The following is a 219,874-nucleotide window of genomic DNA, read 5'->3' on the forward strand; positions in this document are numbered from 1 at the left end:
GAGCGCAACCGCGTGCACATGGCCAAGATGCTGAAGGAGGGCGGCAACGTCCTGCTGCTCGACGAGCCGACCAATGACCTGGACGTGGAGACGCTGCGCGCGCTGGAAGAGGCGCTGGAGACGTTCGCCGGCTGTGCCGTGGTCATCAGCCACGATCGCTTCTTCCTCGACCGGCTGTGCACGCACATCCTGGCGTTCGAGGGCGACAGCCATGTCGAGTGGTTCGAGGGCAATTACGAGTCGTACGAAGAGGACAAGCGCCGGCGGATGGGCGATGCGGCCGATCGCCCGACGCGGCTGGCGTACAAGAAGTTGACGCGGTGAGGGACGGCGGCTCCGGGTGACGGGGCGGGCGGGTGCCGGGGCTTCGCCTGCCTTGCAGGTAGCGGGACCCCGGTCGTGCCGGCGAGGCGCGTCGGTTGGGTTGGATCACGCGCGCATGCCCGGTCTTGCCAAAGTGCGTCCCTATTGCCGCCATGATCCGCGGCGAGGTCGTCGTCTCATGACGATCATCAGGAAAGCCGCGTTTCCCACTGACGGCCCAACCGTGCTGAGCATCTGGCGGGAGTTCATAGCGAACTCTCCGGTCAATCTCGATTATCAGAACAATGAAGTCGAGTTTGCCACCTTCGCGGAGAAGTATGCCGCACCCGGAGACTGCGTTCTACTGGCAGATGCCGGGGACGTGATCGAGGGATGCATCGCGATGCGCCACGTGTCCGCTGCCATATGCGAGATGAAACGGCTGTATGTCCGGCCCGCCGCGCGGGGCAAACACCTTGGTCGCGCGCTGGCGGAACATCTGATCGCGGAGGCCCGTGCCGCCGGCTATCGCGAGATGCGACTTGATGTGCAGGCCAAGTTTCTTTCCGCACGAAAGCTCTATGCAGATCTCGGCTTCGTTCCAGCCGAGCCGATCTCTTTCAACCCGGTGGAAGGGGCGTCCTTCCTCGGCCTTCACCTTTGATCCACCAGAGCGGTTTCCGACCATGTCGAACCGTCGTGATCGCCCTACGAGCGACCGGTGCGCGGCGGCCGCTTTCCCGATCAACCATTTCCGTTCGGGGAAACAGCCCGGATATGCTCAAACTGTCGTGTGCGGCTCGTCCACGTCCAGCGGCTCAACCCGCGCCTTGAGCAGGTCGAAGGTGGCCGGTGCGATATACAGGCTTCGCTGAGCGGCCTCGTTCCTCAGGGCAATGCGCCTCCGGGCCTCGCCGTCGGCGCAGCTTACAGCCCACAACATAGAGGTTGCCCCTGTGTTGGCGACCATGGCGCGCACGCGATCCCGTTCCGCCCGAGACCAGAAACCATAATCGAGAACAACGTCGAGCCCCAGCGAGAGGCAACGAGCCCAGACAGGCTGCATGACATCGAGAATGGCCGCGGCCCTATGCTGGAACGTGTCGGCGGGCGGGTCTTCACCAAACAGGCGTGCCATCCATTCGTCAGGCGTGAAACGGACGGCGCCATGTTGAAGCTCAAGACGCTTGGCCAGCGTCGTTTTCCCCGACCCCAAGAAGCCGAACACGAGGTGAGCCGTAGCCATTCCCACTCCCTGCCGTCACTCGGGTGCATCGATAGCAGCCAAGGTCCACTGCCAGCGAGTTTCATCATTCGATCCCGAGGGGAAAACCCGGCCGCCTCACGGCTGTTCCTTCGCGGAACGGCGCGTGAGCCCAAGACCTCAGTAGTCGAACGTCATGCCGCGGCATGAAGCCGGGCGCAGGTGATAGTCCGCAAAGACCGACGGCGGCTTGTCCTTCGTCTCCTCGGTGATGGTCCAGCGCCAGCCGGTGCCGGAGCGGCTGAACCGATTGACATAGGTCGCATCCGGGAAGCGGTAGCGTTGCACGAACCCGCCCGGTTCCAGCTCGCCGAGACCCAGCGACGGTTCGTACAGGCCACCGAAGCTGTCGGAGAATACCGACCCGATCGCCCGGGGCTTTTCACCCGCGCCATAGGTGATTGCCGCCTCGTACGGGTCCGATCCGGTGGCGCGCAGGTGCAGGGTGAAATAGCGGCGGCCCAGATGCCACTCGCCCCGCGCGATCGACGGCGAGTCCTTGCCCTGAACCTGCCCGCTTACGCGCCAGCAACCTTCCATGCCCGCCACGACCGCCAGGCCCGGCGGCACGGTGTAGGCCGGTGTCGCGAGCATGAGCATCAACGTCAGCATGATCGTCGCCCCTTCAGCTGCTATCGTGTGCAACTATGCTGTCAGGTCGAAAGAAGCGCCATTCGCGATTTACCGTCCAAGTCGGGACATCTTCGGCAGGCGAGACCTGAACGGCACACGGCGCCGGTTCGCAACAGGCGTCTTCGGGCGTGGTTTGGTGCCGGGTGGATCATCATCCGGAGGTCCTGTTGCGGAGGTCGCAGCCGTCTTTACAGGCCGGCGGTGTCCACGGTCAGTCCGGCGATCGTGGCGGCGTGGATGCGGTCTCCGAAAGGGACCTGACGGGATTGGCCGAACGTGTCTCCTTCGGGCGCCCAAAGCTGGTGGATCGCCGCCGCGCGGATATCGACGACCCAGTATTCGGGTACGCCCTCGCTGGCATAGATGCGGCACTTGCGGCCGAGATCGTTGCGCAGCGTGGTGTCGGCGACTTCGATCACCAGCGCCAGCGAGGCGAGGGGGATCAGGCCTTCGCCTTCCGGTTCGGCGGTGATCGCGATATCGGGTTCGGGCACGTTGTGGGGTGGCATCGATACGGACCCCTCGACCAATGCCTCGAAGGTGCCTGCGACGTCGCGAAGGGCGGTGGCGACAAGGACGTGAAGACGCGACTTGATCCGCGCGTGCGGCCGGTGCTGCGCGTTCATGTACACGACCTCCCCGTCGAGCAGTTCGGTCTTGCCATAGGCATCGAAGGCGCCGGCATCGTCGAGCATCAGATAGTCCTCGACGCGCAGCTTCACCGGCAGCGGAACGTCGGTGAGGGGCGCCATCTCCGTCATGGCGCCCTGCCTATCATATCTGCCGGGCCGGCGACATGGGCCGCCGCGATCCTAGCGCACCCGCTTCACGAACGACCGGCCGCCCTCGCGCACCTCGGCCTGGAAATTGGGGACGGCGCCGATCAGGTCGGACAGGCGCTTGTAGCCATAGTTGCGGACGTCGAAGCTGGAGCGGTTGGCGGCGAGCTGGCCCATTGCCGACAGGCTGACGAAGCCCTTTTCGTCGCGCTTCGATGCGTCATAGGCGTCGATCAGGAGCTGGAGTAGCTCGTTGTCGACCGGCGCCTTGGGCTTCATCGGGCGCGAGGCGGCGATCGAGGGGGGGAGCGAATCGGCGATCGACATGTCGCCTGCGGGCTGGGCCGGTGCGGGCTGGGCCGTCGCCGGCTGGGCGGCGGTGGGCGGCGCGGCAGGCGTCGGTGCGGCCGGTGCGTCGGCGGCGGGCTTCGCCGCGGCGCCGCGGCGGCCGCGGGCGGGAGCGGGCGCGGAGACCGGCACATCGGCGGAGATGGCGGCGACGTCGATGAAGCGGGTGCAGGCGCGGCGGAACCCCTCGGGCGTGCGACTGGTGCCGAAGCCGTAGACGGGGATCCCCTCCTGCCGGATGCGCATCGCCAGCGGCATGAAGTCCGAATCGGACGACATGATGCCGAACGCCTCGACCTTGCCGCGGAACAGCAGGTCCATCGCGTCGATCGTCATCTTCATGTCCGTGGCGTTCTTGCCCTTGGTCAGGTCGAACTGCTGCTGCGGTTCGATGCCGTGGCGGACCGTCATCTCGCCCCAGCTCTTCAGCCCCGGCTTGGTCCAGTTGCCGTAGACGCGGCGGATGTTGACCGTGCCGAGTTCGGCCAGCACGGTCAGCACCGGGTCGAGCGTGGCGGCGGAGGCGTTGTCGGCGTCGATCAGCAGGGCGACGTTGCGGGTGGGGGTGGTATCCATCGCGCCGCTTGTGCGCCGCCGGACGACGGGATGGCAATGGGGTTAGCGCGGCGCGTCGCGATCGTTCGGCTCATCCGCCTCGTCGAGGTCGGCGTGGGATTCGAGATCGGCGAGGAGGCCGGCAGAGGCGGCGGGCGACAGGCCGGCGGCGGCATCGGCGGTGATGTTGTTGATCATGTCGCGATCGTCGGTGTCGCGGGCGGCGTCGGTGCGGGGGTTCTCGGCCATGTCCATCTCCTTGTGGCGAAGAGAACCGCCGGCAGGGGCGCCGCGTTCCTCAGGGTTCTGCGGATAGGAGAGGGCGATCACCTCATACTCGCGCTCGCCGGCGGGCAGGACGACGCGGCGGCAATCGCCGATCGCGGCACCGCGCAGCGCGCGGGCGAGCGGCGCGCTCCAGCCGATGCGGCCGGTGCCGGCATCCGCCTCGTCGTCGCCGACCAGCGTCAGGGTGCGGTGATTGTCGTCCTCGTCGGCGATCGTCACGCTGGCGCCGAACCAGGCGCGGCTGCGATCCTCCTGCCGGGCGGGATCGACGACGCGCGCGGCCTTCATGCGCTTCGACAGCCAGCCGAGGCGGCGGTCGATCTCGCGCAGGCGCTTGCGGCCGTAGATATAGTCGCCGTTCTCCGACCGGTCGCCGTTGCCCGCGGCCCAGCTGATCGTCTCGACCAGCGCGGGCCGCTCGGTGGCGAACAGGCGTTCGTACTCGGTGCGGAGCGCGGCGTAGCCGGCGGGCGTGATGAGGTTGAGGCGGGGCTCCATCAGCCGGGACGGTTCTTGCCCAGATACCAGCTGAGCCGCGCCTGGCCCTGGCTGCGCGACCGCTGGGGGTTCATCAGGTCGTAGACGACGGCGTTCTCCAGCACCCGCTGGACGTAGTTGCGCGTCTCGCCGAACGGGATCGATTCGACCCAGTCGACCATGTCGATCTGGCCGGTACGCGGGTCGCCGAACTGGCGCAGCCACTTGTTCACGTTGCCGCCGCCGGCATTGTAGGCGGCGATCGTCAGCGGATAGCTGTTGTAGCTGGCATAGACGCGGTTGAAGTAGCTGGAGCCGAGCTGGATCGAGATGAACGGGTCGCTCGACAGCTGTTCGGGGGTGAAGGACAGGCCGATCTTGCCGCCCTGTTCGCGCGCGGTGGCGGGCATCAGCTGCATCAGGCCGCGGGCGCCCGCGCTGCTGACGGCGGCGCGGTCGAACTGGCTTTCCTGGCGGGCGATGGCGTGGATGATCGTCCAGTTTCCCTCGTACCCGGCGGGAACGGGGACGGTGGGGAAGCCGGCGGCGGAATAGTCGCTGAGCCCGTTCACCAGCGCGCTGCGCCCGACCATGACGGCAAGGTCGGGGCGGCCGATCTGGCGCGACAGTTCGGCGGCGAGCAGGTGGTCGCTGTCGCTGGTGGCGTCGGCGGCGATCTGGCGGACGAAGGCGGTCTGGTCGCGCCAGTCGCCGACATTGGCGAGGAAGCGGGCGGCCTGCACCACCTCGCGCGCGTTGAAGGCGGCGCGGGTGGCGGCGGTGACCGCCATGGCGACGGCGGGCACGGCCGGCGGCGCCACCAGCGGCCGGCCGGTCCGCTCCGCGGCGAGCTGGCCGTAATAGCTGTCGCGGTAGCCGGATGCCTGGCCGTAATAGGTCGCGGCCTCCGCCGGCTTGCCCGCCGCCTCAGCCGCGCGGCCGGCCCAGTAATAGCCCTTGGCGCGGGTCTGCGGCGACTGGATGGCGCGGGCGTAGCGATCGAACATCACCATCGCGTCGGCGGGGCGGTTCAACTGCTTCATCGCCGTCTGGCCGGCGAGCCAGGCGAGCGAGGTATAGTCGTCGCGCTCCCCGTAGGGCTTTTTCGAGATGTCGGTGCCGGGCGGATAGGCGTCGTCGATCTGGCGGGCGATGTCGTAGGCGAGCTGCCACTGGCTGTCCGCCGCGGCGCCGCGGGCGTTGACGAGCAGCACCTCGTACCATTTCTCGACATTGCCGGGCAGGCTGGCGAGGCGGCGCGGCTGGGCGAGATAGCTGCGGACCGAGGGATCGAGCGCGTTGCGCATCCACGTCGCACGATCGGCGATATAGCCGGGGTCGCCGGCGAACTGCGCCTGCGTCGCCGCCGACAGCGCCGCGGCATCGGGCGCCTTCGTCCGGAAGGCGAGCCGGGCCTGGAACATCGGGCGCTGCGCCGGGCTGACCAGCACCAACTGGCGCGCCGCGCCGCCGGTATTGCCCTGCCACAGCAGCGCGTCCATCCGCGCGTCGTGATCGGCGGGGGTCAGCGCGGCGGGGAAGCTCGTCAGCACCGCGCTCTCGTCCGCGGTCGCCAGCGTGCCGCTGCGCCAGGCGGCACGGGCGGCGGCGTTGGCGCCGGCCATGTCGCCGGTCGCGAGCAGCGCGCGTGCCTGCGCCACGCGGCCGGCGCCGGTGGTCGGCGGATAGCGGCGGAAGAAGGTGGCGACGTTCTGCGGCGTGCCGGTGCCGAGCCCCGCCTGCCGTTCCGCGGCGCGACGGTTCGCCGCCTCGCCCGGCCAGCCGGGATGCTGGGCGATGAAGTTGGCGTAGCTGTCGAACGGCAGCGCATCGGTCTGCTGAAGGGCGCGCCACTGCGCGATCGTCGCGGCGATCGCACCGTTGTTGACGGGCGCGGCAACGACCGGCGCCTGCGGCAGGAGATTGGCGGGAGTGCCGGCGGGTGCCGCAGTGCCCGTCTGCACGCGACCGGCGAGCTGGGTCAGCCAGCCATCGAGGGGGGCGGCCACCTGCTGGGCGGGGGCGGTGGCATCGGGGAGGGCGGACGTGCCCGCCAGCAGGGCGAGCAGCACGCCGGACTTCATCGGTGCGATCATATGGACAGGATAGGGCAGCCACCAGTATCTGTCCTGAACGAAATGCGGCGATCGCCGCCAGAAGGACTGCCATCTTCATGTTTTCCGGTTCCATCCCCGCCCTGGTGACGCCCTTCGACGCGGCCGGCGATTTCGACGAGCGCGCGTTCCGCGACCTGGTCGAATGGCAGATCGCGGAAGGATCGTCGGCCGTGGTGGCGTGCGGGACGACTGGCGAGGCGGCGACGCTGGACAAGCGCGAGCATTTCGAGGTGGTGCGGGTGTGCGCCGACCAGGTGCGCGGCCGCGTGCCGGTGATCGCCGGCGCCGGATCGAACGACACCCGCGTCGCCGCCGCCAACCTGATCGCCGCCAAGGAGGCGGGGGCGGATGCGGCGCTGATGGTGCCGCCCTATTACAACCGCCCCTCGCAGGACGGCATCTTCCGCCATTTCGAGGCGCTGGGTGCGGACGCACCGCTGCCGATCATCCTGTACAACGTGCCGGGCCGCACCGTGACCGATATCCAGCCGCAGACGGTGATCGGCATCGTCCGCGCGTTTCCCGCCGTGTTCGTCGCGATCAAGGATGCATCGGGCGTGCTGGCGCGGGTGACCCAGCACCGGCTGGCGCTGGGCGACGGGTTTGTCCAGCTGTCGGGCAACGACGACCTGGCGCTGGCGTACAACGCGATGGGCGGTACCGGATGCATCTCGGTGACGGCCAACGTCGCGCCGCGGCTGTGCGCCGGGTTCCAGGCGGCCTGCGCGGCGGGCGACGCCGCCGCGGCGCTGGCGCTGCACGACCGGCTGTATGCGCTGCACGACGCGATGTTCGTCGATGCCTCTCCGGGGCCGGTGAAATACGCGCTGGGACGGGTGCGCCCGGGCTTTCCGGGCCACCTGCGACTGCCGATGACGCCGGCGAACGAGACGGCGCGGGCGGCGGTGGATGCGGGGCTGGCGGCGGCGGGGCTGGTATAGGGATCGTTGGGGGACGGGCGGCCGGCTTCTCACCTGCCTGTTGCTTCACTCTCGTGCAGGCGGGGATCCATCGGCGCTGACGGTCGGGATCGAGCCACTGGCGTGAGCGCGTCTGGATCCCCGCTTTCGCGGGGATGACGGGGGTGTGGTTGGGCTTTCGGTGCGCCTGCGGCTGCCGATGACGGCCGCGAACGGGACGGCGCGGGCGGCGTCGGAGGGGTGGCCCGGAGCGTGCCCGGAAGAGGTGGCGAGACGCCGCCTGCCGATCTCGGTCGCTGCTTTTGCTTTCGTGCGCGGTTGACACCTCTGCAAAACTCTTCCGTCATCCCGGCGCACGCCGGGACCCATCTCTCCGCGAGCGTCCAAGCTATGAATCGTCCCGTGTCCGTGGGTCCCGGCGTGCGCCGGGATGACGAAGAACAGGAGCGTCGGGGGAACTGCGCCGAGGTCTCGCCCCCGCTGGGAGGACGGAGTGGTTGCCCGCCGATCGGCCGGGGCCGGTTCCTTGCCTCACCGGGATCGGGAGCCGTCCCGCCCGTCGTTCCGCGCGGTCACCCACCGCGGATTGTGAAGGGCCGGACGCACGGGTGCTTCCCAGCGCGCCCTGTCGCTCTTACATCGCGGGTCGCATGTCCCGTCCCAAACCCGCCACCTTCGACAAGAAGAAGATCGTCGCCGAGAACCGCAAGGCGCGGTTCGAGTACACGATCGACACCGTGTACGAGGCGGGGATCGCCCTGACCGGTACCGAGGTGAAGTCGCTGCGCTTCGGCGAGGGATCGATCGCCGAGAGCTATGCCGAGGTGCGCGATTCGCAGATCTGGCTGGTCAACGCCAACGTGCCCGAGTTCAGCCACGGCAACCGGTTCAACCACGAGGCGAAGCGCCCCCGTAAATTGCTCCTTCATGAGCGCGAGATAAACAAGCTGCACGGCGCGGTGGCGCGCGAGGGCATGACCCTGGTGCCGCTGTCGGTCTATTTCAACTCGCGAGGACGGGCGAAGGTGGAGCTGGCACTGGCCAAGGGCCGCAAGGATCACGACAAGCGCGCCGCCATCAAGGAGCGCGAGTGGAAGCGCGAGGCCGGCCGCATCATGCGCGATCGCGGCTGATGGCGTCGGCCGCGCCGACCATGTGGAACCGGTCCGTCGCATGGTGCCGGCGCAACCTGCCGACGCGCGAGTCGATGGAATCGAACCGGATGCTGCGCCCGGTCGCGCACCGGGTACTGGCGCCCGAGCTGTGGCGCTTCACCCGCCGGTCGGTGCCGCGCGGCGTGGCGCTGGGCATGATCGCGGGGTTCCTGTTCCCGGTCGCGCAGATCGCGATCGCGGCGATGTTCGCGCTGCCGTTCCGCGCCAACGTGCCGGTCGCGGCGCTGACGACGTTCATCACCAATCCGCTGACGACGCCGCTGCTGTGGTTCCTGGCCTACAAGATCGGGGCGTGGCTGGTGCGGACCGACGTGCCGATGGTGAGCCAGCCGGTGCAGGACGCGGCGACCGGGTGGCTGCAATGGGCGACAAGTTGCCTCCACTGGCTGTGGGACAAGGGACCGGCGTTCGGGCTCGGGCTGCTGGTGCTGACCGGGGTGGCGGCGGTGTTGGGCTATGCGTTGTCGGCGCTGGGCTGGCGGCTGTGGATCGCGCGCAAGTGGCGGCACCGGCATGCGCGGACGGACGACGCCATCGCGGGCTGAGCGGCCGGTTTCCGCGACGCCCGATCATGACAAGCGCGTTACATTTGGCGCAGACCCTTTGACGGGGCGTGTTGCGACGTTACATCAGTGCGCATCATTCGATCCGTTGAAGGAAACATGATGTCAACGCGACTGTTCGCCGCCCTGCTGCTCGCCTCCGCCACTTCCGCCGCCATCGCGCAGACGCAGACCGCACCCGGTGCGGCGCCCGCCGCCGCCGCCGCGCGGGCGCCCGGCAAGCCGCAGCTGGGCGATTTCGGCGTCGACCTGACCGGCATGGACAAGTCGGTGAAGCCGGGCGACGACTTCTACCGCTTCGTCAACGGCGCCTGGCAGGACCGGACGCAGATCCCCGCCGACCGGGCCAGCTGGGGCGGGTTCGGCGTGCTGCGCGACCTGTCGGACCAGCGCACCCGGCAGGTGATCGAGGATTCGGCCAAGGTCCGCAACGCGCCGGGCAGCGTCGGCGAGAAGATCGGCACGACCTATGCCAGCTTCATGGACGATGCCGCGATCGAGAAGGCGGGTGCTGCGCCGCTGAAGCCGTATCTGGCGCGGATCGACGCGGTGAAGACCCCGGCGCAGCTGGCGGCGATGTTCGCCGAGTTCGGCCGGCGCGGGATCAGCACGCCGATCGGCATCGGCGTGGAGCAGGACCTGAAGGACAACAGCCTGTACTCGGTCTATGCCGGGCAGGGCGGGCTGGGTCTGCCGGACCGGGATTATTATCTGGTCGACAATCCCAAGTTCGCCGACATCCGGACCAAGTACGTCGCGCATGTCGCGACGATGCTGCGGCTGGCCGGGCGCCCCGATGCGCAGGCGGCGGCGCAGCGCATCTTCGATCTGGAAAAGCAGATCGCGCAGGTCCACTGGACCCGCGCCGAGCAGCGCCAGGTCGACAAGCTGTACAATCCGGTCGCCGAGAGTGACCTGTCGGCGAAGATGCCCGGGTTCGACTGGGCGGCGTACCTGAAGGCGGCGGGCGTCGCCGGGCAGCCGCGGATCATCGCGTCGCAGCCATCGGCGCTGACCGGTACCGCGAAGATCGTCGCGGCGACGCCGATGGCGACGTGGCGCGACTATCTGGCGTTCCACCAGATCAGCAATGCCGCGCCGCTGCTGTCGAAGCCGTTCGTCGATGCGAACTTCGCCTTCTACGGCACCGCGCTCAGCGATACGCCGCAGCTGAAGGACCGGTGGAAGCGCGGCGTCGACCTGGTCAATTCCAGCCTGGGCGAGGCGGTGGGCCAGGTCTATGTGCAACGTTACTTCCCGCCCGAGGCGAAGGCGAAGGCCGACGAGCTGGTGAAGAACCTGATCGCGGCATACGACAAGCGGCTGGCCAATCTGGAGTGGATGGCGCCCGAGACGAAGGTGAAGGCACGCGCCAAGCTGGCGGCGTTCACGCCCAAGATCGGCTATCCCGACAAGTGGCGCGACTATTCGGCGCTGAAGGTGGTGCCGGGTGACGTGCTGGGCAATGCCGACCGCTCGGCCGAGTTCGAATACAATCGCCAGCTGGCCAAGATCGGCAAGCCGGTGGACCGGACCGAGTGGTTCATGACGCCGCAGACCGTCAATGCCTATGCCAACCCGCTGATGAACGAGATCGTGTTCCCGGCGGCGATCCTGCAGCCGCCCTTCTTCGACCCGAACGCCGATCCGGCGGTGAACTACGGCGCGATCGGCGCGGTGATCGGGCACGAGATCAGCCACCATTTCGACGACCAGGGCCGCAAGTTCGATCCCAAGGGCAATCTGGTGGAATGGTGGACGCCGCAGGATGCCGAGCGGTTCAAGACCTATACCGACCGGGTGGTGGCGCAGTACGGCGCGTACGAGCCGATCCCGGGTATGAAGGTGAACGGCGAGCTGACGCTGGGCGAGAACATGGCCGACCTGGCCGGGGTGAACGTGGCGTACGACGCCTACAAGATCTCGCTGAACGGCAGGCCCGCGCCGGTGATCGACGGCTATACCGGCGACCAGCGCTTCTTCCTGGGCTTCGGCCAGGTGTGGCAGAACAAGGCGCGCGAGGCGGCGATCCGGCAGCAGATCACCACCGATCCGCACACGCCGGGCAACTGGCGCCCCTATGTCGTGCGCAACCTGGACGCGTGGTACGACGCGTTCGGGGTGAAGCCGGGCGAGAAGTTCTATCTGGCGCCGAAGGACCGCATCAAGGTCTGGTAAGCGGGTTTCCACGGACCGGAGAGGGGCAGCGCCGGTGGCGGTGCCCCTTTTTCGTCGGAGCGGGGCGACCGGCGTGGGTGCCACGGGCGTGAGGCGAGTGCCGCCTCCGGTTTCCGGCGCCGGCAGGTTATGGTTCGTACAGACCCAAGCACCTCCCCGGCGAAGGCCGGGGCCCAGGTGGGAGACGAAGCCGAGGCACGTTGCGCGTGCCATGACGACCATCCCCACTGGACCCCGGCCTTCGCCGGGGAGGGCAGGTGGCAGCTCAAGCGTGTCGAATAGCCTCGTAGCGCGACCCCGGGTGAAGGTTGGAACGCGAACGGGCGGAGCCGATCTGCCGGTAACGCGGTGAACGGATGGCTGGGTCGGGCAGGTGTCGGCCGTGCGCTTGACGGCGGCGGCGGATGGGCCCGAAGAGGGCGGCATGTCGCCGCTTACCCAACGCACGTCGCCCGTCCGTACCGCCGCGCTGGTCGCGGGGCTCGCCGCCCTGCTGGCCGCGGCGCTGATCCTGACCTTCGCGCGGGACTGGACGGTGGCGGCGGGGTTCCTGGCGGCGGGGATCGTCGCGGGCGGCGTGGCGATCGCGTGGCGGCTGCTGGCCCCGGTGGCGCCGCCGCCGACCCGCGCGGTCGACTGGAACCTGTCGCGGGCGATCGCATCGGCCAACGACGATCCCGTGGCGGTGACCGACCGGGGCGGACGGCTGGTCTGCGCGAACGACGCGTTCGTGCTGCTGTTCCCGGACCTGCCGACGCCGCCCGACCTGCCGCTGGGGCCGGGCGCGGTCGACGCGCTGGCGGCGGCGGGGCGCACCGCGTGGCGCGACGGGACGGCGGCGATCGAGGGGCTGGACGGGCGCCTCGACGTCAGCGTGACGCGTGCCGGCGACGAGGCGGACATGCTGGTCTGGCGGGTGGGCAGCCGCCAGTCGCGCGACGCGTTCGAATCGCTGCGCCAGCTGATCGCGGGGCCGATCGGCGACCGGCTGGGCCGGGCCGGCGCGATGGCGGCGCTGGTCGCGCATGACGGGACGGTGATCGCCGCCGATCCGGGGCTGACCCGCCGCGCGCTGGGCGAGGGGGGCGGATCGCTGGACGGGCGCGACCTGGCGACGGTGATCGCGGGCGACGGGCAAGGCATGCTGAGGCTGGCGCGCGAGGGCGATCGCGGACCGCCGCTGCGCTTCGTCGAGATCCCGTTCCTGGAGGCGGAGGATGCGCCGCTGATGGTGCTGCTGCTCGACGATCTGGCGGCGCCGGTTGCGGCGGCGGGGGGATCGGGATCCGAGCATGTCCGCTCGTTCGTGGGGCTGATGCCGTTCGGCATGGCGCTCGTCGACCGCGAGGGGCGGCTGATCCAGATGAACAATGCGTTCCTGCGGGCCGCCGATGTCGATCCGGGGGCGATGCCGCTCTATCCGGGCGATCTGGTGGTGCGCGAGGACAAGACCGCGGTCGCCGATGCGATCCGCCGCTTCGCCGGCGGCGCGACGCATTCGGCCGACATGGCGGTGCGGCTGAAGGACCATCCGGACGAGACGGTCGCGCTGACCATCGCCAATGCCCGCGGGCTGGGCGATGCGGCGGTGCTGCTGAGCCTGAAGAACAATTCCGAGGAGACGCGGCTGAAGCGCGAGGTGGCGCAGGCGACCAAGATGCAGGCGGTCGGCCAGCTGGCCGGGGGCGTCGCGCACGATTTCAACAACATCCTGACCGCGATCCTGGGGCATTGCGACCTGATGCTGATGCGCCACTCACCGGGCGACAGCGATTACGACGACATCCAGCAGATCCGCACCAATTCGAACCGCGCGGCCAGCCTGACCCGCCAGCTGCTCGCGTTTTCGCGGCAGCAGACGCTGCGCCCGCAGATCCTGCAGCTGCCCGACGTGGTGTCGGAGGTATCGACGCTGCTGAAGCGGCTGATGGGCGAGACGGTGCGGCTGGACGTGACGCACGGCCGCGGGCTGGGGCCGGTGCGTGCCGACCCGGGCCAGCTGGAGCAGGTGGTGGTCAACCTGGCCGTCAATGCACGCGATGCGATGCTGACCGCGAACCCGAACGGCGGCGGCACGCTGACCATCCAGACCCGGTCGGTCACCGCCGCCGAGGTGCGGGCGATGAAGAACGACATCCTGCCCGTCGCCGACTATACCGCACTGTCGGTGAGCGACACGGGCACCGGCATCCCGGCCGACGTGCTGCCCAAGATCTTCGAGCCGTTCTTCACCACCAAGGAGACGGGCAAGGGCACCGGCCTGGGCCTGTCGACGGTGTACGGCATCGTCAAGCAATCGGGCGGTTGGATCTTCGCCGACAGCCGGCCGGGTAAGGGCGCGACGTTCACGATGTACCTGCCGGTCCATGCCGCCAGCCCCGTGCCGGTGATGCGCGCCGCGCCGAAGCCGGCCGAACGATCGAATCCCGCCTGGGGACAGGGCACGATCCTGCTGGTCGAGGATGAGGACATGGTGCGCGCGGTGGCCGAGCGGGCGCTGACCCGGCAGGGCTATACCGTGCTGACCGCCGAGAATGGCGAGGCGGCGCTGGAACTGATCGAAACGGCGGCGCGGCCGGACCTGCTGATCAGCGACGTGGTGATGCCGACGATGGACGGGCCGACGATGGTCAGGAAGGTGCGCGAGCGTTACCCCGATCTTCCCGTTCTGTTCATGTCGGGGTACGCCGAGGAGCAATTGCGCCGATCGATCGATCTGGACAATGTCGCCTTCCTTCCCAAGCCCTTCTCGGTCCAGCAGCTGGCCGATGCGGCGCGGATGGCGGGCGAAGCGGCACCGTTGCCAGACCGTTCCGATTGAGGCAAAGGCGGACACGATGACCGCCAAGAACATCCTGATCGTCGAGGACGAGCCGCTGATCGCGATGATGCTCGAGGATTTCCTCGAGATCCTCGACCAGAACGTCGCCGGCAATGCCGACACCGTCGCCGGTGCGCTGGAACGGGTGAGCCAGGGCGGTATCGATGCCGCCATCCTGGACCTGAACCTGCGCGGCGGCGAGAAGAGCACGCCGGTGGCACAGGCGCTGGCCGATGCGGGTGTCCCCTTCGTGTTCGCGACCGGCGGCAGCGACGACAGCGTCGACGAGCGCTTCCGCGATCGCCCGGTGCTGCAGAAGCCGTTCACGATGGACGGCGTGGCGAAGGCGCTGGCGGCGTTGTGATCCGGTGCCGGGGTCGGGCCAGAATGGGCGCGGTCGGGGCAGTGCAGGGTAGGGCGAGACCGCGGCGATAGTCGATCCCGTGTTCCTGCGCAGGCAGGAGCCCGTGACGGCACAGCGAGAGTGTGGTTCGTTCAGGCTGGACCACTCGCAGCGCTCCCCTGAAGGGGAGACGCGAAACGCCGCTTCCCGATGTCACCACCCCGGCGAAGGCCGGGCCCAGTCGGGTAACGGCAGAGAGGCGCGTCGCGCGTCGTCATCACCGCCGTTCCGCCTAAACCCCGGTCTTCGCCAGACCTCATAATCTTCCGTCATCCCGGTGCACGCCGGGCCCCATCTCTCCGCGAGCGTCAAAGCCGTTGATGTTCCCGTGTCCATGGGTCCCGGCGTTCGCCGGGATGACGAAGAAAACGGCGTGTTGGAGGACTTTCGCAGAGGTCTTGCCTTCGCCGGAACACGGGGAAGGGCAGGCCATCGGATCGGATTGTCGCCGACGTCGCGTCGATGCCATGGCCCGCGCGGGCGCCGGTCGCCCGTCGCCGGCGATACCCGGACACGACCCCTCCTCCTTGAAGGAGAGGGATCATGTCTGGATCGGCAGATCGGGGTGCCGCTGATCGGCCGTGAGCGGCTATGCCCCGGGCAGCGTGCCGGGGCGCAGATGTGCGAGCATGTGCGCGACGTAATCGGCCTTGCCCAGCTGCACGCCCTGCATGCGCAGGATGGCGTAGGCGGTCATCAGGTGGAAGTAGAATTGCGGCAGCGCCCAGTCGCGGGCGTACTGGACGGCGGAGAGGTCGAACACCATGCCCTGCGGCAGGGCATGGGCGATCGGCGTGGCGGGATCGACGGCGGGCATGTCGGCGACCGCCCGTTCCACCATGGCCAGCGTTTCCGCGATCCGCGCCCGTGCGTCCGCGATCGAACCGGGGTGTTCCGCCGCGTTCCGCCCCTCGTCGAGCAATGCCGTCAGCGAGGCGGGAAACGCCTCATCGCGCAGGCGGAACACCGCCTCCTGCGCCTGCACGCAGGCGAAGCGGATCTGGGTCGACAGGGGGTACATGTCGGGCGCCAGCCGCGCGGTGAGCAACGCCGCCGCATCCCCGGGCCGCTGCGCCTCCGCCTTGTCGAGCCAGGTCGAAAGAGTGGCCAGCATCTGCAGGTAGGTCGGCAGGAGGATGTCGGGCAGGTTCATGATATACTCGTCGGGAAGGATGGCCCGCCCTAGCCGGGAGGGCACGGGTGCGCCAAGCCCGGCGTTTTCGATCGTCGAGGACGCGATCCGGTGCGAAGGCGCAATTTGCTTGCGCCCGAAGGGTCCGTCGCGACATAGGCGCGGCACCATGACCGATACCGCGACCCGTTTCGACAAGTCCCGCCTGCCCAGCCGCCACGTCTCCGTGGGGCCGGAGCGCGCGCCGCACCGCAGTTACTATTATGCGATGGGCATCACCGAGGAGGAGATCGCCCGGCCGTTCGTGGCGCTGGCATCGGCGGGCAACAATTCGGCACCGTGCAACACGACGCTGGATGCGCAGGCCGATGCCGCGCAGCGCGGCGTCGCGGAGGGCGGCGGGCTGGCGCGGCGGTTCAACACCATCACCGTGACCGACGGGATCGCGATGGGGCACCAGGGGATGAAATCCTCGCTGGTCAGCCGCGAGGTGATCGCCGATTCGGTCGAGCTGTCGGTGCGCGGCCATTGCTATGACGCGCTGGTCGGCTTCGCAGGGTGCGACAAGTCGCTGCCGGGCATGATGATGGCGATGCTGCGGCTGAACGTGCCGTCGATCTTCGTCTATGGCGGATCGATCCTGCCGGGGCGGTACCAGGACCGCGACGTGACCGTGGTCGACGTGTTCGAGGTGGTCGGCCGCTACGCCGCGGGTGCCTGCCCGCTGGGCGAGGTGCATGCGCTGGAGAAGGTCGCGTGCCCCGGCCACGGGGCGTGCGGCGGCCAGTATACCGCGAACACGATGGCGTGCGTGGGCGAGGCGATCGGGCTGAGCCTGCCGAACAGCAACATGGTGCCGGCACCCTATACCAGCCGCGAGCAGATCGCGGTGGCGGCGGGCGCGCAGGTGATGGAGCTGATCGCCGCCAACCTCCGCCCGCGCGACATCTGCACGCGCGAGGCGTTCGTGAACGCCGCCCGCATCGTCGCGGCGACCGGTGGTTCGACCAACGGTGCGCTCCACCTGCCGGCGATGGCGCACGAGGCGGGGATTGCGTTCGACCTGTTCGACGTGGCCGAGGTGTTCAAGACGACGCCGTACATCGCCGACCTGAAGCCGGGCGGCAAATATGTGGCCAAGGACATGTACGATGCCGGCGGTATCTACATGCTGATGAAGACGCTGATGGCGGAAGGTCTGCTGTACGGCGACTGCCTGACCGTTACGGGCCGGACGCTGGCCGAGAATATCGAGCGGGTGACGTGGAACCCGGACCAGAAGGTCATCTATGACGCGAAGACGCCGATCACGCCGACCGGCGGCGTCGTCGGGTTGCGCGGATCGCTGGCGCCGGACGGCGCGATCGTGAAGGTGGCGGGCATGCACCGCCTGCAGTTCGAGGGGCCGGCGCGCTGCTTCGACTGCGAGGAGGATGCGTTCGCCGCGGTCGAGGCGCGCACCATCGCCGAGGGCGAGGTCGTCGTCATCCGGTACGAGGGGCCGAAGGGCGGACCGGGGATGCGCGAGATGCTGTCGACGACGGCGGCGCTGTACGGGCTGGGGATGGGCGAGAAGGTGGCGCTGATCACCGATGGCCGCTTTTCCGGCGCGACGCGCGGGTTCTGCATCGGCCATGTCGGGCCGGAAGCGGCGGAGGGCGGGCCGATCGCGCTGGTCGTCGACGGCGACACGATCCGCATCGATGCCGAGGCGGGGACGATCGACCTGCTGGTCGACGACGCGGTGCTGGCCAAGCGGCGGGCGGCGTGGCAGCCGCGGGTCAACGACTATCAGTCGGGCGCGCTGTGGCGCTATGCGCAGAATGTCGGCCCGGCCTGGGCGGGGGCGGTGACGCATCCCGGCGCGGCGGCGGAGCGGCACGTCTACGCGGATATCTGAGGGCGCCCCGGGCAGCTCCGCCACCGGCGTCGACCGACGGACCGGAACCAGTTGGCGCGGCGGGCAATCTGTCATCATGCCTCCGATTCCATCGATCCCCGTTGCCGGCCTGCCGATACTGACCGCTGCCGAAATGCGGGCGGCGGAGGAGGCGCACGGCGACCTTGCCGGGCTGATGGAGCGGGCCGGGCAGGGGGTCGCGCAGGCGGTGCGGCGGCTGGCGGCGAGCGGCGAGGTGCTGGTGCTGTGCGGACCCGGCAACAATGGCGGCGACGGGTATGTGGCCGCGGCGGCGCTGCGGCGGAGCGACCTTTCGGTACGGGTGGCGGCGGGTGGCGAGCCGAGGACGGACCTGGCCCGGGACGCGCGGGCGAGGTGGGGCGGGCCGGTCGAGGATGTCGCCACGGCGGCGCCGGCGCCGGTGCTCGTCGATGCGCTGTTCGGGACCGGGCTGTCGCGGCCCCTGCCCGACGAGATGGCGGCGGCGCTGTGCCGGCTGGCGGACGCGGCGCGGCTGCGGGTCGCGGTCGACCTGCCGAGCGGGGTGGCGACCGATGACGGGCGATGCCTGAGCGAGCCGCCGCGGTTCGACCTGACACTGGCGCTGGGCGCGGTGAAGCCGGCGCATCTGCTGCACCCGGCGGCCGGCTTCGCGGGCGAGGTCCGGGTGGTCGAGCTCGGCTTGAAGCCGCACGCCGCCGCGCGGGTGCTGGCGCGGCCGGTGCTGCCGGAACCGGGGCCGGCCAGCCACAAATACAGCCGCGGCATGGTCGCGGTGGTCGCCGGCCGGATGGGCGGGGCGGCGGAGCTGGCGGCCGAGGCGGCGCTGCGGGCCGGGGCCGGTTACGCCCTGCATCTGGGCGGACGCGATCCGCGCGCCGCGCCGCACGCAGTCGTGCGCCGGCGCTGGTCGGCAGAGGCGCTGGACGATCCGCGGATCGGGGCGGTCGTGGTGGGACCCGGACTGGGCCGCGACGACGAGGGGCGGACGCGGCTGGACGCGGCGCTGGCGAGCGGGCGGGCGGTGGTGATCGACGGCGACGCGCTCCACCTGCTCGACCCCGATGCGCTGCGGCCGGCGCCGGCGATCCTGACGCCGCATCAGGGCGAATTCGACGCGCTGTTCGGCAAGGGCGACGGCAGCCGGATCGACCGCGCGCGGGCCGCCGCCGTCCGGGCGCGGGCGGTGGTGGTGCTGAAAGGGCCCGACACGGTGATCGCGGCGCCGGACGGACAGGTGGTCGTGGCGGGCGGTGCCAGTGCGTGGCTGTCGACCGCGGGCACCGGCGACGTGCTGGCGGGTGCGACCGGCGCGATGCTGGCGAGCGGGTTGCCGGCGTTCGAGGCGGCGGCGGCGGCGGTGTGGCTGCACGGGCGCGCGGCGTCGCTGTGCGGGCGATCCTTCATTGCCGACGACCTCGCCGCCGCGCTATCGCGCGTGCGATGAGCCTGATCCTACGTGTAGCGGCGCGCGGCGACGGCGTCGCCGCCGACGGCCGCCACGCCGCCCTTGCCGCCCCCGGCGACGACCTGACCGACGATGGCCGGATCGTGCCCGGCCCGCATCACCAGCCGCCGCCGTGCCGCCACTTCCCGACTTGCGGCGGGTGCCAGCTGCAGCATCTGGACGACGAGAGCTTCCGCGCCTTCTGCGTCGACCGGGTGGCCAGCGCGCTGGACGCGCAGGGGCTGTCGGCGCCGATCCGCCCCGCGCTGCTGTCGCCGCCGCGCACCCGGCGACGCGCGACGCTGCATGCCGAGCGCGGGCTGGTCGGCTTCGCGGCGGAGGGCAGCCACCAGATCGTCGACCTGCGCGAATGCCATGTGCTGCGCCCCGAACTGTTCGCGCTGGTCGCGCCGCTGCGCACGCTGTTCCAGAAGCTGGGCCTGAAGCGGCGCGCCGACGTCCACCTGGCGATGGCCGACCAGGGGCCGGACGTGCTGGTCACCGGCTGGGCGCCGGCCGGGCTGGCGGCGGCGGAGGCGCTGACCGCCTTTTGCGAACGCCACGGGGTCGCGCGCTTCTCGGTCGACGACGGGCTGGGCGCGGAGACGCGGTGGGAGCCGCAGCCGCTGACGATCACGCTGGGCGGCATCCCCGTCGCCTTGCCGGCCGGCGCGTTCCTGCAGGCGACGCAGGACGGCGAAGACGCGCTGGTCGCGGCGGTGCGCGAGGCGGTGCACGGCGCCGCCACGGTCGCGGACCTGTTCGCCGGGCTGGGCACGTTCGCGCTGTCGCTGCCGGCCAAGGTCTATGCGGCGGAGGGTGCGCGCGACGCGCTGTTCGCGCTGAAGGCGGCGGCGCACATGCGCGGGCGGCCGGTGTTTCCCGAGCACCGCGACCTGTATCGTCGCCCGCTGACCGTGGCGGAGCTGGACCGGTTCGACGCGGTGGTGCTGGATCCGCCGCGGGCGGGCGCCCGCGATCAGGCGGCGGCGCTGGCGGGCTGCTCGGTCGCCAGCATCGCCTATGTCTCGTGCAACCCGTCGAGTTTCGCGCGCGATGCCAAGGCGATGGTGGCGGCGGGATGGCGGATCGACTGGATCCAGCCGGTCGGCCAGTTCCGCTGGTCGACGCATGTCGAGCTGGCGGCGCGCTTCACCCGCTAGACTGGATTTCGATCAGGTCTGGTCAACAGGATCGTCACCCCGGACTTGATCCGGGGTCCCGCTTGTCCCGCGTCCAGCGGGATCCCGGATCAAGTCCGGGATGACGACCGTATAAAGCTGATCGACAGCGACGGTAGGGTGCGATGCATCCCAGATGAAGCACCCGCCCCGGCGGAGGCCGGGGTCCAGTGGAGGCGGCAGAGAGTGGCGTTGCGCATCGTCAAAAGCGGCCATCTGACTGGACACCGGCCTTCGCCGGGGTGGTGGCTGTGAGTGGTTCAGCCTGGCCGGTCACACTCTGGCGGCGGGGTAGATCGCGCCGGTGAAGAACAGGCCGTCGGGCGGGGCGTTCAGGCCGAGGCGGGCGCGATCGCGGGCGGCGAGCGCCTCGCCGACCTGATCGGGCGACCAGCGGCCCATGCCGACCAGCGCGAGGCAGCCGACCATCGAGCGGACCTGATGGTGGAGGAACGACCGCGCCTCCGCGACGATCGCCACGCCATCGCCGACTCGCGCCACCTCCAGCCGGTCGAGCGTGCGGACCGGGCTGTCCGCCTGGCAATGGGCGGAGCGGAAGGTGGTGAAGTCGTGTCGCCCGACCAGCTGCGCGGCGCCCGCCGCCATCGCCGCGGCGTCCAGCGGCTGGGGTATCTGCCATGCCAGTCCCCGTTCATGGGTCAGCGGCGCGCGGCGGTTGACGATGCGGTATTCATAGGCGCGGCCGATGCACGAGAAGCGCGCGTGCCAATCGTCGGCGACCGCCTCGCACGCCAGCACCGCGACCGGGTTGGGGCGAAGCCGGGCGTTGAGCGCCTCCATCAGGCGAAAGGGCGCGATCGGCCTGGCGATGTCGCAGTGCGCGCGCATCGCCAGCGCGTGCACGCCGGCATCGGTGCGCCCGGCGGCATGGACGGCGACCCCCTCACCGGTGATGGCGAGCACCGCCGCCTCCAGCGCCTGCTGCACCGAGGGGCCGTGCGACTGGCGCTGCCAGCCCATGAAGGGCCGGCCGTCATATTCCACGGTCAGCGCGAAGCGGGTCACGGGTGCGTCACAGCCGCGTGCCCGGCGGGATCGGGAAGCCGCGGAGGAGGTCGTCGGCGGTCGCCGTGCCGCGGCCGGCGCGCTGGACCAAGGTTGGCCGAATCGCGCCGGTGCCGCAGGCGATGGCGAGGCGGGCGTCGAGGACGGTGCCGGGCGGCCGGGGGGCGACGCTCCCGTCGGCGTCGATCGCGTCGGCCGCCAGTATCTTCACCCGCTCGCCCGCCACCTCGAACCACGCACCGGGGGCGGGGTTCATGGCGCGGATCAGGCGTTCGACCGTCACGGCCGGGGCGGCGAAGTCGATGCGGGCCTCTGCCTTGTCGATCTTGGCGGCATAGGTGATGCCGTCTTCCGGCTGGGCGACGGGCGGATGACCATCGAGGTCGGCGAGCACCGTCACCATCAGGCGCGCACCCATCGCCGCGAGTTCGTCGGTCAGGGTGCCCGCCGTCTTGCCGTCGATCGCCGTGCGGCCCTCCAGCCGGACCGGTCCGGTATCCAGGCCCGCCTCCATCTGCATGATGCCGACGCCGGTCTCTGCATCGCCCGCCATGATCGCCCGCTGCACCGGTGCGGCGCCGCGCCAGCGCGGCAGCAGCGAGCCATGGACGTTCAGACAGCCGTGCCGCGGCGCCGCCAGCACCGCTCGCGGCAGGATCAGGCCATAGGCGGCGACCACCGCGACATCGGCATCCAGCGCGGCAAACGCCGCCTGTTCGTCCGCCCCCTTCAGCGAGACGGGGGTACGAACCGGGATGCCCAGTTCGGTCGCGCGCCGTTCGACCGGGGAAGGGACCAGTTCGCGCCCGCGCCGACCACCGGGGCGGGCCGGCTGGCTGTAGGCGGCGGCGACCTCGTGCTCTGCTGCGACCAGCGCGTCGAGCGTCGGCACCGCGAAGCCGGGCGTCCCCATGAAGATGATGCGCATCGCTCGCCTCTCTCCGCTGGCGCAGGGCGGTGCAACCCCCTATCTGTTCCGGCATGGCCTCTCCCGAGATCGAAGCCCTGACCCAGGCGCTCGCGCGGCTGCCCGGGCTGGGCCCGCGGTCGGCGCGGCGGGCGGTGCTCCACCTGCTGAAGAAGCGCGAGGCGGCGCTGGGTCCGCTGCTGTCGGCGCTGACCGCGGTCGAGGAGCGGCTGGAGACGTGCGCGACCTGCGGCAACGTCGATACCGCCAATCCGTGCGCGATCTGCAACGATCCCCGCCGCGATGCGCGCGCGCTGTGCGTGGTGGAGGAGGTGGCGGACCTGTGGGCGCTGGAGCGGTCGCGGCTGTTCCCCGGCCGGTTCCACGTGCTGGGTGGCCGGCTGTCCGCGCTGGAGGGCATCAGGCCCGAGGACCTGTCGGTCGACGCGCTGGTCCGCCGGATCGAGGCGGGCGGGATCGACGAGGTGGTGCTGGCGATGAACGCCACGCTGGAGGGGCAGACGACGGCGCATTATCTGGCCGAGCGGATCGACCGTTTCCCGATCCGCGTCACCCAACTGGCGCATGGCCTGCCGGTGGGGGGCGAGCTGGATTATCTGGACGAGGGCACGCTCGCCCAGGCGCTGCGGGCGCGACGGCCGGTGGGGTGACCCGATCGTGCCCGGCCGCCCCGCCGCCCCGGGCACCGATCCACCACCGGCTTGACCGCACCGCCCCCCGCGAATAGCGGACGCGGCATGGCCGTTCTCCCCATCGTCGAAGTTCCCGACCCCCGCCTCCGCCTCGTCTCCAAGCCGGTCGAGACGGTCGACGACGAGGTCCGCGCCCTCGTCCGCGACATGACCGAGACGATGTATGCCGCCAGCGGCATCGGGCTGGCCGCGATCCAGGTCGGCATCGACCGGCGCGTCGTCGTGATCGACCTGCAGGATCAGGAGGACGAGGAGGGCAAGCCGGTCCGCAACCCGCACGCCTATATCAATCCCGAGATCGTGTCGGTGTCGGACGAGCTGTCGACCTATAACGAGGGGTGCCTGTCGATCCCCGAGCAATATGCCGAGGTGAAGCGGCCGGCGGCGGCACGCGTGCGGTGGCTGGACGAGACCGGCGCGGCGCACGAGGAGGACATGAGCGGTCTGCTCGCGACCTGCATGCAGCACGAGATCGACCATTGCGACGGGGTGCTGTTCATCGACCATGTGTCGCGGCTGAAGCGCGACATGCTGCTGAAGAAGCTGGCGAAGCAGCGCCGGCTGGGGTGATGTTTCGACAGTGATGCTGTCGCTTCTCCGCGAGGCGGCAACGGCATTTCGTCCCGTCCGGCAGCGGCTCGTCGCGGCGGGGCTGTCCTAATCCGTTCGTTCCGGCTACGTTCCTCCGCATGTCAGGGAACATGGACCGAATGCCGCCCATCCGTCGCACGATGCCCGACCGCCGCGCCCCGTCGCGGGCGGCGGTGACCCGCAACTTCCTCAACATTCGCGGGGCCGCGTGATGGAGATCGTGATCGTCGGCCTGCTCGCCCTCGCGCTGGGGCTGCTCGCCGGATGGCTGGTCGCGGGGCGTCGCGCAGGCGCGATGGCGAGCGACCTCGCCGTCGCGCAATCGCGGGCGGCCGATGCCGATATCGTCCGGCAGGCGCGTGACGCCGTCGAGCGTGAACGCAACCAGGCGATGCAGGAGGTGGCCAGCCTGCGTGCCCAGACGGCCGAGCGGCAGGCGGCGCATGACGAGGCGCAGCGGCAGCTGCATCTGGCGCGGACCGCGATGCAGGACCTCGCCTCGCTCCGCGCGCAGTCGGAGGAGCGGCAGGCCGCGCATGCCGAGACGCTGCGCCAGCTGACCGAGTTCAAGGAGGCTATGAACGCCCAGTTCGGTGCCGCGGCGGTGAAGGCGCTGGAGACAGCACAGGCCCAGTTCCTCGAACGCGCGAACCAGCGCTTCATCGAATCGGAACGGACGCAGGGGCAGCGGCTGGCGGCATTGCTCCAGCCGGTCAACGATCGGCTGGTCCGCTATGAGGAGGGGGTCGCCAAGGTCGAGGCGGAGCGGCGCGATGCGTTCGGCGACCTGAAGGGGCAGATCGAGCAGATGCGGCTGGGCCAGGAGCGCGTGTCGGGCGAGGCGGCGAAGCTGGTCAACGCACTGCGCAACGCCCCCAAGGCGCGGGGCCGCTGGGGCGAGCAGCAGCTGCGCAACGTGCTGGAGACGTGCGGGCTGGCCGAGCATACGGACTTCGCGATGGAGGTCAGCGTCGCGGACGGCGAGGGCGGTCGCCTGCGCCCCGACGCGATCGTGCGGGTGCCCGGCGGCAAGTCGCTGATTATCGATGCGAAGGTGTCGCTGAACGCCTATCAGGACGCGTTCGGCGCGGTGGACGAGGGCGAGCGGCAGCTGGGCCTCGCCGCCCATGCCGCCTCGATGCGCACGCATGTAAACGGCTTGGGCAACAAGGCCTATTGGGCGCAGTTCGACGACACGCCCGAATATGTCGTGATGTTCGTGCCGGGCGAGCATTTCCTGTCGGCGGCGCTGGAGCACGACGCGACGCTGTGGGACTTCGCGTTCGACAAGCGGGTGCTGCTGGCGACGCCGACCAACCTGATCGCGATCGCGCGGACGGTGTCGGCGGTGTGGCGGCAGGAGAAGCTGGCGACCGAGGCGCGGGCGATCGGCAATCTGGGCAAGGAATTGTACGACCGGCTCGCCAAGGCATCGGAGGACCTGCGCAAGGTCGGCTCCGGCCTGACCAGCGCGGTCAACAACTACAACAGCTTCGTCAGCAGCTTCGAATCGAGGGCGCTGGTGTCGGCGCGCAAGCTGCGCGACTACAACATCGAACCCGGCGCCCGCGACCTGGCGGTGGTGGAACCGGTCGAGGCGCTCGCCCGCTATGGCGACGAGGCGCCCCGGCTGACGGAGGCGGCCGCCAGCGGAGAAGGTTGATGGGCGGAATGCATGCGGGATCGGTGGTCATCGACCGGGATGGAGAGATGTCGGGCATGGTGGCCGGTGACGTCATCGTCCGGTCCGGCGTTCGCGCCTCGATCAGCGGCATGGTCCGGGGTGATGTGGTGATCGAGGACGGAGCGGAGGTGACCGTCAGCGGCATCGTCGACGGGCGGGTGATCGGCTCGCCGGTTTCGGTGTCGGGTATCGTGGGAGCGTAAGGCAAGCGGGTTCCGTGCAAGCTGTACACGACCTTCGACCAGCCCTTTACCCCCGCTGCTGCGCCAGCACCTCGTAGGCCATGACGGCGGTGGCGACGGCGGCGTTCAGGCTGTCGGCCTTTCCCAGCATCGGGATCTTGACCAGCAGGTCGCAGGCGGCGGCATAGTCGGCGGGCATGCCCTGCGCCTCGTTCCCGGTCAGGAGGAAGGTGGGCGCGGCGTAGCGGGCGGTGCGATAGTCGTGATCGGTGTCGAGGCTGAGCCCGACCAGCTGGCCCGGTCCCTGCCGCAGCCAGGCCAGGAACGTCGCCCATTCGCAGCGGACGACCGGTACGGTGAAGAGGGCGCCCATGCTGGCGCGGACCGCCTCGATCGAGAAGGGATCGACGCACTCGCCGATCAGGATCAGCCCGCCGGCGCCCACCGCGTCGCCGGTGCGCAGGATGGTGCCGAGATTGCCGGGATCGCGCAGCCGTTCGGCGACCAGCCAGATGCCGGCCGACCGGCGGTCGAGACGATCGAGGGTGTGATCGAACTCGTCGAAGACGCCGACCACCGCCTGCGGATTGTCCTTGCCCGACAGCTTCGACAGGATGTCGGGCGTCGTCTCGATCGCCTCGCCGCCCTTGGCCTCTACCTCGTCCATCAGGGTGCGGACCAGCGGGTGGCCGGCGCTGGCGGGGGCGAAGAACAGGAGGACGGGCAGGCGCCCGGCCTCGCGCGCCTCGGTCAGGATGCGCAGTCCCTCGGCAAGGAAGCGGCGCTGCTCGCGGCGATGGCGCTTGTCGCGCAGGTCGCGGACGGTCTTGACGAGCGGGTTCGAATAGGCGGTGATCTGGCGGGGCATGGCGAGGGCGCTACACCGGTGGCGGGCCGTGGCAAAGTCGTGAGGCGGGAAAGAGGCCGACATGGCGAAGCCATGTCGTCGGTCGGCGACGCTCAGTCTTCCCCGAACTTCGCCTCGACCAGTTCGACCAGTTTGCCGACCGCGTCCTCGGCCCCGTCGCCGGTGGCGCTGATCGTGATCGTGTCGCCCATCGCGGCGCCCAGCATCATGAGGCCCATGATCGACGTGCCGGTGACGGCGCCGTCGTCCTTCTTCACCTCCACCTCGCACGACAGGCCGGACGCCAGGGTGACGAACTTGGCGCTGGCGCGGGCGTGGAGGCCGCGGCGGTTGCTGATCGTGACCTGGCGGACGATCGTCACGCTGCCGCCTCGCCCAGCACCTCGGACGCGACCGAGATATATTTGCGTCCCGCCTCGCGCGCGGCGGCGACTGCATCGACGACCTTCATCGCCTTGCGCGCGGAGCCAAGGCGGATCAGCATCGGCAGGTTCATTCCCGCGATCACCTCTACCCGGCCGCGTTCCATCAGGCTGATCGCGAGGTTCGACGGGGTGCCGCCGAACAGGTCGGTCAGCACGATCACGCCGCGCCCCCCGTCGACCTCGGCGATCGCGGCGGCGATGTCCTGCCGGCGCTCCTCCATGTCGTCGTCGGGGCCGATGGCGATCGTCGCCACGCGTTCCTGCGGACCGACGACGTGAACCATCGCCGTGACGAACTCGTCGGCCAGCCGCCCATGCGTCACCAGAACGAGACCGATCATTGGGGGCCAACCATACCGGAATGCGCTACCTAAAACTGCCTGACCACGGGCGACCCTTCCAGCGAGTCCTGCGGCGCGGCCTTCAAATCACGATGCAGGACTGTGGGCGAAAACCCTGCCCCGCACAAGAAGGCGGCGATCCGTTCGGCGACGTGAACCGACCGGTGTCTCCCTCCGGTACAGCCGATCGCGACCGACACGTACGACTTTCCCTCTGCCCTGTAGCGCGGCAGCAACAGCGCCAGCAGCTCCTCGATCCGCGACACCGCCGGCTCGTAGGCCGGATCCTGCGCGACATAGGCGGCGACGTCGGCGTCGAGACCGGTGCCCGGCTTCAGGGCGGGATCCCAGTGCGGGTTGCGCAGGAAGCGCATGTCGAAGACCAGATCGGCACCGCGGGGCAGGCCGCGCGCGAAGCCGAAGGAGGTGATCGACAGGACCGGCCGGTCGGCCCCGACGACCGCGCCGAAACTGGCGCGGATTTGCTGCGCAAGCTCGTTGGCGGACAGGTCGGTGGTGTCGAGCAGCCGGTTGGCGAAATCGCGCAAGGGGCGCAGCAGGTCGCGTTCGCGCGCGATGCCGTCGGGCGCCGGCCGGTCCTGCGCCAGCGGATGACGACGCCGCGTCTCGGCATAGCGGCGCTCCAGCTCGGTACCGGCGCAGTCGAGGAACAACGTGCCCAGCCGCAGGCCACCGGCGCCGGACAGCGCGGCGATACGGGCCACGATCATGTCCGGATCGAAGTCGCGGGTGCGGGCGCCCAGACCGACGGCGAGTGGCCGCTGCGCATCGTCGCCGCCCGGCGGGCGCGGCGAATCGAGCAGCCGGTCGAGGAGCGAGAGCGGCAGGTTGTCGACGACCTCCCACCCCATGTCCTCCAGCGTCTTCAGCACGGTCGACTTTCCCGCGCCGGACATGCCGGTGACCAGCAGGACGTCCTGGGCCGGGATCATGCCGGCAGCCCGCGGCGCAGCGCCAGTTCCACCTTGATCGGCGTGCTGGCGGCGAAGGGGTCCAGCGCGATCTCGGCCACGGCGACGCCGACGATGTCGCGGCAGGCGGGTTCCGGCAGGCGCGGCACCTCCCGGTCCAGCCGCACGATCAGCCCGACCGGGGTCGCCCCCGCTGCCAGCCATTCCACGATCCCCACGCCGCGTACCTCCATCCGCCCCGCGATCGATGCCGGGGCGTCGGCGAGCAGTGTGTCGCCGGCGCGGTGAAGATCGGTATAATCGTCGCTGACCAGGACGGCGCCACGATCGATCAGCCGGAGCGCAAGATCGGACTTGCCGGCACCCGACGGGCCCTCGATCAGCACGGCGAGACCGTCAATGGCGACGGTGGAGGCGTGGAGGCGGATGGTGGCGGCGGTCATCTATCCTCCGGCAGGGCGATGGCGGCGGCAGGAAGGCGTACGACGAAGCGGGCACCGGAGCGGCCATCGACCCGCGGCTCCACGCCGATCGCGCCGCCATGCCCCTCGACGATCGTGCGTGCAATGGCGAGACCCAGGCCGGAATGCCGCCCGAAGGCCTCGGTTTCCGGGCGGATCGACTGGAATCGCCGGAAGATCGATTCGCGCGCCTCCTCCGGCACGCCCGGACCCTCGTCCTCGACGGCGATCACCAGATCCTCGTCCTCGACGCGGCCGGTCACGGTGATGGTGCCGTGGTCGGGCGAGAAGGACTGGGCATTGTCGAGCAGGTTCTCGAACACCCGCTCCAGCCGTGCTCCCTCGCCGAGCGCGATCAGGGGTGTCCGGCCGAGGACGACGCGTTCCAGCCGGACGCCCCGCTCCACCCCGCGCGTCTCGCGCTGCGCGATCAGGCCGCCGACCATCTCGCCCAGATCGATCGGCTCGAATTCGGCACGGCTGAGTTGCGCGTCGAGGCGCGACGCCTCCGAGATGTCGGTGATCAGCCGGTCGAGGCGATGGACGTCGTCCTGCACGATCGCCAGCAGCTGCGCCTGCAGGTCGGGATCCTTGACCCGGCCGAGCCCGTCGACCGCGGAGCGAAGCGAGGCGAGGGGGTTCTTCAGTTCATGGGTCACGTCGGCGGCGAACGCCTCCGTCGCGTCGATCCGGGCACGCAGCGCCAGGCTCATGTCCGACAGCGCGCGGGCGAGCATGCCCAGCTCGTCGCGGCGGGAGGGGAGGCGCGGCACCACGACCTCGCGCGCGCGGCCCAGCCGGACGCGCACCGCCGCCCGCGCCAGCCGGCGCAGCGGCCGCACGATCGTCCGGGCGAGAAACAGCGAGAGCAGGACCGAGATGATGGTGACCGCCATCAGCACGACGCTGAGCCGGAACCGCTCGATCCGGACGGTGCGGGTGATGGCGCGGGCGTTGATCGCGGTCAGCACGACGGTGCCGTCGGCCATTCCCGCCGCCGCGGTGATGACGGGGGTGCGATCGGGCGCGCGCCAGACGGTGGCGGCGACCGCGCCGTGATCGCGCGCGGCCTGCACCTCCGGCCAGGTCGCGGGATCGGTACGGTCGCGGTAGAGCGGCGGGCGAGCGGCGCCGACGATGGTATCGATCGCGCCGTCGAGGAATCGGGCGGCGCGCTGGTCCAGGCCCTGGCGATCGGGATCGCGCAGCACGAAGTTGCGCACGCCGACGCCGCGACTGTCGCGCAGGATGCGGCCGTCCGGCGACAGCAGCCGGATACGCGCGCCGGTATCGCGGGCGAGCTTGCGCAGGAGCGGCTGCCGGTCGCCGGTGACGGCGTTGAGCGCCTCCGCGATCAGTCGCGCCTCCCGTGTCGCCTGGACGACGCGATTGTCGACGATCCGCGAACGATAGGAATCGAGATAGAAGAAGCCGCCGGCGAGGAGCAGCAACGCGATGATGTTGACCGCCAGGATGCGCGCGGTGAGCGACACCCGGCCCGACCAGCGCAGCGCCAGGTCGCGGCCGTCGGCAGCACCGTCGTCGGCGCCGTCACTCGTCGGAGAAGCGATAGCCGGCGCCATAGAGTGTCTCGATCGCGTCGAAGGCGGGATCAACGGCGCGGAACTTGCGCCGCACCCGCTTGATGTGGCTGTCGATGGTGCGATCGTCGACGTAGATGTCGTCCTGATAGGCCGCATCCATCAGCTGGTTGCGCGTCTTCACCACGCCGGGGCGCTGCGCCAGCGTCTCGAGGATCAGGAACTCGGTGACGGTCAGCGTGACGGGTGCGCCATTCCAGCTGGTGCGATGCCGTGCGGGATCCATCGCCAGCCGGCCCCGCTCCAGCGGCGCTGCGGTCGCCTCGTCGCCGGCCCCCGCGGGCAGCTGCGGCTCGGCACGGCGCAGGATGGCGCGGATACGCGCGATCAGCAGCCGCTGCGAGAAGGGCTTGGCGATATAGTCGTCGGCACCCATCGCCAGACCCAGCGCCTCGTCCAGCTCGTCGTCCTTCGAGGTCAGGAAGATCACCGGCGTGCCCTGCTTCTCGCGCAGGCGGCGGAGCAGTTCCAGCCCGTCCATCCGCGGCATCTTCACGTCGAAGATCGCGAGGTCGGGCGGATTGTCGGCCAATGCCTTCAGCGCCGCCTCTCCATCGGAATAGACGCGCGTCAGAAACCCCTCGGCCTGGAGAGCGATCGAGACCGATGTCAGGATGTTGCGGTCGTCGTCGACCAGAGCGATCGTGGCCGTCATGCACGTCGCCTAGTCCAATCGGGGGACGGGCTCAACCATTACCCCGGGTGCGATGCGATTGACCGAAGCGCGTCCCGGCGATAGGCGCATACGTATGCGACGGCAGATCGCATGAGAGGACTGGATTACCGATGATCGAGCGCATTCCGGAAAACGACTTGCAGGCACAGGGGATCGAGACCCGGGCCGACCTCCACTGGAACATGGTGACCGCACGGCTGACCGAGACGGCGGTGGCACGCGGCGAGGGCAAGCTGTCCGCCGACGGACCGCTGGTGGTAGAGACGGGCCAGCACACCGGACGCTCGGCGCAGGACAAGTTCATCGTCGAGGATGCGGAGACGGCGCGCACGATCTGGTGGGGCAAGTCGAACAAGGCGATGTCGCCCGAGCAGTTCGCGGCGCTGAAGGCGGACTTCCTCCACGCGCTGCGCGACAAGGAGGACCTGTTCGTCCAGGACCTGTACGGCGGATCGCAGCCGGAGCACCGCGTGTCGGTTCGCGTCATCAACGAGCTGGCGTGGCACAACCTGTTCATCCGCACGATGCTGGTCCGCCCGGAAGAGCATGAGCTGCGTGGCTTCCGCCCGGAATACACGATCATCGACCTGCCGAGCTTCCGCGCCGATCCCGCGCGCCACGGTTGCCGCAGCGAGACCGTGATCGCGGTGAACCTGACCGAGAAGCTCGTGCTGATCGGCGGCACCGCCTATGCCGGCGAGATGAAGAAGTCGGTGTTCGGCATCCTCAACTATCTGCTGCCCGAAAAGGGCGTGATGCCGATGCACTGCTCGGCGAACATGGGGCCGACGGGCGACACGGCGGTGTTCTTCGGCCTTTCCGGCACCGGCAAGACCACGCTGTCGGCGGACCCGGCCCGAACGCTGATCGGCGACGACGAGCATGGCTGGTCGGACACCGCGGTCTTCAATTTCGAGGGTGGTTGCTATGCGAAGATGATCCGCCTGTCGGCCGATGCGGAGCCGGAGATCTTCGCGACGACGAAGCGGTTCGGCACCGTGCTGGAGAACGTGGTCATGGACCCGGTCACCCGCCAGCTGGACCTGGACGACAACAGCCTGGCCGAGAACAGCCGGGGCGCGTACCCGATCGATTTCATTCCCAATGCCAGCGCCGACAACATGGGAGGCGTGCCGCGCAACATCGTGATGCTGACCGCCGACGCGTACGGCATCCTGCCGCCGATCGCGAAGCTGACGCCGGATCAGGCGATGTACCATTTCCTGTCGGGCTATACGGCGCGGGTGGCCGGCACCGAGATCGGCGTGACCGAGCCCGATGCGACCTTCTCGACATGTTTCGGGGCGCCGTTCATGCCGCGGCACCCATCGGTCTACGGCAACCTGCTGAAGGAGCGGATCGCGCGCGGCAATGTCGATTGCTGGCTGGTCAACACGGGCTGGACCGGGGGCAAGTACGGCACCGGCCACCGCATGCCGATCAAGGCGACGCGCGCGTTGCTGAACGCGGCACTCGACGGATCCCTGAACGATGCCGAGTTCCGCACCGATCCCAATTTCGGCTTCAAGGTACCGGTGAGCGTGCCGGGGGTGGACGCCGCGATCCTGGACCCGCGTGCGACCTGGGAGGACAAGGCGGCATACGATGCGACGGCGGCACGGCTGGTCGACCTGTTCGTCGAGAACTTCGCGCCGTTCGCGGAACATGTCGACGAGGGCGTGCGACAGGCGGCACCGGTCTCGCAGGCGGCCTGAGGCACGGTATTCGCGGCGCGGGCGGGGCTTCCTTACTGGCGGGTCGCAACGTCCGTCGGGGTAGGGGCCGGCGCGTGCCGGGATGAGGAGCCTGTGCGGTTCGGCACTTCGCCTGCGGCCGATCAGCGGCTACAGCGCGCGGTCATGACCACCGCTCCCGATCCGCAGTTCCTGACCTCGTTCGATGGCACCCGCCTCGCCTGGCGCGAGGTCGGCGAGGGGCGACCGGTCGTCCTGATCCATGGCTATTTCTCCGACGCCTGGACCAACTGGATCCGGTACGGCCATGCGGCGGCGATCGCGGAGGGGGGCTTTCGCGTCATCATGCCCGACCTGCGCGGGCACGGCGACAGCGACCGGCCGCACGATGCGGCCGCGTACAGCCGCGACGCGCTGACGCGCGACGGGCATGCGCTGGTCGAGCATCTGGGATTGGGGGAATACGACCTGGGCGGCTATTCGCTGGGCGCGCGCACGACGTCGCGGATGATCGCGACGGGGGCCGAGCCGCGGCGGGTGGTGTTCGCCGGCATGGGGCTGGAGGGGCTGACCCATACCGGCCGACGGGTCGATCATTTCCGCAACATCCTCGACAATCTGGACCATCATGCGCGCGGGACGCCCGAGTGGCTGGCGGCGGCGTTCCTGAAGACGACCGGGGGCGATCCGGTCGCGCTGCGCGGCGTGCTCGACACCTTCGTCGACACCCCGATCGACGCGGTGCGGGCGATCGCGCAGCCGGTGCTGGTGGTGGCTGGGGTAGAGGACCAGGACAACGGCTCCGCACCGGAGCTGGCCGAGGCGCTGCCCGATGGCCGCTATGTCGAGATCCCGGGCGGGCATATGAGTTCGGTGGTGAAGCCCGAGCTGGGACAGGCGATCGCGGCGTTCCTGGCGGCTTGACCTGATACCGGTCAGGCGCGCATTCCTGACCTATCCTGCAATCCGAGGTAAGAATGATCCGTTCCGCCATCTCCATTGCCGCGCTCGCGTGCGCGCTCAGCCTGACCGCCGCCGCGCCCGCGCAACAGGGCGCCGCCGCCCCGACCACCGCGGAGGCCGATGCCTTCGTCGCCGATGCCGAGAAGCAGCTGGCGACCGTGTCGCTGCCCAACAACCAGATCAACTGGGTGAACGCCACCTACATCACCGACGATACCGATGCGCTGGCCGCGGCCGACAATGCGCGCGTGACCGAGCTGCAGGTGAAGCTGGCGAACGGTGCGGCGCGGTTCGCCACGCTGCCGGGCCTGTCGCCCGATACGAAGCGCAAGCTGGACCTGTTGCGCGGCGGCATCGTGCTGCCCGCCGCCGATCGGCCGGGCGCGGCGGACCAGCTGGCGACGCTGACCACCAAGATGTCGTCGATGTACGGCAAGGGCCGCGGCACGCTGGACGGCAAGCCGATCAACGGATCGGACATCGAGGCGGCGATGGGCACGACGCGCGATCCCGCCAAGCTGCAGGAGATGTGGACCAGCTGGCACGACAATGTCGGCGCACCGATGCGTGCCGATTACCAGCGCATGACGGTGCTGGCCAACGAGGGTGCGAAGGGGCTGGGCTATCCGGATACCGGCGCGATGTGGCGGTCCGGGTACGACATGCCGCCCGAGCAGTTCGCGCAGCTGACCGACAAGATCTGGGGCGAGGTGAAGCCGCTGTACCTGGCGCTCCACACCTATGTCCGGTGGAAGCTGAACGAGAAGTATGGCGATGCGGTCCAGCCGAAGACCGGGCCGATCCGTTCCGACCTGCTGGGCAATATGTGGGCGCAGGAATGGGGCAACATCTACGACATCGTCGCACCCGCCGGTGCCGGCGACCTGGGTTTCGACGTCGGCGACCTGCTGACCGCCAAGCAGTATGACGCGGTCAAGATGGTGAAGCAGGGCGAGACCTTCTACTCGTCGCTGGGCTTCGCGCCGTTGCCCGAGACGTTCTGGCAACGGTCGCAGATCGTGAAGCCGGCGGACCGGGAGGTGATCTGCCACGCATCCGCCTGGGACCTCGACAATGCGGACGACATCCGCATCAAGATGTGCACCAAGGTGAATGGCGACGATTTCACCACCATCCACCACGAACTCGGCCACAACTATTACCAGCGCGCGTACAAGGCGCAGCCGTTCCTGTACAAGAACGGCGCCAACGACGGTTTCCACGAAGCGATCGGCGACACCATCGCGCTGTCGATCACACCCGATTATCTCGTCAACATCGGCCTGCTCGACAAGAGCAAGGTGCCGGGCGCGGACAAGGATGTCGGGTTGCTGCTGCGCCAGGCGATGGACAAGGTGGCGTTCCTGCCGTTCGGGCTGCTGATCGACAAGTGGCGGTGGCAGGTCTTCTCCGGCCAGATCGCGCCGGCCAATTACCAGGCGGGCTGGGATGCGCTGCGTCTGCAATACCAGGGTATCAAGCCGCCGGTCGCGCGTGACGAGACCAAGTTCGACATGGGCGCGAAATATCACGTCCCGGCCGGCGTGCCCTATACCCGCTACTTCCTGGCGCGCGTGTTGCAGTTCCAGTTCTACCAGGCGGCATGCAAGCAGGCCGGGTGGAAGGGGCCGCTGCACCGTTGCTCGTTCTACGACAACAAGGAGGTCGGGCAGCGTCTGAACGCCATGCTGGAAATGGGCGCGTCGAAGCCGTGGCCGGACGCGCTGCAGGTCTTCACCGGTAGCCGCGAGATGTCGGGCAAGGCGATGATCGCCTATTTCGCGCCGTTGAAGGCGTGGCTGGACAAGCAGAACAAGGGCAAGCCGCAGGGCTGGTGAGGCACTGCATGCAGGGGGCGATCAGACGCCCCCTGCAATGCCGGCTCAGCCCGGGATGGTATTCTCGTCGGCGATTTTCGCCTCGAACGACTTGGACGAATCCGTGCCGTCTGGCTGGTGCGCCTTGCTCGCGGGAACCGCGGGATCGGACGGCTTGGCCGACGATCCGCGCAGCGTCAGCAGCGCAGCGGCCGCGGCACCGGCGGCGGCGAGACCGCCGGCGATCGCCGCTGCTCCCCACTTGCCACCGACCTTGTCGGTCGCCGACTTCGCCGCCGCCCTGGTCCGGGTGGTGGCCGAACGGGCCGGCGTCGTCTTGGCGGCGGTGCGCTTGGTCGAGCGCGGCTTCGGCGGTGCCTTGGCCGCCTTGGTCTTGGGGGTCGCGGCCTCTTCCGTGGTCGCGGCCTTGGCGCGCGGCGTGCGCTTGGCCGCAGCGGCCTTGGCCGGCGTCGTGGCGCGGCGGCGACGTGGCGCCTTGGCAGGCGTGTCGGACGTCGTCGGTGTCGGCGTTTCGTTATCGGCCATGATCCGTTCCCCGTTTACAATCGAAATGGTTCCGGGGTCGTAACGCGACCGTCACTTGTTGGTTGCGAATCAGCGGAACGGGGGTTCGTTGAAAGCCCGCAGCTTGCGGCTGTGCAGCGCCTCACCCTCCAGTCGCAGCTGCTCGCACGCCTCGATGCCGATCCGCATATGCTCGCTGATCGCGCGTTCGTAGAAGCGGTTCGCCTGACCGGGCAGCTTCAGCTCGCCATGCAGCGGCTTGTCCGACACGCACAGCAGCGTGCCGTAGGGAACGCGAAAGCGATAACCCTGCGCCGCGATCGTGGCCGATTCCATGTCGATGCCGACCGCGCGGCTGAGCGAAAAACGCAACGCCGATTTCGAGTAGCGAAGCTCCCAGTTGCGGTCGTCGGTGGTGACGATCGTACCGGTGCGCAGGCGGCGCTTCAGCTCGTCGCCGGTCTGGCCCGACACGATCTCGGCCGCACGTGCCAACGCCACTTGAACCTCGGCGATGGCGGGGACCGGGATCTCGGGCGGCAGCACGTCGTCGAGCACGTGATCGTCGCGCAGATAGGCATGGGCCAGGACATAGTCGCCGATCCGCTGCGACGGCCGCAGCCCGCCGCAATGGCCGATCATCAACCACGCCTCCGGCCGCAACACCGCCAGATGGTCGCAGATCGTCTTGGCGTTGGACGGCCCCACGCCGATGTTGACCAGCGTGATGCCGGTGCCGTCGTCGGCCATCAGGTGATAGGCGGGCATCTGGTGCCGCCTCCAGGCGCTGTCGTTGACGATCTGGTCGACATCCGCCGACGAGCGGATCATCACATTCCCCGCGCCCGACAGCGCGGTGAAGCGGCTGGCGCTGCCGTCCTCGCGCGGGCCGAGCTGCGACGCGGCCCAGCGGACGAACTCGTCGACATAGCGGTGATAGTTGGTGAACAGCACGAAGCGCTGCACATGTTCGGCCGGCGTGCCCATATAATGGCGCAGACGCGCTAGGCTGAAGTCGGTGCGCAGCCCGTCGAACAGCGCGAGCGGGCGGGTGCCATCGGCGGTGATCCACAGGCCATCGGCGATCTCGTCGCCGATGAACGCCAGTTCGGTGGCGGGAAACCATCGGGCCAGCTCGGCCGCGGAGACCTGGTCCAGGCTCATCGCGTGGCCGGGATCGAGGACATAGGGAAACGGGATTTCCTGCCGCCCCGGTACCGCGGTGACGGTGACGTCGTAATCCTCGATCAGCAGGTCGAGCTGCTCGATCAGGTAATCGGCGAAGATCGCCGGCTTCGTGACGCTGATCCGGTACTCGCCGGGCGACACCAGCCGCCCGAACGAGCGCATCGGAGCCGGCGAGCCCGGCTCACCCGAGAAGCGCAAATGGATCTCGGGATAGGCGAACGCACCGTCCTTTCGCGCCTGCGGATCGGGCGTGGTACCATCGGCCAGATAGGCGGTCAGCGCGGCCTGAAGCCGGTCGACCGACGCGGTGTAGAGACGGTTTAGCTCGGCGACGATATCGGATGCGGTTGTCATCGCGCAGGGTTACGCAAAGCGGATGACGCTGGCAAGACGACCGCCACCGGAGTCGGTGGCGTGTCCGGATCGCGGCCGTCACATCTCCTGAAGGAGATGCTCGGCAGAGCTGACCTTGAACTCGCCGGGCGCTTCGACGTGGAGCTGCTTTACCACGCCGTCCTCGACCAGCATCGCGTAGCGCTGGCTGCGGGTGCCCATGACGAACTTCGATCCGTCCATCGTCAGGCCCAGCGCCGCGGCGAAATCGCCGTTGCCGTCGGCGAGCATCGTCACGCCATCGGCCTCGCTGCTCTTCGCCCAGGCGCCCATCACGAAGGCGTCGTTGACGGCGGTACACGCGATCACGTCGACGCCTTTCGCCTTCAGCGCCTCTGCCTGCTGGACGAAACCGGGCAGGTGGCGGGCGGAGCAGGTCGGCGTGTAGGCGCCCGGCACCGCGAACAGCGCGACGGTGCGGCCGGCGAAGAAGGTGTCGGTGTCGATCTGGTCGGGCCCGTCGGCCGTGACCTTCACGAGGGTGGCGGACGGAAGCCGGTCGCCGACACTGATCGTCATCTTCGAATCTCCTGTTATCGCGCCCTCTGTCGCCCGACCGCAGCGATGGTTCAAGTGGCCGTCGGGGCATGGCAGCGGGCGGGGTGCGTGCCTATGTTCTGCGGCGTGTCGGCAAACCCCTTCCTCACCGGTCAGTTCCTGCTCGCGATGCCGGGCATGGGCGACCCCCGTTTCTCGCACGCCGTCATCGCGATGTGCGCGCATGACGAGCAGGGTGCGATCGGCATCGGACTGGGTGCGACGATCGGCGGCATCGGTTTCCACAGCCTGCTGGAGCAATTCGACATCGATCCCGGCACGGCACCCGATGCGCCGGTGCATTTCGGCGGGCCGGTGGAAATGCGGCGCGGGTTCGTGGTGCACAGCCGCGAATGGGCGGGACAGGACACGATCGACGTCGCCGGCCGATGGGCGCTGTCGGGGACGATCGACGTGCTGCGCGCCATCGCGGAAGGGGTCGGCCCCAGACAATGGGTGGTGGCGCTGGGATATGCCGGCTGGTCCGGCGGGCAGCTCGAGGGCGAGCTGGCGACGCCCGGATGGCTGACCGTGACGGGGGACACCGCGGTGCTGTGGGAAGCCGACGCTGCGGATCGCTGGGACCGTGCGTATCGGGCGGCGGGGATCGATCCGCGCCTGCTCGTCGCGGGATCGGGCACCGCCTGACGAGATATAAAGATATCTTTATATTTGATCCCGGCGGCTTCTGCGGCTAGGCGCACGGGCATTGCCTAACCTTCCGGGAGACCCGCCATGGCTACCGCCGTCGCAGTCCAGAATAACGACTACGTCATCAAGGACATCGCGCTGGCCGATTTCGGCCGCGCCGAGATCCGCATCGCCGAGACCGAGATGCCCGGCCTGATGGCCCTGCGCGACGAGTTCGGCGCCGCGCAGCCGCTGAAGGGCGCGCGGATCACCGGTTCGCTGCACATGACGATCCAGACCGCCGTGCTGATCGAGACGCTGGTCGCGCTGGGCGCCGACGTGCGCTGGGCGACGTGCAACATCTTCTCGACCCAGGACCATGCCGCCGCCGCGATCGCGGCCGCCGGCATCCCGGTGTTCGCCGTGAAGGGCGAGACGCTGGCCGATTATTGGGATTATGTCGGTGACATCTTCAACTGGGGTGCGGGCACCACCGGCGATACCGCGAACATCATCCTGGACGACGGCGGCGATGCGACCATGTTCGCGCTGTGGGGCGCCAAGCTGGAGGCCGGCGCGACCTTCGCCGAGCCCGAGAACGAAGAGGAAGTCGAGTTCCAGCGTTCGGTAAAGGCGTTCATCGCCAAGTACCCGGGTTACCTGACCGAGACGGTCAAGAACCTGAAGGGCGTGTCGGAAGAGACGACGACGGGCGTCCACCGCCTGTACGAGATCGCGAAGAAGGGCGAGCTGCCGTTCCCCGCGATCAACGTCAACGACTCGGTGACCAAGTCGAAGTTCGACAACCTGTACGGCTGCAAGGAGTCGCTGGTCGACGCGATCCGCCGCGCCACGGACGTGATGCTGGCCGGCAAGGTCGCCGCGGTGGCGGGCTTCGGTGACGTCGGCAAGGGTTCGGCCCAGAGCCTGCGCAACGGCGGCGCCCGCGTGCTGGTGACCGAGATCGATCCGATCTGCGCATTGCAGGCGGCGATGGAAGGCTTCGAGGTCGTGACGATGGACGAGGCGGTGAAGCGCGCGGACATCTTCGTGACGGCGACCGGCAACGCCGATGTGATCACCGCCGATCACATGAAGGCGATGAAGCCGATGGCGATCGTCTGCAACATCGGCCATTTCGACAGCGAGATCCAGATCGCCGCCATGTCGAACTACAAGTGGACCGAGGTTAAGCCCGGCACCGATCTGGTCGAGTTCCCGGACGGCAAGCAGATCATCGTGCTGGCCAAGGGCCGGCTGGTGAACCTGGGCTGCGCGACCGGCCACCCGTCGTTCGTGATGTCGGCCAGCTTCACCAACCAGACGCTGGCGCAGATCGAGCTGTGGACCAAGGCGGACCAGTACCAGAACCAGGTCTATGTCCTGCCCAAGCACCTCGACGAGAAGGTAGCGGCGCTGCATCTGGAAAAGCTGGGCGTGAAGCTGTCGCAGCTGACCAAGAAGCAGGCCGATTATATCGGCGTGCCGGTCGAGGGACCGTTCAAGCCCGATCATTATCGTTATTGATCCGCGCGCCACGGCGCTCGATCGACCGAAAGGCCCGGCCGTCGCGCCGGGCCTTTTTGCATGCGTGCAGGTGCGTTAGGGTATGCCGATGAACGCCGCTCCACCGCACCGGATCCCATCCTGATGATGACGCCATGATGGTGCTGGGGACAGGCGTGGCCGCCGCAGTGGGCGCGGTCCTGCTGGTGCTGGTGCTGCTAGGTGCGTTGACCTTGTACCTGGGGCTGCGGGCACGTGGCGAGGCCAGGGCGACCGCGCGCGACAATGCGCGGCTGCATGCGTTGCTGCGCGCGAGCCCGGCGGCAGCGATGCTGGCGCGCAGCGACGGTCGGCTCGACATGGCGGAGGGGCTAGCGGACTGGTTCGGGCTGGGCGCGCCGGCAGCGGCGATCGGCGACCTGTCGGCCGGCGACCTCGGGCTGACCGCCGACGATGCCGCCCTGATCGGCCACGATGTCGACACTGCCCACCGTGCCGGCCGGCCGTTCAACCGCGTCGTGCGGCCACAGGGATCGTCGCGCGCGCTGATGCTGGCGGGGGCACGCGGCGATGACGAGCCGCGCGGTGCCGTCATCATCTGGGTATTCGACGTCACCGACAGCCGCGACGAACTCGATCGTCTGGCGCACGAGGTCGCGCGGCTCGGCGACGCCTATGACGCCCTGACCGGACTGATCGAGGCGGCGCCGCTGCCGATGTGGTATCGCGGCCCCGACCTGCGGTTGCGGATGGTCAACGCCGCCTATGTCGATGCGGTCGATGGGCATGACGCGGACGAGGTCGTCGCACGCGGGCTGGAGCTGATCGACGGCTTCGATCGCGGCGGGCCGCTGGCGGGGGCGATGACCGCGCGGGAGAAGGCCCAGCCGATCGAGCAGGTGCTGCCCGCCACGATCAGCGGCGCCCGCCGTATGCTGCGCGTGATCGACGTGCCGCTGTCGACCGGCAGCGTCGCCGGCTTCGCGGTCGATATCGAGGATCTGGAACAGGCCCGCAGCGGCGCCAAGCGCTTCGCGGAGGCGCAGCGCGGCATGCTCGACCGGCTGTCGGCCGGGGTGGCGCAGTTCGGGGCGGACCGGACGCTGGTGTTCAGCAACCAGCCGTTCAGCCGCCTGTTCGCGATGCGGCCGGAATGGCTGGCGGAGGGCATGGAGTTCGACCGCGTACTGGAGCGCATGCGGGAGGCGAACCGCCTGCCCGAAGTTCGCGACTTTCCCGGCTGGAAGGCCGAGCGGCGACAGTGGTTCGTCGGTGCCGAAGGGGCGACGGAGGAGAGCTGGCACCTGCCGGGTGGTACGCACCTGCGCGTCGTCGCCCAGTCGCTGCCGGACGGCGGGCTGCTGCTGATCTTCGAGGATCGCACCGAACAGGTGCAGCTGGCGAGCGCCCGCGATACGCTGCTGCGCGTCCGTACCGCGACGTTCGACAATCTGTTCGAGGCGCTGGGCGTGTTCGCGGCCGATGGACGGCTGCAGTTGTGGAACAACCGGTTCCGGGCGGTGTGGAACGTCGACGAGACATTCCTGGCCGGACACCCGCGGGTCGACGCATTCGCCGCGGAGATCGCGGGCAAGCTGGTGACACCCGGCCGTGCGGCGCTGATCCCCGATCTCGTCCGCGCCGCGACGATCGAGCGACAGCAACGTGGGGGGCGCGTAGCGCTGAACGATGGACGTCATTTCGAATTCGCGGCGGTACCGCTCCCTGACGGGAATGCCCTGTTCACGATGCTGGACATCACCGACAGTCGGCGCGCGGAACAGGCGCTGCGCGAGCGTGCCGACGTGCTGGAGGAGGCGGACAAGCTGAAGACGCAGTTCGTCGCCAACATGAGCTACGAACTGAAGACGCCGCTGACCTCAATCGGAGGTTTCGCGGAGATGCTGCATGGCGGCTATGCCGGCGAATTGCCTGAACAGGCGCAGAGCTATGTCGAGGCTATTCTCGATTCGGTCGAGCGGCTGGGACTGCTGATCGACGATGTGCTCGACCTGACCCAGGGTGGCGAGGGGCTGGAGCGGACCGATGTCGATCTCGCCATGGTCGCGCGCGAGGCGGCATCGGCGGTGCAGCCGACGATCCGGCGCCATCGCATCGATTTCGCGGTCGAACTGGGTCGGTCGACCGGCCGCGTGCAGGGCGATGCGCGGCGGCTGCGCGAAGTGATCGAGCACCTGTTGCGGCACGCGCTGGCCTCGCTCCCTCCTGGCGGGCGCCTGCTCCTCCATGCCGAGGGTAGCGCGACGCGGGCCAAGATCATCGTGTCCGACGATGGACCCGGTCTGGATCAGGAGAGCACGGCGCGGGCGTTCGACCGCTTCGCCGAGCCGCAATTGCAGCCGGGCGGCGAACGTGCGCTGGGCACCGGCCTGCCGCTCGCCCGGCAGTTCGTCGAGGCGCATGGCGGCACGATCGGTCTGGTATCCGAGCCGGGGCAGGGCACGCTCGTTACCGTCGACCTGCCGCGGCGATGATGACGCTGGCGGATGCGGCGGCGACCGCCGCCTTCGGCACGCGCCTGGCGGGCGTGGTGAGAGCGGGTGACGTGGTGACGCTGACCGGGCCGTTGGGGGCGGGCAAGACGAGTATCGCCCGGGGCATGCTCGCCGCCCTGGGACTTGCCGGCGAGGCACCGAGCCCCAGCTTCGCGATTGTCCAGCCCTATGCACCGCCGGAGGTGACCCTGCCGGTCGTCCATGTCGATCTGTATCGTATCGACGATCCGGACGAGATCGAGGAACTCGGCCTGGAAGAGCAACGGGATGACGCGGTGCTGCTGGTCGAATGGCCGGAACGGGCCGGCGCAGGATATTGGCCAGATGCCCTCATGATCACCCTGTCGGTCGCACCGGATGGCGTACGCTGCTTGACAGCGACGGTGCCGGCGGCATGGACGGACCGATGGCCGATATGACGCCGCCGGCTGGGGCCGGCGCCTTTCTCGCTGCGAACGGCTGGGGTGGCGCGACCGTGCTGCCGCTGGCCGGAGACGCTTCGTTCCGCCGCTATTTCCGGATCGTGGACGGCGATCGCACCGCCGTGCTGATGGATGCGCCGCCCCCGCACGAGGACCCGCGCCCCTTCGTCACGATGGCGCGCTGGCTGGCGGACAAGGGCTTTCTGGCACCGGCGATCGTCGGGCTGGACGAGACGCAGGGGCTGGTGCTGCTCAGCGATCTGGGTGACGTCCGGTTTCGCGAGACGGTCGATGCGGGTGGCGACGAGGAGCAGGCGCTGTATGCGCGCGCGGTGGATCTGCTGGTCGATCTCGCCAGGCATCCTGCCGGTGCGCTCCATCCCTACGACCGCGCGGTGCTCCGGCGCGAGGCGGGCTTGTTCGTCGAGTGGTATTGTCCCGCGATCGGCATCGATGCCGATGTCGATGGCTATCACGCGGCGTGGGATGGGGTGTTCGACCTAGCGCTGGCGCCCGAGCCAGTGACGGTGCTGCGCGACTATCATGCCGAGAACCTGATGCTGGTGGGCGATGATCGCCGGCTGGGGTTGCTCGATTTCCAGGACGCGCTGGCCGGGCATCCGGCCTATGACCTGGTCTCGCTTCTCCAGGATGCGCGCCGCGACGTCGACCCGGCACTGGAGACGACGATGCTGGAGCGTTACATGGCCGCGACCGGGGCGGGCGACGATTTCCTGGCGGCGTATCACGTGCTCGGCGCGCAGCGGAACGCGAAGATTTTGGGGATATTCACCCGCCTGTGGCGCCGTGACGACAAGCCGCGTTACCCCGCGCTCTGCCCGCGAGTATGGCGGTATCTGGAGCATGATCTCGCCCAGCCGGTGCTCGCCCCCGTTGCCCGCTGGTTCGACGAGAACGTGCCCGCGGCGATGCGCGGCGATCCGCTCGCTATCGCAGGCGAGCGTTCATGACGCGCCAGCTGCTCCTGCGCCCCGATCCGGGCTGCGCCGTGCCGCGGACCGCGATGGTGATGGCGGCGGGGCTGGGCAAGCGCATGCGGCCCTTGACCATCACCCGGCCCAAACCGCTGGTCGAGGTCGCCGGCAAGCCGCTGATCGACCATGTCTTCGACCGATTGCGTGCGGCCGGCATCGAGCGGGTGATCGTGAACGTCCATTATCTCGCGGACAGCCTGGAGGCGCATCTGCGCCGCCGCTATCCGGACATGGAGGTGATCGTGTCCGACGAGCGCGACCGGCTGCTGGAGACGGGCGGGGGGCTGGCCAAGGCGCGGCCGCTGCTCGGCGACGAACCGGTGCTGGTCGTGAACGGCGACAGCCTGTGGATCGACGGGCCGGTCGATGCGATCAAGCTGCTGGCGGCGCGGTGGGACGCGGCGACGATGGACGTGCTGCTGCTGATGGTGCCGTTCGCGCGGGCCAACAATCTGGGCGGGATGGGCGATTTCCGGCTGGGCGCCGATGGCCGGATTGTCGGGCGCCGTCGGCCGGGAACGGTCGCGCCGTTCGCCTATATCGGCGTGCAGATCATCGATCCGCGGATCATCGTCGATGCGCCGGAAGGACCGTTCTCGACCAACCTGTTCTGGGATCGCGCGATCGCGGTCGGCCGTGCCTATGGGCAGGTCCATCAGGGATTGTGGTTCGAGATCGGCACGCCGGCGGCGGTGACCCGGACCGAGGCGATGCTGCTGGATGGCTGATTCGGGGCGGCCCCGGCTCTATACGATCCCGGCCCATCGCGCGTTCGCCGATTCGCTCGTGGCGGGGCTGATGCGCGGGCGCGACCAGACGACGCTGGCGCGGGGATTGATCCTGCTGCCGACCAACCGTGCGGTCAGGGCGGTGACCGACGCATTCGTACGGGCGAGCGGGGCCGGGCTGATCCTGCCGCGGCTGGTGGCGCTGGGCGATCCGGAGCTGGACGAGGCGGTGGGCGCCGCGATCGACGTGGCGGATGCGGCCGAACCGCCGCCGCCGGCCATCGCCCCCTATGCGCGACGCATGATCCTGGCGCGGCTGGTGACGGAAGAGCGTGCCCGGGCGGGGCAGGCCATTCCCGCGTCCGAAGCCGTGCGGCTGGCCGGCGATCTGGCGCGGACGCTGGACCAGCTGCTGGTCGAGGAAGTGGCGCCGTCGCGGCTGGCCGACCTGGATCTCGGCCCGGAATTGACCGAGCATTGGCAGCGCGCGCTCTCGATCTTCTCGCTGGTGCTCGATCGATGGCCGGCGGAACTGGCGCGGCTCGGACGGATCGATGCGGTGGACCGGCGATCCGTGCTGCTGGGTCAGTTGCGCGATCGATGGCGCCGATCGCCGCCATCGGGGTTCGTCTGCGCGGCCGGCGTTACCGATCCGGCCCCCGCCATCGCCCGACTGCTGCGCTGTATCGCCGAGATGCCGGACGGGCAGGTGGTGCTGGCGGGCATGGACCTGGAGATGCCGCAGGAGGAGTGGGACACGCTGGGCCCGAACCCGGACGGCACCGGCCGGCCGATCGAGACGCATCCGCAATTCCACCTGAAGCTCCTGCTCGATCGCATGGGCATCGCGCGGAACGAGGTGGCGCGGTGGCGGGGCGGTGGCGAGGGGGCCGATGCCGATGCGGTCCGTGGTCGTGCGATCGCCAACGCGCTGGCCCCGGCCGACTTCACGGGCAAGTGGACCGACCTGGCGGCCATCGACCGCCGCCTGACCGGGGTAACGGCCATCGAACTCGCGACACCGGCGGAAGAGGCGCAGGCGATCGCGCTGGCGCTGCGTGGTGCGCTGGAGGAGCAAGGCCGTACCGCGGCGCTGGTGACGCCCGACCGCGCGCTGGCGCGGCGCGTCGTCGCCCATTGCCGCCGCTGGAATATCGACGTGGTCGATACCGCCGGACAGCCGCTGGCCGTGCTGCCCCCCGGCACGCTGCTGCTGGCGCTGGCAGAGGCAGCGGCGCAGCGGTTCGCACCGCTGCCGCTTCTTGCCCTTCTCAAGCATCCGCTGGTGCGGAACGGCGAGCGACGCCTGCCATGGCTGGACGGCGTGCGCGCGCTGGACCGGAGCCTTCGTGGTCCGCGGCCGCCGGCGGGACTGGGTGGCATCGGCAGCGCGCTGAAAGGGCGGGCCGAGGCGTTCTGGGCCACGGAGGTGCTCGATTTGCTGGAGCCGGTCGGACGCACCTTCGACTCCGGACCGCAGCCGCTGGGCGAGATGCTCGCATGTCTTCGCGAAGCCGCGATGACGCTGTGCGGCGATGCGCTGTGGACCGGTCCGAACGGCCGGGCGGCCGCCGACTTCATCGAGGCACTGGAAACGGAGGCGCCAGTGGGCCCAGCGACGATCGATCCGCGCGAACTGCCAGCCCTGTTGCGGACGCTGCTGGACGAGGTGCCGGTTCGCCAGCCGCCGGGGGTCGGCCATCCGCGGCTGGCGATATACGGCCTGATCGAGGCGCGGTTGCAGTCGGCGGACCTGATGGTCCTGGCCGGGCTGAACGAAGGCACCTGGCCGGGAACACCGGCGCCCGATCCATGGCTGGCGCCGCGCATCCGCGCGACGCTGGGGCTGACCGGACTGGAGCGCCGGATCGGCATCGCGGCGCATGATTTCGCGCAAGGATTGGGTGCGCCGCGCGTGCTGATCACCCGCGCGCGGCGGGATGCATCGGCACCCGCGCTCGCCTCGCGCCTGTGGTTGAGGTTGCAAGCGATGGCCGGGGACCGGTTCGATCGGGATTATGCGCTGGAGGACTGGACCCGCCGGATCGATGCGGCGGCGGCGCACAAACCCGCCGACCGACCCGCGCCGATACCGCCCGCCGGGCTGCGTCCGCGGGTGATATCGGTCACCGAGGTCGACCGGCTGAAGGCCGACCCCTATGCCTTCTACGCGCGCCGGGTGCTCGGCCTGTCGCCGCTCGACCCGGTCGATGCCGATCCGACCGCGGCCTGGCGGGGCACCGCCGTCCACGCGATACTGGAGGCCTGGTGGAAGGAGGATGGCTGCGGACCGGACCGGCTTCACGATCGCGCGGTACGCATGCTGAAGGAGGCGCAGATCCATCCGCTGCTTCGTGCGCTGTGGCAGCCGCGACTGCGCGAGGCGATCGACTGGATCGCGGCGACGATCACCGAACAGGCTGCGGGCGGCCGCACCGTGCTGTCGGCAGAAGGACGCGGCGAGATCGCGATCGCCGGTGTGACGCTGTCGGGTCGATACGACCGGATCGACCGGCTGGCCGACGGCGATGTCGCCATCATCGATTACAAGACCGGCAAGCCGCCGTCGGCCGCAGCGGTGCGCGAGGGATTCAGCTTGCAGCTGGGCCTGCTGGGCCTGATCGCCGAGCGCGGCGGCTTCGACGGCGTTCGCGGCAGGGCCGGCGCCTTCGAATACTGGTCGATGGCCCGGGGGCGGGACGGCATCGGATATCTGGAAAGCCCCTGCGACCCCGAGGGCAAGCGCGACCGCATCGTCACCGATCGCTTCACCGCCATCGCGGCGAGCAACTTTTCCGAGGTCGCGGGCCGCTGGCTGACCGGGGACGAGCCCTTCGTCGCCAAGCTGGTGCCGGAATACGCGCCCTATGCCGAGTACGACCAGCTGATGCGCCGCGACGAATGGTATGGCCGTGATCGGTGAACTTCGCCGCCTGCCGCCGCTGAAGGGCGACCAGCGCGACGCCAGCGACCCCACCGCGCATGTCTGGCTGGCGGCGAGCGCCGGTACCGGCAAGACGCAGGTCCTCGCCGCACGCGTGTTCCGGTTGTTGATGCGCGGTACCGATCCCGCCGCGATCCTGTGCCTGACCTTCACCAAGGCCGGGGCGGCGGAGATGGCGCAACGTGTCGCCGCGCGGCTGGCAGCATGGGTCAGGATGCCCGCGACCGAACTCGCTGCCGATCTCCAGGCACTGGGCGAGGACGGGACGCCGACGCAGCAGGCGGCGGCACGGACGCTGTTCGCCAAGGTGCTGGACGCGCCGGGCGGCGGGCTGCGCATTCAGACCATCCATGGCTTCTGCCAGTCGCTGCTCGCCGCCTTCCCGGTCGAGGCCGATCTCGCGCCGGGTTTCAGGCCGCTGGAAGCGCGCGAAGAAGCGGTTCTGGCGCGTGAGGCACTGGCGACGATGCTGGCGGATGCCGAGCGGGAGGGGCGCTCGCGGCCGGTCGACACGATCGGCGCGTTGTCGCTGCGGTTGGGTGAGGGTGGCGCGGAGTCGTTCCTGCACGCCTGTGCGAAGGCGCTTCCCGCGCTGGAGGCACTGCCGTCCGGGATCGGGCCGTGGCTGCGCCGGGCACTGGAGCTGCCCACCGGCGATGCCGCGACGCTGATTGCGGAGGGGTGCGAGGCGCTGGACGAGGATTGTCTACGCGGCATCCTGTCCGCCAATCGCCAATGGGCGACCAAGAACGGCCATTCTCGCGCCGATGCGGTCGCCGCATGGCTCGCCGCCGACGCTGCCGGGCGCGCGGCGGGGCTGGCGGCGCTCCATACGGTATGGGCGAAGGCAGACGGCGATGTTCGCTCTTTCGGCAAGGGACAAGCGCCCAACGACCCCGATTACGCCAGCGCCGCCACCTTCTGCTACGATCATATCGCCGCGCTGTTGGCTCAGGTGGCGCGCATCGGATATGCTGACCTGCTCGCCGCCGCGCTGGAGGTGGGCCGAGATTATGCCCGCGCGTACCAGCTGGCCAAGCGCCGGGTCGGAGGTGTGGATTTCGACGACCTGATCCGGTTGACCGTCGATCTGCTCGGCCAGCCGGGTATCGGCGAGTGGGTGCGCTTCAAGCTGGACCGGGCGACCGAGCACGTCCTGATCGACGAGGCGCAGGATACCAACCTGGACCAGTGGCGGATCGTCGATGCGCTGGCGGAGGAGTTCTTCGTGGGGCGCGGCATCCATGCGCCGGGCACGCGGACGCTGTTCACTGTCGGCGACTGGAAGCAGGCGATCTTCGGGTTCCAGGGCACCAGCCCGCTGAACTTCGCCTGGGCCGAGGGCCGGTTCAGGGACAAGGCGGCACTGGCCGAGGGATCCGAAGACTGGCCGGAACACGAGCGCGGGCTGCCGTTCCGTCGCCTGTCGCTGACCCATAGTTTCCGCTCGACCCGGGCGATCCTGCGCTTTGTCGACGAGGCGGTGGCGGCGGTGCCGGAGCCCGGACTGGGTGCGATCGGTGCGATCGAGACGCACGCCAGCGAAGTGGCCGGGCCGGGCAGCATCACGCTGTGGCCGCCGGTCGTCGCAGGCAGCGACGGCGACGAGGAAGAGGGCTGGATCACCGATTCGGTCCGGCGGCTGGCGGGTGACATCGCGCGGCAGGTGCGGCGTTGGCTGTACGAGGAGCCGCTGCTGCTGGGATCGAAGGGGCGCGTGCTGCGGCCCGAGGACGTGATGATCTTGGTCAAGCGGCGGGGTGACCTCGCCTCGCTGGTGGTCGCGCGCCTCTATGCGGAGAAGGTGCCGGTAGCGGGGGTCGACCGGCTTCGTCTGAACGCGCCGCTGGCGGTGCAGGACCTGCTGGCGGCGATCCGTTTCGTGCTGCAGCCGCAGGACGACCTGTCTCTGGCCAGCCTGCTGGTGTCGCCATTGATTGGATGGTCGCAGGACGAGCTGATGCAGGCCGCTCCCCGCGATGGCGGAAGCCTGTGGCGGCACCTGACCGAGACCCAGCCGGCGGAACGGCTCGCGCCGCTCTATGCCCTGCTTAACCGCGCGGACTTCACGACGCCGTATCAACTCCTGGAGGAGATCCTGTCGGGGCCGCTGGGTGGCCGGCACCGCCTGCTGGAGCGGCTGGGAGCGGAGGCGCGCGATCCGATCGACGAGCTGGTCGGTGCGGCGCTGACGTTCGAAAGCGGGACGACACCGTCGCTTCAGCGTTTCCTCGACTGGTTCGACCGGGGCGATGTCGAGATCGTTCGCGATCCTTCGGCGCCGCTCGACGCCGTACGCGTGATGACCGCGCATGGAGCGAAGGGATTGCAGGCTCCGCTGGTCATCCTGGCCGATGCGTGCGTCGACCCGACGCTCAGCCCGCGATCGGTGCTGCGGTGGGCACCCGAGGAAGGAGCAGCCAAGATACCGGTGTTCGCGCCGCGTAGCGACGAGCGCGGCGGGCCACTCGATCGGGTAAAGGCGGAGGCGGAGGCGCGCGAACTCGAGGAGCATTGGCGACTGTTCTACGTCGCGGCGACGCGTGCGGAAGAGCGGCTCGTCGTGGCAGGTGCGCTGGGACCCAAGGCGCGGGGTGTGGCGCCGGCAGCCAGCTGGTACGCGGCGGCTGACCAGGCGATGACGTCGTTGGGGGTGCCGGCGGGCGAGGGCGTCCGCCACTATGAGGAGGGCGTGCCCATCGCCCGTATGCGCGACATCGCGGCCAAGGTTGGCGACGTACCCGCGCCGTTGCCAGCGTGGGTGCGCACCGCGGCCCCTGACGAACCGCGACCGAGCCGCCCGCTTGCCCCGTCCACATTGGGCGACGATCTGGTCGCCGATCCACCACCCGATGCGGCGATGCGCGCGGCGGCGGAGCGCGGTCGCCTGCTCCACGCCCTGTTCGAGCGGTTGCCACCGGTACCGCCGCAGGATCGTACCGTCGCTGCGGACCGCTGGCTGCGACAGGCGGGCGGCATCGCCGATGCAGGGGCGCGAGCCGCCATCATCGCCGCGGCGCTGGCGGTGATCGACGACCCGGCGCATGCGGCGCTGTTCGGAGACGACGCTTTGGCCGAGGCGCCGATCGCCGCGACCCTCGGCGATGGCACGGTGATCGCCGGCAAGGTCGATCGCCTGTTGATCGGTGACACGATCAGGATCGTGGATTTCAAGACGGGCCGGCGCGTACCGGACGTGCCCCCCGACTATCATCTGCGCCAGATGGCGGGGTACGCGGCCGCGCTGTCGGTAATCTTCCCCGACCGGCCGATCGAAGCGTCGCTGCTGTATACGGCGGGCCCCGTGCTGATGACGTTGACGCCCGACGATCTTGCCCGTCACAAGCCCGGCTATCCGGCGGCGGAGCAAAGCTGATTCCCCGTGTGTTGAGCCTGGCGTCCCTCCACCCTAGATGCGCCATTCAAGGAGACACTTCATGGCAACCAAGCAGATCACCGACGCGAGCTTCGAGGCCGACGTCCTGAACGCCGACAAACCCGTGCTCGTCGATTTCTGGGCGGAGTGGTGCGGGCCCTGCAAGATGATCGGGCCGTCGCTGGAGGAAATCTCGGACGAACTGGGTGAGCAGGTGACCATCGCCAAGCTGAACATCGACGACAATCCGGACGCGCCGGGCCGTTACGGGGTACGTGGCATTCCGACGATGATCCTGTTCAAGGGCGGCGCCCCGGCGGCAACGAAGGTTGGTGCCGAACCCAAGGGCCGGATCAAGGCGTGGCTGGAAGGCGCGCTTTGAGGAACTGGCGGCCGTCGCCGATGCGGCGGCCGTCACCCGTGCCGGGCACGGTCGAGATTGCCTACATCAGCATCTCGCCAAGATAGATCAGACCAGTGGCCACGAGTTGCGCCAGCCATACCAGCAGCAGCACCGCTGCGACCAGACCGATCCCGAACAGCCAGTCACTGCCGGCATGTTTTACATCATGTTTGACGATCGGCATGACCCATCCTCTCCATCAGGAGCCGGGCCCTCGTTTTCCGGGAGTCCCGGCGTTGCAAACGATAGCATGATGGCAGCCAAGAGCAAGATGGCATGCACGGATCGCCAGGTGGATGGGTCAGCAGCCGATCGGCATCACTTCAGCTGCGGTAATCGGCGTTGATCGATATGTAGCCATGGGTCAGGTCGCAGGTCCACACCGTCGCGCGCCCCTCTCCCAGTCCGAGATCCACGCCGATTTCGACCTCGTCACCCTTCAGATGCGCGGCAACCGGCGCCTCGTCATACCCGGCGACCGCCAACCCGGCCTCGGCAACCTGGGTCGCACCGAAGCGGATGGCCAGCCTGTCACGCTCGGCCGGTTCGCCCGCCTTGCCGACGGCCATGACGACACGGCCCCAATTGGCGTCCTCGCCGGCGATGGCCGTCTTCACCAGCGGCGAATTGGCGATACTCATCGCGATGCGATGCGCGCTGCGATCGCTCTCGGCACCCTCGACGGTGATCTCGATCAGCTTGGTTGCACCTTCGCCGTCGCGCACGACCAGCAGCGCGAGTTGGCGGCAGAGATCGTCCAGCGCGGCCCGGAACGCATCGGCGCCGGCACTGTCCTCATCGATCAGGACGGCATTGCCCGCCGCGCCGGTGGCGAATGCCAGCACGGTGTCGCTGGTCGACGTGTCACCATCGACGGTGATGCACGAGAAGCTGGGAGCATTGGCGGCCGTCAGGGCCGCCTGCAGGAAAGCCGGTTCGATCGCGACGTCGGTGAAGATGAAGCCCAGCATCGTCGCCATGTCGGGTGCGATCATCCCCGATCCCTTGATGATGCCGGCCAGAGTGATCGTGCGGCCATCGACGATCGCCGTGGTGTACGCGCCCTTGGCATAGGTATCCGTCGTGCCGATCGTCTCGGCCGCTTCCCGCCAGCCGCAAGGCCCGGCAGCGAAGGCGGCGTCCAGCCCCGCTTCGGCCCTGTCGATCGGCAACGGTACACCGATCACCCCGGTCGACGCAACGAACACGTCGGACGGCATGCATCCGCAGTTCGCGGCGGTGCGCGCCGCGATCGCCTCGACGGCCTGTCTTCCGCGGTCCCCTGTGAACGCATTCGAATTGCCCGCATTGACGACCAGCGCACGTGCATTGCCGAGGACCAGTGCCTTGCGACACCACTCCACCTCTGGCGACGGGCATCTGCTCTGGGTCAGGACGCCCGCGACGACCGTACCTTCCGCCAGCGCCGCGAAGGTCAGGTCGCAGCGATCCCAGTTCTTGTAGTGCGCCCGTGCGACGCGAAGCTCGACACCGGCGACGGGCGGGATGGCGGGGAACGGACGGGCGAGCGGAGAGATGGTCATCCCCGCGCGATAGAGCGAGCGGCGGCCCCGCGCCAGCGTCGACGCCGCAAGACTCCGGTAACCATGTGTGCGGGATGGACTGTTCAATCTCTCATCCTTATGTCCGGCGACGCATGAACCTGCTCCTCCTCCTGTCCGCGCTCTTCTCCGCACTTGCGGGTATCGGCGGCGGCGTGCGGGCGCCGAACGCGGTGCAGGCGGTGGCGGGTGCCGTCGCCACCCCGGCGGCGACGGTGAAGGCAGCGTTCCCCGCGCCATCGCGACCGGTGGCGGCATTGCCGTCTATCTCGACGACCGCCGGCGATTGGCCGATCGTGGCCGCGCCGCTTGTCGCCGTCGCGATCCCGCTCTGGGCGGACCGCCGGCGCGAGTAGCGCCGGCGCGTCTTGCCTTCATCCCCTTCGTGACAGGGTTCCGCCGAGCGGGCCCGCATATCCTTCATATCCAGGAATTCCGCCCATGTTCGGTGGCCTCGCCAAGTCGATCTTCGGATCGTCAAACGACCGTTACGTCAAATCGCTGAACCCCATCATCGCGAAGATCGGCAGCTTCGAGCCGACGCTGCAGGCGCTGTCCGACGCGGACCTTTCCGCCCAGACGGTCAAGTTTCGCGAGCAGCTGGCGAACGGCGCCACGCTGGACGACCTTCTGCCGGAAGCCTTTGCGACGGTGAGGGAGGCGGCGTGGCGTGTGCTGGGCCAGCGCCATTACGACGTCCAGATGGTCGGCGGCATCGTGCTCCATCGCGGCGAAATCGCCGAGATGCGAACGGGTGAGGGCAAGACGCTGGTGGCGACGCTCGCAACCTATCTGAACGCGCTGCCGGGCACCGGCGTCCATGTCGTCACGGTCAACGACTATCTCGCCAGCCGCGATGCGGCATGGATGGCGCAGGTGTACGGCTTTCTGGGGCTGACCACCGGCACGATCGTGCCCAACCTGACCGATCAGCAGCGGCGCGATGCCTATGCCTCGGACATCACCTATGGCACGAACAACGAGTTCGGCTTCGACTACCTGCGCGACAACATGAAGTACGAGCGCAGTTCGATGGTGCAGCGGCCGTTCAATTTCGCGATCGTCGACGAGGTCGATTCGATCCTGATCGACGAGGCGCGTACCCCGCTGATCATTTCCGGCCCGACGGACGACAAGTCGGAGCTGTACAAGCTGGTCGACGCGGTCGTGAAGCAGTTCAATCCCGAGGATTATGAGAAGGACGAGAAGCAGAAGTCGATCATCCTGACCGAGGACGGGACGGAGCGCGCCGAGCGGATGCTGGAGGCGGCCGGGCTGCTCCAGGGCGAGAACCTGTACGACTTCGAGAACACCCAGGTCGTCCACCACCTGAACCAGGCGCTGCGCGCGAACATGATGTTCAAGCGCGACGTCGATTATCTTGTGAAGGACGACAAGGTCATCATCATCGACGAGTTCACCGGCCGGATGATGGATGGACGCCGCTGGTCAGAGGGCCTGCACCAGGCGGTCGAGGCCAAGGAGGGCGTGAACATCGAGCCCGAGAACCAGACCATGGCCTCGATCACCTTCCAGAACTATTTCCGCATGTATCCCAAGCTGGGCGGGATGACCGGCACCGCCGCCACCGAAGCGGCCGAGTTCTTCGACATCTACAAGATGAACGTGGTGTCCATCCCGACCAACGTTCCCGTCCAGCGGGTCGATGAGGAAGACGAGTTCTACAAGGACACGCAGGACAAGTTTCGTGCGATCGCCAAGAAGATTGGCGAGCATGCCAGCCTGGGCCAGCCGGTGCTGGTCGGCACGGTGTCGATCGAAAAGTCGGAGATGCTGTCCGAATTCCTGACCCAAGAAGGCGTCGACCACAAGGTGCTGAACGCGCGCCATCACGAGATGGAGGCGCACATCGTCGCGCAGGCGGGGCGCCGCTCCGCCGTCACGATCGCGACCAACATGGCGGGACGTGGCACCGACATCCAGCTGGGCGGCAATCTGGAATTCCGGATGGGCGACGAGTTCGCCGACCTCATCGCGGGGACGCCCGAATACGAGGCACGCGCCGCCACGATCCGTGAGGAGATCGCGGCAGAGAAGGCGGCCGTGCTCGCCGCCGGTGGGCTGTTCGTGCTCGGCACCGAGCGCCATGAAAGCCGGCGGATCGACAATCAGCTGCGTGGCCGTTCGGGACGACAGGGCGACCCGGGCCTGTCGCGCTTCTACCTGTCGCTGGACGACGACCTGCTGCGCATCTTCGGGCCCGACACGCTGTTCGCGCGGATGATGCGGTCGAACATGGAGGATGGCGAAGCGATCGGCAGCAAGTGGCTGACGAAGGCGATCGAGACGGCGCAGAAGAAGGTCGAGGCCCGCAACTACGACATACGCAAGCAGGTCGTTGAATATGACGACGTGATGAACGACCAGCGCAAGGTCATCTACGAGCAGCGCGCCGACATCATGGATGCCGAGTCTGTCGACGACATGGTCGCCGACATGCGGGCGGAGACGGTGAACACCATCGTCGGCGAAGCATGCCCGCCCAACTCCTATCCGGAGCAGTGGGACATCGCCGGTATGCGCACGCGATTGCAGGAGGTGCTGAACCTCGACGTGCAGATCGAGGCGTGGCTGGAAGAGGAGGCGATCGATCCGGAGATCGTCGACGAGCGCATCCAGACCGCCGCGGATGCCGCCGTCGCCGAGAAGTCGGCTCAACTCGAGCCCGAGACGTGGCTTCAGGTCGAGAAGTCGATCCTTCTCCAGCATCTGGACCACCACTGGAAGGAGCATCTGGCGACACTGGACGCCCTGCGTCAGGTCGTCCACCTGCGCGCCTACGCGCAGAAAACGCCGATCAACGAGTACAAGCAGGAAGCGTTCTCGCTCTTCCAGCGCATGCTGGACGTCATCCGCGAGGATGTGACCCGGACGATTGCGCATGCGAACTTCCAATACGATCCCGCACCGGAACTGCCGCCGCTTCCCGATTTCCTGACGACGCATTTCGACCCGCTGACCGGCGAGGACAATACGCGCGATATCGACGCAGGATCGCTGGGTCTGGTCACGACGACGCTGCCGCCGCTTCAGATACCGCGGCCGGAACTGGCCGATTTGGGAGAGGATCCTGCCGAATGGGAGGGCCGGGTGAACCGCAACAGTCCGTGCCCGTGCGGATCGGGCCGCAAGTACAAGCACTGTCACGGCAACGTAGCGGTCGCTTGATGCACGAAAAAGGCCGGATCACCGCTGGGGTGATCCGGCCTTTTTCATCCACCGTCGTCCGGCTTCAGCCGCGTCGTTGAGGCTGATCGGGCAAGACGACCGACGGCCCGACCGACTCGACGACCTTGCGGGCATCGAAGGCGCGGATGTTGTCGCGCGGAATCGGGCCCTTGCGCATCACGATTTCCGCCGTCGCTTCGTAACGGTCGATCGTCCGCACGTCGAAATCGTTACCCCATGGACCCAGGCCGCCGCCAAACCACGGATCCCAGCTCCGCCAGCCGAACCCGCGTCCGTAATACCGCCATGACGGGCCCCAGAAGCCACCGAAGCCGCCATATCCGAACCCGCCACCAAAGGCGCCCGGCGTCGAATAGGTGCGCGACTGAAGGTTCGTGTCGCGATCGGCCATGACGAAATAGTCGAAGCCTTGCTGCAACGTCAGTTCGGCGGCCCGGAAGAACAGATAGCGTTCGACCGTATCGCGGGCGGTGACGCTATTGCCGGCGAAACTGACCAGGAAGCGGTTCGGCTCGATCTGGCGATCGCTATATCCGGCACGATTGAAACCCTGGCCGGTCGCCGGGCGGTAACGCGTCTCGGTCGCGCAGCCGGCGACCAACAGGGTACTGGCGGCAAGGGCCGCCACGATGGCCTTACGGCCGGGTGAAAAAGCCATTTCGACATCTCCGTTCGCGCCCAATGCGGCGAACCGCCTTTCATTAGCCGTGACTGGTGGAACGAGCGATGAACAAGATGGCTCCCGTTCAGAAAACAACCGGTGAACTCGTGGCGCTCATTCACCCATAAGATGCAGCGCGATACTGCGCCGATGCGGGGCGCGCCGATGCTCGAACAGGTAGATGCCCTGCCACGTCCCGAGAACCAGCCGTCCCTCCGCCAGGGGAATGGAGAGAGACGTCGCCGTCAACGAGGCACGGAGATGTGCGGGCATGTCGTCCGGCCCCTCGTCGTCGTGCTCATAGTCGCCGCCCTCTGGTGCAATCCGGGCAAAATATCTCTCGAGATCGCGGCGCGCCGCCGGCGCTGCATTCTCCTGGATCAGCAGCGATGCAGAGGTGTGGCGGCAGAACAGCGTCAGCAGCCCTTCGTCGAAGCCAAGACCGTCGATCCAGTCGACCACCTGCCGGGTGATCTCGATCAGGCCGGGGCCGCGAGACGGGATGACGATCTGGGTACTGGCTTGCCGCATACCCGTCCAACGCCGAAGCGGACGGGGTGGCTCCCTGAGTAGGAATGAAACAAGCGGGCAATCTGAACCGCTTGGTGTGTCTCACCCGACCCGATACGGGGTAGGTTTTCCGCCGCGCCCCGGCGAGTTGTCTAACCTCCAACCGCGCCATTTAGAGGTACTCCAGCACGCGCTTGGCGTCGATCAGTACGGGCGAGGCGAGCAGTACCGTTCACACTTCGTGACTGGCGAAGGCTCGGACGATCACCCGACCTGCATGGCGCTGGTAGCCGAGGGGCTGATGACCCGGCGTGATGGGGCGTCGTTGCCGTTCGGCGGAATGGACCTGTTCCATGCCACCGATGCCGGCCGAACCTACGTCGCCGCGCATAGCCCGGCCCCGCCAAAGCTGACGCGGGGTCAACGACGCTACCAAGCATGGCTAGATGCCGACAGCAGCCTGAGCTTCATCGACTACCTGCGCACATCCTCTGTCCGCCTGTCGGGAGCCGCAGCATGAGCGAGGGCATCACGCAATCGCAGGTTATCGAGAAGATGATGGGCGGTACCCGCACCGACGACCAGATCATGCGCGATGGCGCTCGGGCGACCATCAGCCAGATCGACAAGCTTCGAAACGTCCTTCGGCAGGCCGAGCAGTGCTGCCAGCACGTGATCGCCACTGGTCGCGAGCGTCACGACGACGCGAAGGTCTGGAAGCGGGTCGAGAAGGCAGCGGACAAGCTGCTGGACGGTATGCTGTGACTGCCCCTGTTGAGGTCTTGGACCTGTTCAGCGCAGCCGCTGGCGGCTGGTCGCTCGGCATGCACCGAGCTGGCTACCGGACGATGGCGGCGTGCGAGGTCGAGGCGTGGCGACGCGCGATCTATTCCGAAAACAACCCCGGTGTGAAGGTTTATGACGATGTCCGCACTCTCACGGCAGAGCGACTTTTCGCTGATCTGGGGCGGCTCCCCACCATCATCGTCGGCTCCCCGCCGTGTCAGGACATCAGCAGCGCCAACACCAAGGGCAAGGGCGTCGAAGGCGAGCGCAGCGGCCTCTACTTCGAAGCCATCCGCATCATCGGAGAGTGCCGCCCTCGTTGGTTCGCTCTTGAGAACAGCGCTAATCTCCGAACTCGGGGAGCTGACGCCGTCATCGCTGCGCTGGAGGCAATCGGCTACGCCTGCTGGCCGGTCGTGGTTCGTGCTGGAGACATCGGCGCCAACCACGAGCGTCCTCGGGCATGGCTCATCGGATGCGACCTTGCACAAGTTGCCGACGCCGATGGCGTCGGACGGCATGAGGGATGGTGCGGGAGGAGGTTCGGGTTCGACCCATCCGTTTCGTCAGATCCTCGCGACCCCGCGCAAGACGGATGCGGATCGGGGGTTTCGGGGCGACGTGCTGTCCCAGCTGAACGGATACCCCTCGCGCCATGCGGGCATGCTGCCGACGCCGATCGCCAGTTCGCAGATGACAGGCCAGAGCAACCCAGGCTTGAAGGCCAAGGGAGTAATTTACCCTGCCATGGGGCCGCTCATCGAGATTGTGGCCGAGAGACTGGATGCGGGCCGCTACCGTGGCGACATGGAGGGCTGGGCGAAAATGCCGACGCCTCTTGCGAGCGACCACAAGGGCAGTCTGGGGGTGATGAGCGGGGGCAAGGTGAAGTCACCGAACGTGCCGACGTATCTGCGGGACGGGAAGTGGGCCTATGCCCGGCAGATTGCGGCGATGCTGACCGAGGCGGGACTGACTGGTCCCTCGCACACCTTGCCGACCACCTACGGTTGGATGATGGGCTTTCCGCCTGGCTGGCTGGCACGCGCGTTCAAGTCGGCGATGGAAAAGCGCAGTCTGCTGCCAGCCTCGTCGTCGAGGCGTTCGGCGACGCCGTCGTCCCGCAAATCCCAGAAGCCATCGGTCGCGCCATCCAGCGAGTAGAGCAGGCGATGGCGGCTATTCATGATCGGATCGCAGCATGATCGCCCGCCTCGCAGGAGCCGTAGCATGAAGAAAATACTGTTGCGCACGCCGGCTGGAATGAAGCCGTGGCACGGCGGAGATAAGCCGCCAGCCGATTGGGAGGGAGGGGCCGCTCTCTTTCGTGATGGCACGCTTTCTGATCTCTATTCCGATGGATGGGATTGGGGCCATCATCCGGATGACCCTCCTCACGTGCGGGCAGTCGAGATCATTGCGTACTGGCCGGCAGCATGACCCACCAGTCCTACCTCTCCCGCCTTAGTCGATGGGGGGGGGATCGATGATGCACGAGCGCTTCCATGCTGTGATGCGGCTAGGCAAGAACCATCCAGTCGCAGCAGTCAGCTACATCGGCCGGGATCGCATCGCTTCCGACCGCAGCATCCCGAAGCACCGCGCCTCGTCGCTGCCGATGGTCGGGCGCTGGCGGGTGCGCGACTATGCGCCGCTGATCGAAGAGTTGTGCGGCCCGATGGGTCGGACCCGCCTCTCTTCCCCCACCCCTGATGACCTCTATGAGGGAGACTGATTGTGACCGATGATCTTGGGCGCGTCCTGACGGACCGGGCTCTCGTCTGCGATGAAGCCCCTGCGGGTCTTCACCCTACGGGCTTCGATCCCTCGCGCGACGATTACGAGGATAACGATTGCGCCAATTGCAGTGGCGAGGGGTTCACCTACGGCTGCTCGTGGGATTGGCAGTGTGACACCTATGACGAAGGCGAGGGTACATGCCTCTGCACTCGCCGGTGCGACTGGTGTTCGCCGCCGCAGCACGATCCTGCTTTACGTGCCGTTCTTGCAAAAGCCCTTGCCCGCGATAGCGATGGCAGCGGCGAAGCCGGCGAGACCGGCACGGGCTCGACCGAAGGCAACAGCGCGGGCCGCGATAGCGGCATCGCCCGATGACAGGAGCCACCAGAGAACCCCTAGTAGGGCTAGCGGAGAGGGTCGAGCGAGGCTCTGGCATCAGCAATCGGCTTGATGCTGAGATCGAGATCGCACTGTTCAATCCGCCAGAGGACGGCTTTGTTTCGGTACGGCAAAACTCAGCTGCGTCGAAACTGATCTACACGCGGAAAGACGGCAGCGAACTTACCTGCTGGCCTCAGGACTGGACCATGGACCGACCGCGTGCAGCTTCCCTCTTACGCGCCCGCACCGCCCTTTCCACTTCCGATACGGTAGAGAAGGGAGAGGGGGCGTGAGCGTCATCGAAGATATGCAGCGCCGCCTGAATGGGCTGACTCCGATCGAGCGAGAGCGGATGCGTCGATTAGTCAGCGGTGAGGCCGATGGAGACCTTCTAACGCGCGCGGCTGTCGTCGGCATCATCAGAGACTTACGCACCAGCCCCGCTTCGCTCTCGTCTCAGTCATATCAACGAGCGTTGCATGATGTGCAGATCGCGATCGGCAGGATGGTGGGACTTCAATCCCCACTACCAACCCAAACCGGTGAGGGGTAGGGTAGGGACATGGACGACGCCCGCGCCCGCCGCCTGCTGTTCGTCGCCGCGGTGCTGGTGGTGGGGCTGGTCGGGATGATCGGGTGGTTGCTGACGAGGTGAAGGGCAACTACCCGGAAATTCCGGGTAGTTCGTGCTTTCGGGTATCTAACCCCGGTACGCGCCCGCCTGCCGCAGCTGGTGCACAATGCCGTTGAACGCCGCGGTCATTGACTGGCGCCGGCCGATCTCGTGGTCGTTGCCGCCAGCCTCCCAGTACGACACCAGCGGCCACCGTTCGCGGCAGTGCGGCCAGATCACCCGCAGCGCGAGACGTACTGCTTCCGATCGCAGATCCGCATCCTTGGCCATGGTCTGCCGCAGCACGGTCACCGCCAGCTCCACTTTGATTCGCTCCCGCTGCGTCATGCTGCTATGGAACGTATCAGGAACAACAACGCAAGAGATTCGCGATGGCGCGCTGCCGTCTATGCACCAGCAACGACGATGATGCCCTGATCGAGCATCTGGCCGAGTATACCTGGAACGCGCGAGTCGAGCGGATGGCCGAGGACGTGCCGTGGAGCGAGGCCGGGGCTACGTGGCAGTCGCTGTTCCGCGAGTATGCGGTGTCTGTCCTTCAGGCGCTGAAGGGGTAGGGGCCGATCGCACCGGCCCCGGTAGATCAGGCGAAGGCTACCTTGGCGCGCCTTCTGAGCGAGTAGCCGACCAGACCGAAGCCGGCGAGCATCAGCGCCCAGGTCGAGGGCTCGGGGACGCCGGGGGTAATCCTGACCAACCCAGTCGCGGCATTGTCAGCTTGGAAAACCGAACCCTGTACAAACTGGACAGCACCTCGATAGGTGTTTCGAAACCCTGCCGATCCGACAAAATCAAGGCTGATGGAACGACCGTCGCCGCAGCCGTTCGTCTGGACGGACCCGAGAGGCAAGCGATTGCCTGTTCCTGTCGGGCAGATCGTCGCGGAGAAGATGCCGCTTCCGTTGCCGATTTGGCCGACTGTTTCCTGCCGCAGTGTCAGCACGCCTTCGGTGGCCATCCCAAATACAGAACCACCGGCAAAAACACCGGGCCCGACTGCTCCTGTGGAAACAGTCTCGGACGTGGCGGTCTGAGATGAGAGATCCAGATTCAGCACGAAGTTGAAGATTGCGTTGGCGTATTCGTTATAAGACGCAGGCGGACCAAACGGGCCAGTGTCGGTTATCGCGGCTCCCGAGCCGATCGTCCGTATCTCATAACTGACGTAGGTCGCAGCCTGTGCGCCGGACGCTGCGCATACCGCTGTGGCGAGCAAAGCCGCCTTGGTGAAAAATCGCATTGAAACCTCCCTGTAGCGAATCATGCGACCCGCATCAGGGAGGTATCGGTTATCAACACCTTAACCGTCAATCAGCTGGCGAGTCCCTCTTTGTGACCCAGCCAGCGGGGCGACGTGGTGTCGCCGTAGCCGTTGCGGCGCAGGCCCCACTCGTTTCCGAAGAACGGCTGATAGTAATAGGCCGCACCAGTTGCGTGGCGCTTCATGTTTCTTGCCAGCAGCCGATCCAGCTCACGGATGCGGGTTTGCGCCTGCAATGTGTACCATGCCGAGTTGTAGGAAGCGCTACCTCCCGAGAACACATTCGGGTGCAGGCCCCATTCGTACCAGTAACCTTGCTTGCCCGACCGAAGAACGGCATCGGTCCACTTGGCAACACGTACCTGATGGTCGCCTTCAAGATCACCGACGAAACCCAGATACATGGCGTCCGGCGTCACCGAGGAGCTGCCCACATCAATGTTGTCGTAGGTGTACGCGCTGTTCCCGATGCAACGCACCAAGTCCATGAACCCCGTCACGTTCAGTTCCGGCGCCAGACCGTCCAAACTCGTCGAGCGTGCCTGCCCGCACAACGTCGGACGCATGCGCGCATTCCACGCCGTTGCCCCGAAGATGTCGCGACCGATCGTCCAGACCTCGACACTGCGCTTGCCAAGCTGCTTCTGACCAGCGGCATAACCGCCATTGTTCAGCGTATCCAAGCGATCCCAGCTGGACGACGAGCCCGCGTAGATGTCTGTACCTGCGGCAACATTAGCCTTGGCTCGCCAGAAAGAGATGCCGCCCGGCTGAATGCCCCCATGACCATCCGAGCCGTATAGGCTCACCTGAATGATGTCGCCGGTCTGTGCGGCAGGTCCCTGTCCTACCCCGTTGGGCGTGAGACCCGGAAACCAGCGCAGATTGGGATACGCCGTGCCATCGTTCAGTCCGGCCTTCGTCCCTTCAAAAATCGGGCGCTCCTTGTTGTAGTTCCAAGGCCGCTCGTTTGCGAACTCGTCGTACCAAAAGATGTTCGGATTAAGATTGTCCCGAATGTACGTATACATTGCAGAAACGTAATCGTCAGTGACGTGGTACGGTATGATGTGGCCGAAGTGCCTGTTGTTGGAGTTCGCCGCGTAAAGCTGATTGGCAAGCGTCACCAGCTTCTCGAAAGGCACGCCGTCAGCGTTGGGATGACCTTGCGCGGGCTGCCCTGGGGTAAGGGTTGGCGTGCCGTTGACATAGTTGAAATCGCTGACTTTCGCACGGTTGTCTGCTGTCAGGAAGATGGTCTGTGGCGCCTGATAGTTAGCACCGCCGCCAATTTCCAGATCGCGAATACCGCCGCCCAGATCGGCCGCCGTGAACGCCGGGAGGATGCCTGCGTTCACGCTGTCAGGGTCTGCGTTATTCGGGTAGTACTTCAGAAACGACGGGATACCGCCCGAGCCGAATACGAACGACCGCTGGGAGCCATCGCCAGTGAACGTGCAGTCATAGCGCGTGCCGTCGCTGTTGCGCGTCATCGTCCATGTGCCGTCCGAATTGTTGATCGCCAGTGTGCTGCCGGCTGGCGCGGCGATGTATCCCGAACCGCGAATATCGGCGAAGGGGATGTTGTACTGGTTGCCGTCGTAGAAGCCCTCCTTGATGATGTCGCGGAACAGAAGGTTCCTGCCTGCGACCGATCGCGTCGCGTTGTAGCCGACAGCCAACGGCGTGAACGTCGGGCGGGCGTAGTACGTCTGCCGGCCAACCGTGTTTGCGACAGGCGAGCCGTTCTTCATGTGCTGCACTTCAAGCACAACATCGGTGCCTGCATTCGCGCTGGGGATGGTCGGCGTGATCGATGCCGTTGCGTTGCCCGCGCCGGTCGTCGACTTCAGCGTGGCGTTCGCCCAACCGACGATCTGCGTGCCATCGGTCGCGTTGACCACACGGGCACGGAAACCATCAGGGCTTCCAACGTAGCTGGCAGTAAAGACCAACTCGCCGGACGTGTAGAGCGACGTTCCCGACAGGATCGTCCCCGTCTCGATGCGGCCGACCGTGACAGGCCTTGCGCCGGCATTGCTGCGGGCACCTGCAAAGGTAGTGCCTGACGGAAACTCTTGATCCCATACGTCGTTGACGCCCGCGCCTGTGGCCTTGTACGGACCCCAGACAAGCGTGTCGTTGAGTTCGACAGTAACTAGCTTTGGGTCGCCGGCGACGATCAATGCGATCTTGTCGCCTGACACCAGAGTCCGAGGCCAGTTGACATTCAACGCCGCGTTGTAGTCGTAGTCGTTGCCGATGAGCCGGCGCTTCAACTGAAAAGCAGTAGCGCCGGTTATGGTACCTTGGCTGAAGAACAGGGCGTACTGATCAGCGGAATCGTTCAGGACCTGCAACAACGTGCTTGCGCTGCTCCCGACGATCATCGAGGCGACGTGCGTCCGCGATCCGGTGTCGGCGGCGATGCGCCCCGTGCTGCTGCTGGTGACGGGCGTGAAGGTAACCGGATTGGGTGAAAGTGTAACGCCTTCGACCGGTGACAGCGTATCAGCCACGGCGAGCAGTGCCGTCTTAAGCGCCGTCAACGACTGATTTTGAGAAATGGCCATCGCTGTTCTCCAGTTCAGACGTTCAGGGTGCAGCTGTCGGTGAGATCGCCATTCAGGTGCCAGAGGTGCAGCAAGCCCTCCTCGTTGCCGACATAGGCGGCGGTGGGCGGCGCGAAGTTGTTCTTTCGGTAGCGCGTCGGCGCATGGAAGATCGCGGCCTCGCTGATGACGCCTCCCGTGTACGGGTTGTTGTCGATGAAGTGACCGAAGCGGGCGCTGCCTTGCATCTCTGGTGTCGCGCCGGCGTTGGTGCTGAGGATCGGTACGCCGTTGACGAACACGGTGTAGCGCTGCCCGCCGGGATGGATGAACAGCACCAGATGATAGTGCTGGCCGACCACCAGCGGTACAGTCGTCCCGCCGCCGTTATAGCCGATGGTCGCGCCGTCGCTCGTCCAGTACTCATAGCCGCCCGGCACGAACATCGGCACCTGAAGCCCGGTCGTCGCGACCGACACCGGCGTAAGCCAGCACTCCACCGAACAACCGCCATAGATGCTGGGGACGGTGTTGAGGGGTGAGGTAAGGTTGCCCTGCCGCCGCCCCTGCGCGAACCGGCCAGCCGCATAGGTCACGGCGGTGCTGGACTCGGCAGTCAGGTTGATCTTCGGCCGGCTGAGGATCGGGCGGGCCGGCACGGTCAGCGGTCGATTGATGGGAATGCCATCGCCCGCCAGATCGACATAGATCATGTTCTGCCGGCCATCGTCGCCGGAGGTGAGGAACGGCGATATCTCGACACGACCTGAGGCGGGTGCAGCGGCCAGCTGGATCGTTATGCCTGTCGCGCCAACGGTAAGCGAGTTGATCGTCAGCGCGGCGTTGGTCGAACGCTCGCGGACCATGAACCGCGACTTCGGATCGCCGACAGCGGTCAGCGTCGTGGCACCCGCCGGCAGCGTAACCGGCACGAAGACGGTGGCACCGCTGACCGTTGGTGTACCGAGAACGCCGCCGCCCAGCCCGACCAGGCCAAAGCGGGCGCCGCCCATCGCGCGCAGGAAGGAATACCCCTGATAGATCGCGCCGATCTGGGTCGCGTGGATGCCCTCGGTGGCCAGCGTGTCGATATTGTGGAGCGGGATGTACGTTCCCCCGCTCTCCTTCGCATAGTCCTCGTACACGCCGCGACCGGTAGCCCGCATCGGTTCGGGGCCGTAGGTCGCGCTGTTGATGTTGGGGACGCTCGTGTAGAACCGGCTTGGCGCCGGGCCGGTGACGTTGTCGAGCACGACCTTGTCGGCCAGCTCCAGCTTCGCCCGGATGTCGAGATAGGTCTTCCCAACGTCGGAATGGCCCTGATACCACCAGTGCGCGGCGATGCGGTTGCCGACCGCATTCAACAGATCGATCGTCTGGTTGGCAAAGGTGCCGCCGGGCTGCCACTGATCGATGCTGGTCGCACCGTTGACCGAGAATGCGAGGCCGCAGGCGACGCCGCTCATCGCAGCGTGACGATTGATCAAGTCCGCCGCCGCGGCTGCGTTCAGCACGTTGCTGCCGGTGGTTGGCTGGATCCACGCCCCGTTGGTGTTGATCTCGCCGGTGCCGATGACGGCACCATTCTCCGGATTGACCGTGACCCCCAGCGACTCGATGGAGGCGGTGTCCTGCTGATTGTAGCCCATGCGGACGGCAAGGGACTGGCCGCGGATCATGGCGATGTCGCCCATGTAGAACGCCACCGTGCCCGCCTGCCAGGGGCCGGTCGCGCTCCCACCCAGGTCCAGCAGCAGCCGGCCAGTGCGCGCCTCGACGCCGGTCACGTCGATCGGTCCGTTGGCAACAGGAGCGCTCGCGGTGACGCGCCATGGTGCCTGCACGACGCTGCTATCGGACGCGCGGCGGACGCGGGCGTATAGCGCCCCGGCGCCGGTGACATTGACGGCGACACGCACCGGCCCTGCCCCCTTACCCGGCGCACCGCCGGTCGTGGTCGATCGCTGATAGGTCCGGCTGGGCGTTGCCAGCTGGGACATGGTGAAGGTCGCCGGCGTCTCGGATGCGGCGTCATCGTCGTTGATGATGCCGATAGCCGTGCCCACTGCAATCGTCGCACCAGACGGCAACGGCGCCGATAGCGTCGCCTTTACCTGCTCGTTCGACTCAAGATCGGTGTCAGGCGCGATTGCGAAATCCGCGTTGGCTGACGTACTCCCCGCCGGGATAGTGACGCGAATGGCAGTAAATCCGTTGACCAAATCTGCCGCGCTCGCCGGATTGGTATCGCCCGGCCCCGGCGTGACTAAAACGCTGCAATCAGCGCTGTAAGCAGCAGGGATGGTGACCGGGAAACGAAGGAATGCCATGGCTTAATTGCCTTCCGAAACGGTCGCCGCGTTGGCGATCGTAAATGCTGGAGGGGTTGGATCGCCTTCACTGACAGTCGCCGCGTTGGCGATGCTGAATGCGGGAAAGCTGGGCGTCGCGGCAGCCTCGGCCGCTGCGATATAGTCAGCCGCGATGACGTTGACCGCGCGGCTGTCATCGTTCGACAGTGTTACGCCCTTGGCAGCAAATGCCGATCGGATCGGCGCGCCCCAAGCAGACGTGAAGTTCTGCACCGTAGTCGCCGGCGTGATCGTGGAGGTGCCGAGCGTGTTGTCGAGGGTGGCGCCGGGAACGACGATGGGCGGCTTGCCAAGCCGCAAACCCAGCTTCAGCCTGCCGCTGCGACGGGAGAGGGCAGCGCCGATCACTTTCCGGCTTCCTGTGACCAGTCGCGCAGCCAGCGGACAGCCGACCGGCAATCCTCGCCGGCGCCGCGCAGGTCGACGATGTACCCAGCCACGGACGCGTCGGTCAGCTCAGTCGGGACGGCGGGTTCAGCCGCGCAGGCGAGGCGATCAGCGGGCGGGATCATGACGCGCAGCACCGGCTTGCTCCCGGCGCAACCGCTCAAGGACGCCAGCGGTAGCAGGACCGACAGCAGCATCCGTGCCTTTGGTGCGAACTTCATCGCGTAGAGCCTCCTGACTATTCTGGAAGGCGGCGTCTGCCGCGGTCTGGTTGGCTGTGGCGGTGCGATCGGCCGCGATCGTGCGCTCGGCAGCGTCAAGACTGGCATCGGCGCGGTCGATGCGGATTGCCTGCGCCTGCTTGCCTGAGAGCCACCGGTCGAAGGCGAAGCCGATCACACCGCAGGCGGCAACCAGCAGCAGGAAGGCGCAGGCGACGATGGCGGCGGTGCGCCAGCGCTCAGGGACGCGGGCGAAGAAGGCGAGTAGAGGCATCAGCGCGCTTCCTTTACCGATACGGGATCGTCAGGCGTGCCGGCTGGCTCCGCAGCGCGAGCGGCGAGCGTATCGGCGTTCTTGGTCGCCGTGTCCGAACCGACCTTGGAACCGCCCAGATAGAACCCGTAGGCCGTCGAGAAGGCGGCGATCATCGCACCGACGATCAGCGGCTCGTGCGGGTTCTTCGCGAATCCATAGGCGAACATGCCCATGATGCAGAAGGCCATGACCTCGCGGGCATCGGGGAACTTCATGCCCAGCCTCCGTCACGCAGGGCGCGTTCGAACGCCTGCGCATAGTCCTCGACCAGCTCAGCGCGATCGGTGCCGTTGATGATGCGGCGCGCGGCTACATACTGCTCGCGGGTGGCGGTGCCGGAAGCCGGGAGGTAGTCCGACAGCTTCTTGCCGCTGAACCAGCCCTCATCCATGCCGCGGCGCATGATCTTGGCCGCCAGCTCAGCGTTCATCGCCAGATCGGGGTTGCCGACCAGATCCACGCCGAGCTTCTCGCCGGCCTTGGCGTAGTTCACCTTCCACGTCAGCTGCACATAGCCGCGGCCGTAGTAGCGAGGCCCGTCGCCAGCACAGGTGTTGCCATAGGCGATGCACGTTTTGGGGCGCTCGCCGGCCACGTCATACATGCGGGTGAAATAGGCCGTACCGCCACGCTCACGGATCGGCTGCATGGTCTTAGCCGTCTCGTGCCAGGCAGTGGCCAGCATGTAGGCAGCATGGGACAGGGGGGCGCCTTCAGCCGCTGCCAGCAGCGTGTTCAGGCCGTTGACCTGTCCCTGGTTGAGGATGCCCAGCCGGGTGCGCACCGTCTTGAAGAAGGCGGCTTCGTTCATTCGCCTGTTCCCCGGATGTTGTTGATTCCCGAAGCGACCTTGCCGGCCCACGGCGGCATCTCGCCGCTGGTCGCGGCCTTCAGCAGCTCCATGGCTTGCAGCAGGGCTGGATCGTTGGGGTTGTCGGCGCGGATCTTCGCGGCGAGTAGCTGGACAGCGCTTACCGCGTAGACCAGCTTCAGCTCAGCAGAGTGCGCAGCGGTCGAAGCAGTCTCGACCTTGGCTTCTAGGTCGCTGATACGCTTGCGCATGTCTTCCATGTCTTCAGCGCGAGCGGCGAGAGCGCCGGCCTCCCGCTCGTTGGCGAGCTTCTTCAACGCCGGCCACGCCTTCACCATCGCACCGAAAAAGCCGAATACCAGCACCCAGATGCCTACACCGCCCGGCGTCAGTTCCTTCATGAAGGGGAGCGGCTCAGACATGACCGCCGCGGCCGTAGCTACGAGCCAGCGCTATGATGAATACCGCATCGGCTGCGCCCAGCGCGTAAAGGGCAGCCCAAGCCGCCTCACTGTCGGGCATCACCAGCCAGCGCAGAACAAATCCGAGCATGACAATGGCCGTCGTCGCGCAGCCGAGCCGCATCGGGTCACCCCGTCGGGCTGGCCCGAAAACTGCGGCCGATGCCCCCGGGAGGACGTAGATGAGTGCCGCGCCCCAACTCGCGACATTCAACAGGCGCAGGCATGTCAGCAGATCAGGCAGCATGGCCCGCTATCAGGCCACGCGTCGTCCGCGATTACCGCCGTCAGGGCGTAGGTGCGTCTCCGACGAACGCTGTCTCGACGTTTCGCTGGCAATGGCCCGGAGCCTCGCCCAGCAGAATGAACAGCCGATCGATCATAGGCGCGAGGATCAGCGCCCAACGGTCGCCGCGAAGCTCTCCGCGCCCGACATAGCTGCTGATTGTTTCGTCAGCGGATGGCTTGTCATCGGTCAGGTGCAGCACATAGGCGAAGTCGATCACCAGCACCTTCACCAGCTGGTCGATCGAGACGAGTATCTGCTGAAGCCACTCGCGCAGCCGTTTCATGCCGGCGCCTGTCCGGCTGTGATCGCGGCAGCGCGCCCTTCGCCGATCAAGCCGACGCTTTCCAGATAGCCGACGCCCATCACTACGTCTGGATCAGCCAAGTCGATGTCGACGGCCAACGCTGATAGGGCCATGAAGTCCTGCACGATCATGTCGGTGGACGTGCGGATGGCAATGCGCTCGGCTTGGGTGAACAGACGCTGGAAGGCGAGGCGCGTGAGCGGCTCTGGCGCCGGCTTGCGGACGAAGCCCTGCATAGCGGGCACCCAATCCACTGTTTCGGGCCAGCCGAACATCACAGCCGTGGCATAGACGCCTTCCGTAGCTTCGGGCTCGTCGTCATATGGTCCTGACGCGATCTCGTGGGTATCGCTGTCGATGAGAAGCCAGCTCATCAGTAGATCCTCACATAGCCCTGCCCGCCGACATTGCTGCCGTCAGACACGCGGAACGCAGATGCAGCGCCTTGCAGGAAGACGTTGGCGGCTGTGTTGTTGGTATACGTGCCGGATAGATTGAAGGTGAAGTCACCCCCCGCAGCGATAGTCTGTGTGACGCCTTGAACGACGATGGAGCCGCCGCCCTGCATTTGTCGGTACAGCTCGACCCTGAACTGCCCTGATGGGCCGTTGTTGATGACTTGGACAGACGTTTCCAGCGTTACCGTCGCGCCCGGTGGTACGAGAGTGCCAGGGGTGCCCCCGAACGATGTAGCCGATGTATTGCTAGCGCCGTTTGCGCCCTGCGCTCCATCGCTGTTCTTCTGGATCGTCGCCGTAGCTCGCAGCGGGCTACCCGGAACCGCGACAACGAATGTCAGCGCCCCCGCCGCGCCCCCGAAAGCATTCATATTCGCGATGGCGCCTGCTGCCGAGATGGTCAGGTTATCAGGCCCAGTGGTCGAGAAGCTGGACGGGTCGCTTTGCGCGAAGCCTGCGGCTGTGTCGGTATAACCGTCGTTTCGCATGAACGTGGGAACGCCCGGTAGCTCCACGCGGGTCACGTTGATGCTGTACGACTGCCCCGGCACGTATGCGCCCGTCTTGTCGACCTTCAGCTGAGACAGAACCGGGTTCACTGTCAGGTTCGGGGCGTTGTCGCCCTTCTCCCCCGGTTGGGCCGTCAGTGCCGCATTGAAATCGGCTACCTTCTGATAGGCCAGCCCCCAAGCATTTCGATAATTAGCAGGAATGATAGGCGTGTCGACCGTCACGTCATCCCACGCCGGCATTAGCGAACGGAGATAATCATCCCAGTCGTAGATCGCGTCATCAGCCGCTAGCCGTGCTGCGCCGATCGCGGGGTTTGCGGCCTCCAAGCCATCTGCCGCTTTGGCCCGCAGCGCCGTCCAATCCGCCACGAGGGCATTCTTGTCGATGATGGCCTGCGGCTTCTCGCCTGCCGACAACCAGCCATCGGAAGCCACTCGGGCCAGTCGATCAGACACCGCGGCGATCTGCGGTCCCAGCGCCAGGTTGAGCTGCGCGCTCAGGGCAGAGACGCGCTGATAGGCGAGTGTCCACGCGTTCCGGTAATTGGTCGGGTTGATCGGCGTGTCCGTCGCCGTGTCGTCCCATGCCGGCGAAAGGCTGCGGAGATAATCGTCCCATGCGTACACGGCGTTGTCGGCCGCTACCCGCGCCGCGCCCAAAGCCGGGTTGGACGCCTCGTAGTCGGCCGACAGGGTGCGCTTGATCTGCCAGTCGTTGACCAGCGCGTTCTTGTCGATGATCGTCTGCGACTTCTCGTCGCGCGACAGGATCGAATCCGACGACATCGCTTCGATGCGGGCGATGGCTTCGGCTAGGGCGGCGCGCTCTTCTGGCGTCAGGCCCTCGCCACCGGCAAGGGCGGCACCGAACTGCTCCAGCGCCTGCGAGGCGTCCCGCCACGCGGCCTGATAACCCGCCGGGTCGGGGACGGCCGATATCGTGGTATAATCAAGCCACGACGGCGACAGGCCTTGAAGGTAATCGTAGAGCGCCTGCACCTTGGCGAAGGCGTTGTCGCGGACCGATGCGAGGTAAGATGGCGACCCCAGATCGACATAGCGCTGCTGCAACGCATCGCGCTGGGCCGTCCGCTGGTCATAGTCGATCTTGGCCTGACGCTTCTCAGACGGGTCGAGCCAGCCGTCCGACACTGCGCGGGCGATTTGCGCGTCGAGATCGATGATCCCCTGAATAATCGGCCACTGCTGCGGATCGTAGACGGTGGGCGCCGCCCCCTGCACCGCTGCCGTTTCGTCCGAATACGCGGCATAGATGGCGGGGTCTTCCTCTCGCAGCATCATGGGCACGGTGCCATCGACCTGGATGGTCATGTCGGCAATGCGGAACAGCTTGTTCGTCCAGCCCAGCGGGTAGAAGCTGAAGCGGATCGCGTCACCCTTCTGGAACTTCCATGCGGTCGCCTGGAAGACGGCGGTGAAGGTGCCCCCGAACTGGAACCGGGCCAACCGCAGCTTGGCGAGGCGCTGCGCCTGCCCGGCGGACTGGACCAGCGGCAGGTTGATCGTCTGGACGCGATCGATCCCGTCCGTGCTGGCGATCCGCACCTCGGGATGGTCAACCATCTGGTACAGCGAGGCGGTTGACGGATCGGTGTAGGCGCCGCGGATCACGTTCACGCTGTCGCTGAGCGGTGCGGTCTGGTCCCACGTATACTCGCCCAGCACGTCTGCCGTGGTCAGGCTGCCGATCGGCGCGGCGAGGTCGTTGAAAAGCACGGACAGGCGGATCTTGCCGTCAACGTCGTCCAGCACGGCGTTCATCGTCGCCTTCAGGTTGTCGAGGACGAGGCTGGTTTCATCGCCCTCGCTGAAGATGCCGTCGCAGCGATAGCGGGGCTCGGTCGTGCCGTTCGGGCGCGTGACCGGCTCATCGCAGACGTTGGCCGCGGTCGCGAAGCTCGCGAGATCGAGGCGGGCAGGGGGAATACCCTTACCGACCGCCAGCTTGCCGTTGATCCGCCAGCCGAGCAGGTAGGCGAGCATCACCAGCGCAGGATTGCGGCAAGCACTGTCCACCGTCGACCACGTGTTCTGATCGGAAGGGTTGAAGCCGGACGCACGAGGATCGGGAACGGGGATGCCGTCACCGACGATCGTCATGCGGGTTGGGATCGACCCGCCGGCGAAGGGGCTCTCGGTCTTCTTGCTGTTGCCGGTCAGCTTGTAGCGGAGGCGGATGTACGCGCAGCCGGTGTAGCGGCGGGAGGAGCCCATGCGGCTGCTGGTGACGATTGCGTTGGCTGCCGATCCTTCAAGGATCGCGTTGACCGTCAGGTAGCCGGCATAGGTCGAGGTGACCCCGCCACCGCTCGTCCACGCCAGCTTGTCGTCGAACCAGATCTCGCGGATCGCACGGACACGGTGGCTGGCGCAGACGATGAACCGATCAAGGGTGGATTGATCGGTCGCCCACTCCTGATCGCGAACATCGGTCGCCATGGCGGTTCCGCCAGCTACAAAAGTGCGGAATGCCCGCGTGTTGACCGACGCGTTCAGCCGGTCGAACCCTGCGTCGGATGCGCGCGGCGCCTTCGGCTTGCCGGCCAGCAGTGATCCACCCAACGCCAGCCCGGACGCGATTAGGCTGAACGTGCCGGCGGATACGCCAAACAAGGTCGCCGTACCTGCGAGCGGGACCAGCGCTGCGCCAGCGGTTGCGACGATGGCGCCGACCGTCGCGATTGCAGCGCCGACCTTCAAGACCGTGCCGACAGCCTTACCCATCAGCCAACGCTCCAGGCTTTGGCCCAGCGCTCACGGCCAAACCGGATCAGCCCTGGCGCGCCGTCTTCCTCACCGATGAACAGCGCGTCCGGCCCGATGCAGACGCCCACCATGCCGTCGACCATCACGAGGTCGCCGCGGCGAGCGAAGCCGACCTCGCGTTCCTCAAACCCGGCGTCGATCGTCGCTGCCAGCGTGCCGGCGCCGTAGGTCTTCAGCGCGCGGACGCTGCCGGCGACGGAACGGTACTTGCCCCGGTATGCTGCGGCGGGGTCCTCGCCGGTCATCGCCTCGACGGCACCAGCTGCGAACAGGGCGCAGTCCATCTTGCCCCAGACAAATTCGGCACCTTCCAGCCCGGCCAGATAGTCGTGCAGGCGCTGTTCCCAATCGGGGAGGCGGATCATCGGCTATCCAGTCTGGGGATAATGCCGCCAGTGCCGTAGGACGCGCCTGCGCCATAGCTGACGGGTGTGTTGCCGATGATGGGCGAGCCGCTGTTGCCGTTTGCGATGGCGATAGCGGCGCGGGCAGAGAGGTCGCCCGGGTCGAACGTCTCTTGGTCGAGGTACGTCCGGTTCGATGCGGCGGTATAGGCGGCGAGGTAGCTCTGTATCGTCAGGTTGATCGTCTGGCTCTCAGGCGATCCGCCGATGGTAAGCGAGGTCATCCAACCGGTAAAATAATGCTGCACCGCTCCCCGCTGGGTGCCGTTCTCGTCGCGGATCATCCGCCACAGCTGGCCGGTGCGGCCCTGCCAGTTGGCCTTGTTGCCGACGATGTTGAGCAGCGCGCTATCCAGCGTGACCAGTCCGGACAGCTTGGCCGTCACGCTGTCAGACCCGCCGTCCTTGTTCCGGACAGGGCCGATGTCGACCACCGTGGGGTCGATCCCGTCGAAGCTGAACCCGTCTAGGTCGGTGTTACCGGTGCCCGTGAAGGCGATGGTATGGCCGCTGGTATTCGCCCGCAGCGGGTCACCCAGGATGTCGAGATAGCAGAAGAAGACCGGGCGAATGACCTGCGCGTCGAGCGCCAGTGAGGCGGCTGCGTCGGGGCGGCTCACCGGGCTTCCTCGCATTCGAAGCTGAAGGCAGTCAGGCCGTTCGCCCGCGACCAGCCGATCGGCTGCGTCATTGCCATCATGGCGAAGGGGTTGATCAACTCCACCGCCGTACCAGCTGCGGGGATCTCGCCCAGCTCGGGCCCGAACGACGCGGTGCCCTGACCCTGACCGTTTGTGACGAGGGGAAGGGTGAGGCACACAAGGCGGAAGTGGCCGCTGGGCAGCTTCACCGTCAGGAACTTGCCCGCCTTCAGGACTGTGGCATTTGCCGGAAGACCCTGCATCGGGAGCGTATCGGCATTGCCCGCGTCCGTCCGAACCGTTGCCGTCGTGACTGTGGTCTGCGAACAGCCGGCGCGCAGGCGAAAGGTGTTGCGGACGCCGCGCAGCCCGATGATGAAGGCGCGGACGACAGCCTCTTCGTCTTCAGTGGCGATGCCATCGATGGTGGCGGTGGCCTGCCAGAGACCGGCGCCGGGCAGGCCTACAACCTTGCGGGTGTTCGTCCAGCCCGAGCGGTTCACCTGAGCCGGCTCGTTCAGCATCCATCCCTCGGACGCGAGTTCCACGCCGGCAGGGAACAGGATTTCAGCCATGTCTATCGGCTAGGCTGGCGACAGCAGCGCGATTACCGCCGTCAGAGCCCCGGCTTGCGAAGCTCTGCGACCGTGTTGACCGTCGCCGCCTGAACCAGCCCGGGCGCTGCCTGCTGAAGGATCTGCACTGTCTGCGGGCCGGTGACGCTCAGCACCTCCATCGCGAAGGCATCACCCTTGCGGGCTGCCAGCTGGATCACGACAGGCGGCATGGAAGCGGCGGATGCTGGCCGCTCTGCTCGCGTCTGCCCCAGCGGAATGACCGTGCCGCCCTGCGCGCCCATGCGGAGCAGCTCAGGCCCGCGACTTGCTCCCTCATTTACCCGCACAGTCTGGCCGGGTCCGACATAGCCGCCAGAGGCGCGGCCGAAGAGCCCGGCGATGGAAGCGCCGATACCGCCACCCCCGCCGCTGCCACCGAACAGGCTTTGAGCAAGAGGCTTGATGACGGCCTGCTGGATAGCGATCCGCAGCAGGTCCGCAACGATCTGGCGCGACACGTTCCGGAATGCGTCCCCAAGGTTCTTGGAGTTCACCACGGCATCCGTCAACTGAGTGTTCAGCGCCTCCAGCCCGTCGACCGCGATACCATCTACCGCCTCCGACAGGTTGCGGCCCACCGCCTCAGTCTGACGCTGGTAGCGGGCCGCTACCCCCTCATACTGCCGCTCAACGCCCTCGCGCCGGGCACCGAATAGCCCGCCAAGCTGGGCGAGACGCTTCTGTGCAATCTGCTTTTCAACCTCGGTCGTCTTCTTCGAAGCCAGCACCGATTCCAGTTCCAGCCGCTCGCGTTCGAAAGCGAGATCCAGCAGCCGAAGCGCGACGTTGCGCCGCTCGACGTTGGTTTCGGCAAGATTGCCCTGTTCGTTCAGCGCATCAGCCTGCCCGTCGAGTTCTGCCTTCTGCAAAGCCAGCGTCTCGTCGAGGAAGCGCTGAGCCTCGTTGATGTTAACCAGCCTCAGCCGCGCATTGGCGATGCGATCCTCGTAGCTGGCAAGCTCGCTTTTTTGGGCCTTGCTACGATCGGGATCGGCATTGATCTGCGCTTTAGCAGCATCGCGCTCGGCTATGATGCGCTTACGGGTGGCTTCGTCCTGAAGGCGGGTATCGGATGTAAGCGCCGCTTCAGCGTCCGCTAGCTCCGCCTGCCCGCGAAGACGCTGGCTGACGAACTGCGCCTGCTCACGCGCCTGCTTCTCAGCCTCGCGTTCGGCACGGCGGGCGGCAGCGGCAGCCTTCCGCGCGGCCGCTGCATCCGCTTTATCTTGCTTGTCGCTCTCGCGCTTCGCCTCGACAGCCCGAGCACCGCCAGCCACCTTCTCCAGATTGCGAAGGCGGATTTCTAGGGCATTAAGGTTGCCCTGGGCGATATCAACATCGGTCTGACGCTGCCGTGCCGTGATGGCCGACGATGCCGCACCCCGACCGGGGATGCCCATCGTGGCCGGTGCAGCCCGCTCGGTAGCCGCCGCAGCAGCAGCATAGGCGCGGGCTAGGGTCAGCTGAGCCTGAGCATTATTCAGGGTGGCCCGCGCCTCGTAGGTCATCGCTCGTGCACGATCGAGTGAGGCTATGCGCGCACGCTCCGACTGATTGGCCGTTCCACCCAAGACGCCGGCGAGCAACCGCTCGGCTTCAGCAGTCGCCTCGGCTGCGGCCTTTACCTCATCATGGGCTGACTTCAGGCTGAATAACTTTTCGGCAAGGAGCGCTGCTACCGAACCGGCAGCGAGTAACGCGGCTCCCCATGGCCCTGCGAAGAACGAGGCAACCCGGGCAGCCCTGCCGCCAGTATCCGCCAGCGCGTCAGCAACCTGCGGGGCCTGCTGGGCGAGGATCAGAAATGGTGATTGCCCGCTAGACAGGCCCACGCCGATATCGGCGATTTGGCGGCCAAGGTTACGCTGAGCGTTCGCCATAGCAGCTGATGAGCGAACGATCTGACCCTCTGCGCGAGATGCCGACCTTTCAATCCGAGACATGCTCGTCTCGGTTGCGGAGGCCGCGCCAGTCACGACCGCGGTATAGCCATCGGTCTTTGCGATCAGCTCAACGACGACGCTATCAGCAGTGACCGCCACCTCGGGCCTCCATCAGCTTCGTGAGCCGCGCCGCATCAGCAGCAGGCCGCTCAGTATTGTGCGCGTCGTTCCAGCCCCACAGGCGGGCCTGGTATTCCCACCACGTCAGATCACGCCAGTCGGCTTCGAAGACGGAGCAGTTCGTGATCACTTGCGCGAAGTCGATCGGCTTTTCGCGGTCGCCGGCTTTTTCGCCGGCTCCGCTTTTTTTGGCGGTGTGTACCCTTCGATGCGAGCCGCCAAGATAGCCGCCGCAGTGGCCCAAGCCTCGCGCAATGGGGCCGCCGCGCCGTAGTGCTCGACAAGCCGCTTGGCCGTCATTGCAGAGACGATGACCTCGACCCCATTGACGATACCGCGTCCGCCACCGATCAGACCTAGGCGGATCGTCTCCAGCAGATCCTCGGCATAGGCTTCCGCTTCGCCGGTTACCCCGATCGTTTCACCTTCGAAGAGATAGCGGCCCTTCAGCACTCGGGCGTAGAGCGCGAAGACACCACAGCCGCGCTTTTCCTGAAGCTCGGCGAGCTGGGGCAGCTTCAGGTCAAATAGGTATTCGCCGTCGCCGAAGTGAAGCTCCAGCGCGGTTTGCGGGGTCACGTTGCCGGCGTCCAGACCAGATCGTTCTCACCGGCGATCGTGATCTCGCCCGTGCTGTCGCCGCCAGTCTGAAGGCTCAGGTTCTTGGCAGTCATCACGCCGGGACCAGCGAAGGTGCCGAGCAGATTGCCCTCGTCCGTGCCGTCGTACTGGATGCCGTCGACTTCGTAGTCCGCATGCGCGCCCAGCAATGCCTTGAGCGCGGCGACCTGATCGGCGTTCGCCACGCCCGAACCGGTGATATCCCACTGAAGGCCATTGACCTTCACGCCACGGCGAGGGACCGCCCCTGGCTTCGCGCAGTCGCGCCGGAAGCGGTCGCTGGTATTCGCCGTTTCGTTGATCGTGACGTTTTCGATGCCGCAGAGGATCGTGCGGGTGCTGCCGACCACCGAGTAGATGATCGCCGCGTCAAACTCGGTCGGATAGGACATGCGGGCACTCCGGGCGTGATAGTACCCGGCTGTGCTATGGCTGGAGGCGCTTGCCTGTTACCGCCGTCAGGGGCAGCCTTCAGCCTTCTCCAGTCCAGCCTTCGTCGTGTATGCCGTCGAGCCGCCGAAAGTCGCCTGGACACGCCGGTTTTCGAGTTCAGTGTTAGCCGCAGTCATAGCGCTGCGTTCGGACGCGCTTGCGCCAGCAGGAATGACAATTTCGCCTTGGACGTTACACTTAATCGGCTTCTCGCAGCTCGAAAGCGATAGCATCGTCAGAGCGACCAAGCCGAGCCAACGCATACAGACCTCCTACGCAGTGGAGGTCCTGATACGCAGGTTGACGATCCCATGGAAGGCGTCAGCCTCGTCTCCATCGGGCAGCACGAGCGACCCGCGCCACATGACCAGCATCTGCCCGCGATCAATGTTATAACGCCGCTGGTCGAGCCCATCAGCAACCCGCCCCATGATCCGGCAGGCATGATCCTCGCCGGTTTCTACCGTGATCCCGGCCACTTCACGCGGTTTCGCAAAAACATGGATGCGGACGTTCAGTTCTTGTCCGTCGAGGCATGTGGCGATGATTGGTGAGGAAGGGCCGTAATTCTCATACCGGGAAAACGGCCACGGCGGGGAAGGCGGCGGTACACTGGTGAAGATGTGCTCTGCCGGCAACAGCTCGTTGATTGCCGGGCTGTTCTTCATGGCCGTCAGGATGGCCCGTCGAACGGGCAAGGTGCTATCAACGGCCATTACTTGTTAGCCTCAGAGATGGCACGAGCGACCAGCGCGATGACCTCGTCTTTCTTGGCTGCGACGGCCGGCCCCATAAAGGGGCGCGCGGCGACTTTTGAAGTCCCAAACTCAAGAGCCGCAGAGTAGGGGGCGTTGCTGGAAACTTCGACACGCAAGGGGGCAGGTTGCACCGTCTCGATGTTGTCCGCGAGTCGATGGGTGTCAGCGTTAGGCGCTTGACCGGGCTGACTTGGGACATGGCCCTTGCCAGATTGTGCGCCGGCCGTGATGCTGATCTGAGCCTCAACCTGGATGGTGTTACCCCCGACAAACAGCGCCTGACCGATCAGCCGCTCTGCGCCTCTGCCTCGCATGCGCTCCAATCGTCGACTATGCTCTTTGGCGCCTTTGATCCTAGGCACGCTGCACCAGCCCTTTGAAGGGCGAGCGGCCACCTTCTGCGGCCATCTTCACGCCGATCGCGGCTATTTCGCGAGCCAGATCGTACGGTGTCATGCCCTCCGCCCTCGGCAGTCCCAATATACGCCCATGGGATCTAGCGTGACGCTTTGCAGCGCCCATGCGCCAGCGCTCGGCCCCGCGGTCACATGGACAATCGCGTCCGTGTCGAGCTGCCCCGCCAACGATGCGGTCAGCACGAGCAGCCGAACATCGATGTCGCGATAGCCTTCCTGCGCACGCATAGCCTCTGTGGCAGCGTCGACCTGCACCTGACAGGGCTTCACGATCGGCGTGCCGGGGGTGGTGATCGATCCGCCGTCGTCCAGCACAGGCGTACCCGGCCAGCGAACCTCAGAGTCAAAATATGCTCCTAAGCCGGCAGCCGAGAAAGCCATACCGATGTCTGCAAATGCCTGCTCAATGCTCATGCCGGGATTCCCCAGCTGGAACGGATGTGGTACAAGGTGGCGTCGGACGAATTGAGCCTCGCCCGACGCCTATCAACAGCGAATTGGACCTTCGCCGATGACCGACAAGCCCCTACCATCGCCTGAACTCCTGCGTAAGCTGCTGCGGTACGAGCCGGAGACGGGAAAATTGTACTGGATGCCGCGCCCTCCCTCTATGTACGAGGGAAAGCGCAGACGCCCAGCCCAACTGGCGGCAACTTGGAACACTCAATTCGCCGGCACAGAAGCGCTGGCTTATCTGACGAATGGCTATCCATATGGTCAGGTTCTGGGGCGGTCGGTTTCTGCTCATCGGGTGATTTGGGCGATGGCGTACGGCGCGTGGGCGACTGGCGTCATAGATCATATTAACGGGATCACGACGGATAATAGACTTGAGAACCTGCGCGAAGTTACTCATTCGGCCAACATGCAGAACTCCAAGCGGACGGCTCGGAACACCAGTGGCACGATGGGCGTCCATTTCGAAGCGCGGGGACAGCGCTGGATAGCCCGTGTGGTCGTTGATGGCACCAGACGACATATCGGAACTTTTCGCGACAAACAGGACGCTATCACCGCTGTTGTGAACGCAAGACCGGCGCATGGCTATCATCAGAACCACGACCGACCGAACTCGACATAACCGACCAAAAGGGGGCCTCCAGAGTTGCGGTGAAGCATTACAGCAAACTCACGGCCATAGAGAGTAGCGGAATATCCCCCCGTTATGGACCGATTGGCCGCTGCTTCACTTACTGCAACATCAAGGCTGGCAGAGCGGAAACGGGTCACGCCTGCGGGCAGCTGGTCGGCTGCGGTCTTGGCGATCCCAGTAACCCCGTCCAGCGCCATATTGTGGGCGGCAAGGGCGATCTGCCCGGGGATGGCGTCTTCGCCCCATGCCGGGGTGACAATCCGCAGCGCATCCGTCAGCCAGTAGCCGATCGTGTTGTCAGCGACCGCGACGAAGGCGGAATAGCGCGCCTTCAGGTCAGCCGGGGTCGCCGTGGCGACGGGTGCCGGCGTCTGCGCTGCCAGATAGGCGTTGTACGCTACAATGACCGCTGTGTCGTCGACCTCAGGGCCAAGACCCAGCAGGGCGCGCATCTGATCGGGCGTCACTTGGCCACCTCATAGCGAGACGTCCAGCCCGGCCCCTCAGCGTCCTTCACCGGCTCAATGCGGATGATCTGCTGATCCAGTACCCCGACGACGGCCGCGGCAGGATCTGCGTTCTTCTGGTTGGGCACGAACCACAGTTTGCCGCGCGCCGTGCCCGCGATGCCGAGAAACACACCAGGGATCAGGAGCGATGCCTGCGCGCCGTTGTCGACGATCATAGCTGGCGGACCTGATGCAAGGCGGTGCGCTCCCAGCGCCGCCCCTTGTTCGTCCGGACCCGGGCCTTGACCTGTGCCACAACGCCGGTCGCGTCGAACGACAGCGCCTGCCACTGTGATTGCTCCACCAGCGGCCAGTACTGGACGTGCTTGCCCCCTGTCGTGATGCGGGGGATGTGTTCGCCTGAGGTGTCGATGCCGATCCCCATCGCCGCGGCCGCTGCCGACACGCCGATATACTCGATGTCGATGATCTGCTCGTCAGCATCCAGCGCGGTGCCAAAGTTCATGGCATACTCGCCGCTGTCGGACGGGTCGAAGTCCTGATCGTAGCGCTGGACGCCCAGCGGGGCGCCGGCGACGACAACGGTCCGAGCCTGGATGCGCGGGATGGTGGCGATCCGCTGGACAGGCGCGGTGAGGGGGCCGCTCCCAGGCTGTAGATCGCCAGCGAGGATGCCGGTAACGAGGAGGAAGGTCAGCACGGCAGGTTAGACGTAGTAGTGGGCGACGATGCCGGCGACGGTGGAAGCCGTGCCGATCCGCGACGGGCTGATGTTGATGAACGAGCCGTCCGGGATGTTGAAGTAGGTCACGTCGGTCGTGTTGCCGAAGCGCGCGACCAGAGTGCCGCCAGTGCCGATGTAGATGGCGTCGGGGCGCTCTGACAGGTCGGCATCGGCCTCAGTTATCGCGACAGCGCGCTTGAAGGTGCCCAACTTGGCAATGGCGGCGGTGCCGGCCGGATCGGCAACAGGCAGGGGGTTCGCGGCAGACGCATCGGTCGCCGTACCGTCCGCACCGAAAGCGATCTTAGTGCGGGGGTAATGGATGCCACCGATCTCATCCGTCGCGAACGACGTGCCGGACGCGGGTGCCAGAATGTTGTCGGCCATCGTCAATCCTTAGAACAAGGGCCGCTGCACTGGAGTGAAGCGGCCCTGAGGTGTGCGAGGCAGGAAGATTAGCCCTCGCGGTGGAGTTCGATGGCCGAACGGATATCGTCGTTGGTCGCGCCCTCTTCGACTTCGACGCCCTCCGCCCTAGCGATGTCGAGCAACTCGGCCTTGGTCTTACCGGACAGTGCGGGCGGGCTGTCGGGCTTGCTGCCGCCCTTTTCGCCGTCCTCGTCATGGTCGAGCGGACCGGCGCTGATCTTGAGCAGACCGAAGCGCTCCACCTCCGCCACCTGATCGTCATTCAGCGTAACGCCCTTGCGGGTAGCGCCGGCTTCCACGAAGATGTCGCCGACGCCTCGCGCGCCCTTAGCCTCGTTGGTCAGGTCGTACGTCACCATGGTTCAGACTCCATCCACGAAGGTGATGGCCTTGGGGATGCGGTTCTCGTAGCCGCCGATCGACATGATCCCGGGCACCTCCCACGAGAACGGCCCCTTCTGCCACTGCGGGAAGAACTGATGACCGCCACCCGGCAGGTGGAAGCGATGAACCTCCAGCGTGTTGGCGTAAGCCACCAGCCGCTTCGTACCGCCAGCGCCAGCCGTCTCCAGATGGCGCGAGCGCTTGATCGTCAGGTTCGGGATCACCGAGTTCTGGCGAATGTACTCCAACACCGACGATCCGGTGTCGGTCATGCGGCGCGAGGCGAGCCCATTGTACACAGTCGTCGGCAGCGCCAGAGTGGTCGCCTGATAGGTCTCGCCGGTGTTGACCTCGATCGACGTGAGCGCGCTGTTGATCGTCGCGACCGCGGCATCCGGATTGCCGGCAGCCAGCGTGGCGCCAGCGCTGGTGGTTGTGGCCAGCGGGTTGTTCAGGAAGCCGGTCAGATACTTCAGTCCATCGCCGACCATCGCCGTCTTGTGGATGAACCGCTCGGCGGTCTTGGTGGCCGCATCAGCCTTATCCGACAGCGGATTGATGCCGAGCTGCTGACCGCGCTCCATATCACCTCGGTTCCACTTATAGCCGATCGCGGCCATGTGGTTTTCCTGGAGGAACTGAGTACGGCTGGCGTCCGCGTAGGGCATGTCGTCGGCCGCCACGTCGAACCACTCCGGCTTGCCGGCAATGTCGCCCGAGTAGAACAGCGAGCCCGCCGACCAGATTGAGCCCGCCGTATCGACCGGCATGAACTCCGCATAGTCAGCCAGTGGATAGCGGGTCATGTAGACGCCCTGCTCGACCCGCAGAAGCTGCGGCGCGAGGAAGGTGGCAACCTGCTGGGCATCGTTCAGGTCGACGCCGCGGATACCATCGGCGAACGCCACTGCGTTCGGCTGCGCGTCGAGGTGCGCAACCGCCTGCATGACGGAATCAAAGAAGACAGGCTTGGTCATGTAGGCCCCCGTTAGCGGCGCACGATGCGGACAACGCCCGCAGCGGCAATGGTGTCGTCGAACTGCCACCCGGCAGCGGCGGTGTTGCCGCTCGCCGTCGCGGTGACCGCGCCGGCAGCGGTGATGTAGACCTGCGCGCGATCCGTAGTGGCCGTGGTGGACTGCACCCAAAGCTTGCCACGGTTCTTCACGCGCACCGTGTCGCCGGGCGCATAGGCATCGACCGGGCGATCTGCGGTGACGACGAGGAAGCGGTTCGTGAGCGCAAAACCCATCAGGTCCGCCGAGACGGTGAGTGTCACGCCGCGATCGTTGGCGCCCTGGTATACAGGACGGCCGAAAGCACACGCTGGACCGGCCTCCAGTGTGCGGCTGATGATGCTGGAAAGCTCACCATCCGCTTCCATGCCCGGATAGCCGGTCGCGATATCATCGGCGAAGCTGTTCTGAAGCACTGCCATCGTTCGATCCCCTTAAGCGGCGGTGTTGAGGTGGGCGGTCTGCTTGCCAGCCAGCCACGCCTTGCGTGCGGCGGACAGACCGGCAGCGCTGTCGCCGATGATCATAGGCGAGCCGATCGGCGTGACCGTGTTGGCGTCGTCGACCTTGGCGTCCTTCGTCAGCACCGCAAACGAGGCGGCAATCTGATCGGCATTCCAGCCCTTGGCGCTGTCACCCATCTTCGCGTTGACGGTCGTGGCCATGATCTGGCCCTCGTCCATTTCGTCGGTGACAGCGACACCGAGCGCCTTGGCCTTGCCAGCCGAGAGCATCAGCGCCTTGCCCGCATCACGCAGCTGGGCGGGGGTGGGCTTCGCGTCCTTGACGGCCTGCTCCAGCGTGGTGACCTTCGCCTCCAGCGTAGCCTTGTCGGTCGTCAAGGCGGCGACCTGCGTCTCCAGTCCGGACACCTTGGTGTTCGCCGCGTCGCGAGCGGCGAGAATGGTGGTGATGGTCGCCTGCGCCGTGTCGGCATTGGCGATGTCGACGGTGAGGCCGTCGATCAGCATGGTCTTCACGGGCAGTACTCCGTCATTGAAATGGTCCATCTTCATGGTCTTGCCGCCTGAGCCGGGCTCAAGCTCGGCGAGCGCCTTTTCCATCTGCGTCATCATCAACATCTGGCTTTTCTCGCCAGCCGCGCCGGTTGTGGGCGCGGTGCCGTCCATGTGCTTCTTGTGCAGCGCGATGGCTTTCTTCAGCCATGTGGTCGCGCCTTCCACGCTGTCGGAAAGGGACGACAGCGGGACTGACTCGCACGTTGCAGCATCGCGGATCGCGCACGCGGGCCCGGCGCGGCCCTTGTCGACGATTGCAACATGGTTGCCGCGGATGTTGGTCTGCTTGAAAGCGCAACGGACACCGTCCGACGCTACGAAATCACCGTGGACGAGGTCGCACGAATAGCCGTTGCTCAATTCCCGCTTGCCCGCGTCCACCTTCGCGATCGCGTCGGCATCGGTCAGCATCAGGTCGAACGCGAGGTGATCGCCATCGCGGATCGCGCCCATGACGACACCGCCGGCATGATCCTTCCAGTTCGACGCAGTAACAGCCTCGGTCGGGTGATCGTTGGTGATTGGCTTGCCGATGAAGGAATGAACCGACCGCTTGTCGAACACGTCGGCATCGTCCCGCAGGACATTGACGCTCGCCTGATCGCGCAGCCCGTACTTGTTGTCGGGATCTACCTCATGGCCGGCGTACTGATACACACCGGTGCGGGCGGCCTTGGCACGGACGGCCAGATACCCGTCAGCCGTGCGGCGCGGTGCATCCAGGGTAAGTACGTCCGACATGAACATAATCGGACGAATGGCAGGGGTTGCGCAGGGTCGTTACCGCCGTCAGCGGCTGCGTGACCCCACGCGCGTATCGTGTCACCACTGACCAACTATTCTCTTAGCAGCGCGTCGATCATGGCAGGCCACACGAGTAGAGGCGGAGTGTCAGCGTGCGGGCCGTTGACGCTTGCCATCTGGTCTGTAGCGTCTCCAGCCGCGACCATCTCCGCGCTTGGCTCGCGGATCGCCTCAATGACGGCGCGGGCAGGGGTGTAGAAAGAGAATTCGCCATCTGCCCCCAAGTCATCCCACGAAGGCAGATCGTTTGGGTTCACACCCATACGGATACGGCTCTCGATATAATCCTTGTGCAGCGCCCGTGCTGCGCGTTCCAGCGGGGTCACGCTACTCGCCCTCCACACATATGTGCCGGTTCGGAAAGAGCGCGCTCAACACTCCATCCGGCCCGAAGTCGTTCGTAAATGGTGTTGCGGCCCATACCTAGCCGTAGAGCCCAGTCCTTCGCATTCATCGTCTCGCCGTTATAAGTCAGCGGGCGCGAGCGGCGACGGTTGTTCATCTGCTCTTTGGTAGTCGCCCAGCGCACGTTGCCGGGCTCATACCCCTTGTCATTGTCAATTCGGTCGATGCTACAGCCAGCAGGACGCGGCCCGACGTACGCCAAAAAGCGATGATAGCCTTCGGGCCCATGCCAATCGGCCCAAACGGTGATCCCCGCCCCGCCATAGGCTGGGTAGCTGTCGCTGGCCTCGTTATGACAACGCTGCATCATAGCGCTCCAAGACTTGTAAGTCCGATCCCGATAAGCCCCGTGCTTGGTGAAGCGTGATGAGGCTCGGCGAGCATTTTCGCAGCCGCAGCTTACAGTTTTACCGGCTCGGATGTGATGCAAGCCCATCGGCTTGGTAACTCCGCAATCACAGCGAAACAGCCCTCGCCTCATCGTGGGCGAACGCTCGGCCTCTCCTAAGAACGTCAGCTTGCCGAACCGGGTGACACCGTTGAGTAGATCAAGTAGAGGCTTCTGAGCCATGGCGCGGTTCCTTCGCGTTGTGGTCAGGACCGGTTCGGGGCTCCACCCCCGGGTCGGTCCGTCAGCTGAATACTAGCACACTTCTTTCGCGACAACCACATGCGGGAGGAATTCCCGGCAAGTCGTCAGCTTTTGGCGCGACCTGGACGATCTTCCCGTCCACCTCTTTGCCGGCCATAGCTGGATTGTCGGTATAGTAGTGGCCGTCGCGAGCCTGATGGTCTTTCCGCGGGTGTAGCTTGCGACTATGCCGCCACTCCCAGACATCTATGCCAGCTTGTCGCCTACGCTCCGACGCTAGCTGGCTGGTGAGCGAGGATAGCTGGTGCGAGGCTATGCGAATGGACCGATCGCGAGCGAAGCCAGTGGCCTGCCGGATCTCTACCGCGACTTCTCGTGCTGGCTTGCGAGCCGTTAGTCCGGCAAACACCGCATTGGACATCCGCTGGCGCGCCTGCGTGCTTACGTCATCAATAAGATTGATGTTCCATTCCAGCACCTGCTCCAGCGTCTTCGCAACATCTTCTGGGCCCAGCAACGTCGACAGGTCAACCTTGCTCGCCGCCAGCACCGCGCCGATGAACTTGGACCGCATGTACCGCTCAATCCGCAGCACCCAATCACGCAGGGCAGGGCGCAGGGTCAGCACCAGCCGGCTCATCTCGCCTTCGGTCTGGTCGAGGATGCCGGTCAGATCGGCCGGCGCATCGGTGGTCAGCGCGGAAAGGCTGCGCTCGTACTCGGCAATGATCCGCTCGGCAGCGTTAGCCCAGATCGTGACGACCGGCAGGTAGCTGGACCGGTACAGGTCGGTCGCCAGTACGGCAGGGGGCACGATGTCCCGCAGCGTCACGGACTTGCGGCGTGGGTTTGTCGCGCGGCGGGCGAGGGCGGGCAGGTCTATGCGCACGGGTCACGCTCGCAGAGGGCGGGGGCGTCTATCTCCCCGCAAGCCTAGCTTACCCGCTCCACCGGGAGCCGCCCCGGCTTCAACGCATATCCCGCCTCCGGGCCTCTGCTCCATCAGCATACCACAGCAGCCTCAAAGAGCGCCAGTGCGTTCGCCCGCACCGCATCCCATTCCACCCCGCCGATGATCGGCCTCTCGCCGGCACGTACCCAGCGCTGCACCGTCATGACCATCGCCTCTTCAAGCGCGGCCTGCTCGGGCGTCACTTCGCTGCCGTGTGCCAGCGCCCACAGGATGGGAGAACGACCGCCGTAGAACAGCCCGCCAACGATGTGGTGGAACACCTCATGCTCGCGGCAATAGGCAAGGCGGGCAGCCGCCTCTTCATCGTCGCTCGGATCAAGGGGCCAAGTAGCTACCGTCGCGCGGGCAAGATAGCCGCAACGATCTGCGATCTCGTCATAATGAGCCGTGGCATGTGGCTGGGCACCGTACGAACTGCCGTCATCATAGGCCGTGTGGGCACCATCGGCAGTGTACGTGACCGTGGCGTCGTTGATGCGGATCACGCGTCGGCCTCGGTCACCTTGCTCTTCCAGTCGAGGTCCAGCGGCTCGAACAGTTCGGGCCCGAACCGGAGCGCACCAACGAACGGCTTGATCGCGTCCAGATACACGTCGCCAGCATCGTAGGTCAGCGTGACGTGCGGCTGGTACTCTTCATAGTCATGGGAGGCGCCGGCCTCGACCATGGCGCGATGACGCCACGACAGGTCGTCAGAGGCGAAAAGCAGCACCACGGCGCTTTCCCCCAGCCTCTCAATCGCACGCGGCCCGCCGGGCTTGATCGATAGCTCGCCCTTGTCGTTGTCCGCCCACGTCGTGCCCATCTTGATAGGATCGACCGGCGTACGGCTGTAGAGGACAGTTACGTGCATGTCCGACGCGTCGAGGGTCGATTTGAAGCCCTGCGCCTTCGCCCAGCGGATCAACTCGTCTGCGTTCAGGAGCTTGCGCTGGACGTATAGCGAAATTGGCTTCGCATCATTGGCGGCACGGCGCGCGGGGGCAACGCTTCCATCGTCACCCCCGCCGCGGCGCGTAGATGCTGGATCACCTCCTTCCGTTTGGATGGATGACGGATCGATCGGATTGCCGTCTGCATCGATCTCAGGCTCGCGCTCGGCCAAGCCGAAGCGCTCAGCCTCAGGGATCTTTGCCAGGGCGGCACCGAGGCCAGGGATGTACTCCCGTTCCTCAAGCAAGTTCTGGAAGCCTTCAGCAAAGGCGCGATCGGGGATAGCGCCCGTGCCCTGCACCTTCTCGACGGCTTCCATGAGCACCTTGAAGGTGTCGGCATCTTCCTTCTCAGTGGGTGCCCACAGGGGCGCCCATTTCCACGTCACCTTCTCAGGATCGGCGCCGGCGGACTGGATCAGCGTGCGGTCCAGCTGCTCCAAGCACGGCCGCGTCTCAAGCTGTTGCCCGGCGCTGACCGTCTTGGCCCAGTTCTGATCGTCATAGGCGCCGGTCGCGTTCATGCCGGCAGGCGAGCGGCCCATAAGGCGGGTGAAGGGAATGTCGGCAACCGCAGCAACGCGCTGGTCGAACGCATCCATCATAGCGGGAATGCCGGTCCACTGGACTTGATAGTCCGTGATCGTCTCTGCCGGGGTCATACCGTCGCCGCTATCGAAGACTGTAGCGTTGAGGACGCTTTCCCCCATGGCGATTGCGGCCATGCGACGATCAAGTCGCTGCTGCCCGTTGTCGGTCATGGTGTAGTCGGTCAGCTTCGGGATGCCGATGCGCAGCAGCTTGGCCTTGCGCACCAGTGCCGCGAACCAGCCCTGCGCCTGGTCGGAGCGCTCCACGTCACGCCACACGCGGACGAGGCGAGACTGACCCCAGAATAGCTGATCGCCCGACACGCCGTAGCCGGACGGGAGAGGATCGCCGCGAAAGCAGATCACGCGGCTGGGGTGGATCTTGGCCGTGGCCTTTTCGTTCGCCATCGACCACATGCGCGGCGTGCCGTAGGCGGGGTCGGTCAACTCAGTGACGTAATTCTCGCCGGTGAGCTGCCAACGTGACACGACGTTGATCGCCTGAAGTTGGCCCTTGCTGATGTCACCGATGGGCTGATCAGGGTTGCCAGGGGCGGCGAGGATCAGGGCGCCTCCGCCGATACCGCGCAGGGTTTCAGCTTGCTTGACCTTGGCGACCAGCCCCAGCCGGCGCTCTTCCGCCTCGATCGCCTCGATCTGATCCTTGTCCGCTTGCCAGTCGCGCCACTCGCGGACGCGATCGGATGCGGGGATCTCGATTACCTTCTGGAGCAGCCCGCTCGCGAGATAGGCGGCGAACGCTAGCTGAGGGGCAAACAGGTGCGACATCGCACTCTGCTGTTGCTGAAAGGGGTGGACCGTGGCGGCTGATTGGATGGCCGATGTTACGCTATCCAGCATCGCCATGGGATTGCCGCGGCTGTCGAGGATTGCAGAGCCGGCCATGCTGCCGGGGTATGGTCAGGCCATGACGGGTGTTACCGCCGTCAGAAGGCGTCGAGGTTGTAGCGGCCACCCTCAAGGGCGACGACGGAGAAAGCCCGGGAGGTGCTATCCACGTAGTCGTCATGCTTCGCGACGGGGAAGCCTTCCAGCTGGGTACACCAGCGGTCGTTCCAATCGCCCCGCAGGATGTCGACGTTGCCGGCCTCGGCCTGCGCGGAGAATGGACCGAAACGCGTCACCTTGTCGCCCGTCTCAGTCGACGACCGCACGGTGTAGCCGGACAGCATCAAGGTCAGCGCCTTGACCTGGCTCTTGCCGGCCTGCCCGGGGTCCTGCGGCAGCGAGATGACGACCTTGGTCCCGTCCGCGCTGGCGGTGTTGGCGATGAACCGCTCGACCCCAGCCGGCGTCTCCTGCACGCTGCGGCTGTCGACGACGATGTACCGGCCGTCAGGCATGCGCCCGATCTTCGTCGCGCTGCTGGCGTCGGGATCGGGATTGTCTGGCGTCGGCGGGGTGGCGGCGAGATCGTAGCCGCGCCCGAACACCGTCCCAGCAGGTACAGCATCGACGACGCGACACCACGATCGCTGAAAATATAGCCCCGCCGCAGGCCGGATCTTCCAGTTTCCGCCCAGCAGCCGTTCACGCTCGACCATGGGCAATGCCAGCAGCGACGCCATGTAACCGGGGTCAGCCGCCATCAGCGCCTTGTTGTCGGTCAGCTTCGCCGGGATGAACGTCAGCGATTTCGCCGGGATCGGCACATGCTCGCCGTCCTCGTTGAGCATGGTGTGGATGGCGAGGTCGGCGGGGTCATCCGCCCATTTCAGATCCTCGCCGACACGGACGAACCAGCGCAGTTTGCCAGCTCGTTCCGGAATCGCCTGCCCCGTCTCTTGGTCGATCCACCAGCCGATCAGGTCTGCAACCCAGCTATCGGCGTCGGGATTGCAGGTCGCTCGGATATAGGGGCGGACCCCGCACATCGATCGATTGCGGCTGACCATGTACCAGAACTGGGTCGGCGTGAAATGCGTCAGCTCGTCAAAATTGATGAGCGGGATCTGCGAGCCCTGCCAGTTGAACCGGGTCTTGTCGTGTTCGAGATGGGCGAAACTGCACGAAGCGCCGCTAGGGAACGACCACGACAGCACATGCTCTTTCGGGTCCGCTCCCATCTGCGGGTACAGCACGGCGCTCTCGTCCCACAGGCCGCCCTCGTTCCGGATCTGCACCGTCGATCGCCGGAACGTGACCGATCCGAAGCCGGGGTTATGGACGTGCCGCAGGGGCTCCATCAGCAGCGCCCATGTCTTGCCGCCCCCTGCCGCACCGCCATAGATCGCGATGTCAGCGGGTGAAGCTAGGAACGTGGTCTGCGGGCCTGCCTGCGGTACGATCGTCTGGCCTGCGACGATCTGCGGGTCAGCCCCTTCCATTGTCAGGCAGCGCGAACACGGCGACAGCAGGGGCGACGGCGGGAAGGTCCTTGCCGTCCTTGCCGGTCAGCTCGCGACGGTTCGTATAGGCGTTGCCCATCTCTTCCGCTGCCTGCTTGTGGAGGTTCGCCGCCAGAGCGAGGTTGCCCTTGCTCTCCGCTAGCGAGGCCATGCGCCACAATGCCCGCAGCCGAGTCGACCGGTGCGCGATCGGAATAGCCGCGGCGTCGTCAATGAACGCCTTTCGGGCGCTTTCGAACATCACCCGCCACTTATCCGACAGCCTCTGCCCTGCCCGCTTGTTGGGGTCATAGGCCTCGACCTGCTGCGGGCTGACCGTAACGCCGTAGTTTGCCTTGACGGACGCGGCGACCTGCGAAGGGGTATCGAACGATGCCAGACCCTGTACGATATGGGCCTTCACGTCGTCGGTCAGCTTGTTCGGTTCGTCAGCCACGATCAAGCCGCCTTCAAGGCGCAGGTGCCACAGGCTCCCGCTATATCGGCCAGCGCGACGGTGGGTCGCTGGTTAGCCGCGGCCACCATATCAGCTACCGACGTTGCTGCTGCGCCGTAGCGGGCGACAACCCCGACGAACTCTTCCACGTCATGGCCGCGAATGGCGAAGCTGGGTCGCCCATCCTGCGTGAACTTGGGCATGCCGTACTGATCCCGCTTCTGTGCGCAGTGATATAGCTCATGTTCGACCAAAGCGCAGAACGACGCATCGTCCATCGTGCTTGCGGCCGCGGCGTGGAAGGTCAGCAGGAAGTCGGGCACGTCACCAAACCACTCTTCGATCTGCTGCATGGCCCGTGCCTTCTGCCACTTCCCCATCGCCATGGGCGGCATAAGCTCGGCCTGGCCGATCACCGTCCGCATGTTCCGGCTGTTGTCGACGTTGGTCCACAGCACTCCAAGCTCGGCATCGGCGAGGTGGGCATGGTCACTGTTGGCCAAGGCGCCCTCAGGATCAATGAAGGTGGTGATGATCCATTCGCGCAAGTCGTCGGCGGGTTCAAACTGCTCATTCACGTCCGCCATGCTCTCAGGTGGCAAAGGCCGGTTCATCGCCGCCCCCTGTGCCGCTTGGGCCAGACGCTGGTCACGACCCCATCCTGGATCATCACCCGACATCCGTTACGGCCTACCACAGTGCCGCAGCCGAATCCTTCTGCCAACTGGACGACAGGGGTGACGATCTCTGCACGGATGGCGTCCATGTCGACGCCGTGGACGCGCTCTAGATATCGAACGATCGCGTGGTCACTTACATGGGGCATGGCTTACCTCCGTTAGCGGCTGGAGCGTCAGGGGTTACCGCCGCCATGATGCAGCCATTGCGGGTACGGCGCTTGGGCATGCGGCACTCGGCACCGGACATGGCCACCCACTTGAGGTGGAGGTCGGTGCGTCCACCGTACAGGCGCTCGATCAACTCCCACCCGCCTTTGGCAAACTGCTCTGCGAACTCAGGCGGACAGGGAGGGATCGCCTTGGTGGAAGGCGGGCGGTATCCGATCATGCGTCTATGACCCCCAATTCGGCTTCAGCAGCCAGTTCCAGAAACTCGGCACGGACGTTGGGCTGGGCGCGGTTCCACGCGCGCTGGATCGCCATCAGCTGGTGATGCTCCCAGTCGTCGTCGATGAGGGTGCCTTGGCCGATCTCTGCCCGCCGCTTCACGGCTTCGACGCGGGTTTCGCGCTCGTCGAGGTGGCCGGCGCTCGCAGCCTTCAACAGCGCCATGGCATCGCTGGTGGGTAGACCGGCAACAGCCTCGTGATGTTCGAACGTCAGGCTGGTGTCGCGCATGTGCGGCGGGAAGGCAGCGGCGACCTTGGCCGCGCTCTTCAGCGCCTTGGGCGCGATACCCAGCTCGTCCGCGAGAAAGTCGAATTCCGCCTGATGCCCGAACTGCTCACGGCCGTCTGCGATCCAGTCGGCCAGTTGCCATTCGATCGCGGTACGCTTCGTCAGCAGATCCTTGCCGGTAGACAGCCAATCCGTAAAGCCAGCGGGGGGCGCGGCCGCTTCGATGGTGGCGAGTGCGTTCATGCCCGCTGTCTCCGATGATCCATGTTAATTCTTGCTCGGCTGCCACGACACCACGTCGCCCGGTGAGGCTCCCCCGAACTTGGGATCGTCGAGGCTCCACCGGTACTTGGAGGGATCGACTGAACGGGCGATGGTGCCGTTGCGGAAGCGGATGTCGACAAGCTCATGGCGAGGCGCGCGGCCAGTGTTGTCGGGCACATCATGCCGCCTCTGCCGCAGGCGGAGCGGATGGTGCTTCGGGGTCGATGCCGAAGAGGCGGATATAATCCTCGCGGGTCGGCTTGCGTGACGGGCGATCGGGATCAGCGGTTGCCGGCATCTGCGTCGGCTGGCTCGCGTAGCTGGCGGGCTGCTCTTTCGCGTAACTGCCGACGCGATAGCGCTTAAGGATCTCGGTTGCCTCTTCAGGCGTGCAAACCTTCTTCTCTGGCTCAATGTGGCGATTGTCGAGCGGCGCGGAGCGCTGCGCCTTTCGCCACTCCCACGTGTCCTGCACCTCATCCATGATGGCGGGGATGATCTTGCTGGGGTGATCGGCGCGGCGCTTGGCGGCATCGCACCCGCGGCGCAGCAGATCGGTCGGCATGCCGCGCAGAGCTTCGGTCGCAGCCCGGAGCCATTCGATGCGGCCTTCCTCGTTCATGCCGACGCCGCCCACCAGTGCGAGGCAAGGTGCTACCGCGATCGTGATGTCGTTCGCCGTCGCGGGCGTCAGGTTGTGCAGGTTGCGGGCGACTTCAGCCGCCACCGATGACGCGGAGTGCTGCGCGAGCTGTTGGCCCGAGCCCGTCGCCTGATTGTGGCCTGCCGTGCGTTGGATTTCGTTGCGCATGTCGTGGTCCGTCCGATGGGTAGTTGATCGATCCCCAGCCCTTGGCTGCGGCAAGCTGGACGAGCCGGCCGGGAGGCCAGTCGTTGTCGGCCAGGTTCGCGAGGTCGTTCAGCACACCCTCTCGCGCCGTTTCCGAGTTGGTCAGACGCTTGCGCTTCCGGTTTGCGAGGAAGTCCGACCAGTGCCGAGGATCAACACCATCCGGGCAAGCCCATGCTCGGGTCGCGCTCGCGGGGCTCGTGGGTGTGTGTACGGGGGTGGGGTTATTGGAGGGGTCTGGGGAGGAAGAAGGGGAGGGGGAAACGACCGTGACTGTCCCGGCTGTGTCACGTGACTGTCCCGTGACTGTCCCGGCCCGCTGACGACGCTTGCGTTCGCGATCGCCAGCGCGGCGAGCCTCAATATGCGCGTCCTTCTCTTCCAGCGCGCGCACGGCGAGGATGATGGCCTCCATAGGAGCGCCAGCAGCGGCCATCGCTTCCATGAGGGCGGATACGGTCACGCGGCCTTCACCTTCCGCTTCTTGCGGACGCGAGGCGGGTACAGGGTGATGACGACGCCGGGGTGCGTGGCCTCGACCAGCTTCTTCTTGAGGTTGAAGACGGGGGTGGTGACGCCTTTGACGTCCTCGACCACGCGTACGCCGCCCTTCCACCAGGCGAAGTCCGCCCGGTACTTGCACATCAGCTTGCCATCGATCTCGACGCGGAACTCGGGCTGATGCTCAAGCTCAGCGATGTGGCCCATGTCCTCCAGCGCGCGAAGGTCGTCGCAGCGCGCGGCTTCCTTCTTGCTGTCGTGGACGTGGCCACCAGCGCAGGGCGTCTTGATGGCCCGGTATTTTGAGGCACCGGCCATCAGAACGTCACGTGCCGCATGGCATATTCATGGCGCAGCTGGTCGACCTTGGGCTGGGCGCGGGCGAAGCGCTTGGCCTCATTCGACGCCGGCCGGGACAGTCGCTCGCGACGACGCGCGGCAATGCTGTCCTCGATGTCAGCGACCAGCGGGTGCCGAACAGGCGCGGCCTGACCGGCGAGGATGCGTGCGATCAGGCCGCGCATGGTCAGATCATCCCCAGCGCGGAGAGGTACACCTCAAGGATGGCCTCTTCCTCCTGATACTCTTCCTTCCGCTTCTTGCGGATGGCGAGGATCTTCCGGATGGCCTTGGGGTCGTAGCCGCGACCCTTCGCCTCCGCGAACACGTCCTTGATGTCGTCGCTGATGCCCTTCTTCTCTTCCTCAAGCCTTTCGGCTCGTTCGATCAGAAGGCGCAGCTCGTCGGCAGCAACCTGGCCACCCGCAAAATTCTCAACGCGTTCGTCAGACATAGGTATTCTCCCTTGTGGATTAGGCTGCGAGGCCGACCGTCGCGCAGGTGGCGCGGAAGCTATCGGCGTTGGTGATCCAGTGCTGTCCGGTGATCAGGTGACGGCGCAGCAGCTCGGCAGAGGCGGAGCGGGCGTCCGCCACCATCTCGGTGTCGAGCGCGACGACCGGGGTATCGCGGAACGGCACGTGCACGTCCGGCAGCTTGGCCTTGGTGCAGGTGGTCAGTCCCAGCGCCGGCAGCGTCACGATGCGGTACTTCATCCGCTGTGACTCCACCCGGATCAGCCCCTTGAGGCGCAGGCTCTTCATCATGCCGCAGACGGTGCGCTCGTTGAGCTTGAGCCGGGTCGCCATCTGCCGGTTAGTGGGGCAGGGGAGTGCGCGGCGGGCGCAGTCGGCCAGCAGCGTGTACAGCGCGGCCTCGTTGACGGTGGGCTCCATTACGACACCACCCGGGCGTAGTAGCCCTTGTTGCGCCGGCCATGGGCGCCGTAGCGAACCGGCAAGAACTTCAGCGGCTCGACGACGACGACCGGTGTCGCGCCGCCAAGGTCCACCAGCTCACGGCGCTGGCAGCCGTGCATGATGCGGTCGATGTTCATGCCGCCCTCCGCGTGTCATGCTCGTCGACGATGCCCTGCATGGCGGGGATCAGCGGGCGGAACAGCTCAGCCAGCACCGCCGTGTCGATGTGGCAGCGACGGCCATCCTGAATGCGGCGCAGGAACTCGGTCACGCCGTTCGACAGGCCGGCGACCAACTCCAGATCATTGGCCGCGGCTGACCGGTGCGGGCACAGCGAGAAGCCGTATTCCGCCAGCACCTCGTCGAGCGCGGTCGGATCGACCAGCAGCGCATTGAACAGGTTGTGAGCCTCGGGGAGGTTCTCGCCGCCACACCCGCGGGTGATCAGCTTGGCGTCTACCTCCATCCGCTCAGCCATCACGGCCTTGCCGACGACAGGCCAGATGCGGCCCCATGCTTGCGCTACGAGACGCCCGAACTTCGCCTTGGAGAGCGGCGCGTCGGGACGGACATTGCCCGTTATCACAGGTTATCTCCGATCATATGGAATTGGTCGATCATCCCCGCTGGCAGCAGGCCCCGAAGGAGCGACGAGTCGCGTACGCTCGGGCCCTGCTGTTCGCGTTCTTCGTGGACGCTGTGGTCGATCGCTGGCGCGACACCGGCGAACACAGCGTCAGGACAGGAACACAGGATCTCGCGGCAGGACCGGCAACGGTTCTCAGCGGGCGGGTAAGCCCCGGCAGCACCCAGGGAGGAGACGCTGCCGGGGCGCCCATGCGCGGTAACGGGGATGTAACCCGCGCTGGGATGGGGGGAGGTCATGCGGCCTCCCGCGCGTCTGCGGAGCAAAGCTGATGCATCAGGTGCTCACCGATGAACCGAGTGTACGCAGGGGGGATGGCTTGGCAGAGTTCCGCCAGCGTCATCCAGTCGATGCCCATCGCGCGGCGGGCGTCCTCGACCGTGAAATCGGGCACGCCTTTGTCGAACTTGCGGCGGCTGTCGCGCGCGCCTTCGCCGTAGATGCCGATGGTGCGCGCGCGGCGGCGATTGCGAGCATGTCCACCGTAGACGCCGATCGTATCGCGCTGTCCGTGCTGGCATTGCGGGACGAAGGTAATCGGGTGGCTCAACTCGAACAGGCGGTGACGCAGAAGGTCAGCGTCATCGACCCCCAGGCCGAACATCGTGCCGCACAGCGTGATTGGGTGGACCAGCGGCGCACCGACAACGTTCTCGATCGCCCACGGCAGGCCGGCGCGCTGGAGAAGCGCACGGGTCTGAGGCACGAGGTCGTCATGCTGACGAGCGTTGTGCATCGTCTTCATGGCGGTATGCGCCTGACACGGCGGGCTGGCGTGTATGGCGTCGAAGTCAGCGATCTCGCCGGTTTCGATCAGCAAACGCAGATATTCCAGTGCGTCAGCTTGTATGAACTTGAAGGGATAGCGTGGCTGCCGACGAAGGTCGACACCGACCACATCGAAGCCCACTTGATGATAGCCCATCCCTGCGCCGCCAGCGCAGCAGAACAAGTCGAGCAATCGTGGACGGCTCATGCCTGCTCACCCGCTGGCGGGGTGGGGAGGGGCGCGACCGGATCATCAGCGCGGTTGAGGTCGTAATGAAACCGATAACCGGCAATCAGGCGACGAAACTTTTCCCGCGTGCAGATCAGCAGGCGGCGCTTTCCGAACGCTCGACCAGTCGGGTCAATCCAACGACGCGTATAGAAGACGCGGGTCGGGAAAGAACCCGGCTGGAACACGTCAACGACGGTGATTTCCTGCCAGCCCTCGCCATCCGCGCCGTAGCTGACGTCATCGTAGCCAGACTCGGCGATGGTGCCCGGTTGCCACGAAGCAACAGTTTCGTAGCCGTCCTCGCCGATCGATTCGAAGGTCGTGCGGACGAACGGATAGCGCACCAGATGCACGTCACCTGTACTGATGAGGTGCTGGGTCATGCGATTGACTCCGGCATGGATGCGGGCAGTGTCGGTCGATGGACGAGGACGCTCTTTCTGACGACGCCAAGCGGACGGCGCGGCTGCTCTGGCGAGAGCGCGTGCGGAACAAGTGCGAAGCGCGAGGGCTCGCGCAGATCGAGTTTGAGCTTGCCCGCACCACCGACCCGGACAGCTTCAAGGCCGTCGCGATGCGCGAATGGGTCGCGGACCAATATGCTGCTCGCGACCGCGCGAGCCGCGATGTCGCGCTTCAATCGGAGCGGGAGGCCCGGATGGAAGCCTCCAATTTGGAAAGCCTCCAGATCGCGAGAAGCGCGAAGAACGCCGCGTGGGCAGCTGCGATCGCAGCAATTATCGCCATTGTCGTCGCAGTCATTGTGCCATTCCTCGCAGGATAGAGGCTGGTGATGCGCGCTCATGCTGCGCGAGCCTCGGATGGCACATGAGCCTCCAACGCGATCAAGGTGGAAGCGCTGGGGTTCCAGCGCGCATCCTCCACGCCTTGGAGAGTGTTCGGATGAAGCCCGGCCTGCTCGGCAAGACCTTTCTTGGTCACGCCGGGGCGCTTGAGATGCGCTCGGATGCGCTCGATGGTGCTTGTAACCATGAGGCAGAGATAAACACATCGCGATGTGATTTACAAGCCTACAATCACATCATGATGGGGAAAGTGCGTGATATCGATCGGGACATGAGCCGCACTCCCGACGAACGCCGCGAAATTCTGCGCACCTTCATGCAGGAGCATGGGCTGAAGGTTGCACGTTGGGCGAAGGACGCGGGCGTCAGCGCCAATTCGATCTACAACTTCTTGAACGATCAGGGGTCGAACAGCCTCAGCGCGATCACGTACGGCAAGCTGGCGCGGGCTGCTAAGGTGCCTGTCTGGCAGCTTAGCGGTGATGAACCGGAGTCCGCGAGCCCGACCGCTCTATGGGTGGTCGGCTATGTCGAGGCCGGCGCTTTCAGGGATGCGGTTGAGTGGGATCAATCGCGCTGGTATGCCATTGATGTGCCTGTGCAACCGCGTTTTAGGAAGAATGCCAAGGCCCTAGAGGTCCGTGGCCCTTCGATGAATTTGGATTACCCGCCTGGTTCGGTGGTGATCTGGGTCGACATGCTGGACGCTCGCCCCCCACGGGATCGCGACCACGTGATCGTCTATGCGCATTCGCTCGACGGCGAGATCGAAGCGACGGTGAAAGAGCTGCGGATCGTTGATGGCAAGCAATGGCTGTGGCCGCGCTCTACCGACCCCGCCCACCAATCCCCAATCGACGTTGCAACCCCCGGCGATCACGTATCGTGGATCGAGGTCAAGGGCTTGGTGGTCGGTGACTACCGTCAGCGGCACATCTAAATTTCACACCGGAATGTGATTTTGGGCTTGTAGAACACATCGCAATGTGATTTATAGCTCTCAACGCGGCGCAGTGCCGCGATTGGGAGAAGCACCTTGCAACTCACCCTCGAACAGAAAGAGCGGTTTGCCGAACTGGCACCGCGCGGCGATCCGAAGGCTTGCTGGCTTTGGCGTGGTCATCGCAATTCCAAAGGCTACGGTCAGTTCCGGCTGACCGCCGTTCGCCCCTACAAGCACGTTACCGCTTCTCGGATTGCGTGGGCGCTGGCCAACGGCCGTCAGTTCCCGGCGGATCTGCTCGCCTGTCATAGCTGCGACAATCCCTGTTGCGTCAACCCGGCTCATATCTGGCCGGGCACGCACCGCGAGAACGTGGCCGACATGCTGGCAAAGCGTCGTGCGCCACGTCGGGGCGCCAACCTCGTAAGTGCCGACCATTGTCGCAACGGCCACGCTCGCACCGCCGATAACACCATCATCCGCAACGGTCGTCGCTGCTGCCTTACCTGCCGCAAGGCAGATAGCCAGCGTCGGGTTCGTGCGGGCTACTTCATCAACCGCCGCGCCTCGCTGAAGGCGCAGGCCCCATCCGCCTGACGGCAGGGAGAAACCCGGTGGACATCACCCCCAACATCGACAGGCTTGAAGCGACGCTGGTCGCTGTCGGAGCCAACCCGACCTTCAGCTATCAGCTTCGTGATGCCAGCTTTGGCAACGAGCGCACTGGCTTCTTCACGGTCACGTTCAATGTGCGGGAAGACCTGCGTTGCGCCATCGGTCAGGGCGACAAGCTGGCCGACGCATTGAAGGCCGCTCGCGCTGACGCTGCCGCGCTATTGACCGAGGTCAGCGTTGCCGATCTTGAGGCGGTGGCGGCATGAACGCCCCGTTCCGCCCCATCACCGCAGCGCCTGAGCCGACTGTCCTCGACAGCATCAAGCGCCTCATGGTCAACCGCTCGCATCGTGAGCAGGTCGAGTTGATCCGCTTCCTCGCGGACGAGCTGTCCTTTTCGCACGGTGCCGACAAGATTGCGCACGGCTGCGATCGGGTCGTCAGCGACCTCGACGACGAGCAGATCACCATCGACTGCGGCGGTACGCTTCCCCGTGACGCGTGGAACTACGCCCGCATGGAGGACACGTTCTCCGCTCCCCTGAACCAGATCACGGGAAGGGTGGCATGAGCTTCAGCGATCGTCATCTGTACGCATTCGTGCACGAGCGTTGGGACACGCTGCCGGACACCCGTTTGGTTGCCGCGACCGACAGCTTCTACTCCGCCGATGAACTGGCGAAGGCTCTGGCCCGCCGCGCGGACGCCAAACAGTCCTACGTCATCACCGACTTGCTCACTGGCAAACAGGACACGTGGACCCGCGCCCGTGTCGATGAGCGCGACAATCCGACTGTAGGGGCAGAGGCATGAGCGACATGATCGACATGTACCGCGATCTCAGGGACATGCGCCGTATGATCCGCGCGCGGTTCGGTGCGCCGTGCCCGCGATGCCAGCAAGAGCAGCCGCTACGGCAACCAACCCTGCTGACGCCGGGCGGCAAGTGCCGTGTGCATCGGCCGGCCTATCGCGACCCGCGTCCGGAACTGACGCAGGCTGACTACGACACGCTCGGAGGTGACGCCTGATGTTCCGCTTCATCACCCGCACAGAGCATGACCGTGTGGTCCGTCAGCTTGCCGACAGCGACAGCGCCAACCGGAAGCTGTTCAACGCCAACGTCAAGCTGATCCGCGAGCGCAACGATCTGCGCGCCCAGCTGGCCAAGGTCCACACCACTCGCGGCCCCGGTGGTCGCTTCGTCAAGCGCGAGGAGCGCCAGTCATGAAGGTCTATCAGGCAATCGCCGCTGTTCAGGGCGAGATGGCGCGCGACGGTATCGGCAAGGACCGGCGCAACAGCCAGCAGGGCTATAACTTCCGCGGCATCGACGACGTGTTCAACGCGCTGTCGCCGCTGCTGTCGAAGCATGGCCTGTGCATCTTGCCGCGCTGCATTGAGCGGAGCCAAGTCGAGCGCACCAGCGCCAAGGGGGGCGCGCTGTTCTACACCACCGTCGATGTCGAGTTCGACTTCGTGGCGGCAGAGGACGGCAGCAAGCATACGATCCGCGTCCCCGGCGAGGCGATGGACAGCGCCGACAAGTCGACGAACAAGGCGATGTCGGCAGCGTACAAGTATGCCGCCATGCAGGCGTTCTGCATCCCCACGGAAGGGGACAACGACGCCGATGCCACCACGCACGACGTAGCGCCTCGGCAGCAGCCGCGCCACGATCCGGTCAAGCCTGAGGCGAAGATCACAGACGAACAGCGGCAGCAGATGATGGACCTAGCCACGGCAAAGAACATCGACGCCCGGGAAATCTGTGAAACCGGCAAAATTCCCTCCGTGAAAGATCTGCCAGCCGCTCGGTTCAAAAGGCTGATGGATTGGCTGGCTATGCAGCCGAAGCGCGAGCTGGCGCCGGCGGGCGGACAGGCGAGCGCTGATCTCGACGACGAAATTCCGTACTAAGGAGCCCTGACAGTGGCAACGAACCTGCGCGCCGTCATCGGCGGTAACAATCCACCCGACCCCATCGATCTCGCGCTCGCGCCTTACGGCGACGTTCTGGAGGAGGTCACCAACTGGCTGGACGGTGCAGTCGTCGAGAACGACGGCCAACTGAAGGCAACCGACGATTTGCTGAAGTCGCTAAAGGCGGCGCGCAAGGCTGTCGATACCGCGCGCGACGACTGCACCAAGCCGCTGCACGAGGTGTGGAAGGCCGAGGTAGCGCGGTGGAAGCCGACCCAGGATGACCTCGACCGGCAGGTGAAGTGCCTCGTCGCCGCGCAGTCGCCCTACAAGGCAAAGCTCGCTCAGGAGAAGGAAGAGGCACGGCTGAAGGCTGAGGCTGAAGCCCGCGCCAAGGCTGAGGAAGCGCGGCAGGCGCACCTTGCCGCCAACGCAGCCAGCATCGCGGAACAGCGGGCAGCCGATGACCTGCTGAAGGAAGCGGAGGAGGCTGCCAAGCAGGCAGCGCGTGCCGCGAAGGATACCGTCAAGGGTATGCGGACGGTGCAGGTCTACGAGATCGCCGATCACCGCGCCGCGCTCAACTGGATCGCTCGCAACGACCGCGGGGCGGTCACCGCCTTCATCGAAGAATACGTGCGCCGCAACTTCAAGCTGCGGCCGATCGACGGCGTGATCGTCGACACTCGAAAAGAGGCTTTTTGACATGACCGATATCAAGTTTGCTCGCGATTACGGGTATGCGCCCGGCGCTCCTTTCTGGCTTGTGTGGAACGAGGACGGCCGCTCGCCGGTCGTGAAGCACGCAAGCCGCGACGTTGCTGAGGCGGAAGCTGCCCGCCTCGCGTCCGTCAACATGGGACGTACCTTTCACGTCCTAGCTGTCATGTCGTCGATCACCACCTCCGCGGAAGTGGTTGGCACCCGGTTTGATCCGTCGCGGGCCCACTACCCTGACGTTGAAGTCGCTGCCCCGCTTGATCCTCCTGCACCGGCATTCGTGTCCGCTGAAGATGAGGTCGCGTTCTGATGGCCGGCAGCGTGAACAAGGTAATCATCGTCGGCAATCTGGGGCGTGACCCCGAGAGCCGAGCTTTCCAGAATGGCGGTAAGGTGGTGAACCTCCGCATCGCCACGTCGGAAAGCTGGAAGGACAAGGCTACCGGCGAGCGCAAGGAGAGGACCGAGTGGCATTCGGTCGCCATCTTCAACGAAGGGCTGGCGAACGTCGCGGAGCGGTTTCTGCGCAAGGGCAGCAAGGTCTACATCGAAGGCGCGCTCCAGACCCGCAAGTGGCAGGACCAGTCGGGTGCGGACAAGTACAGCACCGAGATTGTCCTTCAGAGCTTCAGCAGTGTCCTGACGATGCTGGACGGCCCGACTGGCGCGGAAGGTGGCCGGGGGCAGGCTCCCGCGCCGATCGCTGACGGTGGCGGCTTCGATGACGATACCGACTTCGGGGCGCCATTCTGATGCTCCCGCAACGCCTCCCCAAGAAGCCTAAGCGCGCCACCCGCTGGCGGTCGCAAGCTCATTGCACTTTTGTCCGCGGTTTCGCGTGCAGCATGTGCGGTGCCGTCGCTCCGATCGAGGTGGCGCACGTCCGCCTCGGGTCGGGCGCCGGCATCGGCCAAAAGCCTGATGACTGGCGCACGGTCAGTCTGTGCGGTGGCCGCGATGGCTGCCACGCTCGCCAGCACCGGATTGGCGAGGCCACCTTCTGGCGCGGCAAGGATGTCGAAGCGCTGATCCGCGCCTTCATCGCAGCCAGCCCCCGCCGCGCGCAAATCCAGCAAGAGCAGCAGGAGAGGGCCCGTGGCTAACTTCCCCATCGTCAAGCTGCTGGGCGACACCCAGCGCGCCTACGCTCACCGCATCATCGACCAGGCACCGCTTGGCTACACCGTCAAGGTCGGTGCCGAGACACGCCGGGACGCGCAGAACCGCAAGCTGTGGCCGATGCTGGCTGACCTGCAAAAGCAGGTGCCCGCCATGGCAGCGTTCAGCGCGGACGATATCAAGCTGCGTTTCCTGAACGCGCTGGGAGCCGAGATGCGCTTCCTGCCGACGCTGGAAGGGCAGGGCATGTTCCCGATCGGGCTGCGCTCCTCGACGCTGACAGTCGAGCAATTCTCCGCGCTGGTCGAGCTGATTTATGAATTTGGCGCTCGCCACGACGTGCGCTGGTCCGAACCCCATCATGAAAGGACTGCCGCGTGACCGCATCCGTCCACAAGAGCGCGCCCGACCAGGCGCTGCTTACGCCGACGCAGACCCCGTGGCAGCGTGAGCGGAGTCGCGGACGAATCCAGCCGATGGAAGCACCGCTCGCCCCCACCCGCCAGCGCGACAGCTGGGCCGTACGCTACCAGTACGTGCTGACGGCAGCGATTGTCTTCGGGCTGATTATCTGGATCGCAGCACGATGACCCGCGACGAGATCAACTCCATCGGCGCCATGCTGGCCAGCCTGCGCCACGCTGACGAGAAGTCGGTCACGATCGGCTTTGCGGCACATGCCGGCTGCTCCGACACGCCCAACGGCAGCGTCAGTGCGACCGTAGAGGCGGACGGCCACAGCGCAACCAGCGAGGCAGTGGCGCTCGACGACGCGCTGCACCTGGCCCGCGCCAAGCTCGCCCGGGAAGGCGAAGGAAGCCGCCGCCATCGCCCGCACCAAGACGGGAGAGGGGGAATGAGCGTAGCAGCGAAGTCCACCGATTGGCATCGCGGCTGGCACATCAGCAAGTCGTTCTTCGGCTACTGGTTCCAGCATCCAGGCTTTGATCCGGACAACGTCAGCGATTGGCGCCACGGCTACGCGACTAGTGTCGAGGAAGCCCGTCACGAGATTGATCGCCTCCTTGAGGAGGATGCGGAGTGGACTGCCGCATCCCAGCTTCTGGCCGCTCGTCAGGACCCCAGCGCATGACCGCCCCCGCAACCCCGAGCAACGCCGGGAGCCCGAACGTAGGGGAGGGGGTGCTGTTCCCGTGCCCGTTCTGTGGCGGCAAGGCATCCATGCGGCCCGACGATAGTCACTCTACGGCCTGGATTATTGAGTGCATGACCCGAGCGCAATGCCCGATCCATGATCGAGAATTGTGGGCCGTTAGTAAGCCGGCTGTCATTGCAGAATGGAACACCCGCGCCACCAGCCTCACAGTACCGGCAATCCCGGTGGATCGGCTGCGAGAGGTACTGTTCGATGGCACGAAGATCATGTCGCCAAGCGAACGCGTGCAATGGATCGAGCGCGCTAAGGCGGTGCTGCGGTGAGGAAGCCCAGTAAAATCGCTCGTGCAAGAGCAGCGGAGATCATCGCCACCCTCGCCGGTGGAAGCCGCTCGCTCACCGACATCATTGCGATAGCATACGAACGCGGCCTCACTGACGCTGCCGAGGTCTTGGGGAAAATCAATGACCGATGAACAACTGACGGCCTTGGCCGAACGCTTCTGCGCGACTCCGCTTCCTGCCACCGTCTGCTCCGATGGATGCGCGGTCATGCCCAACTATCCGCACCAGCGATACGGCACCAATCTGCTGACCGTGGCTGAGGCTAAGGAGATGCTAGCCGCCGTCATCGCCGCATCCCCCGCCTACACGCCGCGTCCGAAAATCCCTGCCGGCATGAAGGCATGGGCGGGCGGCGATAGTGCGCCTGCGGATTGGGATGGTGGAAAGGTGCTGCTTCGAGACGGTACGCTGAATAACGATGGCGAATATGAATCAAGCTGGTGTCACAACAACAGCCTGTTCCGAAGCACTGATGTTTCAGACCTAGACATCATCGCCTACACGCCCCGCGCCACCAGTCCCACAGTACCGGCAATCCCGGTGGATCGGGAGTGGCTCATGGTGCCGGTAGAGCCGACAGAAGCGATGCGTGGAGCAGGAAGCCGCGACGATGGCGTGGCCTATGACCATGAACATCAGGCGATCGGTGTTCATTCTCACGTCGTCTGGTCCGCCATGCTCGCCGCATCCCCCGCCTACACGCCGCGTCCGAAAATCCCGGCGGGCATGGTGCGCTGGAACGGAGGTGATAGCGCGCCTGCGGACTGGGATGGGGGGCGTTGCGCCTACAACGGCTATCCCGGCGAGATCGGCACGGTTAGCAGCCGGAACAGTGCGGCGTGGCGCGCTGATAGCAGCCATAGGGTCATCGCCTACACGCCGCGTCCGGTTGAGGGAGAGACTGATACCGTCGCGTTCGTGCAAGAATGGCTGATGAATGCCGACTATGACCCCACGCAGTTCGACAAGGACTTTGCAGCCGCCATCGATGCGCGATGCGCCGCCCGACCCGTCGAGGCGGGAGCGGGGAAGCTGGCGGAGGTGGAGCGGCTGCGGGAGGTGCTTGCCGAGGCAACGCCCGTGCCTTGGCGAATGGAACACGGTGCGATCAGCGCCCACATCCATCAAGTCGATGGCCTTCACTGGCTGGCAAGTTGCGTGATCGGTCATGGCGATTGGCACGACCCAGCCCAGTCGCGTGGTGTCAAGGATGCGCGGCTTATCGTGGAAGCTGTCAATGCGCTGCCGTCGCTTCTCGCAGCCCTGACCACACCGGCGGGCGGGATCGCGGAGGGTGGGCGATGACGCTGTTGTATTACGGGCTCCGTTACATGATGGCGGAATACGCATACGCAGCGTTTCGCGGTCCAACGACCTATTCCATCAGGCTGAATGAGCGCGCTGCTTTCTGGTATCAGAAGTGGATCGACGCAACCGCTCCTGATCGGGAGAAGGGGGCGTGAGCTTCTGGATGCCAAAGGTCGGTGATCGCGTCCAGTGGCGCAATCTTCTCGGCACTATTTCTGACACCTACTGGGCGCATCGCGACCGCTTTACCGTTCAGTTTGACGACGGCAGCGAAAGCGATTTCGGCTGCGAATCCCTGCGCTACATTCCGCCTCAGGAGCCCCGCCCATGACCACCCCTTCGATCGAAGAGGTAGCCCGGAAGCTGACCAAGGCGCAGCGGGAGGCGATAGTAAATGCTCGTCTGCCTTCAGCTATGGCCACGACTGTTTGCGCTGATGGGTGGCCGGCAGCTTGCGAAGCGCTAATCCGGCGCGGATTGGCTTCAACACCTTGGTATAGGCTCACCCCGCTCGGCCTCGCCGTCCGCGCCCATCTCACCGCTGGAGCCATCCATGACCGATAACAAGCATGCCGAGGCGGTGGAGGCATTCCAGAGCCGCGTTCAGCCGTGGATGCTCGCCTGCTTTGGTGCGGAGATCGCCGCGGACGGGGTGGAGCGCAACCACCGCTTTCTGGAGGAGGCGTTAGAACTCGTCCAGTCGACCGGCTGCACCGCCAGCGAGGCGCACCAGCTTGTCGACTACGTGTTCGGTCGTGACGTGGGCGAGCCAGCGCAGGAGGTAGGCGGTGTCATGGTGACGCTGGCCGCTCTGTGCCTCGCCCATGGGCTCGACATGCATGCTGACGGCGAAACCGAGCTGGCCCGCATCTGGACGAAGGTCGAGAAGATCCGCGCCAAGCAGGCCGCCAAACCGAAACACTCGCCGCTGCCGCAACATGTCGCCGCCCTGAACACCCGCCCCGATGTAAAGGCGATGAGGGAGGCTTGCGCACGGGTGGCGGACAATCTTGCGTCGGAGTGCATACTGAAGGCGGAAGATCCGAAGTATGCAGACCGCCGTGACCTTTGGCTCGCTAGGTCGTGGGGCGCCGCAGCCTGTATCAATCGCATCCGCTCCATCCCGGTTCCCACCAGTGGTGAGGGAGGGGCTTCGTGACCGCCGCGGCCAAATTCAAGCAGTCCGATGTCACCCGAGCCCTCCGCGGTGCAATTCGCGCCGGCATGCCCGTAGGCAAGGCGTTCATCGATCCGATTACCGGCCGCATCGAAATTGAGATGGCGAACGTGCTACCGGCTCACCGCGGCAACAGCTGTGACGACATCCTGCGGTGAAGAAGACCCGTCGCTTCCTGCCGGCCGGGGTGTCCCGGTACAAGGACCGTCATGGCCGCTGGCGCTACCGGTATCGGCGCGTCGGGCATCCTGGCGGGCATTTCACGTCTGAGTTCGGATCGCCCGAGTGGCTGGCCGAGCTGGCTGAGTTCGAGAAGCCGCGCGAGGGAGCCGCGCCTCCGAAGAAGGAGGTTGCCGGATCGATCGGGGATCTAGTCCGCCGCTATATGGCAGTGCCCACTAGGCTGGGCCCGACCGCGGTCACTCAGGGCAAGATCCGGTCAGTGCTTGGCCGGTTCAAGGACGATCACGGCCACCGCATGGTAGCGGACTTCACCTTCGAGCATATCGACAAGCTGATCGAGCGGGCGGGCGTCAAGGATACCGTCCAGACAGCGCGCGGGCCCCGACCGATCGGTGGCCTCCACGCCGCCACCAAGCTGCGGAAGGAGCTGGTTCGCCTGTTCGACTTTGCGATCAAGCTGAAGATGCGGCCCGATAATCCCGCCAGCCAGTCCGACAAAGTGAAGAGGCCGGTTGGCGAGGACAAGGGCTATCACAGCTGGACCGAGGCTGAGATCGCACAATACCGCGCTCGCCACCCGCTCGGCAGCCGAGCGCGGTTAGCCATGGAATTGATGCTCTGGACCGGCCAGCGTCGCAGCGACGCCCGCACCATGGGCCCTGCGGACATCGTGGACGGCCGAATCGTCGTGGAGCAGGGCAAGACCGGCAAGACGCTCGGTCTGGCGGTCGCCCCACGGCTGCTGGAGGCGATTACCGCCATGCCGCACGTCGATGACGCGCCGGCCTACCTGCTGACGAATCGCGGTAAGCCGTTCAGCCGGGCCGGGTTCGGCAACAAGATGCGCGAATGGTGCGACCAGGCTGACCTGCCTCAGTGCAGCGCCCACGGGCTCCGCAAGGCGATCATGCGCCGGATGGCTGAACTCGACATGGGCAACCAGACACTGAAGGCCGTGTCGGGCCATAGCCGGGATGAAGAGGTCGCGCTGTACACGAAAGCGGCCAACCAAAAGACCATGGCAGACGACGCAATCCATCGGCTTTCCGCTTGGGAAGCGTCTAACCGTCTGCTAGAATCTTGTCTAACCTCGCCGCAACCCCCTGTTACGGAGGCATAAATGCAAACGGGTGGCTCCCTGAGTAGGATTCGAACCTACGGCCGCTCGATTAACAGTCGAGAGCTCTACCGCTGAGCTATCAGGGATCGTTGCCGTGAGCTGCTCTATAACTGTCCGGAACGGCGATGCAAGCCCGTTGCGTCACCATTGTGAACAAGCCGGGTCAGGCGATGAACTGCTCCATCGTGATCCGGTCGTCGAGGGCGTGTTCCGGATCGAACAACAGGGTCAGTTCGTGCTGACGGTCCATGCAGATATCGACCCGTGCGACGTCGCGCACCTCGCGCTGGTCGGCGACGGCGGAGACGGGACGCTTGCCTGCGTCGAGCACCCGCAGCGTGATGCGCGCCTTGTCCGGCAGGATCGCGCCCCGCCAGCGCCGCGGTCGAAAGGCACTGATCGGGGTGAGGGCGACCATCGCCGAGCCGAGTGGCAGGATCGGCCCCTGCGCCGAGAAATTATAGGCGGTGGATCCCGCCGGGGTGGCGACCAGAATGCCGTCGCAGGCAAGCTCGGGAAGGACGATGCGGTCGTTCACCGTTACCTCGAGCTGCGCAGTCTGGCGGGTCTCGCGCAGCAGCGACACCTCGTTGATCGCAGGCAGGGTGTGGATACGCCCATCGATTCCCATCGCGGTCATCGCCAGCGGCGTGACCTTGAAGGGACGGGCACGTGTCAACCGTTCCTCAAGCCCGTGCCGCCGCCACTCGTTCATCAGGAAGCCGACCGTGCCCAGGTTCATCCCGAATACGGGCACGGGTGGCGCCCGGCGTTCCAGCATACGGTGCAGCGTCTGAAGCATGAAGCCGTCGCCGCCCAGGGCGATCACGACATCGGCTTCTTCGGACCGAACCCAGTCAGCCGCGTCCGCCAGCTCGGCGGCGGCGGCCTGAGCCTGGGCCGTGGGCGATGCGGCGAGCGCCCACCGCGCGTACGCGCTCATCCGCCGGTCACGCTCATGTGGCGCGCGACGGCGGGCGCCATACCGGCTTCCATGCGGAAGTCGTGGCGGGCGGGCTTGCGCCCCAGTCCCTGATCGATCGCGGTATCCAGCGCCGCCAGCCCACCATCGCGAAGCGCCGCCTTCAGATCCACCTGATCGTCATGCCCCAGGCACATGTACAACTTGCCCTCGGTCGTCAGCCGGACACGGTTGCAGCCGTCGCAGAAATTGGCCGTCAGCGGAGAGATCAGCCCCAGGCGTGTTGGCGTGCCCTCAACCCGCCAATATCTGGCCGGGCCACCGCTGCGATGCGCGTCGCGAACCAGCGGGAACTGCGCCGCCAGCCGCTCGAAAGCGACGGTCAGCGGCAGGAAACGATCGACACGGTCCTCGTCGATGGCGCCAAGCGGCATCGTCTCGATCAGCGACAGGTCGATGCCCTCGTCCACGCACCATTGCAGGATTGCCGGCAGTTCGTCCTCGTTCAATCCGCGTAGCGCGACGGTGTTGAGCTTGACGCGCAGCCCCGCATCCCGCGCGGCGCGGATACCGGCGATCACCTGGCTGACATCGCCGTGGCGCGTGATGTAGCGGAACCGCTCGGCATCGAGGCTGTCGAGGCTGACGTTGACGCGCCGCACGCCGGCATCGACCAGCGCCGCGGCATGATCCGCAAGCCGGGTGCCGTTCGTCGTGAGCGTCAGTTCCTGCAAGCCATGACCGACCGACCGTCCCAACCGCCGGATCAGCTCGCCGACATCGCGCCGTACCAACGGCTCACCGCCGGACAGGCGGATCTTGTCGACGCCGCGCGCCACGAACCGCTCCGCGATTACCGCGATTTCCTCAAGGCTCAACAATGCGGATCGCGGCAGGAAGGTCATCTGCTCCGACATGCAGTAGCGACAGCGCAGATCGCACCGGTCGGTTACGGATATCCGGAGATACCGGATCGTCCTTCCATGGACATCAACGAGGCCGCGACCGGCAGCATCGGGCAGGGCGGGCGGAGGATTCATCACGCTGGAGCTAGGACGCATGCCGAACCGGGGCAAGGGCGGATCGACCGCCGCATTGAGGATGCGCGCATCCGCGTCTACGGTCAGAGATGATGACATACATGCAAGCCGAACGCGCGGTGGCGCTGGTCGATGCACGCGATCGCGAGATGGCGGCTCTGGCCGAGGTCCGCGAGCGCGCCGACGGTGGCGAGGTGCTGCTGGTCATCACCGTCGATGCGGCGATGGCGGACCGGTTTCTCGACGCGGGGGCGCATGCCTTCGTCGCCAACCCCCGGGATGATGCCGAAGTCGAGACCGCCCTCCGTTATGCACGCCGGGCGGGACGAAGCGAGCGGCGCGTCTTGCGGGCCCTGCGCGGGGAAGAGACGGGCGCGTTGGTCGCGTGGCTGGAGCGACGGATAGACGGGGCACAGTCCTGCACGGTCGTCGCGGTGGCGCTTTCCAGGCTGGATCTCGTCAATGCGGCTCATGGCCGGCAACGGGTCGATGCCGCGATCACGGCAGCGGCCGATCGGATACGGCAAGCATTGGGCGACGACACCGTCGTCGCGCGGTCGGGCGGCGACATCTTCCTCGTCGCCACCGCGGGCGATCGGGCGGGAACCGCCGCTGCGGCAGTGGGGCAGGCACTGGCCCGGCCCTTCAATCTCGACGACGCGACCGTGATGATCGGCAGCCGTGCGGGTGCCGCGGCGATGGAAGCGGACGACGACGCCCAGATGCTGGTTGCGCGGGCCGTAGAGGCACTGGATGCGGCGCGGGGCAGCGACGGCAGCACCGTGCGGATCGCCCCACCCGACCAGATCGCCACGCTCGATGCCCTGGCGGCGGACCTGCATCACGCCGTGACGCGCGGCGAGATCGAGATCGTCTTCCAGCCGCAGGTAGAGATCGCCACCAACCGTATCGCCGGAGTCGAGGCGCTGGCCCGCTGGACGCATCCGGTGCTCGGCCCGATCGGTGCGGACATGCTGTTCGCCGCGGCCGAGCGAGCCGACCTGGGCATCGCCCTGTCGGACCATATCCAGGAGCTGACGTTGTCGCGCGCGGCGCGATGGCCGCGATCGCTGGGACATTTGCGATTGTCGCTGAACCTGACGGCGGCCGATGTGTCGCGAGCGGGGTTCGCCGCGCTGTTCCTCAGCCGGGTGGACGCCAGCGGCTTCCCGCGCGGCCGCCTGACCGTCGAGCTGACCGAGACAGGGATGATCCACGAACTGGAGCGTGCCGCCACATTGCTGGCCGAATTACGCGGGGCGGGTTGCCGGGTGGCCATCGATGATTTCGGCACGGGATATTCGAGCCTCGTCTACCTCAAGGCATTGCCGCTGGATTATGTGAAGATCGACAAGGCGCTGGCCCGAGACATCGCCGGCGATCCACGTGACCGGGTCGTGATCCGGGGGGTGATCGAGATCGCCTGCGCGCTCGGCCTGGCGGTGATCGCCGAGGGCGTTGAAACGCCGCAGCAACTGGCCCTGCTCACCGCCGAGGGGTGCGGATGGTACCAGGGCTTCCTGCGGGCAGGCGGCCTCGACGAAGCCGCGCTCGTCGCGATGGTCGAGGGCGAACGCTGAACGACGGGCATCGCCCGTCGCCCACGTTCATGACATCGCCTTAGCTAGTCCCTTCGACAGCTGCAGCGCGCCGTGCAGGCGGGATTTCGAGTCGGGCCAGGCCCGTTGCAGCACCAGTTTTGCATCCGGGCGCAGCTTCGCCACACCGTTCAGGCGGTCGACATAGGCGAGCAGCCCGGTGACGTTGGGCGGCTTGTCGTCGTGGAAGGCCACCAGCACGCCCTTCACCCCGACGTCCATCTTGGCGATGCACGCACGCTTTGCATTCAGCTTGATCTCGATGACGCGGATCAAGTTCTCCGTCGCCTCGGGCAGAGGGCCGAAGCGGTCGATCATCTCGGCCGCGAACGACTCGATCTCCTCGCGCTTCTCCAGGTCGTTCAGGCGGCGATACAGACCCATTCGCAGGTCGAGATCGGGAACGTAATCGTCCGGGATCAGGATCGGCGCATCGACCGTGATCTGGGGCGAGAAGTCCCGGGGGCGCTGGGCCAGCCCGCCGGCCTTCGCATCCATGATCGCCTCTTCCAGCATCGACTGGTAGAGTTCGTACCCCACTTCCTTGATGTGGCCCGACTGCTCGTCGCCGAGCAGGTTGCCGGCGCCACGGATGTCGAGATCGTGGCTGGCGAGCTGGAAACCGGCGCCAAGCGAATCGAGGTCGCTCAGCACCTTCAGCCGCTTGTCGGCCGCCTCGGTCATCTGCCGTTCCGGCGGGGTGACCATATAGGCATAGGCGCGGGTCTTCGACCGGCCGACCCGACCGCGCAGCTGATACAGCTGGGCCAGGCCGAACCGGTCGGCGCGGTTTATGATCATGGTGTTGGCGGACGGAATGTCGAGCCCGCTCTCGATGATCGTGGTCGAGACCAGCACCTCGAACTTCTTGTCGTAGAAGGCGCTCATGCGCTCCTCCACCTCGCTGGCCGACATCTGCCCATGCGCGATCACGTACCGGATCTCCGGGACCTCGGCGCGCAGGAAATCCTCGATGTCCGGCAAGTCGGCGATCCGGGGCGTGACCAGGAAGCTTTGCCCGCCGCGGTAATGTTCGCGCAGCAGCGCCTCGCGCAAGACGACCGGATCCCATGGCATGACGTAGGTCCGCACGGCGAGGCGATCGACGGGCGGCGTCTGGATGACGGACAGTTCGCGCAGGCCCGACATCGCCATCTGCAACGTCCGCGGGATCGGCGTGGCGGTCAGCGTCAGCATATGGACGTCTGCCTTCAGCGCCTTCAACCGCTCCTTGTGGGTGACGCCAAAGCGCTGTTCCTCGTCGACGATGACCAGCCCCAGCCGCTTGAACTCGACCCCCTTCGCCAAAAGGGCGTGCGTGCCGACGACGATGTCGAGCTGCCCAGATGCGGCACCTTCTTTCGTCGCCTTCGTCTCGGCGGTACCGACCAGCCGGCTCATCCGGCCGATCTTCAGGGGAAACCCCTCGAATCGCTGGACGAAGTTGTTGAAGTGCTGACGTGCCAGCAGCGTCGTCGGACAGACGACCGCGACCTGCATCCCCGCCATGGCCGCCACGAATGCCGCACGCAGCGCGACTTCGGTCTTGCCAAAGCCGACATCGCCGACGACCAGCCGATCCATCGGCTTGCCTGCCGCCAGATCATCCAGCACGTCGGTGATCGCGCGATCCTGATCGTCGGTTTCCTCGTACGGGAAACGATCGACGAAGCTGGGGTAGCCGGCGCTGTCCGGCTCAGCCACCTCGCCAAGCCGCAGGGCTCGCTCCGCGGCGACGGCGATCAATTCCCCGGCGATCTCGCGGATGCGCTCCTTCATGCGGCTCTTGCGCCGCTGCCATGCCTCGCCGCCCAGCCGGTCGAGCGCGGCACCGTCTTCCCCGGACCCGTACCGGGTCAGTACCTCGAGGTTCTCGACCGGGACGTACAGCTTGTCGCCGCCGGCGTAGGACAGGGCGACGCAGTCATGCGGGCTCTTGCCCACCGGAATCGAGGTCAATCCCTCATATCGACCGATGCCATGATCCGCATGGACGACCAGATCGCCCGGCGACAGCGTCGCCAGTTCGGCCAGGAAGGCATCCGCGGACTTGCGCCGCTTGTTGCGCCGGATCAGCCGGTCACCCAGCATGTCCTGTTCGGTGAGCACCGCAACGCCGGGCGCGGTAAACCCATGGTCCAGCGGCAGGACGACCAGTGCCACGCCGAAGCTCTTCGACGTGTCGGCGGCGGCGAGCGCCTCGTGCCAGGTTTCCGCCTGCTTGCCGCCCTTCAGGCCGTGATCGGCGAGCAGACTGCCGAGCCGTTCACGCGCGCCGATCGAGTAGCTGGCCAGCACGGGCTTGCGCCCGTCGCGTCGCGATTTCTCGATATGTGCGACCACGGCCTCGTAGACATTGGCCTGGTTCGCCCGTTCCGGTCCGAAATCGCGGGGACCGTCCACGTCGAAGTCGAGCACGCTGGCGCTTGCCGGCTCGTGGAAGGCGGTCGTGAGATGGGTGGCGGCAGTGATCGCCGACCATTCCTTGTCGTCGATGTACAGCGCACGGGCGGGCAGGGGGCGATAGCTGCCGGGCTGCGCCGCCTCGGCACGCTTGCGGTTCTCGTAATAGTCGGCGATCGCTTCCAACCGGCCCACCGCCGCGGCAGCGACGCCGGCGTCGCGGATGATCACCGTATCACCAAGGTGGTCGAACAGCGACGCCAGCTTCTCCTCGAACAGGGGCAGCCAGTGCTCCATGCCGGCGAGACGGCGTCCGTCCGACACCGCCTGATAGATCGGATCGCCAGTGGCCGTGGCGCCGAACGTCTCCCGATATCGGGTGCGGAACCGCTTGATCGACTCTTCGTCCAGCAACGCCTCGGACGCGGGCAGCAGGGTGAAGCCGTCGATCCGGCCGGTCGTCCGCTGGTCGGCGGGGTCGAATGTACGGACGCTCTCGATCTCGTCACCGAAGAAGTCGAGCCGCAATCCTTGCGTCTCGCCACTGGGGAACAGATCGACCAGTCCGCCGCGCACGGCATACTCGCCCTGGTCGTGCACCGTTTCGGTCCGCACGTATCCGTTCGCCTGCAACAGCCCGGCCAACCGGTCGCGACCGATCCGCTCGCCGGGGGCAAGGGAGGCAACGAGCTGACGGATGCGAAACGGCGTCAGCACGCGCTGCGTTGCCGCGTTGGCCGTGGTCAGAACCAGTTGCGGGCGTGTACGCTTGCCCTGAAGACGGTGCAGCGCCGCGATCCTGTCGGCCATCACGCGCAGGGTCGGCGAGGCGCGATCGTAGGGAAGACAATCCCAGGCCGGGATCATCAGCACCTCGATCTCGGGCGCGAAGAAGGGGGCGGTGGAGGCGATCGCGCGCATCGCCGCGTCATCGGGAGCGATGAACAGGATGCGTCCCGCCGCACGGACCAGATCGGCGAGCAGCGATGGCTGGAACCCGGTAGGTACGCCGGCGAGGGTCAGCGGCGTTTTGGCGGCAAGGATGGCATTCAGATCGGGCAAGGCTGTTGGTCCGTCGTCGGATGGAGGAACGCGTCGTCCTGCCCGTGCAGGACAGCCGCCGTCAGGAAGGAAGCTTCACGAAATCCAGCGCGCGCATGCCGTGCATCATGGCGCCGTCCCATTCCGGCGGGCAGGGGATCGAGCCGATCGCCCAGCCCATGATGTCGACGTCCTGCTCCTCCAGCAGTGCCTCGAACCAGTCGAGCTCGGCCGGGGTCCAGCGCGCGTGATGCGCGTCGAAATAGCCGCCGATCATCAGATCGGCCTCGCGGGTGCCACGGTGCCAGGCGCGGAAGCGCAGGCGCTTGATGCGAATGTCGTGGTCCACCGGCAAACTCCAACGGCAACTGGCCGGCGGGCGCTGGCGGCGCGCGTCGGCTGGGCTATAGGGCGCATGTAGTCATGCGGCCCGACATCCTCAATCCGCTGTTCGCCGAGATCACCGCGCTGAAGGGCGTCGGGCCGGCGCTCGCCAAGCCGCTCGACCGGCTGGGGCTGACACGCGTGGTCGACGTGGCGTTCCACCTGCCCACCGGCTGGATCGATCGGGTCGCACGCGACGAGTTGATGGCTGGCGATGCCGGAAGGGTCATAACGATCACGTTGACCCCGCGCGAATATCGCAGCTCGACAGGCCGCGGACCGACACGGGTCATGGCGACCGATGCGCACGGCAATTTCGTCAGCCTCGTCTATTTCGGCGGTCATCCCGGCTGGGCCAAGAAGCTGCTGCCGATCGGCGAGGCGCGACGCGTATCCGGACGGCTCGACCAGTATGGCGACGCACTCCAGATCGTACATCCCGATCTAGCCGACCCCGATGAGGATTTCCGCGCCCGCGAGCCGATCTATCCACTGTCCGAGGGTTTGACATCCCGCCGGCTGGCAGCACTGGCTGCGCAGGCGGTCGAGCGTGCACCACTCCTGCCGGAATGGATCGAGCCCAGCCTCAAGGCCGGGCGTGGCTGGCCATCGTGGCACGAGGCCTTGGTTCGTATCCACGCCGACCCCGCCGACGGGAAAGCGCGGGAGCGGCTGGCCTATGACGAGGTATTCGCAAGCCAGCTGGCGATGACGCTGGTGCGCGCGGACACGCGCAAGCGGCGCGGCAGGGCACTGGTCGGCGACGGCAGGCTGCGCACGCTGTTGAACCTGCCCTATCAGCTGACCGGCGCGCAGGCGCGCACGATCGCGGAGATAGAAGGCGATCTCGCGCAGCAATCACCGATGCTGCGCCTGCTGCAGGGCGATGTCGGCGCGGGCAAGACGCTGGTCGCGGCGATGGCGCTGCTGGTGGCGATCGAAGCGGGCGCGCAGGCGGCGCTGCTCGCACCGACCGAAATCCTCGCCCGCCAGCACTATGAAACCTTGCGTCGGACGCTGTCTGGCCTGCCGGTGGAGGTCGCCATCCTGACGGGGCGCGACAAGGGGAGGGCGCGAGAAGCGACGCTGATGGCGTTGGCGGATGGCAGCATTGATCTGCTGATCGGCACCCACGCGATCTTCCAGGAGGCGGTTCAGTACCGCGATCTCGCGCTGGTCGTCGTGGACGAGCAGCACCGGTTCGGCGTGGCGCAGCGGATGATGCTGCAGGACAAGGGGCGCAGCCCCCACCTGCTCGCGATGACCGCCACGCCGATCCCGCGCACCCTGACGCTGGCGCAATATGGCGAGATGGACGTCAGCCGGCTGGACGAGATGCCGCCCGGGCGCCAGCCGATCGAGACGCGGGTTCTGTCCGAGGATCGGCTGGACGATGTCGTCGCGGCACTCGGTCGCCATCTGGATGGAGGCGGACAGGCCTATTGGGTGTGTCCGTTGGTGGAGGAGAGCGAAAAGTCGGATCTCGCCGCGGCAGAGGCCCGCGCAGAGGCGCTGCGGCGGCAGTTCGGTGACCGGGTCGGGCTGGTGCACGGACGCATGAAGCCTGCCGAGAAGGACGCCGTGATGGCCGCGTTTGCTGGGGGTGTAACCGGTGTTCTGGTCGCAACGACGGTGATCGAGGTCGGGGTCGACGTGCCGAACGCCACGTTGATCGTGATCGAGCATGCCGACCGTTTCGGGCTGGCCCAATTGCACCAGCTGCGCGGCAGGGTGGGGCGGGGAACAGGACAATCAACCTGCCTGCTCCTGCGGGGGAATGCGCTCAGCGAGACATCGCGGGCGCGCCTTGCCCTGATGCGCGAGAGCAATGACGGTTTTCGTATCGCGGAGGAGGATCTGCGCCTGCGGGGTGGTGGCGAGATGCTGGGGACGCGGCAGTCCGGAGAGGCGGCGTTCCGGCTCGTCCAGCCGGAGTTGCTCGCCGACCTGCTGCAATGTGCCCACGACGATGCGCGTCTGCTGATCGACCGTGACGGTGGTTTGACCGGAGCGCGGGGTACAGCGGCGCGGACGGCATTGTACCTGTTCGAGCGCGATGCCGGCGTGGCGCTGCTCCGCTCCGGCTGAACGCCAGCAGCTTAAATGCTGCGCAGCATTTGGTGCAGCATTGCCTCGTAAGTCGGCAGGTCGACGACCTTCAGCAGCTTGCATCCCATGCGACCGCCAAGGGCCCAGCGGACCTCGGCCTTAACCAGCCCCAAGGCTGGCAGGATGACAGTCAGGATGTCGCCGGCAGCCCATTCACCGTCCGCGCGGGCCATGAAGCCGGCCGATGAGACGTTGACGATCGTGACGGTTCGTTCGGCGCCGTTCGCCTGCGCGATACGCGTGCGGTGCATCACTTCCTGTCGCTGCTCGCGACGGTCGTCCCATGATACCGGCTGAAAACTCGCCATGACGCTCCTGGCACCTCACACGACGGACTGTGGCGCGATGCCCCTTCGACCTATCGACCTAAGCGTTGACAATAACTTACCCCTTGGGGTCATTCACACTTTTGTCTTAGTCAGCAAACCATGCAGTTTCTTTCCTGCTGACAATCTTACGCTTTTGTCCTGAACTGTAACCAGCGCGGTATCGTCGACGACCTTCTCGCCATCAATCCGCGCGCCACCACCAGCGATCAGGCGACGGGCCTCCCCCCGCGACTTGGCGAATCCTAGTCCCACCAGGGCGTCGACGACGGCGATCGAATCGCGTTCGATCGCCAGGGTAGGCAGCGATTCGCCGGCTCCTCCCTCCTCGAAGGTCCGTCGGGCGGTTTCCGCCGCCTCCTCCGCCGCGGCGCGCCCGCGGCACATCGCCGTCGCCTCCGTCGCCAGCAGCTTCTTCGCCTCGTTGATCCCGGCGCCGGGCAGCGTTTCCAGTCGGGCGATCTCATCGACCGGCAGGTCGGTGAACAGTCGCAGAAACCGACCGACATCGCGGTCGTCGGTGTTGCGCCAGAACTGCCAGTAATCGAGATGGGACAACTGATCTTCGTGCAGCCAGACGGCGCCCGACATGGTCTTGCCCATCTTGCCGCCATCCGCGGTGGTGATCAGCGGCGTGGTGACCCCGAACACCTCTGTCCCATCCATCCGGCGGGCCAGTTCGATGCCGTTGACGATGTTACCCCATTGGTCGCTGCCGCCCATCTGCAACCGGCAACCGGCACGGCGCGACAGTTCGACGAAGTCGTAGCCCTGCAGGATCATGTAGTTGAATTCCAGAAAGCTTAGCGACTGCTCACGGTCCAGCCGCAGCTTCACCGAGTCGAACGACAGCATCCGGTTGACCGAGAAATGCTGCCCGACCTCGCGCAGGAAAGGGATGTATTCCAGTCGGTCCAGCCACTCGGCATTATCCAGCATCGCCGCGTCGGTAGGACCGTCGCCGAACGTCAGGAACCGTTCGAAGATGCGCTTGATCGACGCGATGTTGGCGTTGATCGTATCCGCACTGGACAGCTTGCGCGCCTCGTCCTTGAAGCTGGGATCGCCGATCTTGCCGGTACCCCCGCCCATCAACACGATCGGCTTGTGCCCCGTCTGCTGCAGGCGACGGAGCAGCATGATCTGGACCAGGCTGCCGACATGGAGCGACGGCGCGGTCGGATCGAACCCGATATAGCCGGGCACGATGCCCTTGGCGGCAAGCGCATCGAGCGCCGCCGCATCGGTCATCTGGTGGACGTATCCGCGATCCCGAAGGACGTTGAGCAGCTCGGACTGGTAGGCCATAGCCCCGGTTAGCAAGGGTTCGGGGGATCGTCACCCTGCCACGAACCCAGACTGCGCGATCAGTCTGTCCGCAGCATCGTCACCGGATCGACCGGCACCCGGCCCCGTCTCAGTTCGAAGTGGAGCGCCGGCCGCTCGGCCGACCCGCTGTCGCCGGAAAGGGCCAGGCGTTGTCCTCGCTTCACGCTCTGCCCGCGCGTGACGAGAAGTCGGTTCGCATAGCCATAGACGCTGGTCCACCCGCCACCGTGACGGACGATCACCAGCCCTCCCAGGGCGGCGATGCCGCTGCCGGAATAGGCAACGATGCCGTCGGCAGTGGCGCGGATCGGCGTCGACAGCGGCGCGGCGATATCGATGCCGTTACTGCGTTCGCCCGTCCCACCCGCCCCGAACCGACGAACGATCCGGCCGCCCGCCACCGGCCAGGTAAAGCCTCCCGCGGCGAGCCGCACCGGCGGCGCGACGACGGCGGTGGCGGACAACGGGCGCGAAGCGTGCACGGCCGCGCGGGCGGGAGGCTGTCGCGGAATCTGTGCCGGTTCGCCACCGGTCAGGATATCGTCGACATCAAGCCGGAAGGCTGCTGCCCGCTCCGCGGCGCGACTGAGCGGCGATCCGATCGCGGGGGACGGAATCAGGATGCGTGAGCCAGCTCGCAGGATATAGGGTTCTGCCAAGGCATTGATCGTCGCGATCCTCGACCAATCGACCCCGTAAGCGCGCGCGATGGCGATCCCGCTCTGACCCGGCCGAACCAGATGATAGCGCCCGCCCGGGATCTTCAGCCGCTGGTTGGTCCGGAGCGCGTAGGGCCATGAAAGAGCGTTCGCACGGGCGATCGCCTCGGCACTCGCGCCCGTTTCGGCCGCGATGCCGAGCAATCCCTCGCCATCCCGGACCAGCACGACCTGATCCGACACGGTTCGGGCGTCGGCCACGACGGTCCGTGCCTCCCAGGCTGGGAATTCCGTCGTGGAGGAGGGCGCTCCACCGTTTTCTTCCCGCTGCGCCGTCGCTCCTTGCAGCGCTACCGTCAGCCCGGCGGCCAGCAGCACGGCGCCGCGCATCAGTCGTAAGCCTGGGCCAGCCTCGCCAGCGAGGCTCCATGCGTCATGTCGAGGTGCAGCGGCGTGACAGACACATACCCGTCCGCGATCGCCTCCAGATCGGTGTCGCAGACGGGATCGTGCCGCATCTCTCCCAGCGCGAACCAATGGTATTCGTAGCCGCGAGGATCGACATTGCTGACGATCCGCAGCCGTCCATAATCGCGCAATCCCTGCGCCACGACACGAACACCCTTCACCTGGTCGGCGGGCAGGGCAGGAAAATTCACATTGACCAGCGTCCGTGGCGCCAGCGGTGCCTCGATCAAAGGGCGCAGCACGCGTTCGCCCCACGCCTCTGCGACAGAGAAGGGAACGGCGTCGCCCATCCCCTCGCGACTGTAGACCTGGCTCATCGCGATGGAACGGACGCCGGCCAGCGCTCCCTCCATCGCGGCGGAGACGGTGCCCGAGTAGGTCACGTCCTCGGCGAGGTTGGCACCGCGATTGACACCGGACAGGATAAGGTCGGGCGGGCAATCCTTCATGATCTTGGCGATCGCCATCATCACCGCATCGGTCGGTGTGCCGGACACGGCGTAGCGCTTATCGGCGAAGCGGCGAATGCGGAGCGGCCGGGTGAGGGTGAGCGAGTGGCCCGCGCCAGACTGCTCGTCAGCCGGTGCGACGGTCCACACATCGTCCGAGAAGCGCGCAGCGATCGCCTCGGCGACCTTCAGTCCCGGTGCGTGGTAACCGTCATCGTTGGTGATGAGGATGCGCATCAGCCGCGCGGCGACAGTCTGGTGAGGCCACCCATATATGGAACCAGTGCCGCCGGAATCGCGACCGATCCGTCCGCCTGCTGATAATTCTCTATGACGGCGACCAGGGTACGCCCGATCGCCAGCCCGGACCCGTTCAGCGTATGAACGAAGCGCGTCGTCTTCTCGCCCTCTGCACGATAGCGCGCGTTCATTCGTCGCGCCTGGAAGTCGGTACAGGTCGAGCAGCTGGATATCTCGCGATAGCGTTCCTGACCCGGCAGCCATACCTCCAGGTCGTAGGTGCGTGCCGCCGAGAACCCCATGTCGCCGGTGCACAGCAGCATCCGCCGGTACGACAATTCCAGTGCCTCCAGCACGCCCTCCGCACAACGGGTCATGCGCTCATGCTCCGTGTCGGATTCGTCGGGCGTGGTGATCGCCACCATCTCGACCTTTTCGAACTGATGCTGCCTGATCAGCCCGCGCGTGTCGCGTCCCGCCGCGCCCGCCTCGGACCGGAAGCACGGCGTCAGCGCCGCGAAACGCAGCGGCAGTTCGGTGTCGGAGAGGATCTTCTCGCGCACCATGTTGGTCAGCGACATTTCCGCGGTCGAGATCAGCCAGCGGCCGTCGGTCGTCTTGAACAGGTCCTCCGCGAATTTCGGAAGCTGCCCGGTCCCGAAGGCGACGTCATCGCGCACCAGCAGGGGAGGGACCACCTCCTCGAAACCGTGCTCGTTCACCAGCCGGTCGAGCATGAACTGGCCGAGGGCCCTGCTCAGCCGCGCCATGCCACCGCGCAACAGCGTGAAGCGTGCGCCGGCCAGCAGGACGCCGGTGTCGAAATCCATGCCGAGCGGCGGACCAATGGCGTCATGCTCTTGCACCGCAAAGTCCAACGTCCGCCGCTCGCCATGCTCATGCATGCATTGATTGCCGTTCTCGTCGGCTCCCTCCGGAACGTCGGCCATCGGCAGGTTCGGAATCGCCGCGAGTCGCTCGTCGAGGTCCGCGCCGGCAGCGCGTTCCTCCTCTTCCAGTTCGGGCAGGCGTGCTTTGAGCGCGGCGACCTCGGCCATCAGCGCTCCGGCCCGCTCCTCGTCCTTCGCCGCCTTGGCCTGGCCGATCTGCTTCGACAGGTCATTGCGCCTCGCCTGCGCCTCCTGCGCCGCCGCGATCGCACTGCGTCGACGTTCGTCGATCGTCACCAGCGACGTCGCCTGCGGCGGCAATCCGCGCCGCGCGAGCGCGGTATCGAAGGCACCGGGATTGTCACGGATGAGGCGGATGTCGTGCATGGGCAGCGCTATGACCGGCACCGGCATGGCGCGCAACCCGCCGTCGTCGGAGGCGTTGACCCGTTAATCGAAACGATCAGGAGACCTGCCTTGCAACTCGCCCACAACGCCGTCGTGCTCGTCGCGGATGGCCGCAAGATGCTGTTTCTGCGCAACGAGGGCGATGCCGCCTATCCGAACCTGAAGGTCGAGCATGCGCAGGAGCAGGAAAATCCGGCCGACCGCGATCATGTCAGTGACGATGCGGGTCGTGCCTCTTCGCCGCTGGGCGCATCGCAGAGTTCGATGGGTCGCGCGGACGCACATCAGGTGGAGGAAGACCGCTTCGCAGCCGATGCCGCCAATCTCCTGAAGCGTCGCGCACTGAAGAACGACTATGAGTCGCTGGTAGTGATCGCTCCGCCACGGACGTTGGGCGAGTTGCGGAAACATTACCACAAGGAGGTGGCTGACCGGCTTGCCGGCGAACTCGACAAGGATCTGACCGGCCACCCCATCCCCGACATCGAGAAGGCGATCGCCGCAGCCTGACCGGTGGATGCCATGGCGAGGAGCGACGCGCGTCGACTCCTTGCTATGGCTTACAGGACACAATTCACTGAAAACCGGATTTTGCTGTCCGCTCCCCTCGCTTGCCGCCATCCCGCGTCCGGACTATAGGGCCCTCAACATCGGGGGAGGCTCCTTGGACACGGACATGAATCCGGTCCGACGGGCCGAGGGAGATCGGTATGGCGACGGCACTTGATCGCGTTGACCCTTCCACTGGCCGCTCAGCGGCCAATGACGACGGATATCGGCCGTCAGCCGAAGAGCCGTTCATGAACAGCCGACAGCAGGCTTATTTCCGCAACAAGCTGCTGATGTGGAAAGAGGCGATTCTACTCGATTCGCAAGGAACGCTGTCTCAGCTCCAGCTGGATCCCCTGCGAGAGGCTGATCTAACCGACCGGGCGTCAAGCGAGACCGATTGGTCGATCGAATTGCGAACCCGCGACCGGCAGCGCAAGCTGATCAGCAAGATCGAGGCGGCAGTCCGCCGGATCGACGAGGGAGAATATGGCTATTGCGAGGTTACGGGAGAACCGATCAGCCTCGCGCGGCTGGAGGCGCGGCCGATCGCAACGATGACCGTAGAGGCGCAGGAGCGCCACGAGCGGCACGAAAAGGTCTCTCGAGAAGAGTAATCGTTTAAGTTTTTGTCGATGTTTGCGCGCTAGGGCCTTTCATCGACGCTTGTTTATCGGGACGGGACATGGACGGCTTTATCCGCGATACGGCTTCCGAGCCCGACCCAGAGATGGACGGATCGGAACAGCGTGCGCATCTGCGTACCGGCATGCTCCTGATGGCCGGGTTGCGCCTCGGCGATGATGCAGCCCCGCGTGAGGTTCGTATCCGCAATCTTTCGGAACAGGGCCTGATGGCGGAGCCGGGCATTCCCGTATTGGTGGGCACGTCGGTGTCCTTGGATCTCCCCGGCGTCGGTGAAGTGGCTGGTACGGTCGCCTGGAGTGCCGAAGGGCGGATCGGGGTGGCACTGGTCCGCGTGATCGACATCGCACTGGTGAACGCGGCGCGCTCCGCCAGCTGACCGAACACCGGTGTCGCCCTGACCGGGCATCACCGCTACCCGGGAAGGTAGCGGCAACCCCGTTACGACCGTCGTCAGAGACTGACGATCTCTTCCTTCAGTTTCAGCTTCTGTTTCTTCAGGTCGGACAGCCTCGCGGCATCGGGCTGCGGGCGGTGCGCCTCCTCGGCGATACGGCGGTCCAGGGTCGCGTGCTTGGTTTCCAGCGCGGTCTGGTGCGCGGTCGACTGCATGGGCAGATCTCCTTCCTGCTTGCGAGGGGTTCGAAGTAAACCACTCGGGCCGCCTTTTGTCGCCTGGCTTTCGCGCGATTGGCGATCATCCGTGCCCATTTTTCCGCCAGTCGTTTGGCGCTCGCCCAACGGTGCCTGCATCGGCTAACAGGGGTTGTCAGGGAGGATCGGGTGGACGAGGAGCAGATCAGGGAACGTCTGGACGGGTTGAAGCTGGAGCATCGCGACCTGGATGCCGCGATCGCGGCACTGGCCGCCATCGGCTCGCTCGACCAGGTCCAGCTCGCCCGACTGAAGAAGCGCAAGCTGCGCCTGCGTGACGAAATGTCGATGCTGGAAGACGAACTGCTGCCCGACATCATCGCCTGATCGTCCCGGCTGCCCCGGTCAGGGACAGCAGCGATCGCCGGACGACCTTTTCGTAACGACCATGTCATGTCAGCACCGTCGCATGTTCGCCCATGCCGACACGCCCACCGTCCACCAGCGCCTGATCGAGGCGCTGTACAGCGACACGATGCTGCTCGCCGACGAAGCCCGCGAGTATGGCGAGCATCATGCGCGGAATGATGCGATCATGCTTGATCCGGCCACAAGCGTACTCTTCAGCTGCGAATCGCTGCGGCTGACGACCCGGCTCATGCATCTGCTCGCGTGGCTGTTGAACCACCGCGCCATCGCGGCGGGCGAACTGGATGCGGAACGTCCATCGGCCAGGCTGGTCAGCGTCGCCCCGACCGAAGCGACGCTGCGGCCGCAACTGCCCGAGCGTGCGGCCATCCTGATACAGGCGAGCGAAGGACTGTATCGCCGCGCGGTTCTACTCGACACCGCGATGGTCCGCTCTGATCCGAGCATCAGTCCCGCCCGCGCCATGCAGCAGCGGCTGGCGATCAATCTGCGCTAGGCGATCCGCGCCTTCGCCGCCTTATACTCCTGCTCCAGCCGTTCGACACGGATGGCAACCGGTTCGACCGAGGTGACGGCACCGACCCCCTGGCCGGCACCCCAGATGTCGCGCCACGCCTTCGCCTTGCTGCCATTGCCGGTACCGAAATCCATCGTCTTCAGGTCTCCCTGAGGCAAATTGTCGGGGTCGAGCCCGGCTGCGATGATCGATCCGCGCAGATAGTTGCCGTGAACGCCGGTGAACAGGTCGGAATAGACGATGTCGGCGGCCCGGGCGGACACGATGCCGTCCTTGTAGGCCGCGTCTGCATTGGCCTCCCTGGTGGCGATGAACAGCGACCCGACATACGCAAGATCCGCACCCATGGCGCGTGCCGCCAGAATTGCATCGCCGGTGGCGATCGATCCCGACAGCGCCAGAGGTCCGTCAAACCATTGGCGGATTTCCTGCACCAGAGCGAAGGGCGACTGCCGGCCAGCGTGCCCGCCGGCGCCAGCCGCAACGGCGATCAAGCCATCCGCGCCCTTCTCCACCGCCTTGCGCGCGAAACGATCGTCGATGACGTCGTGGAGCGTGATTCCGCCCCAGCCATGAACCGCGGCGTTCAGGTCCTCCTTTGCGCCCAGCGAGGTGATGACGATCGGCACCTGCCACTTGGCACAGGTCGTCAGATCGGCCTCCAGCCGGTCATTCGAGCGGTGGACGATCTGGTTTACGGCGAAGGGGGCGGCTGGGCGCTCAGGGTGTACGCGATTGTGTGCCGCCAGCGCTTCGGTGATCTGGTGCAGCCATTCGTCCAGCATGGCCGAAGGTCGCGCGTTCAGCGCGGGGAAGGAGCCGACGATCCCCGCCTTGCACTGGGCAATGACCAGTTCCGGTCCGGAAATGATGAACAGCGGTGAACCGATGACGGGAAGCCGCAGACGGCCGAGAACGGGCGGGATGGACATCGCCGGACTGTGGCTGGCACCGGCATCGCTGTCCAGCCGGCGTGTCGCGCGCTAGGAGGGACGAGTTTAGGAGACGAGCGTGAAGCCACTCGCGGGTGTGAAGGTGATCGAACTCGCCCGGGTACTGGCGGGCCCCTGGTGCGGGCAGCTGCTGGCGGATCTGGGTGCCGAGGTCGTGAAGATCGAACGGCCCGGCACCGGCGACGATACCCGTCACTGGGGTCCGCCCTTCGTGACCGGTCCGGACGGCGAAGCGCGTGACGCAGCCTATTATCATGCCGCCAACCGCGGCAAGCGGGCGGTCGCAATCGACATCGCCACCCGTCAGGGGCAGGACGAGGTACGCGCGCTGATACGGGATGCCGACGTGCTGATCGAAAACTACAAGGTCGGCGCGCTGCGCCGGTACGGGCTCGATCATGCCAGCCTGACGGCGATCACGCCCGGCCTGGTGACCTGCTCGATCACCGGGTTCGGCCAGACCGGCCCCTATGCCCATCGGGCCGGGTACGACTTCATCGTCCAGGGGATGAGCGGCTTCATGTCATTGACCGGCGAGCCGGACGGTCCGCCGGAGAAGGCGGGCATCGCCTATGCCGACATCTTCACCGGCGTTTACGGTGCCGTGGCGATCCTGGCGGCGCTGCGTCGTCGCGATCGGGAAGGGGTGGGATCGCACATCGACATGGCGCTGCTCGACACGCAGGTCGCCGTTCTCGCCAACCAGGCGCTCAACTGGATGGTATCCGGCGTGGTGCCCCACCGGATGGGCAACGGCCACGTCAATCTCGTTCCTTATCAGGCGTTCGCGGCGTGCGACGGCGAGCTGATCGTCGCGGTCGGCAACGACGCCCAGTTCGCCCGCCTCTGCGAAGCCCTCGACCTGCCGTTCGCTACCGATCCGGCCTATGCGACCAATGCGGCACGTATCGCCCATCGCGCCGCGCTCATCCCGCTGCTGGCGGCGGCGATCGCACCGTGGCGCAAGGCCGACCTTGCATGGGCACTGGAAGAACGCGGCGTACCGGCAGGTCCGATCAATCGACTGGACGAGGCATTCGGCGATGCGCAGGTGATCGCGAGAGGGCTGAAGATCGAGCGCGGCGGCATCCCGGGTCTGGCCAGCCCGATCGTCATCGATGGAGAGCGCATGGTCGCCGACCTCCCACCGCCGCCGCGTCCACGCTGAGCCCCAATGTTCTCCGTCTGGCGGCGCGATACGCTTCAACTCGCGCGTGACGCGTCGGTCACCGGGTCCAGCTCGCGCGCGTCGGGCGTCCGGGTGGTCGGCAGCGATCCTGTCTGGCGTTCGATGCGGCGGTGGATCACCGGCCGCTCGCCGTCGATCCAGAGGTTGTGGAGGATTTCGCTGCTTGCCTGATCGGCCTTCGTGCGGCGTTCGTTGTGGCGCACATAATCCAGCCAGGTGGCGAAATGATATCGTTCCACCCACAGCGTCGGCTCTGCCAGATCGCGCAAGAGGGTCCAGTGACGGGCGCCGTCGCGCCGCCGTATCCGCCGCCGTTCCGTCATCACCGCCAGGAAACGGGCAACGTCCGGCTCGGCGATGCGATGTTCGACGGTTACCACGATCGGCCCTGATCGTGCCTCGACCGGGATAGCGGTGGCCGGTTCCTTCCAGCTGTCGTTGGGATCGAGGTCGAGCTGGCTGATCCCGGGCAGCCGCGCGACGAAGCCGGCGACGATGCTCAGCAACTGGATCGTCGCCGCCGCCAGCAGCGCGGTAACGACGCCGTGATCGCCCGCGATGGAGCCGAACAGCCAGCTGCCGGCAGCCATCCCGCCGAATGCGGCCATCTGGTACAGCGAGATCGCCCGCGCGACGACCCAGCGAGGCGACGCCATCTGCACGCTGACGTTGAAGGTCGACAGCGCCAACACCCATCCGGCGCCCGCAAGGGCGAGGGCCGGCAGGATCAGCGGGAGCATCGTCGTGCTCGCGATCATGGCCGCACCGATGGCCAGTCCGCCCGCGGCAAGCCTGACCACGCCCTCGGTCGACAGGCGCGCGCGCAGCGTGCCGCTGCCGACTGCACCACCGACCGCGCCGATGCCGAATCCCCCCAGCAGGATGCCATAGGTCAGCGGACCGCCCCCGACGACGTCCCGCGCCACGATCGGCATCAGCGCGGGCAGCGCACTGGCCGCCAGTCCGAACAACGCGGCGCGCGCCAGAACCACGCGGATCTGCGGCGACATCTGCACATAGCGGACGCCGGCGGCCATCGCGACGCCAAGCCGTTCGCGCGGCAGACGTCGCGGCGGCAGGTCCGGCTGCCATCGCTTCAGGACGATCATCAAGCCGACATAGCTGCCGGCGTTGATCAGGAACGCAGCCGCCGCGCCAGCCGCCGCGACGATCGCGCCGCCGACGGCCGGGCCAAGGCTTCGCGCGATGTTGAAGCCCATGCTGTTGTAGGCGACCGCGCTAGGCAGCACTGCGCGCGGAACCATGTCGCCGACCGACGCCTGCCATGCCGGTCCGTTCACCGCCGTGCCGCAGCCTATCAGGAAGGTGAAGATTAAGAGCAGCCACGGCGTTATCATGCCGAGCCACGTGCCGATCGCGAGCAGGGCAGACACCGACAGCATGAAAGCCTGTGCCGCCAGCATCACCCGTCGCCGGTCCAGATTGTCCGCCACCGCGCCTGCCCAAAGCGACAGCAGCATGATCGGCAGGCTGGTCGACGCCTGAACGAGCGCGATCATCCGGGGCGAGGCGTTGAGCCCGGTCATCATCCACGACGCGCCGACCGACTGGATCAACCCGCCGAAGTTGGAACACAGACTGGCGATCCACACCGACCGGAACAGGGCGATGCGAAACGGCGAGATTCGGCTGGCGTCGGACATTCCTGCGCAATGCAGCAAGTGGCCGGTCGATCCAACCGGACGCTGCGAAGCGAGCCGACCTCTGCGGCAGCGTGGAACGCTTCTCAGGCCAGCCGCATGACCGCTGTCAGTCCTTGCTGGTTTGGAGGATAATGCGATTTACTGGCCGTCGCAGAATCGCGTGGTTGGGCGTCATTTTGTCGTGCGTCCGACTGCTTTCGCGATAGCCTGCCCCGACATCATCGTAGATCCGCCTCTTCCTATCGACGGCATCAAGTGCCGAACATCAATGCGTGTACTACAAGTGTACAGCATTTACATCTGCGCGGTAGCGGCTGAAGATACTGCACAAACCTTCCTCATGCTGCCCAAATAAATTATGCTAACTGACGTCAGATTTATGCGATTTTCTGCTGGTGACCGGCGGATTGCATCGGACTAGTTGCCGTTGCTTGTACTTGAGGGGTATCTTCAAGGCATCATGGATGCCGAAAAGTAGAGGTCCGTGCTGGCATGTCGTCCACGTTGAATCGCCGTAGTTTCGTCGGCTTGTCGGCCATGGCGATCGCCTCGTGGCGAGAGCAGGCGCTGGCAGCTTCGCGCAGCAATGCCGACGTTATGAATCCGCATTCCCTGACCTTCGACACACCGGCGACCGAATGGCTGGAGGCGCTGCCGATCGGCAACGGGCGGCTGGGGGGGATGGTGCGTGGTGGCGTCTATCATGAGGTCGTCTCCCTGAACGAAGATACCTTGTGGTCGGGCCAGCCTGTGCAGCCGCCCGCGGCCGATCCGGCGCGGCTGGCCGCGATGCGCGCGCTTGTCTTTGCGGGCGACTATCATGGAGCCGATCGGCAGGCTCGTTCGATGCAGGGCCCGTACAGCCAAAGCTATCAGCCGTTGGCCGACCTAACGCTGGATTTCGCTCAGGGCGACGCGCCAACAGACTATCGCCGCTTACTCGACCTCGACAGTGCGGTCGCCACCGTGGAGTATCAGGCGGGTACCGTGCATTACGTGCGCGAGGCGTTCGTCTCCCATCCCGATCAGATAGTGGTTCTGCGAGTGACCGCCAGCCAGGCGGGGGCGTTGGCCTGTCGTATAGCGCTGTCGAGCCTACTGCGCTCGACCGCTCGTGCGTCGGATCGCCGCATCGTGCTGACCGGCAAGGCGCCGACGATTTGCAAGCCGGACTACGACACGGTCGCCGAACCGATCATCTACTCGGACGAACCGGGCCGCGGAATGCATTTCGCCACGGTATTGGACGTGCGCACGGATGGGACGGCGACTGCCGACGGCGATGGCATACGAGTCGAAGAGGCGAGCATGATCGAGCTGCGAATCGCCGCAGCCACTGGCTTTCGCGGGTTCGATCATGCGCCCGATCTTGCCAAGTCGGTCGTGGAGGCAGCGGCCGGAGCGACGCTGGAGAAAACGGCACGTCGGGATTTCGCCAGGCTGCGGCGCGATCATGTCGACGCACACCGGGCGCTGTACCGCCGCGTGCAGCTGGATCTGGGGCCGACGCGAACCGGCGCTCCCACCGATCGCCGCCGGGTCGCCGACTTCGCACAACCCGACCCCGCGCTGGCAGCCCTGCTGTTCCATTTCGGCCGTTATCTGCTGATCGCGACGTCGCGACCCGGGACGCAGCCCGCCAACCTCCAGGGAATCTGGAACGAGAAGGTGCGGCCGCCGTGGAGCTGCAATCACACCACCAACATCAACATGGAAATGAATTACTGGCCGGCCGAGACGTGCAATCTTGCAGAATGCCACCTGCCCTTGATCGACCATATCGAGCGGCTGGCGCACACGGGCGCGATGACCGCGCGCACCTATTACGGGATGCCCGGCTGGTGCCTGCACCACAATACCGACATCTGGGCGATGACGAACCCGGTCGGCGAGGGGAGGGGTGATCCAAACTGGGCGAACTGGCCGATGGGGGGGCCTTGGCTGGCGCAACATCTATGGGAGCACTATGCCTTTGGTGGCGATCTCGCTTACCTGAGTACACGTGCATGGCCGCTGATGCGCGGCGCGGCGGAGTTCTGCGCAGCATGGCTGGTCCGCAATCCCGTTGGCGGGCGGCTGACTACCGCGCCCTCCATCTCGCCCGAGAACCTGTTTATCGCGCCCGACGGCAAGCCCGCCGCGATCGCTGCCGGCTGCACGATGGACCTCGCGCTGATCCGCGACCTGTTCGCCAACTGTTTAGCAGCCACCCGGCTGCTCGGCACCGATCAGACGTTCGCGGATCGGCTGGCATCGCTGGTTGAGGCGCTGGAGCCCTATCGCATCGGTCGCCACGGCCAGCTGCAGGAATGGTCGAAGGATTTCGCCGAGCAGGATGCCGGCCACCGCCACATCTCGCACCTGTACCCGCTCTATCCCGGCGCGGAGTTCACGGTGCGAGGCACGCCGTACAAGGCGGCAGCGGTGCGTGCATCGATGCTGCGGCGCGAGAACAACGGCGGTGCCGCCACCGGGTGGAGCCGCGCATGGGCGACGGCGATCTGGGCGCGGCTCGGTGATCGCGCCGCAGCCGGGCGCTCGTTGCAACTGTTCGTGAAGGACAGCCTGGCCGGTAACCTGCTCGATACCCATCCCGGGCCGGGGCACGCACTGTTCCAGATCGACGGCAATTTCGGCATCACTGCCGCGATCGCGGAGATGCTGCTGCAAAGTCACGACGGCGAGATCGCGGTCTTACCCGCGTTGCCGCCCGAATGGTCGACAGGATCGGTGAAGGGTTTACGCGCGCGGGGCGGCACCGTGGTCGACGTTGAATGGACCCACGATCGGATCAGTGTACGACTGGCCGGAAAGACAGGCCGGATAGCGGTGCGACCACCGCGCGGTTTTGCGGTAGCGGGGAGACCGGCCGGATTGAGTGCCGATGTCGCGCTCACAGAGGGGCGGCCGGTCGAGGTCGTCTTGCGGTTGGCCGAACGGGCATGATCCGATGGGCGACCGATGGTAATTCGGATATCCGTACACGGAACATCGTCAGCAGCGTCGCGCACGGGAATACCGAACGGGAAAGCTTGTTCAATCGGTGCCAGACGAACTGCGGGGTAGCGGCCCGACAGCATGATGCGGCGCTTGCACCACCATCGCAGGGGAGCGGATCAGCGGCTGTATCGCTCTCGCCTCGATCTGCGCGGACGAACAGGCGGCAACATCTGCCGATGCAAAGCGTATCGAACATCGCCGACGTGACGGCGGACATGCGGGGACAGGGTTCATGATCTTCGATACGCCAGCAGGCGACAATCCGACCGACCGGATGACGATCCTCGGCAAGCCGATCGACCGGTACGAGGGGCGTCTCAAGACCACCGGCACCGCCACCTACGCTTATGAATGGCAGGACGTGGCGCCGGGCTTCGCGTATGGCTACATCGTCGGCGCTGCGATTTCCAAGGGTCGCATCGCAAAGATGGACACGCGCGAGGCGGAGCGCGCGCGCGGTGTCGTCGGCGTTGTGACGTATCTCAATGCCGGCAAACCCGGCGTCGGCAAGTTCTACGTCCAGAAGATGCTCGCGGCGCCGGAGGTCGATCATTATCATCAGCCCGTTGCCGTGGTCGTTGCAGAAACCTTCGAGCAGGCCCGCGCGGCGGCCGCACTGATCCGTGTCGAATTTCAGCGGACGGCCGGACGGTTCGATCTGGCAGCCCAGAATCGCGGCGCGGCTGTCCCGCCGGAAGGCGAGTTCGGCGGGCCCAATGAAAAGCAGGTCGGCGACTTCGCCAGGGCATTCGCCACGGCTCCGGTTAAGGTCGACGAGACCTACACGGTTCCGGATCAGGCGCACGCCATGATGGAGCCGCATGCCTCACTCGCAAAATGGGAGGGCGACCGGGTAACGTGCTGGACGTCGATCCAGCAGATGAACTGGGGAACGCGCGACCTCGCGCTGATCCTGGGCATTCCGAAGGCGAACGTCCACCTGATCTCCCCCTACATCGGAGGAGGCTTCGGCGGTAAAGGGACCGTGCAGATCGACCTGGCGCTAGCGGCCATCGCTGCCCGCGTGGTCGGACGCCCGGTGAAGATCGCGTTGCAGCGTCCGATCATGTTCAACGCCACGATTCATCGCCCCAAGACCATCCAGCGCGTACAACTTGGGGCGGATCGTGACGGACGGTTGACCGCGATCGGTCACGACAGCTTGTCGGGTAACCTTGTCGGCGGGCGGACCGAGCCGACCGTCACGTCGACGAGGACGCTCTATGCCGGCGCGAACCGGCTGACCCGGATGCGGCTCGCGATCCTCGATCTGGCGGAAGGCAATGCGATGCGCGCGCCTGGCGAGGCGCCGGGATTGATGGCGCTGGAGGTGGCGATGGACGAGCTGGCGGAGAAGCTCGCGATGGACCCCGTCGAGCTGCGCGTCGTCAACGATACGCAGGTCGATCCCGAGAACCCGGGCAAGCCCTTCTCGACGCGGGCCTTCGTCCGCTGTTTGCGCGAGGGAGCCGAGCGTTTCGGATGGGAGAAGCGTCAAAGAAAGCCTGGTGCGGTTCGCGAAGGGTCGTGGTTGATCGGAATGGGCATGGCTGGCGCGATCCGTGGCGGCAAGATCGCCAAGGCAGGCGCCCGCGCTCGTCTGGACCGTGACGGGGTGGTGACGATCGAGACGGACATGACCGACATCGGCACCGGTAGCTATACCGTCGTTCAACAGACGGCGGCCGAGATCATGGGCGTCTCGCCCGATCGGATCGTCGTCAAGCTCGGTGACTCGACCTTTCCGGAGACGCCGGGATCGGGCGGGCAGCAGGGCGCGCCTTCGGTTACCGCAGGTGTCTACGCGGCTTGTATGAAGCTGCGTGAGATCGTGGCGCAACGGTTGGGCTTCAACACCACCAAGGTCGATTTCGTCGATGGACATGTGCGCAGCGGAAACCGCTCGGTAAAGTTGGCCGATGCGGCGAAAGATGGCGAGATCGCGGTCGAGGACATAATGGAATTCGCCAAACTGGCCGACCAATTCCAGCAACAGACCTTCGGCGCGCATTTCGTGGAGGTGGCTGTGGACGCCTACACGGGCGAGATACGCGTGAGACGCATGCTCGCGGTTTGCGCCGCCGGACGGATCCTCAATGCGAAGACGGCGAGGAGCCAGGTCATCGGTGGAATGGTCATGGGCGCAGGCGCGGCTCTCATGGAAGAAATGGCGATCGACAAACGCTTCGGCTTCTTCGTGAATCACGACCTCGCCGGCTACGAGGTACCGGTGCATGCGGACATACCGCATCTCGAGGCCCATTTTATCGACGAGGTCGATCCGACCATCTCGCCGGTAAAGGCAAAAGGCGTGGGCGAGTTGGGCCTGACCGGGGTCGCACCGGCGATCGCCAATGCCATCTACAATGCGACGGGCGTGCGAGTGCGCGAATATCCCATCACGCTCGAGAAACATCTCGATGGCCTGCCAGCGCTGGCGTGATCGTCACGCTGGGTACGGCAGATTGGGCAATGCCGGCGATCCAGGTGTCCGTAGCTTGAACACAGTGTTGACGCCGACGACAGAGCGGACCGCCACGATGACGAGTCTGGCGCGGACCGATACACGGGAACTCGCATGGCACGGCTCTTGCGCTGTCTGCATGGGGACGCCCCGAACGTTAACGTTCGCTTCGATGGAATGGACCGATACTGATGCTGACCGCGAAGACACAGGCTTGATTACGCTAGGACTCGAAGAAGGCTTGGTCGTAGCTCGCGCCCAGGCCTAACGGCTGCTTATCGAGGGATGTGGGTCGAGGCGCGTTCGGGCCGACGCTTTGTCCCCAGCAATCCAGCCACAGAGGAGACGCTGACGGAAGTTGCCCGTTCGGATCTACTCCTGTTGAAAACGCTAGCAGATGACGTGGGCTGGCACCTTCCACTCAAAACAATTGAGTATGAAGACGTACAAACAGCTTAACCACTTCCCTGAGTATTTATATATTACAAAAAACAGAAAATTTATGAAAATTCTGCATTACTGGCAATAATGAAGGACAGAAAGGTTATATGCCATGTACGATGATGTCATAGATATTTTCAACCAACTTATATTGACCGATTCAGAATTTTTAGATGATTTGCTCAACTATGCATTAGAAAGCATAGATAAAGTTAGCGAAACTAATCCGTGATCGACGTGATTGATAACTATAAATATCGTCGCTGAAGTACATGCTTGTCAAAACACCAGTCAAATGTCGTCTCATCGCAAGCAGAAGCCCGTTCACCATTTCGAGTAAGGGAGCAGCTCCGCTCACGGCGGAAACGGCCAATTCGAAGCTTGAAGAGCAGGGCAATCGTAAACCGAGCTAAAAACCGAGGGGGTGAGTCCAGCCTCGACCACCGCATCGGCCCATAGTCATCTTTAGGAATGGTGGACGCACTTGGGCTCGAACCAAGGACCCGCTGATTAAGAGAGCGCAATTCTTTGCTATAAATCAACCACTTAGCTGCATTCGTGTTTAATGATACCACCATCAGTCACCAGCGAGCGAGCAAATTTTTCAGCAAGCGACATCACAACTTCGGTCACTGCAAATGGGGTAAGTGCGCTCGGCGTGGCCGATAATCGAAGAGGTGCCGGCGGACGATAGCTTTAGAATGTCGATTGAGCAGTAAGCCTCACGCTATTAGTCGCGCATCGACCGCGCCATGAGGGCGCTGGCTGCGTGCGTGCGACAGCGCCCTGTACAGCGTGGAGGGGGCTTAAACGCCTTCTATGGTGGAGAACGGACCGACGGCTTCGGAGCGAGGATCGGCGTAACCTGACGTACGTTCATACGACGTAGCGGGTCGATCTAGCGCACGTCTGATGCGCTTTAACGTGTACTGCGGAAATGATGCCAAGCGTTAACCAGCTCCTCAGATGGTAACGGGCGATACGGCGACGGCATTATGTCCGAGGTTCAGGCGATCGCCATGCTGGGCGAGCATGAGGTGTGACGTGCTCCCCAAAGCCCTACCAGTCATAACTGGAGTCCGGGGTTGGTATGGTGCCCCTCGGGGCGGTGTTGCACAACCCGCCTGGCAGCATCGGCGGGCGTCAGCCCGCCAACACCACTATGCGGCCGCACATGGTTGTAGTCGTCGCGCCAGAGCCGCAGCACCGAGCGGGCATGGCCGAGCGATACGAACAGCGTCTCGTTGAGGCATTCGTCGCGCAGACGACCGTTGAAGCTCTCGACGTAGCCGTTCTGCTGCGGCTTGCCCGGCGCGATGTAGTGCCACTCGAGAGGCCGTTCCTGCGTCCATCTCAGGATCGCCAGGCTGGTCAGCTCGGTGCCGTTATCGCTGACAATCATCAGCGGCGGTACGCCCCTGAGCGCGATGATGGCGTCGAGCTCACGAGCGACACGCGCGCCTGACAGCGAGGTGTCCGCCACCAGCGCGAGGCACTCGCGCGTGAAGTCGTCGACCACCGCCAGGATACGGATGCGCCGGCCGCTGATCAGCGTGTCGCTGACGAAGTCGAGGCTCCAGCGCTGGTTCGGTCCCTGTGGCAGCGTCATGGGTGCTCGGGTGCCTATCGCTCGCTTGCGGCCACGCCGACGCCTGACCCGCAGGTTCTCCTCGCGGTAAAGCCGCAGCAGCTTCTTGTGGTTCATGACCAGACCCTCGCGAGCCAGCATGATCCCCAGCCGCCGGTAGCCGAAGCGCCGACGTTCCGCCGCGATCTCGCGCAGCCGCGACCGAAGGTCGCCATCATCACTACGCCGGGGCGCGTAGCGCACCGACGTCCTGTCCACGCTGAAGATGGTACACGCCCGACGCTCGCTGATGCCGAACAACTGCCGAGCATGCTCGACAGCCTTCCGTTGAGCGGCGGGCTTTACCAGTTTTTTGCCGCGACTTCCTTCAGCACGGCATTGTCGAGCATGGCGTCGGCCAGCAGCCGTTTGAGCCGGCCGTTCTCCTCCTCGAGCACCTTCAGCTTGCGCGCCTGCGACACGTCCATGCCGCCATACTTGGCCTTCCACGCGTACAGCGTCGCGCTGCTGATCCCGTGCTTGCGACACACATCGGCGGTCTTCATCCCACCTTCCTGCTCGCGCAGCACCGCGATGATCTGCTCCTCGCTGAACCTGGTCTTCTTCACGTCCGTCTCCTCACGAAGGCGGACTCTAGCTCAAACTGGCAGAGTTTCAGGGGAGCACGTCAGGTGGCTGAAGATGCCCGAGATGCTGCGATTACTGCATTAGCGAAGCGACATTCTACAATTGGGCGGCGAAGTGCGGCAGGGTAACCATGTCCTTACACCGAGCTACCGCCGCAAGAGCAGCCGATTAACTTGCTGGGTCAGGTCACGGCAATTGAAGCCCTTGAGCGATTCTTCGGCGAGCTCGCGGAAATCCTCCACCATCCGCGTCAGCGTCGCGCGGCGACCGGCGTCTTGGCAGTTCCGCATGACATCGCTGATCGTCGTCAGGTAATGCCGGGCCGCGATCATGTCCGCCGAGGCATATTGCGCCAGAGCGCCGAACGAGCGGTAGACGAAGCCTTCGAAGGTGACCGGGCAGGCGATCACCCGGAGCGTACCATCCTCGTCCGCCCTGAAGGAGGATGGCAGCGAACGCCGAGCGAGATCGGCCATCGCCGCCCCCAGCCAGTCGAGGCAGCTGTTGGCGGTGAAGGGATCGTTGACGCCAGGGGAGAGGGCGCGGGCGGCGATCTCCACCAATTCGTCGATGAAAAAGCGCATGTCTTGCAATGCGGTCCGCCGCGATCCGATCGCAACGGTGTCCCGGATCGCCATGATTGTCTCGTCGGTCATCGCACCGGCCGGCGAGATGTCGAAGAGCGTGCTGCCGAGATGAACGAAATCGCCGGGCCGGTGCCGCAGACGCAGGACGACGGCGTTCTGCCGAGCACTTTCGATCAGCTTCTCCTCGTCGACCAGCTGGATATAGCCGGTCTCCGTCGCCTCGATGAAATCCCGCCGTTGATGGTGGTCGGCACCCTCGTTCAGGCGAAGCGCGGCCGGGATGCGGGCCTCGTCGTCGGCAGGGTCCAGCGGTTCGCCGATGCCGATCGGATAGCGTCGGCTAAAGTCGGCGAGCAGCCGGTCGCCGATCCGCTCGATCACGCTGTTGATGTGGATGCGGCTGGGGACGTGGTGGATGAAGTAGATCAGCACCGCAATCGAGCAGAGGACCAAGAGGACGCCGACCAGCACCGCGAGCTGCGGGACAAATGCGGCCTCGCCCGCCTGCTCGCCGGGTGAGCGGATCGTCCGCACGACGACGAGCGAGTAGAGGAAGGTCGCGATGAAGGTGCCGAGCGTCACCTGGTTGCCGCGATCGGACATGAAGTTGCTGAGCAGCCTCGGCCCGTACTGGCCAGAGGCGTAGACGACGGCGGCGATCGTCACCGAGAAGGTAGTGCCCGCAACCCCGATCATCGATCCGCCGATCGAGGACAGAAGGCTGCGCGCACCCTCCGGCCGTGCCGCGTAGAGCCAGGGCAGCCGGTCCATCCACGCGGTCGCGTGATGGCTGTCAAGCCAGACCATGGCGGCCGCCAGCAGCAGCGCCGCGACCGCCATGATCGTCGGCACGAACCAGTAGCTCTCGCGCAACTCGCCCGCGAGGCGGATCAGCCTTGCCCTCATCGTGCTTCCTCCTGCGGACCTAACCGGCGCAGCAGGCGCTCGATCGTGCCGCCCTGCACGATGACCGAGAAGAGGACGACGAGGTAGGTCGCCGCGAGGATCACCGACCGCTGCGGCCCGTCGGGCAGGCCGAGCGCCAGCGCGACCGAGATGCCACCGCGCAAGCCTCCCCAGATCAGCGTCGCCGGGACGACCCGCGCATAGCGATGCCGCGGCCGGATCGCCTGCAGCGGCAGGACGACGGAGACCGCCCGCGCCGCGAGCGCCAGCGGGATCGTGGCGACCCCCAGCACCAGCAGCCGCGCGTCGGCCGGGATCGTCACCACCTCCAGCCCGATCAGCAGGAACAGGACGGTATTGAGGATGTCGTCGATCAGGTCCCAGAACTTGTGGAGATAGTCGCGCGTCGTATCGCTCATCGCGTGGGCGGCGCCGGCATTGCCCACGATCAGCCCGGCCACCGCCATCGCCACCGGGCCGCTCGCGTGCAGCGGGCGCGCGATCGCGTAGCCGCCCATCACCACCGCGAGGCTGATGAGCACCTCCACCTTGTAGTCGTCGATCGACCGCATCGCGTGGAAGGCGAGCCAGCCGATCGCGAGGCCGAGGAGCACGCCGCCGCCCGCCTCGACCGCGAACAGCCGGACGCCTTCGGTGGGCGAGAACGGCGCACCCGATGCGGCTGAGGCGAGCAGGATGGTGAAGATCACCACGCCGACCCCGTCGTTGAACAGGCTCTCGCCCGCCACCGTCGCCTCCAGCGTCGGCGAGACGTCGGTCCGCTTGAGCACGCCGATCACCGACACGGGGTCGGTCGGGCTGACGAGCGCGCCGAAGACGAAGCACCAGATCGCCGGCACGTCGAAGCCGATCGCATGGACGAGGAACAGGAACCCGCCGCCGATCAGCACCGTCGAAAGCGCCACGCCGATCGTGCTGAGGACGAGGATTGGCCAGCGTCCGCGCGCCATTTCCTGCCAGTCGACGTGGAGCGCGCCGGCGAAGAGGAGGAAGGACAGCATCCCCTCCATCAGCGTGGCGTGAAAGTCGATGCCGGCGATGAAGCGCACCACGTCGTGGCCGATGCCGAATCCCGGCACCAGCCGGTCGGCCGCGACCACGATCAGCGACGCGACCGCGCCCATCACCGTGAGACCGATCGAGGAGGGGAGCCGCAGGAAGCGGAAGTTGAGATACCCCAGCGCCGCCGCGAGCACGATCAGGATCGCCGCGGCATCGAACGGGGTCAGCACGAGGCCACCGATCCGGCCGCTCACAGAGGCGATCCGGCCACGGGGGCGAAAAGGCCGTCAACCATGCGCGTGCTCGCGGTTCATCGAATGCCGTTTGTTAACCACGGCCAGCCATGCAACGACGACGAGCGCCACCATGTTCAGCCAGAAGGTGTAGTTCAGGCTGAAGTCGGTCACCCGGTCGCGGATGGACATGCTGCGGTCGGGCACGAGATCGAGGAGCGCGAACGCAGTCTCCATCACGAGCGCGGCGATCGCCATCGTCGCGAAGAAGATCGCACCCATGTACGCCGCCATGCGCCAGCCGAAATAGCGCCGGTAGATGTCGAGCAGCGGCAGGACGATGAGGTCGGCATAGAGGAAGGCGAGAACGCCGCCGAACGTCGCCCCGCCCGCCCACAGCACCGCGGCGAGCGGCACGTTGCCGATCGAGCAGACGAAGGTCAGCATCGCGACGACGGGGCCGATCACCGCGTTGAGCGGCGCCTGGACCTGCACGGGCGCGTCGGTGAAGAACAGCGCGCGCCATACGGCATCGGGGACGAACGCGGCTACGAAGCCGCCGATTAGAAACCCCGCAGCGAGATCCTTCCACAGCATCCGCCACTCCATCGCGAAGTTCTGCGCCACGGCGACGCGGGCACCGGGCGCGCGCAGCCGATCGCGCCACGTCTCGCCGTCGGCGGTCATGCTCTCGTGCTGATGCCCGCCGCCCATCTCCTCGTGATGGCGCGCTTCCTCGCAGAGCCAGCGCGGCAGCGTCAGCTTCACCAGCACGCTCATGACGGCAATGAGGACGAGCCCGCCGATCCACTCGGCGACCATGAACTGCCAGCCGAGCAGCAGATAGAGGATGATGCCGAGTTCGATGACGAGGTTGGTCGAGGCGAACAGGAAGGCGAGGCTGGCGACGAGGGCCGCGCCCTTCTTGAACAGCGTCCGCATGATCGCCGCCGACGCGTAGGAGCAGCTCGAGCTCGCGGCGCCGGCGAGCGTTGCAAGCGCGATCTGCCGCACGCCGCCGCGGCCCATCGCGCGCTGCATCTGCCCGCCGGGCACGATCGCCTGGAGGAGCGAGGAGATGCAGAAGCCGAGCACCAGGCTCCAGCCGGTCTGCCAGAACATACCCGCCGCCATCAGCAGCGCGTCGCCGACCTTATCGATCACTCGGAGGTCTCCTCCTGCGCCTTCGCGGCGGGGGGCGAATCGCCCACCGGCCAGCCCTCGCGCTGGCGGGTGCGGTCGCCGTCGGTCGCCTCGGTCTGGTCGTGGAACAGGATCTGCGTCGTCGGGTAGGGCAGGTCGATGCCGTGCTCGCGCGCGGTGCGCCAGATGGCGAGGATGATCCGCGCCTTCAGATGCACCATGTCGCTCCGCTTGGACTTGGTCCACCAGCGCGCCCTGAGCGTCACCGAACTCGCGTCGAGGCCCCAGGGCAGCGCCTCGGGCGCCGGGTCCTGCTCGACCCCGTCGATGCCGCGGATCGCGTCGGCGAACAGCGCGGCGGCGGCCGAGGGATCGTCGCCGTAACCGATGCCGATATCGTAGCTGTCGCGCCGCGTGGGGAAGGCGGTGTTGACCGTCACCGGCGAGGTGTAGATGTCCGAGTTGGGGATGATGACGCGGCGCCCGTCATAGGTCTTGATGAGCGTCGCGCGGCTCTGGATGTGCTCCACCGTGCCCTCGAAATCCTTGACCGCGATCTGGTCGCCGCGCCGGAACGGCCGGTTGATGAGCAGCAGGATGCCGGCAAGCAGGTTCTGCAGGATGTCCTTGAATGCGAATCCGATCGCGACCGAGCCGATGCCGAGCGAGGAAATGATCGTGGCGGGCTTCACGCTCGGGAAGACAATGACGCTGGCGATCAGCACCGCGGCGATCATGATCGCGCCGAACGCGATCGAACCCAGAACGCTGCCGAGATCGCCGTGATCGCGCCGCCCGAACAGCCGGCGGATGCCGCGTGCCGCGAAGTGTGCCGCCGCCCAAGCGACGAGCAGGAAGACGATGCCGCCGAGAATGTTGGGCAGCTGGAGGAAGAAGCCGTTCACGGTGTCGTGCAGCTTGGCGACAATGAGGTCGAGCGGGTTGCGGATCGGTGGCGGCGTCACGGGCTTCATGAGATGCGAACAGGCCGGCCTGTGCACTGGTTCCGATCCGCCCCGGCACCACTATCCGGCGACGACGATCCCAACGAACGCGGCGAGGGCGACGAGCACCAGGAAACCGTTGACCGCCATCAGCAATGCCTCTGGCAACCGCCGAACGCGGGGCGTCGGCGGGCGGACGCTCGGCGCGATTTCGCGCCAGACCGCGGCGACGAAGCAGAAGGCGGCGAACAGCGCCAGCATGGCACCGGCGCTCCTGCTCAACCAGGATGCGACCACGTCCTCCAGCAACGCGCGCGCGCCGACGCCGGCGGCGAGCGCCGCGAGCCCGGTTCGCACCCAGGCGGCATAGGTCCGCTCGGCGGCGAGAATGGTGCGGTCGGCCGCGAGTTCCGTCCGCCGGTCGGCGCTGTCCACCTGCTCGACCGCGCTGGTCTTCAGGACGGCGGCCGATTGCTCGATCTTCTCGTGCGTCTTTGCCGCGGCGTCGCTGTCGTCCATGCGGCGCTGAACGAGCGGGCGGGGATCGTGTGCCATCGAGACGGCGACGGTCACGAGGGAACGAGCATGGCGCTGGCGCGATCGTCGGCGGCCCGCCTATGCTCACCGTCCGCCTCACGACGATCGGACCATCCGCTTGACCACGCCGCAGATTCTCTCCTTCTCGATCATCGGCGTGACGATGCTGTTCTTCGCCTGGGGACGGTTCCGCTACGATGTCGTGTCGCTCGTCGCACTGATGGTGGCGGTCGCGCTGGGGCTGGTGCCGATCAAGCAGGCCTTTACCGGGCTGACCAGCGATGTCGTGGTCATCATCGCCGCCGCACTCGTCATCAGTGCCGCGATAGCGCGGTCGGGCGTCGTCGACGGGCTGGTCGCGCCGGTGCTGAAGCGGATCGGGCGGCTGTCGCTCCGCGTGCCGTTCTTCGTCGCGGCGACCGGCGCGCTGTCGCTCGTCACCAAGAATGTCGGGGCGCTGACCATCCTGCTGCCCTCGGCGATCCGCGCCGGCCGCGAGAAGGACGGCGCGACCTCCGCAATTCTGATGCCGATGGCGTTCATCTCGCTCGTCGCCGGGCTGTCGACGCTGGTCGGCACCTCGACCAACATCATCGTCAGCCAGGTGCGCGAGGAGTTGATGGGCAAGCCCTATCGCATGTTCGATTTCGCGCCGGTCGGGCTATCGCTGACGCTCGTGGCGTTCCTCTATCTCAGCGTCGCATGGCGCATTCTGCCGCGCGATCGGCAGGGTCGCGAGGAGCTTGGCGAGGCGAATGCCGATACCTTCTTCTCGACCGAGGCGACGGTCGCGGCCGAGCTGTCCGACAAACTCACGTCGGTCGGCGACCTCGACCTGTCGAAGCACGGGGTCATGGCGGTGGGCCGGATCGATGGCGACGGCCGGCGCGTCGACATCACCGACGACCATCCGCTCGAACCGGGCGACGTGCTGGTGCTGGAGGGCACCGACGGCGCGCTCGCCGCCGCCTTCGACCGGTTGCCGCTCGAACAGGCGCGGGCGGACGAGGAGGTCGAGACCGAGGGCAAGAGCGAGGAGGTGCGCACGATCGAGGCGGTGGTGCAGCCCGACTCCGACCTCATCGGCGGCAACGCGCGACGCGCGCGATTGCAGGAACGCTACGGCGTCAAGCTGCTCGGCATCAGCCGGCAGGACCGGAGCGTCACCGAGCGGCTGCGCGACGTGACGATCAAGGCGGGCGACGTCCTGCTGATCCGCGCCGGCGAGAGCGCGTTGCCGGAGTTCCTGCGCTCGCTCTCGCTACTGCCGCTGGCCGAGCGCGAGGTGAAGCTGGGTAACCCGCGCCGGGCGTTCGCGACGATTGCGATCCTGATCGTCGCCATTCTGCTGATCGCGTTCGACGTGGTGCCGGTGGTCGCGGGCTTCTTCGGCGCGGCGCTGCTGATGGTGGTGATCGGCGCGCTGCCGATGCGCGAGGCGTACGGCGCGCTGGAGCCGGGCGTGCTGGTGCTGATCGGGGCGCTCACGCCGATCAGCGAGGCGGTGCAGCGGACCGGCGGCACCGATTACGTCGCGCACCTCCTCGCGCCGCTGTTGCAGGGGCATGCGCCGATGATCGCGCTCGGCGCGCTGATGCTGGCGGCGATGGTGATCGCGCCCTTCCTCCACAATGCACCGACCGTGCTCGTCCTGGGGCCGATCGCGGCGATGGTGGCCAAGCAGATCGGGCTCAATCCCGATCCCTTCCTGATGGCGGTTGCGACGGGCGCGGGCTGCGATTTCCTGACGCCCGTGGGGCACCAGTGCAACACGCTGGTGATGGGGCCGGGCGGCTACAAGTTCAGCGACTATTCGCGGCTCGGACTACCGCTGTCGATCATGGTGATCGTGCTCGGCGTGCCGCTGATCGCCTTCTTCTGGCCGCTCCAGGGCGGATAATCCGGCGTTTAGAAGGGTGACGATGTTTTTCGTGATCGCCCGCGACGGAAAGCCGCTCACACGTCGTTCAACGTCCATCGCCGCCAGCCAGCGGCGGAAACGAAGGAGCGATCCGATCATGAAGAACCTTCTTTTGGCAGCGGCAGCCTTGGGCGCGACGATCGTCGCCGCTGCGCCGGCAGAGGCGCGGCAAGGGTGCGGCGCCGGTTTTCACCGCGGCTATTACGGCCGGTGCATCCCCAATCGCGGCGCGCGCTACGTTCGTCGCGGCCCCGTCGTCGGGGTCTACTATCCAGGCCGCGGCTACTGGCACGGCAACCGCTACTGGGGCCATCGCTATCGGTGGCACGGCGGCTGGCGCTATCGCTGAACAACGGGTCCGGGCGGCGGCTGCCGCCCGGAGTTGCTGGATAGGTTATGCGACGGGAGTACCAACCTGTTCGCAGTTGACGGGAATGACGTCGTGATGGCGACTAGAGCTCCTCAGTGTATGGCACTCGCCGGCTTGTTCCTGCTGCTCCCGGCGATGGCGTGCGGGCAGACGAGGCAGCCGCCGCAACAGGCGAATGCTCGGCTTTCACGGCCGACGACGGATATGACGCTTCAGGACTTCACCGCCCGTCACGAGCGGCGGATACTGGCGGCCGACACCGATGGTGACGGCAAGGTGAGCCGGGCCGAGTTCCTAGCGTCGGCGACGTCGGGCAAGGGTGATCCCGCCCGCCGCTTCGGCAGGTTCGACCGGAATGGCGACGGCCTGATCGACCGGCAGGAGATCGCCGCGATCATGGCGCGCCGGTTCGAGCGACGTGATACCGATGGCGACGGCAGGCTGACGTCGGCCGAACGGACCGCGGCACGGGCCGCCGAGAAGCACGGTGACGCGGAATCGTGACCTAACGACGGATGACGATGGCGACGGGAAAGTGCAGGCTTGAGCGGACACGACCCGGATGCCGGTCTGGTCGAACGGATCGGACGCGGCGATGCGGCCGCGACGCGGCTGCTCGTCACCGCGAAGCTGCCGCGCGTCCTGGGCCTGGCCACGCGGATGCTCCACGATCCCGCCGCGGCCGAGGACGTGGCGCAGGAGGCGTTCGTCCGGGTCTGGCGGAGTGCGGGCAAGTGGCAGCCGGGGCGTGCCCGGTTCGACACGTGGCTTCACACAGTCGTGCTCAACCTCTGCCGCGACCGGCTGCGTCGCCGGCGCGAGGTGGCGAGCGATGCGGTACCCGAGACGGCGGACCCGACGCCCGACGCGGAAAGGATGCTGCTGGAGACGGAACGCGGCAGGCAGGTCGCGGCGGCGATTGCCGCGCTGCCCGAGCGCCAGCGCGACGCGATCCTGCTGGTCCACTATCAGGATCTGTCGGGCGCCGAGGCGGCCGGGGCATTGGATATCAGCGTCGAGGCGCTGGAATCGCTCCTCGCCAGGGGGCGACGGGCATTGCGAATGCGGCTGGCATCGCCGCAGGAAGGCGAGACACATGACTGAACCGCTCGGCCTCGATCGCTTCCGTGCGCTGGCGGATGCCTATGGCGGTGTCGTTGCCCGGTGGCCGGAAAGTTGCCGCGACGAAGCCGTTCGTCTCGGCAGGATGCCCGAGGGCGAGGCGATCCTCGCGCGGGCCTCCGTTCTCGACATGACGCTCGACGAGTGGACGGTCGCGGCGCCCTCGACGACGCTGTCGGCGCACATCGAGGCGCGCGGGTCGATCGCCGTCGTAAGCATGCGATCACGGTTGCGGTGGTGGTGGTCGGGCATGGGGATCGCCGCGACGCTGGCTGGCGCGGTGGCCGGCACCGCGGCCGTCGCGATGGTCGCGCCTGCCGACGTCGTCGCCAGCAGCACGTCCTTCGGCGACATCGCCGGAACGGATGGCTAGACAATGTCTCGGCTCCGCATCGCGCTGATCGCCTCGGTGATCCTCAACCTGTTCCTCGCCGCCGCACTCGTCGCGGGCTATACGTCGCTGCGCACCGGCAAGCGGATGCTGAACGCAGGCTCGCTCCGCATCGCCGGCGCCGAATTGCCCGCGAGCGAGCGTCGCCCGTTCCGGCAGGCGCTGCGCCAGACCCGGTGGGCGATGCGTCCCACGATCGATATCTCGCGGACCGCCAAGGTCGAGGCCGCAGAACTTCTGCGGCAGGACGCCGTCGACCAAACCGCAGTCCTCGTCGCGCTCGATCGCGCCCGGTCGGCGGACATGGCGGTGCGCGCGGCGGTGGAGCGGCGGGCGGTGGCCTTCGCGGCGGGCCTGCCGGCCGATGATCGTGCCAGGCTCGCCGGGGCGATGGAGCGCCGCGCCGGGAGGAGTGCGCCGAGCGGAGAATAGGCGCGCGACGGAAACGCGTTGGCGGGCCGTTTAAGGGAGAACACGTCAAGCGAGGAACGATCGTGCCCGTCCAGCCCACCCGGCTGTCGCCAGCCGCCATCGCGCTCAACCGGTTCGGCCTCGGTGCGCGACCCGGCGACCCGCCGCCTGCCGATCCGCCGCGCTCAATCGTCGAGCAGTTCGATCGGTTCGATGGGCGTCCCGCCCGCTTCGCCGCGCTTGCCGATGCGGGCGCGATCGTCGCGCGCTATCGCGAGCAGCAGCGGGACAGTCGGCAGATGACGGCGGGGCAGGCGGCGACCGACGCCAAGGCCGCGCTGAAGGCGGGCCGGCAGGATTTTCGACAGGATGTCCAGGCGCTCTACGCCGAGGGGGTGCGCGCCCGCGCTGACGCCGCGCTTGCTACCGAGGCGCCGTTCGTCGAGCGGATGGTGCATTTCTGGTCGAACCACTTCTGCGTGTCGGCCGACAATCCTCGGGTCACCGCCTTCGCCGCCGCCTTCGAGCGCGACGCGATCAGGCCGCACGTCCTCGGCCGCTTCTCCGACATGCTGCTCGCGGTCGAGCGGCATCCGGCGATGCTGATCTACCTCAATCAGGTCCAGTCGATCGGACCCGACAGCCCCGCCGCGGCCCGCAACCTGGCCCGCAAGCGCGGGCTCAACGAGAATCTGGCGCGCGAGATTATGGAACTGCACACGCTGGGCGTCAGGTCCGGCTACACGCAGGCCGATGTGACCGAGTTCGCCCGCGCGCTGACCGGCTGGTCGATCGGCGGGCTCGGCGGCGCGGCACAGGGTGATCCGAACCGCTTCGTCTTCCGACCGGCGCAGCACGAACCCGGCGCGAGGACCATTCTCGGGCGGCGCTATGCGGACGGCGGCGAGGCGCAGGCGAACGCCGCCCTCGCCGACTTTGCACGGGCGCCTGCCACCGCGACCCACGTCGCCACCAAGATCGCGCGTCATTTCGCGGGCGACGAGCCATCGCCGGCGCTGGTCGGCCGCCTGGCGGCGAGCTTCACCGTGAGCGACGGTGACCTGCCGACGCTCTACCGTACGCTGATCGCCTCGCCCGAAGCCTGGGCGCCGACCCCGACGAAGTTCAAGACGCCGTGGGAGTGGACGATCTCCGCACTGCGCGGGACCGGCAGACGGACCGTCGGCGCCATGCAGATCGCGGCGCTGCAGACGCAGCTCGGCCAGCGGGTCTGGAAACCGGGCGCGCCGGCCGGGTGGGACGATGTCGCAGCGAGCTGGACGGGCTCCGACGCGCTGCTCCGCCGGGTCGAGATCGCACAGCGGCTGGCGGCGCCTTTGGGCGAGACAGTCGACGCCCGTACCATCGCCCCCAAGATCATGCCGGCATCGCTCGCCCCCGCCACCGCGGAACAGATCGCTCGCGCCGAGAGCCCCGCCGGCGCCATCGCGCTGATGCTGGTTTCGCCCGATTTCCTGAGGAGATGATCCGATGATCGCCCGCCGCCAGTTCCTGTCCACCGCCGCGTTGGGGGCGGGAGCGCTGTTCGTGGCGCCCGGCCTCGCGCTCGCGACGGTGCCGACCGATCGCCGCTTCGTCTTCATCATCCAGCGCGGCGCGGCCGATGGGCTCGACATCGTTCGCCCGACGGGCGACCCTGCGTTCGCGGCGCTCCGCGGATCGCTGATCGGCGACGCCGCGGTCGCCACCAGGCTGGACGCCATGTTCACCCTGCATCCGGCGCTCGGCGAGATCGGCAAGATGTATGGACAAGGGCAGGCCTTGTTCGTCCATGCCGTCGCGTCGCCCTATCGCGACCGGTCGCATTTCGACGGGCAGAACGTCCTCGAGACGGGCGGCGCCCAGCCCTATGCAGTGCGCGACGGCTGGATGAACCGGCTGGTCGCGATGCTGCCCCGATCGACCGAAGAGGCGATCGCGATCGCGCCGACGGTGCCGACCGCCCTGCGCGGTCCGATCCAGGTCGCCTCGTTCGCTCCGTCGGCGCTGCCGCAGGCGGCCGACGACCTGATGGCGCGGGTGACCGCGCTCTACGATGCCGACCCCCAGCTCCACGCGCCATGGGCGGCGGCGCTGGAAACCAAGGGGCTGGCCGGCGATCTCGGCGCCCGACAGGACCCCGCCAGCCTCGGCCGGCTCACCGCCGGCTTCCTCACCAAGCCCAACGGGCCACGGATCGCGATGCTGGAGACGCTAGGCTGGGATACGCACAGCGGGCAACAGGGGCGGCTCGCCAATCAACTGAAGAACCTCGACGCGCTCGTCGCCGCGCTTCGGGACGGACTCGGATCGGCATGGACGGCGACCACGGTGCTGGTCGCGACCGAGTTCGGGCGGACCGCGGCGGTGAACGGCACCGGCGGCACCGATCACGGCACGGGATCTGTCGCGATGCTGCTAGGTGGAGCAGTCAGGGGCGGCCGCGTCGTCGCCGACTGGCCGGGTCTTGCCCCGGCCAGCCTGTACGACCAGCGCGATCTGCGCCCGACCAGTGCGCTGGATGCCGTCATCGCCGGCGCGGTGGCCGAGAGCCTTGCCCTTGACCCACAGCGCGTCGGCCGCAGCCTGTTCGCGCAGGCGACCACCGAACGGCCGATCACCGGATTGCTGCGTACATAGGAGGCGATCGACTAATGTCTGCACTTGAGAGGTTCGGAAGCACGCGACTGGCAGTAATTTAGTCTGCACTTTCCGTCGCAGCGGCAGAGATCGCTATCGTTCCCCGAACAGCTCGCGCTGCGCTTTCTCCAGCTCCTCGGCGTAGCGGCGGCGGACATGGGTCTCGGATAACAGGCCGAGGACATGGCGCTGCGGATCGAGCACCGCCAGCTCGTCGGCACCCGATGCGTCGAACCGCTGCATTACCGCCACGATGTCCTGATCGGGCGCGAGCGCCGCATCCCTATCGCCTGCGAGCGTTGCGACGCAGGCGTCGGCGTCGATCCCTTCGGCATAGGCGCTCGCGGTCTGGACGATGCCGGCGTAGCGATCATCGCGGTCGACCAGCACGACCCGGCTGGTGGCGCCGAGCGGCACGCGGCGGCGGAATTCTGCGACGGTCATGTCGGTGTGGGTCGCGTGCGTCTCGCGACGCATCATCCGCCCGGCGGTGAGGCCGCGCGTCCAGCCGATGTCGCGCGCGCTTTTGATCGTCTCGCCGCGCAGATGGAGCCGCCAGGTCGAGAAGGAATAGCCGAACAGTTCGCGCACGATCGTCGAGGCGACCAGCGCCGCCGCCAGCACCGCGCCGGTCAGGGCGAAGTCGTGCGTCGCCTCCAGCACCAGCATCGCCATCGTAAACGGCCCGCCGATCACCGCTACCGCCAGCGCCGCCATGCCGACCATCGCGGCATTCGTCGCATCGACGACCGGGTGCCCGATGGCGAGTGCGACACCGCCGGCGAACAGATGCCCGACGAGCGTCCCAAGGAACAGCGAGGCGAAGAACAGCCCCCCGCGAAAGCCGAAGCCGAGCGAGACGATCGCGGCCGCGCTCTTGGTGAGGATTATGGTGGCGATGAGCCCGAGCGACACGCCGGCCATCAGATCCATGTGCAGCGCTCCGTGCCCGGCCGACAGCGCCTGCGGCGACAGCGCGGCGAGCGGGATCAGCAGCGCGCCGCCGATCGCCGGCCGCGACCAGCCGGGCAGCTTGAGCCGCCGCGTCACCATCTCGACCAGCGCCACCGACCGCATCAGCACGATGCCGATCAGCGCGCAGATCGCCGCGAGGCCGGCATAGATCAGATAGTGATGCGTCTCGATCGCCCGCCCCGCGGTCTCGCTGACGATATAGGGCTGGGCACCGAACAGAGACGAGACGAAGGTCGCTGTCAGTGCCGCGGCGGTAACCGGGGCGATCGCGGCGGGAGTATAGGCGCCGATCACGATCTCGAACGCGTAGAAGGTACCGGTCAGCGGTGCGCCGAACGCGGCCGCAATGGCGGCGCCCGCACCGGCGCCGACCAGCGTGCGCAGGTCACCGCGCCGCAGCGACAGCGCGCGGCCGAGCAGGGACGCAACGGCGCCGCCGATCTGGGCATAGGCCGCCTCGAGCCCGACCGACGCGCCGAATCCGTTCGACAGCATCGTCTGGCCGGCAATGACCAGGCTATCGACCATCGACATGCGCCCGCCGTGGAGGGCGTTCGCCTCGACCGCGTCGACCAGCTGCCGCTGCCGTGCGCGCGTCGCCAGCGAGAACAGCGCGAGCACGCCGCCGCCGACCGGCAGCACCGCGAGCGTCGGCCAGCCGAGCGAGGGCAGCGAGCTCAGCCGCAGCGTCGGCGGCAACGCGAAGAGCAGGTGCTGGAGCGTTCGCGCGATGCTGCCGATCAGGACGCTGCCCAGCCCGGCAGCGGCGCCGATCGCGACCGCGACGAGAATAAAGGCCGCCTCGCTCACCCGCAGCCGGCGGCACAGCCACACCCAGCCGGTCGACAGGAAGCGGGACGGCGTGGCGATACCACCAGACCGGAATGTCGATGCCTTGCTCATCCGCGACGGGATTAGCCGGTTCGCCGTAAACCGCCATGGTTTCAGAGCGTGGCATCGTGATCCCCCTTTGCGAAGGGCGACCCTTTTCCGTCCGGTGGACTTCACGGAACGGGCTGACAGGTGGCACGGCGCCATGGTGTCGTGCGTTGCGCCTCCGAAGGAGTAAATGATGACACCTCTCGCCCGCGCCGAGCAGAACCTGATTGTCCGCGGCGCCGATCCGCTCAACGCCGAGGCGAAACCGGCCCGGCTGATGGCGAACTTCCTGACCTCTCAGGCGGATTTCTACGTTCGGAGCCACGGGCCGCTGCCCGATCTCGGGAACGAACACGCTGTCGTCGTGGATGGCCTCGTCGATACGCCGCTGCGTCTCACGCTCGCATCGCTTCGCGACCAGTTCGTCGAACGCAGCGTCGTCTCGGTGATGCAATGCGCGGGCAACCGCCGTGCCGAGTTCCAGCCTGTCAGGCCCACCAAGGGCGATCCCTGGAACATCGGCGCGATTGGCAATGCCGAGTGGACCGGCGTCGCGCTGGCCGATGTGCTCGCCGGAGCCGGGGTGCGGCAAGAGGCGCGGCATGTGGCGTTCACGGCCGCCGACCAGGTGGAGGTCGAGGGCGAGACGGCCCCTTATGGTGCGTCGATCCCGCTCGACAAGGCGCTGGAGCCGGACGTGTTGATCGTCTGGGCGATGAACGGCGACATGCTGCGGCCCGAGCATGGCGCGCCGCTGCGGATGGTGGTGCCGGGCTATGCCGGGGTGCGCAGTCCCAAGTGGCTCACTCGAATCGAGCTTCGCGCGACCGCTTCCGAGGCACCGATCCAGGCGAAGGACTATAAATTGTTTCCGGCCAGCGTGACCGCAGACGAGGCGGACTGGGAGCAGGGCATCACGATCAACGAGATGCCGCTCAACGCTGCCATCTGCGAACCACAGGACGGCGGCGAGGTCCCGGCAGGTCGCCGGATGATCCGAGGGTACGCCGTTGCCTCCGGCCGGGGCATCGGCCGGGTGGAGGTGTCAGTGGACGGGGGCGACTGGTTGCAGGCCAGAGTGCACCGCGAAGAGAACGCGCCCCGCGCCTGGACGCAATGGCAGGTGGAGGCGGAACTCCTGCCCGGTCGCCACCGGCTGACCGTTCGCGCGATTGACGAGGCCGGCCAGGGCCAGCCCGAGCGACCGGACGATCTGTGGAACTTCGCCGGCTATCTCTCGACCGCCTGGCACCGGGTGACCGTAACTGCGGCGTGATGACGCGCATCGACAGCATTCTCTGCGATAAGGAAGCCACCACGGCCGACATCGTCGCGTTGCCCGCCGGGATCGGGTCCGCGGCGAGAGATCATGGCCTCGTCCATCTCACCTATTTCTGGCGGCACTGGCGATGGCTGGACCTCACCGATCCGCGCCGCTTCACCGAGCTGGTCCAGTGGCGCAAGCTTTACGACCGCGATCACCGCCTGCCGCAGCTGATCGACAAGGTCGCGGTCAAGATCTTCGTATGCGAACGGATCGGTCCCGCCTGGATCACGCCGACGCTGTGGCAGGCAAGACGCTGCCGGATAATCCGGCGTGGCCCACGCCGTTTGTCGTCAAGTCGCGTCACGGATGCAACCAGCGGCTTTTCGTCCGGACGGCGCGATCGGACTGGGAAGCGATCCGACGGATTTCCTCACGATGGCTTGATCGGCCCTATGGCGGGTGGCTGGCGGAATGGGGCTATCGTGACGTGCCGCGCGGTCTGCTGGCTGAACCCTTCGTCGGCTCTGGCGAGCGCTGCCGATCGATTACAAGCTCTACGTATTCGGCGGTCGTGTGGCCGCCATACAGGTCCACCTCGATCGCGAGCACGATCATCGCTGGGTGCTGCTCGATCGCTCTTGGCGCGTCCTATCCCGCCGCGCTGAGGCGCCGCCAAGACCCCGCGCGCTCGAGGCGATGATCGAGGCCGCGGAGGTGCTCGGGGCCGAGTTCGACTTCGTCAGGATCGACCTCTACGATGCCATTCCGCACCCACGTTTCGGTGAGATGACCTTCTATCCGGGATCAGGCCTCGACCCTTTCGATAGCGAGGGGGTGGACCAGTGGCTGGGCGAACTCTGGCGCCTCGTCAAATCCACACACGCTGGCGCGGACTACCGACCGTTGGACCTGCGGGTCCATCGGCCGACATCCTCGATCGTCGCTTGGTTCGGCCGATATCCCTGATGATTGGCGCAAGCAGGCCAGACACTACGACCGCGTTGATCTCGCCGCCAACCTGACTGAGACAGGTGTTTAAGCAACTTCCGCTTTAGCTAAGCAAAAGTGTAGATACTTGCTAGATACGTCCCAACGACTGACAGTTTATATTGAAATAAATTTAAATACAGAAAACTCGTCTATGTTCTTGGTCCATCATGCCATTTGCAATCTATATCGTTGCGCCAGCATCCCTGCAACTCACCGCCAATCCAAAAGAGATGCACTATCACTTTTTCGAGTATATTTTAGCTAGCACCTTCGCAAGCTCATCAAGAGAATACGGCTTGTGCAGCAATTCAAAATCCAGGTTGTCCTGCGTGGCTAAGACGCTACTGTATCCGCTTGTTAGCACGACGGGAAGGTGCGGGAGTCGGGTTCTAATCTCCTGTCCCAGTTCTATCCCCGACATCCCCGGCATCACGACGTCGGAGAACACGAGATCAAATCCGGCGCCGTCGTTTCCCAACTCCACCAAAGCACTGGCAGCATCCACCGCGAGACGGGTTTTAAAGCCGAGTTCCGCCAGCGCCTCGGTCGCGAACGAGCCAACCTCGCTGTTATCCTCCACAACAAGAATGCAGGCCCCTGCAGCAAGCGGCACGGTACCTTCGCCCCGCAGATGGGGCAGGCTTTGCTCTCCACCGGTGGCTGTTGGCAGATAAAGGGTGAACGTCGATCCCTTACCGACCTCGCTTCGAACGAGCACATCGCCGCTGGACTGTTTGGCAAAGCCGAACACCTGGCTCAGGCCTAAGCCGGTTCCATGGCCAATGCCCTTAGTGGTGAAGAATGGCTCGAAGATGCGATCGACCTGATCCGAAGCGATCCCTGAGCCGGTATCCTTGATCGAGACGGCTATGAATTGGCCCGGAACGGGAGGGTGGGTCCGGGTCGCTGGAATACCGCGGGTTTCACGAACGCCAACTGTGAGTGCGCCTTCGCCGTCCATCGCATCCCGCGCATTGACGGCCATGTTGACGATGGCCGTATCGAACTGGCTGCGATCGGCGTTCACCAGGAGCGGACCGTCTGCCATCTCGACCGTGATGGCGATCCGGGTGCCGGTAAGCGTGCCGAGCATGTCGCGAATGCCGACGATGCTGGCACCGACGTCAAAGACTTCGGCTCTCAGCGCCTGTCGCCTCGCGAATGACAGCAGCTGACTTGTCAGCCGCGTGGCGCGATCGGCGGTGTCAGCAATAGCATCGATGTAGCGTGTCCGCTTCTCGTCTGGAAGCAGGGGCCGGCGGAGAAGATCGACCGATCCCCGGATGACCGTCAGCAGATTGTTGAAGTCGTGGGCGACGCCTCCCGTGAGCTGCCCAACCGCCTCGACCTTCTGGCTTTGCCGCAGCTGTTCCTCGGCCTTGATGAGAGCTGCATCGCGTTGCTTCTGTTCCGTCACATCGCGGGCCACGCAATATAACAGACCGCCCGCTGGCACGGCAGACCACGACAGGTCACGATAGTCGCCGGCTCTAGTACGGAACCTGTTTTCGAAGAACATCGTCGAGTGGCCGGCCGCAAGCTGCTTGACCTCCGTGCGGGTCTTCGCGTCGTCGTCAGGATGTTCGATCCACTCGGACGTCTTCCCGATGAACGCGTCTTCCGGCCAGCCGAGGATCTCCGACCAAGCGGGATTGACGCTCAGCCAGACGCCTTCGTCATTAGCTACGCCGAGCATGTCGCGGCTTACCTGCCAGACCCTGTCACGCTCCTGAGTGCGTTCCTCGACCTGTTCTTGCAGCGTATCGGCAAATGCCTTGAGCTGTTGCTCCGCGCGACGCCGTTCGATCGCGGTGCGCGTTCGTTCAGCGACCTCGCGCATGAAAGCGATCTCATCGTCATCCCATTCGCGCACGCGATCGGAGGTGACGCAGAATATGGCCGCAAGATTTCCCATCTCGACAACCGGTGCATTGATCAGCGAACACACGCCGGCTGCCTCGAACGCTTCGGAATGGTCCGCGGTTCGCGGATCTGAACGGACATCACCGATCGCTACAAGCCGGTTCGCCAACAGGTCGTCTATGTACGAGCCATAGTTGCGCATCGGATGTTCGCCCGCAATTTGATAAGCTGGATCGCTTACCCAATCACGATCAATGACGAGTGTCTCGCCGGCGGCATCGATCCTGCCAAATCCCGTCGCGCTGACATCGAGCGTCTTCCCGACGATACCAGCCGCAACCGCTGACATCGCCGCAAGATCATCCATGTTGCGCAGGGTGTCGGTCAGGTCGAAAAGCGCGCTGCGGCGCTTTTCGACGCTCCACATTCTACCATCTTGGAGCCGCTGCTCGCTGATGTCGCTGAAAGTGCAAATGGCGCCTTGAAGTGTACCATCCTGAATGACCGGGGTTGCCCAATATTCAACCCACACAGGCTCGCCATTGACGGGAAAGAACTGCTCTTCCCTGACATGTGCCGCTGTGCCTTCGCTGGCGGCAAGATAGATGGGGCATTGCGCTGCGAGGTAGACCGAGCCATCGGGATGCGAATGGTGGATGAGGTTGTGAAGTTTGTGCCCGATGACGTCTTCCTCGCGTTCGAACCCCATCATGCGTAGAAAGGCGCTGTTGCAGTTGGTCGTCACCCCGTCGCGATCAACAGCATAAAACCCTTCGTTGATGGTATCGAGCAGCAGTCGCAAATTTGCTTCGCTCTTGTGCAGCGTCGCGTTGACCCTGCGGAGATGCTCCTCGCTGGCCTTGATCTGGGCATCGTTTTCTCGCTGCTGACTGACGTCGCTGAAAAGAATGGCTACCTTTCGCTCGCCTGGGTCGCCAACGCGGTAGGCGAAGACTTCGTACCAGCGGCTATTGAGCGCCTGAGCCGGAAGCGCGAACCGTGCCGACTCTCCGGTCAGAGCTACCTTGCCATAAAGGTCGAACCAATATTGCTCGTGATCCGGTGCCAGATCGCGCATCCATTTGCCCGCGGCATCCACCAGCCCCGTCTGACGGGTGAACGCCGGGTTGACCTCCAGAAAGCGGTAATCGACCGGTTTGGCCGTATCGTCACAGCGTACCTCGATAATGCAAAAACCCTCATCGATCGTGTCGTACAGCGTGCGGTAGCGATCCTCGCTCTCCGATAGCGCAACGGCGGCTTTGCGCTGTTCCGTTCGATCGCGAAGGATCTTTACAAACCCTTCTATGTCGCCGCCTGCGCTTCGAAGCGGCATCATTTCGCCAAGCGCCCAGAATCGTGAGCCGTCCGCCTTCATGTGCCAGCGCTCGTCGAGGCCGCGTCCGTGGCGAACGGCGGCACGCATCTCCGCTGCCGGTATGGCCGCTTCTGCATCTTCGGGCGTAAAGAACAGTGCGACAGACTGGCCAACCGCATGCTCGGTCGACCAGCCCATGATATTGCGAGCGCCCGCATTCCACGAGGTTATCAGGCCTTTGGTATCAAGTCCGACGATCGCGTAGTCGACGGCGCTCTCGATGATGAGCCGGGCCTGACGATCGGTCAGGTTTTCCGGGCCTGCAGCTCCGGGCAGAGGGGCGGTGATCATTGTGCTTCATGCGCTCCGCAGCTCTCCGCAGCAATCGCAACGTAGCATCTAGCGCTACAAACCTTTCAATCGCCGTCCATTTTTTCACAAGAAGGAGTCGGACAGCGCGCACGAGCTGTCATTCCCTCGAGCCTCTCAACGCCAGGATGAATGGATGACGGAAGCTGGGGGCCCCGAATTTGGCGCTGAGTGACCGAGTTTGCGTCCTCTCAGCGGTTGAACGCCCGGTTGCAACGTAGTCGGTTTCGGTCGCCTACCGTGCGAACCGCATGCTCGAAACGCGCCGCTAGGGAAGGTCGTGCCTTTCCCGTTCTCCGTCTTCACCCGGCAATTTCGGGAAAATGCAATCGGGAACAGGATTTGGGAAAGCTGACCCTGCAGGCGTCCGTTAGCTCGATCGGCGCCGCTGATTTACCATCACTGGTTCCTATACAGGAAAGTCGTAACTCAGCCTAATAGGTCGGCAATTGGTCGAGAGCACTTTCGACGGCCGCCACAACTTCAGCACCAACTCGCATGATGGGCAGCGGCGGATCACCGACAGGAATGGAGAGCCGGTCGGCAACGGCGTAAATTATTCGCAGACTGCCATGCACTTTAAACAACGCCCATAGGGGCGCGAATGCCGCGTCAATCGCCGCCACCTCACCAGCATCGCCATCCTGCGCTGCGCGTGTCAATCGTAGCGACGGCTCGGGCAACAGACCCGCAACGACGCTGTACCAGGCATCGCCACCCGCCAGTAGCGACGGAGCGCTGCCCCAATCGCCGCTGTAGCCGATCGCAAATTCCTCAGGCGCCGAAGCGCGGAGCCGCGCCAGCTCGCCGGCATAGTCGTCGTCCTCTGGCAGTGGCATCTTGATCCCCGCGATTCCAGGCATCGCCGCCAGCTCGCAGATCAAGGCTTCGGAGAAGCTGAAATTGGTCGTGCCGGGATTGTTGTAGATGCACAGTGGCAGCGCCGTGGCACCTGCAACCGCGCTATAATGCGCTAGAACTTCGTGTTCGGTCAGGGTGGCATAGGACATGGGCGCGAACAGCAGGCCCGACGCACCAGCCCGCTCCGCATCGCCGGCAAGCTCGATTGCCCAGCTCGTTCGCAACGCGCCGATACCGACGACCAGCGGCACCCGCCCGCCGGTCGCCTCCACCGCCGCGGCCACAGCCCGGCCGCGCTGAACGCGATCGAGGTAAGCGTAGATGCCAGTGCTGCCGAGCAGCCCGATCGAGTCCACACCGGCCGCCACCAGGCGGTCGACCAGCACGCCGATGCCCGTGGTGTTGACGATCCCATTGGCATCGGCCGGAGTAAGCGGGAAAGCCGACAGGCCGGTGAAGAGCTTGGACATGAGCAAGATTTCCGGTTCAGCGGGCGGTGATAAGCTTCAGCCCGGCGGTCGCGAACACGACGGCGAGCGTCCCTTCGATCCAACGGCGCGCGCGTGCGTAGCCGCGCACCATCGGCTCAGCGGAGAACAGCAGCGCATAGCCGCAGAACAGGATGATGCCGAGCGCGACGCAGCCGAGGAACGCGGCAGCGACCCGTCCGGTCGAAGCGTGCGCGCCGACGCCGAGCGTCATGATCGCCAGCCACGACAATACCGATTTCGGATTGCCGAGGTGCATCAATACACCGCGACGATAGAGCGCGCCTGTGCTCGGGCGCTCACGCACTGCCGGTAGGGCTGCATCATCGCCGCGCATCGCTGAGCGTGCCGACTTGAAGGCAAGCCACAGCAGATAGATGCCACCTGCCACCTTGAGGATGACCAACGCCTGAGCATAGCGCGTGAGCAGCGCGGACAGGCCCGTCGCGGCGACCAGGCCCCAGACGAACGACATGGTGATGACACCGGCTGCCAGCGCCAGAGCAGGACGCCGCCCTTGGCCCATCGCGACGTTCATGATTGCCATTGTGCTGGGGCCGGGGCTCCCCGCCGCGATCACATAGGCCACATAGACCAGCAGCAGCTCTTTCATCGCCTGTCCCCTACGGTGTCGCAAGCTTCATCATGACGATCCCGCCCAGGATCAACAACGCGGCGACAAGCCGCATCGGGTTGGCGGGTTCGCCGAAGACCAGAATGCCGACTGCAAAAGCGCCGACCGCACCGATTCCGGTCCAGATCATGTAGGCAGTGCCAAGCGGGAGCGAACGCATCGACCAGGACAGGAGCGCGAGGCTCAGCACGACTCCGAACACCGCGACCACGCTGGGCCATGGCCTTGTGAAACCGTGCGATTGCTTCATCGCATAGGCCCATACGACCTCGAACAATCCACCGACGACAAGCACGACCCACGCCACAGCAGCCTCCATATCAAAGCGAGCTGCCGGGCCGTCCCGGTCTTGATGCTCCATAGGTGGAGACGGGAACGTGGTCGCCGCTGCCGCCAACTACCGCTGCCTGACATTTTAGGGAATCTTGTTCGGCTTCATTTGATGAAGCATAGCTTCATCATGCTCGATTATGCCTCCATTGCCGCCGTGGCCGCTATCGTTCGCGAGGGCACGTTCGAGCGCGGAGCCGCCTCGCTCGGCATCACCCCGTCAGCCATATCGCAGCGCGTGCGTGGCCTTGAGGAGAGGCTTGGCGCGATCCTGATCGTGCGCGGTCAGCCCTGTCAGGCGACCGAGCTGGGCCGCACCCTTTGCGCCCACCTCGACCGCGTTCGCCTTCTCGAACACGACCTCGCGCCGTCGTTCGGTCGCGGCACACCGGTGGCCGATGCCCCGATAACGCTCCGCATTGCCGTCAACTCCGATAGTCTCCCGACATGGCTCCCGGCTGCCATTGCCGCGTTCGATCCCGGCCCCAACGTCACACTGGACCTGACGCTGGATGACGAGGCACGCACGGCCGACTGGCTGCGCGCCAACGAGGTGCTGGCGGCCGTTACCGACGACCCCGAGCCGGTTCAGGGCTGCAAGACGATTCCGCTTGGCGCGCTGCGCTACGCCGCCTGCGCGACACCGGCGTTCGTCGATCGCTACTTTGCCGATGGCGTGAACGCCGCGTCACTCGCGCGCGCGCCGCACATGCGGTTCGATCGGCACGACGCTATGCAGGAGCGTTGGGCGCGGGAGGCGCACGGCATCAACCTTGTCGGCCCTGTCCATTGGGTGCCGTCGACCCACGGCCTGCTCGACTTCATCCTCGCCGGCATCGGGTGGGGCATGAACCCGGTGCAGCTCGTCGAAGGGCATCTCGCGTCGGGGCGCCTTGTAGAGCTGCCGCCCGAGCATCGCCTAGATGTAACGCTGTATTGGACCGTCGCCCGGCTTCACGCCCTCACGCTGCGTCGTCTCACCACTGCTATACAGGAGGCAGCAGCCAAAGGGCTGGTGTGAAGCTAGGCTTAATCGCTGTTAGGCAGATGAGTTTCACTTATCGGACTTGGGGGACCAAATAGGCGTCGACCCGAAACGGGCCGCTACCCCGACCCGGAGCTATCATGTCCGCAAGTTTGTCCGCTCGCGCATCGCGCGCCCACCCGAAGCCGTCACCCTCCCGCGTCGCCAGGCGCGACAGTCTGTGGGCAATGATGTTGCAGGCATCCGAGGCGGCCGTGCGTCACAATTACGCCGCGCCTTGGCGCACCGACGACTTCCTTTGAACACCGTATCGAGAGGCCCACGCATGTTCCCGCGTCCGATCATCGACCCCGCTATTGCAACGATCGCGCCGGGCTTCCGCGCGATCAGTCTATTTGTCGACGCGCATGGCGTTGCTCCGATTGCGCTTGATCCGGCTGTCCTCGCCGACGCGTGCAGTATCGTTCAGGAGGGGTATCCAGCATGGGCTGAGGCGCATCTGACGAGCTGGGCGGAAGTCTATGCCCGGTTCGGTGCCAAACCCAACCGCACGCCGTGTTCCGCGCACGCGTTGCGTAAGCGCGTGCTGAAGGACAGCGCGCTACCGGCGATCAATCCCGTCGTCGACCTCTACAACGCCGTCAGCCTGCGTTTCGCGGTGCCGGTGGGCGGCGAGAACATCGACGCCTATGCTGGCGTTCCCCGTCTCACGATCGCCAACCGCACCGAGCCGTTCGACACGATCACGGGGGGCGAGCCTACGATCGAGCATCCAACTCCCGGCGAAGTGGTCTGGCGGGACGACGCGGGCGTGACATGCCGGCGGTGGAACTGGCGACAGGGATCGCGTACCCGGCTCGACACCTTCACCGGGCGGATGTGGTTCGTCCTCGAAAGCCTCGATACCATGCCGATCGATGCGATGGACGAGGCGGCGGCTTTCCTTGAGCTAGGGCTGCGCACACTCATTTCCGGCTGTTCCATCACCCGCGAAGCCGTCGCGGTTGCCTGACCGTCCCCAACAAGAACAACAGGAGAGACATGATGCGGATTGAGACCGTCGCGGTGCATTCCGGTCGCCAGGTCGACGAGGCAACGGGTGCAGTCAGCGCACCGCTTCACCTGTCCACTACGTTCGAGCGCGACGCCGATGGCGGGTTCCAGCGCGGTTTCGAGTATAGCCGCGATGACAACCCCAACCGCCGGGCGCTCGAAACATGCCTGGCTGCGCTTGAAGGTGGCGCGAACGCCATCGCCTTCTCGTCGGGCATGGCCGCGATCTCGGCTTCGATTGAGGCGCTACGGCTCGACCATCCCGGCCGTCTCGTACTCCCGCAGGATATGTACTTCGGGGTCCGGTCCTTCCTAACCGACACCGCGTTCGGCCGCTCGCTGGACACACTCGTTGTCGACATGGCCGACCTCGTTGCCGTGGAGGCCGCGTGTCGTGACGGCGAACCCGGCATCGTCTGGATTGAGACGCCATCCAACCCGCTCGTCAGCATCGTCGACGTCGCCTCAGTCACGGCAATCGCAAAGGCGGCAGGGTTCGCCACTGTCGCCGACAACACTTGGGCGACACCTGTTCTGCAACGCCCTTTCGAGCATGGCGTAGATGTGATCGTTCATTCGCTGACCAAATACATCGGCGGTCACAGTGACGTGATGGCGGGTGCGGCGATTGTCCGTGAAGTCGGGCCGCACCTCGACGAACTGCGTGCCATTCAGCGTCATCGCGGCGTGCTGGCATCCGCATTTGATAGCTGGCTGGCGCTGCGCGGCATTGCGACACTACCGGTGCGGATGCGCGCCCATAGCGCGACGGCGCTTTCCGTAGCCCGCTTCCTGGAAGGGCATCCCACCGTCACCAAGGTCCATTATCCGGGACTGGCATCGCATCCCGGCCACAAGATCGCCTCGCGCCAGATGAGCGAGTTCGGAGGCATGGTATCGTTCGAGGTGCGGGGTGGCCGGGACGAGGCGACGAGCGTCGCCGCAGCACTGTTAATCTTCACGCGGGCCACCAGCCTTGGTGGCAATCACAGCCTCGTCGAGCACCGCGCGTCGGTCGAAGGTTCTGCCAGCACCGCACCTGAATCGCTGCTGCGCATATCGATTGGGCTTGAGCACGAGGACGATTTGATTGCGGACCTGACCGAAGCGCTGAGCACGCTGTTGGCGCCTGTATAAGGCGCTTAAGGGCGGCGAACATGGCGACCAACTTTTCCAAAATTCGATCCCGATCGAGAAGCCTGATTGTGGCTTCCCGATCGGGGACGCGGCCGATCACGCCTGGGTGAGCGCGGTCGCGGTCTCGCGGTAGGCGTGCAGCGGACGACCAAGTAGGGCGATCAGGCGTTCCACGTCGCCCGCCTGCGGGATCATTCCGTCGCTGAGGTAGCGTTCGGCCATCAGCCGCATCTCATAGGCGGTCCACTTCGGCATGAACGTCGCCATGTTGGCCTCGAAGCCGCTGGGATCGTCGCCACCATAGACGATCGGGCGGCCAAGTACGTCGGACCAGATGGCGGCTACCGCCTCGCCGGTCAGCGTGTCAGGGCCGACGACGTTGATCGTCTCGATCGGCAGATTGTCACGGGCGGTATCGCGGCGGATCAGCTCGATCGCGGCTACCTCAGCGATGTCGCGCGCATCGACCATCGCTACACCCTTGCCACCGATCGGCATGGGATAGACGCCGTGGTTCAGGATCACGTCCTTCACCATCGCCTCGTTGTCGATGAAGTAGGTCGGGCGCAGGATCGTCGCACTGAAGCCCATCGCCTCCAGCATCCGTTCGGCACCGTATTTGACCGCGAAATGCGGCACGTTGACGGCTCGGTCGGCTTCGAAAACCGACAGATAGACGACGCGCGTTACGCCCGCCTCGCGCGCCAGGTTGAGCGTGATGATCGCCTGAGTGAACTCGTCGCCGGTAACAGCATTAAGGAGAAACAGCGTGCGGACGCTGGTGAAGGCGGATCGCACCGTGTCGACATCCAGCAGGTCGCCCTGCACGACCTCAACGCCCGCAGGAAAATTGGCCTTTGCGGGATCGCGACTGAGGACGCGAACATCAGCTTCACGCTGCACGAGCTGATCTACGACGTGGCGGCCGACGCGGCCAGTGGCTCCGATCACGAGAATGGTCATGGCATTTGCTCCTTCGTTGGGTCTTGCTGACGAAGCGAAGATGCGTGATCCGTGGACGTGCAACTAGACGCGCGATTTAGACGCACCGTCTCACTGGTGGAACAACATGGACCTGCTCGCCCTTGCCGACTTCACCCTTGTCGCCCGCCACGGTGGCTTCGGCGCGGCGTCCCGTGCCGCTCGACGCCCCAAGGCCACGCTGTCAAGGCGCGTTGGCGAGTTGGAAGCGGCACTTGATTTGCGGCTTTTCGAGCGAGGGCGGCGTGACCTCAAGTTGACAGAGGAGGGACGCGCGCTGTTCGAGCGCGCGGGCGCGCTGCTGATTGAGCTGGAGGAGACCACGGCCGCGATTGCGTCCGGTGGCGGTCAGGTGCGGGGGCGATTGCGGATCAGTGCGCCGCTGTTGTTCTCGCAGACTGCAATGGGGCGGCTCGCAGCGGAATTCGCGCAGGCGCATCCGGAGGTCCGACTAGAAGTGACCACCGACGATCGGGCAGTGGACATGATCGAGGAGGGCTACGACCTTGCGATCCGGGTCAACCCGGCGTCTGATGATACGCTGGTCGGTCGCGCATTTCTACACGACCGCTTGGTCGTGGTTGCAGCTCCCGATTTGTCACGGCCTTCTGGCGGGGCCGCACCGGCGGTCATACGAGGCGCTGATTCCGGCCGATCGTGGACGCTTGCGGGTTCGGACGGATTAGAGACGCTGGCGATCGACCCGGTGCTCCGCCTCTCCTCTCTGATGATGATCCGGGACGCGGTGCGTGTCGGGGCCGGGGTGGCGCGGCTTCCGCTGTCCCTTGTTCTGCACGATCTGGCAGACGGAAGACTGGTGACGTGGGGGAATGTTGCCGGATCGGAGATTATGCTGTGGGCGCTTTATCCTTCTCGCAGGCTCCTCAACGCGAGGGTGGCGGCCTTCCTGAACTTGCTCCGGCAAGCCTTTCCGCAGGCCGCTCCGGAGGAACTAGCCGCTTACCTTTCTAGGTGAGATGTCAGCGATCTTTCCCGTTTCTCCATTGTTTTCGGGAAAGCCGGCCGGATGGAAGGAGAGCTCCGCCAATCGACAGCACCATTGTTGCAGAGATGAACGAATGGCCGAAGTTGGGAAGGCGATCCCGCGTTCGGAATGACCTTATGTGGGTCTGTTCTGTCGCTGGCGCTTACGCGCCTCCCTTCGGTTTCCGCGGCTTGGGTGTCGGCAGCTCGGCTGCCGTTATTCGCACCAAGTCGCCGAACCATTCGGCATCGTCCCAACGATCGGCCGCGATGAGCATCTGCGGTTTGGCACCCGGATACGGCGGCGCGTCGGAGACTGGTTCGGCATGGGCACGGCCCGATACCGTCGGCTTAATGAAGAGCTGATCATCGCATATCGAGCCGATCATCTTGCCGTCGAGGTAGAGGCAGTACTCACCGAACATCGGCTTGGCCGTCACCACGCCGGCGTCGGTCGCCTGTTCAAGCAAGAAATCGACTGTGCGTTGCTGTGTAGCCATACCCTCGGCTTAACAGACGACCGTCGCCTTCGGCAACAGAACGACTGTAGGCCGCATCAATAGCTCCGCTAAATGAGCGGCCGCTTCCGGCGTAAGTCAGTGCGACGCTGAGCGGCCGTAGCTGGGTCGGGAAAGCCGTTGAAAGCTCAATTGCCTCTTCCTGGCGGTGAGCTGTGCGCTCAGATACTTTTTCATCTCGGACATGCTAGTCGTCATCTTGCCGAATACATTCTGGAGTTTGTCGTCGGCATTGATCCGCCGCCGATCCTTGGCGTCCGAGGGGAGCGATCCGCCAGCCCGTCCGGCTGCAGCAGACAATGGAGAGGCGTTGGATTGAACATGGCGCACCCGCCGTCGGCACCCTTCACTCTGCCGACTTCACCCCGTCGTATACACGAGCGAGTGCCTCTGCGAGCTCGCTGATCGAATACGGCTTCCGTAAAAGCTCGAACCCCTTTGTGCCCTCCTGTGCGAGCACGTGGCTGTATCCGCTGGTGAGCACGATCGGCATGGCGGGATAGAGGTGAGCAATGTCTTCGGCGAGTTCGATGCCGGACCGTCCCGGCATGACGACGTCCGTAAACACCGCATCGTAGCGCGCGGGCGCTCGCTCGAGCTCGGCCAAGGCCGCGTCGGCGTCCCCGACCCAGTGCGAGCCATGCCCCAGCTCCGCCAGCGCCTGGGTCGCGAATTCTCCGACCTCCCGATTATCCTCGACGACAAGCACGCAGGCGGAATGCGCGAGTGCCGGTATCTCGGACCGGGCGTTCTTCACCGGCTGGCGGTCGACGTTCGAGACTGGAAGATAGAGGACGAAGGTGGTTCCTCGTCCTTCCTCGCTCTCGACGAGCACGTCGCCTCCGGTCTGCTTGGCGAAGCCGAAGACCTGACTCAGACCAAGTCCGGTGCCGTGCCCTACGCCTTTGGTCGTGAAAAACGGTTCGAAGATACGATCGATGCGGTCGTTCGGAATGCCGACGCCGGTATCGGTAATCGAGATGGCGACATGCGGACCTTCAACCTCGGCGTGGCTCCGCAACGGCGGAATACGGTCAGTCATCCTAATGGAGATGGTCAGCTGACCTTCGCCGTTCATCGCATCGCGGGCATTGACCGCCATGTTGACGATGGCGGTGTCGAACTGGCTGGGGTCGGCCAGAACCGGTGCGGGCGACTCCGGCAATTCGTAGCGCGTGTCGATCCGCGATCCGGTCAGCGTCTGCAGCATGTCCCGCAGCGATGCCACGTTCGCGGCGGCATCGAATACCTGCGGCTGCAGCGTTTGCCGCCGAGCGAAGGCGAGCAGCTGGCTCGTGAGCTTGGTCGCGCGGTCCGCGGTGTCAGCAATCGCATCGACGTAGCGGATGCGCTTGTCGTCGCTCAGGCCGGGGCGGCGCAAAAGATCGACCGACCCGCGGATCACGGTCAGCAGGTTGTTGAAGTCGTGTGCGACACCGCCGGTGAGCTGACCCACGGCCTCTACCTTTTGCGATTGCCGCAGCGCGTCCTCAGTCCGGCGAAGCGCCTCATCCGCCTCCCGCTCCGTCGTGACATCGCGGCCGAAGGCGAAGATCTCACCGTTATCGGGTGCGGCTGCCCACGAGATCCAGCGATAGCTGCCATCCTTGTGACGAAACCTGCAGATGTACGGCGGAAGCTCGCCCACCTGCGCGATCGCCAGCGCCCGCTCTGTCGGCGCGACATCGTCGGGATGGAGGAAGTCGGGTGCCGAGCGACCCACCACGTCGGCTTCCGCATAGCCGAGGATCGTGCTCCACGCCGGGTTCGCACGGGTGTAGACACCTCCGGGGCTTGCGACGACGAGCAGATCAGGCGACGCGACCCAGAGCCGTTGCAATTCCGCGACGCTCTCCTCGACCTTTGCCGCCAGATTGGCAGCATGGTCGCGAAGCTGCCGCTCCATGCTCTTCTGCTCGGTCTGATCAAGCATGGCGCCGATCATGCGAAGCGGCTGCCCCTCACTGCCACGGATCACGAAACCGCGGTCGCGCACATCGGCATAGCCGCCGTCGCCGCGGAGAAACCGATAATCGTCTGTCCAGTCGGTCAGACCGTGATCGATAACCGCATGGATGCTCGCATCGATTCGCTCCCGGTCCTCCGGATGAATATGGTCGATCCACCATCGTCCGGTGGGGTCGACAGCGTCGAGCGCGTGTCCGTAGGCCGTCTCGATCGCCTCGTTCCAGGTGACGTGATCGCGGACGAGATCCCAATCCCAGATTGCGTCGTTGGTCGCGCGGTTGGCAAGGCGCAGGCGCTGCTCCGTTTCGCGCAGTTGCGCCTCCGCAACGCGTGCGTCGGTGACGTCCTGCACCGTTCCGAGCAGGCGCACCGCATGCCCGGCGTGGAACAGGGCCTGGCCTCGAGCGGCGACGTGTCGCAGAACGCCGTCCTCGATGCCGATCGTGCGGTATTCGGTCTCGAAGCGACCATCTCCCGTAGGGTCGAGCGCAGCGACGACCGCAGCATCAGCGGCAGCTCGATCGTCAGGATGCACCCCGCGCAGGAACGCCTCCTGATAGGTGACGCACGCGCCGGGCGGCAGGCCGAACAGGGCGCGGCAGCCATCGTCCCAGGAGAGACTGTTGGCCCCGACATCGTAGTCGAAGGTGCCAAGACGGGCAGCAGCCGTCATCATCTCGGCGGACCGGCGGGCCTCCTCCAACGCAGCCTTCGTCTCGTGCTCGGCAGTGATGTCGCGGACGGCTTTCACGAATCCCGGCCGGTCCGCCCCCTTTAGCGGAGTCATCGCGCCGTGTGCGTAGAAGCGGCTGCCGTCCTTTCGCAGGTGCCAGCGCTCGTCCGATGCGCGGCCTTCGCGCTTCGCGGTGGCGAACTCGCGATCCGGAATGCCGGCGGCACAGTCCTCGGGCGTGAAGAAGCGATTGGCGCGCTTCCCGCACATCTCCGCTTCGGTCCAGCCGAAGATTCGCTCGGCGCCCGCGCTCCAGCTGGTGACGATACCGTCGGCATCCATCGCGATGATGGCGTTGTCGATCGCCGAGTCGACGATTGCATGATAGCGCTCCTCGCCCTCGCGAACACGGCGCTCGGCCTGGTCGAGCGCGAGCGCCTGCGTGCGGCTCTCGATCGCCTGCTGGTTCTCGATGAGTTCAATGATCTGTTCGGCAAGAAGCGAGAGCGCATCGATCTGGGCCGTATCGAGGCCGCCGGGCCGCGGCGCTACGTCGATGGCGCACAGGCTGCCGAGAGCCTGTCCGTCCCGCGTCACCAGCGGCGCGCCGGCGTAGAAGCGCAGGTGCGGGTCGCCGGTAACGAGCGACATCGCAGCCGTGCGCGGATCGGCCGCGAGATCGTCGATCTGAAACACGTCGCGCTGACGGATCGCCAGCGCGCAGACCGACGTGTCGAGGGCGGTCTGGTCCACGTCGACGCCGCCCTTGGCCTTGAACCATTGCCGGTCCGCATCGATTAAGCTGACCAGCGCGATGGGCACGCGGCAGACGTTCTGCACCAGCGCAACTATCCGGTCGAACTTGCGGTCCGCCGGCGTGTCGAGGATGTCATGACGGTACAGAGCCGCGAGGCGATCGGCATCGCGCGCATCGGATGAACGGTCGGGAAACTTGTCCTCGGTGGGCACAGCTCGTGATCAAGGCGGGCGGCGGGAGTTAACGATCTGGATCGCCGCCGCCCCCCGGCTGTCAGCGATCGCCGATGCTTAGCAGGGAGATGCGACGAGCACCAACGTCCCAAATGGCCGGATCAGCCCTTCTCCATCATGTCGCTTACTTTGTTGGTGAGCGCCTCGAGCGAGAACGGCTTGGTTAGAAGCTCCATACCTGGTTCGAGGTGGCCGTTGCCGACCGCGGCATTTTCCGCATAGCCGGTGATGAAGAGCACCTTCAAACCGGGACGAAGATGCCGCGCAGCATCAGCGACCTGCCGACCGTTCATGCCCCCTGGCAAGCCGACATCCGTGATCAGCAAGTCGATGCGGGCGCCGGACTGCAGGACCTTGATTCCTGCGACACCATCGGCCGCGTTGATGACGGTATAGCCGGCATCATCGAGGATTTCGTCGATGAGGTGTCGGATCGTCGCCTCATCATCGACAACCAGAACCGTGCCACCGCCGGTGCTTGCAAGAGATGGCAGGCGCTTGTCCAAGGGCTCGTCCAAAGCATCGCCCAAATGCCTTGGCAGATAAATGCAGATGGTCGTGCCCATGCCGAGTTCGGAATAAATCCGCACCTGTCCGCCCGACTGGCGCGCAAAGCCGTAGATCATCGATAGGCCCAGGCCCGTCCCCTGTCCGAGCGGCTTGGTGGTGAAGAATGGTTCGAACGCGCGCTGCGCGGTCTGTGCGTCCATGCCCGTCCCGGTGTCGGTGACGCACACCGACAGATATTGTCCGGGCTCCAGATCGCGCTGGCGTGCAGTTCGCTCGTCGAGCCACTTGTTGGCCGTCTCGATCGTGATGCGCCCTCCGTCGGGCATCGCATCGCGCGCGTTAATGCACAGGTTCAGGATCGCGTTTTCGAGCTGTCCCGCGTCGATGTTGGCGGGCCAGAGTCCGGCGGCGCCGACGACTTCGAATTCGTTCGCTGGACCGATCGTGCGACGGATGAGGTCCTCCATCCCCGCGATGAGCCGGTTCACGTCCGCCGGCCGCGGATCGAGCGTCTGGCGGCGGGAGAAGGCGAGCAGCCGCTGCGTCAGAGCGGCCGCGCGCCGGCCCGCGCCCTGCGCGGCGAGCACGAAGCGGTCGAGATCGTCCAGCCGCCCGCCCGCAAGTCGAATCTGCAGAAGCTCCAAATTGCCCATCATGCCGGTCAGCAGATTGTTGAAGTCGTGCGCGAGCCCGCCCGTGAGTTGCCCTACGGCCTGCATCTTCTGCGCCTGCCGAAGCGCTTCCTCGACATTGTGCTGCTCGGTCAGGTCGCGGCCGATGATGTAGAACAGGTCGGAGCTGCCCTCTGGAACGGCGGTCCACATGATCGTTCGGGCGCTACCGTCGCTCGCCAGTACGTGATCGACGAAACCGGTGACGACCTCGCCGGCGGCAAGGCGGCCGACAACGTCCGCGGTCTCGGCGTGATCGGCCTCCTGCACGATCTCGATGAAGGGCCGCGTCAGCAACTCCTCCTGGGTCCATCCGAGCAGCCGCTCCCATGCGGGGTTGACCTGGAGGAGGTAGCCGTCGAGCCGCGCAGTCGCCATCAGGTCGTTGGTCAGCTGCCACACCCGGTCGCGCTCGGCGGTCCGAGCCTCTACTCGTTGTTCGAGCACCTTGTTGAGCGCGTGCAGCTCCTTCTGGCTCTCCGCCAGCGCGGCGTCGGCGAGCACGCGCGCCGTGGTCTCGTTGGTGAAGAAGAACAGACCGGCCACCTCGCCGCGAGGATCGAGGATGCGCGAATAGGAAAAGGAGAACCAGGTGTCCGCCTGCCCGCGATCGGTGTCGAGCTTCCACGGCAGATCGACGAACCGCTGGCTGCGCCCGGCGAAGGCATCGTCGATGATCGGCTTGGCCTGCACCCAGGCATCGGCCCATACCCGGTCGAACGGCGCTCCCATCGCCCAGGAGAGCCTTGGTCCCAGCAACGGAAAATAGGTCTCGTTGAAGAAGAACGTCAGCTCATCCGCGCCCCAGGCGAGGATCATCGATTCGGGCGAGTTGAGGACCGTGCTCAGGGTCGACTTGAGGATGTCCGGCCACGTCTCGGGGCTCCCGAGCGGATGGCCGGACCAGTCGCGCTCGACGATCAGGCGGGTTGCTTCGCCACCCCCGGCAAGGAAGCGCAGGTGCTCGGGCAGGGAAGACGGATCGCGATAGACGTCGGAAATCATGCTGGCCCGATATAATCGGAATGGCCGACTCTCCATAGAAATTGCATGGTCGGCCGCGACGCTGGATCAGCCGGAAGCGCCGACGTTCTCGACCTGGTCAAGATAGGTGCCCTAGCCTTCCGCCTCCATCCGGCCCTTGGGCACGAAGCGAAGCGCTACCGAATTGATGCAGTAGCGCAGCCCGCCGCGATCCTGCGGTCCGTCGTCGAAGACGTGCCCCAGGTGGCTGTCGCCGGCGGCGGACCTCACCTCGGTGCGAACCATTCCGAGCGTACCGTCGGTCAGTTCGGCCACGTTGGCCGGCTCGATCGGTTTGGTGAAGCTCGGCCAGCCGCAGTGCGACTCGTACTTGTCGGCGGAGGCGAACAGCGGCTCGCCCGAGACGATGTCGACGTAGATGCCGGGCTCCTTGTTGTGGAGATACTCGCCGGTGCCCGGTCGTTCGGTACCGCTGCGCTGCGTCACATGGAACTGCTCGGGGGTCAGCCGGGCGAGGGCCTCGTCGGTCTTGCGGTACTCGGTCATCGGCACTTCTCCTCAGCTCAGCGGCGGCTGACCGTTCGATGCAGACAGGCCGCCATCGACCGGCAGGTTCACTCCAGTCACGAAGCGAGCATCCTCGCTGGCGAGGAAGGCGATCACGCCGGCGATGTCGTCGGGCTCGGCGCCTCGGCCCATGGGGATGCGCTCCTCGAACTTGGCGATCAGCTCCGGCTGCTTCTTCATGTCGGCGGTCAGCGCAGTATAGGTCAGCGAGGGATTGACCGCGTTGACCCGCACGCCGTTTGCCGCCTCGTCCATCGCCAGCGCGCGGGTGAAGTTCGTGACTCCGCCCTTGGCCGTGCAGTAGAAGCTATGGTTCCAGTCGCCACCGATCCCCGAGACCGAGGACACGTTGACGATGCAGCCCTTCGCCTCGCGCAGGGCCGCGATGGCGGCACGGCTCATGTAGACGGTGCCGCGCAGGTCGGTGTCGATCACCTTGTCGAACTCGGCGAGAGCGCCCTCGTCGATCTTGCCGAGATGATCGATGCCCGCGTCGTTGATTAGCACGTCGACACGACCGAACCGCTCGATCGCGAGCGCCACCAGCGCCTCGCACGCGCCGAAGTCGGAAATGTCGGTCAGGAGCGCAACGGTATGCTTGCCCAGGTCGGCACCGATCTTCTCCAGGCCGGCCGCATCCTTGTCGCCCAAGACCAGCTTCGCGCCTTCCGCAGCGAAACGGCGTGCAGCACCCTCGCCGATGCCGGATGCGGCGCCGGTCACGATCACGACCTTGTCGTCGAAGCGGGCCATCCTACGCGCTCACTGCCTGCTCGGCGTGCTTTCCTTCGCCGAACTCCTCGACGATCTTGGCGCAGAAGGCGGGCAGGTCGTCCGGATTGCGGCTGGTGACGAGCCCCTGGTCGACGACCACTTCTTCGTCGACCCATGTGCCGCCGGCGTTCTCGATGTCGGTCCTGAGCGTCGGGAACGAGGTGAGTGTGCGCCCCTTCACCACGTCCGCCTCCACCAGCGTCCACGGGCCGTGGCAGATCACGCCGACCGGCTTCTCTTGGACGAAGAAGTCGTGGACGAAGGCGACGACCTGCTTGCTGCCGCGCAGCTTGTCCGCACCCACGCACCCTCCGGGAATGACCAGGCCGTCGAACTCCGAGGCCGAGACATCGCTAATCGCCTTGTCGACCGGGTAGGTCGAGCCGGGGTCGAGATCGTGGTTCACGGTTGTCGCCTCGCCAGCGTCGAGGCTGATGACCGTCACCGAAGCGCCGGCCTGTTCGACCGCAGCCTTGGGCTGGGCGAACTCCGGGTCCTCGGTGCCGCGGGGGGCGATCAGGATCGCGATCTTCTTGCCGTCGAGGGTCATGATGGGTCCTTCTGTTGAGCCGGTTCAGCCGACGAGGGTCGAGCGGACCTGTCGGCGGACGAGTTCGGCGACGCCGCCGAACACGAGGTGCGATGCGTAGGAATACAGTGTCGTCGTCGGATCGGCGTTCCATGGCGCCTCGCCGAGCCCGACTGCAGGCACGGCGCCCTCGTCGAGCACGGTAGCGGTGCCGACGCCGAACGCTGCTCCATAACCGGCGGTTACTGTGGGCCGGAACTCCGCGGCCACCGAGTAGGCAACGCCCAAGCCGATCCCGAGAGCATAGTGGATCGCCTGCCCGGCCAGCGGCTTGTCGGCCTTGGGCACCTCCGCGCCGGTAATCCATCTCGCCGTGGCATCCGCCGCCTGCTCCGTCGCCGGTTCGTCCTTGTTGTCCTGCGCGGACGAGAGCGCCGCGACACCTGCCTGAAACCGGTCCATGGCGAACGACGCGACAGTGCCAGCGACCACGCCGGCGACGATGCCGCGCAGAACTTTGCCGGATACGCTTTCGTCGGTTTCGCTCATGGTGTGCCTTCGGGTCTGTACGTCGGTGAGGACGCTGAACGACCGGTGGCGCGGGCGGTTGCGGCCTGGGCGGATCGAGCAACGCGGGCAGACTAATCGGAGCAGCGCGCTAGGTCCGCTCGAAGGAGACAGAGGCCTGGCCGATTGGTCGGTCTACGCCAACACGCCTGTCGGTCTAAGCTCGTTGCTCATGACCGAGAAGCGCTGGGCGAGCCTCGAGCGACTGTGAATGAGTCATGCGAGCCGATTATTTGGCGGCATCGTCATTCGTTGTTGCTTGTGTAGCGGCAAGGATAATTCGGATGGTTTCTGCGGGCATGTCCCACATGGGAAAGTGGCCGCTTGACTCAAACCAGTGCAGTTGCGCGGAGGGAAACGCCGCCATTGCCCGCGCCGCCTGCCTTGGCAGGCAGAGCCTGTCATGCTTGCCCCACCCGATCACGATATGGCCGGTGCTATCGGCCGCGGGTCCGATCTGCTCGGGACCTGACGCAAGGCTATCGACCAGCGCATCGAACGTTGGGGTCAGGCTAAGACCCTTCAGCTCAGTTCCCACAATCTCCGGATCGAGCGCCCACGGATGCGCGGACAGCTGGGCCAGCAGTGCGGTGCGTGACGCAGCATTCTGGCTGAGCATAGGCAGACCGGGCCGGATCGCCCGCAACAAGCGGCCCGAAAGGCCTATGGTGATTTTGAAGAAGGCACGCTCCCAGCCGCGCCAGAACCCGCCCGGATCGAGCGCGACGACGTTTCCGACGACACCGCGCCGAGCGAGTTCGAGCACCAATCGCGCGCCCATCGAACTGCCGACGACATCGATCCCCGTCAGCTCGTTGCTCGCAAGGTAGCGCTGCACGCTGCCGACCAAGCCGTCAAAGGTCCCGCTATCGTGCTCGGCCGGAGTCGCGCCATGCCCGGGGAGGTCGACCGCGATTACTGTGCGACTGACGCTGAGCCCATCCAGAACGGTCCTCCACGATTGCCAGCTACCTCCCAAGCCGTGGATCAGTAACAGCTTGCGACCGGTGCCGCGCTGGATATGGTTCATCTCGGATCGCCTGTCTTATTGAAACAGCTCAACGATCAAGGCCGGTGCGTGGGGCCAGCGGCCATCGCGAAACTGCTGACTCAAGGGAGAAGTTTTCGCAGCGGCGAGATCGGCCCTTTGAAATGTCCAATCACAAGCGTTCACTTCTCGAAGGCGCTGGAGATGACCTGGACGTTGCCCTCAAGATATCTTTGACCTGATAAATCGAGTTAGATGCCGTGTGGAAATCATCGACTACGGCAGATGTGCCTCTTCGATCGAACCGGTCATCCTTTGTCGCGGCAACGTTGCGGTGTGCTGAAGCGTCTTGAGGGTTCATGCCGATCGATCCGACCCTCAATCGTCTGCTGACCGCCCTCGAGGTGGCGCCGCATGCCTTTTCGGTGTGCCGGATCCAGTCCGGTTGGCGAATGAGCTTTCCGGTGTTCAAGGCGGTCACGGTTCATTTCGTGCTGCGCGGATCGGGACATGTCCAGGCTGGCGAGAGGGCGCCGGTTCCATTTGCTCCATCGAGTGTCCTGGTCGTGCCGGCGTTGCAGCCGCACTGGGTCGGGGACGCTGATGTAACCGCCACGACCGGCGCTGCGGCCGACAAGTGCGAGCTGATCGGAGACGGCCTTGTCGAGTTCACCGCGGGCAACGGCGCCGACGACACACTGCTGCTGTGCGCCGCGCTGTCCGCGCCCGACCAGGCGGCGCTCGGTCTGTTCGACCTGATGCGCTGGCCGGTGGCCGACGACCTGACGGCAAGCGGCGTGCCGGCTGCGATCGTCGATGCCATGCGCCACGAGGTCACCAACGCCGGGCTGGGGACCCAGGCGATGTGTCAGGCGCTGATGAAGCAGGCGCTCATCACGCTTCTGCGCCGGCACTGGTCGCAGGCGGACGGGTCCAGCGTCCTCGATGCGCTCCATCACCCCCGGCTTGCCCGCGCGATCGCCGCCATCATCGAGCAACCCGGGGCAAATCACAGTGTGGGCAGCCTTGCCGATCTCGCCGGCATGAGCCGAGCGTCGTTCTCCGATCATTTCTCGCGCACCTTCGGCCAGGGCCCGATCGACTTCGTGCAAAAGGCGCGGTTGCGGGTGGCGGCGCGCCTGCTCAGGGCCACCGACCTGCCGATCAAGGCCATCGCGCAAAGCGTAGGCTATGCCGGATCGCGGCCGTTCTCCCGCGCGTTCGAAGCGACCTATGCCATGTTGCCATCGGCGTACCGGCTGGCGCCCCTGCCGTCGCCGATGGGGCCCGACGACGACGATGCATCATCGGCAGGTCACCGATCGTCCAGACTGACCGCCTGGCTGTCCAATCGTTGAGCGATAAGGGAACGGGTCGATCGGCGAGCCGTCCTGCCAGAGACCCTCGCGCATGTGTGCCTTTGGTCACCATGAGAGGACCTTCCCATGATTACCGACCGCCGCACCATTCTGACCGGCGCCGCCGCCGCCTTCGTCGCCGTTCCCGCCATGGCAATGGCGCAGCGGCAGCGCCGCATGGGGATGGACCCGGCCGCGATGCCGATGCCCGACGTCTCCGGCACGCGGACGCACACCCAATTCGAGATGGGCGTGTTCGGCCCCGCCATGTTGTCGCTGGCGACCAGCCAGATCGCGGTCGACCGGGCGCGCAAGGCTGACGCGCGCGAGTTCGCCGGCTTCGAGCTGACCGAGGCGGTCGCCGTCACGACCGTGCTGAAGCAGCTCGGCAACACGCCGCCGCCGATGGACGCCAAGGCGCAGGCGACGCTGGACAAGATCCGCTCGGCGGCGCCCGGTGCGGCGTTCGACCGCGCGTACATCGACGCCCAGTACGAGAACCACGTGTTCCTGCGCGATCTCGCCACCGCCTATCTGGCAAGCCCGGCGGACACGAGCGACATGATGGAAATGCACGGACGCCATCTCGCGACGCTCACGCTGGCGACGTTCAAGGAGCATACGATGATCACGCAGCGCATCGCGCGCGAACTCCGCGCCTGACGAGATGATCGGCCCCCTCCTCGCAAGAGGAGGCCTTCCATCACCAGCTCCGTTCTCCGATCCGAGGTTCCACCATGCCCGACGACATCAAACATTCGCCCATGCCGTTCGCCCCCGACGTCGAAGTACGCGCCGAGGATGAGGCCGAGACGATCCTGGGATTGAGCGAGCAGATCCGCCTGATCCAGGAAAAGACCGCCAAGGACTATGGCACGGCAGTGCGCGGCGTCCACGCCAAGGGTCACGCGGTGGTGAAGGGCAAGCTGGAGATAATTTCCGGCGTCGCGCCCGAACTCGCGCAAGGGCTGTTCTCAACACCCGGCAATTACGACGCCCTGCTGCGCTTCTCGACGCTGCCCGGCGACATCCTCGACGACAGCGTCAGTGTGCCGCGCGGCCTGGCCATCAAGTTGTTCGACGTGCCCGGCGATCGGCTGCCTGGATCGGAGGGTGACACCACGCAGGACTTCATCCTCGTCAACGGCCCGGCGTTCGCGTCGCCGACGCCCAAGGCGTTCCTCGCCAACCTCAAGATGCTCGCCAAGACCACCGATGTCGCCGAGGGTCTGAAGAAAGGATTGTCGGCGACGATGCAGACGCTCGACGCGGCGTTGGAGACGGTCGGTATCCAGAGTCCGACGATCCAGACGCTCGGCGGCGCGCCCAACACCCATCCGCTCGGCGAGACCTACTACAGTCAGGTGCCGTTGCGGCATGGTGAATACATCGCCAAGCTGTCGGTCGCGCCCATTTCGACCAACCTGACCGAGCTTGCCGGCAGCAAGGTCGATACCTCCGGCCGCCCCGATGCGCTGCGCGAGGTTATGGGAGAGGTGCTGATCGAGCAGGAAAGCGTCTGGGAACTACGCGTCCAGCTCTGCACCGACCTCGACAAGATGCCGGTCGAGGACACCTCGGTCGTCTGGGACGAGAAGGAGAGCCCGTACGTGGCCGTCGCGCGGCTCACCGTGCCGGCGCAACTCGGCTGGGAGCGTGGCCTCAGCGAGCATCAGGAGCAGGCCGTCGCTTATAGCCCGTGGCACGGCCTAGCGGCCCATCAGCCGATCGGCGGCGTCAACCGGGCGCGCAAACCGACCTACGAGCGATCGGTGCAGTTCAGGGGCGAACGAAACGGCTGCCCGGTCCACGAGCTTCGGGCGATTGGAGACTTGCCGACGCAGGGCATGACGATTGATTGAGCGCAGACCTGAGGCGCTGGAGCATGATCCAGCGCCTCAAACCCATATGCGGTGGAGATCGCGCACGTGATCCGAGGTGGTCCGAACCTGCGTCCGATCACTGGCAACTGGATCTCAATCATCCAAGCTACCTATGGCCGATCGCCTTGGTGAACAAATGTCCGAAGCTGGGAGCGGGTCGCAGGTGATTGAGTGACCGGGTCTGGGGCAAAAATGACCTGACGTTGTCCATATCCCCACAAGGGCGGCAAGCGATACGATCACCAGAAAACCGTTGATACCAATGAGCACCGACGGCGATATACGTCTGATGTCAGGCTGCGGCGGCGGCGCCCCGGAATCCAGTTCCCGCCACACCGCTGCAACAAAGCAAAACGCGCTGAACAGGATCAGGAGCGTACCGGCTGCAGCCCCAAGCCACGGCACCACGACGTCCTTGAGCAGGGCCCGCGCGCCGACGCCGGCGGCCAGCGCGGCAAGGCCTGTTCTGATCCACGCAGCGTACGTTCGCTCGGCAGCCAATACCGTCCGATCCGCTGCCAGTTGCGTACGACGGTCGGCGCTATCGACCTGTTCCACTGCGCTGTTCCTGATCGTCTCTGCGCTATGAGCGAGCTTGGCCGACGCGTGATCCGTGGCGGTCGTCATGCAACCGTTACCGTAACACGGTGCCATGCCGTCGACAGATAGCCGGCGAAATTCCAAATTGGGTCGGGATGTTCGGGCTGCATCTGCCCGGCTCCGTCGACAGCGCGAACGACCAGCTCATGACGCCCGGGCCCAAGATTGACCACGGCCTGCCATTGCGACCAACTCCACGGTGCCCCCGACGGATGGTCGATCACAGCCTGGGTCCAGTCCAGCCCGCCATCCGCCGAGATCTCGACCCGGGATACTGTGCGCCCGGACGCGATCGCATAACCCTGGATAACGCAGCGACCGGCATCGAGCCGGACACCATCGACCGGCGAGCAGATCGCCGCGTTCAGCGGCATCTCCTCGATTGTCAGCCCGTTATTCCAATCGGCGTCTTCCTTGGCGACGTAGGCGGGGAAGAGCTTGTAGTCCTTGGCCTGAATCGGCGCATCGGACGGACGGTCCCGAACCTCGATCCGGGTGAGCCATTTGGGACTGCGCACGCCGGCATAGCCTGGCACGACGAGCCGTAGCGGTGCGCCGTGCTCGGGCGCGAGCGGCTCACCGTTCATGGCCCAGGCGAGCAGCACGTCCGGGCTGCTTGCCTTCGCGAGCGAGATCGATGTGCCATACGGCGCCATGTCGCCGTCGACATCGACCTTATCGGCACCGGTCGCCGCGACGAATGCCGCACCGGCGCCGATGCCTGCATCGGCAAGGACGTCGGCAAGCGACACGCCGGTCCATTCTGCATTGCCGATGGCGCCGACGTCCCACGGATCGCCCGACGTTTCCGCCACGCCCTGAAGATGCGCGCGTCGATTTCCCGCGCACTGCATCGTCGCTACGACGGTCCGCACGGGAAACGCCGCTTGCAGTTCCGTCACGCTGAACGATCCGGGGCGATCCACCAGACCGTCGATCGCGATCCGATGATCCACCGGCAGGTCCGGTATCGGCCCGTGGCTGCGTATGTAGAAGTCCGCCTGTGGCGTCAGGAACGAGGCGATCAGACTGTCTGGCCGCGCCTCGGCGTTCAGCGGATCGGGACACCGCACGATGAGGTTCTGTTCGGCGCGGGCGACTTCGGTCATGATCTACTCCGTTTCCCGCCCAACGCACCGATGCCGTGAAGGATACGGCTGGCAGTGCGGTGCAGCTATCTCTGGACCTGCACCGCCGCACCGATCGTCGTCGGATCGCCCGGTGCGACGACGAGGTAGCGACGCATGTCCCCCTTGGCCTCGCTGACCACCTGGCGCAGCGGGCCGATCGCATTGACGATCGCGCTGCCCGCGGGATTGGTCATGAACTTGGCCAACGGCTGGATCGGGCCGCCGCCATCGGCACGGTTCGACAACCCAAGGACATAGGGCATCTTGGGGATCAGCCCGGCGACAGCGGCTTGCAGGATCTGCACCTGGCCCTGGTCGAACAGCGTCACCTGGCTTTGACCGGTCCCGCCAAGCGTCAGCTGGACCTTCATGCCGGCCTGCGCGAGCGGCACCAGGTTTGCCTTGCCGTCACCGCTCGGCACTGCGCCGGGAACATAGGCGACGCCCTGCGGCCCCTGGCCGATCGGGATCGTCGCGATGACGGTGTTGGTGGCCGTGTCGATCGCCGCGACCGCGTCGGCGTTTTCCAGACCGACATACATCCGCGACCCGTCGCCCGACGGCCACAGTCCATGCGGCAGCGCGCCGACCGGGATAGTGGCGACCTGCGCGAAGTCGGTGGTGCGGAACACCTTGACGACATTCTCGGTCCCAACCGTCACATAGGCGAACTGGCCCGCCTTGGCGCGAGCGATGTTGACGTGGTTGGTGATCGCGCCGGTGTTGAATGTGTTGAGCACCGCGAACGGCGGCCTGGCGTCGAACACCATCACCTTGCCGACGTCCTTGAGCGTTAGCCAGACCTGCTTGCCGTCGGGCGTCGCCGCGATGTCGGGGCAGAACGGGCTATCCTGCTTCACACGGCCGACGATCTTTTTGGTAGCGGTGTCGATGACGACCGTCTCGGGCGAGAAACTCGAACAGACGTAACCGTATTTCCCGCTCGGCGAAAAGATCGTCATGCCGGGCCCGTTGGGAACGGGGATGCGTGTGGTCGGCGCAAATGTCATGCCGTCGAGCACCTGGATATAATCCTCGCCGCGCACCGCGACCCAAACTTCGCGACCATCGGGGCGGAAGAACGCCTCGTGCGGCGAGCGCCCGACATAGGTCGTGTGCTTCACGGCGTTGGTCGCGGTGTCGATGAACGTCACCGAGTTCGAACCGATCGAGATGACCGCCAGCGTCTTACGGTCGGGCGAGAAGCCCATGCCGTGGACGAGCAGCTGCCCCTTGTAGAGCGGGCTGAGATTGGCGGGGGTCGGGTCGCCGAGCTTGATGACGCCGAGCAGCGTGTTGGTCGACGGATCGATCACCGATACGGTGTTGGAGAACTGGTCCGAGGTATAGAACCGGTCCTGCGCGCTGACGGGTATGTCAGGGGTCGCGTTCGGAACCTGCTGGGCGAACGCGGTGCCTGAAAAACACAAGGCAGCCCAAGCAGTCAGGGTGAAACGCTTCATGGACGGTCTCCGTGATGGGGGTGACCGGTCGCGGTCGGTTCGATTCTTGGTGGCAACGTGCCGCCATCGGATAGGATGCCCTGCATCACCGCGATTTCCTGGCGTTGTTCGACGATGATCCCTTGCGCGAGACGGCGCAGGCGTTCGTCCTTGCCATAGCGCAGTTCGATCCCGGCCATGTCGATCGCGCCCTGATGGTGCGGGATCATCATCCTTGCGAAGTCGCGGTCGGGATCGCCCGAATAGCCGGTCATCATCGCGCCGTGCATCCGCGTCATCGCGGCGTCCATGGCGGACGCAAAGCCGTCCGTTCGGGCCAGCGTCACCGTCGATACCGACAATGCGGCGATCCCGAGCGCGGCAATTCCAGGTCTCATCGATGTCTCCAATGCGCTCGACCTGATCGACCGACGCCAAACTGTCCAACGCATGGTTATGATCATTCGCATCGGCGCGGTGGATCAATCGCAATTTCATATTGAAATCACCGAAACAATGCGTTGGTTCGATCGATCGGCAGTGCGTATCTCGGTGCTCAAGGAGAGCGGGCATGACCCTCGAACAACTTAGGATTTTCGTCGGCGTCGCAGAGCGAGAGCACATGACGCGCGCTGCCGAAGCGCTCAATGTGACGCAATCGGCGGCGAGCGCTGCGATCGCGGCGCTGGAAGCCCGGCACGGGGTGCCGTTGTTCCACCGGGTCGGCCGCGGGATCGAACTGTCCGAAGCGGGCCGCATGTTTCTGGTCGACGCGCGGGCGGTGCTTGGCCGTGCCGCCAGCGCGGAACTTGCACTGGCCGAATATGCCGGGCTGGAGCGTGGCACGCTGCGGCTGGTCGCGAGCCAGACGATCGCAGGCTATTGGCTGCCGCGTCAGTTGGCGGCGTTCCATGCGCGTTACCCAGGCATCACGATCCAACTGGCGATCGACAACACGGAAGGGGCCGCGGCGCGCGTGCTCGATGGTGCCGTCGAGCTCGGCTTCGTCGAAGGCGTCATCGACGAGCCTGCGCTCGCGCATTGGATGGTCGCGAACGACCGGATGGTGATGGTGAGCGACCGCGCTGCCGATACGATCGACGAGGACTGGATCCGCGCCGCGCGCTGGATCGTCCGCGAGCAGGGATCGGGCACGCGCTCGTCATTCGAAGAGGTGCTGCGCCAGCGCGGCATCGATCCTTCGGACCTCACCACCGCGCTAACCCTGCCGTCGAACGAAGCAGTCCGTAGCGCGGTCGAAGCTGGCGCAGGCGTCGCGGTGCTGTCGCAGCATGTCGTCGCGCCTGCGATCGCAGCCGGAACGTTGCACGATCTGCCGCTCGGCCTGCCGCGGCGTCCGTTCTACGCGCTGCGGCACAAGGAGCGGTATCGCACCCGCGCGGCCGACGCGCTGACAGATCTCATCAGGGAGACTGGCAAGTGATCGCCGATCTGAAACCCGTCCTCAATGGCCTGAAGCCGCTAAGCCGGCTCGACTCTCCGCGCGAGATGATCCGCCAATTCACCCCCAACTGGTTCGCCGCGACCATGGGCACCGGCATCCTTGCGCTCGCCTTGCCGCAGGTGCCGGGCGTCGGCGCATCGCTGCACCCGGTCGGCGAGGCGCTGTGGTATTTCAATATCGCGCTCTTCACGCTGTTCGCCGGGCTCTACACCGCGCGCTGGACGATGTTCGCGCACGAGGCCCGGCGGATCTTCGGGCACAACACCGTGTCGATGTTCATCGGGACGATCCCGATGGGGCTGGCGACGATCATCAACGGGTGTCTCGCGTTCGGTCTGCCGCGGTTCGGCACGGGCGTGATCCCGATCGCTGAGATATTGTGGTGGATCGACGTCGCGATGTCGCTCGCCTGCGGTGTGGCGATCCCGTACCTCATGTTCACGCGGCACGAACATTCGCTCGACGGCATGACCGCGGTCTGGCTGCTGCCGGTGGTCGCGGCCGAAGTGGCAGGCGCAAGCGGAGGCCTGCTCGCCCCGCAACTGGCGGACGCGCATCACCAGTTTATCGTGCTCGCAACGTCGTATGTCCTCTGGGCCTATTCGGTGCCGGTCGCGTTCGGCATCCTCGCGATCCTGATCCTGCGGATGGCACTGCACAAGCTGCCGCACGAGAGCATGGCCGCGTCGAGCTGGCTCGCGCTCGGCCCGATCGGCACCGGTGCACTCGGGATGCTGGTGCTGGGTGCCGATGCGCCCGCGATCCTCGCCGCCAACGGCCTTGGCCAGATCGGCGCGGTGGCGCAGGGGATCGGCACGATCGCCGGGCTGTTGCTGTGGGGTTTCGGCCTGTGGTGGCTGGCGCTCGCGGCGCTTATCACCATCCGCTACTGGCGGGCAGGCATCTCGTTCAACCTCGGCTGGTGGGGCTACACCTTCCCGCTCGGCGTCTACACGGTCGCCACCTTCAAGCTCGGTACGACGCTCCAGCTCGGCTTTTTCGGGATCGTCGGCACCGTCCTCACAGTGGCCCTCGCAGCGATGTGGCTGCTGGTGGGCGCCAAAACGGTCGCAGGCGGCTGGCGCGGCAACCTGTTCGTGTCGCCCTGCATCGCCACGCCGAACTGATCGTCCTGCCGGATCGAACCGGCGCGTCCGATAGACCCGCAAGCGCGTGCGGGACCAACGTGAATGAATGGCAGAAGTCAGGGAACCTGAAAGAGGCCGCATGTGACCGTATGCAGCCCGATCCCTGCCGGCCCATTCCTTGCTTTGCGCCGTGCATCAGTAGGCGCGGCGAAACTTCGCGCTGCGCCTTTGGTGATCTCATCAGCACTCTACGAAATCTGCTCTGGTTCGGACTACCTGGCACACGCTCACACAGGCCGGAGATAGCGTTATGCGCCGTTGGCGGCGGGTCCTGTTTTGAGGGCGCTTCCGCGACGGTCGCAATGTCCGCGACAATCTCGTGGGGCTCGGCTACCAAGCGTTTGAAAAATTGAGGGCGGTGGTGATGGACAATCTGGAAACGATTGCTGGACTGGTCGATCGGCAGGCCGCGGCGATCGTCGCGCGCTGGCGCGCTCTGCTGGACGCCGGCGGCGGCACGGGCGGCGGTCGGATCAAGGACAACGAGCTTCAGACTCAGTGCCGTGATTTCCTCGCCGCGCTCCGGTCGGCGCTGGCATCGGGTGAGACCAAGATCGCTGAGCCTGCCTTCGAACAGGTCCGCGCGCTGCTCGACGGAATCTCGCGCTCGCGCGCGGCGCAGGGGTTCAGCCCATCGGAGACCGCGACCTTCGTGTTCTCGCTCAAGGAGCCGCTGTTCGAGCAATTACGTGCGGCCTTTCCCGACGATGCGGGCGTCGTCGCGGAATCGGGCTGGCAGATGACCCAACTGATCGACCAGCTCGGGCTGTACACGATGGAAGTTTATCAGAAGAGCCGCGAGGAAGTCGTCCGCCGCCAGCAGGACGAGATCGCTGAGCTCTCTACACCGGTCGTCAAGCTGTGGGACGGCATCCTCGCGCTGCCGCTCATCGGCACGCTTGATTCGGCGCGGACGCAGGTCGTGATGGAGAACCTGCTTCAGGCGATCGTCGACCAGAGCGCCGACCTCGCGATCATCGACATTACGGGCGTGCCGACCGTCGACACGCTGGTCGCCCAGCATCTGCTCAAGACGATCGCGGCGGCGCGGCTGATGGGCGCGGACTGCATCATTTCGGGCATCCGCCCGCAGATCGCGCAGACGATGGTGCATCTCGGCGTCGAGCTCGACGTCGTGTCCAAGGCAACGCTCGCCGAAGCGCTGCTGCTCGCGTTTCAGCGCACCGGTCGCAGCGTTGTGCGTAAGGCGCGGGGCTGATGGATCGCATCCCGATCCTGAAGCTCGGCCGTGCGCTGCTGGTCAGCATCCAAGTCGACATCCACGACCGGCTCGCCAAAGCGCTCGAGGAGGACCTGTCCGAAAAGATCGTCGCGACCTCGGCCAAGGGTGTGATGATCGACATCTCAGGGCTCGAGATCGTCGATTCATTCATGGGCCGGATGCTCGACAACATCGCCGCAGTCTCGCGGCTGCTCGATGCCGACACCGTCGTTGTCGGCATGCGCCCCGCGGTCGCGATCACGCTGGTCGAGCTCGGGCTGTCGCTGACCGGAGTCAAGACTGCGCTTAACGTCGAGCGGGGCATGGCGCTGATCGGGGTCGGCTTCGTCGAGGAACAGGACGGCGAGGACGCCCCGGAGGGCGGTGATGGGCATCTCAAGGGATGACACGCTGCCGATCCGGGAGTCGGACGACGTCGTAAGGGTGCGCCAGCACGTTCGCGCGCAGGCGGTCGCAGCAGGGCTGGGTCTGGTCGACCAGACCAAGATCGTCACTGCGGCGAGCGAACTTGCGCGCAACACGCTCGATTACGGTGGCGGCGGCACCGCGCGCGTCGAGATGATCGTAGAGGCGACGCGGCGCGGCATACGGCTGACCTTCGCCGACGAGGGGCCGGGTATTGCGGATCTCGAACAGGCGCTGACTGACGGCTTCACCACCGGCGGCGGGCTGGGGCTGGGGCTGAGCGGCGCACGGCGGCTGTCGAATGAATTCACGATTGATTCGGCGCCCGGCAAGGGAACGCGCATCGTCATCGCGCGCTGGAGGTAGATGCAGGCGATTGAAGTTCGCGAGGGATCGCAGGTCGCCGAGGCGCGCCGCGTCGCTGTTGCGCTGGCGCGCGCGCACGGCTTTGGCGAGGAAGATGCCGGGCGCGTGGCGATCGTCGGCAGCGAACTTGCCACCAACCTCATCAAGCACGGCGGCGGCGGCGAACTGCTGGTCGGTGCCTACGAGGATCGCACCGGCAGCGGCATCGAGCTGATCGCGCTCGACAAGGGGCCTGGGATCGCTGACGTCGATGCGTCGTCGCGCGACGGCCATTCGACCGCGGGCAGTCCCGGCACCGGGCTAGGCGCGATCCGCCGCGGCTCGCACGCCAGCGACATCTACACGATGCCTGGGCATGGCACCGCGATCCTTGCGAGGCTTGCGACAGGGCAGCCCGGCAAAGTCGTCGCGATGCCCGATTACGGCGCGGTCACCCTGCCGATGCCGGGCGAAGTGGCCTGCGGCGATGCGTGGTGCCGGCACGAACATCCCAACGGACTGGTGCTGATGGTCGCCGACGGGCTTGGTCACGGGCCGAGCGCGGCGGAGGCGTCGCATGCCGCGGTCGGCAGCTTCCACCGCTCGCTAGGTGACGCGCCGAGCGCCGCGCTGACGCTGATGCACGATGCGCTGCGCCCGACGCGGGGCGCGGCGGTCGCGATCGCGCGGATTGACTGGAGCGAGCGCGCGATCCTCTTCGGCGGGGTCGGCAACATCGCGGGCACGGTGGTCGACGCCGATGGCGGCATCCAGCGGATGGTCTCGCACAACGGCACGATTGGCCACAACGCCAAGCGCATCCGCGACTTCCGCTATGCACTCGGGTCGGACCCGCTTGTGATTCTGGCCTCGGACGGCCTTGCGACGTCGTGGCGGCTCGAGGAATACCCGGGGCTGGCGCTTCGCCATCCGACCCTGATCGCGGCGGTGCTCTACCGCGACTTCACGCGCGGGCGCGACGACGTCACCGTGCTCGTCGCGCGCGGCGCGCGCCCGTGAGCGCGGTCCCGCAACTTACCGTCGCTCTGCTTGAGGAAGCCGACATCATCGCCGCGCGGCAGCGCACGCGGCAGGTCGCCGACCTGCTCGGCTTCGACAAGCAGGACCAGACGCGGATCGCGACCGCGGTGTCCGAGATCGCGCGCAACGCGCTGACCTATGGCGGTGGCGGTCGCGTCGAGCTGGCGATCGACGACGGCGGCGATGCCCGGCTGATCGTCACGGTGCGCGACAAGGGGCCGGGTATCGCCGATCTCGCCGCGATCCTTGAGGGACGCTATCGCAGCCAGAGCGGCATGGGCGTCGGCATCGTCGGAACGCGGCGGCTGATGGACGACTTCACGATCGACAGCGTCGTCGGAGAGGGCACCATCGTGACACTCGGCAAGCTGCTGCCGCGCGCTAGTGTCCCGCTCAGCCGCGACCGCATGCGCGCGATCGGGCAGGCGCTGGCCGCGACAAAGGCCGCCGATCCGCTGGCCGAGGTGCGCACGCAGAACCAGGAACTGCTCGAAAGCCTCGCCGCATTGCAGGCCAAGCAGGATGAAACGGAACGGCTCAACGCCGAACTCGCCACGACCAATCGCGGCGTAGTCGCGCTGCATGCCGAACTCGAAGCCAATGCCAGCGCCATGACCGCACTCAACGCCGAGCTGGAAGGACGCGTCGTGGCGGCGGTCGCTGAATGCCAACAGATCAATGACGTGTTGCGCCAGTCGCAAAAGATGGAGGCAGTCGGCCAGCTGACCGGGGGCATTGCACACGATTTCAACAATCTCCTTCAGATCGTTACGGGCAATCTTGAGATCCTGACCCGAGGATTGCCGGAAGAATCCGAACGTATGCGTCGCGCCGCGCAGAATGCGATGGCAGGCGCGCAGCGCGCCGCGACCTTGACGCAGCGTCTGCTCGCCTTTTCGCGGCGGCAGCCACTGGCACCCAAGCCGCTCGATCCGAACCAGCTGATCGACGGCATGTCCGACCTGATAACGCGGACGCTCGGCGAGCAGATCGCCGTGCGTACCGATCTCGCGCGCGATCTGTGGCCGGTCGAGGCCGATACCAATCAGCTCGAAAATGCCGTGCTCAACCTGGCGGTCAACGCCCGCGACGCGATGGCGCCCGGCGGTACGCTGACGATCACGACGGGCAACACGATCCTCGGCGAGGGCGATGTCGAGGAGGATACTGTCCCCGGGCAATATGTCTCGATTGCAGTCTGCGATACCGGCGCGGGCATGTCCGACGAGACGATGGCGCGCGTGTTCGAGCCGTTCTTCACCACCAAGGAAGTGGGCAAGGGCACCGGGCTCGGGCTGTCGATGGTCTACGGCTTCGTCAAGCAGTCGGGCGGTCATCTGCGGATCGAGAGCAGCGTCGGACGCGGCACCACCGTCAACCTGTATCTTCCGCGATTCTTTGGCGCGATCGCCAGAATGCAGGCCGATGCGGGAACTGACACCGACGGCGCCGGCGACGGCGAGGTGATCTTGTTGGTCGAGGACGACGCCGGCGTTCGCGGCTACAGCGCCGACGTGCTCGGTGAACTCGGCTACGCTGTGATCGAAGCCGAGGATGGCGAGAGTGCCGTGCGCCATCTGGGGAGCGATGCGCGCATCGACCTCGTCTTCAGCGACGTTGTGCTGACCGGCGCATTGACCGGTCGCGACGTGGCCGATGCGAGCACGCTGTTGCGGCCGGGCGTGCCGGTTCTTTTCACGTCGGGCTACGCGCGCGATGCGATCGTTCACAATGACCGGCTCGACGAGGGCGTCGCGCTGTTAGCCAAGCCGTTCACTTTCAGCGAATTGGCCGGTCGGCTGCGCGATCTGCTCAATCGTCGGTATCAATTAGACGCTCAGCAACAAGACTGATCCTCTGCAATTTGCCTGCGATCCGGACTGACACCGCGTTGCGTACGGACGAGCGGAACCGTGAGGACCGCGTTGGATCATGCCGCGATGCAACGAGCGTAGCTCTGCATCAAGCCGGGACTCATCCGATCTCGCTGTCTGCTGCAAAGACCCAAGTGCGGTGAGGGCGCGCGCGTAACAGGAACTGGGTCTCCGCAGCCAGAACGTTCGAGCATCCGCTGATCAATCCGACGATCATGCTCGATCGCCAGCATTAGGTAGCAGCCTGCTTGATGAGCGCGACGGTGACGGCAATCCGTGCACGATCTATCCGGCCGGTTTGGTGGCGACGCCGACCCTCGCCCGATCGCCGGCGAGATAATCCATCTTGCCGATCGCGACGCCGTTCAGCCGCAGCAGCCCGTAGGCGGTTGTTACGTGGAAGAAGAAGACCGAGAGGCTGAAAATCGGTAATCAGGCTCTGACCGGTGAAGGTCATCTGCGTGTTCGGCAGCTTGAGGATCACCTCAGCGGCTTCCCTGCCGGCGAACGCGGCCGGCTCGGCCTTCTCAAGATAGGCGATGGTGCGGGCGATCCGATCGCGCAGTTCGGTGATACTCGTCTCCTGATCTGCCATCGGCAGCGGTTCAATCTGCGCTACGCACGTCACCGCCAGCTTGGCCGTATCGCAGGCGTTCTGCACCTGCTCGGTCAGCGGCAGCATATGGGGAGCCAGCCGAGCCCCGAGCAGGTCCTGCTCGCTCACCCCGCTTGCGCTCGCTGCCGCAGCACTGACAACACGAATGGCATGCCTGAAAGGAACTGAAAAAGGTGTTTAACCGACTTTCGGATCCGCAGTGCGTCACGTTTGACAGCATCATCGCGACATCTTCCAGCAGAGCGGCAGCAGCCATCCGGCGCCTCGCATGCCGGAATCCCAAATCGAGACGATTCGTCGTCCCCCAGTTGGCAACCTTACCGTATCGCCCTTCGTATCTCGCTGAGATCGGCGTCCGTCGATCACCAGGGAGACTCCGATATGAGAATGGCACTCACGATGGCGGCGGTGTTTGCGGCGATGTCCGCGACGCAGGCGTCTGCGGCACAGTTCGCCTTTCAATTCACCACGGTGAGCACCGCTTTCGGCGGTCCAGATCAGAATGGCAGCGGTGTTTTCACGACATCCGATGTTGCGACCACCGTCGAGGGGCGAACCGCTTTCGCCATCACCGGAATATCGGGGCAGATCAACAATGTCGCCATTTCAGGGCTGACACCTGAGTCCACCAGCCTCATCCCGACATATTATTACTTCACCCAGGGAGCGACATTCCTCAACGGAACAGGCGTGCGGTTCGATGCAGGAGACTTCAAAGGCATCTCCTTCTTCGCCCCGGATTTCGCCGATAGCCCCCGCTACCGCATTCGTGGGAATGGCACGATCCTCGCCAATGTCACCGCCACCTCCAGCGCAGTCGGCCCCGTTCCCGAGCCCGCCACTTGGGCGATGATGCTGGTTGGCTTCAGTATGGTGGGCGCTGCGACCCGCTACCGCCGCCGCAGTGCAAAGGTCGCATTCGCCTAATCTCCCGAGACCGCTGAGTGCGAGGAGCCGTCAGTCGAAAGGCTGGCGGCTTTTCTCGTTCTGGATCGCCGTAGCCAGCTCCGTCAGCCCCAATGCACCGGCAGGTTAGCGGGCGAAGTAATGCAGGCGCCATGCCCGCCCGCACAAGCTAGCCAGTCCGTTCCGCTCCTTCAACTCGTCGCCAGAGGTGATCCGGTAAGTGGCGATGATGTACGGGCGCTTCGCGCTGTCGGTGCAGAGCGTGGAGGAGCTGCGGCTCGAGTGTGGTATCGACATCTGCCATCTGTGGACGCCCCGAAGAACGCAAGCGAGAAAATTGAGCTGGCGATAGGTCGATTGCTGCCATCTGTCCGGCCTGTTGTGCAGCGCGAAGCTGCTGGCCCGTATGGGAGTTCGAGGACTGGATCCACATCACGAGAGCGTGCGCGTGGCACGATGGCAGATCCTGGTTTTCCAGCCCCGTTCTTCGACTGTTGCGCCATACACTCCTTCGCTCGACTACGCTCCCGACAGCCCCACGGCTGCGATCTTACGCGATCGCAACTGGAGCCCGGTAATCCTCATGCCTGGTCATCACCGCCCAGATGATCCGGGCCATTTTGTTCGCGAGAGCAACGGCGACCAGCATGGGCGGCTTCCGCTCGATCATCTGGGTGAGCCACGGGTTCTTCCTGATGCCGAGGCGGCGTGCCTGCCGCACGACAGCGGTGCTCCCAATGATCAGCAGCCTTCTCAAGGTGCGCTCCCCCATCTTGGTGATAGAACCCAGCCTCTGTCGCCCCCCTGTGGAGTGCTGCCTCGGAGTTAGGCCAAGCCAGGCTGCAAAGTCCCGGCCTCGCGCAAAGCCTTCAAGGGGAGGAGCAAGCGCCGCGAGCGCGACGGCAGTGATCGGACCTACACCGGGGATCGTCATCAGCCGACGTGCGACATCATCTTCGCGGGATCGGCAGGTTATCTCGCGATCCAGCTGCGCAATCTGTTCATCGAGCATGGTGAGGGTGCCCAGCATGGCAGCCAGCATCGATCGCGCGGCTGGAAGCAACTCCGACGCCGGGTTTTCAACGAGAGCCCGCAAATCGCGCGCGTGCTGAAGTCCTTTGGGAGCAACCCAACCAAACTCCGCCATGTGACCACGCAGCGCGTTCACTATCTGTGTCCGTTGACGGACGAACAGATCGCGTGCCCTGAAGAGCAGCGCATTGGCTTGCTGGGCTTCGGTCTTCACGCTCACGAAGCGCATGCCCGGGCGCTGTGCTGCTTCGCAGATCGCCTCTGCATCGAGTGCATCGTTCTTCTGGCGCTTCACGAACGGCTTCACATAGGCCGGCGGGATCAGCCGGACGTCGTGCCCTAACCGCACCAGTTCACGGCCCCAGTGATGTGCTCCGCCGCAGGCCTCCAACGCGACGAGGCATGGTGGTTGAAAGGCAAAGAAACTCAGTAGCTTTGATCTCGCGATCTTTTTTGAGAGGACCATCGCACCTTGCCGATCCGCCGCATGGACGTGGAAAACCTGCTTGGCGATATCCAGCCCAATCGTGCTAACTTCCCTCACGGACGCCTCCTTCAGTGATGCTCAACACCTTCACTCTGGCACATCGATGCCGTCGAGGGGGCGTCCACCCCATCATGAGGTGGTGCGGCTCTGGTGGAACGGGTTCGGCCCGCTGTTTGCCGGCGACATCCGTCGCCAGCGGGTAGGTCGCGTGCGCGGCATTCGCCATTGGCGCTGGCATCTGGACGAGATGGTCTGACTGTGGCGAGCGGTCGATCAGCTAGCGTTGATCGGCGTTAGGATCAGGACGAATTGATGTGAGAGGCGCAATCTGATCCAGGCTCCGCGAGGAGACCGGGAATGGGCGACCTGTACTGGTGACGGACGAGCAGATGGTGCGCCTGCGGCCGGCCGCGCTAGGTCGTCTTCCATTGCGCCGACGATTTCGATGGCGAGCATGATGACGAGAGTATCGACCTGATCGACGCCAACCGACTCCAGACCATCCTCGCCCGGGGCGTGAACGACGATCTGTTGAGCGTCGGCCATGGCGCTCCGCTGTGCCTGCGGGTCGAGCGGCAACCCGATTATGAGCAGGCCAAATACGTTCGGGTCAAACTGGTCGACAGTCGCGCTTCGGTCGGCGGTGGCGCCGGCGGCTATTGGGAAGACGCCGCCGGCTATTAGTAGTTCGCGGCGATTGAGGTCGAAGAGAGTCGGCCTCGATCAAGGTCAGCGCCTGAACGGATGCCCAATTTCTATGAACGCTCAACAGCGCTGAGCCACTGAACTCCGTTACATTTCAAGCCTAATTGGTTTGCCTCGAAGAGTTCACATCGGCGGTGTCAGGCCATCCTTGCCGATCGCGACGAACTGCGCGGTCTTCTGGTCGTCGGCCAGCTTGATGAACAGTTTTTGGCCTTTCGCCAGAGAGGCCTTTTCGGTGGGCTCGAATCGCACAACCGGGGTTCCCTGTGGAACGCTTACCTGCGCGGTTCCACCCTTGTAGCTGACGGTCAGTTTCGTCGTCGCGGCGCCACTCGCGTCGGCAGTGACGGTGCCATTGGTCATCCCGCTCTGTTGGACGACGCCATTGGTCATTGCGCTCTGGCTGACTGTGCCGTTTGTCATAGCGCTCTGCGTGACGGTGCCATTGGTCATGGCGCTGCTGGCTGACCCGCTCGATTGTCCCGCCGCCTGGATCACACCGGGCGTGTCCCAGCCGTAATGGCCCTCGCCAGTGCCGCGCATGGCCTCGGGAAAGATCACGATTTCAACCGCCTTCAGGTCGCTGTCGGGACCGGTCGTCGCGGTGCCGATGAAATCGCCCTGCTTGACCGTGGCGAGGCTTGATTTGATCACCCAGGCGTATTTGGTTTCGCCGTCGAGCGTCACGGGCGCCGAAGTGCCGTCATAGGTCGTGATAGTCATCGTATCTGAATCGAGGGCTCCAAGGGTCCCGCGCAGTCGGCCGGGTCCGTTCGTCGGCGTCGCGGCACCCCCGTCCGAACCGTTCGACGCGGTCTGCGCCGCCGATTCCGAGGGCGATTGATGGCAGGCCGCCAACCCGGTCATGGCCAGTCCAAGCAGTACCGATGTTGCCGCTTTTGCCATCGTCGTGTTCCCTCGCATGCTCGTCCGGCCAATGGCCCGAATGAGTGAAACATCTTGCAGCCGACATGGTGCCCTGCGCACCAGCGATGTCGACTCCGCACCTGGCCTAAGCGGATTCCAGAATATGATCTTTTTGGACTAAGCCGTCCGCAGCGCGGAGCGCTTCCGCCCAATCGGATCGACGCTACAGTCGATGAACGAGCGGCCAACGTCGGGAAGCCGGGGGGTCAGGCCGCAAACGACCATGAACAGGTTCTTGAGGACTCTCGGGCGGCCCGTCGGCGTGCTCGTCCGGAAGAGCCTTCCGAACCTCAACTGTTTGCCACCCCCGTTCCCACTTCGTTCCGCATTTGCTATTACGGTCGTTATGACCGCCTTCGTGCGCAAGATCATTCACGTCGACATGGACGCGTTCTTCGCGTCCGTGGAGCAGCGCGACGATCCGTTGCTCCGTGGTCGTCCAGTTGCCGTCGGCCACGCGGCAGCGCGCGGCGTTGTGGCAGCCGCGAGCTACGAAGCCCGGCAGTTCGGCGTCCGGTCGGCACTGCCCTCCGTGACCGCGCTGCGTCGCTGTCCAGACTTGGTGTTCGTGCCGCCCAGGTTCGAGACCTACCGTGAGGTGTCCCGTCAAATCCACGAGGTTTTCGCGCGCTACACCGACCTGATCCAGCCGCTGTCTTTGGATGAGGCGTATCTCGATGTGACCGCCAACAAGCGTGGCCTCGATACGGCCTGGCTGACGGCCAAGGAGATTCGGGCCGCGATCCTGCAGGAAACGGGGCTCACGGCCTCGGCGGGCATTTCCTACAACAAGTTGCTCGCCAAGCTCGCGTCCGATCATCGGAAGCCCAACGGCCAATTTGCCGTGACGCCGGACATGGGCGCGGCATGGGTCGAGACGCTGCCGGTAAGCCGCTTCCATGGTATAGGTCCGGTCACGGCTGAAAAGATGAAGCGGCTCGGCATCGAGACGGGGGCAGATCTGCGGTTCAAGTCGCTCGCGTTTCTCCAAGGTCACTTTAGCAGTTCCGCGGACTGGTATCACGCAATCGCGCGCGGTGAGGATAACCGACCGGTCAGCCCGAACCGGGTCCGCAAGTCGTCCGGGTCGGAAACGACCTTCAATCGCGACTTGACTGAGCCTGACGAGATCGAAGCGGGCGTGCTGCGGATGGCGGACGATGTGTCGCGGTGGTGCGAGACGCGGCAGGCGTTCGGCCGAACGGTTACGGTGAAGGTGAAGTATGGCGACTTCCAGCAGATCACGCGCAGCCGCAGCCAGTCTGCGGTGGTCGCGACGCGGGAAACTCTTCACCGGTTGGCCCTGGAATTGATCCGGTCAGTGCTGCCCCCGGAAAAGGGCATCCGGCTGGTCGGCGTGACCGTCTCGAACTTTGCGGAGCCGCTGGCATTCCCGCCAAGCGAACTACCGATCTTCGCAGAGGCGGAAGCGTGACCCTGGACCTGTTTGACGTGCCAGTGCTGCCGGGGCTCAGCACGCGCGCGAACCTGATCGATGCAGGCGAGGAGCAGATGGTGATCGCTCGCATCGATGCGAGCGATCTCACGCCTTTCCGATTCCAGGGCTGGACCGGCAAGCGCCTGACGGCCTCCTTCGGGTGGAGCTATGATTTCGAGGTCGGCCGGCCGGTAGAGGCACCACCCATCCCCGACTGGCTGCGTCCGTTCCGTGACCGGGCGGCCGGCTTTGCAAATCTCGATCCCGAGAACCTGATCCAGGCACTGCTCATCCGGTACGATCCGGGTGCGGGCATCGGATGGCATCGCGACCGGCCGATCTATGGCCACGTCCTTGGAATTTCGCTCGGCGAGCCGGCTATCTTGCGCTTCCGACGCAGACGGGCTGGCGGGTTCGAGCGGGCGTCGGTGGCGCTAGATCCGCGTGCGGCCTACCACATGACCGGAGCCGCCCGTCACGATTGGGAGCACAGCATCGTCGAGATGGAGCGGCCGCGATGGTCGATCACGTTCCGCAGCCTTGCGGGTCGGACGTGATGGCCTCGATAGCCCTTCAGCTGCCTCTATCGCCTGTGCCGGATGCTGCGGCGCCGGACTTCGTCGTCGTCGACGTGGAGACCGCCTGCTCGCGGGTCAGCAGTATCTGCCAGATCGGCATCGTTGGCTTCAAGGATGGCGTGGAGATCTTCGCGTATGAGACGCTGGTCGACCCGCTCGACCGCTTCTCGTCGTTCAACACGCGCATCCATGGGATCACGTGCGACCACGTCGCTGGCGCTCCGGATTTCGGCGACATCCATGCCGCCATCGACGGGCACCTGGCGGGCCGGATCACCGTCGCGCACTCGCTCTTCGACAAGGGAGCGCTGCGCGCGGCGTGTGCGACCCACGGGCGAGCCGTCATCGAGACGACCTGGCTCGACAGCGTCCGGGTGGCAAAGCGCGCCTGGCCCCAGCTGTCCAGCCACAGGCTCAACGTGCTGACGAAATTCCTCGGCATTCGGCACAAACACCATGATGCGCTCAGTGACGCACGGGCTGCCGGCATGGTGATCATTCGCGCCATCGAGCATGCAGGCATCGGGCTAACCGGTTGGCTGTCGCCGGTCAGCGGGCGCCGCAATCCGGCTCCAAAGGCCGCTGCATCAGGGCCATTGAAGGGCGAGCGCGTCGCCATCCTGGGCGCGGACCGCGACGGCAAACTTGGGCGGTCTCTGGCCGCCGCTGGCGCACGCGTCATGGCTTCGGTCGGCATGACTACCACCATGCTCGTCATCGGTGACGATCAGCCCTTCGGTCGCTTCTTCACCGCGCATGCAGATCACCGCCGAGCCGAAGAACTCCGACGGGGCGGGGCAGCGATCGAGATCATCGTCGAGAAGGAACTCCGTCATCGCTACGAGCTTGCCCTCGACGGAGGGGGTCCGCCCCCTGAAGACGTGCGGCCAGCGGCTTCGGCGGCTTGAGAGAAGCCGAAGCCCAGACATGAACGATCAGCCGGAATGTACGAGGGGAAGAGGCGGTTTGAACGAGCGGCTATGGGTCTTGGGAGCTCGCGCTTCTGGCCGCCGGATCGCGCTGGCGCTTATGGCAACGGCGCGGCTCTAAGCCAACGCCGTTACGAATGGCGTGAGCCGCGCCCTCGGCACGAGCTGGTCGAACGCATCGGCATGCGCGCGCGCCGAGGCGGGACATTCGCTCGTGGGGCCTGCCGCCGTCTCATGCGCTGGCCCTTGATGACCGGACAGCGATTTCGGACACGCCACCGGCAAGACCCGATCATCTGGCAATCCGCGGCGTGCCGATAAAGTCACGCTTGCCGAGCGCGACGCCCTGCGCGCGCAGGATCGCGTAGGCCGTCGTCGCGTGGAAGTAGAAGTTGGGTTGCGAGAACGAGAGCAGGAAATTGGCTCCCGTAAACGGCAGCCTGGTCTCTCCGGCCACGAAGTGCGTGCTTGCCTCCGCAAGACCATCGACTTCGCTACGATCGAGCGCCGAGAGTTCGGCCCTGGCGCGCTGCAGCATATCGCGCAGTCCGGCGAAATCGGTCGGCCAGGCGCTCCTGTCGGGCGAGAAGCTGCCGGCTCGCGTGCCCTCGATCCCGCCAATCGAATGCACGACGCAGGACTTCACCTGGTAGCCCAGCGGAAGCATATCCGCCGCGAGCCGCGCATCGATCAACTCCGCCTGGGGCAAGCCGCGCTCGTCGCAGAACGCCTCTGCCTTCTCCATGATCCGGCCCAACGCGTCGAGGATCTGGAGGTTGGAGGGCACCACGGCATCGTAGAGGGAAAAGGTCATGGCTGCTCCAGTCACCAGATACTATGCCGACTTCATGCCTCTGCCGCCAGCGGCTCTCGACAGATGTCGCGGGGTAGGGGAGCGTCTCGATCCTATTGGTGGCGGCGGATCGCGGCGGAGCGACTGCCGAAGCTTTATCGCGCGGTGCGACGGACGAACATGGCGACATCCTCCAGCACCGGCGCACGACCGCGAAACGGTCGGGCGAGCGCGAGCAGGATGCCGACATGGCCGAGCTTGCGATACGCGCGCACATCCACCGCCACGCCGCCGGCACGCAGTCTAGCGGCCAAGGCATCGCTGTTGCGCGGTCGGACAAGCGTGTCCTCCGTACCGTAGAGCAGGAACGCGGGCGGATCTCCGGCACCGGCCCAGGTTACCGGCTGGGTCTCGGCGGGGTCGGGCGCGCGACCAAACGCGGCGCGGCTGGCGTCCACGTCGAAGGGCGCGAAGTCATAGGGGCCGGCGATCCCGACGAGGCCCTTGACCGCCGTTCTGGTCCCGCCCAGCCAGCGCGGGTCGACCGCCAGCATCGCGGCGATGTATGCGCCGGCCGAGTGGCCCACCAGCACCACCGAACCGCGCGCGCCACCATAGTCGCCGGCGTGCGCGGTTGCCCAGCGGACCGCGGCGGCGCCGTCCTCGACGAAGGCGGGATACCGCACCTTGGGCACCAGCCGATAGTCCGGCACGACCGCAACGAAGCCCTCGGCGGCGAGCGCGCGGCCGACAAAGGCGTAACCTGCGCGCGTGCCGCTGTTCCAGCTGCCGCCGTAGAAGAACACGACCACCGGGCGAGCCTGCCCGGACACAGCCCGGGGCGCATATACGTCGAGGCGCTGGCGCGGGTCCGGTCCGTAGGCGACATCCTTCGCGACGCGAATACCGCCGCGGTCCTTCGGCACCAGCGCATCGAAGGTGGTCAGCGGCGAGCAGGCTGCCGCGAGCGATCCCAGAAGGGCAGCCATGCGTGCGCGCACGCCGGAACGGCGCTTGCGTATCGCGAGGCCTACGGGGTTCGGCGTCACGCCCCTCACATCAGCGTGTCGATGACGCCACCATCGACGCGCAGCGCGGCGCCGGTGGTGGCGGATGCCTGCGGCGAGCAGGCATAGACGATCATGTTGGCAACTTCCTCGGTTGAGGCGGCGCGGCCGATGATCGAGCTGGGCCGGTTGGCCTTCACGAACGCGGCACCGGCATCCTCCAGCGACTGGCCGGGCTGCATCTGATCCTTCAGCATGCTGGCGACGCCTTCCGACAGCGTCGGCCCGGGCAGGACGGCGTTCACGGTGACGCCGGTGCCCGCCATGCGCTTGGCGAGCCCGCGGGCGAGCGCGACGTCGGCCGTCTTGCTGACGCCGTAATGGATCATCTCGACGGGAATGTTGAACGCGGACTCCGAGCCGATCAGCACGAAACGCCCCCAGCCGCGCTCCTTCATTCCGGGCAGGTAGCGACGCGCCAGCCGCACGCCGGCCATGACGTTGACCTGCCAGTGGCGGTCCCATGTGGCATCGTCGGTAGCGAAGAAGTCGGTGGGCTCGAAAATGCCAGCGTTGCTGACGACGATGTCTGCGTCCGGCACCGCCGCGAAGAGCGCCTCCGCTCCGCCCGCGTCGGCGAGATCGGCAGCGACGCCACGCGCCGACCCGCCGATCCGCGCCGCGGCGGCGTCCACCTTATCCTGGCTGCGGCCATTGACGATGACCACCGCGCCGGCCGCCGCGAGACCCTGTGCGGCGGCGAAGCCGATGCCGTCGGTCGATCCGGTCACCAGCGCGGTGCGTCCGGTTAGGTCGATGTTCATGCGCGTTCCTCGTGTTGCGAGGGTCGAACGCGGCAGATGCGAGGTCGGTCCCCTTTCACGAACCAACCGCCTTCCCCTCGACATCGATGACCAGGTGGGTTCCGGGTTCGGCTTGGCACCCTGAGCGCAAAGGAAGGGATCACATCAGTGAAAGCGCTCACCACGAGCGAGCTGCTCCAGGATTTGCGGCATCCTGCGCGCCCGCGTCTCCGGTCGCTTGGCCGTCTGGAGGCGGTAGTAGATCGAATACAGGTTCGTGCGATCGAGCGTCCGGAAGAATGCTTCGGCCTTGGGCAGAGCCGCCAGTGCGTCCAGGAAATCCTGCGGGATGCGCATCGACGCCGAGCCGTCGTAGGCGGTGTTCCAGCGCCCCCCCGCGCGCGCGGCCTCGACATGGACGAGCCTGGCCGGGGTCATGCGACCTTCAGCCATCAGCCGCTCGGCGTGAGCACGGTTCCTGGCGGACCAGCTTGATCCTGGCCGGCGTGGCGTCAGGCGCTGAAGGTAGGAGCGTTCGTCGCCCGGTCGCTTGAGGCCCTCGATCCAGCCGAAGCGGATCGCCTCCACAACGCAGTCTGTCCACGTGACCGAGCGTTCGCCCGAACCTGCCTTATAGATTCGGATCCATAATTCCCGACTGTCCGCGTAATGCTCGGCGAGCCAGCCGGCTAGATCTTCGGGACGTTCGAAGGCGAGGGCATCGGCGCTAGGGATCGTCATCGCCAGAGGCTACCCAAGGCTGATCCCGCTGAGAAGCGGCAAGGCAACGCCGCTCCCATGCTGCCGCGAATGATCGGATGAGGCGAGGGACAGGTGAACAAGCGGCGGCTTTGAGGAAACGCGCGGCTGGCGCTCAACGACCGCTTCCGGGCCTTTGATCGCTGACGGCGATCGCGGCGCGGCGCTATCCCGGGCGTCAGCAGCGTGCGGACGGGGTTGTCGGCTACAGTCGTGCGCAAGCGCGAGCCCATAGATCGTTTGATGCGCACAAAGGAGGTGTCGAGAGGGATTTGCTCCCGCCGTGAGAACACGGCCTGGGACTTCCGCCGTTCCCGGGCGTTCAGCTGCAAAGACTGAGAAGGGTGAAGACAATGGCTCGGCTCTACCGGCTGGCGATCGCATGGTGCGTGGCCATTCTTGGTGGCTTCTTCGGGGTAGCCGGAGCGGTCCTCGCCTCTCTGGACGGGTCGCCCTATTATCTGATCGCAGGCATCGCGATGGTCGCCAGCGGTGTATTGCTCGGCCGTGTCGCATGGCTCGGCCGCTGGTTGTTCGTTGCGATCTGGGTCGGCACGCTGATCTGGGCGCTTTGGGAGGTCGGGCTCGACGGGCTGCAACTCGTCCCCCGCCTGGTCGCACCGACCGTTCTGTTAGTACTGGTGCTGCTGACCGCGTGGCGGGCGGGTAGCTGGCGCGCGCGCGCGCACGCCGTACCAGCTGCCGCCGCGGTGCTGCTCGCGCTAGGGATCGGCGGCGTCATCCTTCATGGCGACGGCGTAGCCGCGCATGGCGCGCCTGGTGCTGTCGCGCTGCCCGCCGCGCCGACTGGAGAGGCGGACGGCGACTGGCGCGATTATGGCGGCACGGCGTCGGGCCGGCGCTATTCGACGCTCGCCGACATCACGCCGCAAAATGTCGGCCGTCTGGAACTCGCCTGGACGCAGCGGACCGGTGACCTGCCGATGGCGGCGGAAACCGCCGAGCACAAACGCGAGTATCATTCCGAAGCGACTCCGATCCATATCGGCGACACGCTCTACACCTGCACGCCACATTCGTTCGTTCAGGCCATCGACGCGACCACCGGCAAGACCAAGTGGAGCTGGCATGAGGATGCCAAGGTCGCAGGCAACAATTATCTCGTCTGCCGCGGCGTCACCTATTTCGAGGCGCCGGCCGGGACGCCGTGCCCCCACCGCATCTTCGCGCCGACCTTCAATGCCCGCCTGGTGGCGCTCGACGCCGATACCGGGCGTCCGTGCGCCAGCTTCGCGAATGGCGGCGCCATCGATCTGCGCGCAAACATGGGCACGTCGCAGCCATCCGACCAGATCGGCACCACCCCGCCGATCGTCGTCAACGGCCGTCTCATCATCGGCGAGCGGATCACCGACAACGTCAACCGCGACATCCCGTCGGGCGTGGTCCGCGCCTATGATCCGGTGTCGGGCGCGCCCATCTGGGCCTGGGACGTCGGCCGTTCGCCGGATGCGATCGCGCCACTGCCGGCGGGACAGGTCTATACCCGCGGCACGGCCAATGTCTGGGGTGCGATCACCGCCGATGCCGCCAACGGCATCGTCTATCTGGGCACCGGCAACGCGTCGCCCGACTATTGGATCGGCTATCGTCGGCCGTTCGACGACCGGTTCGGCAGCTCGATCGTCGCGCTCGATATCGCGACCGGCAAGCTGCGCTGGACCCGCCAGCTGGTTCACCGCGACATGTGGGACATGGACCTGCCGATCGGTCCGTCGCTGTTCGACTATCGCGGACCCGATGGCCGGGTGATCCCGGCGTTGATCCAGACGACGAAGATGGGGCAGGTCTTCTTCCTCAACCGCCTGACCGGTGCGCCGATCGCCGCCATCACCGAGCGTCCGGTTCGGACCGATGGCGCGACACCGGGCGTGCGGGTGTCGCCGACCCAGCCCTTCTCGACAGGCATGCCCAGCTTCACCCCGCCCGCGCCGACCGAGGTCGCGACCTGGGGCGCGACGCCGATCGACCAGCTGTTCTGCCGCATCGATATCCGCCGCGCGCAGGGCACCGGCATCTACCAGCCATTGGGATTGAAGCCGATCATCGGCCACCCGGCCTTTGACGGCGTGACCGACTGGGGCGGCGCCGCGGTCGATCCAGTGCGTGGCGTAATGACCGTCAACACGATGGAGATGCCGTTCAAGCTGTGGCTGATGCCGCGCAACGATCCGCGCGTCCCGCCGCTGATGAAGCAGAAGCAGGGCGGCGAGAACGCCATGCAGGCGCAGCTCCAGACGCAGTACAACACACCCTATGTCGCGGTGGTGAAGGCGTGGGTGGGCATCTTCGGCGCGCCCTGCGTCGCACCGCCTTGGGGTCACCTGACCGCGGTCGACCTGAAGACGCGCAAGGTCCTGTGGCGCAAGGTGCTGGGCACCGCGCGCGATACCGGCCTGTTCGGCTCGCATCTGGGCGTGCCGGTCAAGACCGGGGTGCCCAATCTGGGTGGCTCGATCATCACCGCCGGCGGCCTCGCCTTCATCGGGGCGACCACCGATCAGTACCTGCGCGCCTATGACCTGAACACCGGCGAAGTGGTGTGGAAGGCGCGCCTGCCCGCCGGGGCGCAGGCGACGCCGATGACCTATCGCGGCCGCGACGGCCGGCAATATGTCGTCGTCACCGCCGGCGGGCACGGCGCGCTGGGGACGCGCTATGGCGACTATACGCTGGCCTATGCGCTGCCGCGGGGCTGACGACCAGTCCATGGCGCTAGGACGCCTCCGCTCCGTGATGCGCGTCCTCGCCGATCGTCGTGAAATCCTATCGGCGAAGCACCAAAAGTCGCCTCAAGGTTCAATGTGACTGCGCTGAAACAACGCATGCACTGTCATGATCGGTTGAACCGTCATTTCAATAGGAGATGAACGAAGGGCAATTGAAAGCGACAGGCCAGAGCGTATCTGAATCCCTGCAAATAGGCCGATGGTGATATCAGCCATCATCTAAGGCGGCATTACCGTGGTGCGTAATCGGCGAGTGTCACCGGCCGCCGGGGATTGGCGCGCGATACCCGTCGGCCGTCGCTGACGAGCGCTTCGGCATCGGGGCGGGTGTCGTCGTTCATCCGCCAGGACTCGTAGATGCGGCTGCGCCACACCAAGCTGCGCGTTCGAGGATCGAAGCGGAAGGTCGTGTAATCGGTCCAGTGCTGGCCGCAGGCGACGCCCTGTTCCAGCGTGAAGAACCGTCCCTTGACCGTAAGCGCGCCGCCGTCTTCAACCGGGTCGCACTGGCCGCCCTCGTCGCGGCGCAGCACCACCTTGTCGTTGCGGGCGATCAGCGTAGCGGTGGCGCCGTTCAACCGATAGACGAGCAGCGGACGCCGCGGGGCCTCGCGTGGGGAGTTGCGGTTTCCTTCGTCCGGACGAGCGGCGACGACGATGCAGATTGCCCGAGGCGGATCGAGGGCGCGGGTGCACGTCGCCACTCGCGCGACGTGACCGGACGGCAGCGCGGCGCTGACCGCGTCGGGCAGCGCTACCGGCTCCCACGCCGCGGCCGACTGTGCCGCGAGCGCAAACAATATCATCCAGTGCCGCATCACCCAGGTCCGATCTACGCACCGCTGTTGCAGGCATCTTCCCACGCGACAACGGCTTGCGCACCCTATGCTACGCCGTCTCATCCGCCCGCCCGGCCATCGGCTCCTCCGGGAAAGCGACATGGACGAAGGTCTGATTTTCGCGGGCCGCCGAGGTCGCGTGAATGGCAGAAAAGGGGTCTGAACTTCATGGGCGGCTTCGTGTGCGGTAAAACGAATGTCATCAGAGCGACAATCGGGAGGACATATGGCGATAATTGAAGGATCGGGCGAGTACGTTGTCAGTCAAGTGCAGCAGATCGTTCGGAGGCACGTTCCTGGTGCGAATTGTGCGCTGCTTGACTATGGCAAGCGGGTCGGATGCGGTGAGCTGGACGACCATGGCGGGCTCCACGAGCAGCGATGGTTGCGCCGCGAACTCGACGGCGATCAGGTCGCCCGGGATGCCGAGCGTCTGGCGCGCACGATCGGAGACGCCAATCGGCAGCGTCGGACTGACTGCTGAGACTGATCGACACTGCCGCGTTGAACGGAGGGCGGTGGCCGAAGGACCTTGCCCGTCGGATGAGGTCAGGTCCGTGACGTTGGCGCCCTGATGTCAGCTAATGAATGTTCGTCGTCAGCCGAGAAGATCATGCGGAAATGGGAGAATATGGCCGCAGCAGACACTTGAATATGCCATCATCGAGCCAATCATCCGGCAGTAGCGCCGCAAATGTTCGGCTCCCTGTCGCGCTGCCGACCTTGAGCGGCAACTCTGGCATGATGAGAGACGGTGCTGCTCTCGTCGTGCAAGCCTCGATGGCGTCGACGTGCATCGCCGTCGATGGATGCCGTGGGCTGCTGCGGGTGCAAGACGGGGCCTAGTCCCTGTCGAAGCGGTGGAAAGCTGGACGGTATCGCTCGCCGTCACAGCATCTGTCTGGCAGGTCAATGCCGTCGTTAGCCGGCGCCGCGACGGCACTTGCAAATTACGCCTGGCCAATTAGCCTATGCTGGCGTTGCATCGGCAACGCCGAGGCGTGAGAACCTCGCTTGAGCGAAGACTTCGCGATGGTACGGCCGGGTGGCCGACGCATATGTCCAGGCCGCCCGCGGCTAAAGGCGTCGGCGCGTGTCTCAAGCATGTTCTCAACACCCGGCTCGCGCCGGCATTGCCTCGCACTCTTGGCCAAGAGGGGCATGCCACCGTGGCTGCGCGAGCTCGGTTCACTTCCGTTCGAATGCCAGACCCAAGCACGGTCAGACTGGCCTGTGTCGACGGCGATCCGCTGCCGCCGGACAGCGACATCGCTCCATCCGAGACGCTCGACCTCGACGCCTTGTATCGCGTCGAGCAGCCTCGCCTTGTGCGCGCGCTGATGCGGTTCACGACGGCCGACCGAGCGCAGGATGCGGTGCAACAGGTCTTTATGCGGCTGACCGGCCGCGACGCGATCGCCACACGCGACGTGCGGTCGCCTCGCGCTTATGTACGCGAGGCGACCATGAACGCGGTCCGCGATGAGGTTCGCGCGGTAACGCGGTTTGCCAGCGACGCCGACCTGCCACGGGTTGGTTGTCCGCATACCGCGGTCGATCCGTTGCCCCAGCTTGAGGCGCGAGATCGGCTCAGACGGATCGAGGCGGCCGTGCAGGGGCTGAAGCCGCTCACCAAACAAATATTTCTGGCCCGCCGCCTGGATGGCTATAGCTATGCCGAGATTGCCGCCCGGACGGGCCTGAGCGAGCGGGGGGTGGAAAAGCAGATGCGGATCGCGCTTCGTCATCTTGGCCGGCACCTCCGATCCCATGACTGAGTCGAACCGCGGCGAGATCTCCAACGCCATCCACGAGGCCGCCGAGGACTGGTTGTTGGCGCTTCAATCAGGCCGGAATCCAGAACTGGCGGAGGCGCACGCCCGCTGGCTCGCCGAATCTGCCGAGCATCGCCGTGCTTATGCCTTTGTTTTGGCGACGTGGCGCGACGGAGCGCTGCTGCGTTCCAGCGATGAGGGGCAGTCGCGCGCGCTCGTCAAGGCGCCGTGGCTGATGCGCCACTCGACGCATCGCGCTGGCGCGGTGCTGGCAGTCGGCGCGTTCGGTGCTCTCGTGGTGACCAGCCTCCATCTTTATGGTCCGCCATTGCCGGTTTCCCAGGCCGCCGCCGAGACGCTGCGTACCAAGGTCGGCGAGATCCGACCGGTCTCGCTCCGCGGCGGAACTCGGCTCGTGCTCGACACGGCGACGACGGTGACGGTGGAACAGGCACCGAATGAGCGACGCGTCGTCGTTGTCGCAGGCCGGATCCGTCTCGCGCAATCGCCTGGCGATCGCGCGCGCTACTTGGTCGTGGTGCGCGGCGTCACCTTCACGCCGCGGTCGGGAATCGTGGACGTCAGCGCGACCGAACCGGCGCCGTCGGTCCATCTTCTCCGCGGCGCTGTTGATTTCATCGTCGCTCCGGGCGAGCGCCAGCCGGCCGATCCGCCCCTCGCCCCCGGCGAACGGGTCGTCCTGGGTCCGGTGCTGCCGGCTCACCCTGTGCCGGCGCGCGACTCGGGATGGATCAACGGCATGCTGCAAGCCGATGGCCTGCCGCTCGCCGCCGCCATCGACCAGATCAACCGCTATAATCGCATACAGATCGAACTTGCCGAACCGAGCCCCGCGACTGCGCTGCTCATCACCGGCGCGTTTCGCGTGCGCGATCCGGACGGATTCGCGCGCGCCGTCGCCGCGATGTTCGCGATGACGCTCGATCGCACCGGCGATCGGCTGATCCTGTCATCGACGCGGCGGCAGCCGGCCCGCAAATAACGGGCGGGTAAACGCCCCATCGATCGTCTCCCCCCTGACCCGCCATGGGGCGGGAAGGGGGAGATGTTCCGATGTTACACCTTCGATCGACCATGACGCCGTGGCTGCTGGGCACCGTCCTGACTGCCGGTGTGGTCGTCGCCACCGCCGCCGAGGCGCAGAGCGGGCGACGGGTTTATGCGCTGCCGAGCCAGCCGCTGAGCCTCGCGCTTCAGTCGCTTGCGGTGGCGTCCGGCCGCACGATCCTCGTTCCCGCCACGATCGTCGAGGGACGGTCCGCGCCCGCGCTTGTCGGCCGCCTGAGCGTGGAGGAGGCGCTCGACCGCCTGCTCGTCGGGTCGGGGCTCCATTATACGCGCGTCGGCGCCGGTTTCGCGGTCACGGCTACCGCGCCCGAAACCGAGCGCGAGACCGACCGCGACATTCTCGTCACCGGCACGCGAATCCGCGGCGCGACCGCCGCCGGTGCCGACGTCATCGTGATCGACCGCGAGGCGATCGATCGCAGCGGCTACGCGACGACGCAACAACTGCTTCAGGCGCTGCCGCAGAATTTCGGCGGCGGTCCCAACGAAGGATCGGTGGGCGTTTCGGTGCGCAACAACACCGGCGCCAACAGCGGCTTCGGGTCTAGCGTCAACCTGCGCGGGCTGGGCGCATCGTCGACGCTCGTCCTGGTCGACGGTAATCGCCCAGCGCTCGGCGGGCTGTTCGGCGCGTTCAGCGACCTGTCGCTCATTCCTTCGACCGCAATCGAGCGGGTCGAGGTGCTGACCGACGGCGCATCGGCGCTGTACGGCTCCGACGCGGTGGCGGGCGTGGTCAACATCAAACTGCGGACCGAAGCGACGGAGTTCGAGACGCGCGCGCGCTACGGCTTGGCGAACGGGTTCGACGAAGTCCAGGCGAGCCAGCTCGCCGGGGTCGGGTGGCGCACCGGTCACTTCACGCTTGCCTATGAATATTATGGACGCGGCCGGTTGCGCGCGGCCGACCGCGCCTATGCGCGCGAGGATCTGCGCGCCTTCGGCGGCCCCGACTACCGCAAGACCTTCGCCAACCCCGGAACAATCATCGCCGCCAACGGCCAGACTTTCGCGATCCCGCGCGGGCAGGATGGCACTGCGCTGAGCGCAGCGGCGCTGGTAGCGGGGACAAGTAACCTTGGCGACGGCCGGCTCGGCTCCGATCTTCTCCCGGCGACGCGCCGCCATGCCGCGAGCGCGACCATTCGCCAGGACATCCTGCCGTGGCTGCGCTTTTCGGCCGAGGGCTTCTTCGCCGCCCGTCGGTCGTCGACGCACTCGCTCCCCGACAATTACGGCGCCTTTGTCGTGCCGGTGACCAACCCCTTCTACGTCGACCCGATCGGCATCCGGCAGCCGCTGCGCATCAACTATTCCTTTGCGCGTGACCTGGGGCCGCAGACCGCGACCACCAACGTGCGCGCCTATAGCGGCGTCGGCGGACTGTCGGCCGACCTCGGTCGCTGGCACGCAGACCTCATGGGGAGCTACGGCCTCCAGACCGAGCGGCTCCGATCGGACAACATCCCCAATTATGCGGCACTCGCGGTGGCGCTCGCCGACACCAATCGCGCGACGGCCTACAACCTCTTCGGGGACGGCACGTTCACCAACCCGGCGACAATCGACAAGGTTCGCGGCTATCTTACCGCCGAGGGCCGATACGAGGTCTATAGCGGCAGCATCCGCGCCGACGGGCCGGTCGCGCGGTTGCCCGCAGGGGCGATCAAGCTCGCGGTAGGCGGCGAATATCGCCACGAATATTATGCCTACGATACCACCGACCTGCAATTCACGCTGACGCCCCGCTACCTGCCGACCAACGGACTGCCGGCGGCGCGCACGGTGAGCGCGGCTTATGGCGAACTGCTCGTCCCGATCGTCGCGCCGGCGCAGGGTGTCGCCGGGATCGATCGGCTGGATGTGTCGATCGCGGGCCGCGTCGAGCGTTACGACAGCTTCGGCACCACCGCGAATCCAAAGATTGGCGTGAGCTGGCAGCCGGTCCGCGATCTTACCCTCCGCGCGACCTATGGCACGTCGTTCCGCGCGCCGAGCTTCCAGGAGACGCGCCAGGGCAAGGGCGCGTCGCTCTACCTGCCGCAGGCGCTGACCGATCCTGCGTCGCCGAGCGGGAAGACCAATGCCCTGATCCTGTTCGGCAACGAGCCGGGGATCGGCCCCGAGCGGGCGACGACCAAGACGTTCGGCCTAGGCTTCCGTCCGGCAGCTCTACCCGGGCTCGGCATCGACCTGACAGTGTTCGATATCGCTTATCGCGACCGGATCGTCAGTGTTCAGAGCGACTATCTGACCTTCCTCGCCAATCGGACGCGCTACGGCCCGCTCATCACCCAGAACCCCAGCGCCGCAGTGATCGCCGGCTATTATGCCGATCCCAGTTTCTCCAATCCGTACGGGATCGCGGCGGGAAATATCGCGGTGCTGATCGACGCGCGCACCAACAACCTTGCCTCGTCGCGCGTGCGCGGCCTCGACTTCGACATCGGTTATCGCACCGATGGTCCGGTCGTCGTCGAGGGCGGGGTAAGCGGCTCGTACCTGTTCCATATCGACCAGAAGATCATCGCAACGGCGCCGACGATCGACTTGGTGTCGACGATCGGCAACCCGGTCGACCTGCGCCTGCGTGGGCGTCTGCTCGCGACCGCCGGTCGCGTAAGCGCGTCGTCGTTCGTCAATTTCGTCGACGGCTACCGCAACACCGCGCTCGTCCGACCCGAGAAGGTCGCGAGCTACGCCACCGTCGACCTTCAGCTCGGCTACGATCTTGGCCGCGCCGGCACCGCAGGCGCCACGCGCGTTGCGCTCAGCGTCACCAACCTGTTCGATCGGGCGCCGCCCTACGTCAACAACCCGACCACCTTCTCCGCGGCGGGGTTCGACCCCGATAATGCGAGCGCGATCGGCAGGCTCGTCGCGCTCCAGGTGACCAAGCCGTGGTGACGGCGGGGCAGGGCAGGGCGGCAGCAGCGGTCGTGGCCGCGCTCACCGCGTTGGCGCCGCTGGCGGCGGTGGCGCAGCCGTCGATCAGCGACCGTTCGATCGTGTCGATGATCGAGGTCACCGACCTGTCGAGCGTTGCGATTTCGCCCGATGGCCGATGGGTCGCCTATCGGAGCGAGACGGCGTCGGTCGCGCGCAATGCGTATGATCTCGCCTGGCATGTCGTCGCGCTCGACGGTCGCACGCCGCCGCGGCGTGTCGCTGACGCGGGAGCCGGCACCTGGCCCGACGGCCAGATCTTCGCGGCGCCGCCGCTATGGTCGGCCGACTCGCGCTGGATCTATTATCGCGCGGCGCGCGACGGTGCAGCCCAGCTGTGGCGTGCGTCGGCAGATGGACGTGGCGTCGAGCAGGTGACGCACGATGCCGCCGATATCGTCGCCTTCGCGCTGGTGCCGGGCTCAAGCGACGTCGTCTACAGCGTCGGCGCGACCCGCGCGGCGATCGCCGCCGCCGAGGCTCAAGGCCTCGACAACGGTGTCCTGATCGATCGCCAGGTCGATCCCAACCGGCCGCTCTACCACGGTGGCCGTATCGACGGACGTGCCGCTACCGAGCGTTTGACCGGTTCGTGGTTCGCCCATGGCGGCCTGCTCGCCGACCAACCGCGCCGTTATGTGCGGGTGTTGAACGCGGGCGGCGCCGCGCGTGTCGCGACGGCGGCAGAGGCGGCGCTCGTAGCGCCGGGCGTGACACCGCTGCCGCCGCTCGAGGGCCGGCGTGTCCTCGCCGCCACGCCCTCGGGCGACGCGCGTGGGGTCGCCCTGGTACTGGCGGACGGCATCCACGGCGAGCTGGCGGTGACCCGAGGCGAAGGCCGAGCCGACGCGATCTGGTGCGATGCGCCGGTGTGCCGTGGGCAAAGCGTCGTCCATGCCGACTGGGTGCCCGGCGCCGACGCACTGGTCGCCACCCTTGGCGACGGGGCCGGCAATCATCGCCTGGTTTTGTGGCATCCGGCCACCGACGTCACGCGATCGATCGCCGCGCCGGGCGGCATGCTCGACGGCGGGCGCGACGGCACGCACGGCTGTGCGCTCTCCCGCGTGGTCGCGGTCTGCGTCACGGCCGACGCCGACGCACCACCGCGGCTCGTCAGGATCGATCTGGGGAGCGGTCACGTGGCGACGCTGGCCGATCCCAATGCCGGTTTGCGCCGCCGCCTCGATCGGCATTTCGCACGCCTGGCGTGGACCTCTCCGGCCGGCGACCGTTTCACCGCGCAGTGGCTCGCACCCGCAGGGACCACCGGTCCAGCGCCGCTGTTCGTCACCTATTATGTCTGCAACGGCTTCCTGCGCGGCGGCACCGGCGACGAGTTCCCGCTGCGCCAGCTCGCCGCCGCGGGGATCGGCGTCCTCTGCATCAACCGCGCGGCCGCCGGATCCGAGCAGACCGACAACGAAGCCGAGTATCACCGCGCGCTCGCCGGCATCAAAGCCGGGATCGATCTGCTCGATTGCCGCGGCATCGTCGACCGGCGCCGGATCGGCATGGGCGGTCTCAGCTTCGGCGCCGAGATCGCGATGTGGACGGCGATGCGCTCCGACCTGCTCGCGGCGGTGGCAACCGCGACCTCGCTCCTGACGCCGACCTTCTACTGGTTCGCCGCGATGCCCGGCCGCGATGCGCCGGCGCTGATGAAGCGGGTGTGGGGCCTCGACGCGCCCGACGTCGCGCCCGAGCGCTGGCGTGCGCTGTCACCCGCCATGAACGCCGCGTCGATCCAGACACCGCTGCTCATGCAGGCGCCCGAGCAGGAATATCGCGCCAATCTGGAACTCGCGGCCAGGCTCGACCGCGTCGGCACGCCCGTCGAGCTGTGGGCCTTTGCCGGCGAGACCCACATCAAATACCAACCGGTCCACAAGTTCGCCGCCTTTCGCCGCTATCTCGACTGGTTCCGCTTCTGGCTGCAGGATCATGTCGATCCCGATCCGGCGCGGGCCGCGCAGTATCGGCGCTGGCGTTCGTTCGCGCGTCAGCCCGGCTGGCATGACGACGTGCCGCCGAGCCAGGCATCGAGCCACAATTCGGTGTCGGCGAGCGAAAGGACGCGATAGAAGCGATTGTCACGCAGCGGGCCGGGGCGTCGCAGATAGGTGGCGAGTGCGTCACGGTCGATAAGGCCCTGCCGAGCGAGGTGACCTTCAAGGAGCAGTCCCTCGAAACGCACGCGATTACGTTGATACGCCTTGGCGCAGAAGGCATTCATCATGCCCTTGGTGCGGCGATCGCGGACGATTGGCGGAAGCGCGGTCGCGAACGCCGAACGGGCGATGCCGCGGTCACGGCCATCGTCGATCCACAGCCAGCTCGGGATGCGCAGGCAGGTCTCGATCACCGGCTGCGCGAGCAGCGGGAAGACCGAGGGCGCGACGCTGTGGCGCAAATAGCCGTCGAGATGCCTGGGCGGCCATGATTGAACGGACATGGGCGCGCGTGCCGGCGTCGGCGGTATCGACGTCGTCGCCGAGCCAGGGATGGGCCGGCGGCACCACTGGCAGGACTTCGGGTCGCAGCAGGTCGTTTGCGCGCGGCCAGCGCTCGCGCTTGGCGGGCCGCATCGACTGGCGGATCGCCCGCCATCCGACCGACCAGGTCGTGGCGTGATGGATCGTCGCCAGCGCCGCGACGGTGCGGCCGAACTGCCGGCCGGGACCGAAGGCGCGCACCGCGTCGACCGCCGGCGCGACCGAGCCCAGCGAGCAGAAGACGTTGTCGCCGCCGGTGCCACCGAAAAAGGCGTCGATGTCACGCGGCCCGGCGATCGCGATGAGCCCTTCCTCCCAGCTTCTGAGGACGCCCGGCAGCCCGGGGCGGGCGGTCGGTCCTGGCAATGGCTTGGTCAGGTCGATGGCATCGCTGGCCTCGATCTCGGTCATCGCCAGTCCGGTCAGGTCGGCGACGGCCCGGGCATAGACGCGTTCGTCACCTTCCGCGGTCGGCGTCGCGAAGTTGACGCAGGTCGTGTCGGGACGCGCGGCCGCCAGTGCGGCGGCGACGATCGACGAGTCGAGTCCGCCCGACAATTCGAGCAGGATGTGCCGGTAGCGGCCGGCGAGTGCGGCAGTCGAAGCGAGGACTGCATCGCGCACCGCGGCGGCTGCCTCGCCATGGTCGACGATGCGCCGTTCGGGTGTCGTGAATCGCCACGGCGACCAATAGCCAAACCGCTCCGGACCGTGCTGCGAGAAGGTCACGCCGTCGCCGGCGACGATCTCGTCGACCGCCGCGAGGCCGGTGCGATGCGCGCGCAGATGCGGATAGGCCAGGTGATCGGCGACGAACGCCCAGTCGATCGCTTGCGCGACGCCGAGCGTCAGCAGGTAACGCACGTCGGATGCGATGACGTCGCAGCCGGACAGCCGGGCGCGATAGGCGTGAAGTCCGCCCGACGGCGAGCGCAACACGGTAATCGGCGCCCCCGAGCCTTGCGATACGAACGCGACATGATCGCCCCAGCAACGTTCGCCGAGCGCGCGTCCGTTCGAGCCGAGGATCGCCGCCTCCCAGGTGGACGACGCTCCTGCCGCAGGTCCGCCGAAAGCGTCGCCGACGACGAGGCCGTGAGTGCCGACAGGGGTCGTTCGCGTCGCATCGCCGGTCACGATGACAAGCCCGCCGGTGTCGATCGCCGGGACGAGGCCGTGGCGGGCGGCGAGTTTGCCGACCCACCGCTGGCGCTCGGCAGGCGCCGTGCCGCCCAGGATCGCGCAGAAGCGGGCGCCGCTCATATGACGAGGATCGGCGAGAAGAGGGTCGCGTGGTCGACCACGTCGTTGAGCACGACGTCCTCCTCCTGGACCCAGCAATGCGCGGCGAAGGGGACGGGCTTCGACCCCAAAGACCAGCGCCGGAAAGGCGCCGCGGCGGGCGAGTAGCGCGAGATAGGCGAGCGAATCCGCGAGGCAGACGCGACGGATCGGCAGCCAGCGGCGATAGCGATGGAAAGCGCGGGCGAGCGCCTCGAGGTCGAGGTCACGCGTGGTGGCGCGGAATCGGCGCCGCCGGAGCGACGCCAAGGTCCGTGCCAATCCGCGCCAGCGCAGACCGAGGAAGGCCATGAGCGTCGTCGCAACCACTTCGGCCGCGAGCAGCGGCTGCAGCCGCTCGGCCGTCGCCGCCGCGCCGAGCGCGCTGTGGCGCGGTGTGGGCGGCAGCGAACGGGTCACGGTTTGCGCCGCGCCGGTTTCGACCAGTCCGAGCGCGATCAATCGCTCGACCGCCGCCGGCGTCAGCGCCGCGCCGCCATCGCGGGCGACGGCGTCGAGCGCCGCGCCGAGCGCTGCGCTGACCTGCCAATAGCGGTCGGCGCCTATGTCGAGCACGATGGTGCAGTCGTCAAATCGGCAATAGCCGATGTCGTCACCCATGCGGAAGCGATGCATCGTGCTGATCCCATGATCGGGGCGGACGGACCGTCGATCCGTTCGCCTTCTGCCGTCACGCTCCGGCGACCGTATCGTTCATCGTCATGCCGCTCGGGTCGATGAACGGGCCGAACGGTCCGCGCGCTGCGATTCTTGCCGTGCCGACATCGACCGGTTGCTTGCCGTCATACTGAATGTCGCGTTCCATGCTGCTCTCGCTCGATTGCCCGATGCCGGACGGAGCCGAGGGTGGCTGGAAGATGCGTCTATCCGAGCTTTATACTGGCAATATTCCGCGATGGTTGCGGCGAGCCAACGGGCGCACCCGCGAGGATGCGCCCGCGCGGGTGTCACTCGTCGGTGATGCCGGTGAGCTGCCCGACCGCGCTCGGCTCGATGACCGGGCCATAGGCGCCCTGCGTCTCGACGCTGGCCGCGCCGAGTTCGACGATGTCGGCGGTGGTGTCATGGTCACACATGGTGGTGCTCCTCTTGTCGCCGCGGACGATCGCGGCAGGAGGAGCGTAGGTCGCAGGCGGTATGATCCGAACTTTATACCACGACTATAGCGCGATTGTTTGCACTGGTCGGCCCGTGCTCAGAACCGGTAGAGCGCGTCGACGATCGCCGAGACCGCCCGAAGCCGTCGGCGATGATAGGCGGCGACCAGCGTGCGCAGCGCCGCCGGTGTGCCGGTATCGAGCGTCACGGCCATGGCCCGCAATTCGGGCTCGAGCCCGGTCAGCACCCGCCGCTCGGCGGCGCGGGCCGCGCCCAGCCGGTCATTAGCCGCCTCGATCTGCGCGGCCAGCTCGACATTGCCGGAGCGCCGCCCGAGCAGCCGGAAGAACTGTCGCGTCGCCCGCTCGATATCGACCGCCAGCTGATCGGCGACGTGCGCCGGTGTTGGCTGTCGCGCGGCGCCGATCGCCAACCGCGCCAGTATCGCGTTCCAGCTGTAGAGATCGCGCAGCCCCGGCTCGGTTACCAGGGGAAGGTGGAAGCCCTCGCTGGTGCGCGTCTCGACAAGGCGTTCACCGGCGAGGCGATGGAGCGCGTCACGGACCGGGGTGACGCTGCTGCCGAGTTCGTCCGCGAACGCGCCAGGCTCGAGCTTCTCGCCGGGCGCGATTGTTCCTGCGAGCAGTCGCCGCTTGAGCGCATCATAGACGCGCTCCGCCGTCGCGCCCGCGTTCATGACGCGCGGCGCTGGTCGTCAAGAAACGCCGCCATCACTTCCTCCTGATCGGGACGCAACGCATCGATCGCGGCAAGATGGTCGGGCACCGCGTCGTCGAGCAGGACCGACGGACAGCGTCCTTCGTAATTGCCGAGGTTAGGGCGATGCTGGCGATAGCCGACGAGGGCGGCGAGGTCGGGCGGGAAATGGCGCGCGATCGCCGGCGGATAGGCGAGCCACTGGTTCTCGTAGGGCTTGAGCCAGCCGAGCGCGTAGCCGACGACCAGTCCCCGGCGTACGTCGGTCGATCGGTTGGCCCCGGCGCCGTGCAGCGTCGATCCAAGGAACACCAGCGCGTCGCCTGGCTGCATCGCCGCCGCGGCCGGCGCTGTTGCGGGCGGCGGTGCGAGCGCCTCGGCGCCGTGGCTGCCCGGCCAGACGAGCGTCGCCCCGTTCTCGGCGGTGAACGGGGTCAGTGGCCAGATGACGTTGACGAGATACTCGATCTCCCCGATCGGCCCTCGCCACATGTCCTGGTCGCGGTGCGGAAGCTGTGACGGCGCGCCGGGATGGACGGCAATCGCCTGCGTCACGTTGAGCTGGATCGTGTCACACCAGGGTGACAGCAACGCCTCGACGATACCGAGGATGGTGCGCTGCTGGACGAGCGCGGCGGCATGCGGCGAGCGAGTGAGCAGGCGTCCGAACCGCTTGGTGGTTTCGCCATAGAAGCCACCCTGGCAGAACGGCGTCCGCGCGAAATCGTCGGCGAGGTCGGCGTCGAGCGCGGCAATCGTGGCTTGCGGTAACGCGCCTGGGATGATGCACCAGCCGTCGCTGGCGAGTTGGGCGGTCCAGCGGGCGACCGGGTCGATCGGCATGGTCATGGGACGTCCTTTCGGTCAGGCCGCAGCGCGTTGCGGGCAGTGGAGCAGGTCGGCCTGGGCGCGGATACCGGCGGTAGCGAGGAGCGCCGGCGTCCTTCCGTCGATCTCGATCCGCATCGCGGCGAGCGTCGCTCCTTCGATGGAGCGCGGCAGTCCGAGCGGCCGGCATCGCCAGCCGAACGCGAGAATCTGCTGGAACCAGCCGAACTCGGCCACCGCGGTGTAGCAGGTGATGCCGTGCGCCAGCGCATGGTCGACCAGCCCGACGACGAGCGTGTCGCGCACCGCACGCCGCTCCGCCGCCCGCAATCGGCGGTCGAGGCAGAAGCGGGTGATTTCCAGGGTTGTCGGCCCCGTCGGCGGCGTGCCGTCGCACAGTTCGGCGTAGAGTGAATCCAGGATGTGTGGCCGCGACGTCGGCAGCAGTCGGGTCGAGCCGAGATGGCGACCGTCGCCGTCGACGAGGATCAGATAGCTGGCGTGTTCGTCATCGAACTGATCGATCTCGTAGCGGTGCTCGACGACGGGCACGTCCCACTTCAACAGGTCGACGAACACGTCCTTGCGGGCGGCGAACATGGTTCGAAGGACCGTGTCGGGTACGTGGGTTCGTCCCGCTTCGGCAACGTGCAGCATGATGGAACTCCTTGGTTGATCGACCAAGGATCGGCGTCTGAGCGGCTCGGCTTCTATACCGGAAAAGGGTCATATCATCGCCGGAAGACGTCGGTGAAGGTGATCGTTCCGTCGAACAATGTCCGGATCGCCAGCAATGTTCTTTTGTTCACGCCGTAGCGATCGCAGGCCTGCTTGATATGCCGGGCGACGGTTTCTTCGCTCACGCCGAGGATCCGGCCGATCTCCCAGTCGCCCTTGCCGCGTGCCGCCCACAGGACACAGTCGCGCTGGCGATCGGTCAGGACGGGTCGGTCGTCGCGCGTGAGCCCGCGGGGCAGCGTCAGTCGGCGGGCAGCCTCGAAGGCGAAGCCGCCGGCGAGCTGCGCGAGCGGCAGCATCGCGACCGGCAACGGACGCCCCGCCTCGTTCGCGAAGGAGCACGAACCGCGCGCCTCGCCGGGCACGTTCGCCGGCACGGTGAACCCGTCGCCGATGCCGGCCTCGCGGCCGAGCGCGAGGATCCGGCGGTCTGCCGCGGTCAGCGCGATCATGGCGGGCATGTGCGACCAACGAAATCCGACGCTGGTCACGTGGCTGGCGCGGTGGACCGGATCGACGACGCCAAGACACCGGTCGTCGTAATAGGCCGCCCAGTGGCCAGGATAATTATGTATCCGGATCGTTGGGGTCGGTGCAGCCGCGACGTCGACATGATGCGACAAGGCGAAATACTGGAAGTCGAGGGCCGCGCAACTGTCACGCATCGCGAGGCGCAAATCGTCGGCGCTGCCGACCGCGTCGATCATTTCGCACAGTTGCGCTGCTACGTGCATGCCCATCGGGCAGTCACTCGACCGCGGGCGGCGTCTCAAGCTGCCGCAGGTCCCGCAATCGCCCTTCCGTCGTCCCCCAGGCCGGATGCTGGCTTCTCACACCCGCCGCCGGCGTTTTGCTTTGCCGTTCCTTGCCGAAGAGTGGCCCGGCTCGAAGAAGAGTCAAAACTATTATCCAAGTATAAAGATCGCGGCGTCGCGAGAGGTGTCATCAAGCGGCCGCGGCGGGGTGGCCGGTCGATCGGGGCGATCGCCTGACGTGCGCGATCGGCTCGATCGCCGGCCGGACTGGCGTGACGGCCAGGCCTATGATCGGTTGCGCCGCATCGATCGCAGCGGGCTCATGTGGGAGTGGCTGCGCCGCGATGCCGACTATGTCGCCTGGTATGCTCGTGCCAGCGACGTCACGCGGGGGATCAGGACGCTGCACGCGGCACTGAACGAGGGCGCGGCGCCCTGGGGGGTACATTTTCGCCGAGCATCCGGCCCGCGAAGCCCCCGAAGCGACGATCATCTGGCGGGCGGATCTCGATCCCGGCGTCCTGCAGGCAACCGCCCAGGCCTGTCCGTCGGGCACGCCTGGCGCCTTCGATCCCGTGATCCTCGCCCGCTGGCTCGCTATTGCCGCCGATCTCACCGGCGAACACGCGGTGCTGTCGGACGGCTGGCATCACATCCGCCTCGACATCGAGGAGGGGAGCCTCGCGTCGCGATCGGTCATGTTGCAGTTCACCATCGCCGGCCTGTCCGGCGCGGCGGCACAGATCCTGCCGCTGCGCCGGCTTCTCCATCTCTCCCAGCACGGACGCTTCGCCGCATCGCTCTTTCCCGCCGATGCCGGCATCGCCCGCGGCCTCGTCGTGCTCCGGGTGCGCGACGCGCTCGACGACGGTGCCAGCCAGCGCATGATCGCATCGGTCCTCTATGGTGACGACCGGGTCGACCTCGACTGGCGGGCGTCGTCGGATTCATTACGCTCGCGGGTACGCCGGATGGTCGCCGACGCGCGGGCACTGGCGAGAGGCGGGTGGCGTCGGCTGATGGCGAGACGGGGGAACGGCGCCGTTTCCTAGCGAGAGCGGCGCAGATAGGTCTGCCATACCGGGCGGGATCGTATGCTCGTCTGCGCCTCGCACGCTGGTCGCGCGCGACCGCGCTCTATGGCTCGCCGATGCGCGCCACCGATCCCTGCCGCGCAGGTATCGGCCTCACGGTGACGATCGCTGGCGGCGGTCAGCGGGTGCTGACCTGCGATCGAGCGGGGCTTGAGGACGCACACTGCCGGACCGCTGGCGCGGCCGTCAGGGTGCGACCTTCTTGCTCTGCCCCGCAGGCCCTCCGGCTCCGACCGGACGGCCGGTGCGCCCGCGGTCGCGGCGGCGCCTCGGCGGCGTATGCGCCACGTCGGCTGCCGCCGGACCCGCGACCCGGCACCGGCTATCGCCGGCCTTCGCCGGGGGGCCGTTGATCGTCGGGCGCGGCGCCGCCGCGCGTCGGGCGGTCGCCGCGCTCGCGCGCGGCGGCGCTGGTGGTGGCCTCTCCCGGTCAAGCGCGGGTGGGCGGCGCTTCCTGCTAGGCCCGCCATCGTCGCCGGCAAGCCGGGCTGACGCCCGGCTCCTCCACTGGCGTTACGGCCCTGCGCCACCCCGCGGACGTGCCGCCGCGGGGATCCGGCTGGGGTGCAGGCGCCGCTTGCGGCGGGCCTCTCCGGTCGCCGGTGCCGCCCACCCCCGCTTTTCCGGGGAGGCCATGTGGGTTTTTCGGGCGGTGTCGGAGGCTTGCGATGTCCACCCCAGCGACCCGCCGCGCCAGCGGCAAGCGCCCATCGTCCGCTGCCCGCGCGCGGGCGTCGGGTCGGGCCGGAACCCCACTCGTCCCGGCGGGCGCCGCGCCCGCTGACCGGGGCGGCGACGGCCGCGCCAGCCTCTACGACGCGGTCACCGCACGGATCGTCGCCGAGCTGGAGGCGGGGCGGGTGCCCTGGGTGCAGCCGTGGCGGGCAGGCGGCGGCGCGATCGGCCCGGCGCTGCCGCGCAACGCGGTCACCGCGCGCGCCTATTCGGGAATCAACATCCTCATCCTGTGGGGCGCGGTGATCGACCATGGCTATCCGTCGCACGGCTGGCTGACCTTCCGGCAGGCGATCGCGGCAGGCGGCGCGGTTCGACGCGGCGAGCGCGGGACGACCGTCGTCTATGCCGACCGCTTCGTGCCGCGCGGCGATGCGGGTGCGGCGTCCGACCCGCTGGCGGGCGGCAAGGGCGCCGATGCCGGCGACTGTGAAGGGCCGCGCACGATCCCCTTCCTCAAGCGTTTCACCGTCTTCAACGTCGCCCAGTGCGACGGCCTTCGTGATCTTGCGCCCGACCCCGTGCCGCTCGACGAGCGCGACGTCGTGCCGGTCGCCGAGGCCGTCGTCGCCGCGAGCGGCGTGGGCTTCCATGTCGGTGGCGATCAG

240 protein-coding genes, 1 tRNA gene and 4 pseudogenes (2 of these 245 only partly in view) are annotated in these 219,874 nt (G+C 66.2%); 115 read left to right on the top strand and 130 right to left on the bottom strand.

Going from position 1 to position 219,874, the window contains the following annotated elements:
• Together ettA and ABC319_RS02100 are read left to right on the top strand one after the other, a co-directional pair.
• A protein-coding gene (gene ettA / locus ABC319_RS02095) for an energy-dependent translational throttle protein EttA (RefSeq protein WP_413068642.1) crosses the window boundary here: on the top strand, positions 1–324 show its 3' portion. It extends 1,356 nt beyond the left edge of the window; 324 of the gene's 1,680 nt are visible here — the last part of the coding sequence; the start codon falls outside the window, past its left edge; its stop codon occupies positions 322–324.
• 178 nt (positions 325–502) lie between these two features.
• Positions 503–967, top strand: coding sequence for a GNAT family N-acetyltransferase (locus ABC319_RS02100; protein WP_413068643.1), 465 nt, complete (start codon positions 503–505; stop codon positions 965–967).
• A gap of 117 nt (positions 968–1,084) precedes the next feature.
• Here the strand turns inward: ABC319_RS02100 and ABC319_RS02105 are convergent, their stop codons facing one another.
• From ABC319_RS02105 to ABC319_RS02130, 6 genes and pseudogenes are all read right to left on the bottom strand, one after another.
• Positions 1,085–1,549: a P-loop nucleotide/nucleoside kinase family protein gene (locus tag ABC319_RS02105; RefSeq protein WP_413068644.1), complete on the bottom strand. Its 465-nt coding sequence runs from the start codon at positions 1,547–1,549 to the stop codon at positions 1,085–1,087.
• Between the two features lie 138 nt (positions 1,550–1,687).
• On the bottom strand, positions 1,688–2,179 hold the full coding sequence (locus ABC319_RS02110; RefSeq protein WP_413068645.1) for a hypothetical protein: 492 nt from the start codon (positions 2,177–2,179) through the stop codon (positions 1,688–1,690).
• Between the two features lie 209 nt (positions 2,180–2,388).
• Positions 2,389–2,961, bottom strand: a complete 573-nt coding sequence (locus ABC319_RS02115; RefSeq protein ID WP_413068646.1) for a Uma2 family endonuclease — start codon at positions 2,959–2,961, stop codon at positions 2,389–2,391.
• Between the two features lie 51 nt (positions 2,962–3,012).
• Positions 3,013–3,903 carry an NYN domain-containing protein gene (locus ABC319_RS02120; RefSeq protein ID WP_413068647.1) on the bottom strand — a complete coding sequence of 297 codons (891 nt, stop codon included), beginning with the start codon at positions 3,901–3,903 and terminating at the stop codon, positions 3,013–3,015.
• Between the two features lie 288 nt (positions 3,904–4,191).
• A pseudogene (locus tag ABC319_RS02125) lies at positions 4,192–4,668 on the bottom strand (GreA/GreB family elongation factor); the annotation flags it as partial.
• Positions 4,668–6,743 (bottom strand): lytic transglycosylase domain-containing protein, encoded by a 2,076-nt coding sequence (locus tag ABC319_RS02130; RefSeq protein ID WP_413068648.1) that lies wholly within the window; start codon positions 6,741–6,743, stop codon positions 4,668–4,670. The pseudogene ABC319_RS02125 and the gene ABC319_RS02130, both read right to left, overlap by 1 nt.
• Positions 6,744–6,820: 77 nt before the next feature.
• Here ABC319_RS02130 and dapA point away from each other — a divergent pair, with 77 nt between their 5' ends.
• From dapA to ABC319_RS02160, 6 genes are all read left to right on the top strand, one after another.
• Positions 6,821–7,705, top strand: a complete 885-nt coding sequence (gene dapA / locus ABC319_RS02135; protein ID WP_413068649.1) for a 4-hydroxy-tetrahydrodipicolinate synthase — start codon at positions 6,821–6,823, stop codon at positions 7,703–7,705.
• 629 nt (positions 7,706–8,334) lie between these two features.
• Positions 8,335–8,817 (top strand): SsrA-binding protein SmpB, encoded by a 483-nt coding sequence (smpB, locus tag ABC319_RS02140; protein WP_413068650.1) that lies wholly within the window; start codon positions 8,335–8,337, stop codon positions 8,815–8,817.
• Positions 8,817–9,404 (top strand): DUF2062 domain-containing protein, encoded by a 588-nt coding sequence (locus tag ABC319_RS02145; RefSeq protein WP_413068651.1) that lies wholly within the window; start codon positions 8,817–8,819, stop codon positions 9,402–9,404. The genes smpB and ABC319_RS02145 overlap by 1 nt, the downstream gene beginning before the upstream one ends.
• Before the next feature lie 120 nt (positions 9,405–9,524).
• Positions 9,525–11,600, top strand: coding sequence for a M13 family metallopeptidase (locus ABC319_RS02150; protein ID WP_413068652.1), 2,076 nt, complete (start codon positions 9,525–9,527; stop codon positions 11,598–11,600).
• Between the two features lie 424 nt (positions 11,601–12,024).
• Positions 12,025–14,421 (top strand): hybrid sensor histidine kinase/response regulator, encoded by a 2,397-nt coding sequence (locus ABC319_RS02155; protein WP_413068653.1) that lies wholly within the window; start codon positions 12,025–12,027, stop codon positions 14,419–14,421.
• Positions 14,422–14,437: 16 nt separating this feature from the next.
• Positions 14,438–14,785 (top strand): response regulator, encoded by a 348-nt coding sequence (locus tag ABC319_RS02160; protein WP_413068654.1) that lies wholly within the window; start codon positions 14,438–14,440, stop codon positions 14,783–14,785.
• A 628-nt stretch (positions 14,786–15,413) separates the two neighbouring features.
• On the opposite strand, the gene ABC319_RS02165 is transcribed toward ABC319_RS02160, so the two are convergent.
• Complete coding sequence (locus ABC319_RS02165) at positions 15,414–15,977, bottom strand: DUF1993 family protein (RefSeq protein ID WP_413068655.1); 564 nt, start codon at positions 15,975–15,977, stop codon at positions 15,414–15,416.
• Positions 15,978–16,125: 148 nt separating this feature from the next.
• Here ABC319_RS02165 and ilvD point away from each other — a divergent pair, with 148 nt between their 5' ends.
• The 3 genes from ilvD to ABC319_RS02180 all read left to right on the top strand — a co-directional run bounded on the left by ilvD (position 16,126) and on the right by ABC319_RS02180 (position 20,466).
• Positions 16,126–17,856 carry a dihydroxy-acid dehydratase gene (ilvD, locus tag ABC319_RS02170; RefSeq protein WP_413068656.1) on the top strand — a complete coding sequence of 577 codons (1,731 nt, stop codon included), beginning with the start codon at positions 16,126–16,128 and terminating at the stop codon, positions 17,854–17,856.
• 76 nt (positions 17,857–17,932) lie between these two features.
• Complete coding sequence (locus ABC319_RS02175; RefSeq protein WP_413068657.1) at positions 17,933–19,303, top strand: NAD(P)H-hydrate dehydratase; 1,371 nt, start codon at positions 17,933–17,935, stop codon at positions 19,301–19,303.
• Positions 19,300–20,466, top strand: coding sequence for a class I SAM-dependent RNA methyltransferase (locus ABC319_RS02180; protein ID WP_413068658.1), 1,167 nt, complete (start codon positions 19,300–19,302; stop codon positions 20,464–20,466). Before ABC319_RS02175 ends, ABC319_RS02180 begins: the two co-directional genes overlap by 4 nt.
• A gap of 291 nt (positions 20,467–20,757) precedes the next feature.
• Here ABC319_RS02180 and truA read toward each other — a convergent pair whose 3' ends face one another.
• Positions 20,758–21,510 (bottom strand): tRNA pseudouridine(38-40) synthase TruA, encoded by a 753-nt coding sequence (truA, locus tag ABC319_RS02185; protein WP_413068659.1) that lies wholly within the window; start codon positions 21,508–21,510, stop codon positions 20,758–20,760.
• A 7-nt stretch (positions 21,511–21,517) separates the two neighbouring features.
• Positions 21,518–22,438, bottom strand: a complete 921-nt coding sequence (gene fmt, locus ABC319_RS02190) for a methionyl-tRNA formyltransferase (protein ID WP_413068660.1) — start codon at positions 22,436–22,438, stop codon at positions 21,518–21,520.
• A gap of 53 nt (positions 22,439–22,491) precedes the next feature.
• Here fmt and recR point away from each other — a divergent pair, with 53 nt between their 5' ends.
• The 4 genes from recR to ABC319_RS02210 all read left to right on the top strand — a co-directional run bounded on the left by recR (position 22,492) and on the right by ABC319_RS02210 (position 25,608).
• A complete protein-coding gene (recR, locus tag ABC319_RS02195) occupies positions 22,492–23,088 on the top strand; it encodes a recombination mediator RecR (RefSeq protein WP_413068661.1) in 597 nt (198 codons plus the stop codon).
• An 87-nt stretch (positions 23,089–23,175) separates the two neighbouring features.
• The gene (gene def / locus ABC319_RS02200) at positions 23,176–23,700 is read left to right on the top strand and encodes a peptide deformylase (protein ID WP_413068662.1); all 525 of its coding nucleotides are present in this window, start codon (positions 23,176–23,178) and stop codon (positions 23,698–23,700) included.
• Positions 23,701–23,929: 229 nt separating this feature from the next.
• Positions 23,930–25,384, top strand: a complete 1,455-nt coding sequence (gene rmuC / locus ABC319_RS02205; RefSeq protein ID WP_413068663.1) for a DNA recombination protein RmuC — start codon at positions 23,930–23,932, stop codon at positions 25,382–25,384.
• A complete protein-coding gene (locus ABC319_RS02210) occupies positions 25,384–25,608 on the top strand; it encodes a cyclic nucleotide-binding domain-containing protein (protein WP_413068664.1) in 225 nt (74 codons plus the stop codon). Before rmuC ends, ABC319_RS02210 begins: the two co-directional genes overlap by 1 nt.
• A gap of 46 nt (positions 25,609–25,654) precedes the next feature.
• Here ABC319_RS02210 and ABC319_RS02215 read toward each other — a convergent pair whose 3' ends face one another.
• The 7 genes from ABC319_RS02215 to ABC319_RS02245 all read right to left on the bottom strand — a co-directional run bounded on the left by ABC319_RS02215 (position 25,655) and on the right by ABC319_RS02245 (position 30,870).
• Complete coding sequence (locus tag ABC319_RS02215) at positions 25,655–26,455, bottom strand: TrmH family RNA methyltransferase (protein WP_413068665.1); 801 nt, start codon at positions 26,453–26,455, stop codon at positions 25,655–25,657.
• 92 nt (positions 26,456–26,547) lie between these two features.
• Complete coding sequence (locus ABC319_RS02220; RefSeq protein WP_413068666.1) at positions 26,548–26,817, bottom strand: HPr family phosphocarrier protein; 270 nt, start codon at positions 26,815–26,817, stop codon at positions 26,548–26,550.
• Positions 26,814–27,221: a PTS sugar transporter subunit IIA gene (locus ABC319_RS02225; protein ID WP_413068667.1), complete on the bottom strand. Its 408-nt coding sequence runs from the start codon at positions 27,219–27,221 to the stop codon at positions 26,814–26,816. Before ABC319_RS02225 ends, ABC319_RS02220 begins: the two co-directional genes overlap by 4 nt.
• Positions 27,222–27,250: 29 nt before the next feature.
• Positions 27,251–28,174 carry an RNase adapter RapZ gene (rapZ, locus tag ABC319_RS02230; RefSeq protein WP_413068668.1) on the bottom strand — a complete coding sequence of 308 codons (924 nt, stop codon included), beginning with the start codon at positions 28,172–28,174 and terminating at the stop codon, positions 27,251–27,253.
• Positions 28,171–28,596, bottom strand: a complete 426-nt coding sequence (locus ABC319_RS02235; protein WP_413068669.1) for an HPr kinase/phosphorylase — start codon at positions 28,594–28,596, stop codon at positions 28,171–28,173. The genes rapZ and ABC319_RS02235 overlap by 4 nt, the downstream gene beginning before the upstream one ends.
• The gene (locus ABC319_RS02240; protein ID WP_413068670.1) at positions 28,593–30,197 is read right to left on the bottom strand and encodes a sensor histidine kinase; all 1,605 of its coding nucleotides are present in this window, start codon (positions 30,195–30,197) and stop codon (positions 28,593–28,595) included. The genes ABC319_RS02235 and ABC319_RS02240 overlap by 4 nt, the downstream gene beginning before the upstream one ends.
• Positions 30,166–30,870 (bottom strand): response regulator, encoded by a 705-nt coding sequence (locus ABC319_RS02245; RefSeq protein ID WP_413068671.1) that lies wholly within the window; start codon positions 30,868–30,870, stop codon positions 30,166–30,168. Before ABC319_RS02245 ends, ABC319_RS02240 begins: the two co-directional genes overlap by 32 nt.
• A 131-nt stretch (positions 30,871–31,001) precedes the next feature.
• Between ABC319_RS02245 and ABC319_RS02250 the strand changes: the two genes are divergently transcribed.
• From ABC319_RS02250 to ABC319_RS02260, 3 genes are all read left to right on the top strand, one after another.
• Positions 31,002–32,606 (top strand): phosphoenolpyruvate carboxykinase, encoded by a 1,605-nt coding sequence (locus ABC319_RS02250; protein ID WP_413068672.1) that lies wholly within the window; start codon positions 31,002–31,004, stop codon positions 32,604–32,606.
• A gap of 144 nt (positions 32,607–32,750) precedes the next feature.
• Positions 32,751–33,509: an alpha/beta fold hydrolase gene (locus ABC319_RS02255; protein ID WP_413068673.1), complete on the top strand. Its 759-nt coding sequence runs from the start codon at positions 32,751–32,753 to the stop codon at positions 33,507–33,509.
• Positions 33,510–33,562: 53 nt separating this feature from the next.
• The gene (locus tag ABC319_RS02260) at positions 33,563–35,386 is read left to right on the top strand and encodes a M2 family metallopeptidase (protein WP_413068674.1); all 1,824 of its coding nucleotides are present in this window, start codon (positions 33,563–33,565) and stop codon (positions 35,384–35,386) included.
• Between the two features lie 45 nt (positions 35,387–35,431).
• On the opposite strand, the gene ABC319_RS02265 is transcribed toward ABC319_RS02260, so the two are convergent.
• The 3 genes from ABC319_RS02265 to ABC319_RS02275 all read right to left on the bottom strand — a co-directional run bounded on the left by ABC319_RS02265 (position 35,432) and on the right by ABC319_RS02275 (position 37,990).
• Positions 35,432–35,911, bottom strand: coding sequence for a hypothetical protein (locus tag ABC319_RS02265; protein WP_413068675.1), 480 nt, complete (start codon positions 35,909–35,911; stop codon positions 35,432–35,434).
• Positions 35,912–35,980: 69 nt separating this feature from the next.
• Positions 35,981–37,432 (bottom strand): AMP nucleosidase, encoded by a 1,452-nt coding sequence (locus tag ABC319_RS02270; protein WP_413068676.1) that lies wholly within the window; start codon positions 37,430–37,432, stop codon positions 35,981–35,983.
• A gap of 78 nt (positions 37,433–37,510) precedes the next feature.
• Entirely contained in the window at positions 37,511–37,990 is a 480-nt protein-coding gene (locus tag ABC319_RS02275) for a peroxiredoxin (protein WP_413068677.1), read from the bottom strand.
• Between the two features lie 93 nt (positions 37,991–38,083).
• On the opposite strand from ABC319_RS02275, the gene ABC319_RS02280 reads away from it, so the two are divergent.
• The 9 genes from ABC319_RS02280 (at position 38,084) to trxA (ending at position 51,507) form a co-directional block, all read left to right on the top strand.
• Positions 38,084–38,656 carry a YqgE/AlgH family protein gene (locus tag ABC319_RS02280; RefSeq protein ID WP_413071587.1) on the top strand — a complete coding sequence of 191 codons (573 nt, stop codon included), beginning with the start codon at positions 38,084–38,086 and terminating at the stop codon, positions 38,654–38,656.
• An 87-nt stretch (positions 38,657–38,743) separates the two neighbouring features.
• Positions 38,744–40,165, top strand: coding sequence for an adenosylhomocysteinase (gene ahcY / locus ABC319_RS02285; protein WP_413068678.1), 1,422 nt, complete (start codon positions 38,744–38,746; stop codon positions 40,163–40,165).
• 134 nt (positions 40,166–40,299) lie between these two features.
• Positions 40,300–42,639, top strand: a complete 2,340-nt coding sequence (locus ABC319_RS02290) for a sensor histidine kinase (RefSeq protein ID WP_413068679.1) — start codon at positions 40,300–40,302, stop codon at positions 42,637–42,639.
• Complete coding sequence (tsaE, locus tag ABC319_RS02295; RefSeq protein ID WP_413071588.1) at positions 42,639–43,079, top strand: tRNA (adenosine(37)-N6)-threonylcarbamoyltransferase complex ATPase subunit type 1 TsaE; 441 nt, start codon at positions 42,639–42,641, stop codon at positions 43,077–43,079. The genes ABC319_RS02290 and tsaE overlap by 1 nt, the downstream gene beginning before the upstream one ends.
• Complete coding sequence (locus tag ABC319_RS02300) at positions 43,076–44,053, top strand: aminoglycoside phosphotransferase family protein (protein ID WP_413071589.1); 978 nt, start codon at positions 43,076–43,078, stop codon at positions 44,051–44,053. The genes tsaE and ABC319_RS02300 overlap by 4 nt, the downstream gene beginning before the upstream one ends.
• Entirely contained in the window at positions 44,050–44,805 is a 756-nt protein-coding gene (locus ABC319_RS02305; RefSeq protein WP_413068680.1) for a nucleotidyltransferase family protein, read from the top strand. The genes ABC319_RS02300 and ABC319_RS02305 overlap by 4 nt, the downstream gene beginning before the upstream one ends.
• Positions 44,798–47,728 (top strand): PD-(D/E)XK nuclease family protein, encoded by a 2,931-nt coding sequence (locus tag ABC319_RS02310; protein ID WP_413068681.1) that lies wholly within the window; start codon positions 44,798–44,800, stop codon positions 47,726–47,728. The genes ABC319_RS02305 and ABC319_RS02310 overlap by 8 nt, the downstream gene beginning before the upstream one ends.
• A complete protein-coding gene (gene addA / locus ABC319_RS02315; RefSeq protein ID WP_413068682.1) occupies positions 47,712–51,125 on the top strand; it encodes a double-strand break repair helicase AddA in 3,414 nt (1,137 codons plus the stop codon). The genes ABC319_RS02310 and addA overlap by 17 nt, the downstream gene beginning before the upstream one ends.
• Before the next feature lie 61 nt (positions 51,126–51,186).
• Entirely contained in the window at positions 51,187–51,507 is a 321-nt protein-coding gene (gene trxA, locus ABC319_RS02320) for a thioredoxin TrxA (RefSeq protein ID WP_413068683.1), read from the top strand.
• 61 nt (positions 51,508–51,568) lie between these two features.
• Here trxA and ABC319_RS02325 read toward each other — a convergent pair whose 3' ends face one another.
• Both ABC319_RS02325 and argJ read right to left on the bottom strand, forming a co-directional pair.
• Positions 51,569–51,712 carry a hypothetical protein gene (locus ABC319_RS02325; RefSeq protein ID WP_413068684.1) on the bottom strand — a complete coding sequence of 48 codons (144 nt, stop codon included), beginning with the start codon at positions 51,710–51,712 and terminating at the stop codon, positions 51,569–51,571.
• Positions 51,713–51,851: 139 nt separating this feature from the next.
• Entirely contained in the window at positions 51,852–53,072 is a 1,221-nt protein-coding gene (gene argJ / locus ABC319_RS02330) for a bifunctional glutamate N-acetyltransferase/amino-acid acetyltransferase ArgJ (RefSeq protein ID WP_413071590.1), read from the bottom strand.
• Positions 53,073–53,185: 113 nt separating this feature from the next.
• Here argJ and ABC319_RS02335 point away from each other — a divergent pair, with 113 nt between their 5' ends.
• Positions 53,186–53,446: a hypothetical protein gene (locus tag ABC319_RS02335; RefSeq protein ID WP_413068685.1), complete on the top strand. Its 261-nt coding sequence runs from the start codon at positions 53,186–53,188 to the stop codon at positions 53,444–53,446.
• Between the two features lie 85 nt (positions 53,447–53,531).
• Complete coding sequence (gene secA, locus ABC319_RS02340) at positions 53,532–56,279, top strand: preprotein translocase subunit SecA (protein ID WP_413068686.1); 2,748 nt, start codon at positions 53,532–53,534, stop codon at positions 56,277–56,279.
• Positions 56,280–56,343: 64 nt separating this feature from the next.
• Here secA and ABC319_RS02345 read toward each other — a convergent pair whose 3' ends face one another.
• Positions 56,344–56,958 carry a CC0125/CC1285 family lipoprotein gene (locus tag ABC319_RS02345; protein WP_413068687.1) on the bottom strand — a complete coding sequence of 205 codons (615 nt, stop codon included), beginning with the start codon at positions 56,956–56,958 and terminating at the stop codon, positions 56,344–56,346.
• 117 nt (positions 56,959–57,075) lie between these two features.
• Positions 57,076–57,492 carry a secondary thiamine-phosphate synthase enzyme YjbQ gene (locus ABC319_RS02350; protein ID WP_413068688.1) on the bottom strand — a complete coding sequence of 139 codons (417 nt, stop codon included), beginning with the start codon at positions 57,490–57,492 and terminating at the stop codon, positions 57,076–57,078.
• A gap of 256 nt (positions 57,493–57,748) precedes the next feature.
• Between ABC319_RS02350 and ABC319_RS02355 the strand changes: the two genes are divergently transcribed.
• The 8 genes and pseudogenes from ABC319_RS02355 (at position 57,749) to ABC319_RS02390 (ending at position 60,931) form a co-directional block, all read left to right on the top strand.
• The gene (locus ABC319_RS02355; RefSeq protein WP_413068689.1) at positions 57,749–57,991 is read left to right on the top strand and encodes a hypothetical protein; all 243 of its coding nucleotides are present in this window, start codon (positions 57,749–57,751) and stop codon (positions 57,989–57,991) included.
• On the top strand, positions 57,988–58,236 hold the full coding sequence (locus ABC319_RS02360) for a hypothetical protein (protein ID WP_413068690.1): 249 nt from the start codon (positions 57,988–57,990) through the stop codon (positions 58,234–58,236). Before ABC319_RS02355 ends, ABC319_RS02360 begins: the two co-directional genes overlap by 4 nt.
• Positions 58,233–58,727, top strand: a pseudogene (locus tag ABC319_RS02365) (DNA cytosine methyltransferase); the annotation flags it as partial. The gene ABC319_RS02360 and the pseudogene ABC319_RS02365, both read left to right, overlap by 4 nt.
• A gap of 13 nt (positions 58,728–58,740) precedes the next feature.
• Entirely contained in the window at positions 58,741–59,421 is a 681-nt protein-coding gene (locus ABC319_RS02370; protein ID WP_413071760.1) for a hypothetical protein, read from the top strand.
• 66 nt (positions 59,422–59,487) lie between these two features.
• Positions 59,488–59,697, top strand: a complete 210-nt coding sequence (locus ABC319_RS02375) for a hypothetical protein (RefSeq protein WP_413068691.1) — start codon at positions 59,488–59,490, stop codon at positions 59,695–59,697.
• Positions 59,698–59,743: 46 nt separating this feature from the next.
• Positions 59,744–59,992 carry a hypothetical protein gene (locus tag ABC319_RS02380; RefSeq protein ID WP_413068692.1) on the top strand — a complete coding sequence of 83 codons (249 nt, stop codon included), beginning with the start codon at positions 59,744–59,746 and terminating at the stop codon, positions 59,990–59,992.
• Between the two features lie 2 nt (positions 59,993–59,994).
• Entirely contained in the window at positions 59,995–60,372 is a 378-nt protein-coding gene (locus tag ABC319_RS02385) for a hypothetical protein (protein WP_413068693.1), read from the top strand.
• Between the two features lie 295 nt (positions 60,373–60,667).
• Positions 60,668–60,931 (top strand): hypothetical protein, encoded by a 264-nt coding sequence (locus ABC319_RS02390; RefSeq protein WP_413068694.1) that lies wholly within the window; start codon positions 60,668–60,670, stop codon positions 60,929–60,931.
• 147 nt (positions 60,932–61,078) lie between these two features.
• Here the strand turns inward: ABC319_RS02390 and ABC319_RS02395 are convergent, their stop codons facing one another.
• Positions 61,079–61,339: a hypothetical protein gene (locus ABC319_RS02395; protein ID WP_413068695.1), complete on the bottom strand. Its 261-nt coding sequence runs from the start codon at positions 61,337–61,339 to the stop codon at positions 61,079–61,081.
• 44 nt (positions 61,340–61,383) lie between these two features.
• On the opposite strand from ABC319_RS02395, the gene ABC319_RS02400 reads away from it, so the two are divergent.
• On the top strand, positions 61,384–61,569 hold the full coding sequence (locus tag ABC319_RS02400) for a hypothetical protein (protein ID WP_413068696.1): 186 nt from the start codon (positions 61,384–61,386) through the stop codon (positions 61,567–61,569).
• Positions 61,570–61,595: 26 nt separating this feature from the next.
• On the opposite strand, the gene ABC319_RS02405 is transcribed toward ABC319_RS02400, so the two are convergent.
• The 3 genes from ABC319_RS02405 to ABC319_RS02415 all read right to left on the bottom strand — a co-directional run bounded on the left by ABC319_RS02405 (position 61,596) and on the right by ABC319_RS02415 (position 66,825).
• On the bottom strand, positions 61,596–62,252 hold the full coding sequence (locus ABC319_RS02405; protein WP_413068697.1) for a PEPxxWA-CTERM sorting domain-containing protein: 657 nt from the start codon (positions 62,250–62,252) through the stop codon (positions 61,596–61,598).
• A 71-nt stretch (positions 62,253–62,323) separates the two neighbouring features.
• Positions 62,324–64,846: a hypothetical protein gene (locus tag ABC319_RS02410; RefSeq protein WP_413068698.1), complete on the bottom strand. Its 2,523-nt coding sequence runs from the start codon at positions 64,844–64,846 to the stop codon at positions 62,324–62,326.
• A 14-nt stretch (positions 64,847–64,860) separates the two neighbouring features.
• Positions 64,861–66,825 carry a hypothetical protein gene (locus ABC319_RS02415; protein WP_413068699.1) on the bottom strand — a complete coding sequence of 655 codons (1,965 nt, stop codon included), beginning with the start codon at positions 66,823–66,825 and terminating at the stop codon, positions 64,861–64,863.
• On the opposite strand from ABC319_RS02415, the gene ABC319_RS02420 reads away from it, so the two are divergent.
• Positions 66,824–67,117, top strand: a complete 294-nt coding sequence (locus tag ABC319_RS02420) for a hypothetical protein (RefSeq protein ID WP_413068700.1) — start codon at positions 66,824–66,826, stop codon at positions 67,115–67,117. The genes ABC319_RS02415 and ABC319_RS02420 overlap by 2 nt on opposite strands.
• A 41-nt stretch (positions 67,118–67,158) precedes the next feature.
• On the opposite strand, the gene ABC319_RS02425 is transcribed toward ABC319_RS02420, so the two are convergent.
• From ABC319_RS02425 to ABC319_RS02515, 19 genes are all read right to left on the bottom strand, one after another.
• Positions 67,159–67,545: a hypothetical protein gene (locus ABC319_RS02425; protein WP_413068701.1), complete on the bottom strand. Its 387-nt coding sequence runs from the start codon at positions 67,543–67,545 to the stop codon at positions 67,159–67,161.
• The gene (locus ABC319_RS02430; RefSeq protein ID WP_413068702.1) at positions 67,542–67,709 is read right to left on the bottom strand and encodes a hypothetical protein; all 168 of its coding nucleotides are present in this window, start codon (positions 67,707–67,709) and stop codon (positions 67,542–67,544) included. The genes ABC319_RS02425 and ABC319_RS02430 overlap by 4 nt, the downstream gene beginning before the upstream one ends.
• Positions 67,693–68,079, bottom strand: coding sequence for a hypothetical protein (locus ABC319_RS02435; RefSeq protein ID WP_413068703.1), 387 nt, complete (start codon positions 68,077–68,079; stop codon positions 67,693–67,695). The genes ABC319_RS02430 and ABC319_RS02435 overlap by 17 nt, the downstream gene beginning before the upstream one ends.
• Entirely contained in the window at positions 68,079–68,336 is a 258-nt protein-coding gene (locus ABC319_RS02440; protein WP_413068704.1) for a hypothetical protein, read from the bottom strand. The genes ABC319_RS02435 and ABC319_RS02440 overlap by 1 nt, the downstream gene beginning before the upstream one ends.
• Entirely contained in the window at positions 68,333–68,932 is a 600-nt protein-coding gene (locus ABC319_RS02445; protein ID WP_413068705.1) for a glycoside hydrolase family 19 protein, read from the bottom strand. Before ABC319_RS02445 ends, ABC319_RS02440 begins: the two co-directional genes overlap by 4 nt.
• Complete coding sequence (locus tag ABC319_RS02450) at positions 68,929–69,333, bottom strand: hypothetical protein (protein WP_413068706.1); 405 nt, start codon at positions 69,331–69,333, stop codon at positions 68,929–68,931. The genes ABC319_RS02445 and ABC319_RS02450 overlap by 4 nt, the downstream gene beginning before the upstream one ends.
• A 13-nt stretch (positions 69,334–69,346) precedes the next feature.
• Positions 69,347–69,640 (bottom strand): hypothetical protein, encoded by a 294-nt coding sequence (locus ABC319_RS02455; protein WP_413068707.1) that lies wholly within the window; start codon positions 69,638–69,640, stop codon positions 69,347–69,349.
• Positions 69,641–69,680: 40 nt separating this feature from the next.
• A complete protein-coding gene (locus ABC319_RS02460; RefSeq protein WP_413068708.1) occupies positions 69,681–69,965 on the bottom strand; it encodes a hypothetical protein in 285 nt (94 codons plus the stop codon).
• Complete coding sequence (locus tag ABC319_RS02465) at positions 69,962–70,360, bottom strand: hypothetical protein (RefSeq protein WP_413068709.1); 399 nt, start codon at positions 70,358–70,360, stop codon at positions 69,962–69,964. The genes ABC319_RS02460 and ABC319_RS02465 overlap by 4 nt, the downstream gene beginning before the upstream one ends.
• Complete coding sequence (locus tag ABC319_RS02470) at positions 70,360–73,191, bottom strand: hypothetical protein (RefSeq protein WP_413068710.1); 2,832 nt, start codon at positions 73,189–73,191, stop codon at positions 70,360–70,362. The genes ABC319_RS02465 and ABC319_RS02470 overlap by 1 nt, the downstream gene beginning before the upstream one ends.
• A gap of 509 nt (positions 73,192–73,700) precedes the next feature.
• On the bottom strand, positions 73,701–74,108 hold the full coding sequence (locus tag ABC319_RS02475; RefSeq protein ID WP_413068711.1) for a DUF6950 family protein: 408 nt from the start codon (positions 74,106–74,108) through the stop codon (positions 73,701–73,703).
• Positions 74,105–74,767, bottom strand: coding sequence for a hypothetical protein (locus ABC319_RS02480; protein WP_413068712.1), 663 nt, complete (start codon positions 74,765–74,767; stop codon positions 74,105–74,107). Before ABC319_RS02480 ends, ABC319_RS02475 begins: the two co-directional genes overlap by 4 nt.
• On the bottom strand, positions 74,764–75,363 hold the full coding sequence (locus ABC319_RS02485; protein ID WP_413068713.1) for a hypothetical protein: 600 nt from the start codon (positions 75,361–75,363) through the stop codon (positions 74,764–74,766). The genes ABC319_RS02480 and ABC319_RS02485 overlap by 4 nt, the downstream gene beginning before the upstream one ends.
• Positions 75,364–75,404: 41 nt before the next feature.
• Entirely contained in the window at positions 75,405–77,447 is a 2,043-nt protein-coding gene (locus ABC319_RS02490) for a phage tail length tape measure family protein (RefSeq protein ID WP_413068714.1), read from the bottom strand.
• Positions 77,448–77,594: 147 nt separating this feature from the next.
• A complete protein-coding gene (locus ABC319_RS02495; RefSeq protein WP_413068715.1) occupies positions 77,595–78,047 on the bottom strand; it encodes a GTA-gp10 family protein in 453 nt (150 codons plus the stop codon).
• Positions 78,044–78,481 carry a hypothetical protein gene (locus tag ABC319_RS02500; protein WP_413068716.1) on the bottom strand — a complete coding sequence of 146 codons (438 nt, stop codon included), beginning with the start codon at positions 78,479–78,481 and terminating at the stop codon, positions 78,044–78,046. The genes ABC319_RS02495 and ABC319_RS02500 overlap by 4 nt, the downstream gene beginning before the upstream one ends.
• Before the next feature lie 312 nt (positions 78,482–78,793).
• Complete coding sequence (gene gp17 / locus ABC319_RS02505; RefSeq protein ID WP_413068717.1) at positions 78,794–79,237, bottom strand: tail completion protein gp17; 444 nt, start codon at positions 79,235–79,237, stop codon at positions 78,794–78,796.
• On the bottom strand, positions 79,237–79,674 hold the full coding sequence (locus ABC319_RS02510; RefSeq protein ID WP_413068718.1) for an HK97-gp10 family putative phage morphogenesis protein: 438 nt from the start codon (positions 79,672–79,674) through the stop codon (positions 79,237–79,239). Before ABC319_RS02510 ends, gp17 begins: the two co-directional genes overlap by 1 nt.
• Positions 79,675–79,731: 57 nt before the next feature.
• Positions 79,732–80,109, bottom strand: a complete 378-nt coding sequence (locus ABC319_RS02515; protein ID WP_413068719.1) for a hypothetical protein — start codon at positions 80,107–80,109, stop codon at positions 79,732–79,734.
• A gap of 97 nt (positions 80,110–80,206) precedes the next feature.
• Between ABC319_RS02515 and ABC319_RS02520 the strand changes: the two genes are divergently transcribed.
• Positions 80,207–80,776 (top strand): HNH endonuclease signature motif containing protein, encoded by a 570-nt coding sequence (locus ABC319_RS02520; RefSeq protein ID WP_413068720.1) that lies wholly within the window; start codon positions 80,207–80,209, stop codon positions 80,774–80,776.
• On the opposite strand, the gene ABC319_RS02525 is transcribed toward ABC319_RS02520, so the two are convergent.
• The 28 genes from ABC319_RS02525 to ABC319_RS02655 all read right to left on the bottom strand — a co-directional run bounded on the left by ABC319_RS02525 (position 80,746) and on the right by ABC319_RS02655 (position 98,192).
• A complete protein-coding gene (locus ABC319_RS02525; protein WP_413068721.1) occupies positions 80,746–81,255 on the bottom strand; it encodes a DUF4054 domain-containing protein in 510 nt (169 codons plus the stop codon). The two genes, ABC319_RS02520 and ABC319_RS02525, sit on opposite strands and share 31 nt — an antisense overlap.
• Positions 81,252–81,473 carry a hypothetical protein gene (locus tag ABC319_RS02530; protein WP_413068722.1) on the bottom strand — a complete coding sequence of 74 codons (222 nt, stop codon included), beginning with the start codon at positions 81,471–81,473 and terminating at the stop codon, positions 81,252–81,254. Before ABC319_RS02530 ends, ABC319_RS02525 begins: the two co-directional genes overlap by 4 nt.
• The gene (locus ABC319_RS02535; protein WP_413068723.1) at positions 81,470–81,958 is read right to left on the bottom strand and encodes a hypothetical protein; all 489 of its coding nucleotides are present in this window, start codon (positions 81,956–81,958) and stop codon (positions 81,470–81,472) included. The genes ABC319_RS02530 and ABC319_RS02535 overlap by 4 nt, the downstream gene beginning before the upstream one ends.
• Positions 81,959–81,964: 6 nt before the next feature.
• Entirely contained in the window at positions 81,965–82,369 is a 405-nt protein-coding gene (locus tag ABC319_RS02540; RefSeq protein WP_413068724.1) for a spike base protein, RCAP_Rcc01079 family, read from the bottom strand.
• A gap of 68 nt (positions 82,370–82,437) precedes the next feature.
• Complete coding sequence (locus ABC319_RS02545) at positions 82,438–82,770, bottom strand: hypothetical protein (protein ID WP_413068725.1); 333 nt, start codon at positions 82,768–82,770, stop codon at positions 82,438–82,440.
• A 3-nt stretch (positions 82,771–82,773) separates the two neighbouring features.
• A complete protein-coding gene (locus tag ABC319_RS02550) occupies positions 82,774–83,772 on the bottom strand; it encodes a major capsid family protein (RefSeq protein WP_413068726.1) in 999 nt (332 codons plus the stop codon).
• Positions 83,773–83,783: 11 nt separating this feature from the next.
• Positions 83,784–84,233 carry a structural cement protein Gp24 gene (locus ABC319_RS02555; RefSeq protein WP_413068727.1) on the bottom strand — a complete coding sequence of 150 codons (450 nt, stop codon included), beginning with the start codon at positions 84,231–84,233 and terminating at the stop codon, positions 83,784–83,786.
• Between the two features lie 12 nt (positions 84,234–84,245).
• The gene (locus tag ABC319_RS02560; protein WP_413068728.1) at positions 84,246–85,577 is read right to left on the bottom strand and encodes a DUF2213 domain-containing protein; all 1,332 of its coding nucleotides are present in this window, start codon (positions 85,575–85,577) and stop codon (positions 84,246–84,248) included.
• Between the two features lie 89 nt (positions 85,578–85,666).
• The gene (locus ABC319_RS02565; RefSeq protein ID WP_413068729.1) at positions 85,667–85,960 is read right to left on the bottom strand and encodes a hypothetical protein; all 294 of its coding nucleotides are present in this window, start codon (positions 85,958–85,960) and stop codon (positions 85,667–85,669) included.
• Positions 85,957–86,610: a hypothetical protein gene (locus tag ABC319_RS02570; RefSeq protein WP_413068730.1), complete on the bottom strand. Its 654-nt coding sequence runs from the start codon at positions 86,608–86,610 to the stop codon at positions 85,957–85,959. Before ABC319_RS02570 ends, ABC319_RS02565 begins: the two co-directional genes overlap by 4 nt.
• Before the next feature lie 61 nt (positions 86,611–86,671).
• Complete coding sequence (locus ABC319_RS02575; RefSeq protein WP_413068731.1) at positions 86,672–87,520, bottom strand: putative phage head morphogenesis protein; 849 nt, start codon at positions 87,518–87,520, stop codon at positions 86,672–86,674.
• Between the two features lie 113 nt (positions 87,521–87,633).
• Complete coding sequence (locus ABC319_RS02580) at positions 87,634–88,089, bottom strand: hypothetical protein (protein ID WP_413068732.1); 456 nt, start codon at positions 88,087–88,089, stop codon at positions 87,634–87,636.
• On the bottom strand, positions 88,086–90,032 hold the full coding sequence (locus tag ABC319_RS02585; RefSeq protein ID WP_413068733.1) for a phage portal protein: 1,947 nt from the start codon (positions 90,030–90,032) through the stop codon (positions 88,086–88,088). Before ABC319_RS02585 ends, ABC319_RS02580 begins: the two co-directional genes overlap by 4 nt.
• Positions 90,033–90,073: 41 nt before the next feature.
• A complete protein-coding gene (gene terL / locus ABC319_RS02590) occupies positions 90,074–91,474 on the bottom strand; it encodes a phage terminase large subunit (protein WP_413068734.1) in 1,401 nt (466 codons plus the stop codon).
• On the bottom strand, positions 91,461–91,931 hold the full coding sequence (locus ABC319_RS02595; RefSeq protein WP_413068735.1) for a DUF2280 domain-containing protein: 471 nt from the start codon (positions 91,929–91,931) through the stop codon (positions 91,461–91,463). Before ABC319_RS02595 ends, terL begins: the two co-directional genes overlap by 14 nt.
• Before the next feature lie 2 nt (positions 91,932–91,933).
• A complete protein-coding gene (locus ABC319_RS02600) occupies positions 91,934–92,545 on the bottom strand; it encodes a putative metallopeptidase (protein ID WP_413068736.1) in 612 nt (203 codons plus the stop codon).
• Between the two features lie 450 nt (positions 92,546–92,995).
• The gene (locus ABC319_RS02605) at positions 92,996–93,532 is read right to left on the bottom strand and encodes a hypothetical protein (RefSeq protein WP_413068737.1); all 537 of its coding nucleotides are present in this window, start codon (positions 93,530–93,532) and stop codon (positions 92,996–92,998) included.
• A 24-nt stretch (positions 93,533–93,556) separates the two neighbouring features.
• A complete protein-coding gene (locus tag ABC319_RS02610; protein WP_413068738.1) occupies positions 93,557–93,730 on the bottom strand; it encodes a hypothetical protein in 174 nt (57 codons plus the stop codon).
• 1 nt (position 93,731) lies between these two features.
• Positions 93,732–94,364: a hypothetical protein gene (locus ABC319_RS02615; RefSeq protein WP_413068739.1), complete on the bottom strand. Its 633-nt coding sequence runs from the start codon at positions 94,362–94,364 to the stop codon at positions 93,732–93,734.
• Entirely contained in the window at positions 94,270–94,848 is a 579-nt protein-coding gene (locus ABC319_RS19845) for a hypothetical protein (RefSeq protein ID WP_488199616.1), read from the bottom strand. The genes ABC319_RS02615 and ABC319_RS19845 overlap by 95 nt, the downstream gene beginning before the upstream one ends.
• Positions 94,849–94,862: 14 nt before the next feature.
• Complete coding sequence (locus tag ABC319_RS02620; protein WP_413068740.1) at positions 94,863–95,222, bottom strand: DUF1064 domain-containing protein; 360 nt, start codon at positions 95,220–95,222, stop codon at positions 94,863–94,865.
• Positions 95,222–95,428, bottom strand: coding sequence for a hypothetical protein (locus ABC319_RS02625; RefSeq protein WP_413068741.1), 207 nt, complete (start codon positions 95,426–95,428; stop codon positions 95,222–95,224). The genes ABC319_RS02620 and ABC319_RS02625 overlap by 1 nt, the downstream gene beginning before the upstream one ends.
• A gap of 2 nt (positions 95,429–95,430) precedes the next feature.
• Positions 95,431–95,697, bottom strand: coding sequence for a DUF2312 domain-containing protein (locus ABC319_RS02630; RefSeq protein WP_413068742.1), 267 nt, complete (start codon positions 95,695–95,697; stop codon positions 95,431–95,433).
• A 19-nt stretch (positions 95,698–95,716) separates the two neighbouring features.
• Positions 95,717–96,139, bottom strand: coding sequence for a hypothetical protein (locus ABC319_RS02635; RefSeq protein ID WP_413068743.1), 423 nt, complete (start codon positions 96,137–96,139; stop codon positions 95,717–95,719).
• Positions 96,139–96,300, bottom strand: coding sequence for a hypothetical protein (locus ABC319_RS02640; protein WP_413068744.1), 162 nt, complete (start codon positions 96,298–96,300; stop codon positions 96,139–96,141). The genes ABC319_RS02635 and ABC319_RS02640 overlap by 1 nt, the downstream gene beginning before the upstream one ends.
• The gene (locus ABC319_RS02645; protein WP_413068745.1) at positions 96,297–96,749 is read right to left on the bottom strand and encodes a hypothetical protein; all 453 of its coding nucleotides are present in this window, start codon (positions 96,747–96,749) and stop codon (positions 96,297–96,299) included. Before ABC319_RS02645 ends, ABC319_RS02640 begins: the two co-directional genes overlap by 4 nt.
• Positions 96,750–97,044: 295 nt before the next feature.
• On the bottom strand, positions 97,045–97,785 hold the full coding sequence (locus ABC319_RS02650; RefSeq protein ID WP_413068746.1) for a DNA cytosine methyltransferase: 741 nt from the start codon (positions 97,783–97,785) through the stop codon (positions 97,045–97,047).
• Complete coding sequence (locus ABC319_RS02655; RefSeq protein ID WP_413068747.1) at positions 97,782–98,192, bottom strand: hypothetical protein; 411 nt, start codon at positions 98,190–98,192, stop codon at positions 97,782–97,784. Before ABC319_RS02655 ends, ABC319_RS02650 begins: the two co-directional genes overlap by 4 nt.
• Before the next feature lie 38 nt (positions 98,193–98,230).
• Between ABC319_RS02655 and ABC319_RS02660 the strand changes: the two genes are divergently transcribed.
• The 23 genes from ABC319_RS02660 (at position 98,231) to ABC319_RS02770 (ending at position 109,184) form a co-directional block, all read left to right on the top strand.
• Complete coding sequence (locus ABC319_RS02660) at positions 98,231–98,593, top strand: hypothetical protein (protein WP_413068748.1); 363 nt, start codon at positions 98,231–98,233, stop codon at positions 98,591–98,593.
• Between the two features lie 119 nt (positions 98,594–98,712).
• A complete protein-coding gene (locus ABC319_RS02665) occupies positions 98,713–99,555 on the top strand; it encodes a LexA family protein (protein ID WP_413068749.1) in 843 nt (280 codons plus the stop codon).
• 96 nt (positions 99,556–99,651) lie between these two features.
• Complete coding sequence (locus ABC319_RS02670) at positions 99,652–100,155, top strand: HNH endonuclease family protein (protein ID WP_413068750.1); 504 nt, start codon at positions 99,652–99,654, stop codon at positions 100,153–100,155.
• Between the two features lie 17 nt (positions 100,156–100,172).
• Complete coding sequence (locus ABC319_RS02675) at positions 100,173–100,439, top strand: hypothetical protein (RefSeq protein ID WP_413068751.1); 267 nt, start codon at positions 100,173–100,175, stop codon at positions 100,437–100,439.
• Positions 100,436–100,744 carry a hypothetical protein gene (locus ABC319_RS02680; protein ID WP_413068752.1) on the top strand — a complete coding sequence of 103 codons (309 nt, stop codon included), beginning with the start codon at positions 100,436–100,438 and terminating at the stop codon, positions 100,742–100,744. The genes ABC319_RS02675 and ABC319_RS02680 overlap by 4 nt, the downstream gene beginning before the upstream one ends.
• Complete coding sequence (locus tag ABC319_RS02685; protein WP_413068753.1) at positions 100,741–100,986, top strand: YdgH/BhsA/McbA family protein; 246 nt, start codon at positions 100,741–100,743, stop codon at positions 100,984–100,986. Before ABC319_RS02680 ends, ABC319_RS02685 begins: the two co-directional genes overlap by 4 nt.
• Entirely contained in the window at positions 100,983–101,204 is a 222-nt protein-coding gene (locus ABC319_RS02690; RefSeq protein ID WP_413068754.1) for a hypothetical protein, read from the top strand. Before ABC319_RS02685 ends, ABC319_RS02690 begins: the two co-directional genes overlap by 4 nt.
• Positions 101,204–101,404, top strand: a complete 201-nt coding sequence (locus ABC319_RS02695; protein WP_413068755.1) for a hypothetical protein — start codon at positions 101,204–101,206, stop codon at positions 101,402–101,404. Before ABC319_RS02690 ends, ABC319_RS02695 begins: the two co-directional genes overlap by 1 nt.
• Positions 101,401–102,093 carry an ERF family protein gene (locus ABC319_RS02700; RefSeq protein WP_413068756.1) on the top strand — a complete coding sequence of 231 codons (693 nt, stop codon included), beginning with the start codon at positions 101,401–101,403 and terminating at the stop codon, positions 102,091–102,093. The genes ABC319_RS02695 and ABC319_RS02700 overlap by 4 nt, the downstream gene beginning before the upstream one ends.
• A 12-nt stretch (positions 102,094–102,105) precedes the next feature.
• A complete protein-coding gene (locus ABC319_RS02705; protein WP_413068757.1) occupies positions 102,106–102,801 on the top strand; it encodes a hypothetical protein in 696 nt (231 codons plus the stop codon).
• A gap of 1 nt (position 102,802) precedes the next feature.
• Positions 102,803–103,126, top strand: a complete 324-nt coding sequence (locus ABC319_RS02710) for a hypothetical protein (protein ID WP_413068758.1) — start codon at positions 102,803–102,805, stop codon at positions 103,124–103,126.
• Complete coding sequence (ssb, locus tag ABC319_RS02715; RefSeq protein WP_413068759.1) at positions 103,126–103,569, top strand: single-stranded DNA-binding protein; 444 nt, start codon at positions 103,126–103,128, stop codon at positions 103,567–103,569. Before ABC319_RS02710 ends, ssb begins: the two co-directional genes overlap by 1 nt.
• Positions 103,569–103,919 carry a hypothetical protein gene (locus tag ABC319_RS02720; protein WP_413068760.1) on the top strand — a complete coding sequence of 117 codons (351 nt, stop codon included), beginning with the start codon at positions 103,569–103,571 and terminating at the stop codon, positions 103,917–103,919. Before ssb ends, ABC319_RS02720 begins: the two co-directional genes overlap by 1 nt.
• Positions 103,912–104,316, top strand: coding sequence for a recombination protein NinB (locus ABC319_RS02725; protein WP_413068761.1), 405 nt, complete (start codon positions 103,912–103,914; stop codon positions 104,314–104,316). Before ABC319_RS02720 ends, ABC319_RS02725 begins: the two co-directional genes overlap by 8 nt.
• A complete protein-coding gene (locus ABC319_RS02730; protein ID WP_413068762.1) occupies positions 104,313–104,525 on the top strand; it encodes a hypothetical protein in 213 nt (70 codons plus the stop codon). Before ABC319_RS02725 ends, ABC319_RS02730 begins: the two co-directional genes overlap by 4 nt.
• Positions 104,522–105,028: a hypothetical protein gene (locus tag ABC319_RS02735; RefSeq protein ID WP_413068763.1), complete on the top strand. Its 507-nt coding sequence runs from the start codon at positions 104,522–104,524 to the stop codon at positions 105,026–105,028. Before ABC319_RS02730 ends, ABC319_RS02735 begins: the two co-directional genes overlap by 4 nt.
• The gene (locus ABC319_RS02740; RefSeq protein WP_413068764.1) at positions 105,025–105,375 is read left to right on the top strand and encodes a Lar family restriction alleviation protein; all 351 of its coding nucleotides are present in this window, start codon (positions 105,025–105,027) and stop codon (positions 105,373–105,375) included. Before ABC319_RS02735 ends, ABC319_RS02740 begins: the two co-directional genes overlap by 4 nt.
• Before the next feature lie 141 nt (positions 105,376–105,516).
• The gene (locus ABC319_RS02745) at positions 105,517–106,701 is read left to right on the top strand and encodes a hypothetical protein (RefSeq protein ID WP_413068765.1); all 1,185 of its coding nucleotides are present in this window, start codon (positions 105,517–105,519) and stop codon (positions 106,699–106,701) included.
• Positions 106,698–106,859, top strand: coding sequence for a hypothetical protein (locus ABC319_RS02750; protein WP_413068766.1), 162 nt, complete (start codon positions 106,698–106,700; stop codon positions 106,857–106,859). The genes ABC319_RS02745 and ABC319_RS02750 overlap by 4 nt, the downstream gene beginning before the upstream one ends.
• Positions 106,856–107,035: a tudor domain-containing protein gene (locus tag ABC319_RS02755; RefSeq protein ID WP_413068767.1), complete on the top strand. Its 180-nt coding sequence runs from the start codon at positions 106,856–106,858 to the stop codon at positions 107,033–107,035. The genes ABC319_RS02750 and ABC319_RS02755 overlap by 4 nt, the downstream gene beginning before the upstream one ends.
• A gap of 222 nt (positions 107,036–107,257) precedes the next feature.
• Positions 107,258–107,863, top strand: a complete 606-nt coding sequence (locus tag ABC319_RS02760) for a hypothetical protein (RefSeq protein WP_413068768.1) — start codon at positions 107,258–107,260, stop codon at positions 107,861–107,863.
• The gene (locus tag ABC319_RS02765; protein WP_413068769.1) at positions 107,860–108,039 is read left to right on the top strand and encodes a hypothetical protein; all 180 of its coding nucleotides are present in this window, start codon (positions 107,860–107,862) and stop codon (positions 108,037–108,039) included. The genes ABC319_RS02760 and ABC319_RS02765 overlap by 4 nt, the downstream gene beginning before the upstream one ends.
• Positions 108,036–109,184 (top strand): tyrosine-type recombinase/integrase, encoded by a 1,149-nt coding sequence (locus ABC319_RS02770; RefSeq protein ID WP_413068770.1) that lies wholly within the window; start codon positions 108,036–108,038, stop codon positions 109,182–109,184. Before ABC319_RS02765 ends, ABC319_RS02770 begins: the two co-directional genes overlap by 4 nt.
• An 11-nt stretch (positions 109,185–109,195) precedes the next feature.
• Here the strand turns inward: ABC319_RS02770 and ABC319_RS02775 are convergent.
• The 3 genes from ABC319_RS02775 to moaA form a co-directional block, all read right to left on the bottom strand.
• A tRNA-Asn gene (locus ABC319_RS02775) sits at positions 109,196–109,270 on the bottom strand.
• Positions 109,271–109,347: 77 nt separating this feature from the next.
• Positions 109,348–110,127 (bottom strand): NAD kinase, encoded by a 780-nt coding sequence (locus ABC319_RS02780; RefSeq protein ID WP_413068771.1) that lies wholly within the window; start codon positions 110,125–110,127, stop codon positions 109,348–109,350.
• On the bottom strand, positions 110,124–111,146 hold the full coding sequence (moaA, locus tag ABC319_RS02785; protein ID WP_413071591.1) for a GTP 3',8-cyclase MoaA: 1,023 nt from the start codon (positions 111,144–111,146) through the stop codon (positions 110,124–110,126). Before moaA ends, ABC319_RS02780 begins: the two co-directional genes overlap by 4 nt.
• On the opposite strand from moaA, the gene ABC319_RS02790 reads away from it, so the two are divergent.
• Positions 111,090–111,239, top strand: coding sequence for a hypothetical protein (locus ABC319_RS02790; protein WP_413071761.1), 150 nt, complete (start codon positions 111,090–111,092; stop codon positions 111,237–111,239). The two genes, moaA and ABC319_RS02790, sit on opposite strands and share 57 nt — an antisense overlap.
• Before the next feature lie 8 nt (positions 111,240–111,247).
• Positions 111,248–112,726: a GGDEF domain-containing phosphodiesterase gene (locus tag ABC319_RS02795; protein WP_413068772.1), complete on the top strand. Its 1,479-nt coding sequence runs from the start codon at positions 111,248–111,250 to the stop codon at positions 112,724–112,726.
• A gap of 27 nt (positions 112,727–112,753) precedes the next feature.
• On the opposite strand, the gene mfd is transcribed toward ABC319_RS02795, so the two are convergent.
• Entirely contained in the window at positions 112,754–116,209 is a 3,456-nt protein-coding gene (gene mfd, locus ABC319_RS02800) for a transcription-repair coupling factor (RefSeq protein WP_413068773.1), read from the bottom strand.
• A gap of 61 nt (positions 116,210–116,270) precedes the next feature.
• Entirely contained in the window at positions 116,271–116,537 is a 267-nt protein-coding gene (locus tag ABC319_RS02805; RefSeq protein ID WP_413068774.1) for an FAD assembly factor SdhE, read from the bottom strand.
• 74 nt (positions 116,538–116,611) lie between these two features.
• Between ABC319_RS02805 and recG the strand changes: the two genes are divergently transcribed.
• Complete coding sequence (recG, locus tag ABC319_RS02810) at positions 116,612–118,660, top strand: ATP-dependent DNA helicase RecG (RefSeq protein ID WP_413068775.1); 2,049 nt, start codon at positions 116,612–116,614, stop codon at positions 118,658–118,660.
• A gap of 11 nt (positions 118,661–118,671) precedes the next feature.
• On the opposite strand, the gene ABC319_RS02815 is transcribed toward recG, so the two are convergent.
• The 5 genes from ABC319_RS02815 to serS form a co-directional block, all read right to left on the bottom strand.
• Positions 118,672–118,989, bottom strand: coding sequence for a PilZ domain-containing protein (locus tag ABC319_RS02815; RefSeq protein WP_413068776.1), 318 nt, complete (start codon positions 118,987–118,989; stop codon positions 118,672–118,674).
• 93 nt (positions 118,990–119,082) lie between these two features.
• Positions 119,083–120,315, bottom strand: a complete 1,233-nt coding sequence (tyrS, locus tag ABC319_RS02820) for a tyrosine--tRNA ligase (protein WP_413068777.1) — start codon at positions 120,313–120,315, stop codon at positions 119,083–119,085.
• Between the two features lie 59 nt (positions 120,316–120,374).
• Complete coding sequence (locus tag ABC319_RS02825; protein WP_413068778.1) at positions 120,375–121,385, bottom strand: peptidoglycan DD-metalloendopeptidase family protein; 1,011 nt, start codon at positions 121,383–121,385, stop codon at positions 120,375–120,377.
• A complete protein-coding gene (surE, locus tag ABC319_RS02830) occupies positions 121,385–122,149 on the bottom strand; it encodes a 5'/3'-nucleotidase SurE (RefSeq protein ID WP_413068779.1) in 765 nt (254 codons plus the stop codon). The genes ABC319_RS02825 and surE overlap by 1 nt, the downstream gene beginning before the upstream one ends.
• A complete protein-coding gene (serS, locus tag ABC319_RS02835) occupies positions 122,149–123,429 on the bottom strand; it encodes a serine--tRNA ligase (protein ID WP_413068780.1) in 1,281 nt (426 codons plus the stop codon). Before serS ends, surE begins: the two co-directional genes overlap by 1 nt.
• 90 nt (positions 123,430–123,519) lie before the next feature.
• Between serS and ABC319_RS02840 the strand changes: the two genes are divergently transcribed.
• From ABC319_RS02840 to ABC319_RS02850, 3 genes are all read left to right on the top strand, one after another.
• Entirely contained in the window at positions 123,520–123,960 is a 441-nt protein-coding gene (locus tag ABC319_RS02840; protein WP_413071592.1) for a host attachment family protein, read from the top strand.
• Between the two features lie 200 nt (positions 123,961–124,160).
• Positions 124,161–124,616: an RNA polymerase-binding protein DksA gene (gene dksA / locus ABC319_RS02845; protein ID WP_413068781.1), complete on the top strand. Its 456-nt coding sequence runs from the start codon at positions 124,161–124,163 to the stop codon at positions 124,614–124,616.
• Positions 124,617–124,684: 68 nt separating this feature from the next.
• The gene (locus ABC319_RS02850; RefSeq protein ID WP_413068782.1) at positions 124,685–125,023 is read left to right on the top strand and encodes a PilZ domain-containing protein; all 339 of its coding nucleotides are present in this window, start codon (positions 124,685–124,687) and stop codon (positions 125,021–125,023) included.
• Between the two features lie 74 nt (positions 125,024–125,097).
• On the opposite strand, the gene ABC319_RS02855 is transcribed toward ABC319_RS02850, so the two are convergent.
• The gene (locus tag ABC319_RS02855; protein WP_413068783.1) at positions 125,098–125,256 is read right to left on the bottom strand and encodes a DUF465 domain-containing protein; all 159 of its coding nucleotides are present in this window, start codon (positions 125,254–125,256) and stop codon (positions 125,098–125,100) included.
• Between the two features lie 171 nt (positions 125,257–125,427).
• Here ABC319_RS02855 and ABC319_RS02860 point away from each other — a divergent pair, with 171 nt between their 5' ends.
• Both ABC319_RS02860 and ABC319_RS02865 read left to right on the top strand, forming a co-directional pair.
• Positions 125,428–125,625 carry a DUF465 domain-containing protein gene (locus tag ABC319_RS02860; protein WP_413068784.1) on the top strand — a complete coding sequence of 66 codons (198 nt, stop codon included), beginning with the start codon at positions 125,428–125,430 and terminating at the stop codon, positions 125,623–125,625.
• A gap of 82 nt (positions 125,626–125,707) precedes the next feature.
• Complete coding sequence (locus tag ABC319_RS02865; RefSeq protein ID WP_413068785.1) at positions 125,708–126,163, top strand: DUF1465 family protein; 456 nt, start codon at positions 125,708–125,710, stop codon at positions 126,161–126,163.
• Here ABC319_RS02865 and ABC319_RS02870 read toward each other — a convergent pair.
• Positions 126,160–127,116: an NAD(P)H-dependent flavin oxidoreductase gene (locus ABC319_RS02870; protein ID WP_413068786.1), complete on the bottom strand. Its 957-nt coding sequence runs from the start codon at positions 127,114–127,116 to the stop codon at positions 126,160–126,162. The genes ABC319_RS02865 and ABC319_RS02870 overlap by 4 nt on opposite strands.
• A gap of 79 nt (positions 127,117–127,195) precedes the next feature.
• On the opposite strand from ABC319_RS02870, the gene ABC319_RS02875 reads away from it, so the two are divergent.
• Positions 127,196–128,305, top strand: coding sequence for a CaiB/BaiF CoA transferase family protein (locus ABC319_RS02875; protein ID WP_413068787.1), 1,110 nt, complete (start codon positions 127,196–127,198; stop codon positions 128,303–128,305).
• A 35-nt stretch (positions 128,306–128,340) separates the two neighbouring features.
• Here ABC319_RS02875 and ABC319_RS02880 read toward each other — a convergent pair whose 3' ends face one another.
• Positions 128,341–129,990 (bottom strand): MFS transporter, encoded by a 1,650-nt coding sequence (locus tag ABC319_RS02880; RefSeq protein ID WP_413068788.1) that lies wholly within the window; start codon positions 129,988–129,990, stop codon positions 128,341–128,343.
• 597 nt (positions 129,991–130,587) lie between these two features.
• Here ABC319_RS02880 and ABC319_RS02885 point away from each other — a divergent pair.
• Entirely contained in the window at positions 130,588–132,936 is a 2,349-nt protein-coding gene (locus tag ABC319_RS02885; RefSeq protein WP_413068789.1) for a glycoside hydrolase family 95 protein, read from the top strand.
• 286 nt (positions 132,937–133,222) lie between these two features.
• Entirely contained in the window at positions 133,223–135,433 is a 2,211-nt protein-coding gene (gene paoC, locus ABC319_RS02890) for an aldehyde oxidoreductase molybdenum-binding subunit PaoC (protein WP_413068790.1), read from the top strand.
• Between the two features lie 1,528 nt (positions 135,434–136,961).
• On the opposite strand, the gene ABC319_RS02895 is transcribed toward paoC, so the two are convergent.
• From ABC319_RS02895 to ABC319_RS02920, 6 genes are all read right to left on the bottom strand, one after another.
• A protein-coding gene (locus tag ABC319_RS02895; RefSeq protein WP_413068384.1) for an IS3 family transposase occupies positions 136,962–138,091 on the bottom strand; the annotation gives its coding sequence in 2 pieces (ribosomal slippage) (positions 136,962–137,839 and positions 137,839–138,091; 1,131 coding nt in all).
• A 165-nt stretch (positions 138,092–138,256) separates the two neighbouring features.
• Positions 138,257–139,603, bottom strand: coding sequence for a DUF2254 domain-containing protein (locus tag ABC319_RS02900; RefSeq protein ID WP_413068791.1), 1,347 nt, complete (start codon positions 139,601–139,603; stop codon positions 138,257–138,259).
• Positions 139,600–140,880 carry a cation:proton antiporter gene (locus tag ABC319_RS02905; protein ID WP_413068792.1) on the bottom strand — a complete coding sequence of 427 codons (1,281 nt, stop codon included), beginning with the start codon at positions 140,878–140,880 and terminating at the stop codon, positions 139,600–139,602. Before ABC319_RS02905 ends, ABC319_RS02900 begins: the two co-directional genes overlap by 4 nt.
• Before the next feature lie 33 nt (positions 140,881–140,913).
• Positions 140,914–142,023, bottom strand: a complete 1,110-nt coding sequence (locus ABC319_RS02910) for a permease (RefSeq protein WP_413068793.1) — start codon at positions 142,021–142,023, stop codon at positions 140,914–140,916.
• Complete coding sequence (locus ABC319_RS02915; RefSeq protein ID WP_413068794.1) at positions 142,020–142,967, bottom strand: mechanosensitive ion channel family protein; 948 nt, start codon at positions 142,965–142,967, stop codon at positions 142,020–142,022. The genes ABC319_RS02910 and ABC319_RS02915 overlap by 4 nt, the downstream gene beginning before the upstream one ends.
• Positions 142,968–143,027: 60 nt before the next feature.
• Positions 143,028–143,519 (bottom strand): DUF202 domain-containing protein, encoded by a 492-nt coding sequence (locus ABC319_RS02920; protein WP_413068795.1) that lies wholly within the window; start codon positions 143,517–143,519, stop codon positions 143,028–143,030.
• Between the two features lie 82 nt (positions 143,520–143,601).
• On the opposite strand from ABC319_RS02920, the gene ABC319_RS02925 reads away from it, so the two are divergent.
• From ABC319_RS02925 to ABC319_RS02960, 8 genes are all read left to right on the top strand, one after another.
• Positions 143,602–145,383, top strand: a complete 1,782-nt coding sequence (locus ABC319_RS02925) for an SLC13 family permease (protein WP_413068796.1) — start codon at positions 143,602–143,604, stop codon at positions 145,381–145,383.
• A gap of 118 nt (positions 145,384–145,501) precedes the next feature.
• On the top strand, positions 145,502–145,753 hold the full coding sequence (locus ABC319_RS02930; protein ID WP_413068797.1) for a GCG_CRPN prefix-to-repeats domain-containing protein: 252 nt from the start codon (positions 145,502–145,504) through the stop codon (positions 145,751–145,753).
• A 120-nt stretch (positions 145,754–145,873) separates the two neighbouring features.
• On the top strand, positions 145,874–146,278 hold the full coding sequence (locus ABC319_RS02935; RefSeq protein ID WP_413068798.1) for an EF-hand domain-containing protein: 405 nt from the start codon (positions 145,874–145,876) through the stop codon (positions 146,276–146,278).
• Positions 146,279–146,317: 39 nt separating this feature from the next.
• On the top strand, positions 146,318–146,878 hold the full coding sequence (locus tag ABC319_RS02940) for an RNA polymerase sigma factor (RefSeq protein WP_413068799.1): 561 nt from the start codon (positions 146,318–146,320) through the stop codon (positions 146,876–146,878).
• Positions 146,871–147,269 (top strand): hypothetical protein, encoded by a 399-nt coding sequence (locus tag ABC319_RS02945; RefSeq protein WP_413068800.1) that lies wholly within the window; start codon positions 146,871–146,873, stop codon positions 147,267–147,269. The genes ABC319_RS02940 and ABC319_RS02945 overlap by 8 nt, the downstream gene beginning before the upstream one ends.
• Before the next feature lie 3 nt (positions 147,270–147,272).
• Complete coding sequence (locus tag ABC319_RS02950; RefSeq protein WP_413068801.1) at positions 147,273–147,719, top strand: periplasmic heavy metal sensor; 447 nt, start codon at positions 147,273–147,275, stop codon at positions 147,717–147,719.
• A 62-nt stretch (positions 147,720–147,781) separates the two neighbouring features.
• A complete protein-coding gene (locus ABC319_RS02955) occupies positions 147,782–149,185 on the top strand; it encodes a DUF1800 domain-containing protein (RefSeq protein WP_413068802.1) in 1,404 nt (467 codons plus the stop codon).
• 4 nt (positions 149,186–149,189) lie between these two features.
• A complete protein-coding gene (locus ABC319_RS02960; RefSeq protein WP_413068803.1) occupies positions 149,190–150,338 on the top strand; it encodes a DUF1501 domain-containing protein in 1,149 nt (382 codons plus the stop codon).
• A 93-nt stretch (positions 150,339–150,431) separates the two neighbouring features.
• Here the strand turns inward: ABC319_RS02960 and ABC319_RS02965 are convergent, their stop codons facing one another.
• A complete protein-coding gene (locus ABC319_RS02965; RefSeq protein WP_413068804.1) occupies positions 150,432–152,216 on the bottom strand; it encodes a chloride channel protein in 1,785 nt (594 codons plus the stop codon).
• Between the two features lie 169 nt (positions 152,217–152,385).
• Here ABC319_RS02965 and ABC319_RS02970 point away from each other — a divergent pair, with 169 nt between their 5' ends.
• From ABC319_RS02970 to ABC319_RS02980, 3 genes are read left to right on the top strand one after another with little or no spacing between them, the layout of a single operon-like run.
• Complete coding sequence (locus ABC319_RS02970; protein WP_413068805.1) at positions 152,386–153,468, top strand: sulfite oxidase; 1,083 nt, start codon at positions 152,386–152,388, stop codon at positions 153,466–153,468.
• Positions 153,468–154,124 (top strand): hypothetical protein, encoded by a 657-nt coding sequence (locus ABC319_RS02975; protein ID WP_413071762.1) that lies wholly within the window; start codon positions 153,468–153,470, stop codon positions 154,122–154,124. The genes ABC319_RS02970 and ABC319_RS02975 overlap by 1 nt, the downstream gene beginning before the upstream one ends.
• A complete protein-coding gene (locus tag ABC319_RS02980) occupies positions 154,033–154,425 on the top strand; it encodes an ATP-grasp fold amidoligase family protein (RefSeq protein ID WP_413068806.1) in 393 nt (130 codons plus the stop codon). Before ABC319_RS02975 ends, ABC319_RS02980 begins: the two co-directional genes overlap by 92 nt.
• Positions 154,426–154,687: 262 nt before the next feature.
• Here the strand turns inward: ABC319_RS02980 and ABC319_RS02985 are convergent, their stop codons facing one another.
• From ABC319_RS02985 to ABC319_RS03000, 4 genes are all read right to left on the bottom strand, one after another.
• Positions 154,688–157,981: a PAS domain S-box protein gene (locus ABC319_RS02985; RefSeq protein WP_413068807.1), complete on the bottom strand. Its 3,294-nt coding sequence runs from the start codon at positions 157,979–157,981 to the stop codon at positions 154,688–154,690.
• A gap of 452 nt (positions 157,982–158,433) precedes the next feature.
• Positions 158,434–159,330 carry a dihydrodipicolinate synthase family protein gene (locus ABC319_RS02990; RefSeq protein ID WP_413068808.1) on the bottom strand — a complete coding sequence of 299 codons (897 nt, stop codon included), beginning with the start codon at positions 159,328–159,330 and terminating at the stop codon, positions 158,434–158,436.
• A 16-nt stretch (positions 159,331–159,346) separates the two neighbouring features.
• On the bottom strand, positions 159,347–159,961 hold the full coding sequence (locus tag ABC319_RS02995) for a LysE family translocator (protein ID WP_413068809.1): 615 nt from the start codon (positions 159,959–159,961) through the stop codon (positions 159,347–159,349).
• Positions 159,962–159,971: 10 nt separating this feature from the next.
• Positions 159,972–160,289 carry a DMT family transporter gene (locus ABC319_RS03000; protein WP_413068810.1) on the bottom strand — a complete coding sequence of 106 codons (318 nt, stop codon included), beginning with the start codon at positions 160,287–160,289 and terminating at the stop codon, positions 159,972–159,974.
• Between the two features lie 135 nt (positions 160,290–160,424).
• Between ABC319_RS03000 and ABC319_RS03005 the strand changes: the two genes are divergently transcribed.
• From ABC319_RS03005 to ABC319_RS03015, 3 genes are all read left to right on the top strand, one after another.
• Positions 160,425–161,333: a LysR family transcriptional regulator ArgP gene (locus ABC319_RS03005; RefSeq protein WP_413068811.1), complete on the top strand. Its 909-nt coding sequence runs from the start codon at positions 160,425–160,427 to the stop codon at positions 161,331–161,333.
• 184 nt (positions 161,334–161,517) lie between these two features.
• A complete protein-coding gene (locus tag ABC319_RS03010; protein ID WP_413068812.1) occupies positions 161,518–162,309 on the top strand; it encodes a B3/B4 domain-containing protein in 792 nt (263 codons plus the stop codon).
• A gap of 29 nt (positions 162,310–162,338) precedes the next feature.
• Positions 162,339–163,487: a trans-sulfuration enzyme family protein gene (locus ABC319_RS03015; protein WP_413068813.1), complete on the top strand. Its 1,149-nt coding sequence runs from the start codon at positions 162,339–162,341 to the stop codon at positions 163,485–163,487.
• A 96-nt stretch (positions 163,488–163,583) separates the two neighbouring features.
• Here ABC319_RS03015 and ABC319_RS03020 read toward each other — a convergent pair whose 3' ends face one another.
• Positions 163,584–164,450 carry an SDR family oxidoreductase gene (locus ABC319_RS03020; protein ID WP_413068814.1) on the bottom strand — a complete coding sequence of 289 codons (867 nt, stop codon included), beginning with the start codon at positions 164,448–164,450 and terminating at the stop codon, positions 163,584–163,586.
• 106 nt (positions 164,451–164,556) lie between these two features.
• On the opposite strand from ABC319_RS03020, the gene ABC319_RS03025 reads away from it, so the two are divergent.
• The gene (locus ABC319_RS03025) at positions 164,557–165,444 is read left to right on the top strand and encodes a LysR family transcriptional regulator (RefSeq protein WP_413068815.1); all 888 of its coding nucleotides are present in this window, start codon (positions 164,557–164,559) and stop codon (positions 165,442–165,444) included.
• Positions 165,445–165,616: 172 nt separating this feature from the next.
• Here the strand turns inward: ABC319_RS03025 and ABC319_RS03030 are convergent, their stop codons facing one another.
• The 9 genes from ABC319_RS03030 to ABC319_RS03070 form a co-directional block, all read right to left on the bottom strand.
• Positions 165,617–165,952: a TfoX/Sxy family protein gene (locus ABC319_RS03030; RefSeq protein ID WP_413068816.1), complete on the bottom strand. Its 336-nt coding sequence runs from the start codon at positions 165,950–165,952 to the stop codon at positions 165,617–165,619.
• 96 nt (positions 165,953–166,048) lie between these two features.
• On the bottom strand, positions 166,049–166,300 hold the full coding sequence (locus ABC319_RS03035) for an SWIB/MDM2 domain-containing protein (RefSeq protein ID WP_413068817.1): 252 nt from the start codon (positions 166,298–166,300) through the stop codon (positions 166,049–166,051).
• Between the two features lie 16 nt (positions 166,301–166,316).
• Entirely contained in the window at positions 166,317–169,580 is a 3,264-nt protein-coding gene (locus ABC319_RS03040; protein WP_413068818.1) for a PAS domain S-box protein, read from the bottom strand.
• A 122-nt stretch (positions 169,581–169,702) separates the two neighbouring features.
• Complete coding sequence (locus ABC319_RS03045; protein ID WP_413068819.1) at positions 169,703–171,787, bottom strand: hybrid sensor histidine kinase/response regulator; 2,085 nt, start codon at positions 171,785–171,787, stop codon at positions 169,703–169,705.
• Between the two features lie 111 nt (positions 171,788–171,898).
• A complete protein-coding gene (msrB, locus tag ABC319_RS03050) occupies positions 171,899–172,312 on the bottom strand; it encodes a peptide-methionine (R)-S-oxide reductase MsrB (protein WP_413068820.1) in 414 nt (137 codons plus the stop codon).
• A gap of 12 nt (positions 172,313–172,324) precedes the next feature.
• The gene (budC, locus tag ABC319_RS03055; RefSeq protein ID WP_413068821.1) at positions 172,325–173,086 is read right to left on the bottom strand and encodes a meso-2,3-butanediol dehydrogenase; all 762 of its coding nucleotides are present in this window, start codon (positions 173,084–173,086) and stop codon (positions 172,325–172,327) included.
• 1 nt (position 173,087) lies between these two features.
• Positions 173,088–173,657, bottom strand: a complete 570-nt coding sequence (locus ABC319_RS03060) for a type 1 glutamine amidotransferase domain-containing protein (protein ID WP_413068822.1) — start codon at positions 173,655–173,657, stop codon at positions 173,088–173,090.
• Positions 173,658–173,681: 24 nt separating this feature from the next.
• Positions 173,682–174,185: a DUF1440 domain-containing protein gene (locus tag ABC319_RS03065; RefSeq protein ID WP_413068823.1), complete on the bottom strand. Its 504-nt coding sequence runs from the start codon at positions 174,183–174,185 to the stop codon at positions 173,682–173,684.
• 247 nt (positions 174,186–174,432) lie between these two features.
• Positions 174,433–175,233 (bottom strand): alpha/beta fold hydrolase, encoded by an 801-nt coding sequence (locus ABC319_RS03070; protein ID WP_413068824.1) that lies wholly within the window; start codon positions 175,231–175,233, stop codon positions 174,433–174,435.
• Positions 175,234–175,550: 317 nt separating this feature from the next.
• Between ABC319_RS03070 and ABC319_RS03075 the strand changes: the two genes are divergently transcribed.
• The 3 genes from ABC319_RS03075 to ABC319_RS03085 all read left to right on the top strand — a co-directional run bounded on the left by ABC319_RS03075 (position 175,551) and on the right by ABC319_RS03085 (position 178,411).
• Positions 175,551–176,549 (top strand): helix-turn-helix domain-containing protein, encoded by a 999-nt coding sequence (locus ABC319_RS03075; RefSeq protein WP_413068825.1) that lies wholly within the window; start codon positions 175,551–175,553, stop codon positions 176,547–176,549.
• 87 nt (positions 176,550–176,636) lie between these two features.
• Positions 176,637–177,212: a DUF4142 domain-containing protein gene (locus ABC319_RS03080; protein WP_413068826.1), complete on the top strand. Its 576-nt coding sequence runs from the start codon at positions 176,637–176,639 to the stop codon at positions 177,210–177,212.
• Between the two features lie 101 nt (positions 177,213–177,313).
• Positions 177,314–178,411, top strand: coding sequence for a catalase family protein (locus tag ABC319_RS03085; RefSeq protein WP_413068827.1), 1,098 nt, complete (start codon positions 177,314–177,316; stop codon positions 178,409–178,411).
• A 114-nt stretch (positions 178,412–178,525) separates the two neighbouring features.
• Here the strand turns inward: ABC319_RS03085 and ABC319_RS03090 are convergent, their stop codons facing one another.
• The 4 genes from ABC319_RS03090 to copM all read right to left on the bottom strand — a co-directional run bounded on the left by ABC319_RS03090 (position 178,526) and on the right by copM (position 181,915).
• Positions 178,526–179,059, bottom strand: a complete 534-nt coding sequence (locus tag ABC319_RS03090; protein ID WP_413068828.1) for a YidH family protein — start codon at positions 179,057–179,059, stop codon at positions 178,526–178,528.
• A complete protein-coding gene (locus tag ABC319_RS03095; protein ID WP_413068829.1) occupies positions 179,056–180,141 on the bottom strand; it encodes a sulfite oxidase in 1,086 nt (361 codons plus the stop codon). The genes ABC319_RS03090 and ABC319_RS03095 overlap by 4 nt, the downstream gene beginning before the upstream one ends.
• Before the next feature lie 65 nt (positions 180,142–180,206).
• Positions 180,207–181,625, bottom strand: a complete 1,419-nt coding sequence (locus ABC319_RS03100; protein ID WP_413068830.1) for a YncE family protein — start codon at positions 181,623–181,625, stop codon at positions 180,207–180,209.
• The gene (copM, locus tag ABC319_RS03105) at positions 181,622–181,915 is read right to left on the bottom strand and encodes a CopM family metallochaperone (protein WP_459565469.1); all 294 of its coding nucleotides are present in this window, start codon (positions 181,913–181,915) and stop codon (positions 181,622–181,624) included. Before copM ends, ABC319_RS03100 begins: the two co-directional genes overlap by 4 nt.
• Between copM and ABC319_RS03110 the strand changes: the two genes are divergently transcribed.
• From ABC319_RS03110 to ABC319_RS03145, 8 genes are all read left to right on the top strand, one after another.
• Positions 181,914–182,195 carry a hypothetical protein gene (locus tag ABC319_RS03110; RefSeq protein WP_413068832.1) on the top strand — a complete coding sequence of 94 codons (282 nt, stop codon included), beginning with the start codon at positions 181,914–181,916 and terminating at the stop codon, positions 182,193–182,195. The genes copM and ABC319_RS03110 overlap by 2 nt on opposite strands.
• Positions 182,176–183,048, top strand: coding sequence for a LysR family transcriptional regulator (locus tag ABC319_RS03115; RefSeq protein ID WP_413068833.1), 873 nt, complete (start codon positions 182,176–182,178; stop codon positions 183,046–183,048). Before ABC319_RS03110 ends, ABC319_RS03115 begins: the two co-directional genes overlap by 20 nt.
• Positions 183,045–184,196, top strand: coding sequence for a TDT family transporter (locus tag ABC319_RS03120; protein ID WP_413068834.1), 1,152 nt, complete (start codon positions 183,045–183,047; stop codon positions 184,194–184,196). Before ABC319_RS03115 ends, ABC319_RS03120 begins: the two co-directional genes overlap by 4 nt.
• A gap of 340 nt (positions 184,197–184,536) precedes the next feature.
• Positions 184,537–185,436 carry an STAS domain-containing protein gene (locus tag ABC319_RS03125; RefSeq protein ID WP_413068835.1) on the top strand — a complete coding sequence of 300 codons (900 nt, stop codon included), beginning with the start codon at positions 184,537–184,539 and terminating at the stop codon, positions 185,434–185,436.
• Positions 185,436–185,846 (top strand): STAS domain-containing protein, encoded by a 411-nt coding sequence (locus tag ABC319_RS03130; protein ID WP_413068836.1) that lies wholly within the window; start codon positions 185,436–185,438, stop codon positions 185,844–185,846. The genes ABC319_RS03125 and ABC319_RS03130 overlap by 1 nt, the downstream gene beginning before the upstream one ends.
• Entirely contained in the window at positions 185,827–186,231 is a 405-nt protein-coding gene (locus ABC319_RS03135) for an ATP-binding protein (RefSeq protein WP_413068837.1), read from the top strand. Before ABC319_RS03130 ends, ABC319_RS03135 begins: the two co-directional genes overlap by 20 nt.
• On the top strand, positions 186,232–187,230 hold the full coding sequence (locus tag ABC319_RS03140; RefSeq protein WP_413068838.1) for an ATP-binding SpoIIE family protein phosphatase: 999 nt from the start codon (positions 186,232–186,234) through the stop codon (positions 187,228–187,230).
• Positions 187,227–189,104, top strand: a complete 1,878-nt coding sequence (locus tag ABC319_RS03145) for an ATP-binding protein (RefSeq protein ID WP_413068839.1) — start codon at positions 187,227–187,229, stop codon at positions 189,102–189,104. Before ABC319_RS03140 ends, ABC319_RS03145 begins: the two co-directional genes overlap by 4 nt.
• A 253-nt stretch (positions 189,105–189,357) precedes the next feature.
• Here ABC319_RS03145 and ABC319_RS19825 read toward each other — a convergent pair whose 3' ends face one another.
• Positions 189,358–189,888 (bottom strand): DUF1993 family protein, encoded by a 531-nt coding sequence (locus ABC319_RS19825; RefSeq protein WP_459565473.1) that lies wholly within the window; start codon positions 189,886–189,888, stop codon positions 189,358–189,360.
• A gap of 234 nt (positions 189,889–190,122) precedes the next feature.
• Here ABC319_RS19825 and ABC319_RS03160 point away from each other — a divergent pair, with 234 nt between their 5' ends.
• On the top strand, positions 190,123–190,668 hold the full coding sequence (locus tag ABC319_RS03160; protein ID WP_413068840.1) for a PEPxxWA-CTERM sorting domain-containing protein: 546 nt from the start codon (positions 190,123–190,125) through the stop codon (positions 190,666–190,668).
• Positions 190,669–191,197: 529 nt separating this feature from the next.
• Here ABC319_RS03160 and ABC319_RS03165 read toward each other — a convergent pair.
• Positions 191,198–192,223 carry an IS110 family RNA-guided transposase gene (locus ABC319_RS03165; RefSeq protein WP_413068841.1) on the bottom strand — a complete coding sequence of 342 codons (1,026 nt, stop codon included), beginning with the start codon at positions 192,221–192,223 and terminating at the stop codon, positions 191,198–191,200.
• Positions 192,224–192,296: 73 nt separating this feature from the next.
• Between ABC319_RS03165 and ABC319_RS03170 the strand changes: the two are divergent.
• Positions 192,297–192,416 (top strand): annotated as a pseudogene (locus tag ABC319_RS03170) (IS6 family transposase); the annotation flags it as partial.
• Positions 192,417–192,439: 23 nt separating this feature from the next.
• On the opposite strand, the gene ABC319_RS03175 reads toward ABC319_RS03170, so the two are convergent.
• Entirely contained in the window at positions 192,440–192,712 is a 273-nt protein-coding gene (locus ABC319_RS03175; RefSeq protein ID WP_413068843.1) for a hypothetical protein, read from the bottom strand.
• Between ABC319_RS03175 and ABC319_RS03180 the strand changes: the two genes are divergently transcribed.
• Positions 192,644–192,850, top strand: a complete 207-nt coding sequence (locus ABC319_RS03180; RefSeq protein ID WP_413071594.1) for a molybdopterin-binding protein — start codon at positions 192,644–192,646, stop codon at positions 192,848–192,850. The genes ABC319_RS03175 and ABC319_RS03180 overlap by 69 nt on opposite strands.
• Before the next feature lie 144 nt (positions 192,851–192,994).
• On the opposite strand, the gene ABC319_RS03185 is transcribed toward ABC319_RS03180, so the two are convergent.
• Positions 192,995–193,777, bottom strand: coding sequence for a hypothetical protein (locus ABC319_RS03185; RefSeq protein ID WP_413068844.1), 783 nt, complete (start codon positions 193,775–193,777; stop codon positions 192,995–192,997).
• 367 nt (positions 193,778–194,144) lie between these two features.
• Between ABC319_RS03185 and dinB the strand changes: the two genes are divergently transcribed.
• Genes dinB through ABC319_RS03200 form a run of 3 tightly spaced genes read left to right on the top strand, consistent with a single transcriptional unit; the run spans position 194,145 to position 196,722 of the window.
• Positions 194,145–195,233 carry a DNA polymerase IV gene (gene dinB, locus ABC319_RS03190; RefSeq protein WP_413068845.1) on the top strand — a complete coding sequence of 363 codons (1,089 nt, stop codon included), beginning with the start codon at positions 194,145–194,147 and terminating at the stop codon, positions 195,231–195,233.
• Positions 195,230–195,793, top strand: coding sequence for an alpha-ketoglutarate-dependent dioxygenase AlkB (locus ABC319_RS03195; protein WP_413068846.1), 564 nt, complete (start codon positions 195,230–195,232; stop codon positions 195,791–195,793). The genes dinB and ABC319_RS03195 overlap by 4 nt, the downstream gene beginning before the upstream one ends.
• Entirely contained in the window at positions 195,793–196,722 is a 930-nt protein-coding gene (locus ABC319_RS03200) for an exonuclease domain-containing protein (RefSeq protein WP_413071595.1), read from the top strand. Before ABC319_RS03195 ends, ABC319_RS03200 begins: the two co-directional genes overlap by 1 nt.
• A 313-nt stretch (positions 196,723–197,035) precedes the next feature.
• Here ABC319_RS03200 and ABC319_RS03205 read toward each other — a convergent pair whose 3' ends face one another.
• The 4 genes from ABC319_RS03205 to ABC319_RS03220 all read right to left on the bottom strand — a co-directional run bounded on the left by ABC319_RS03205 (position 197,036) and on the right by ABC319_RS03220 (position 200,087).
• Positions 197,036–197,557: a DUF1993 domain-containing protein gene (locus ABC319_RS03205; RefSeq protein ID WP_413068847.1), complete on the bottom strand. Its 522-nt coding sequence runs from the start codon at positions 197,555–197,557 to the stop codon at positions 197,036–197,038.
• Between the two features lie 134 nt (positions 197,558–197,691).
• Positions 197,692–198,525, bottom strand: a complete 834-nt coding sequence (locus tag ABC319_RS03210) for an alpha/beta hydrolase (RefSeq protein WP_413068848.1) — start codon at positions 198,523–198,525, stop codon at positions 197,692–197,694.
• A gap of 65 nt (positions 198,526–198,590) precedes the next feature.
• Positions 198,591–199,367 (bottom strand): SDR family NAD(P)-dependent oxidoreductase, encoded by a 777-nt coding sequence (locus ABC319_RS03215; protein ID WP_413068849.1) that lies wholly within the window; start codon positions 199,365–199,367, stop codon positions 198,591–198,593.
• A 144-nt stretch (positions 199,368–199,511) separates the two neighbouring features.
• On the bottom strand, positions 199,512–200,087 hold the full coding sequence (locus ABC319_RS03220) for a YdeI/OmpD-associated family protein (RefSeq protein ID WP_413068850.1): 576 nt from the start codon (positions 200,085–200,087) through the stop codon (positions 199,512–199,514).
• Positions 200,088–200,458: 371 nt separating this feature from the next.
• Between ABC319_RS03220 and ABC319_RS03225 the strand changes: the two genes are divergently transcribed.
• A complete protein-coding gene (locus ABC319_RS03225) occupies positions 200,459–202,825 on the top strand; it encodes a membrane-bound PQQ-dependent dehydrogenase, glucose/quinate/shikimate family (RefSeq protein ID WP_413068851.1) in 2,367 nt (788 codons plus the stop codon).
• Positions 202,826–202,918: 93 nt separating this feature from the next.
• Here the strand turns inward: ABC319_RS03225 and ABC319_RS03230 are convergent, their stop codons facing one another.
• On the bottom strand, positions 202,919–203,071 hold the full coding sequence (locus ABC319_RS03230; protein WP_413068852.1) for a hypothetical protein: 153 nt from the start codon (positions 203,069–203,071) through the stop codon (positions 202,919–202,921).
• A gap of 14 nt (positions 203,072–203,085) precedes the next feature.
• A complete protein-coding gene (locus ABC319_RS03235; protein ID WP_413068853.1) occupies positions 203,086–203,661 on the bottom strand; it encodes a hypothetical protein in 576 nt (191 codons plus the stop codon).
• A gap of 259 nt (positions 203,662–203,920) precedes the next feature.
• Here ABC319_RS03235 and ABC319_RS03240 point away from each other — a divergent pair, with 259 nt between their 5' ends.
• The 5 genes from ABC319_RS03240 (at position 203,921) to ABC319_RS03260 (ending at position 211,588) form a co-directional block, all read left to right on the top strand.
• Positions 203,921–204,178, top strand: coding sequence for a hypothetical protein (locus ABC319_RS03240; RefSeq protein ID WP_413068854.1), 258 nt, complete (start codon positions 203,921–203,923; stop codon positions 204,176–204,178).
• 574 nt (positions 204,179–204,752) lie between these two features.
• Positions 204,753–205,472 (top strand): RNA polymerase sigma factor, encoded by a 720-nt coding sequence (locus ABC319_RS03245; RefSeq protein WP_413068855.1) that lies wholly within the window; start codon positions 204,753–204,755, stop codon positions 205,470–205,472.
• On the top strand, positions 205,444–206,472 hold the full coding sequence (locus tag ABC319_RS03250; protein ID WP_413068856.1) for a FecR family protein: 1,029 nt from the start codon (positions 205,444–205,446) through the stop codon (positions 206,470–206,472). The genes ABC319_RS03245 and ABC319_RS03250 overlap by 29 nt, the downstream gene beginning before the upstream one ends.
• A gap of 71 nt (positions 206,473–206,543) precedes the next feature.
• Positions 206,544–209,465, top strand: a complete 2,922-nt coding sequence (locus ABC319_RS03255) for a TonB-dependent receptor (protein ID WP_413068857.1) — start codon at positions 206,544–206,546, stop codon at positions 209,463–209,465.
• Between the two features lie 32 nt (positions 209,466–209,497).
• Entirely contained in the window at positions 209,498–211,588 is a 2,091-nt protein-coding gene (locus ABC319_RS03260; RefSeq protein ID WP_413068858.1) for an Atxe2 family lasso peptide isopeptidase, read from the top strand.
• Here the strand turns inward: ABC319_RS03260 and ABC319_RS03265 are convergent.
• The 8 genes from ABC319_RS03265 to ABC319_RS03300 form a co-directional block, all read right to left on the bottom strand.
• The gene (locus tag ABC319_RS03265; RefSeq protein ID WP_413068859.1) at positions 211,507–211,869 is read right to left on the bottom strand and encodes an asparagine synthase-related protein; all 363 of its coding nucleotides are present in this window, start codon (positions 211,867–211,869) and stop codon (positions 211,507–211,509) included. The genes ABC319_RS03260 and ABC319_RS03265 overlap by 82 nt on opposite strands.
• A complete protein-coding gene (locus tag ABC319_RS03270) occupies positions 211,814–213,916 on the bottom strand; it encodes an asparagine synthase-related protein (RefSeq protein WP_413068860.1) in 2,103 nt (700 codons plus the stop codon). The genes ABC319_RS03265 and ABC319_RS03270 overlap by 56 nt, the downstream gene beginning before the upstream one ends.
• A gap of 55 nt (positions 213,917–213,971) precedes the next feature.
• A complete protein-coding gene (locus ABC319_RS03275; RefSeq protein ID WP_413068861.1) occupies positions 213,972–214,106 on the bottom strand; it encodes a hypothetical protein in 135 nt (44 codons plus the stop codon).
• Positions 214,107–214,248: 142 nt separating this feature from the next.
• Entirely contained in the window at positions 214,249–214,377 is a 129-nt protein-coding gene (locus tag ABC319_RS03280) for a benenodin family lasso peptide (protein WP_413068862.1), read from the bottom strand.
• Positions 214,378–214,496: 119 nt separating this feature from the next.
• Entirely contained in the window at positions 214,497–215,096 is a 600-nt protein-coding gene (locus tag ABC319_RS03285) for a GntR family transcriptional regulator (protein WP_413068863.1), read from the bottom strand.
• On the bottom strand, positions 215,093–215,965 hold the full coding sequence (locus ABC319_RS03290; RefSeq protein ID WP_413068864.1) for a phytanoyl-CoA dioxygenase family protein: 873 nt from the start codon (positions 215,963–215,965) through the stop codon (positions 215,093–215,095). Before ABC319_RS03290 ends, ABC319_RS03285 begins: the two co-directional genes overlap by 4 nt.
• Before the next feature lie 15 nt (positions 215,966–215,980).
• On the bottom strand, positions 215,981–216,601 hold the full coding sequence (locus ABC319_RS03295; protein ID WP_413068865.1) for an acyl-homoserine-lactone synthase: 621 nt from the start codon (positions 216,599–216,601) through the stop codon (positions 215,981–215,983).
• Between the two features lie 74 nt (positions 216,602–216,675).
• Entirely contained in the window at positions 216,676–217,422 is a 747-nt protein-coding gene (locus tag ABC319_RS03300; protein WP_413068866.1) for a LuxR family transcriptional regulator, read from the bottom strand.
• A 79-nt stretch (positions 217,423–217,501) separates the two neighbouring features.
• Between ABC319_RS03300 and ABC319_RS03305 the strand changes: the two are divergent.
• The 3 genes and pseudogenes from ABC319_RS03305 to ABC319_RS03315 all read left to right on the top strand — a co-directional run.
• A pseudogene (locus tag ABC319_RS03305) lies at positions 217,502–217,879 on the top strand (transcriptional regulator domain-containing protein); the annotation flags it as partial.
• A 133-nt stretch (positions 217,880–218,012) separates the two neighbouring features.
• Positions 218,013–218,489 carry a DNA -binding domain-containing protein gene (locus ABC319_RS03310; RefSeq protein ID WP_413068867.1) on the top strand — a complete coding sequence of 159 codons (477 nt, stop codon included), beginning with the start codon at positions 218,013–218,015 and terminating at the stop codon, positions 218,487–218,489.
• 710 nt (positions 218,490–219,199) lie between these two features.
• Positions 219,200–219,874, top strand: partial view of an ArdC family protein gene (locus tag ABC319_RS03315; RefSeq protein ID WP_413068868.1) — the 5' portion only. The gene runs 507 nt beyond the window's last position; only the first 675 of its 1,182 coding nucleotides appear in the window; it begins with the start codon at positions 219,200–219,202; its stop codon lies off the right edge, out of view.

The sequence above is a fragment of the Sphingomonas phoenicis genome (assembly GCF_047238005.1).
Lineage (GTDB): Bacteria > Pseudomonadota > Alphaproteobacteria > Sphingomonadales > Sphingomonadaceae > Sphingomonas.

What these genes read in the sequence shown, in the direction of transcription:
- def (WP_413068662.1), top strand. Translation starts at nt 23,176, where the DNA reads ATGGCCGTTCTCCCCATCGTCGAAGTTCCCGACCCCCGCCTCCGCCTC.
- ABC319_RS02120 (WP_413068647.1), bottom strand. Translation starts at nt 3,903, where the DNA reads ATGGATACCACCCCCACCCGCAACGTCGCCCTGCTGATCGACGCCGAC.
- ABC319_RS02300 (WP_413071589.1), top strand. Translation starts at nt 43,076, where the DNA reads ATGACGCCGCCGGCTGGGGCCGGCGCCTTTCTCGCTGCGAACGGCTGG.
- ABC319_RS02560 (WP_413068728.1), bottom strand. Translation starts at nt 85,577, where the DNA reads ATGTTCATGTCGGACGTACTTACCCTGGATGCACCGCGCCGCACGGCT.
- smpB (WP_413068650.1), top strand. Translation starts at nt 8,335, where the DNA reads ATGTCCCGTCCCAAACCCGCCACCTTCGACAAGAAGAAGATCGTCGCC.
- ABC319_RS02825 (WP_413068778.1), bottom strand. Translation starts at nt 121,385, where the DNA reads ATGCGCGGCGCCGTGCTGCTGGCCGCCGGGCTGACGGTAGCGCTGCAA.
- ABC319_RS02350 (WP_413068688.1), bottom strand. Translation starts at nt 57,492, where the DNA reads ATGCGGCAAGCCAGTACCCAGATCGTCATCCCGTCTCGCGGCCCCGGC.
- ABC319_RS02270 (WP_413068676.1), bottom strand. Translation starts at nt 37,432, where the DNA reads ATGACAACCGCATCCGATATCGTCGCCGAGCTAAACCGTCTCTACACC.
- ABC319_RS02985 (WP_413068807.1), bottom strand. Translation starts at nt 157,981, where the DNA reads ATGATCACCGCCCCTCTGCCCGGAGCTGCAGGCCCGGAAAACCTGACC.
- ABC319_RS02870 (WP_413068786.1), bottom strand. Translation starts at nt 127,116, where the DNA reads ATGTCCATCCCGCCCGTTCTCGGCCGTCTGCGGCTTCCCGTCATCGGT.
- ABC319_RS03285 (WP_413068863.1), bottom strand. Translation starts at nt 215,096, where the DNA reads ATGAACGCGGGCGCGACGGCGGAGCGCGTCTATGATGCGCTCAAGCGG.
- ABC319_RS02950 (WP_413068801.1), top strand. Translation starts at nt 147,273, where the DNA reads ATGTCTCGGCTCCGCATCGCGCTGATCGCCTCGGTGATCCTCAACCTG.
- ABC319_RS02515 (WP_413068719.1), bottom strand. Translation starts at nt 80,109, where the DNA reads ATGAGCATTGAGCAGGCATTTGCAGACATCGGTATGGCTTTCTCGGCT.
- ABC319_RS02620 (WP_413068740.1), bottom strand. Translation starts at nt 95,222, where the DNA reads ATGGCCGGTGCCTCAAAATACCGGGCCATCAAGACGCCCTGCGCTGGT.
- ABC319_RS03300 (WP_413068866.1), bottom strand. Translation starts at nt 217,422, where the DNA reads ATGGGCATGCACGTAGCAGCGCAACTGTGCGAAATGATCGACGCGGTC.
- secA (WP_413068686.1), top strand. Translation starts at nt 53,532, where the DNA reads ATGTTCGGTGGCCTCGCCAAGTCGATCTTCGGATCGTCAAACGACCGT.
- ABC319_RS02355 (WP_413068689.1), top strand. Translation starts at nt 57,749, where the DNA reads ATGGCGCTGGTAGCCGAGGGGCTGATGACCCGGCGTGATGGGGCGTCG.
- budC (WP_413068821.1), bottom strand. Translation starts at nt 173,086, where the DNA reads ATGGCCCGCTTCGACGACAAGGTCGTGATCGTGACCGGCGCCGCATCC.
- ABC319_RS02900 (WP_413068791.1), bottom strand. Translation starts at nt 139,603, where the DNA reads ATGAGGGCAAGGCTGATCCGCCTCGCGGGCGAGTTGCGCGAGAGCTAC.
- ABC319_RS02160 (WP_413068654.1), top strand. Translation starts at nt 14,438, where the DNA reads ATGACCGCCAAGAACATCCTGATCGTCGAGGACGAGCCGCTGATCGCG.
- ABC319_RS02695 (WP_413068755.1), top strand. Translation starts at nt 101,204, where the DNA reads ATGTTCCGCTTCATCACCCGCACAGAGCATGACCGTGTGGTCCGTCAG.
- ABC319_RS02115 (WP_413068646.1), bottom strand. Translation starts at nt 2,961, where the DNA reads ATGACGGAGATGGCGCCCCTCACCGACGTTCCGCTGCCGGTGAAGCTG.
- ABC319_RS03020 (WP_413068814.1), bottom strand. Translation starts at nt 164,450, where the DNA reads ATGACCATTCTCGTGATCGGAGCCACTGGCCGCGTCGGCCGCCACGTC.
- recG (WP_413068775.1), top strand. Translation starts at nt 116,612, where the DNA reads ATGCGGCCCGACATCCTCAATCCGCTGTTCGCCGAGATCACCGCGCTG.
- ABC319_RS02960 (WP_413068803.1), top strand. Translation starts at nt 149,190, where the DNA reads ATGATCGCCCGCCGCCAGTTCCTGTCCACCGCCGCGTTGGGGGCGGGA.
- ABC319_RS03205 (WP_413068847.1), bottom strand. Translation starts at nt 197,557, where the DNA reads ATGACCTTTTCCCTCTACGATGCCGTGGTGCCCTCCAACCTCCAGATC.
- gp17 (WP_413068717.1), bottom strand. Translation starts at nt 79,237, where the DNA reads ATGGCCGTTGATAGCACCTTGCCCGTTCGACGGGCCATCCTGACGGCC.
- ABC319_RS02700 (WP_413068756.1), top strand. Translation starts at nt 101,401, where the DNA reads ATGAAGGTCTATCAGGCAATCGCCGCTGTTCAGGGCGAGATGGCGCGC.
- ABC319_RS02275 (WP_413068677.1), bottom strand. Translation starts at nt 37,990, where the DNA reads ATGACGATCAGTGTCGGCGACCGGCTTCCGTCCGCCACCCTCGTGAAG.
- argJ (WP_413071590.1), bottom strand. Translation starts at nt 53,072, where the DNA reads ATGACCATCTCTCCGCTCGCCCGTCCGTTCCCCGCCATCCCGCCCGTC.
- ABC319_RS02345 (WP_413068687.1), bottom strand. Translation starts at nt 56,958, where the DNA reads ATGGCTTTTTCACCCGGCCGTAAGGCCATCGTGGCGGCCCTTGCCGCC.
- ABC319_RS03030 (WP_413068816.1), bottom strand. Translation starts at nt 165,952, where the DNA reads ATGGCTACACAGCAACGCACAGTCGATTTCTTGCTTGAACAGGCGACC.
- ABC319_RS02790 (WP_413071761.1), top strand. Translation starts at nt 111,090, where the DNA reads ATGGACATCAACGAGGCCGCGACCGGCAGCATCGGGCAGGGCGGGCGG.
- ABC319_RS02600 (WP_413068736.1), bottom strand. Translation starts at nt 92,545, where the DNA reads ATGAACCGGCCTTTGCCACCTGAGAGCATGGCGGACGTGAATGAGCAG.
- ABC319_RS02485 (WP_413068713.1), bottom strand. Translation starts at nt 75,363, where the DNA reads ATGGCTGAAATCCTGTTCCCTGCCGGCGTGGAACTCGCGTCCGAGGGA.
- ABC319_RS02435 (WP_413068703.1), bottom strand. Translation starts at nt 68,079, where the DNA reads ATGCCTCTACTCGCCTTCTTCGCCCGCGTCCCTGAGCGCTGGCGCACC.
- ABC319_RS02500 (WP_413068716.1), bottom strand. Translation starts at nt 78,481, where the DNA reads ATGTCCTATCCGACCGAGTTTGACGCGGCGATCATCTACTCGGTGGTC.
- ABC319_RS02680 (WP_413068752.1), top strand. Translation starts at nt 100,436, where the DNA reads ATGAACGCCCCGTTCCGCCCCATCACCGCAGCGCCTGAGCCGACTGTC.
- surE (WP_413068779.1), bottom strand. Translation starts at nt 122,149, where the DNA reads ATGCGCATCCTCATCACCAACGATGACGGTTACCACGCACCGGGACTG.
- ABC319_RS02975 (WP_413071762.1), top strand. Translation starts at nt 153,468, where the DNA reads ATGACGCGCATCGACAGCATTCTCTGCGATAAGGAAGCCACCACGGCC.
- ABC319_RS02470 (WP_413068710.1), bottom strand. Translation starts at nt 73,191, where the DNA reads ATGGGCTCCTCCCGCCGCTACACCGGCTGCGCGTACATCCGCCTCCGC.
- ABC319_RS03245 (WP_413068855.1), top strand. Translation starts at nt 204,753, where the DNA reads ATGTCCAGGCCGCCCGCGGCTAAAGGCGTCGGCGCGTGTCTCAAGCAT.
- ABC319_RS02325 (WP_413068684.1), bottom strand. Translation starts at nt 51,712, where the DNA reads ATGCCGATCGTCAAACATGATGTAAAACATGCCGGCAGTGACTGGCTG.
- dksA (WP_413068781.1), top strand. Translation starts at nt 124,161, where the DNA reads ATGGCGACGGCACTTGATCGCGTTGACCCTTCCACTGGCCGCTCAGCG.
- ABC319_RS02685 (WP_413068753.1), top strand. Translation starts at nt 100,741, where the DNA reads ATGAGCTTCAGCGATCGTCATCTGTACGCATTCGTGCACGAGCGTTGG.
- ABC319_RS02280 (WP_413071587.1), top strand. Translation starts at nt 38,084, where the DNA reads ATGTTCTGCGGCGTGTCGGCAAACCCCTTCCTCACCGGTCAGTTCCTG.
- ABC319_RS02410 (WP_413068698.1), bottom strand. Translation starts at nt 64,846, where the DNA reads ATGGCCATTTCTCAAAATCAGTCGTTGACGGCGCTTAAGACGGCACTG.
- ABC319_RS02290 (WP_413068679.1), top strand. Translation starts at nt 40,300, where the DNA reads ATGATGGTGCTGGGGACAGGCGTGGCCGCCGCAGTGGGCGCGGTCCTG.
- serS (WP_413068780.1), bottom strand. Translation starts at nt 123,429, where the DNA reads ATGCACGACATCCGCCTCATCCGTGACAATCCCGGTGCCTTCGATACC.
- ABC319_RS03230 (WP_413068852.1), bottom strand. Translation starts at nt 203,071, where the DNA reads ATGGCTGATATCACCATCGGCCTATTTGCAGGGATTCAGATACGCTCT.
- ABC319_RS02540 (WP_413068724.1), bottom strand. Translation starts at nt 82,369, where the DNA reads ATGGCCGACAACATTCTGGCACCCGCGTCCGGCACGTCGTTCGCGACG.
- ABC319_RS02520 (WP_413068720.1), top strand. Translation starts at nt 80,207, where the DNA reads ATGACCGACAAGCCCCTACCATCGCCTGAACTCCTGCGTAAGCTGCTG.
- ABC319_RS02360 (WP_413068690.1), top strand. Translation starts at nt 57,988, where the DNA reads ATGAGCGAGGGCATCACGCAATCGCAGGTTATCGAGAAGATGATGGGC.
- ABC319_RS02780 (WP_413068771.1), bottom strand. Translation starts at nt 110,127, where the DNA reads ATGAGCGCGTACGCGCGGTGGGCGCTCGCCGCATCGCCCACGGCCCAG.
- ABC319_RS02720 (WP_413068760.1), top strand. Translation starts at nt 103,569, where the DNA reads ATGCTCCCGCAACGCCTCCCCAAGAAGCCTAAGCGCGCCACCCGCTGG.
- ABC319_RS02155 (WP_413068653.1), top strand. Translation starts at nt 12,025, where the DNA reads ATGTCGCCGCTTACCCAACGCACGTCGCCCGTCCGTACCGCCGCGCTG.
- ABC319_RS02375 (WP_413068691.1), top strand. Translation starts at nt 59,488, where the DNA reads ATGAAGAAAATACTGTTGCGCACGCCGGCTGGAATGAAGCCGTGGCAC.
- ABC319_RS02335 (WP_413068685.1), top strand. Translation starts at nt 53,186, where the DNA reads ATGAACCTGCTCCTCCTCCTGTCCGCGCTCTTCTCCGCACTTGCGGGT.
- ABC319_RS02650 (WP_413068746.1), bottom strand. Translation starts at nt 97,785, where the DNA reads ATGAGCCGTCCACGATTGCTCGACTTGTTCTGCTGCGCTGGCGGCGCA.
- ABC319_RS02530 (WP_413068722.1), bottom strand. Translation starts at nt 81,473, where the DNA reads ATGATCGTCGACAACGGCGCGCAGGCATCGCTCCTGATCCCTGGTGTG.
- ABC319_RS03275 (WP_413068861.1), bottom strand. Translation starts at nt 214,106, where the DNA reads ATGGAACGCGACATTCAGTATGACGGCAAGCAACCGGTCGATGTCGGC.
- ABC319_RS03080 (WP_413068826.1), top strand. Translation starts at nt 176,637, where the DNA reads ATGATTACCGACCGCCGCACCATTCTGACCGGCGCCGCCGCCGCCTTC.
- ABC319_RS02605 (WP_413068737.1), bottom strand. Translation starts at nt 93,532, where the DNA reads ATGAACGCACTCGCCACCATCGAAGCGGCCGCGCCCCCCGCTGGCTTT.
- ABC319_RS02420 (WP_413068700.1), top strand. Translation starts at nt 66,824, where the DNA reads ATGGTGAAGGTCGCCGGCGTCTCGGATGCGGCGTCATCGTCGTTGATG.
- ABC319_RS02965 (WP_413068804.1), bottom strand. Translation starts at nt 152,216, where the DNA reads ATGAGCAAGGCATCGACATTCCGGTCTGGTGGTATCGCCACGCCGTCC.
- recR (WP_413068661.1), top strand. Translation starts at nt 22,492, where the DNA reads ATGGCCTCTCCCGAGATCGAAGCCCTGACCCAGGCGCTCGCGCGGCTG.
- ABC319_RS02245 (WP_413068671.1), bottom strand. Translation starts at nt 30,870, where the DNA reads ATGACGGCCACGATCGCTCTGGTCGACGACGACCGCAACATCCTGACA.
- ABC319_RS02400 (WP_413068696.1), top strand. Translation starts at nt 61,384, where the DNA reads ATGGCGCGCTGCCGTCTATGCACCAGCAACGACGATGATGCCCTGATC.
- ABC319_RS02885 (WP_413068789.1), top strand. Translation starts at nt 130,588, where the DNA reads ATGAATCCGCATTCCCTGACCTTCGACACACCGGCGACCGAATGGCTG.
- ABC319_RS02395 (WP_413068695.1), bottom strand. Translation starts at nt 61,339, where the DNA reads ATGACGCAGCGGGAGCGAATCAAAGTGGAGCTGGCGGTGACCGTGCTG.
- ABC319_RS02795 (WP_413068772.1), top strand. Translation starts at nt 111,248, where the DNA reads ATGCAAGCCGAACGCGCGGTGGCGCTGGTCGATGCACGCGATCGCGAG.
- ilvD (WP_413068656.1), top strand. Translation starts at nt 16,126, where the DNA reads ATGACCGATACCGCGACCCGTTTCGACAAGTCCCGCCTGCCCAGCCGC.
- ABC319_RS03135 (WP_413068837.1), top strand. Translation starts at nt 185,827, where the DNA reads ATGGGCATCTCAAGGGATGACACGCTGCCGATCCGGGAGTCGGACGAC.
- ABC319_RS02615 (WP_413068739.1), bottom strand. Translation starts at nt 94,364, where the DNA reads ATGCGCAACGAAATCCAACGCACGGCAGGCCACAATCAGGCGACGGGC.
- ABC319_RS02100 (WP_413068643.1), top strand. Translation starts at nt 503, where the DNA reads ATGACGATCATCAGGAAAGCCGCGTTTCCCACTGACGGCCCAACCGTG.
- ABC319_RS02415 (WP_413068699.1), bottom strand. Translation starts at nt 66,825, where the DNA reads ATGTCCCAGCTGGCAACGCCCAGCCGGACCTATCAGCGATCGACCACG.
- ABC319_RS02440 (WP_413068704.1), bottom strand. Translation starts at nt 68,336, where the DNA reads ATGAAGTTCCCCGATGCCCGCGAGGTCATGGCCTTCTGCATCATGGGC.
- ABC319_RS03280 (WP_413068862.1), bottom strand. Translation starts at nt 214,377, where the DNA reads ATGTGTGACCATGACACCACCGCCGACATCGTCGAACTCGGCGCGGCC.
- ahcY (WP_413068678.1), top strand. Translation starts at nt 38,744, where the DNA reads ATGGCTACCGCCGTCGCAGTCCAGAATAACGACTACGTCATCAAGGAC.
- ABC319_RS02735 (WP_413068763.1), top strand. Translation starts at nt 104,522, where the DNA reads ATGACCCGCGACGAGATCAACTCCATCGGCGCCATGCTGGCCAGCCTG.
- ABC319_RS03070 (WP_413068824.1), bottom strand. Translation starts at nt 175,233, where the DNA reads ATGAACCATATCCAGCGCGGCACCGGTCGCAAGCTGTTACTGATCCAC.
- ABC319_RS03095 (WP_413068829.1), bottom strand. Translation starts at nt 180,141, where the DNA reads ATGACCGAAGTCGCCCGCGCCGAACAGAACCTCATCGTGCGGTGTCCC.
- ABC319_RS02250 (WP_413068672.1), top strand. Translation starts at nt 31,002, where the DNA reads ATGATCGAGCGCATTCCGGAAAACGACTTGCAGGCACAGGGGATCGAG.
- ABC319_RS02760 (WP_413068768.1), top strand. Translation starts at nt 107,258, where the DNA reads ATGACCGATAACAAGCATGCCGAGGCGGTGGAGGCATTCCAGAGCCGC.
- ABC319_RS02750 (WP_413068766.1), top strand. Translation starts at nt 106,698, where the DNA reads ATGACGCTGTTGTATTACGGGCTCCGTTACATGATGGCGGAATACGCA.
- ABC319_RS02630 (WP_413068742.1), bottom strand. Translation starts at nt 95,697, where the DNA reads ATGTCTGACGAACGCGTTGAGAATTTTGCGGGTGGCCAGGTTGCTGCC.
- ABC319_RS02405 (WP_413068697.1), bottom strand. Translation starts at nt 62,252, where the DNA reads ATGCGATTTTTCACCAAGGCGGCTTTGCTCGCCACAGCGGTATGCGCA.
- ABC319_RS02430 (WP_413068702.1), bottom strand. Translation starts at nt 67,709, where the DNA reads ATGATCCCGCCCGCTGATCGCCTCGCCTGCGCGGCTGAACCCGCCGTC.
- terL (WP_413068734.1), bottom strand. Translation starts at nt 91,474, where the DNA reads ATGGAAGGGGCTGACCCGCAGATCGTCGCAGGCCAGACGATCGTACCG.
- ABC319_RS02465 (WP_413068709.1), bottom strand. Translation starts at nt 70,360, where the DNA reads ATGAGCTGGCTTCTCATCGACAGCGATACCCACGAGATCGCGTCAGGA.
- ABC319_RS02105 (WP_413068644.1), bottom strand. Translation starts at nt 1,549, where the DNA reads ATGGCTACGGCTCACCTCGTGTTCGGCTTCTTGGGGTCGGGGAAAACG.
- ABC319_RS02970 (WP_413068805.1), top strand. Translation starts at nt 152,386, where the DNA reads ATGACACCTCTCGCCCGCGCCGAGCAGAACCTGATTGTCCGCGGCGCC.
- ABC319_RS03005 (WP_413068811.1), top strand. Translation starts at nt 160,425, where the DNA reads ATGAAGCATAGCTTCATCATGCTCGATTATGCCTCCATTGCCGCCGTG.
- ABC319_RS03090 (WP_413068828.1), bottom strand. Translation starts at nt 179,059, where the DNA reads ATGACGACCGCCACGGATCACGCGTCGGCCAAGCTCGCTCATAGCGCA.
- ABC319_RS03110 (WP_413068832.1), top strand. Translation starts at nt 181,914, where the DNA reads ATGGCGGACGCAAAGCCGTCCGTTCGGGCCAGCGTCACCGTCGATACC.
- ABC319_RS03255 (WP_413068857.1), top strand. Translation starts at nt 206,544, where the DNA reads ATGTTACACCTTCGATCGACCATGACGCCGTGGCTGCTGGGCACCGTC.
- ABC319_RS02225 (WP_413068667.1), bottom strand. Translation starts at nt 27,221, where the DNA reads ATGATCGGTCTCGTTCTGGTGACGCATGGGCGGCTGGCCGACGAGTTC.
- ABC319_RS03130 (WP_413068836.1), top strand. Translation starts at nt 185,436, where the DNA reads ATGGATCGCATCCCGATCCTGAAGCTCGGCCGTGCGCTGCTGGTCAGC.
- copM (WP_459565469.1), bottom strand. Translation starts at nt 181,915, where the DNA reads ATGGACGCCGCGATGACGCGGATGCACGGCGCGATGATGACCGGCTAT.
- ABC319_RS19845 (WP_488199616.1), bottom strand. Translation starts at nt 94,848, where the DNA reads ATGGAAGCGATGGCCGCTGCTGGCGCTCCTATGGAGGCCATCATCCTC.
- paoC (WP_413068790.1), top strand. Translation starts at nt 133,223, where the DNA reads ATGATCTTCGATACGCCAGCAGGCGACAATCCGACCGACCGGATGACG.
- addA (WP_413068682.1), top strand. Translation starts at nt 47,712, where the DNA reads ATGGCCGTGATCGGTGAACTTCGCCGCCTGCCGCCGCTGAAGGGCGAC.
- fmt (WP_413068660.1), bottom strand. Translation starts at nt 22,438, where the DNA reads ATGCGCATCATCTTCATGGGGACGCCCGGCTTCGCGGTGCCGACGCTC.
- ABC319_RS03290 (WP_413068864.1), bottom strand. Translation starts at nt 215,965, where the DNA reads ATGACCATGCCGATCGACCCGGTCGCCCGCTGGACCGCCCAACTCGCC.
- ABC319_RS02740 (WP_413068764.1), top strand. Translation starts at nt 105,025, where the DNA reads ATGACCGCCCCCGCAACCCCGAGCAACGCCGGGAGCCCGAACGTAGGG.
- ABC319_RS02450 (WP_413068706.1), bottom strand. Translation starts at nt 69,333, where the DNA reads ATGAAGGAACTGACGCCGGGCGGTGTAGGCATCTGGGTGCTGGTATTC.
- ABC319_RS03045 (WP_413068819.1), bottom strand. Translation starts at nt 171,787, where the DNA reads ATGATTTCCGACGTCTATCGCGATCCGTCTTCCCTGCCCGAGCACCTG.
- ABC319_RS02455 (WP_413068707.1), bottom strand. Translation starts at nt 69,640, where the DNA reads ATGCTGCCTGATCTGCTGACATGCCTGCGCCTGTTGAATGTCGCGAGT.
- ABC319_RS03270 (WP_413068860.1), bottom strand. Translation starts at nt 213,916, where the DNA reads ATGCATCGCTTCCGCATGGGTGACGACATCGGCTATTGCCGATTTGAC.
- ABC319_RS02640 (WP_413068744.1), bottom strand. Translation starts at nt 96,300, where the DNA reads ATGAACATCGACCGCATCATGCACGGCTGCCAGCGCCGTGAGCTGGTG.
- ABC319_RS02545 (WP_413068725.1), bottom strand. Translation starts at nt 82,770, where the DNA reads ATGGTGACGTACGACCTGACCAACGAGGCTAAGGGCGCGCGAGGCGTC.
- ABC319_RS02265 (WP_413068675.1), bottom strand. Translation starts at nt 35,911, where the DNA reads ATGGCCGATAACGAAACGCCGACACCGACGACGTCCGACACGCCTGCC.
- ssb (WP_413068759.1), top strand. Translation starts at nt 103,126, where the DNA reads ATGGCCGGCAGCGTGAACAAGGTAATCATCGTCGGCAATCTGGGGCGT.
- ABC319_RS03185 (WP_413068844.1), bottom strand. Translation starts at nt 193,777, where the DNA reads ATGGCAAAAGCGGCAACATCGGTACTGCTTGGACTGGCCATGACCGGG.
- ABC319_RS02215 (WP_413068665.1), bottom strand. Translation starts at nt 26,455, where the DNA reads ATGCCCCGCCAGATCACCGCCTATTCGAACCCGCTCGTCAAGACCGTC.
- ABC319_RS03240 (WP_413068854.1), top strand. Translation starts at nt 203,921, where the DNA reads ATGGCGATAATTGAAGGATCGGGCGAGTACGTTGTCAGTCAAGTGCAG.
- ABC319_RS03220 (WP_413068850.1), bottom strand. Translation starts at nt 200,087, where the DNA reads ATGACGATCCCTAGCGCCGATGCCCTCGCCTTCGAACGTCCCGAAGAT.
- ABC319_RS02570 (WP_413068730.1), bottom strand. Translation starts at nt 86,610, where the DNA reads ATGGCTCAGAAGCCTCTACTTGATCTACTCAACGGTGTCACCCGGTTC.
- ABC319_RS02555 (WP_413068727.1), bottom strand. Translation starts at nt 84,233, where the DNA reads ATGGCAGTGCTTCAGAACAGCTTCGCCGATGATATCGCGACCGGCTAT.
- ABC319_RS02690 (WP_413068754.1), top strand. Translation starts at nt 100,983, where the DNA reads ATGAGCGACATGATCGACATGTACCGCGATCTCAGGGACATGCGCCGT.
- ABC319_RS02585 (WP_413068733.1), bottom strand. Translation starts at nt 90,032, where the DNA reads ATGGCCGGCTCTGCAATCCTCGACAGCCGCGGCAATCCCATGGCGATG.
- ABC319_RS02110 (WP_413068645.1), bottom strand. Translation starts at nt 2,179, where the DNA reads ATGCTGACGTTGATGCTCATGCTCGCGACACCGGCCTACACCGTGCCG.
- ABC319_RS02165 (WP_413068655.1), bottom strand. Translation starts at nt 15,977, where the DNA reads ATGAACCTGCCCGACATCCTCCTGCCGACCTACCTGCAGATGCTGGCC.
- ABC319_RS02145 (WP_413068651.1), top strand. Translation starts at nt 8,817, where the DNA reads ATGGCGTCGGCCGCGCCGACCATGTGGAACCGGTCCGTCGCATGGTGC.
- ABC319_RS03065 (WP_413068823.1), bottom strand. Translation starts at nt 174,185, where the DNA reads ATGAGCGAAACCGACGAAAGCGTATCCGGCAAAGTTCTGCGCGGCATC.
- trxA (WP_413068683.1), top strand. Translation starts at nt 51,187, where the DNA reads ATGGCAACCAAGCAGATCACCGACGCGAGCTTCGAGGCCGACGTCCTG.
- ABC319_RS02150 (WP_413068652.1), top strand. Translation starts at nt 9,525, where the DNA reads ATGTCAACGCGACTGTTCGCCGCCCTGCTGCTCGCCTCCGCCACTTCC.
- ABC319_RS02815 (WP_413068776.1), bottom strand. Translation starts at nt 118,989, where the DNA reads ATGGCGAGTTTTCAGCCGGTATCATGGGACGACCGTCGCGAGCAGCGA.
- ABC319_RS02235 (WP_413068669.1), bottom strand. Translation starts at nt 28,596, where the DNA reads ATGACCGCCGCCACCATCCGCCTCCACGCCTCCACCGTCGCCATTGAC.
- ABC319_RS02475 (WP_413068711.1), bottom strand. Translation starts at nt 74,108, where the DNA reads ATGATCCGCCTCCCCGATTGGGAACAGCGCCTGCACGACTATCTGGCC.
- ABC319_RS03200 (WP_413071595.1), top strand. Translation starts at nt 195,793, where the DNA reads ATGGCCTCGATAGCCCTTCAGCTGCCTCTATCGCCTGTGCCGGATGCT.
- ABC319_RS03140 (WP_413068838.1), top strand. Translation starts at nt 186,232, where the DNA reads ATGCAGGCGATTGAAGTTCGCGAGGGATCGCAGGTCGCCGAGGCGCGC.
- tsaE (WP_413071588.1), top strand. Translation starts at nt 42,639, where the DNA reads ATGACGCTGGCGGATGCGGCGGCGACCGCCGCCTTCGGCACGCGCCTG.
- ABC319_RS03100 (WP_413068830.1), bottom strand. Translation starts at nt 181,625, where the DNA reads ATGAAGCGTTTCACCCTGACTGCTTGGGCTGCCTTGTGTTTTTCAGGC.
- ABC319_RS03115 (WP_413068833.1), top strand. Translation starts at nt 182,176, where the DNA reads ATGACCCTCGAACAACTTAGGATTTTCGTCGGCGTCGCAGAGCGAGAG.
- ABC319_RS03075 (WP_413068825.1), top strand. Translation starts at nt 175,551, where the DNA reads ATGCCGATCGATCCGACCCTCAATCGTCTGCTGACCGCCCTCGAGGTG.
- ABC319_RS03085 (WP_413068827.1), top strand. Translation starts at nt 177,314, where the DNA reads ATGCCGTTCGCCCCCGACGTCGAAGTACGCGCCGAGGATGAGGCCGAG.
- ABC319_RS02180 (WP_413068658.1), top strand. Translation starts at nt 19,300, where the DNA reads ATGAGCCTGATCCTACGTGTAGCGGCGCGCGGCGACGGCGTCGCCGCC.
- ABC319_RS02255 (WP_413068673.1), top strand. Translation starts at nt 32,751, where the DNA reads ATGACCACCGCTCCCGATCCGCAGTTCCTGACCTCGTTCGATGGCACC.
- ABC319_RS02990 (WP_413068808.1), bottom strand. Translation starts at nt 159,330, where the DNA reads ATGTCCAAGCTCTTCACCGGCCTGTCGGCTTTCCCGCTTACTCCGGCC.
- moaA (WP_413071591.1), bottom strand. Translation starts at nt 111,146, where the DNA reads ATGAATCCTCCGCCCGCCCTGCCCGATGCTGCCGGTCGCGGCCTCGTT.
- ABC319_RS03295 (WP_413068865.1), bottom strand. Translation starts at nt 216,601, where the DNA reads ATGCTGCACGTTGCCGAAGCGGGACGAACCCACGTACCCGACACGGTC.
- tyrS (WP_413068777.1), bottom strand. Translation starts at nt 120,315, where the DNA reads ATGGCCTACCAGTCCGAGCTGCTCAACGTCCTTCGGGATCGCGGATAC.
- ABC319_RS02130 (WP_413068648.1), bottom strand. Translation starts at nt 6,743, where the DNA reads ATGATCGCACCGATGAAGTCCGGCGTGCTGCTCGCCCTGCTGGCGGGC.
- rapZ (WP_413068668.1), bottom strand. Translation starts at nt 28,174, where the DNA reads ATGATCCCGGCCCAGGACGTCCTGCTGGTCACCGGCATGTCCGGCGCG.
- ABC319_RS02935 (WP_413068798.1), top strand. Translation starts at nt 145,874, where the DNA reads ATGGCACTCGCCGGCTTGTTCCTGCTGCTCCCGGCGATGGCGTGCGGG.
- ABC319_RS02380 (WP_413068692.1), top strand. Translation starts at nt 59,744, where the DNA reads ATGATGCACGAGCGCTTCCATGCTGTGATGCGGCTAGGCAAGAACCAT.
- ABC319_RS02880 (WP_413068788.1), bottom strand. Translation starts at nt 129,990, where the DNA reads ATGTCCGACGCCAGCCGAATCTCGCCGTTTCGCATCGCCCTGTTCCGG.
- ABC319_RS02550 (WP_413068726.1), bottom strand. Translation starts at nt 83,772, where the DNA reads ATGACCAAGCCTGTCTTCTTTGATTCCGTCATGCAGGCGGTTGCGCAC.
- ABC319_RS03175 (WP_413068843.1), bottom strand. Translation starts at nt 192,712, where the DNA reads ATGGCCGACGCTCAACAGATCGTCGTTCACGCCCCGGGCGAGGATGGT.
- ABC319_RS02855 (WP_413068783.1), bottom strand. Translation starts at nt 125,256, where the DNA reads ATGCAGTCGACCGCGCACCAGACCGCGCTGGAAACCAAGCACGCGACC.
- ABC319_RS02850 (WP_413068782.1), top strand. Translation starts at nt 124,685, where the DNA reads ATGGACGGCTTTATCCGCGATACGGCTTCCGAGCCCGACCCAGAGATG.
- ABC319_RS02930 (WP_413068797.1), top strand. Translation starts at nt 145,502, where the DNA reads ATGAAGAACCTTCTTTTGGCAGCGGCAGCCTTGGGCGCGACGATCGTC.
- ABC319_RS03210 (WP_413068848.1), bottom strand. Translation starts at nt 198,525, where the DNA reads ATGGCTGCCCTTCTGGGATCGCTCGCGGCAGCCTGCTCGCCGCTGACC.
- ABC319_RS02625 (WP_413068741.1), bottom strand. Translation starts at nt 95,428, where the DNA reads ATGCGCGGCCTGATCGCACGCATCCTCGCCGGTCAGGCCGCGCCTGTT.
- ABC319_RS02945 (WP_413068800.1), top strand. Translation starts at nt 146,871, where the DNA reads ATGACTGAACCGCTCGGCCTCGATCGCTTCCGTGCGCTGGCGGATGCC.
- ABC319_RS03225 (WP_413068851.1), top strand. Translation starts at nt 200,459, where the DNA reads ATGGCTCGGCTCTACCGGCTGGCGATCGCATGGTGCGTGGCCATTCTT.
- ABC319_RS02445 (WP_413068705.1), bottom strand. Translation starts at nt 68,932, where the DNA reads ATGAACGAAGCCGCCTTCTTCAAGACGGTGCGCACCCGGCTGGGCATC.
- ABC319_RS02310 (WP_413068681.1), top strand. Translation starts at nt 44,798, where the DNA reads ATGGCTGATTCGGGGCGGCCCCGGCTCTATACGATCCCGGCCCATCGC.
- ABC319_RS03025 (WP_413068815.1), top strand. Translation starts at nt 164,557, where the DNA reads ATGGACCTGCTCGCCCTTGCCGACTTCACCCTTGTCGCCCGCCACGGT.
- ABC319_RS02745 (WP_413068765.1), top strand. Translation starts at nt 105,517, where the DNA reads ATGACCGATGAACAACTGACGGCCTTGGCCGAACGCTTCTGCGCGACT.
- dapA (WP_413068649.1), top strand. Translation starts at nt 6,821, where the DNA reads ATGTTTTCCGGTTCCATCCCCGCCCTGGTGACGCCCTTCGACGCGGCC.
- ABC319_RS02260 (WP_413068674.1), top strand. Translation starts at nt 33,563, where the DNA reads ATGATCCGTTCCGCCATCTCCATTGCCGCGCTCGCGTGCGCGCTCAGC.
- ABC319_RS02635 (WP_413068743.1), bottom strand. Translation starts at nt 96,139, where the DNA reads ATGGAGCCCACCGTCAACGAGGCCGCGCTGTACACGCTGCTGGCCGAC.
- msrB (WP_413068820.1), bottom strand. Translation starts at nt 172,312, where the DNA reads ATGACCGAGTACCGCAAGACCGACGAGGCCCTCGCCCGGCTGACCCCC.
- dinB (WP_413068845.1), top strand. Translation starts at nt 194,145, where the DNA reads ATGACCGCCTTCGTGCGCAAGATCATTCACGTCGACATGGACGCGTTC.
- ABC319_RS03160 (WP_413068840.1), top strand. Translation starts at nt 190,123, where the DNA reads ATGAGAATGGCACTCACGATGGCGGCGGTGTTTGCGGCGATGTCCGCG.
- ABC319_RS02305 (WP_413068680.1), top strand. Translation starts at nt 44,050, where the DNA reads ATGACGCGCCAGCTGCTCCTGCGCCCCGATCCGGGCTGCGCCGTGCCG.
- ABC319_RS02665 (WP_413068749.1), top strand. Translation starts at nt 98,713, where the DNA reads ATGAAGCCCGGCCTGCTCGGCAAGACCTTTCTTGGTCACGCCGGGGCG.
- ABC319_RS02710 (WP_413068758.1), top strand. Translation starts at nt 102,803, where the DNA reads ATGACCGATATCAAGTTTGCTCGCGATTACGGGTATGCGCCCGGCGCT.
- ABC319_RS02175 (WP_413068657.1), top strand. Translation starts at nt 17,933, where the DNA reads ATGCCTCCGATTCCATCGATCCCCGTTGCCGGCCTGCCGATACTGACC.
- ABC319_RS03235 (WP_413068853.1), bottom strand. Translation starts at nt 203,661, where the DNA reads ATGATATTGTTTGCGCTCGCGGCACAGTCGGCCGCGGCGTGGGAGCCG.
- ABC319_RS02210 (WP_413068664.1), top strand. Translation starts at nt 25,384, where the DNA reads ATGGGCGGAATGCATGCGGGATCGGTGGTCATCGACCGGGATGGAGAG.
- ABC319_RS02460 (WP_413068708.1), bottom strand. Translation starts at nt 69,965, where the DNA reads ATGAAACGGCTGCGCGAGTGGCTTCAGCAGATACTCGTCTCGATCGAC.
- ABC319_RS03060 (WP_413068822.1), bottom strand. Translation starts at nt 173,657, where the DNA reads ATGACCCTCGACGGCAAGAAGATCGCGATCCTGATCGCCCCCCGCGGC.
- ABC319_RS02240 (WP_413068670.1), bottom strand. Translation starts at nt 30,197, where the DNA reads ATGGCGCCGGCTATCGCTTCTCCGACGAGTGACGGCGCCGACGACGGT.
- ABC319_RS02655 (WP_413068747.1), bottom strand. Translation starts at nt 98,192, where the DNA reads ATGACCCAGCACCTCATCAGTACAGGTGACGTGCATCTGGTGCGCTAT.
- ABC319_RS02865 (WP_413068785.1), top strand. Translation starts at nt 125,708, where the DNA reads ATGTTCGCCCATGCCGACACGCCCACCGTCCACCAGCGCCTGATCGAG.
- ABC319_RS02995 (WP_413068809.1), bottom strand. Translation starts at nt 159,961, where the DNA reads ATGAAAGAGCTGCTGCTGGTCTATGTGGCCTATGTGATCGCGGCGGGG.
- ABC319_RS02660 (WP_413068748.1), top strand. Translation starts at nt 98,231, where the DNA reads ATGGACGAGGACGCTCTTTCTGACGACGCCAAGCGGACGGCGCGGCTG.
- ABC319_RS03015 (WP_413068813.1), top strand. Translation starts at nt 162,339, where the DNA reads ATGATGCGGATTGAGACCGTCGCGGTGCATTCCGGTCGCCAGGTCGAC.
- ABC319_RS03215 (WP_413068849.1), bottom strand. Translation starts at nt 199,367, where the DNA reads ATGAACATCGACCTAACCGGACGCACCGCGCTGGTGACCGGATCGACC.